The following is a 219,768-nucleotide window of genomic DNA, read 5'->3' as shown; positions in this document are numbered from 1 at the left end:
CCTGCCCCCGCAACCAAAATCAACAAAATACCATTCAAACCCCGTAGAAAATCTACGGGGTTTTTTGACGTCTATAGCCAAAAATACAAATCAAGCCAGATCCCTACCCGGAAAAGCAATTCCGCGCGGATCCTCCGCGTCGATATTGACCTGCCACTGAGAATTTCCTCCAGAATGGATTAGAGTCCGGCCCAATAAAGGACGGAAGAATGAAGAAGCAGCGATTTACGGATTGGAGGCGAGACACGCGGCTCGCCGGAACCGGATTATTGCGCTGCTGAAGGAGCAGGAGGCAGGCATGGCTGCGAACCAATTCGCGATCTTCAGCTTATCCTGGCCTTGACGAACACGTCGTAGCGCGTGCTTTTGCCGAGTATCTGGTGGGAGGGGTTGGGCAATCCGGCCATTGGGTCTGCACGCAAGGGCCATTTCAGCACAACGCGGTTCTGTGCGGCCTCCAGCGCCACCCGCATTAATTGTTCCGCGTCCGGATCAGTGCCGACGATCTCGCGGATTTGCCGCATTTCCTTCTTGACGAGCGCGCTGTTGCCGCGCGGTGGGTGCATGGGATCAACCAGCACGACCTGCGGCTTGAGTTCGGGCAAGAGCAGGCAGGAATCGCCCAGCAGAAGTGTCATACGTGCGATGGTCTCGGCATAGCGACCGCCTTCTGCGGCCGCACGTTCTAATCCTTCGGAGAGAAGGCCGTGCATCTTTTCGGAGCGCTCGATCAACGTTACTTTGGCCCCCAGCGATGCCAGCAGGAAGGCATCGCGCCCCAGCCCTGCCGTCGCATCGACGATTTGCGGCGTCACATCTCGCGTCAGCCCAGCGGCCTTGGCGAGAGGCTGTCCGCGTCCTTCACCGGAGCGAAACCGGTGACCGACAGCGCCTCCGACGAAATCAACAACCAGTTCCGTCTTATCGATTTTCTGCGACATGGATGCTCTCAGAAGGGGCAGGGTGCAGTAAAGCTCACCGAGCGACCGTCGGGATGCTGGAAAGCCAGTTCTTCCGCGTGCAGCAGCAGGCGCTTTGCGGCAGTAAGGGCTTCGCCTTCGGCGTAGAATTCGTCGCCGAGAATGGCATGGCCGAGCGCTTTCATGTGCACCCGTAGCTGGTGCGTGCGACCTGTGAGAGGAAAAAGCTTTAGCCGGGTTTTGTGTTCGCCCCTATCCATAACCTGCCAGCGTGTCTGCGCGCGCTTGCCGTGATCGTGGTCGACACGATGGCGTGGCTTGTTGTCGGGATCTATCGCCAGAGGCAGATCGATGAGCCCTTCGTCATCTTCGACGCAACCCCAGACTACGGCGACGTATGACTTCGTCACCGTCCGCCTTTCGAACTGCGAGGCGATGGCGGCATGTGCCTGGCGGTTGAGCGACATAAGGACGAGGCCGGATGTCTCCTTGTCGAGACGATTAATCATCTGGGCCTTTGGAAACTGCTCCTGAACGCGCGTTGCGAGACTGTCCGACAAGGCGGGGTGACGTCCGGGCACAGACAGCAGGCCGCTTGGCTTGTCCAGCACGAGAAAGCCAGCATCGCGATGCAGGATCGAGACATAGGGTTCGAGCGGCGGACGATATATGGGCGCAACGTCGGATAACATGGTCATGATAGGCTTCTAGCATGGTTTGAGCGATGCGGAGAAGCGTGCGCTCAATTCTTCTGCGGTGAAGGATATTCGTGCGTCATATGGAGAGGCTTACTGTCGGCGCTACAACCGGTTATGCCGTCAGTATAGTTCCAGCTTGGCAAGGCGAAGCTCTGGCTGATTTTGGGGGCGCCAGTAATCATTCGGCCAGTTTGGTGGCAATTGGCAGTCCCTTCTTTGGCTTCCGTCCGTCCATCAGCTTTCACATTCTTATCTCTTCAGCCGCAGCAGCCCTTTATCTGGAAATTACAGAAATTCGTCTATCAGCATATAATAATATATATGTGTCATAGATCTAAATTATACTCCAATGTTTACTTTGAGTCTGGATTTTTAACCTATAATTAAGCTTGATATACAATTAATCACGCTCACTGAGATTTTATTTTACTTTTCTTTTATGTCACGGGAAGACTGTCCATGACGGCGATTGAGTTGGGAGATGAAGCGACGGATTTTATCCGCCTTCTGTCAAGCCTGCTGTCGCACTGCTTGTTTGCCTTGATAGCTAACTGCCTGTCTCGACGGGCTGTTGATCTTATTTGTACGCTAAAAATCCAATCGGTTCCGCAAACCTGTCGGGCTGGGAGGCCGAAACATGTTTAATTTCATAGATCATCATCGCTGCCGCTTCTCGATGCGTATGATATTGTTGTCTGGTGTCGCCGCGAGCGCAGTGCTTTGCTCTGCCCCTTCATTTGCCGATCCATCGATCACCTACACGGGCGCGGTGAACCCGCCACCGCCGCAGGGAGTGACCAACTGGGATCGGCCGGATGGGGGGCTGCAAGTCGGGGATTCCGACTCAGGTACATTGAACATTATGGGTGGTGCCTCTGTAACCAGTCAAAATTTGCTGATCGGCTACTGGAATCTTTCCGATCCGGCATCTGTTACTGTCGATGGCAAGGGTTCCACTCTTTCTGTGACCACCGGGGGGATCACTATTGGAGATGAGTTCAGTGATAGTGCAACTCTCACTGTCAGTAATGGTGGCCGTGTAGATTCACTGACAGCTGTTGGTAATAACATCGTTGTTGGGGCCGAAGCGGGAAGCACGGGGCACTTGATTATCACGGGTCAGGGGTCGGTGTTTAATGCTCACGACAATGTCATCGCCGTTGGCTATCAAGGGGATGGTGACCTTACGGTTGCCGATGGCGGGCAGGTGACCGGTTACCAACTCTATCTGGGTAATACACAAACCGGCGTAGGCACTGCCACCATTTCCGGTAATGGCTCGGCCTGGAACGGTCAGCACGGCATCTGGGTCGGCCAGTTTGGAACTGGAACACTCAATCTGTCTGACGGCGGCAGCATCAACGACAATTCGTTGCAGATTGCCTATGATACGGGCACGCACGGAACGGTGAATGTCGGTGGTGCAGCCGGAGAAGCCGCTAAGGCTTCCGGTAACCTCAACGTGAACACCATTGTCTTTAACCGAAACGGCGGCGGCAGCACCGGTGTTTTGAACTTCAATACGACGGATGGCACAACTGTTCATGCGGCGATCAGCGGGGTGGGAACCATCAACCAGATCGCCGGTACCACGGTGTTCACCGGCGACAATTCCGCTTTTGCCGGAACGATGAACATAACCGGCGGCGCCTTGCAGCTTGGAAACGGAGGCACGACCGGAAATCTGGCGGTTGATGTCAGTACGGGAACGGATGCAACGCACAAGGGGACACTCGCCTTTGACCGTTCCGATGCTGTGACATTTTCGAATGTAGTCAGTGGGACGGGTTCGCTCGTACAGATGGGAACCGGAACGACCACTCTTACAAAGGACAATTCCTATTCGGGTGGGACGACGATTTCAGGTGGGACTCTGTCGGTTGCGTCTGATGCCAAACTTGGCGATGCGGCTGGCGGCCTGACGCTCAATGGCGGCACCTTGCAGGTGACAGGTACACAGTTTACGTCGACAGCCCGTTCGATGACGCTTGGCGATCAGGGTGGTGGCTTTGACATAGCCGATGCGGGCAATACCTTCACTGTTACGCAACAGTTGACGGGGCAGGGCGCTGTTTGGAAGCGAGGCGACGGTACTCTGGTCCTGTCCGGGGACAACAGCTTTGCCGGTGGTTTGACCGTGGAGGGGGCACTGCAAGGGCTGGTATTGCCGGTCACGCATTGGGTACCGGCCTGTTGACGGTGAAGGATGGCGCGAAAGCCGATCTGGCAAACTTCAACACGGTGACGGGCGGTCTTGCGGGAGCGGGCAACGTTGCCATGGGCAGCGGCAATCTCACCCTCGATCAAGGGTTTGATACGCTGTTCTCCGGTGTGATTGACGGTTCCGGTGCTTTAACCAAAACGGGAACCGGCACCCTGACGCTTGCTGGCGTGAACAGTTACACAGGACAAACCACTGTATCCGGCGGAACCTTGAAACAGGGCGCACAGGGCGCTTTCAATGCGGCCTCCTCGGGCTATGAAGTCACGTCGAACGGTACGCTCGATCTGGGTGGTTATGCTACGTCGCTTGCCAGCCTTGGTAATGCGGGCAATGTCAATTTTGGCGGTTCAGGCGGTGCTGTTCTTAACGTTGCCGGCAACTACACCGGCAATGGCGGCATGATGACAATCAACACCGTTCTGGGTGATGACAGTTCCAAGACCGATATGCTGAAGGTTGGTGGCGATACGTCGGGGGCTACCAAGCTGTATGTGAACAATGTCGGTGGTTCTGGTGCGCAGACCGTCAATGGCATCAAGGTCGTCGATGTGCAGGGCAACTCGAAGGGCACCTTCTCGCTGGCGAACAGCTATACCACCAAGGATGGCCAGCAGGCCGTTGTGGGTGGTGCTTATGCCTATACCTTGCAGCAAGGGGGCACGAATACACCGGCGGATGGGGACTGGTATCTGACCAGCCATGTATCGGGTCCGAATCCTGATCCTGATTGTCAAAACGATAACAGCTGTCCCGCTCCGAAGCCTGAGCCGCGCTATAGCGCCGGTGTTCCGGTCTATGAGGGTTATGTTCAGAATATGCTGGCGCTCAACAAGTTGCCTACACTCCAGCAGCGTGTCGGCAATCGTTACTGGACCGGTGAGAACGGCAACGGTTCCAACAACGGCGGAACGGTGAATGATGTTGGCGTCTGGGCGCGTGTTGAAGGCGCGCACAATCGGCTTGAACCCGACACGTCCACCTCGCGCATGAAGCAGGACATCAACACCTTCATCATGCAGGCCGGTGTTGATGGCCAGTTCTATGAAGGCAAGAATGGCAAGTTGATTGCGGGTATCACTGGGCAATACGGCCATGCGAAGGGCGACGTCTCTTCATTCCATGGCGACGGCGACATCGCCACCGACGCATGGAGCCTTGGTGCAACCACGACATGGTATGGCAATAACGGTTTCTATGTGGATGGTCAGGGACAGGTAACCTGGTTTGATAACGACCTCAATTCGTGGACTGCCAATACCGGTCTCGCCGACGGTCGCAAGGCAACAGGCTATGCGCTCAGTATTGAAGCAGGGCAGCGCCTTGCCATCGACCAGAACTGGTCGCTGACGCCACAGGCACAGCTCATGTACTCGTCAATCGATGCGAATGCGTTCAACGACACATGGGGTAGCCGTGTTAACTTGCACGACGGCGACAGTCTGGTGGGACGTTTGGGCCTTGCAGCGGACTACCGCTCGAACTGGAAGGGCAGCGATGGGCTAATGGTCAATACCAATGTCTATGGTATTGCCAACCTCTATCAGGAATTCCTCGGCGGAACGACGGTCAATGTGTCCGGTGTTGACTTCGAAACGGACAATGACCGAACCTGGGCCGGGATGGGCGCTGGCGGCACCTACGCATGGGCCGACAACAGATACGCTGTCTATGGTGAAGGTTCCATCAACACTTCACTCAACCACTTTGCCGACAGCTATGCTTTCAAGGGCAATATCGGTTTCAAGGCAAGGTGGTAATCATATACCAAGCACGACTTCCCAAAGACAGGCCCCTGGTTCCTGCCGGGGGCGCTTTCGGGAACCAGAGCGAACGGACCTGCATACAATAGGAAACATCTGACCTTCTGGATTATCTGTGCGCTGACCGTGAAGAGTATCGGTGGTCGAAGTCAGCACCTATGCGATCGATGGAGACGAGATCAAACAGACGTAGAGGCGATACATGCGCGGAATGGATAAAGCCTGAAAAGGCGCGCGCAAAAGTAATAGTACAGAAAAAGCGGCCTACGGGCCGCTTTTTTATATGGCTTGCCCTAAACGGCAACCTTGGCATTTGGATTTATCCTTCCGGGCGCGTGGCCTTGCCTTTCAAGCCAAACAGCTTGGCTCCGAACCTGGAGCAAACGAGATAGGCAGATATGCCAAGAGCGATGAACGGGCTGGTCAAGTATAACGTGTTGGCCAATCCGGGATAGGTTGGCTGGATGTTTTGTGCGATTGTCCAAAACAACACAGTCAAAAACAATGTCCAGAAAAAGCCGATTATAATTCTTTTCAAAATAGCCTCCGTCAAAATGGAGGCAAAGTAATTGAGGCGGGCTCTAAAAGGTACCCTCAAAAATTAGACGACTATTATGCCGTCACTTTGCGCAATATGGGGAGTGATGGAAATAACCCCGTAAAAAAACGCATTAGATGAAGCAATGGCGGAGAGGGAGGGATTCGAACCCCCGATGGAGTTGCCCCCATGCCGCATTTCGAGTGCGGTGCTTTCAACCACTCAGCCACCTCTCCGCGTTGTGCAGGACTGTAAAACGACCCTTGAAGAATCGCACAGTAACGAGCATCAATAGCGAATGCCGAGCGTGCAGCGGCTCAATAACGGGCCAGCGCCGATTAGACAAGAGCTAATTTGCATTCCCTTGTGAAAATTCTTGACTTTTCTGGCGCTTCGCACCTATAAGCACCTGACCTTAGGCGTGGGGTGATCCGCGCCTATTGTTTTGATTGCAGATTTCGGGCTTTTCCGGGCTGTTATCTGGGCCAAAAGCCCGCTCATCAACCGACTGATAAAAAGACGGCCCATCACTTCGACGCCAATGTCGTGGCAATGAGAGCCGGACCGAACAACCGAAAGGACAACAAATGTTCGCAGTCATCAAGACCGGTGGCAAGCAGTATCGCGTTGCCGCAAACGACCTCATCAAGGTCGAAAAAGTTGCTGGCGAGGCCGGTGACATCGTAGAATTCGCAGAAGTCCTGATGGTCGGCTCGACCATTGGCGCCCCGACTGTCGCTGGTGCACTCGTCACCGCTGAAGTTGTTGAACAGGGCCGTGCCCGCAAGGTCATCGCGTTCAAGAAGCGTCGCCGTCAGAACTCGAAGCGCACCCGCGGTCATCGTCAGGAACTGACGACTATCCGCATCTCGGAGATCCTCACGGACGGTGCGAAGCCTTCCAAGAAGGCTGCCGAAAAGAAGGCTCCGAAGGCAGGCGCCGCTGAAGGTGAAGCCGCAAAGCCGAAGAAGGCAGCGCCTAAGAAGGCCGCAGCCAAGGCCGAATCGGCTGAGTAAGTAGAGAGATTAAAGGAGAACACCAATGGCACACAAAAAAGCTGGCGGTTCCTCGCGTAACGGTCGCGATTCAGAATCCAAACGCCTTGGCGTGAAGAAGTTCGGCGGCGAAGCTGTGCTCGCCGGCAACATCATCGTGCGCCAACGCGGCACGAAGTGGCATCCGGGCGCCAATGTCGGCCTCGGCAAGGACCACACGATTTTTGCAACCACGAACGGTTCGGTGTCTTTCCGCACGAAAGCCAACGGCCGCACGTACGTGTCGGTTAACCCGATCGCGGAAGCAGCAGAGTAAGCCGGGCACTCTTTAAAGCACCGGCGTCCCATCGGACCCGGTGTAAATGGCAGCCTAGCCAAAAGATCGAAGGGAAGATGGGATCACCATCTTCCCTTTTTGCATTTGAGCGCATCCAGAAAGTGCGAAGCGGTTTTCGGACAAGATGCGCGAAAGAATGAAACGCTCTGGAGGAACGAAAAATGGTTGTCGAAGTTCTGGAAGAAGATTGTTGCGGCGCAAGCAGTAGTGAAAGAAGAGACCGTTATGCCGATCTGTCGCCCGGTGCGGCTCCCGATCTGGCTTATGAACTGGACTGTCCCGTCCTCGTCACTGAAAGGCTGGTCCTGCGCCCGCCGCATGTCGAAGACGTGGATGCGATTTCCTATCTTGCCAATAACGCCCGCGTCTCCAGTATGCTTGCCCGTATGCCGCATCCATACACACGTGAAAACGCCGTCGACTTTGTCGAGCGCGTGCGAAAAGGCGAGATGGGCAATTGCATCTACGCCATCACGCAAGCGGAAACGGGTATCTTCATGGGCTGCTGCGGTATCCATGCGCATAAGCATGGCGAGGGGCTGGAAATCGGCTACTGGCTGGGTGAACCCTACTGGGGGCACGGTTTTGCCACCGAGGCAGCGCACGCCCTGATCGATCTGGCTTTTCGCGCAACCCCCATTGAGCGGCTGCATGTCTCGTGCCGCGCGAGCAATGACAGCTCTCGCCGGGTGATCCACAAGTGCGGGTTCCAGTTCAGCAACATGGGCATGGCGGACTCGCTTGCCGCGGGCAATGTGCCGGTCGAGCGCTATGTCCTGGACAGGCGCACTTGGATCGGGCTGAGAAGCTGGCAGTCGTAATAGAAATAATGGTCCTGCGTGAAACCTTAAGGGATGGCGCAGGACCGATAATCATTCGGGGAATGAAATGATGGATACTCACGCAAGCGCTCGCGACAGGATCGTGGTGCGCGCACTCGAAAAGGGCGATCTGCATCGCTATAGGGCCATAAGATTGAGCGCCTTGCAGCGTGTACCTATGGCTTTCGGTTCGAGTTTTGAAGAAGAAAACGCCTATTCCGACAGTGTGTTCGCGCGCCGTCTGGAACAGGTGGACGGCAATGTGGTTTTCGGTGCCTTCGACGGTGAAAACCTGCTGGGAACGGCAGGCATGTTCCGCCATGATCGCAGGTCCGAGCGTCATCGCGGCACGCTCTGGGGGGTCTATGTCGCTCCCGAAGCGCGCGGATTGGAACTTGGCAAGGCGCTTGTCGGCAAAGTTCTCGACCATGCGGCAACGCAGGTCGTCGTTCTGGATGCCAAGGTGGTGGCCACGAACGAAGCCGCGAAGCGGGTCTATTATGCGCTCGGTTTCAAGACTTACGGTGTCGAACCAAAGTCGCTTTACGTTCAGGGGCAGTATCTGGATCAGGAATTGATCTATATCGATTTCACAGAACCTGCCTGGAGCCGGAATTAAGCTAAAAGCTGCCTCCTCGACTGTTTGCAGGAGGCCGCTTTTGCTGTAATTGCAACACACCACATGCGGGCGCGCGCCCGCATGTAACGATATTCAGGGCTTCTGCCGCCCAAAAGCCCACCAGAGTGCGGGCATCCAAGAAGGTTACGTTCAGATGAAATTTCTCGATCAGGCAAAGATCTACATCCGCTCCGGCAACGGCGGGGCGGGGGCGGTTTCGTTCCGCCGCGAGAAGTTTCTCGAATTCGGCGGTCCAGACGGCGGCGATGGCGGACGCGGCGGCGATGTCTGGGTGGAGGCTGTAAACGGCCTCAACACTTTGATCGACTACCGCTATCAGCAGCATTTTCGGGCCAAGACCGGCATGCACGGCATGGGCCGTAACATGACCGGCGGCAAGGGCGACGACGTTATTCTCAAGGTACCGGTCGGCACGCAGATCTTCGAGGAAGACGACGAAACGCTGATCTGCGACATTACCGAAATCGGCCAGCGCTACCGGCTGGCCAAGGGCGGAAATGGCGGCTTCGGCAATCTGCATTTTACGACTTCGACCAACCGTGCGCCGCGCCGCGCCAATCCTGGACAGGAGGGCATTGAGCGCACCATCTGGCTACGTCTGAAGCTGATCGCCGATGCCGGTCTGGTTGGTCTGCCCAACGCAGGAAAGTCCACTTTCCTCGCAAGCGTTACGGCGGCCAAGCCGAAGATCGCCGATTATCCTTTCACCACGCTGCATCCCAATCTGGGCGTTGCGCGTGTGGATGGCCGCGAATTCGTAATCGCAGATATTCCGGGCCTGATCGAAGGGGCAAGCGAGGGCGTCGGCCTCGGTGACCGGTTCCTTGGCCATGTCGAGCGCACGCGCGTTCTGCTGCATCTGGTTTCAGCGCAGGAAGAAGATGTCGCCAAGGCTTATCAGGTCATTCGCGGCGAGCTGGAAGCCTACGAGCACGGGCTTGCCGAAAAGCCGGAAATCGTTGCGCTATCGCAGATCGATACGCTCGATCCTGAAGCGCGCAAGGCCAAGGTCAAGGCGCTGAAGAAAGCCTGCGGGCGCGAGCCGCTGCTGCTTTCGGCGGTTAGCCATGAAGGTCTGAACGATGCGTTGCGCCAGCTCGCTGCCGTTATTGACCAGAGCCGCGCCGCAGAGGCCGGTACGGCAGAAGCCGAAGAATAAAATTGTGTGCGGCGAGGGGAATGAAGCATGCTGAAAAAACTGAAAGACTATCGCCGCATCGTCGTCAAAATCGGGTCCGCCCTTCTGGTGGATCGCGCAACCGGTCTGAAGCGCGACTGGCTGGAAAGCCTCGGACACGATATTGCAGCGCTGCATCACGCAGGCGTCGAGGTGCTGGTGGTCTCGTCCGGTGCTATTGCACTTGGCCGCACGGTTCTGGGGCTGCCAAAGAAGGCGCTGAAGCTTGAGGAAAGTCAGGCCGCTGCCGCTGCTGGCCAGATCGCGCTCGCCAAGGCCTATGCCGATGTGCTTGGCGGTCATTCCATCCGTTCCGGCCAGATCCTCGTCACGCTTTCCGATACCGAGGAGCGCCGCCGCTATCTCAATGCGCGCGCGACCATCGAGACGCTTCTGAAGCTGAAGGCCGTGCCGGTCATCAACGAGAATGACACGGTGGCGACCACCGAAATCCGCTATGGCGACAATGACCGTTTGGCCGCGCGCGTGGCGACGATGATGGGTGCGGACCTTCTGGTCCTGCTGTCGGATATTGACGGGCTTTATACGGCTCCGCCGCACAAGAACCCGGATGCGCAGTTTCTGCCATTGGTCGAAACAATCACGCCGCAGATCGAGGCCATGGCAGGTGCTGCGGCGTCGGAATTGTCGCGCGGTGGCATGAAGACCAAGCTCGACGCAGGCAAGATCGCCAATGCCGCCGGGACCGCGATGATTATCACCTCGGGCACGCGTTTCGGCCCGCTTTCGGCCATTGATCGCGGAGAACGTGCGACACTGTTTGAACCGGCGCGTGCGCCGGTCAATGCGTGGAAAACCTGGATTTCGGGCAATCTTGAGCCGGCTGGCCGTTTGATGGTGGATGCCGGTGCGGCCAAGGCGCTGAAATCCGGCAAGTCGCTCCTGCCTGCGGGCGTGAAGGAAATCGACGGTCAGTTCGAGCGGGGCGATACGGTTGCGGTGATGAACGAGGACGGGCGCGAGATCGCCCGTGGACTGATCGCCTACGATGCCGAGGATGCGCGCAAGATCGCAGGCCATAAAAGCGATGAGATCAGTGACATTCTTGGCTATGATGCGCGCGCGGCGATGATCCATCGCAACGATCTGGTTGTGCGTGCGGCCAGCAATGCGGAAGCGGTGTAGGGGGAGAGGATATGCTGACCAAGGCAGATACGGCGAACGACATTGCTGCCGTGATGGCGGAAGTAGGGCGCAAGGCGCGCGCTGCCGCAGCGCCCCTTGCAATCGCAACGACCGAACAGAAAAATAAGGCGCTGATTGCCGCTGCCGATGCAATGCTGGAAGCGCGGGCCGATATTCTGGAAGCCAATAGGCTTGATCTGGCCAATGCGGAAAAGAGCGGCATGGCAGCGTCCTTCGTTGACCGTCTGACACTGGATGACAGCCGGATCAAGGCCATCGCCGATGGTATCCGCGCTATTGCTGCCCTGCCTGATCCGGTTGGCGAAGTGATTGCCGAATGGGATCGCCCGAATGGCCTCCATATTGAGCGCGTGCGCACGCCGCTCGGTGTGATTGGCGTCATTTATGAAAGCCGCCCCAATGTAACCGCCGATGCCGGGGCGTTGTGCCTCAAGGCGGGCAATGCTGTCATTCTGCGTGGCGGTTCGGATTCCGCGTATTCGTCGACGGCTATTCACAAGGCGCTGGTCAGGGGGCTTGAAGCCGCTGGCCTGCCTGCCGATGCGATCCAGATCGTGCCGGTGACGGATCGCGCTGCTGTCGGCGAAATGCTGAAAGGCCTTGGCGGCGCGATTGACGTGATCGTGCCACGTGGTGGAAAAAGCCTCGTCGCGCGCGTTCAGTCGGAAGCGCGGGTGCCGGTCTTCGCGCATCTGGAAGGCATCTGCCATCTTTATATCGACAAGTCCGCCGATCTCGACATGGCGCGCAAGATTGCACTCGACGCCAAGATGCGGCGCACCGGCATTTGCGGCGCGGCGGAAACGCTGTTGGTGGATCGCGCTGCGGCTTCGACGCATCTAGTGCCGATCCTTGACGATTTGGCTGCCAAGGGTTGTGAAATTCGCGCGAGCGCGGATGTGCTGGCACTCTATCCGGCGGCGAAACCTGCAACTGAGGAAGACTGGTCGACCGAATATCTCGACGCGATCATTTCCGTTACGCTGGTTGACGGTATTTCGGGTGCGATTAAACACGTCAACCGTTATTCCTCTCATCACACCGAAGCCATCGTGGCGCAGGATGCGGCAGCGGTTGCGCGGTTCTTCAACGAGATCGACTCGGCCATTCTCCTGCACAATGCTTCCACGCAATTTGCGGATGGCGGCGAGTTTGGCATGGGGGCGGAAATCGGCATCGCCACCGGCAAGATGCATGCACGGGGACCGGTCGGCGTAGAGCAGTTGACCTCGTTCAAGTACCGCGTTCGTGGCGACGGGCAGATTCGTGGTTAGATTTGGCATGATCTTATCCGAAAGCCGGTTCCCACTTTTCGGGATCATTCCCTGATGAAATTCGGCTTCGGGCTTTCCGCATTGAAGGAACAATATCCCGGTGTCGCTGCGCATTATCTGCGCATGCCTCATGTTGAGAAAGGCATGGCGGTCGGGCTGTTCGGAGGCTCTTTCAATCCGCCGCATGGCGGGCATGCGTTGGTGGCGGAAATCGCAATCCGGCGGCTGAAGCTTGACCAGCTCTGGTGGATGGTGACACCCGGCAACCCGCTGAAGGATAGTCGCGAACTGGCGCCGCTCGCCGACCGGCTGAAACTGAGTGAGGAAATCGCATCCGATCCGCGCATCAAGGTGACAGCTCTCGAAGCGGCCTTCAATGTACGCTATACAGCGGATACGCTGGCGCTCATTCGCGATGCCAATCCCGGCGTCCATTTTGTCTGGGTAATGGGGGCGGACAATCTCGCATCCTTCCACCGCTGGCAGCGATGGCGCGAGATCGCGCAGAACTTTCCGATTGCGGTTATCGACCGGCCGGGGTCGACACTGGCCTATCTGTCATCACGCATGGCACAGACGTTTTCCGACAGCCGCATTGATGAACAATATGCGCCGATGCTGGCGCGGCGCACACCTCCGGCCTGGACCTTCATCCATGGGCCGCGTTCGTCGCTCTCCTCCAGCGCAATCCGCAAATCCCGCACAGTATCTTGATAGTCTCATGATGATTTCGACAAGATATATGCAAAATGGTCGAATAAACTGAAAAAGTGAACGGGTTGGAAAAGCCGATACACTTGAAACAAAACGGGGACTCTGCCTATTTTAGGGAGTGTGGTGCTTATAACTGCCACACTGCGTTGTTCTGCCGAGAAAGGGAATACACTGAGAACAGCAATTGAGAAGAAGGCTCATCACGCGCCTTCAACGGTCAGGATGGACGAGTCCAATCTCGTGTCCCAGACCTTCGACGCGGCCTTGGCCAGTCTCGAAAACTCCAAGGCGGAATCCATCATCCCCATCGACATTCGCGGAAGATCAACGATCGGCGATTTTATGATCGTCGCGTCGGGCCGTTCGCATCGTCATGTGACGGCGGTTGCCGACCATCTCCTGCAGGCCCTGCGTGAAGCAGGCTGCAAGGATATACGGGTCGAAGGTCTCGAGAGTGGCGACTGGGTTCTCATCGATACCGGCGATATCATCGTCCATATCTTCCGACCGGAAGTCCGTGACTTCTACAATATCGAGAAGATCTGGCTCGATGAAGGTTTCGACGACGAAAGAGCGCTGGAAACGGTGCATTGAACAGGCCGTAAGAGAGCGTCATGCGTGTGAGTGTTTTTGCCGTGGGCCGGATGAAAGCCGGCCCCGAACGGGAATTGGTCGACCGCTATTTCGACCGGTTTTCAAAAGCTGGACCGCCATTGGGACTTGAATTTGCCGGTGTGAGCGAAATTCCCGAAAGCCGGGGCCAGACGGCAGAGTTGCGCAAGGCTGAAGAAGCCCAGCGCATTCACGAAGCGCTTGATAATGGTGCGGCGCTAATCCTGCTTGACGAGCGCGGCAAGGCGCTCGGCTCGGAGGCTTTTGCGTCCAAGATTGGGCGAATGCGGGACGATGGCAAGCGTCAGCTCATCGTCGCCATCGGCGGGCCGGACGGCCACGATCCGGCATTGCGGTCACGCGCCGATCTCGTTCTGGCGCTGGGCGAACTGACGTGGCCGCACCAGATCGCCCGCATCCTGATTGCCGAACAGCTTTACCGCGCCGCCACCATTCTGGCAGGCCATCCCTATCATCGGTCCTGAAATGCGTAATGCAGGCGCACGCAGCCGCGGTCAAGCGTCTTCGCGCTGAGAAGAACGGGGCTTACCTTGAAGCCGACAGCCGGAAATAGCGGTATGCCGCCGCCGATGACCTCCGGCATGAGGTAGATTTCGATCTCATCAAGTGCGCCGCGTTCCAGAAATGCCATTTGCAATCGCCCGCCGCCGAGCATCCAGACATCGCCATCGTCGAGTGCCCGCAATTCTGCGATCAGCGCATCGATGTCGTGGCGGATTTCAAGCGGCCCCTTCGGATTCTCGATGGGTCGCGACGTGACGACTATGGTTCTCTGGTCGCCATAGGCCCAGGGCGTATCGCTTTCGGCGATGAAGTCATAGGTTCCCCTGCCCATGACAACGGTACGAATTGCCTTGATGAAGGTACGGTAATCATGCTCTCCCATATCTCCGCCGTCATATTTAAACAGCCAGTCAAGATTTCCGTCTTCGGCGGCAATAAACCCGTCGAGACTGGCGGCGATGTAGCCGACAATCCGTGCCATGATGATGAACTCTCCTATTGATTTATAAATGAATATATGTTTATATATTAAGCATGGCAAGAACCAAATCCGTACCCGATGAGGCAGTGCTCGACCGGTTGATGGCTGTTGTGGCGGAGGTAGGACCCGAGGGACTGACCTTCGCGCGGGCGGCAAAGGCGGCCGGGCTTTCGGCTGCAACGCTTGTCCAGCGTTACGGCAACAGCCAATCCATGCTTGAAGCTGTGCTGCTGCGGGCGTGGGATCAGCTTGATGCGGCAACGCGTACTGCAGATGAAAACACAGCTCTGACGCCGCGAGGTGCGATAGATCTGCTGATGGCGCTCATGTCTTCTGATACTGCTGAATATAACGCCACAGATGGATTGCTTCTTCTGCGTGAAGACATTCGTAACCCGGTCTTGCGGGCTCGGGGTGCGGCATGGGGACTATATCTGGCGGGGGCGCTCGGACGGCGGCTCTGCTGCGACGCGACAAAGGCCAATCGTCTCGGCTGGCAGATGGCAAGCATCTGGCAGGGGGCGCATATCTGGTGGGCTTTCACGCGCACCGAGCCACCGGAAATTGCGATCCGGCGGGCGCTGGTAGAGTGGCTGGAGGCGACTGGACACGCCCGTTCGCTCGATCACCGGTCTTAACGCTGTTCATTATCTTGACAATAGGCTGAAATCTTAGGATTGCTCCCGGCAGGAAATGCATTTCATTGGGCATAATGCATTATTTTATAAGAACTAACTGAAGTGCTTGGGGCCGGAATTGAGCAGACCTACCATTATAACGCTGTCGACCATTCCGCCGCGTTTTAGTCTTTTGAAGCCAACGCTTTTGTCGCTTCTGTCGCAAAAGCTGAAAGCCGAGGAAATCCGCCTTTATATTCCCCACAAGTACAGGCGGTTTCCTGATTGGGATGGACGCTTGCCCGAAGTACCAGATGGCATAACAATCGTCCGCTGCATGGAAGATCTCGGACCTGCCACCAAGGTTCTGCCAGCCGCCCGTGATCTCAAGGGGCGGGACGTGGATATTCTGTTCTGCGACGACGACAAGATTTATGACGCCAACTGGCATCAGCGGTTCAAGGCTGAAGCTGCGCGCAAGCCGGGCCATTGCATCATAGAGGTTGGAGAAACATTTCCTGATATTGCCGATGCGGGCCGTCCCGCCGACCGGCTTCCGCGCAGCCGCTGGAAGCCCAAGGACTATAAATACAGAATGAAGCGTATTGCTTCCCTGTTTCTGTACAAGCCGGACCGAAGCATGCCCGGCTATGCTGACCAGATTTCCGGCTTTGCCGGTGTCCTCGTTCGTCCGGAGTGGTTCGATGAGCTGTTCTACGATATTCCCGACATTATGTGGACCGTTGATGACCCCTGGATTTCCGGCCATCTTGAAAGATGCGGCGTTCCGATCTGGGTGATCGGCCAGAATTGCCGCCGCGCCGAAGGTAAGGGAAGCGGGGTGAGTGCACTTCTGAACCATGTTGAGGACGGGCAGGATCGCGTGCACGCCGACCTGTTGGTGATTGACTATTTCCGACAGAACCACGGCATCTGGAGAAAGACCGAAACGATCGATGAAAAAGCAGTGCTTCGCACCACATCGATGCGTGAAATGATGCGGCGTAGAAAAGCCGAGCTCGGTTTGATCGAATCCTAAGAAGGGGCCGCAGGGGCTTATTGGCTGCACTTTCTAATTTGGTGTGCATTCATCGAGAGGGAAGCACCGGGTTCGGCATTGCAGTTGGCGGGTTTATGGTTGATGCTTCGTTAACGGGTTCGGGCTAGTTTCGGCTCTGAATTTGGCCTTGTTTCGTCCTGATAGAACACGCATGTACCCTGTATGCCTTTTTAAAAGATCACGACTGCCTGCATGCGTGCAGGCTGGCCCTCTTTTGGCAGGGCTTGCCCTTGTTGGCGCGCTTTGTTGTGTGCAGCCGGTCTTCGCGCAGGATGCCCTCCAGCAGCAGCGCGATCAGGCGGCAAGCGAGTATGAAAAGCTTAGCAGCGAGCTAACCGTCACCGGCGACACGCTGAAGCAGCTTGAGGACGAGGTGGCCGCGCTCAAGAAAGATCAGACCACCATCACCGCAGCACTGATCCAGTCGGCCAAGACCGACAAGAAGTTGCAGCAGGATATTGCAGACATTGCCGACAAACTGATTGCGCTGCGCGAGCAGGAAGACGGCATTCGCTCGTCGCTTCGCGCACGACGTGGTGTTTTGGCGGAAGTGCTGGCCGCCTTGCAGCGCATGGGGCTGAACCCGCCGCCTGCCATACTGGTGCGGCCCGACGATGCACTTGCTTCGGTGCGCAGCGCAGTTCTTCTGGGGGCTGTCGTGCCCGAAATGCGCGAGCAGGTGGAAGAGCTGACCGGTGATCTGAAAGATATGCAGCGGGTGACGGCCTCCATCCGGCAAGAGCAGGAAAAGCTGAAGACAGCGCGCACGGTTCAGGCCGAAGAACAGAAACGGCAATCACTTCTTCTTGAGGAGAAGAAGAAATTGCAGGCGCAATCGGAACAGGAAATCGAGGCGCAGCGCAAGCGTTCGGAGGAACTGGCAGCCAAGGCGGGTAGCCTGAAAGACCTTATCGACGGGCTCGACAAGCAGATGACGGGTGTACGCGACGCCGCCGAAGCGGCCCGCAAGGCAGAGGCGGAGCGACTTGCTGCCGCGAGGGAAAGGGCCGGAGAAGCGATGCCCGGCGACAATCATCTGCGGGCCCAGATCGATTTTGCATCCTTGCGGGGCAAGCTCGTGCTGCCTGCGGCTGGCAAGACGGTGCGCCGCTTTGGCGAGAAGGACGGCGTTGGTGGCTCCATGATGGGGCAGGTGGTCGAAACCTTGCCTTCTGCCACGATTACGTCACCTTCCGATGGCGTGATACTTTATGCGGGCACATTCCGCTCCTACGGTCAGCTCTTGATACTCGATGCGGGCAATGGATATCATGTCGTCATGGCTGGCATGGGTCGAATCGACGTATCACAAGGCCAGTTTGTACTTGCAGGAGAGCCGGTCGGTGCAATGGGAGAAAAACTTCTGGCAAGTGTTGCACCGATAGAGGTGGGCAATGGTGCGCCATTGCTTTACATTGAATTTCGAAAGGATGGAAAACCCGTCGATCCCGCCCCTTGGTGGGCCGAACGGCTTTCTGGAAGGACGTGAAAATGATACGTAAACTATCGCTGCTGTTCGCCGGGGCCCTTCTGGGGGCGTCAGCCATGGTGATGGTCCAGGGTGCGCCGGCTTCCACCGCTTTTGCGGCAGGGAAAGATAGCGATGTCTACAAGGAACTGGCCCTTTTCGGTGATATTTTTGAACGGGTGCGCGCGCAATATGTGACGCCGCCGGACGACAAGAAGCTCGTCGAAAGCGCGATCAACGGCATGTTGACCTCGCTCGATCCCCATTCTTCCTATCTCAACCCGGAAGCCGCACAGGACATGCGCGTGCAGACCAAGGGTGAGTTCGGCGGTCTCGGCATTGAAGTGACGATGGACAACGATCTGGTGAAGGTAATTGCGCCGATTGACGATACGCCCGCTTCCAAGGCCGGCGTGCTGGCAGGCGATCTCATCACCAAGATTGACGGGCAGGAAGTCCGCGGGCTTTCGCTGACCGATGCGGTTGACAAGATGCGCGGTGAAATCGGTTCGTCGATCGAGCTGACCATCCAGCGTCAGGGTGTCGACAAGCCGATCACGCTTAAGATCGCTCGCGCCGTCATCAAGGTGAAGGCCGTTCGCTATCGCGCCGAGAACGATGTCGGTTATCTGCGCGTCATCTCCTTCACCGAACAGACGTCGGAAGACTTGAAGAAGGCGATCAAGGATATTCAGGACAAGATTCCCGCCGATAAACTCAAGGGCTATGTGCTGGATCTCCGCCTCAATCCGGGCGGTCTGCTCGATCAGGCTGTGGCCGTTTCCGACGCCTTCCTCGACAAGGGTGAAGTTGTCTCGACCCGTGGCCGCGATCCGCAGGATGTGACCCGCTTCGATGCGCGCAAGGGCGATCTGACAAACGGTAAGCCGGTTATCGTTCTTATCAACGGCGGCTCGGCCAGCGCCTCGGAAATCGTTGCCGGTGCGCTTCAGGATCATCGCCGCGCCACCGTGCTCGGTACACAGTCCTTCGGCAAGGGCTCGGTACAGACGATCATTCCGCTTGGCGAAAACGGCTCTCTGCGCCTGACGACGGCGCTTTATTACACGCCGTCCGGCAAGTCGATCCAGGGCAAGGGTATCACGCCTGACATCAAGGTTGATCAGCCTTTGCCGCCGGACCTGAAGGGTGAAGACGTCGTTCGTGGCGAATCTGAACTCAAGGGTCACATCAAGGGCACTGCCGAAGATGACAACGGCTCCGGTTCGTCGGCTTATGTCCCGGCTGATCCGAAGGAGGATATCCAGCTCAACGAAGCCTTCAAGCTCCTGCGTGGCGAAGTGGCGAATGCCGCATTCCCGCCGGATCCGAAGAAGGGCGTATTGAACTGATCGCTCAATGCTGGATCTGAACAGCCCGCTAGGACTGGACAAGAAACCGCAAAAGCGCGGGAGCGTAAGCTCCCGCGCTTTTCGTTCTTCCATGGTTGGCCTTGCCATTCTTGGCGGGCTTTGCCTTGCCGGGGGCGCGGTGTTTGCCATCTGGCAGAGCAACTTGGCGGCTTTTCGCAAAACGGAAACCGCCGCTATGCAACCGGCGCAAGCCGATGCGCCAGCCGCCGGGACCGAAGTGAAACCCACCACCGGTAACACGCCGCCGCCCGGCAGCGCACTGCGCGGGACAAGCACTCGCTCGGGACCTGCCATCATCAAGGTCACGCCGGACATGCCACATGTCTCTGCCGGTATGGCGGAAGGCAATGTGGTGGTGATACAGAACACGCATCAACCCGGACAGGATAAGCGCGTTGCCCATCTGCCGGAACAGGCGCTGGTCGAGCAAAGCCCCGCCGGTCCGCTTCCGGTGCGTGGGACGGACGGCCTGCGTCCGATGGATGCTTACGCGGCCGGATGGTCTGGCGCGCGCGGCGCACGGGTGGCCCTGGTCATTGGCGGTCTCGGACTGTCACAGACCGGCAGCATGGAGGCGGTCGAGAAGCTGCCGCCGGAAATCACACTCGGATTTGCACCACAGGGCAACAGTTTGCAGCGCTGGATGCAGGCAGCCCGGCAAAACGGTCATGAACTTGTGCTGCAATTGCCGATGGAGCCTTTTGACTATCCGCGCGTCAACCCCGGTCGCAATACGCTGACGGTGGATGATGGGCCTAAGAAAAATCAGGCTTCCTTGCTGTGGGCCCTGTCGCGGATGACCAATTATGCCGGTGTGATGAATTACATGGGCGCGCGTTTTACATCCGAAACGGAAGTCTTTTCGCCGGTTCTTGGCGAGATCGGAAAGCGCGGCCTCTATTATCTTGACGACGGAACTTCGGCGCGCAGCCAGGCCGACAGGATCGCCGGAAGTGAAGCGGTGCCTTTTGCGGCAGCGGATATTCTGATCGATGCGGAGCAGGAGCGCGGCGCGATCCTCAATCGCCTTGACGAGCTGGAACGAACCGCGCGCGCCAATGGTAGCGCCATCGGCACCGGCTCGGCCTTCGCGGTGACTGTCGATGCAGTTGCGGAATGGTCAAATGAGGTCAAGAAGCGCGGCATCGAAATAGTGCCGGTGTCGGCGCTGGTCCGCGATCCTGAACGGCAATAACATATCATGGAGAATGTCATGTCGAAACATAAAGGCCCTGTCGATCCTGAAAGCCTGCCTTATCGTCCCTGCGTCGGGCTGATGGTGCTGAACGGGGCCGGTCTGGTCTGGGCTGGCCGCCGTATTGTCATCCCCGGCGACGAGATGGACGGCGCGACCCAGCTCTGGCAGATGCCGCAGGGCGGTATCGACAAGGGCGAGGAGCCGGTCGAGGCCGCGATCCGCGAACTTTACGAGGAAACCGGCATGAAGTCGGTATCGCTGCTCGAAGAAGCGTCAGACTGGATCAATTACGACCTGCCGCCGCATCTGGTCGGCCAGGCGCTCAAGGGTAAGTATCGCGGCCAGACGCAGAAGTGGTTTGCCTATCGCTTCGAGGGTGATGAGAGCGAAATCGCCATCAACCCGCCCCCCGGCGGCCATACAGCCGAATTCGACCGCTGGGAATGGAAGCCGATGGCCGATCTGCCCGGGCTGATCGTGCCGTTCAAGCGCAAGGTCTACGAGGAAGTCGTTGCGGTTTTCCGGCATCTAGCGGCCTGATTTAACAGGGGGATGCGTCCGCGCCCCCTTGTGCCGCCGCCCAACATATAGTCAACTCGCTGCAGGCGCACCAACCGGTTGCGTTGTGAGAGGGAGAAAAACGCATGGATGTTGGAAGTCTTCTCGTATTTCTTTTTGTGGGTCTTATCGCCGGCTGGCTGGCGGGCAAGGTTGTGCAGGGCGGCGGTTTCGGCCTGATCGGCAACATCATCGTTGGCGTGATTGGCGCATTCTTTGCAGGGTGGCTGCTGCCGCGTCTTGGATTCTCCGTCGGCGGAGGCATTGTCGCCTCGATCGTCAATGCCTTCATCGGCGCGGCCATCCTCCTGATAATCCTGCGCATCGTTAAACGCGCCTGACTTGTAAATATTCTTCTGAACAGGCCCGGCTTCCCGAAAGCCGGGTTTCTTGATTTTGAAGTTCAATCCCATGACACCGAATTCCAAACTTTCGCTCGGTCTGGTTCTCACGGCATCGGCTGGTTTCGTTGATGCGATTGCTTTCCTGCAACTGGGCGGTTTTTTCGCATCATTCATGAGCGGCAACACCACGCAGCTCGGTGTGGCGCTGGCGGGGCAGCCCGGTGTGCAGGGCGAGGTGCTGGTCTGGTTTCCCGCTGTCCTGATCGTGCTGTTCTTCTCTGGCGCCTTCTTCGGCACGCTGGTGGTGCGTGCTTACGGGCGCTGGGGCAGCCTCTATGTAATGGCGAGTGTGGTGGCGATCCTGTTGCTGGTCGGTGTGCTGCGGCGCGAGGGTGCATTGCTGGTCCAGCCGGTATTGCTGCTTGCCGCAGCCATGGGCGCGCAGAACGCAGCGGTGCAGCCCATAGGCGCGGCGCGTCTCGGCGTGACCTATGTGACCGGTACGCTCTTCAACGCCGCCGCCGATCTCGCCTGTTCACTGCGCGGTGAAACGCCGAAATGGCGATGGCTGCAGCATGTGGCGGTCTGGCTGTCCCTGATGCTGGGCGCGGTCGGTGGCGGTCTTGGTCACTATTTCATCGGGCTCGACGCCTTGTTCGTTCCGGCTGCGATGATCGTCGGCGTTATGATCGCCTATATGCGGCTCAATTGATTTAGCTGAACAGCGACTTTTCGCTTTCCACCAGTTCGGAAATCAGGGCCGATATGGCGGTGACGCGCCGCAGTGTGCGGGCGGATTCGTGATAGGCAAGCCAGTAGGCGCGACGGATCACCCGGTCCGGCAGAATGGGCACGAGATCGGGATCAGCCCGGGCGATGAAGGCGTGAAGAATGCCGATGCCCGCACCAGCTCGTACGGCCTCGACCTGCCCAAGCGCGCTGGACACTTCAAAAGCCGGCTTCCAGTCGCGGCTGATTTCCGGCGCATAGGCCAGCGATGGATTGATGACGAGATCTTCCACATAGCCGATGAGCCGGTGCCGGACGAGATCCTCGGCATTTTCCGGCGTGCCGTTTGCCTCCAGATAGCTGCGATGCGCATAGAGACCGAGCGTGTAATCGACGAGCCTTCGCGCGATCAGCCTGCCTTGTTCCGGGCGTTCGACCGTAATGGCGATGTCGGCCTCGCGTCGTGACAGCGAAAAGGAGCGTGGCACGGGCACAAGCTGAATTGTCAGGTCCGGGTATTTCTGTGTCAGCCGCGCCAGACGGGGCGCCAGGAAATTGACCCCGAACCCGTCTGGCGCGCCGATGCGTACCGTGCCGGAAACGGCAATATCGGCATTGCCCACATGCGAGCGGGCGGAAAGCATTTCGGCTTCCATGCGTTCGGCGGCAAGCAGAAATTCCTCGCCTGCCTGCGTCAGAGTCGAGCCGTTGGTGCGGCGCGTCAAAAGTGTGGTGGAGAGCGCGGTTTCAAGCGCGGTCAGCCGCCGTGCGACGGTGGTGTGGTTAAGGCCAAGCCTCTTGGCTGCGCCCAGAATCTGGCCGGAACGAGCAACAGCCAGAAAAATGCGAATATCATCCCAGTTCATGGTTTCATCCGTACTACAAAAAACGCACAACGGATACGCTTTTCCATGTCTTGCAATCACGAATTTGCAGAGTCAAGATGGCGTCAACGATGGGAGTCGTGTGGCTCCTCAAAGCGACCATCAGGGAGGTTCTTCGATGCGCAATATCGGACATTTCATCGGCGGCAAGCATGTGGCAGGCAAGAGCGGCCGCACGGCGGACGTCTTCCAGCCGCTCGACGGTTCGGTGCAGGGCAAGGTGGCGCTTGCCACCAAGGAAGAAGTGCGCGCGGCGGTCGAAAACGCCAAGGCGGCACAGCCAGCTTGGGCGGCGACCAATCCGCAGCGCCGCGTTCGCATCCTGCGTAAGTTCATCGAACTGGTCGAAGCCGAATATGACAGCCTGGCCGAGTTGCTGGCCCGCGAACACGGCAAGACCATTGCCGACGCCAAGGGCGACATCCAGCGCGGTCTTGAAGTGGTGGAAGTCTGCCTCGGTGCGGCGCATATGCTGAAAGGTGAGTTCACCGACAATGCCGGTACGGGCATCGATACCTATTCCATGCGCCAGCCGCTCGGCGTCGTTGCTGGCATCACGCCATTCAACTTCCCGGCCATGATCCCACTCTGGAAGGCTGGCCCCGCGATTGCATGCGGCAACGCCTTCGTGCTGAAGCCATCCGAACGCGATCCGGGTGTGCCGATGCGCCTTGCCGAACTGTTCATGGAAGCCGGTCTTCCGGCAGGCATCTTCAACGTCGTCAACGGCGACAAGGAATCGGTCGATGCATTGCTCGACGATCCAGACGTCCAGGCCATCGGCTTTGTCGGCTCCACGCCGATTGCGCAGTACATTTATGGCCGCGGCTGCTCGAACGGCAAGCGCGTGCAGTGCTTCGGCGGTGCGAAGAACCATCTTCTCATCATGCCGGATGCCGACATGGACCAGACCGTCGATGCGCTGATCGGCGCGGGCTATGGTTCGGCTGGCGAACGCTGCATGGCGATTTCGGTTGCCGTCCCGGTCGGTGAAGACACCGCCAACCGCCTGATGGAAAAGCTCATTCCGCGCGTCGAAGCGCTGAAGATCGGCACCTCCACCGACAATTCCGCTGATTACGGTCCGCTGGTCACCAAGGCAGCGCTCGACCGCGTGCGTGGCTATGTTGATCTGGGTGTCGAAGAAGGCGCGAAGCTGGTCGTCGATGGCCGTAACTTCAAGATGCAGGGCTACGAAGACGGTTTCTATATGGGCGGCTGCCTGTTCGACCATGTGACGCCTGACATGCGGATCTATAAGGAAGAAATCTTCGGTCCGGTTCTCTCGGTCGTGCGTGCCAAGAACTACGAGGAAGCGCTGGCTCTGCCGAACGATCATGAATATGGCAACGGCGTTGCGATCTTCACCCGCGACGGCGATGCGGCCCGCGATTTCGCCAGCCGCGTACAGGTCGGCATGGTCGGCATCAACGTGCCGATCCCGGTTCCGATCGCCTATTACACCTTCGGCGGCTGGAAGGCTTCCGGCTTCGGCGATCTCAACCAGCATGGCCCGGATGCATTCCGCTTCTATACCAAGACCAAGACCGTCACTTCGCGCTGGCCGTCTGGCGTCAAGGATGGCGCGGAATTCGTTATCCCGACGATGAAGTAAACATGGCGCTTATCACCTAGTCCATCGAGACGGCGCCCTTCGACATGCTCAGGGCGTCTCCCCGGGATGAGGTGACAGGCACCCATACGGCCCCCCAAGCAAAGCCCCGCCCTTGTGGCGGGGTTTTTGTGTTATGGATGTGGCTGCGGAAATCTGTGTCGCTCTGCAAGGGCGGCCAATATCTTGTGCGGGTCGTCGATCAGCGAACGACCGTCATGCATGCCCGTCTCGAAGGGGGAGCGGTCGCCGTCCTTCAAAATCAGCAAGGGCAGGTTCTGGTTGTCTTCACCTGCCAGCTCTATGACGGTCTTGCGCGGGCGCGGCCAGTCGATGCGCTCTATATCAAGCCTGTCTCCCAGTGCCGGAAAAGAAGCCAGAACACCCTCAATGAGAGCGCAATGCCAGCAATAGAAAAGCTGGCCTGGATAAGCCGGATCTTGAAAACCCGGTTTCAATAGAAATAGTTTGTCCTGATTCATGCCGATTTTCTCAAGGCTGGAACGAATTGCAAAAAGGGTTGTGCGTTGCGCAAAATCACCGGCTTTGGAACAGCGTTTCACGCCAGGTGCCTGCTGTCGATATATAACTTGATCCCGATTGCAAAAGCTCAACTTTTCCGGTCCTCGCCCTAAATAAACAAAGCTCGAAGTCCGATCATACTGTCAGGAGTTCCGTTCATGAGCGAAAAGATCAACCGCCGCATCGTGCTGGCATCGCGACCGGAAGGTCGGCCCACCGCAGAAAACTTCCGGCTGGAGGAAACAGCAATCCCGAGCCCCGGTGACGGCGAGGTTCTGCTGAGAGTGCGCTATCTGTCGCTCGATCCCTATATGCGCGGCCGGATGAGTGCGGCCAAATCCTATGCCGCGCCGGTGGCCATCGGCGATGTGATGGAGGGCGGCACGGTCGGCGAAGTCGTTGAGAGCAGGAGTGCGGGCTTTGCTCCGGGCGATTTCGTGCTTTCCCATTCGGGCTGGCAGGATTATGCGGTCGCCGATGCTTCGTCCTTGCGCAAGCTCGACCCGAAGGAAGCCCCTGTAACGACAGCGCTTGGCGTTCTCGGCATGCCGGGCTTTACCGCCTATTCCGGCCTGCTGACCATCGGCCAGCCGAAACCGGGCGAGACTGTCGTGGTTGCCGCCGCAACCGGCCCGGTCGGTTCTGCTGTCGGGCAGATTGCCCGGATGAAGGGCGCCCGCGCCGTTGGTATTGCTGGCGGACCGGATAAATGCAGGGCGCTGATTGATGATTTCGGCTTTGACGCGGCGATTGATCATCGCAGCCACAATTTCGCGCAGGAACTGGCTGACGCTTGCCCGAAGGGCATTGACGTTTACTTTGAAAATGTTGGCGGCAAGGTCTTCGATGCGGTGTTTCCGCTGCTGAACCAATTTGCGCGCATGCCAGTCTGCGGCCTGATCGCGCAATATAATCAGAGTGGGGCATTCGATGGACCAGATCGCCTGCCGCTGGTGATGCGGGATATTTTGTCAAAAAGCCTGACCATTCGCGGCTTTATCCAGCGCGATTTCGCTGATCAGAGGCCAGCCTTTTACCATGACATGGTGAAGTGGATTGCCGATGGTCAAGTGCGTTATCGCGAAGATATTGTCGATGGGCTGGAGAATGCGCCGAAAGCATTCATTTCCTTGTTGGAAGGCGGCAATTTCGGAAAACTCATCATAAAGCTCGCCTGAACCCGCAATATTCTGCTTGCAGAATGCCCCTTTGGACGTGATGCTGTGCCTGGAAATTCAGATAAGGGCAGGCAGAGCATGGGCGAGCGCCAGCAGGCGGGGATAGGGGAAGGCGGCGGGCCGGGACGCGAACGTCAGGAAGAGGCCCGGCGTATTCTCGACCGGCTCGAACGCGAGCAGACTGGTGCCGAAGGCATCGTGCGGCGTGGGTTTTCCCGCACCGCGCGCCATCTGGCGGCAACCGACGCGCCCGAACATGATCCCATTGAGCTTTGGGCCACGCGTGTCGGGCGCGGGCTCGGCTTCCTCATCACGCTGGCGATCATCGTCTGGCTCATTTTCTATCTCATGCAAAGCTAGGTACCCAATGACGCCTTCTGCGCCTTCGGATGCGACAACCGTTATTGTCATCTCAAGCCATGTCGTGCGTGGATCGGTTGGCAATAGAGCCGCCGTTTTCGCATTGGAAACGCTGGGTTTCCCCGTCTGGGCCGTGCCGACCGTGGTGCTGCCATGGCATCCAGGCCATGGGCCTGCTGGACGCATCGTGCCGCCGGCGGAAGAGTTTGCACGCCTGATGCAGGATCTTCAGCGCGCACCCTGGCTTGGTGAAGTGGGGGCTGTCCTGACCGGCTATCTCGGCCATCCAGAGCAGGCAGCAGCCGTTGCCGAGCTGGTCAAAGCCGTGAAGGCGAAAAACCCGGAGGCCGTCTACCTGTGCGATCCGGTCATCGGTGATGAGAAGGGGCTCTATGTGCCTGAAGCGACTGCCATGGGTATTCGTGACAAGCTTCTGCCGCTCGCCGATATAGCGACGCCAAATCGTTTCGAGCTTTCATGGCTGACCGGCGTTCCGCTGGAAGACAATACCGCCCTGATGGAAGCGGCGTTGGATGCCGGTCCGGCAACCATGTTGGTCACTTCAGCCTTTCCTCTGATGAGTGGCAGCATTGGCAATATTCTGCTCACGCCAACCATGGCGCTGATGGCCGAACATCGCCGTGTCGATGGGCCGACCAATGGTCTCGGCGATCTAACCTCCGCCGTGTTTCTGGCGCGACGCCTGTCCGGTATGGCGGAGGAAAAGATGCTGCAAAGCACAACTGCGGCAGTGTTCGAGATCATGGCGCGTTCGGCAAAGCGCGGAGCGGACGAGCTGATGCTCGAGGCCGATGCTTCAAGCCTCGCCACGCCGATGGCCATGGTGCAGACGCGGCGCCTGATGCATCCAACCAAGGGATTGCGCGCTTGACAAATTTGGCTTGTGCCTCTGTTTTGAATTTCAGCACCAACGCAGCAGCGACGTCTTCGTTCATCTCATTGCGATATGGGCTTGAGAAGCTTGCAAGAAAGCGAAAGGGATCGTGCGTCCAATTGGACGCAGCTCCTTTGATGCATTTTGATTGATCTCGGTTTTCGATAGGGATATTGGGAAAATATGGTTGATCTTCCAGACACACTTCTCGCCGGTTATCGGACCTTCATGCGCGAGCATTTTGCCCACGAAACCTCACGTTATCGCCATTTGGCGGATAAAGGGCAATCGCCGGAAACCCTGGTTGTCGCTTGTTGTGATTCGCGAGCGGCTCCCGAAACCATCTTCAATACGGCACCTGGCGAAATCTTCGTCCTGCGCAACGTCGCCAACCTCATTCCACCCTATGAGCCCGACGGCGAATATCATGCGGCTTCGGCCGCACTGGAGTTTGCGGTCCAAAGCCTCAAGGTGAAGAACATCGTCGTTATGGGCCATGGCCGTTGTGGCGGCATCAAGGCCGCACTCGACACCGAAAGCGCACCGCTTTCGCCGGGGGATTTCATCGGTAAGTGGATGAGCCTGATCGCCCCTGCTGCTGAATCCATCAGCGGCAACCAGCTCATGACCCAAAGCGAGCGTCAAACTGCGCTCGAGCGTATCTCGATCCGCTACTCCCTCAACAATCTGCGCACTTTTCCCTGCGTCGATATTCTGGAGAAGAAGGGCAAGCTCACCCTGCATGGCGCTTGGTTCGATATTTCGACCGGCGAGCTGTGGGTGATGGATCAACAGACGGGCGATTTCAAGCGGCCAGACCCGGCCTGATCCAGCTCTCAGAAAAAGGTTACCTGAAACGGCTCCTCTCAGATCGAGAGGGGCCGTTTTGTCATATTCTGGGCGGCTGAATTTGACGTTTTTGGTTCCAAAACGCCAAAATTCGCGACAAAACATACAAAAATAGCCCCAAATTTTGGGGCTATTCTATGAATCCTGAGGCTTTTCCGTGACAATTTCAAAGCGAAATTACGGTTTCAGCCTTGATTCCTACTTACCGTCGATGGCTTTGCCCATCACGGCAATGGCGCGCTGGTAGACCTGTGCAGCATTCCAGCCCTGGATCGCGCCGTAGTTCGGTTCGCCCGGCTGATAGCCTGCGCCGCGCTTCCAACCATGGCCGACGAGGAAGTTCGCGGTCGAATAGAGCGCGTCCGCCTTGTTGCGCAGGTCGAAATGGGCGCCGCCCGAACCGCTGACACCATACTTCAGGACGTTTGCCGGCATGAACTGGGTTTGGCCGACTTCACCGTGCATCGCGCCGACAGCCTGCGGGCTGAGATCACCCTGATCGACAAGCTTGAGGGCCGCATAAAGCTGGCCGGTGAAGTACTCGGAACGGCGGCAGTCATAAGCCAGCGTTGCAACAGCCGACAGCGTGTGCTGCTTGCCAAGATGGGACCCAAATCCGGTTTCCATGCCCCAGATCGCGATCAGTGGGCCGGCTGGAACGCCGTAGCGCTTTTCGATCGCCGCAAAAAGAGCAGCGTTCTGCTGTTTATGTGCGCGACCGCGCTTGATGATCGTTTCCGCTCCGCGCTTCTTCATGAAATCTTCGAAGGAGAGCTTGAAACTCTTCTGATTGCGGTCGGCATTGATGGTAGCCTGCGCATATTTGGTGTTGGCAAGCGCATTGATGCCTGCTCTGCCAACGCCGCGCGATGGCGCTTCCTTCAGGGTCTGCTGGAGCCAGGCATTATAACCGGCGGCATTATTGCCGCACTGGGCTGCCTCGGCAATGCCTGTTCCCGTCATCATGCCCATTGCAAGAACTGCTGCTGCCGTCCAAGACCGGCCCTTGGCAACCAATGCCATTCGTTTCTCCTTTGGAGTTGATTCGACCTCAACGCGAATTTGCCATTCCTTATGCCAAATGTCATGCGGCAACGGCAAAGCGTGCAGAGGCAGGTGCAAAATGCCGAGTCTACAAGCATTTCTATACAGAAACAGCAAGCTTTTGTTGGCATCAACGGCGATGCGAATGGCATTTTTTCGCTTGGAAGCGGTGGCTTTCATACCTATTGCTTATAGCCGAGCTGGTAAAATATATTTACCACCTGCCGCATAGTTGAATCTGAAAGTTCGTGACATTGACGGGGAGGACGCCACATGTCGAACGGGTTTCTTGCGCTATTTGCATTTCTGCCAATTCTCGTAGCCGGCGTCATGCTGGTTGGATTTCGCATTCAGGCTCGCATTGCGATGCCGGTGACCTACGTGCTGACCGTGGTGATCGCCATGGCGATCTGGGGCATGAGCGGAAACCGCGTCATTGCCTCGACCATTCAGGGGCTGATCCAGACGGCGGGTCTGCTCTGGATTATTTTCGGGGCGATTCTGCTTCTCAACACGCTGAAATATTCGGGCGGCATTTCTGCGATCCGCTCCGGCTTTGCCCAGATCAGCCCGGACCGCCGCATTCAGGTGTTTCTGATTGCCTGGCTGTTCGGTTCGTTCATCGAAGGCGCATCGGGTTTCGGCACGCCTGCCGCCGTCGTTGCGCCGCTGATGGTGGCTGTCGGATTTCCGGCCCTTGCCGCTGTTACTTTCGGACTGATCATCCAGTCCACGCCGGTATCGTTCGGTGCTGTCGGTACGCCGCTTATCGTCGGCGTCCAGTCGGGTCTCAATCGCGAAGTGCTGACGGCGCAATTGCAGGGTGTCGGGTCGAGCTGGGAACAGTTCTTCCATATCATCACATCGGAAGTGGCTATCCTGCACGGGCTCTGTGGCACGTTCATGCCTTTGTTCCTGGTCGTCATCATGACCCGTTTCTTCGGGCGCAATCGCTCCTGGACCGAAGGTCTTGCCATTTTTCCCTTTGCGCTGTTTGCGGCCTTCTCGTTCACTATTCCCTATGTGCTGAGCGCGGTTTTCCTCGGCGCCGAATTTCCGTCCATGATTGGCGGCCTCGTTGGGCTTACGTTGGCGACATTTGCGGCGCGCGCCGGTTTTCTGATGCCGAAGGAAAAATGGGATTTTGCTCCTGCCTCAGAATGGCCAGCGGGATGGGTCGGCAGCGTTCAGATCAAGCTTGATGAACTGACGTCGAAGAAAATCCCGCTCGCACTGGCGTGGACGCCGTACATTCTTCTGGCAATATTCCTGGTCGTCAGCCGTACAGTCCCGTCCGTGGGTAGTGCGCTGAAATCGGTCACTTTTGTTGCCAAGGACATCATGGGCGAAACCGGGATTGGTGGCGATTTCACGCCGCTTTTCCTGCCGGGCGGTCTCCTGGTCATCGTCTGCCTGATTACTTTCTTCATGCATCGCATGAATGGCGGGCAATTCGGCAAGGCTTTCGGCGAAAGCACCAAGACGCTGGCGGGTGCGGGCTTCGTGCTTCTGTTCACCGTGCCAATGGTGCGCGTCATGATCAATTCCGGCGTCAATGGTAAGGATCTGGTCAGCATGCCGCTGATGGTTGCCGATTGGGTGGCTGTGGAAGTTGGAAATGTCTATCCGTTCTTTGCGCCGTCTGTTGGTGCGCTGGGGGCGTTTCTCGCCGGGTCCAACACCGTGTCGAACCTCATGCTCAGCCAGTTCCAGTATGGCGTGGCGGAAGGGCTTGGCGTTTCCGGTGCGTTGATGGTTGCCGGTCAGTCGGTGGGTGCTGCGGCAGGCAACATGATCGCGATCCACAACGTGGTTGCTGCCTCGGCTACAGTCGGCTTGCTGGGACGTGAAGGCACAACCCTTCGCATGACCGTCATTCCCACGATCTATTATGTGGTGCTGGCGGGAACCCTGCTGATGATTGGTCTTTATGTGCTCGGCATCGGTGATCCGTTAGCCGGTGTGGCGGCACAGTAAAACGGCAACAATTGCGAAACCGGCCCTGCGCATGAACCGGGCCGGTTTCGGTGATTTTCAGGCCTTTTGCTTGACATTGCGGGCCGACCGCCTTAAAGCGAAGCCCAATCTATCCGCGATCTTCAGAACGCGAGCCACCGACCGGGACCCATAATGGTATAAAGCGATCCCGGAGGTCCACATCCGACAGCGCGATGCGCCCTCGGGTGCTGTATCGCTTTGGTTGCTTCTTGAACTGGCAGATAAGCGGGACGATCTATCCCGGATGAAGCCTCCCGCCTATTCCCGGATATAAGGATAACTCGATGTTTGAATCACTTCAGGAGCGTCTTGGCTCCATCCTGAACGGCCTCACCGGACGCGGCGCTCTTTCCGAAGCCGACGTGACCGCGGCGCTGCGCGAAGTGCGCCGCGCGCTGATCGAAGCCGACGTCTCGCTGGAAGTGGTTCGCTCCTTCACCGACAAGGTGCGTGAAAAAGCGGTCGGTGCAGAAATCCTGAAAAGCATCAAGCCCGGTCAGATGGTCGTCAAGATCGTCCATGACGAGCTTGTCGAGATGCTCGGCACTGAAGGCGTTGCGATTGACCTGAACGCGCCGGCACCTGTCGTCGTCATGATGGTTGGTTTGCAGGGGTCGGGTAAGACGACGACCACCGGCAAGATTGCCAAGCGCCTGACCGAGCGTCAGCGCAAGAAGGTGCTGATGGCGTCGCTTGATACGCGCCGTCCTGCCGCACAGGAACAGCTCCGCCAGCTTGGCATCCAGACCGGCGTCGATACCCTGCCGATCATTGCCGGTCAGTCGCCGGTGGAAATCGCCAAGCGCGCTGTACAGGCTGCAAAGCTTGGTGCGCACGATGTCGTCATTCTCGATACAGCAGGCCGTACGCATATTGACGAGCCGCTGATGGTGGAGATGGCGGATATCCGCAAGGCTGCCAATCCGCATGAAATCCTGCTCGTGGCTGACAGCCTGACCGGTCAGGATGCTGTCAATCTGGCGCGCAATTTCGATGATCGTGTCGGCATCACCGGTATTGTCCTGACCCGTATGGATGGCGATGGCCGCGGCGGCGCAGCGCTTTCGATGCGCGCCATCACCGGCAAGCCGATCAAGCTGATCGCGACCGGCGAAAAGATGGATGCGCTCGAGGAATTCTATCCGAAGCGCATTGCGGACCGTATTCTTGGTATGGGCGACATTGTTTCGCTCGTGGAAAAAGCCGCTGAAAATATCGATGCGGAAAAAGCCGCGGCGATGGCCAAAAAGATGCAATCGGGCAAGTTCGATCTCAATGATCTTGCCGATCAGTTGGGCCAAATGAAAAAGCTTGGCGGCATGGGCAGCATCATGGGTATGATGCCCGGCATGGGTGGAATGAAGGACAAGGCAGCAGCAGCTGGTCTTGATGACAAGGTGTTCGACCGCCAGCTTGCAATCATTGGCTCGATGACCAAGGCCGAGCGTGCCAATCCCGATATTCTCAAGCACAGCCGCAAGCAGCGCATTGCCAAAGGTTCCGGTACGACTGCTGCTGACATCAACAAGCTTCTCAAGATGCATCGCCAGATGGCCGACATGATGAAAGTCATGGGCAAGGGCAAAGGCGGCATGATGAAGCAGATGATGGGCGGACTTGCCAACAAGATGGGGCTGGGTGGCCTTGGGGGCGGTATGGGTGGCATGCCCGATCTCTCCAAGATGGACCCCAAGCAACTTGAAGCGCTGGCCAAGCAGGCGGAAGCTGCGGGCCTCACCAAGGGCCTTCCCGGCGGCGGCTTGCCGGGCCTTCCCGGAGGAGGTCTTCCGGGCTTGGGTGGCCCCAAGCTTCCGGGTCTTGGTGGCGGCCTTCCCGGTCTTCCGAAGAAGAAGTGAACATCATGAGCGACGAACAGAACACTGTACCGGCTGAACTTCTGGCACTGCGCGCCTCCATCGACAATATCGATGCAGCGCTGATCCATATGCTGGCAGAACGTTTTCGCTGCACCAAGGCTGTCGGTGTGCTGAAGGCCGAGCGCGGTCTGGCGCCTGCCGACCCGGCTCGCGAAAAGCGTCAGGTGGAACGTCTGCGCGCCCTTGCAGTCGATTCCCATCTCGATCCCGATTTCGCCGAAAAATTCCTGAACTTCATCGTGAAGGAAGTCATTCGGCATCATGAGCATGCCGCCGCAAACCACGGCGGAAACTAACAACCGTATCGACGGTCTAACCCGTTTTGCCCCGGCCATCCCTCGGGCGAAGCAATTGTCTAAAGGAAAGAAAAAATGTCTCTGAAGATTCGTCTGGCCCGCGCTGGCTCCAAGAAGCGTCCTTACTACCACATCGTTGTTGCCGACGTTCGCAGCCCACGTGACGGCCGCTTCATCGAAACCGTTGGCGCATGGAACCCGATGCTGGCCAAGGACGCTGAACGCGTGAAGCTCGACGCCGATCGCATCCAGCATTGGATTGCACAGGGCGCACAGCCGACCGATCGCGTTCTGCGCTTCCTCGATCAGGCTGGCCTTGCAAAGCGTCCGGCCCGCAGCAACCCGACGAAGGGTGAGCCGGGCAAGAAGGCTCAGGAACGTCTGGCCATGGCCAAGCAGGCTGAAGAAGAAGCCGCTGCAAAGGCCGCTGAAGCTGCTGCAGCCGCTGCTGCTCCGGCTGAAGAAGCTGCAAGCGAATAATCTTTTGCAATTCTGCATTTTGAGAAAGCGGCGGAGCAATTCGCCGCTTTTTCTTTTTAACCAGTCATTTTGAATGGGCTGGACGCGCCGCCAAAATCGCTTATCTTGTTGATTTGTCGACTCGCAATTGCGTAAACATGCATATGCGGGTGACGAATTTGTTTCCCCGGCGCTTGGCAAAGCGCTCTTTTCAGGAGAAGTCCATGTCGGCTGCGACTGTCGCCACTTCTTTCTCTCTCGCTGCCTCTGGCCGCCGAATTCTCATCGCCCTTGGTCTGGCTGTTTTGGTTCCGCTGCTGTCGGCATGCGGTTTCAACACGATCCCGACCAATGAGGAAAAGGCGAAAGCCGCTTGGGGCGAGGTGCAGAACCAGTACCAGCGCCGCGCCGACCTCGTACCCAATCTGGTTGAGACCGTGAAGGGTTACGCTGCCCACGAACAGGAAACCCTGCAGGCTGTGATTGAGGCGCGCGCCAAGGCGACACAAGTGCAGATCACGCCGGAAACGCTTAACAATCCAGAGCTCTTCAAGCAATTTCAGGATAACCAGGCCAATTTGACGAGCGCTCTGTCGCGCCTGATGGTGGTTGTCGAGCGTTATCCGGACCTGAAGGCCAACCAGAACTTCCTTGCATTGCAGTCACAGCTTGAAGGCACTGAAAACCGCATCGCTGTCGCCCGCCGCGACTATATCGAGGCGGTTCGCGTCTACAATACGTCGTTGCGGACCATGCCGACAATGATCTGGACGTGGATCTGGTATCGCGATGCGCAGCCTATGCAAAGCTTCAGCGCCGATGCAGCCAGTCAGTCCGCGCCAAAAGTAAACTTTAACTGACGGCGCGTTTCATGAAGCGTTTTGGGGCGAACGCAGCACTCCCGCGTGATTTTAGCGGCTTTCGATGGCCGCTTTATCGGCTTGCGCTCGCTCTCCTGCTGGTTGCTGCGGCACTGACACTGCACACGGCCGCCCTTGCACAGGATGCGTCGAAACCCGCACAGGTCTTGACTGGCCGCGTGGTGGATGCGGCGGGGATCATCGATCCGGCTCAGCGCCAGCAACTGACCCAGAAGCTCGCCGATTTCGAAGCGAGGTCGTCGGATCAGGTGGTCGTGGTGACAGTCCCGAGCCTTAATGGTGAAGACATCGAAACCTATTCCAACCGTTTGTTCCGTGCCTGGGCGCTGGGACAGAAACAGGAAAACAACGGGATATTGCTGGTTGTTGCACCCAATGACCGCAAGGTGCGGATCGAGGTCGGCTATGGTCTCGAAGGCGTCATGACCGATGCGCTTTCAAGCGTCATCATCAATGGCACCATCATTCCCGAATTTCGCAACGGCAATTACTCGAACGGTATCGTGCAGGGCGTGGACGGCATTCTGTCTGTGCTCTCCGGCGATGCGGCCGAGCTTGAAGCGCGGGCCAAGCGCAATGTGCAGTCAAGCTCGGATGATATTGATTGGGTCTTTGTCGTCTTCATCACCTTCTGGTGCCTGATCTTCTTCGGTGGTTTCGGCATGGCGATCCTGACGCCGGTTTTCGGGCGCAAGATCGGGCCGGGCAAATATCAGTGGCTCGGCATGGTCGTGGATTACAACAATCGCGGCGGCAGCTCTGGCGGCAGGAGTGGTGGAAGCTGGGGCGGCGGTGGCTGGTCGTCCGGTGGCGGAGGCGGTGGTTTCTCCGGCGGAGGCGGCTCATCGGGTGGCGGTGGCGCTTCGGGTAGCTGGTAGGGAGACGCAACGATGAAGCACCACACACTGATTGGCGCCGAGGACCATGCCCGCATAGCCGAGGCTATCCGCAAGGCGGAAGCCGAAACCAGCGGCGAAATATATGCCGTTCTTGCGCGCTCGAGCGACGACTATTTCTTTGCGGCGGGCTTTGTTGCGACCTGCGGTATCCTGATCGCTTCGGTTGTCGCAGCCTTTCTCGCCCATTGGTACTGGTTTGATATCCGCCTGCCCATGTTCGGACTTGCTGTGCTGGCAGCGTTCCTGACCGCAATGCTGGTGTTGTGGTTTTTTCCTGCAATCCGCATGTTGCTGGTGCCGCGCCGCATCCGTTACAAGCGTGCGCATCTCAACGCGCTACAGCAGTTTCTGGCGCGCAATGTGCATATCACCGAACATCGCACCGGCATTCTGCTCTTCGTTTCAATGGCGGAACATTACGCTGAGGTGATCGCCGATGCGGGCATCCATGCGCGTGTCGAACAGGACGAATGGAATGCAATCGTCGCGACGCTCATCCATCACGCCTCCCGCGCGCAAGTGGCGGAAGGGTTCGTGCTGGCCATCGGCCAGGCCAGGCTTCTGCTGGAGAAACATTTTCCGGCGGGACCGGAGAATGCCAACGAGCTTGATGACCATCTGATCGAACTGTGACCGGTTGGAATTTTTATCAGAATCATCTGCAACTTTAGTCTGAAATGTGGCGGAGCCTGCTTGTGGCTTGGCCCGTTTGCGTAGGTTTTGGCACTCAGGCGCGGAAATCGCCGACATTTTCCGAAAATTTGCGGGAAGTTTCCGAAGTTTTGTTCCAAATTAAATGGATTTAATACGCTTTCTGGGACTTTTCGGGAAATTTTTGGTTGTCTCCAACTATTTGCCATCGAATCTGAGGCCTAATCTGCTAGTTTGGCGCGCATTGCCATCATGACAGGAGTATCCGACGTGACTGCAAAGCAGGATCGGTCGAGCAAGGTTAAAGGTTCCAAGGCAAGCAAGGAGGAAAAGAAGGGAGGAAAGTCGAAGGCGCTTACAGCCTTCTCGCAGCTTCTCTTCGAATGGGCGCCGCCAGAAGATCTGGCCGCTTACGATGCTGCCGCTCTCGACAGTTCAGCCCGTCACGGCTATGCCGCCCTCGAATCCTATCGCAAGGGCAAGAGCATCATCAGCGTCGATAACGGTATCGAACGCCATGGCCGCCCGGTGAGCGTCATCACCATCGTCAACGACAATATGCCGTTCCTGCTCGATTCCATCATGGGTGAGCTTAACGATCATGCCAACCAGATTTTCATGGTCGTGCATCCAGTTTTGGATATTACCCAGGAGAAGGACGAACTCGTCATTCTTGGCGAAGCAACGCAGCTCGCGCCCGCCAAGGGCGTTGAGCGTGTCAGCTTGGTACAGATTCATCTTCCAGTTCTCGACAAGCAGGCCAGGGCCGATCTGACGGCTGCGATCAAGCGTGTACTCGGACAGGTTCGCTCCGCCGTCAGCGACTGGAAGCCAATGCTGAAGCGTCTTGATGGCGCTATCGCCGACTATAAGCGCGTTTGTGAAATGACAGGCGACCCGGCCATGCCGGAGGCCATCGCATTCCTCGAATGGTTGCGCGACGACCGTTTTATCTTCCTCGGACTTCGCGAGCTGACCTTCAAGGGCAAGGGCGACAAGCGTGAACTGGTCCCGGTGAAGGAAACGCTTGGTATTCTCAACGACAATGAAGTCCGCGTCCTGCGCAAGGATGACGATGACACGGTGACGCCGCGTGAGGTAACAGAGTTTCTCGACAGCAACGAGCCGCTGATCGTGACGAAGGCGAATTCGCTTTCGCTGGTGCATCGCCGCTCTTATCTCGATTACGTCGGCGTGAAGATATTCGGTGAGAAAGGCGAGGCCATAGGCGAACTGCGCCTGGTCGGTCTCTTCACCTCGGTTGCCTATACGAGTTCGGTGGCAGGCATTCCGTTCATCCGCTCCAAGGCGGAAACGGTCATCAAGCATCTGGGCTTTAACCCCGAAGACCATTCGGGCAAGGCGCTCATCAATGTGCTGGAAGAATATCCGCGTGATGAGCTTTTCCAGATCGATGTGGAAAGCCTGACAGCCAATGCCGAACTGATCCTGGCGCTTGGTGAACGTCCCCGTGTGCGTGCCGTTCCGCGTCTTGACCGCTTTGGCCGTTTTGCCACAGTGCTGGTCTATATCCCGCGTGATCGCTACGACTCGGTCGTGCGCGAGAAGATCGGTCATTACCTGGTCGACGTCTATGGCGGCGACAGTTTTGAATTCCACCCGGTCTTCCTGCAGAACGGGCTGACGCGCGTTCAGTTCGTGATCCGACGTCATGAGCGCTCCACGCCACATGTGGATCGCGAAGCGCTGGAAGCCGAAGTGCGTGCCATCGTCCGCACATGGGATGATGCCGTGCGGGAGAGCTCTGACAGCGGCGACGCAAAGATTGTGGCGCTTGCTGCAAGCTTCCCGCCATCCTATCGCGAAATCTTCACGGCGCCGGAAGCGCTGGTCGACGCGGAACGCATTGCCGACCTCAGCGCAGAAGCGCCGCTTTTCGTGGACTTCTATCGTTATCGAACGGATGGTCCTGATGCGGTTTCGCTGAAAATCTATCATCATGGCGCGCCGGTTGTGCTGTCGCAGCGCGTGCCGCTTCTGGAAAACATGGGCTTCCGTGTCGTCAGCGAGCAGACCATCGATCTGCTAAACGCGGGCAAGGACGGCGCGACCGTCTATCTGCACGACATGCAGCTCGTGAATGCCTATGGCGCTGCCGTTGATCTTTCTGACGATGGCGAGATGCTGGAAGATGTATTCCGCAATGTCTGGAACGGTCTGGCCGACAATGACGGTTATAACGCGCTGGTGCAGACTGCGCGTCTGACTGCCCGTCAGATCATGATTCTGCGTTCCTATGGTCGTTATCTGCAGCAGGCAGGTATCGCCTATTCGCAGGGCTTCATCGCTGCAGCGCTGAACCGTTATCCGGAAATCGCCAGCGATCTCTATTCGCTGTTCGATCTGCGCTTCAACCCTTCGGCCAAGCGGCGCGACGCGGCTGAAAAGAAACTGGTCGACGGTATTGAAACCGCTTTGCTCGGCGTGCCAAGCATTGACGATGACCAGATTTTGCGCCGCTTCCGCAATCTGATCGAAGCGACGCTGCGCACCAATGCGTACCAGCCGGACGCCGACGGCAAGCCACGTGTCACCTTCGCTTTCAAGCTTAATCCGCGTCTGGTAGAAGGTCTGCCGGATCCGCGCCCCTATCGCGAGATCTTCGTCTATGGACCGGAAGTGGAAGGCGTGCATCTGCGCTTTGGCGCTGTCGCCCGTGGTGGTCTGCGCTGGTCGGACCGCGCACAGGACTATCGCACCGAAGTACTGGGTCTTGTGAAGGCACAGCAGGTCAAAAATGCGGTGATCGTGCCGGTCGGCGCCAAGGGCGGTTTTTATCCAAAGCGTCTGCCGGTCGGCGGTGATCGCAATGCAGTGTTTGAAGCTGGACGCGATGCCTACAAGGTATTCATCTCCACGCTCCTGTCGGTTACCGACAATATTGAGGACGGTCATGTCGTGCCGCCGGCGGAAGTCGTGCGCCATGACAATGACGATCCTTATTTCGTCGTTGCTGCCGACAAGGGAACGGCCACTTTCTCGGATACGGCCAATGCTATCAGCCAAGCGCATGATTTCTGGCTGGACGATGCCTTCGCATCCGGCGGTTCCGCCGGTTACGATCACAAGGGCATGGGCATCACAGCGCGCGGCGCATGGGAAGCCGTGAAGCGGCACTTCCGTGAATTCGACATGGATATCCAGACCGAGCCCTTCACGGTCGCCGGTGTGGGCGACATGTCGGGAGACGTGTTCGGCAACGGCATGTTGCTTTCTGAACAGATCAAGCTGGTGGCGGCGTTCGACCATCGCGATATTTTCATCGACCCGAACCCGGTTCCAGCCGACGGCTTTGCCGAGCGCAAGCGTCTGTTCGAGCTGCCACGCTCGAGCTGGCAGGATTATGACCGTTCCAAGCTTTCGGCTGGCGGCGGCATCTATAGCCGCAGCCAGAAGACGATCACCCTGTCGCCGGAAGCGGCCGCAGCCATTGGCCTTGAAAAGACCTCCGGCACGCCGCAGGAAATCATGACCGCGATTCTGAAATCGAAGGTCGATCTCCTTTGGTTCGGCGGTATCGGCACCTACATCCGCTCTTCCGCTGAAACGGATGCGCAGGTAGGCGACCGCGCCAATGATGCGATCCGTATCACAGGTTCGGAAGTTGGTGCGCGTGTGATTGGTGAAGGTGCAAACCTCGGTGTGACGCAGCGCGGGCGCATCGAATATGCGCTGGCTGGTGGTCGCAGCAATACCGATGCCATCGATAATTCTGCGGGCGTCAACTGCTCGGACGTCGAGGTCAACATCAAGATCGCTCTTGCCGCTGCCATGCGTTCGGGCAAGCTCAAGCGTCCGGCACGTAACAAACTTCTGGTCAGTATGACCGACGATGTGTCCGAACTGGTTCTGCGCAACAATTACTTGCAGCCGCTGGCGCTTTCGCTCAGCGAAAGGCAGGGGTTGGCTGAACTGCCTTATCAGGCACGGTTCATGGCGGAGCTGGAAAACCGCAAGCTTCTCGATCGCAAGGTCGAGTATCTGCCGTCCGATGCGCTGCTGGCTGAACGCCAGAAGGCAGGCCAGCCGCTGACGCGACCGGAACTGGCGGTTCTGCTTGCTTATGCCAAGTTGTCCCTGTCGGATGATCTGGTTGCAAGCCAGCTTCCAGACGAGCCTTACTTCCAGTCGCTTCTGTTCGGCTATTTCCCGAAACGTATGACCAAGACCTACGCCGAGGAAATTTCCGGCCATCGTCTGCGTCGTGAAATCGTCGCTACTTTGCTGGCAAACGATGTCATCAATCGTGGCGGTATCACGTTTGTAAGCCGTCTGGCTGATACGACCGGCAAGTCGTCTGCCGATATCGTGCGCGCCTATGTGGCGGTGCGTGACGGTTTCGACATCGACACGATCTATGATGCCATCGATGCGCTCGACAACAAGGTGCCGGGTGATGTGCAGAACCAGTTTTACCATCTCGTCGGCGAGATGTTGCAGGCGACAACGGCCTGGGTACTTCGCAACGATACGACACGCGCCAACCTGACGGAACTGGTGGATACGATCACCAGGGCACGTGCCGAACTGGAACCGCGTTTTGACGGTCTGATGCCGGAATATCTGAAGAGCACGCTTGAGGCCGACAAGGCAGCTTTCGTGAAGAAAGGCGCATCGGAAAAACTGGCTCAGCGTCTTGCGAATCTACAGCTCGCGGGCATCATGCCGGACATCGCGTTGATTGCGCATCTGGCAGGTGCCGACCGGGTGGTGACCGCCAAAACCTATTTCGGGGTTTCGGAAGCCTTTCGCATCGGCCGCATCGAGGAAGCCGCGCGCTCTATCCCGGTCACTGACTACTATGACGGGCTGGCGCTGTCGCGTGCGAGCGATACGATCACGCAGGCCGCACGCGGTATTACCATTGCGGCGCTCAAGCGGTTCGCCAAGGACAAGGATCCGGCCACGGCCTGGTTTGCAGCCGATGGCGCACGTATCGAGCAGGTGAAGAGTCGCATGGTGGCGCTGACGGAGGGCGGTGACCTGACAGTCTCACGACTGGCGGTTGCAGCCGGCCTGATGTCCGACCTCGCACAGTAGAAAACAACGACATAAACTTGCAAAAGGGCGGCTTCGGTCGCCCTTTTTGTTTCTTTCAAGCGCCTCTTTCAGGCTATATGCTTCCGATAATAGAAGAAAAGCATCCAATCGACTGGCGGTCTTTAGTCGGGAAACAGCTTTCGGTTTCGGGGGAAGGAAAAAGCAATTGAGCGATCAGTTTGCGAGCATTCGCAGTCATGCCTCGCGGCGTGGCATCTGGGGGTGGATATTTTTTGACTGGGCCGCACAGCCCTTTTTCACCGTTGTGGCCACGTTTATCTTCGGGCCTTATTTCATTTCGCGCATGGCTGAAAATCCTGAAGCGGGGCAGGTGGCCTGGGGCTATGGGTTTGCCGCTGCCGGTATCCTTATCGCTGTGCTTTCGCCGATTCTTGGTGCTGTGGCGGATCGGACAGGCGCGCGCAAACCGTGGATCGCTTTCTTCGCCGTTCTAAAGATCACCGGCCTCTGCCTGCTGTGGTTCGCGATACCGGGGGCCAGCCTGTTCTGGGTGCTGTGTGCATTTTCGATAGCTATGGTGGCCGCCGAGTTTTCGATCGTCTTCAATGATTCCATGATGCCACGTCTGGTGCCGAGCAAGGATATCGGCCGTGTCTCCAACATCGCGTGGGGGCTCGGCTATCTAGGCGGGATGATCGTACTCATCTTTGTGGTGCTGTGCCTGGCGGCCTCGCCTGAAACCGGTACTACCATAATCGGCATGAAGCCGCTGTTCGGTCTCGATCCCGTACAAGGGGAGGATGCGCGCATTACGGGACCGCTGGCTGCCCTGTGGTATTTTGTCTTTATCCTGCCAATGTTTTTGTTCACGCCGGACGCGGAGCGCGGCGAGCCTTTGCACAAGGCGTTGCATTCGGGTTTTGGGGAACTGAAGGTTACCCTGACCGAGGCGCGCAAACGGTCGGGACTTGTCCGTTTCCTTTTGGCGCGCATGGTTTATCAGGATGGCGTCACCGCCACGCTGGCGCTCGGTGCTGGCTATGCTGCGGCATTGTTCCACTGGACGATCACGGAGACCGGGCTTTTCGGAATGATCCTCAATGTCATGGCCATTTTCAGTTGTCTGGTCGCAAGCCGGGTTGACACGTGGATCGGTTCCAAAGCTGTCGTGATCGCTTCGCTGGTGCTCTTGCTGCTTGCTTCTATCGGCATTGTCTCGACTGGACGTGACTACACCTTGTTCGGCTTGATGTCTTTTGGGCCCACTCCAGAAGGAGGGGTGTTCTCCAGCCCTGCGGAGCATGCCTATCTCATCTATGGCCTGATGATTGGTGCAGCCTTTGGCCCGGTTCAGGCGTCGTCGCGGTCATGGTTCGCACGCAGCATCAAGCCAGAGGAATCGGGGCGCTATTTCGGCATCTACGCACTGGCCGGGCGTGCGACCAGCTTTCTGGGGCCGTTTCTTGTTGCAACGATTACCGCGTTCAGCGGATCTGCGGCCCTCGGCATGTCGGTACTTGTCATATTCTTTGCACTTGGCCTGGCGCTTATTGCGACAACACCTTATCCAGCCGACAAACTGCCTGTGACCGGCCCGCTGTGACGGGCCGGGTGGGGTTGGTTATTTATCATTCGACCCAGCCGAGCGAACGTTGCACGGCTTTTTCCCATGAGTGAAACAGGCGAGCCCTCTCTTCCGATGACATTCGCGGATGCCATCGATGGCCCACCTGCCAGTTCTCCACGATGTCCCGCGTGGACTTCCAGTAACCGACGGCGAGCCCTGCCGCATAGGCCGCGCCCAGTGCCGTCGTTTCGATGATTTTTGGGCGCACGACCGGCACATCCAGGATGTCGGACTGGAACTGCATAAGCAGTTCGTTGATGGTCATGCCGCCGTCCGCGCGCAGTTCCGTGATCTCGACACCGGAATCCTTCACCATTGCGTCCAGCACTTCGCGCACCTGATAGGCGCTCGCTTCCAGAGCCGCACGGGCAATATGTCCCTTGTTGGCGAAGCGGGTAAGACCGGCAACGATGCCGCGCGCGGAATCTTGCCAGTGCGGCGCAAAGAGGCCGGAAAAGGCAGGAACGAAATAGACGTCGCCATTGTCTTCGACGGTGCGCGCCAGGGTTTCGATGTCGCTGCTGTTCCTGATGATGCCGAGATTGTCGCGAAGCCACTGCACCAGCGCGCCGGTGATGGCGATAGAACCTTCAAGCGCATAGACCGCCTCTGCACCGTCAAGTTTGTAGGCAACCGTGGTCAGGAGGCCATAATTGGATGGGACCAGTTTTTGGCCGGTATTCATCAGCATGAAGCAGCCGGTGCCGTAGGTGTTCTTGGCCTCACCCGGTTCCAGGCATGCCTGACCAAACAGGGCGGCCTGCTGGTCGCCCAGAATGCCCGCGAGTTTGACGCCGGAAAGAGACGGCAGGGTGATCTCGCCATAGACTTCGCTGGAAGAGCGGATTTCCGGCAGGCAGGCCGGTGGAATATCGAACAGGCCAAGAATCTCTCCATCCCATTTCAATGTCGAAAGATCCATAAGCTGGGTACGGGACGCATTGGTCACATCGGTTATGTGGATGCCGCCATCTATGCCGCCTGTCAGGTTCCAGACCAGCCAGGTGTCGATGGTGCCGAAAAGTGCGTCGCCGGATTCGGCTTTTTCGCGCGCACCGGGAACATTGTCGAGTATCCAGCGTAGCTTGAGCCCGGAGAAATAAGTCGAGATTGGCAAGCCTGTCTTGGCGCGCAAGCTGTCCGTGTCGGCCTCTTTCGTGTAGTGGGCGACGAGCTCGTCGGTACGCGTATCCATCCAGACAATTGCATTATGGAGTGGTGCGCCGGTCGTTCTGTCCCAAAGCAGCGTCGTTTCGCGCTGGTTGGTGATGCCGACTGAGGCAATGTCGCTTGCCTTCAATTTCGCCTTTTTGAGTGCGGCGGCAATGACATGCTGGGTGTTGCGCCAGATTTCTATCGGATTATGTTCGACACAGCCTGCCTTCGGATAAATCTGTTCATGTTCGCGCTGGTCGCTGGCGACGATATCACCCTGCCTGTCGAAAATGATGAAACGCGAACTCGTGGTTCCCTGGTCGATGGAACCGATAAACTGCGTCATGGGGCAGGCTCCTCCCGTTTATTTTGATACGCATCTCATCCGAAAACCGCCTCGCACTTTTCGGGGTGCGCTCCAACTCTCTCAATTCAAAACGAATGTAAACGAAACAATACGAAACTCAACGTAAACGGAAGCCCCGGAATGGTTGGTTCCGGGGCTTTTGATAAATGGGTATTTTAAAGGGGTCAGTGGCGGAAGTGGCGCATTCCCGTCATGACCATGGCAATGCCATGTTCGTCGGCGGCGGCGATCACTTCGTCGTCACGCATCGAGCCGCCTGGCTGGATGACCGCTGTTGCGCCAGCCTGAACAGCGGAAAGCAAACCGTCTGCAAACGGAAAGAACGCATCGGAAGCGACCACGCAACCCTTCGTGAGCGGTTCTGCAAGACCGGCGGCTTCGGCAGCATCTTCAGCTTTGCGGGCTGCAATACGGGCCGAATCGACGCGACTCATTTGTCCCGCACCGATGCCGACGGTTGCGCCGTCCTTCACATAGACAATGGCATTCGACTTCACGTGCTTGCCGACCCGGAAGGCGAATTTCAGATCGTTGAGCTCGGTTTCGGTCGGCGCACGTTTGGTGACAACCTTGAGGTCGAGATCGTCGACGACACCGTTGTCGCGTGACTGGACCAGCAGACCACCGGCAACCGTCTTCGCGGCAATGCCCTTGGCGCGCGGGTCGGGCAGACCGCCGGTTACCAGCAGCCGCAGGTTTTTCTTGGCCGCGACGATGGCCTGTGCGCCTTCGGTCGCATCCGGTGCGATGATGACTTCGGTGAAGATTTTCACGATCTCTTCAGCGGCTTCCTCGTCAAGCGTCTTGTTGAGCGCAACGATGCCGCCAAAGGCTGAAACAGGATCGCAGGCAAGCGCTTTGAGATAGGCTTCCTTGATGGTGGAAGCTTCCGCCACGCCGCATGGGTTGGCGTGCTTGATGATGGCGACGGCTGCAGTGCGAACCGGATCGAACTCGGCCACCAGCTCGAAAGCCGCATCGGTGTCGTTGATGTTGTTGTAGGAAAGCTGCTTGCCCTGAAGCTGGGTCGCAGTGGCGACGCCGGGACGCTTCTCGCCAGTGAGATAAAAGCCTGCTGTCTGGTGCGGATTTTCACCATAGCGCATGACGGAATGCAGCTTGCCGGCAACTGAGCGATATACCGGTGTTTCCTCGTTGATTGCCTCGGCAAACCAGTTGGAAATGGCGGCGTCATAGGCTGCCGTGCGCGAGAAGGCTTTGGCCGCGAGCTTTTTGCGGAAGGCGAGCGGCAGGGAGCCTGCATGTTTTTCCAGCTCAGTGACGACGTCGGCATAATCGGCAGGATCAACAACCGTTGCGACATAGGCATGGTTCTTGGCGGAAGCGCGGATCATCGCCGGGCCGCCAATATCGATATTCTCGACGGTCGTGTCGTAGTCGCCGCCCTTGAAGCGGACTTCCTCGAAAGGATAGAGATTGATGACGGCGAGGTCGATGCCGCCAATGCCATGTTCTTCCATGGCCGCAACATGTTCAGGGTCGTTACGCACGGCGAGCAGACCGCCATGGACTGCCGGATGCAGCGTCTTGACGCGCCCGTCCATGATCTCCGGGAAGCCGGTCACTTCGGATACATCCTTCACCGGAATGCCTTCGGCGGCAATCGACTTGGCGGTGCCGCCGGTCGAAAGGATTTCGACGCCATGGGCATGGAGTGCGCGGGCGAAATCGATCAGGCCGGTTTTGTCGGAAACGGAAAGGAGGGCGCGGCGCACCCGATGAAGATCGGGAGCGGGAATATGCTTGGAGCTGACAGCCATAGGGAGTTGGTCTCTTCGTTGCTGAAACGGATGCGTTCAGGAAAGTGGACGGCTCGCCCTAACACAGGCGCGCCGAGAATCCTACCGCAAAAGACCGATTTGAACTTTATACCAAATATCGATGAGCTTGACCCACCGATACTTGGCTAAGCGCGTGCGGCGCTTGAGTATACTCAGGGCTTGGATGGCGTTAGCATCGTAGCGCTCTGCTATTATGCGTAACTGCCGAGTGCGACACGGCTGAATTGCCAGTTCACTTCGGGCAATTCGGAGGCGGGAAAAGAGAGCACGATCTGCTTCGATGTCACGGGGCCACGGAAACCCGCAAAGAAGATTGAATCTTCCAGTTGCGGCGCAACTTCAAAGCAGGAGAAGACCCACGTGTCGTCGCGATCTGCCGACAGAACGATCAATCCGTTCTCATCGAACGAAATATCGACCGATGGATGCAGGTGGAAACGCACCGCGATATTGTCCCGCCCGCTTGCTTTCAACGGACGGCCATCGCCGCGATAGAAGCGGTCTGCACCCTGGATCACGCTGCCATTGTGCGAAAGCACGAGGCGGCGCTCATGATAGATGCCGAACAGGCGCGCATAGCCGTCATGGCTGGCGACAAACCCCTGTCGTCCCATTTCCTCGATCCGGTCGCGCTGCACGCGTGTCGGACCTGCAATGATCGGCGTACCGATCATATTGGAGAGACCTGCCTTGAAACTGAAGCGGCACGAGGATGTGTCGTTGATCGTGGCAGTGGAGTGCGCTGCTGTCGAGCGGCCCAATGGACGAAATTCCGGCGGACCGAAACGATCAATGCCGGAATTGACAATATAGCGCTGGCGCCCGGAGGACATTTCAAAAGCGAGACAACCGGCATGGGCATCGCGCGATGCGGTGACGGGCGGGGGCAGACCGGTATCAGCGATTATTGTAGTTGCACCCATCGATAGCCGCTCATAACCGGAATAGGGCGCGTGAGTTAGCGGCGATCCGGCGGTCTCATCATGCCGAAGAACCGAGATGATCCGTTCCGGCATGGTGGGGCCGACGCCGTTGAAAAGCGCCAGGCTGCCATCCTGATGGCGGAAGAAACGCAGGGCCGGCAACATCCGCTCGACGGCTTCGATCAGCGCCTTGGGCGGGGATTCCGTGCCATTGGCATAGGTCTGGCGCAGCGGCAGAAGATCGGCCAGCAGTTCCAGAACCGTGACTGGATTACGCGAGATATGTCCGCCATCGGGCAGGATCTGGCGTTTCAGCTCATATTCCAGATTGCGTCGCGCGGCGCGTGCTGTGGGTGGCGAAACCGGCAGCGCCAGAGCCGCGAAGGCAAGAGCGATGCGGGCGCGCAAGCGTTCCTCGCCATCATCCATGGCCGCTGCTACCGTACGCAGGTAACGCACCTGCATGGCCAGAGAACGCATGAAGCGACGATAGGCGGGGAGTTCGGCGCCGGACAGGATGAGGTTCGAGTGCTGAAGCCAGGCGATGATACGCTGGGCCGTTACTTCGGGCGACCAGGCGATGCCGCCGATCCGCTTGCCGAACATGCGCATCCAGTCATCGACAAGCGCGCGCGCATTGGCAGTCGCCAGTTCGCTATGGGCGCTTTTCAGATGGCGCAGCCAGCCGAAACTCTGAAGCGCTGCTTCCCATTCCGGCGTCGGCGGTTCGACAGCGAAGGGCGACAGTCCGCCGGTTTCAACCAGACGCCCGGCCAGCGCAAAGCGACCGTGATAGAATTCCTGTGCCAGTTGCGGGTCGGCCACCCGCAGGTCGGGCGGAGCGATCAGGATACGATCCGGGGTAAAGCCGGTGAACCGCCAGCGATAGAGCGGCCCCATACGCAGACGGCGGCTGAACTTGCGCCACGCCTGTGCTACGGCCAGTCCCCAAAGATGTGGGGTTTCGCTGAGGGCGACTGCCACCCGGTTTTTCTCCGTATCGTTTGTCATTGTCTTGTGGCCAGATCGAGCAGCCGGTTTCCTTTGATACAATTGTACAGAAATGGTGAATCGAGCGTTAACCATACCGGACGGAAATGCACCCGGTATGTGAAAACGTTTGTTTAGCGGTTTTATACGCGCTTGAAGCGGGCCGCGAAGAAGCCGTCCATGCCGGCCATGTGTGGATTACCTTCAAAACGATCCGGTGGCAGATCTGCCGGAGTGGACCGCAGAAAACCTTCTGCTGTCACCAGCCCATCCAGACCGGGACAATCGTTCTCAGTGATCGGGAAAGGCTCCAGTAATGGATTCTCCGCCGCCTTGCGGGCCATTTCCTCGCCTTCGAGCGGATGCAGGGAACAATTGGAAAAGACGATTACGCCGCCGGGTTTGACCAGAGTGGCCGCGTGCGCCAAAAGCTTGCCCTGAAGTTCTGCGAGTTTTGCGATGTCCTGCGGCGTCTTGGTCCACGGTACATCCGGGTGACGGCGCACCGTACCGGTGGATGAGCAGGGAGCATCCAGAAGCACGGCATCGAACAAATCGTCCGGCTTGAAGTCCATCAGATTGGCGGCGATCGTCGTCGCTTCAAAGCCGAGGCGTTCCAGATTGCCTCGCAGGCGTTTCAGCCGGTTTTCGGAAAGGTCGAGCGCGGTCACGTCTGCGCCCTGAAGCACAAGCTGCGCGGTCTTGCCGCCGGGCGCGGCACACAGATCGGCAACGCGTTTGCCTTTGATATCGCCCATCAGACGGGCAGGCAGACTTGCCGCCACGTCCTGCACCCACCAGTCGCCCTCTGCAAAGCCGGGCAGATCGGTGAGATTGCCCTCGACCGTTTGCAGGCGTACCGAACCGTTGGGCAGTGCGACACCGCCGAGCTTTTCGGCCCATCCCTTTGCATCGCCCTTGACCGTGAAATCAATGGGCGGCTCATAGGCGTGCATGGCGAGAATGGTTGCGGCTTTTTCCGCGCCATAAGCCTCCGCTATGCTTTTGGCAAACCATTCCGGCACGTTGGTTTCGGGCTCAAGCGTATGGGCGAGCGCGCGTTCCTTGTTGCGTGAAAGACGGCGCAGCAGTGCGTTGACGAGGCCGGCATATTTGCGGTTGCGCGGATCGTTGTTCGCTGCTTCTACCGCCAGATCGACCGCCGAGTGGTCGGGCAGGTCGAGATAGAAAATCTGGGCGACGGCGACATGCAGAAGATGTTTGAGAGCCACTGCATTTTCGGGCAATGGCCGGTCGAGCCGCTTGTTGATGGCGCGTTCGATGCTGCCGCGATTGCGCAGCGCAGAACCCAGAATGGCGCGAACCAGCGCGCGGTCGCGCGGCTCCAGCGCCAGATATTGCGGATGGCCGTGGGTGTTGTCGGTCAGGCCGTCAAGTGAGGTATTTTTTTCGATCACTGCGCCGAGAAGGCGGGCTGCACACAAACGCGCCGCCAGACCAGGGCGATCAGTTGCGGCGCTTTTGCTCGTTTGCAGCTTTTTGTTTCCGCGCTTCGGCGCAGGTTTTTTATCGTTCACACTATTCTACTTTATTACGACCACGGTCCCCGGTAACCGGAACCACCATTGCTGTTACCGCCTGCATTACCCCATGGACCACTGCTTTGGGAAGAGGCTGCGGCACGCGGCATCATTCCAGCCGAGCGGATGCCCAATTCAGCGGCCATCTGTTCTAGCGCCGCGATGCGATTGTCAGTGTCCGGGTGGGTCGAGAAAAGGTTGTCGGCACCCCGTCCACTCAGCGGATTGATGATAAACATATGCGCGGTTGCCGGGTTGTGTTCGGCATTCTCATTGATGGTCGCCTTGGCGCCACGCGCAATCTTGTCGAGCGCCGAAGACAGCCATAGCGGGTTGCCGCAGATTTCTGCGCCCCGTTTGTCGGCGGCATATTCGCGGGTACGGCTCACGGCCATCTGCACGATCATCGCGGCAAAAGGGGCGACGATCATGGCAAGAATGGTGCCGACCACGCCCATAATGCCGTTGCCGTTTTCGCGATTGCCGCCCAGGAAGAAGGCAAAATTGCCGAGCATGGATATGGCACCGGCAAGCGTTGCCACGATGGTCATGGTCAGCGTGTCACGGTTCTGAACGTGCGCCAGTTCATGCGCCATCACGCCTGCGACCTCTTCCGGCGTCAGGCGGTTGAGGAGCCCGGTCGTCGCCGCAACGGCGGCATTTTCGGGGTTGCGGCCCGTGGCAAAAGCGTTCGGCTGGTCTTCATGGATAATGTAGACCTTCGGCATGGGAAGGCCCGCATTGGCGGCAAGGCCGCTTACCATGCGGTAATAGTCCGGCGCGCTGCGCTCATCCACTTCCTGCGCATTGTACATGCGCAACACCATCTTGTCGGAGTTCCAGTAGCCGAACAGGTTCATGGCGACAGCGATCACAAGCGCGATCATCATGCCTCCGCCGCCGCCCAGCAAATAGCCGATGCTCATGAACATGACCGTCATGAGGGCGATCAGCATGGCAGTTTTCGTCATATTCATCTGTGGCGGTCTCCAAATTTCAGGATGCTTGACCAGCAAGGGTTTTGCACGGCAAGCCTTTCTGCCTATATGATGGGTATGAAAAGCTCTGGCTTCAATAATCAAAGCTTTTGCAGCAACTGGAATGTGACAATGAACGAAAAAACCGAAGCACCCCAAAGCCCGGAAAACGTAGACAAGCGCACGTTCGAGGATCTGCCGCCTGCCGCCCAGCGCGCCTTGAAGGAAGCCGAAGCGCGCCGCGCCGCCGAAAGGGAAGCGCAAGCACCTCGCGAAATCGGCGGACGCGGCGGAAAAGATCCCGCTCGCTATGGTGACTGGGAGATCAAGGGTAGGTCGATCGACTTCTAAAAAGTTTGGGAATTTCCGCTCCCGCAGCCTGCAAATCGCGTTCTTCTGCGCTTCCGGTGTTCAGGTACTGAAGTACACTCCGCTCCGGTTCTCAAAGGTCGCGATTTCGTCTCAGCAGGACGACAATCTCACCAAGCTTGGGCGCTGTCTCAGACCGCGTTGTTAAAAAAGCCCCGGTTTCCCGGGGCTTTTTATTATTTCTTGTTCTGGCGATTTTCGATCAGATCGTCCACGACGCCCGGATCGGCCAGCGTCGAGGTATCGCCCAGTGCACCGAACTCGTCTTCGGCGATCTTGCGCAGGATGCGGCGCATGATCTTGCCCGAGCGGGTCTTCGGCAGGCCCGGCGAGAACTGGATCTTGTCCGGTGTGGCGATTGGGCCAATTTCCTTGCGCACGTGCTGGGTCAGCTCTTTGCGGAGGGCATCTTCATCCTGAATTGCCTCGCCCGTCATCAGCGTGACATAGCAGTAGATGCCCTGTCCCTTGATCGGATGCGGGTAGCCCACGACGGCGGCTTCCGAAACCGAGTGATGCGAGACGAGCGCCGATTCGATTTCCGCGGTGCCGAGGCGATGGCCGGAAATGTTGAGCACGTCATCGACGCGGCCCGTGATCCAGTAATAGCCGTCTTCGTCGCGACGGCAGCCGTCGCCGGTAAAGTACTTGCCCTTGTAGGTCGAGAAGTAAGCCTCGATGAAACGCTTGTGATCGCCATAAAGCGTGCGCATCTGGCCTGGCCACGAGTCGATGATGCACAGATTGCCATCGGCTGCGCCTTCAATCACGCTACCTTCGCCGTCAACCAGTTGTGGCTTCACACCGAAGAAAGGACGAGTTGCCGAACCAGGCTTGAGGTCGGTTGCGCCCGGTAGCGGCGTAATCAGAATGCCGCCGGTTTCTGTCTGCCACCACGTGTCGACAATGGGTGAGTGCTGATCGCCCACGACATTGTAATACCATTCCCAGGCTTCCGGGTTGATCGGCTCTCCGACCGAACCGAGCAGGCGCAGCGATGAACGCGACGACCGGGTGACGAATTCGTCACCTGCACCCATCAGCGCGCGGATGGCCGTAGGCGCAGTATAGAAGATGTTGACGTGGTGCTTGTCGACAACTTCCCAGAAACGTCCCTGATCGGGGAAGTTGGGCACGCCTTCGAACATCAGTGTCGTTGCGCCGTTGGCGAGCGGACCGTAGACGATATAGGAGTGGCCTGTCACCCAGCCCACATCCGCCGTGCACCAGTAGATGTCGCCATCGTGATAGTCGAAGACATATTGATGCGTCATCGATGCATAGACGAGATAGCCGCCGGTGGTGTGCAGCACGCCTTTCGGCTTGCCGGTGGAGCCGGAAGTGTAGAGAATGAAGAGCGGGTCTTCCGCGTTCATCGGTTCCGGGTCACAGGTCGGCTCGACGCTTGCGACTTCCTGATGATACCAGAGATCGCGACCCGGTCCCCAGCTTACCTTGCCGCCGGTGCGGCGCACGGTGAGAACCTTGTTGACTATGACATATTGCTTGGCAGCTATGTCTATAGCGGTATCGGTATTTTCCTTCAGCGGAACCGGCTTGCCGCCGCGCACGCCCTCATCGGCTGTAATCACGAAAGTGGATTCGCAGTCAACGATACGACCGGCCAGCGCCTCCGGCGAAAAGCCCGCGAAGACGACCGAATGCACAGCGCCGATACGCGCGCAGGCCAGCATCGCATAGGCCGCCTCGGGGATCATCGGCAGATAGATCGTGACGCGGTCGCCCTTCTTCACGCCGTGCTTCTTCAGCACATTCGCCAGACGGCAAACATTCTCGTAAAGCTCACGATAAGTGATCTTCTTGTCGATATAGGGATTGTCGCCTTCCCAGATGATGGCGACCTTGTCGCCGCGACTCTTCAGGTGGCGGTCGATACAGTTGTAGGAAACATTGGTAACGCCGTCTTCATACCATTTGATGGACACGTCGCCGTTGAAATCGGTGTTCTTGACCTTGGTGAAGGGCTTGAACCAGTCGATGCGCCGTCCGTGCTTTGCCCAGAAGCCGTCCGGATCGCTCACGCTCTCCTCGTACCATTCAAGATAGGTTGCGTTGTCGATGAGCGTGTTTCTCTTTGCCTCGGCAAGAACCGGGTAAAGCTTTTCCGACATGATTTCCTCCTTCAGCATTCCCCGAGTCGGACACTATCCCACTCGTATAAATGCACTCAAAAACTGACCGGCACCTCCCGCCGGATGGGACGGTTTGCCGTGAAAGGCGTGACCATCGTGTGCCCTGTCTACCTTCCATTGCGGGCAAGGTAAATTAGACAATCGGCGCGTCCATGATCCACAATGACGCATCGTTATGAAATATGCTTGGCAGCACTCGCTACTATATGATGCTAACATATTGTTTTTACAGTTTAAAAACTATTCTTAGCGATTATCTCTTATACAAGAGCCTGGCAATACGGCTCTTCACAAAAAGGGGAAATCGCCATGACGACGTCCGCTTTGAACGCAAAGTCGGTCTTTGAACTGCAACTCGCCGGTTACGGTCTGACGACGGCGAAAGTTTTCTACCATTTGCCCGATCATCCGCATCTGCTACAGCTTTTCGTCTGGCAGGATTATGATCTGGCGCCCGATTTTCCAGTGCTCAATCATTTCATCGAATTCTGGAATCGGGAGATCGAGGGGCCATTGCATTCAGTCAGCTATACACATTTTCGGCTGCTTGGTCCTTCGGACTGGAGCAATGTGCAGGGCGAGATCATCTTGCATTAGGTCCAGGCCCCAAGAGCGTTTCCAGTAAAAGTGCGAAGCGCTCAGGCGGCAAATCAGGCGGGGTTGGCATAGCTCCGCCCGCCGAAGATGGCTGAGCCGACACGCACCGATGTCGCGCCGAAACCGATAGCGGTTTCATAATCACCCGACATGCCCATGGAGAGTTTTTCAACGCCTGCGGCGCGGGCAAGCTTTTCAAGCAGTGCAAAATGCGGGCCGGGATTTTCATCCGCAGGCGGAATGCACATTAGCCCTTCAATGGCGAGGCCATGTTCCTCGCGGCAACGCTCGACAAAAGCGACGGCTTCCTTCGGCGCAATACCGGCCTTCTGTTCTTCGAGTCCGGTATTCACCTGAACGTAGAGCTTCGGGGACTTGTTTTGCTTCTTGATTTCACTGGCCAGGGCGACTGCGATCTTTTCGCGGTCGACTGTTTCGATAACATCAAAAAGAGCAACGGCATCGGCGGCCTTGTTGGACTGCAGCGGGCCGATCAGATGCAGTTCGATGCCGGAATAATCCTCGCGCAGTCCTGGCCATTTGGCTTGTGCTTCCTGCACGCGGTTTTCACCGAAGACGCGCTGGCCTGCGTCGAGAGCCGGGCGGATTTCCTCCGCATCGAAGGTTTTTGATACGGCGACAAGCGTAACAGAACCCTTGTCGCGCTGCGCTTCCTCTTCGGCATTGGCGATTGCGGCCTTGACCGTGTTCAGGTTCGCTACGATATCTGACATGAAACTCTCGCTTTCAGGCTTTTCATCCGCAAAAGGTTGACGCTTTCGCCAATACGTGGTGAAGGTCGCCATTAAACATCGACTCTCCTTATTGCATCACCTTCGTACGAGTAAATACGGTCATGGCAGCCGAACGTTATAATCCGCGCGTGGCGGAAGCTCATTGGCAGAAAGTCTGGGAAGAAGACCGGACTTTTGAAACCGATAACAGCGATAGCCGCGAGAAATATTATGTGCTCGAGATGTTCCCATATCCATCGGGGCGCATCCATATGGGCCATGTGCGCAACTATGCGATGGGTGACGTTGTCGCCCGTTACAAGCGCGCCAAGGGTTTCAACGTGCTTCATCCGATGGGATGGGATGCGTTCGGCATGCCGGCAGAAAATGCCGCGATGCAGAACAAGGTTCATCCGAAAGAATGGACCTACCAGAATATCGCCACGATGCGCAGCCAGCTCAAGTCGATGGGGCTTTCACTCGACTGGGCGCGTGAATTCGCGACCTGTGACGTGGAGTATTATCATCGCCAGCAGATGCTGTTCATCGACCTTTTCGAAAAGGGCCTGGTGACACGCAAGACCTCCAAGGTTAACTGGGACCCGGTCGACAACACTGTGCTCGCCAACGAGCAGGTGGTGGACGGTCGCGGCTGGCGTTCGGGCGCGCTGGTCGAACAGCGCGAACTGACGCAGTGGTTCTTCAAAATCACCGATTTCAGCGAGGAATTGCTGGCCGGTCTCGACACGCTTGACCAGTGGCCGGAAAAAGTCCGCCTGATGCAGCGTAACTGGATCGGCAAATCGGAAGGCTTGCAGGTCCGTTTCGCGCTGGACGACAAGTCCGCGCCTGCTGGTTTCTCGGAAATCGAAGTCTATACGACCCGCCCGGACACGCTGTTCGGTGCGGCTTTCGTGGCGATTTCCGCCGATCATCCGCTGGCGAAGAAGCTGGCCGAAGACAATTCTACGCTTTCCGGCTTCATCGAGGAATGCCATCAGCATGGCACGTCGCTGGCTGCGCTGGAAACGGCAGAGAAGAAGGGGTTTGATACTGGCGTCAAGGTCAGGCACCCGTTCGACGAGAACTGGGAGCTCCCGGTCTATGTCGCCAATTTCGTTCTGATGGAATATGGCACGGGCGCGGTTTTCGGCTGCCCCGCGCACGATCAGCGCGACCTGGATTTCGCCAACAAATACAAGCTGAAGGTTACACCTGTCGTTCTGCCGAAGGGTGAGGATGCTGCAAGTTTCAGCATCGGCGACACGGCCTATACCGACGATGGCGTGATGATCAATTCGCGCTTCCTTGATGGTATGACGCCGGAAGCAGCCTTCAACGAAGTGGCGAAACGTCTGGAATCGACCAGTCTCGGCAACAAGCCGCAAGCGGTCCGCAAAGTCCAGTTCCGTCTGCGTGACTGGGGCATTTCGCGTCAGCGCTACTGGGGTTGCCCAATCCCGATGATCCATTGCGAAAGCTGCGGCGTCAATCCGGTGCCGCGTGCAGACCTGCCGGTCAAGTTGCCGGACGATGTGGAGTTCGACCGTCCGGGCAATCCGCTCGACCGTCATGCCACATGGCGTCATGTGAAGTGCCCGAAATGCGGTGCCGATGCGCGCCGTGAAACCGATACGATGGACACGTTCGTCGATTCGTCCTGGTACTATGCCCGCTTCACCGCCCCCTGGGAAAATGAGCCAACGGATCGTAAGGTCGTCGATCAATGGCTGCCGGTTGATCAGTATATTGGCGGTATTGAACATGCGATCCTGCATCTTCTTTATTCGCGTTTCTTCACCCGCGCGATGAAGGTCGCCGGTCATGTCGGCATAGACGAGCCGTTCAAGGGCCTGTTTACGCAGGGCATGGTCGTGCATGAAACCTATAAGGCCAATGGCCAGTGGGTGGCGCCTGCCGACATTCGCATTGAGGAAACCGACGGCAAGCGCAGTGCAACCCTGCTCTCGACAGGCGAGCCCGTGGAAATCGGTTCCATCGAAAAGATGTCGAAGTCGAAGAAGAATGTTGTCGATCCAGACGATATTATCGCGTCCTACGGCGCTGATACGGCACGCTGGTTCATGCTGTCTGATTCGCCGCCCGAACGTGACGTGATCTGGACGGAAGCCGGTGCCGAAGGTGCTCATCGTTTTGTGCAGCGCGTCTGGCGGTTGATCTCGGAAGCTGCGGAACAGTTGAAGGAAGTTGCTCCGAAGGCAGGCGTTGAGGGCGACGCACTCGTTGTTTCCAAGGCTGCGCACAAGACGGTCAAGGCCGTCGGCGACGATATCGAGAAGCTCGCCTTCAACCGTGGTGTCGCCCGCCTCTACGAGCTGGTCAACACGGTTGCAGCGCCTCTGCAACAGTTGGCTTCTGGCAATGCGGATGACGCATTGAAGGGCGCTGTCCGCGACGCCACCGAAAAGCTCATCCTTATGCTGGCGCCGATGATGCCGCATCTGGCCGAACAGTGCCTTGCAGCGTTGGGCGGGAAGATTGCCGGTCGTGAAACGCTGGTTGCCCGCAGCGCCTGGCCGGAATTTGATCCGGCATTGGTGGTGGAAAACGAGATCGTTATGCCGGTGCAGATCAATGGCAAGAAGCGTGGGGATTTGACAATCGCCCGCGACGCTGATCAAGCTAGCATCCAGAAGGCGGTGCTCGAACTTGACTTCGTCAAGGCTGCGCTCAACGGGGGCTCGCCGAAGAAGGTTATCGTGGTGCCGCAAAGGATCGTCAATGTCGTTGCCTGACCGCTTTTTCTCCGCAATCAAAGCCTTCCGTGTCGCATTTTTCGCGCTCGGGGCTGCGGTTCTGATGGCTGGATGCACCGTGCAGCCGCTCTACTCCTCCGGCGCTGGCGCCGGCGGAACCATAGGCGGCAGCGTGACACCGGACATGCGCACCAAGCTTGCTTCGGTGGCGATCGATCCGGCGGGCGATGTGTTTCAGCAGCAGGTCCGCAATCGCCTGATCTTCCTCCTCAGTGGCGGCGCCGGTGAACCGGCCAACCCGACCTATCGGCTTGGTCTAGGTTTGAGCAGCAACACGATTTCCGCCGTGAGCGTGGATATTGGCGATGAGACTGACCGTACGGGTCGTCCATCGGCAGGTATTGTAAAGGCAACGTCGAACTTCGTGCTGCGTGACAAGGATGGCAAGCCGCTTGCCGCCGGTACCCGCACGGTTGGCGCTTCCTTCGACCGTCCGCGTCAGGAATTCGCGAACCTCCGCGCCGAACGCGACGCGCGCAAGCGTGCTGCGGAGGAATTGGCCGAACAGGTGTTCCTCGCTCTGGCACAGAAGCTGTCGAAACTCTGATTTTGGCGTTGGTATGATATGACCCAAGGCGGTACTTTCGGTGCCGCCTTTCGTCTTTTAGAGCGGTTCCAATTCTGACGGAATCGTCGGAACCGCTCTATCTATTTGTTTTTACGCATTTCTGGACGCGAAACCGTTTCACAAGATTGCGGGAAACGGAAGGGTTCTGCGGCTTAGTTCATTTTTCGCCAAAGGCTACCGCCCGCTGCGTAACGTCCGCTTCGATGTCGGGCAGATGGTGGTTTTGCCCGTGAAAAGGAGACTGGAAAGGCCTACCTCTATCGCGCCCTGCAACGGGTGGATGCTGCTGCAAGCACGAACCCAGTGAGCAAGCAGAATGAGGAAACACTGTTGGAATAAAAAAGGCGAGCCGATGGCCCGCCTTTTACACCTTGCTGGAAACCGCCGATCAGGCGATCTTCTGGCCGGTCTTCGCCCAATCGGCGAGGAAGGTTTCGAGGCCCTTGTCGGTCAGCGGATGCTTTACCAGCGCCTTGAGCGTTGCCGGAGGTGCGGTCACAACATCAGCGCCGATGAGCGCTGCTTCCTTGACATGATTGACGGTACGAACCGAAGCAGCAAGAATTTCGGTGCGGAAATCGTAATTGTCATAAATCGTGCGGATTTCGGCAATCAGTTCCATACCGTTGATGCCGGTATCGTCGAGGCGGCCAATGAACGGCGAAATGAAGGTGGCGCCAGCCTTGGCTGCCAGAAGCGCCTGATTGGCCGAGAAGCAAAGCGTCATGTTGACCTTGTGGCCTTCGGACGTGAGAGCCTTACAGGCTTTCAGGCCGTCGAGGGTTACTGGCAGCTTGATGCAGATATTGTCAGCGATCTTGGCGATGACGGCTGCTTCTTTCATCATCTGCTCATACTCGGTCGCGGCGACTTCGGCAGAAACCGGGCCCTTGACGATGTTGCAGATTTCTTTGGTCACTTCGATAATGTCACGACCCGATTTCAGGATGAGGGACGGGTTGGTGGTCACCCCATCGACCAGCCCAAGGTCGTTGAGCTCGCGGATTTCCTTGACGTCCGCAGTGTCCACGAAAAACTTCATAACAGCGTTCCTCCATAATGAGCGCGGGTGGTTTTTGGGAGATTAAATCCAGAGGCCCAGAACCTGATAATTGGGTGAAAATGGTGTGAGGCCATCCTTTGGACACCGAAATGACTGGCGATCTGCAGCGTCGAGCCGCTTGACCGGGGGGCTGCCCCGTTTTTCGCATCTCTCCTTGCATATCTTGTCATTTCAGGTGCCATTTTCCACCAAATTACCAGCTTCTGGGCCTAAGTCCCGGAAGGTGGCTTTTCTTTAGCGCAAAGCCGCGCCAAGGTCACGCGATCATGTCGAAAGATTCGCACGATATTTCCAGTCTGTTTCCGGAACTCGCACCACGGGTCGTTCCCGTGCTTGTGCCGATGCCCGCAGAGCGGCCTTATTCTTATATGGTTCCGGAGGGGATGAACGTCCAGCCCGGATCGATCGTGCGCGTGCCGCTTGGACCTCGTGAGGTGGCGGGGATCGTCTGCGAGGGTGAGACAGATGCCATTGACGCCAGAAAATTACGGGAAATCTCCGAAGTTTTCGACTGTCCGCCGGTGGGGGGCGACATGCTGCGCTTCATGCGCTGGGCAGCAGACTATACCCTATCACCGCCTGGCATGGTGGCACGCATGGTTCTGCGCGTACCTGCTGCATTCGATCCAGAGCCATCGGTGCCGGGACTTCGCTACTCCGGTGGTGAGCCGGAACGCATGACCGATGCCCGGGCGCGGGTGATGGAGCTTGCCCGTGATGGACTTGCCTGGACCAGGTCCGGGCTTGCCCATGCGGCGGGTGTCTCGATGACGGTTGTGGACGGCCTTAAGACTCAAGGCATTTTCGAGGAAGTCTTGCTGCCGCCACCAGCCGTGGTGGCAAAGCCGGACATCGATTATGCGCGAGCCACGCTTTCGGAGGACCAGCAGGCGGCGGCTGAAATGCTGTCGGAAGCCGTGGAAGCCGATTGTTTTTCAGTTTCGCTGCTCGATGGCGTGACCGGATCGGGCAAGACCGAGGTATATTTTGAAGCCGTTGCCAAGGCGATAGAGCAAGGAAAGCAGGTGCTGATTCTGCTGCCTGAGATCGCGCTGACACAACAGTTTCTCGATCGGTTCCATGATCGTTTCGGGGCGAAGCCCGCCGAATGGCATTCCGACCTTGCCCCCCGTACCCGCGAACGTGTCTGGCGACAGATTGCCGAAGGCACGGTGCGGGTTGTAGCGGGTGCACGTTCGGCGCTTTTTCTGCCCTTCAAGGAACTGGGGCTGATCGTTGTCGATGAAGAACATGAGCCGGCTTACAAACAGGAAGACCGCGTTTTTTATAATGCCCGCGATATGGCCGTAGTGCGCGGGCATATCAGCGGCTTCCCGGTGGTGTTGGCGTCTGCCACGCCGTCCATTGAAAGCCAGGTCAATGCGGAGCAGGGGCGCTACAAACGGATCAAGCTCTACGGCCGTTATGCGGAAGCGGCACTGCCGGATTTGAAGACCATAGACATGCGGCGTTCCCCACCGCCGCCGGGCCGGTTTCTGTCGCCTGCCCTGACCGAAGCTGTCGGCAAGACCGTGGAGCGCGGTGAGCAGGCACTTCTGTTTCTCAATCGTCGTGGTTACGCGCCGTTGACGCTTTGCCGCGTCTGCGGCCATCGCTTCCAATGTCCGCAATGTTCGAGCTGGCTCGTGGAACATCGTTTTCGCGGGCAGCTCATGTGTCACCAATGCGGCTATCATGAGCCGACGCCGCAGGCCTGTCCTGAGTGCGGCACGCTGGATCATCTGGTTGCGTGCGGCCCCGGTGTGGAGCGTATCGCGGAAGAAGTGGCGGCAACCTTTCCAGAGGCCCGAATCATTGTGCTTTCGTCGGATATGGCAGGTGGTGTGAAGCGACTGCGGCTTGAGCTCGACGCTATCGCAAAAGGAGAGGCGGATATCGTTATCGGCACCCAGCTTGTTGCCAAGGGCCACAACTTTCCCAACATGACATTGGTGGGCGTGGTTGATGCTGATCTGGGGCTTGCCAATGGCGATCCGCGTGCCGCCGAACGCACCTTCCAGCTTCTCAATCAGGTGACGGGACGTGCCGGGCGAACCGGTCGCAAGAGCCTCGGCCTTATCCAGACCTATCAGCCGGATCATCCGGTGATGCGGGCAATCGTCAGCGGCGATGCGGATGCATTCTATGCCCGCGAGATTGAGGAGCGTGAACGCAGTGCCTTGCCGCCTTTCGGGCGGCTTGCCGCGCTGATTATCTCTGCCGACAACCGAGCCGATGCCGAAAATCACGCGCGCGCGCTCCGACGTGCTGCCCCTTCAGCCTCAGAAGTTTCCGTGCTCGGGCCTGCTGAGGCGCCGCTTGCTCTTGTGCGGGGACGCCACCGTTTCCGCATTCTGGTGCACGGAACAAAGCGCGCCGATATTCAAGGGTTTATCCGCGCCTTGCTCGCCTGCGGTCCGAAGGAAAAGGGTTCCATCAGGGTGCAGGTGGACATTGATCCGCAAAGCTTCCTGTAAGTTGTTGTATCCCGGTTCTGCAAGGCCGCTATCCTGGGTATGTCATAATAGGAAGCCGAACAGCCTGCGCAGGATGGAACGCGGTGCCAAATTCCGCTATAGGGCAAGAAAACGACAAGGGTAATTGCGATGGAATTCTATCTTCCTGCCACAACCGGAGAGTGGCTTGCCTGGGGCTCTGCCGCCATGACGGCGCTGGCCGGTTTGGTAATGCTGTTTGCACCCGGCATAACGATGAAGCTGTTGCGACTCCAGCCGATCAATGGCCGTCCCGAAGGTTATGGTTCCATCCGCGCGACGCTCGCCGGACCTTATCTCGGCGTGGGGCTTGGCTGCCTTATCTTCGCACAGCCGTTTCTCTGGGTCGTGCTAGGTGCTGTGTGGGGATTTGCGCTGTTCGGACGCTTCATTTCGATGATGTCGGATACAGCTGGCCGCAAGGGCGGACCGACTGGCGGACGCTTTTATGGCAGTCTGGCAGCAATGGCGGAATTCCTGCTTGCAGCAGGTCCCCTGCTTTACGCTTTCGGCTTCATTTCCTGACCGGAAAGGGAGCCCTCCTGCACGTCAGACGTGCAGGTTGTGTAAGGTAAGGTCGCCTCAAGATCGCCCCGCCGGGGCAGATGCGACTTTTTTGACCGCAAAAGGCGGCAAATCTTACACAAAAGTGCCGGATTCGCGTGTTGCGAGTCCTGTTCGTCTATGCTAGACGGCAATCACATTTCGGTGTTGATGTGCTCGCATGTCAGTGGTTTTCCGGAAACATTCAATAAAATCATCGGTTTGGCGTCCTCCGCAAGATTGGATCCCAAAAGGATGGTTTCAACGTAGAGAGCAGGTTGTTCGTGGCTGAAACGTCTTCGCTCATTTCAGGTGTCGCACAGCGTTACGCTGGATCTCTTTTCGAGCTCGCCCTCGACGCGAAATCCGTTGCAGCTGTGGAAAAAGATCTTGACCGTTTCGAGGCGCTTCTGAGCGGAAGCGAAGACCTCAAGCGACTGATTTCCAGTCCGGTATTTTCTTCGGAAGATCAGCTTCATGCGATCGGCGCTATCGCCGACAAGGCGGGCATCAAGGGGTTGGTCGGAAATTTCCTGCGCGTTGTTGCGCGGAACCGTCGTCTCTTCGCTCTGCCGGGCATCATTGCCGCTTTCCGCAAAATCGCTGCCGAACATCGGGGTGAAATCTCCGCCGATGTCATCTCCGCGCACGAACTGAGTGCTGCGCAGCAGAACGAATTGAAGGCAACGCTGAAAGGCGTGGCCGGCAAGGACGTGACGATCAATGTCACCGTCGATCCGTCGATCCTCGGCGGTCTTATCGTCAAGATGGGTTCGCGTCAGATCGACACGTCCCTTCGCACTAAACTTTCTTCTCTCAAGCTTGCACTGAAAGAGGTCGGCTGATGGACATCCGCGCCGCGGAAATTTCCGCTATCCTGAAAGAGCAAATCAAGAACTTCGGCAAGGAGGCTGAGGTCTCCGAGGTCGGTCAGGTTCTTTCCGTTGGCGACGGTATCGCCCGCGTCTATGGTCTGGACAACGTCCAGGCCGGTGAAATGGTCGAATTCCCTGGTGGCATTCGCGGCATGGCGCTGAACCTTGAAAGCGACAATGTCGGCGTCGTTATCTTCGGTGCCGACCGTGACATCAAGGAAGGCGACATCGTCAAGCGTACCGGCGCAATCGTCGACGTTCCGGTCGGTCCGGAACTGCTCGGCCGCGTTGTCGACGCTCTCGGCAATCCGATCGACGGCAAGGGTCCGATCAAGGCCAAGGAACGTCGCCGCGTTGACGTCAAGGCGCCTGGCATCATCCCGCGCAAGTCGGTTCATGAGCCGATGTCGACGGGTCTCAAGGCCATCGATGCCCTGATCCCGGTTGGCCGTGGCCAGCGCGAGCTGGTCATCGGTGACCGTCAGACCGGTAAGACCGCTATCATTCTCGACACCTTCCTGAACCAGAAGCCGATCCACGACAACGGCCCGGACAAGGACAAGCTGTACTGCGTCTATGTCGCCGTCGGCCAGAAGCGTTCGACCGTCGCTCAGTTCGTCAAGGTTCTTGAAGAACGCGGCGCTCTGGAATACTCGATCGTTATCGCGGCTACCGCTTCCGATCCGGCGCCGATGCAGTATCTCGCACCGTTTGCGGGCTGCGCCATGGGCGAATATTTCCGTGACAACTCGATGCATGCGCTGATCGGCTATGACGATCTGTCCAAGCAGGCTGTTGCTTACCGTCAGATGTCGCTTCTTCTCCGTCGTCCTCCGGGCCGCGAAGCTTATCCGGGCGACGTTTTCTACCTGCACTCCCGTCTTCTCGAGCGCGCTGCAAAGCTCAACGACGAAAACGGTGCTGGTTCGCTGACGGCTCTGCCGGTCATCGAAACGCAGGGCAACGACGTTTCGGCCTTTATCCCGACCAACGTGATCTCGATCACCGACGGCCAGATCTTCCTCGAAACCAACCTGTTCTATCAGGGTATCCGTCCGGCTGTTAACGTCGGTCTGTCGGTTTCGCGCGTTGGTTCGTCCGCTCAGATCAAGGCCATGAAGCAGGTTGCCGGCTCGATCAAGGGTGAACTCGCCCAGTATCGTGAAATGGCAGCATTCGCCCAGTTCGGTTCTGACCTTGACGCTGCGACACAGCGCCTTCTGAACCGCGGTGCGCGCCTGACCGAACTCCTGAAACAACCGCAGTTCTCGCCGCTGAAGACGGAAGAGCAGGTTGCCGTGATCTACGCCGGTGTTAACGGCTATCTCGACAAGCTTGCCGTCAGTCAGGTCGGCAAGTTCGAAGAAGGTCTTCTCGCTTCGCTGCGCACCGAGCACAAGGATGTGCTTGATGGCATTCGCAACGAGAAAGCCATCACCGATGACCTCAAGGCCAAGCTCAAGGCAGCGATCGACGCGTTCGCCAAGTCTTTCGCTTGAATTTTGTGACGGGATGAACGGATGCCTTCACTAAAGGATCTGAGAAACCGTATCGCCTCGGTCAAGGCGACGCAGAAAATCACCAAAGCGATGCAGATGGTCGCCGCGGCGAAGCTGCGCCGTGCCCAGGAAGCTGCGGAAGCCGCAAGGCCTTATTCGCAGCGCATGGGCGCCGTTCTCGCAAACATTGCGCAGAACGTAACCGGTGAAGATGCGCCGGCCTTGATGGCTGGTACGGGCAAGGACGACGTGCATCTGCTCGTCGTCTGCACTGCAGAACGTGGCCTTTGCGGCGGTTTCAACTCGCAAATTGCGCGTCTGGCGCGTGATCATGCCCGCAAGCTCCTTGCTGAAGGCAAGACGGTCAAGATCATCACGGTCGGCAAAAAGGGCGCAGACATCCTGCGTCGCGAATTCGCCAGCCTTCTGATCGACCATGTCGATCTGCGCGAAGTCAAGCAGCTCGCTTTTGTGCATGCCGATCAGATCGGCAACAAAATCATCAAGCTGTTTGAAGAAGGCGCGTTCGACGTCTGCACGCTGTTCTACTCCGAATTCAAGTCGGTGATCTCTCAGGTTCCGACCGCACAGCAGCTTATTCCTGCTTCGGCTGGCGACAGCGCTGTTGCGGAGAACGCAGGCGATGCGATCTACGAATACGAACCTGATCCTGCGGCGATCCTGTCGACACTGATCCCGCGCAATATTTCGGTCCAGATTTTCCGCGCTCTGCTGGAAAATGTCGCGGGCGAGATGGGCGCGAAGATGAGTGCCATGGACAATGCGACGCGTAATGCGGGTGACATGATCAACAAGTTGTCGATCACGTATAACCGTCAGCGTCAGGCGCAGATCACCAAGGAACTGATCGAAATCATTTCGGGCGCGGAAGCGCTCTAGAGTTTGGTTTACCGCATGATTTCCCGGAAAGTCTGCAACTTTTCGGGATCATGCTAACGGAAGGTAAGGATCGATGGCAAAAGCAGCGACCCCGAAAACTACCGCCGCGGCCGAAGCAAAGCCAGCGGCGAAGGCGCCTGCCAAAAAGGCGGCGCCCAAGACCACCGCAGCAGCCAAGTCTGCCGCTCCTAAGGCAGCAGCAGCCGGCGCAATCGGCCATGTTACGCAGGTCATCGGCGCTGTTGTCGACGTCAAGTTCCCGGAAGGCCAGCTGCCGCTGATCCTGAACGCGCTTGAAGTCGACAACCAGGGCAATCGCCTGGTTCTTGAAGTTGCCCAGCACCTCGGGGAAGACACCGTGCGCACCATCGCCATGGACGCGACCGAAGGTCTCGTTCGCGGTCAGGAAGCGCGCGACACCGGTGAACCGATCATGGTTCCGGTCGGCGTCGAAACGCTCGGTCGCATCATGAACGTCATCGGCGAGCCGGTTGACGAAGCTGGTCCCATCAAGACCACGGCAACCCGCGCCATCCACCAGAACGCTCCAGAATATATCGAACAGTCGACAGAAGCCGAAATTCTCGTAACGGGCATCAAGGTCGTCGACCTTCTCGCTCCTTACGCCAAGGGTGGCAAGATCGGCCTCTTCGGTGGTGCAGGCGTTGGCAAGACCGTTCTGATCATGGAACTCATCAACAACGTCGCCAAGGCGCACGGCGGTTACTCCGTCTTCGCTGGCGTCGGTGAACGCACCCGTGAAGGTAACGACCTTTACCACGAAATGATCGAGTCGGGCGTTAATAAGCTCGGCGGTGGCGAAGGCTCCAAGGCCGCCCTCGTTTACGGCCAGATGAATGAACCCCCGGGTGCGCGCGCCCGTGTTGCACTGTCGGGTCTGACGGTTGCCGAAAACTTCCGTGACCAGGGACAGGACGTTCTGTTCTTCGTAGACAACATCTTCCGTTTCACGCAGGCAGGTTCGGAAGTGTCGGCTCTTCTGGGCCGTATTCCTTCCGCTGTGGGTTATCAGCCGACGCTGGCAACCGACATGGGTGCCATGCAGGAGCGCATCACCACGACGACCAAGGGCTCGATTACCTCGGTTCAGGCGATCTACGTCCCTGCCGACGATTTGACCGACCCGGCACCGGCAACCTCGTTCGCCCACTTGGACGCTACGACCGTTCTGTCGCGCTCGATCGCTGAAAAGGGTATCTACCCGGCTGTTGACCCGCTCGACTCCACGTCGCGCATGCTTGACCCGAAGGTCGTTGGTGAAGAACACTACGCCGTCGCCCGTCAGGTTCAGTCGGTTCTGCAGCGCTACAAGTCACTTCAGGACATCATCGCGATCCTGGGCATGGACGAATTGTCTGAAGAAGACAAGCTCACCGTTGCACGCGCCCGTAAGATCGAGCGCTTCCTGTCGCAGCCGTTCTTCGTCGCTGAAGTCTTTACGGGTGCACCGGGCAAGCTGGTTGACCTCGCCGACACCATTAAGGGCTTTAAAGGCCTTTGCGCTGGCGATTACGACCATCTTCCAGAAGCAGCCTTCTACATGGTCGGCAGCATCGAGGAAGCTCTCGAAAAGGCCAAGAAACTGGCAGCGGAAGCTGCTTGATGAGTTGAGTTTCCCGGTGGGCCGCAAGACCCGCCGGGAAAGCCAATCATTTTGTTCAGCATGATTATTCCGGGAGCCGTTTTCGGGGTCATGCTTTTTGAATTCAAGTGAGAACCATGGCTCAAGCTTTCCAATTCGAACTCGTGTCGCCTGAACGGCTCCTGCTTTCCGCGCAGGTGACGGAAGTCGTCATTCCGGGTAGCGAAGGCTATCTGACGGCTCTCGCCGGCCATTCGCCGTTGATGACGACGATCATGCCGGGTGTCGTTTCGGTGAAGCTTGCCGACGGCAAGTCCGACTCCTATGTCGTTTTCGGCGGTTTCGCCGATATCACTCCGCAGGGCTGCACTGTTCTGGCCGAATCGGCGACCCATGTGGACGATATCGACCCGGCAGATATTCAGCGCCGCATCGATCAGGCCCGCAAGGCTCTGGAGGATGCTTCGTCGAATGAGCATCGCACCAAGGCGGAAATATTCCTGCATCAGCTGATGACGCTGCAGGGAACGATAATGCCAGCCTGATCGGCAGAGTACTCTATCGTTTTTCGGAGAAGCGGGCTTTGCCCGCTTTTTCTTTTTCAGATTGCCTGATCGACCGTGAAACTTTTCGCAGAACTGTCGATTTGGCGGCAAATCGCATCACGCTTGCGTGAGTTCAGGAAGTTCGCTTGAAAATAGTTCGCCAGCGATTTATCCAAATCTGCAATCATTAGTTTACTAATATATAAGGCGGTTGGCATGGATACGGCAGATCTCAGAGCTGAAATGATTGATGCCATGGCGAAAGTTAATCGCAGGATTCGGACAGTCTTCGACGCGCGTGTGAAGGAGCGTGGCCTGACACTGGCCCGGGCGCGAACCCTGCTTGCTCTGATCGAACAGGAAGGCCTTTACCAGAAAGAGCTGGCGGAGGCTCTGGAGATCGAGAATGCCACCATGGTGCGCCTGCTCGATGGTTTGGAGCGGCAGTCGTTCATCGAGCGCCAGGCAGTGCAGGGTGATCGACGTGCGAAGCGGGTGGTAATGACCGCAGAAGGCAAGATTCTGGCTGAGCAGGTCGTGAAGCTTGCCGGTGACGTTCGTCAGGACCTTTTGGAAGGCGTGAGCGATGAGGAACTGAGCATTGCGCTCAATGTGCTTCGCAAAATGTCAGATTCGATGAACAAGACTCACTGACGGGGTTCGCCGGTTCGCGATATCCAGAAGCCGAAGTTCATGCTTCGGCTTTTTGTTTTTGGAGAACACGGGTTCGTGAACTGGTATCCCGAAATTGGACCTACTGCACCATCTTTCTGTCGCGGCAGGATAGTGCATTGCGCTCGGAATTAATTGTAGAAACCCGGACGGGAGTGGTTGAGATGCGATATTCATCTCAGGCCGTGATTGGCTTCTGCGCCATTCTTTCAATTGTTTCGATACAGGTGAAGTATATGGAGCATGGGACACGTCACGCCTATGCGCGCGCCTTGAATGGTGTGAATACCGATGACGGCCAAATTTTCGAAACCGATCCGACTGTCGCGACGGAGGTTCGGACCGGGGAACGCTCGCGGCGGTCGTTGCGGGCGCGATGATGGCCCGTGACTGCCCGCGTTGCGAATCAAGGTGCAAGGGTGCGCAGATAGGCCATTAATTTGCTGGCGGTGTCGCTGGCCCGCTCGGGCTGGCGTGAGATGATCGCCTCGATCAGTGTCGCGTGTGCATTGGCTGAGCCGGCTATGCCGGTCGACGGGCGAAGGCGAAACCAGAAGCGTCGACTGTGGGTTTGCAGGGGGGCCGCAATACGTGCGGCATAGGGATTGCTCGCTGCCGCACCCAGAACAATATCGAATGCCTTGTCGGCATCGAGAAACAACGCCACATCCTCGTTCGGGATCGCCTGCCTCATGGCGGCGGCAGCGGCCTCAAGCCGTTCATAATCACGGGGGCTACCGAAACGTGCGGCATCGCGCGCCAGAACGCGCTCAACACCTTCGCGGGCGTCGAGCACTTTGATGAAATCCTTTGGATCAATGGCCGCGATGGCGATGCCCGAGCGTGGTCGCACTTCTACAAGGCCTTCCCAGGCAAGTCGTTGAATGGCCTCGCGCATCGGCGTTCGGCCCATGCCGGTGAGTTCGATCAGTGCGCGCTCGTTGACAATAGCGCCGGGTTCGAGTTCCAGTGTGACGATGGAGCGCTCCAGAATGCGATAGGCCTGCTCGGCCAGACTTTCGCTGCCCCAACTGTCCATGGTGGCCTGCGGCATGTTTGCCGGACTGCGCGTCAGCCTGTCTCGAACGTTCGTCTCTTCCATGCCTGTCCATGCCTCGTGGTTACGACGATTGACATAATTCAACCTTACAGATATATCTCTGATATATCAATATGGTATGATCTAAGCTGATGTTCCCTAAATCTGCCTTTGTGGCTTTTTCAAGCGATGGCGAGTTTTCAGCACAGTGTCATTCCAAAAAAGCGATGGACAGAGCCGGATTGCTGGCTTTGAACATACTGAATGCTGATTGCCCGAAGCGCCGACAACATCCGTTTTTTTGGCAAGGCTACAGGCAAAAGTGAAACCGGTGGGGAGCTGCACAAGATGAAATCTGATCCGCGGGGGCAGCAGGACATTCTGATAATCGGTGGCGGCATTGTCGGCGTCGCTGCTGCCGCCTTGCTTGCCGAAGCAGGGCGCCAGGTTCTGGTCATCGACAGAACCGGCGTTTGCGAGGAAACCAGCTCGGGCAATGCGGCGGCGCTCGCATTCTCCGAGATTCTTCCGCTGGCCTCGAAGGGCATCATGCGCAAGGTCCCGGGCTGGTTGATGGACCCGCTCGGGCCGTTTACGATCCGTCCGTCCTATCTGCCGAAGATGGTGCCGTGGCTCTACCGTTTCTGGCGGGCAAGCAGCGCGGATGCGCTGGCGAAAACCGCTATCGCTCAGGCCGATATCATGCGTCTTGCCAGCAGCGAGATGATGGGGCTGATCGACAGGGCAGGGTTGCATCACAGGCTGCACGAGAACGGTAATCTGGAACTTTATGAAAGCGAAGCCGAGCTGGCTGCCTCGCAGCCGGGCTGGAATATCCGCGAACAGGCTGGAATTGCCTATGAGCACGTGCGTGGCAACCGGCTTGTCGAATTGCAGCCGGGCCTGAGTCCACGTTTCGTTGCCGGAACTTTCGTACCCGGCTGGAAGAATGTCAGCGACCCGAAACTGTTCGGTAAGGCGATATGGGCCTACGCCGAAAGCAAGGGCGCGCGCTTCCTTCAGGCCAGGGTCACGAATGCAAAACCCGGGAACGGCGGTGCTAGCGTTCGTCTGGAAGACGGGACCGAAATCAAGACGGCGCATCTTGTCCTGATGGCCGGTGCCTGGTCGGGCGATCTTGCAAAGGGGTTCGGCGATGCACTGCCGCTCGACACCGAGCGCGGTTACAACACGACGTTGCCGGTTGGAAGTTTCGATGTGAAGCGTCAGCTTACTTTTCCCGGCCATGGTTTTGTCGTCACGCCGATGGAAACCGGCTTGCGTGTTGGTGGCGCCGTTGAGTTCGGCGGGCTTGATCTGCCGCCCAATTTCGCGCGATCCGAAGCCATGTTAAAGAAAGCCTCCATGTTCCTGCCGGGCCTTCGCACTGAGGGCGGGCGGCAATGGATGGGCTATCGGCCATCCATGCCGGATTCCGTGCCGGTTATCGGCAGGGCTTCGGCAGGGGGCAATATTTACTATGGGTTCGGGCACGGTCATCTTGGACTTACACAGTCGGCTGCGACCGGACGGCTTATCCGCGATCTCATCACAGGGGCCGCGCCTGCAATCGACATTGAACCTTTCAAGCCACAACGTTTTCGGAACTGACTATCATGGCAAGACACTCCTTCTTCTGCGTCGACGGACATACATGCGGCAATCCCGTGCGTCTGGTGGCCGGCGGCGGGCCGAACCTTGAAGGTTCGACCATGATGGAAAAGCGGGCGCATTTTCTGCGCGAATATGACTGGATCCGCACCGGGTTGATGTTCGAACCGCGCGGTCACGACATGATGTCGGGTTCGATCCTCTACCCACCGACACGCCCTGATTGCGATGTCGCTGTGCTGTTCATAGAAACATCCGGCTGCCTGCCGATGTGCGGTCACGGCACCATCGGAACAGTGACAATGGCGATAGAGCAGGGGCTGGTGACGCCGAAGACGCCAGGCAAGCTGAATCTTGATACACCTGCCGGTCTGGTGGCCATTGAGTATGAACAGAACGGCCAATATGTCGAGCGCGTTCGCCTTACCAATGTTCCGGCTTTCCTTTATGCGGAAGGGCTTGAAGTCGAATGCCCGAACCTGGGCAACATCAAGGTCGATGTGGCCTATGGCGGCAATTTCTATGCTATTGTCGAGCCGCAAGAAAATTACGCGGATATGGAAGATTATTCCGCTCTGCAACTGATTGCATGGAGCCCGATCCTGCGTCAGCGGCTGAACGAGAAGTACAAGTTCCAGCATCCGCTGCTGCCTGATATCAACCGACTGAGCCATATTCTCTGGACTGGCAAGGCGAAGCATCCAGAAGCGCATGCTCGCAATGCTGTCTTCTACGGTGACAAGGCAATCGACCGCTCGCCCTGCGGAACCGGTACGTCTGCGCGCATGGCGCAACTGGCAGCCAAGGGAAAATTGAAGCCTGGTGATGAGTTCGTGCATGAATCCATTATCGGGTCACTTTTCCACGGCCGCGTAGAGCGTGCTACGGAAGTGGTAGGCCAGGACCGCACATTGCCGGCAATTATCCCTTCAATTGCGGGCTGGGCACGTATGACGGGATATAATACGATCTTTATCGACGACCGCGACCCCTTTGCACACGGGTTTACGGTCGCGTAAATTGGGTACGGTCGGTAATTTTCATACCGGTCCCCAATTTTTGGGCTTTCGTGCGGTGCAGAAAATATGGAATAAGGCGTCCGGGGTAGGAGAAAAAAACATATACAGGACGTTTAGTAGGGGACATAACTAGTTTGTGGAAGGATGATGCCCTTAGTCTTTTGTCGGAGACAAAAGGGGGTTGCATTCCTCTATACAGCCGTTAGGTGTAAATAGCCGGGACTAAAATGAAGGCGCACGAAATAAAGATGCGTCAAAAAATCCTGGGCGGTAAAATGGGTGGCTTCTCGATGGAATATTTCTTCCAGCAGGTGATCAACGGGCTCGCGCTCGGCTCGATCTATGGCCTGATCGCCATCGGCTACACGATGGTCTATGGCATTATCGGCATGATCAACTTTGCTCATGGCGATGTCTTCATGCTCGGCGCCTTTATGGCGCTGATTGTTTTTCTCATCATCACAACCTTCATTGGAGCATTGCCTATTGCGCTGATGCTTCTTCTGATGATGATCGTCGCCATGTTGCTGACGGGGTTGTGGAGTTGGACGATCGAGCGCGTGGCCTATCGGCCGCTGCGTGGTTCGTTCCGCCTCGCTCCGTTGATCACGGCTATCGGCATGTCGATTGCCTTGTCGAACTTCGTACAGGTGACGCAAGGGCCGCGTAACAAGCCGGTGCCTCAGCTTCTGAACGGTTCCTACAATATCTTCGGCACCGATGTGACGATTTCGCTGAAGCAGATTGTGGTCATCGTGGTGACGGCGGTGCTGCTGACGATCTTCTGGTATATCGTCAATCGCACCTCGCTTGGTCGCGCACAGCGTGCCTGTGAGCAGGATCGCAAGATGGCAGCGCTTCTCGGCATCAATGTCGACCGTGTTATTTCGCTCACCTTCGTGATGGGTGCGATGCTCGCGGCGGTTGCCGGTACGCTCTACCTTTCCTTCTATGGCGTGATTTCCTTTGCCGACGGCTTCATCCCCGGCGTGAAGGCGTTCACGGCGGCTGTTCTGGGCGGTATTGGTTCGCTTCCGGGTGCCGTGGTTGGTGGCTTGCTCATCGGTCTCATCGAGGCATTGTGGTCCGCGTATTTCTCGATCGACTACAAGGACGTTGCCGCGTTTTCGATCCTCGCTATCGTGCTGATCTTCATGCCGTCCGGCATTCTTGGCCGACCTGAAGTCGAGAAGGTATAATCATGGCTGCACAGTCAAGTTCACGCCCGGATTCCCTTTTTGGCCGGGCCATTCGTGAAGGGTTCTTCGCCGGTCTTCTGGCTCTGGGTCTCTTCTGTCTCATCATCGGTTTCAAGACCGATCAGAACATCAGCAATGAACTGGTGCTCGTTCAGCGCTGGGGTATGCTGGCCGTCATGGTCGCACTGGCAGCGGTTGGCCGTTTCCTGTTCGTTGCCTTCGCCCAGCCCTGGCTGGAGGCGCGCAAGCTTTCCAAGAGCAAGCAGCCTACCGCTGCGGTCGAAAGCCCGTCTTTCGTACGTCGCAACTTCTCGCGCCTTGGCGTGGCTTTCCTCTTCGTTTACCCAATCCTGATTGTCGCCTTTCTTGGCTGGCAGGGCTCGCTCAAATGGGTCGACAATTTCGGCGTTCAGATTCTGATCTATGTCATGCTGGCATGGGGCCTCAACATCGTGGTGGGATTGGCCGGCCTTCTCGATCTGGGCTACGTCGCCTTTTATGCTGTGGGCGCTTATTCCTATGCGCTGCTGTCAGCTTATTTCGGCCTGTCCTTCTGGATGCTGTTGCCGATCGCCGGTCTTCTGGCTGCAACATGGGGCGTCATCCTGGGTTTCCCTGTTCTGCGTCTGCGCGGGGATTATCTGGCTATCGTGACGCTGGCTTTCGGTGAAATCATCCGTCTGGTGCTTATCAACTGGACAGATGTCACCCGCGGCACCTTCGGCGTTTCTGGTATCGCCAAGGCGACCTTTTTCGGACTGCCTTTCAATGCCAGCAAGGATGGTTTCGCCGCTTACTTTGGTCTCTCTTTCTCGGCGGCGCATTACAAGTTCTTCCTCTATTACGTCATCCTTCTGCTGGCGCTCCTCACGGCCTGGGTCACCATCCGTCTGCGCCGCATGCCGGTTGGCCGTGCATGGGAAGCGCTGCGCGAGGACGAAATCGCCTGCCGTTCGCTCGGCATCAACACCACCACGACCAAGCTCACGGCCTTTGCCACGGGTGCCATGTTCGGTGGTTTTGCCGGCTCTTTCTTTGCTGCACGTCAGGGCTTTGTCAGCCCTGAATCCTTCGTGTTCCTCGAATCTGCTGTCATTCTGGCCATCGTCGTTCTGGGCGGGATGGGATCACTGGTCGGCATCGCGATTGCTGCGGTCGTTATGATCGGCGGCACGGAAATCCTGCGCGAGATGAGCTTCCTGAAAGCGATTTTCGGTCCGGATTTCACGCCGGAACTCTACCGTATGCTGATCTTTGGCCTCGCCATGGTCGTGGTCATGGTCTGGAAGCCACGCGGTTTCGTCGGAAGTCGAGAACCGAGTGCGTTCCTGCATGAGAAGAAGATGGTATCGGGTGCCTTTACCAAGGAAGGGCATGGCTGATGGCGGAGATAAGCACTATGTCTGGCATTGCGTCCGGCAACACTGAAAAAGACACGATCCTTCAGGTCGAGCATCTATCAATGCGCTTTGGCGGTCTCATCGCCATCAACGATCTGAGTTTCAATGTGAAGCGTGGAGATATCACGGCGATCATCGGCCCGAACGGTGCTGGCAAGACCACGGTCTTCAATTGCATCACCGGTTTCTACAAGCCGACTGGCGGCATGCTGACGATGAACCGGAAAACGGGTGAAAAGTTCCTGCTGGAACGTCTTCCTGATTTCCAGATCACCAAGCAGGCCAAGGTGGCGCGTACGTTTCAGAATATCCGCCTGTTCTCAGGCCTCACCGTTCTGGAAAACCTGCTGGTCGCGCAGCACAACACGCTGATGCGCTCGTCGGGCTTTACGATCCTCGGTCTTCTCGGTCTGCCCGGCTACAAGTCAGCGGCGAAGGACGCGATGGAGAAAGCGCGTTACTGGCTGGAGAAAATCAATCTGATCGGTCGCGCAGACGATCCGGCCGGTGATCTGCCCTACGGTGATCAGCGTCGTCTGGAAATCGCCCGCGCGATGTGCACCGAGCCGGAAATCCTCTGCCTTGATGAACCGGCGGCTGGCCTTAATCCGCGCGAATCGGCGGAGCTCAACAAGCTCCTGCTCGACATTCGCAAGGAAACCGGCACGTCGATCCTGCTGATCGAACACGACATGTCGGTGGTTATGGAAATTTCCGACCATGTGATCGTGCTGGAATACGGCACCAAGATTTCTGACGGCGCGCCGGAAGCGGTGAAGAACGATCCACGCGTTATTGCGGCCTATCTCGGCGTCGATGACGAAGAGATTGCAGAGCTTATTGAAGAGGCGGACAAGCCGGGTGTTGCCGATCCGGCGCACCTGGTCGCTGCCCAGCTTGCCGAGGAAGTCATCAAGGATGAAAACGCCGAAGAGACCGGTGAAGCGCCATCACAACGTGCTCTCGCTGGTGGTCTGGCTGCGGCACGTGGTGGCAAGGCCGATAATCTGACCCTTATCAAGGGCATCGGCGAGGTCAACGAGAAGAAGCTGCACGAACATGGCATCTATCATTTCGATCAGATTGCTGCGTGGACTGAAGCGGACATTGTTGAAGCTGAAACCTATCTGGAATTCGACGGGCGTATCGCACGCGAAGACTGGGTCGGGCAGGCTAGACAACTCGCCGCCGGTCAGGCAACCGAGTTCTCTGAGCGCGTTGAATCCGGCGATGTTCCGACGAGTCACAAGACTACTCCCGCGAAGGCCAAGGGGGGAGCTGCCAAAGGTGGCGCGAAAAGCGCCAAAGCTCCGTCAAAGCCCAAGAAGGGAGGCGAATGATGCAGGCTGAAACCATGCAGAAAAAGCAACCGCTTCTGGCCGTCGAGAAGGTCGAGACCTATTACGGCAATATTTGTGCCCTGAAGGGCATTGATCTGACCGTGGACGAGGGCGAGATCGTCGCGCTGATCGGCGCCAATGGCGCCGGCAAGTCGACACTCATGATGACGATCTTCGGTTCGCCGAAGGCGCGTAACGGCCGCATTCTGTTCAACGGCAAGGATATTACGTCCATGCCGCCACACGAGATTGCCAAGTTGCGCATTGCACAGTCCCCGGAAGGCCGTCGCATCTTTCCGCGCATGACGGTTCTTGAGAATCTCCAGATGGGCGCAAGCCTCGACGATCAGCAGTATTTCGAGGAAGATGTAAAGCTGATGTTCGACCTGTTCCCGCGCCTGAAAGAGCGCATCAACCAGCGTGGCGGCACGCTTTCGGGAGGCGAGCAGCAGATGTTGGCAATAGCCCGCGCGCTGATGGCACGCCCTAAGCTTCTGCTTCTGGATGAACCGTCGCTCGGTCTGGCACCTTTGATCGTGAAGCAGATTTTCGAGGCGATCAAGGAACTGAACCGCACGCAGGGCCTCACCGTGTTTTTGGTCGAGCAGAACGCATTCGGTGCGCTGAAACTCGCAGACCGTGGTTATGTGATGGTCAATGGTTCGATCACGATGAGCGGCGCTGGCCGCGAATTGCTGGCCGATCCAGAAGTCCGCGCTGCCTATCTCGAAGGCGGAAGGCACTAGGAGGATAAGATGCAGGGTATTCTCTACGAAGAACCATCATTCTGGTTGTTTTTCCTCATCACCTGTCTGCTCGGCGGCTGGGCTGCCTGGATGACGGGGCGTGCCTGTGCTTCGACGTGGCGCACCTATCCGCAGCTTCTGCTCTATCTGATCCCGCTGGGAGCTGCGGTGCGTTTCATCCACTTCGCGCTGTTCGAGGGAACGCTTCTTTCGCTCCATTACTATCTGGTTGATGTAATCGTTCTGATGATCATCGGCACGGTTGGCTTTCGCTACACGCGCACCAAACAAATGGTGCGGCAATATAGCTGGCTTTATGAAAAAGCATCTCCTCTCAGCTGGAAGGCGAAATAATTTTAAAGCTTCGCCGTTACGCGGCGAAGCTTTTTTGTAAGATCACGTTGACAGTAATAAGATTCAACGTAGATATTGCTGAGTAATCAGCAAGAAATAAGGCGGTGTAGAACATCGTTTCGGGGTAAATACAATGATGGGAGTTCCAAAAATGAAAAAGTCACTTTTCTCAGGCGTTGCTCTTGCAGCAGTTATGGCTTTCGGGGGCTCGGCTTGGGCTGATGTTCTGGTCGGTATTGGTGCGCCGCTGACGGGTCCAAATGCAGTTTACGGCGCGCAGATTCAGAAGGGCGCGGAAGCGGCCATCAAGGAAATCAACGATGCGGGCGGCATCAACGGCGAAAAAATCGCGATTACTCTGGGCGATGACGTCTCGGATCCGAAGCAGGGTATCTCGGTAGCCAACAAGTTTGCCGCAGATGGCGTGAAATACGTTATCGGTCACTTCAATTCGGGTGTTACGATCCCTGCTTCCGACGTCTACGCTGAAAATGGCATGCTTGTAATTTCGCCTGCCGCAACCAACCCGGTCTATACCGAGCGCCAGCTCTGGAATACGTTCCGTACCTGCGGTCGCGACGACCAGCAGGGTATCGTGGCCGGTCAGTATATTTTCGACAACTTCAAAGACGGAAAAATTGCTGTCATTCACGACAAGACCCCTTACGGTCAGGGCCTTGCCGATGAAACCAAGAAGAAGCTCAACGAGCTTGGCGTCAAGGAAGCCGTCTACGAAGGCGTGAATGTTGGCGAGAAGGATTTCTCGGCTCTGATCGCCAAGTTGAAGCAGCAGGGTGTTACGGTCCTCTATTGGGGTGGCCTGCACGCTGAAGCCGGTCTGATTATCCGTCAGCTCGCCGATCAGGGGCTGAAGGTCCAGTTCATTTCTGGCGATGGTATCGTTTCCAACGAATTGGCATCCATCGCTGGCGATGCGGTTGCCGGTACGCTGAATACGTTCGGTCCAGACCCGCGCAATAATCCGAACAATGCCGATCTGGTTAAGAAGTTCCGCGATTCTGGCTTCGAACCGGAGGCTTATACGCTTTACTCTTACGCTGCCGTTCAGTCCCTGGCCGGTGCCGCGAAGGCTGCTGGCAGCAACGATCCGCAGGAAGTTGCCAAGGCGCTCAAGGAAAAAGGCCCCTTCAAGACCGTGCTCGGCGATCTGTCCTTTGACGAGAAGGGCGATCCGAAGCTTCCGGGCTATGTCATGTACAAGTGGGAAAAGGGCGCTGACGGAAAATATACTTACATTCAGCAGTAAGTTTTCCTTATATTCTTTTCCAACGAATGGAGATGCCCGGCTTTGCGCCGGGCATTTTCGCTTTCAGGCTTCCGCTCAGCATAAAGTCATGCGTAAAAGGCAGAAAGCAGACAGAATCGTTGCTTTACTTTCATAATGAAAGCGAATCTATCTAACATTGCTGTCAGTTATAGGGTGATTCCCTATGTCTGATTGCTCAATCTGGTGGGAGGACCAGTTTCAAGCTCGAATGGCATTTCTGGGGCTGATGCAATCTCCCATTTATAGATCAGGTTAGGAGCGCGGCCGTGCTGTCGCTGCTCTGGAACCTGCGAAATTGCGGCCGTCTGATCAGGTCTGATTGCCGCTACGAATGAGTGTATTGATGCGTATTCCGAAACCATTTCAGATTTCGGGCTACGTTTAGTGGGAGCAACTGAAATGAAGAAATCCTTATTCTGCGGCGTTTGCCTTTCGGCACTGGTTGCAATGAGCGGCGTATCTTTTGCCGACATTCAGCTTGGCGTCGGCGCGCCGTTGACCGGCAGCCAGGCGGCTTTCGGCGAACAGATCAAGCGCGGTGTTGAAGCGGCCGTCGCCGAAGCCAATGCCAAGGGTGGCATGAATGGCGAGCAGATCACGATCGTTTATGGCGACGATGCAGCCGATCCGAAGCAGGGCATTTCTGTTGCAAACAAGTTCATAGGTGATGGCGTCCAGTTCGTCATTGGCCACTTCAATTCCGGCGTCAGCATCCCGACTTCGGACATCTATGCTGAAAACGGCGTGCTTATGATCGCGCCGGGCACCACGAACCCGACCTTTACCGAGCGCGGACTGTGGAATACTTTCCGCACCTGCCGTCGTGATGACCAGCAGGGTATCGTTGCAGGTAAATATATCGCCGACAATTACAAGGACGGTAAAGTCGCGATCCTTCACGACAAGACGCCTTATGGTCAGGGTCTTGCCGATGAAACCAAGAAATCTCTGAACGACAACGGCATGAAGGAAACGCTCTATGAGGGCGTGAACCAGGGCGACAAGGATTTTTCCGCGCTTATCTCCAAGATGAAGGCTGCAGGCATCACCGCTGTTTACTGGGGTGGCATGCACCCGGAAGCCGGTCTTCTGATCCGTCAGATGGCTGATCAGGGCCTCAAGGCTCAGTTCATCTCGGGCGATGGCATCGTGTCCAACGAACTCGCATCGATCGCCGGCGACGCTGTGGCGGGCGTCATGAACACTTTCGGCCCAGATCCGCGTGACGACAAGTCGAATGCGGATTTGATCAAGGCTTTCCGCGAGAAGGGCTTCGAGCCCGAAGCCTATACTTTCTACGCCTATGCCGGTGTGCAGTCGCTCGTAAATGCTGCCAATGCCGCTGGCAGCAACGATCCGCAGGAAGTGGCTACCGCAATGAAAGAAAAGGGGCCGTTCAAGACCGTGCTTGGTGAGATTTCCTTCGATGCGAAGGGCGATCCGAGCCTTTCCCCTTACGTCATGTTTGAATGGCGCAAGGGCGAAGACGGCAAATATAACTACTTCCAGAAGTAAAACTGCCTCATATATTAGCAAAAAATGCTACAAAATTCATCAATCTGCCCGGCATTTAGTCGGGCATTTTGTTTTTATCTCCCGACTGCACAGTTTGTTTGCGCTTGTGTCTGTTGCAGGTTAAGCAATGGCGCCTTTGTCATTGCAGTTAGGGAGATCTGCCTTGTCTTTCGCCCCAAAGCCTATACGGAAAATTCTGGTCGCCAACCGATCCGAGATCGCTATCCGCGTGTTCCGCGCCGCCAATGAGCTGGGACTCAAAACGGTGGCCATATGGGCTGAGGAAGACAAACTTTCCCTGCATCGCTTCAAGGCCGATGAAAGCTATCAGGTTGGTCGTGGTCCCCATCTGGAACGCGATCTAGGTCCGATCGAAAGCTATCTCTCCATCGATGAGGTCATCCGCGTCGCCAAGCTTTCGGGTGCCGACGCGATTCATCCTGGCTACGGCCTTTTATCCGAAAGCCCGGAGTTTGCCGAAGCCTGTGCGGAAAACGACATCATTTTCATCGGCCCGAAGCCAGAAACCATGCGCCGCCTCGGTAACAAGGTTGCGGCACGCAATCTCGCCATTGAGATCGGTGTACCGGTCGTCCCGGCCACTGATCCGCTTCCTGACGATATGGAGGAAGTGAAGAAGCTTGCGGCGGAAATCGGCTATCCGCTGATGCTCAAGGCGAGCTGGGGCGGCGGCGGTCGTGGCATGCGCGCCATCCGCGCCGAGGCTGACCTCTCCCGTGAAGTGACGGAAGCCAAGCGTGAGGCCAAGGCCGCATTTGGCAAGGATGAAGTCTATCTCGAAAAACTGATTGAACGTGCGCGCCATGTCGAAGTGCAGATACTGGGTGATACGCATGGTAATGCGGTTCATCTTTTCGAGCGTGACTGCTCGATTCAGCGTCGTAACCAGAAGGTCGTGGAGAGGGCACCCGCCCCTTATCTTGATGACGCGCAGCGTCGGGAACTGGCAAGCTATGGCCTGAAGATTGCCCATGCCACCGATTATGTAGGTGCCGGTACTGTCGAGTTCCTGATGGATGCCGATAGCGGAAAGTTCTATTTCATTGAGGTCAATCCGCGTATCCAGGTCGAGCATACGGTTACCGAGCAGGTGACCGGCATCGATATCGTCAAGGCGCAAATCCATATTCTGGAAGGCTTTGCCATCGGCACGCCGGAATCGGGTGTTCCGAAGCAGGAAGATATCCGCCTCAACGGTCACGCGCTGCAGTGCCGTATCACTACGGAAGACCCTGAACAGAACTTCATTCCTGATTATGGGCGCATTCAGGCCTATCGCTCGGCATCAGGCTTCGGCATCCGCCTGGATGGCGGCACGGCCTATTCAGGTGCGTTCATCACCCGTTACTACGACCCGCTGCTGGTCAAAGTGACCGCTTCAGGCGCAACGCCTCTGGAAGCTATCCGACGTATGGACCGCGCCTTGCGCGAATTCCGCATCCGCGGTGTGGCGACAAATCTCACCTTTCTCGAAGCGATCATCAATCATCCGAAGTTTCAGGCCAACGACTACACGACACGCTTCATCGACACGACGCCGGAGCTGTTCGAGCAGGTGAAGCGGCAGGATCGTGCCACCAAGCTTCTGACCTATATCGCCGATGTGACGGTCAACGGTCATCCTGAAACCAAGGGACGTGCAAAGCCGGCTAAGGATGCGGCCAAGCCGCGCGTGCCGTGGTTTGGTGATAAGGAGGTCGTCGATGGCACCAAGCAGCGTCTGGATCAGCTTGGGCCGAAGAAGTTTGCCGAATGGGTGCGCAACGAAAAGCGGGCGTTGATCACTGACACAACCATGCGTGACGGCCATCAGTCCCTTCTGGCGACACGTATGCGCACTTACGACATTGCCCGCATTGCCAATTCCTACGCTCAGGCACTGCCAAACCTGTTCTCACTGGAATGCTGGGGCGGGGCGACCTTCGATGTCTCGATGCGCTTCCTCACCGAGGATCCGTGGGAGCGTCTGGCATTGGTGCGGGAGGGTGCCCCAAATCTTCTACTACAGATGCTTTTGCGCGGTGCAAACGGTGTCGGTTATAAGTCCTATCCCGACAATGTCGTGAAGTATTTCGTGCGCGAGGCAGCGCGCGGCGGCATCGATTTGTTCCGCGTTTTCGACAGTCTCAACTGGGTTGAGAACATGCGCGTCTCGATGGACGCTGTGCTGGAAGAAGACAAGCTCTGTGAAGCGGCGATCTGCTACACGGGCGATATTCTTAACCCGGAACGCGCCAAATATGACCTCAAATATTACGTCGATCTGGCGAAGGAAGTTGAGAAGGCTGGTGCGCATATCATTGCAGTGAAGGATATGGCGGGGCTTTTGAAGCCTGCTGCGGCGCGGGTCCTGTTCAAGACACTGCGCGATGAGACCGATCTGCCGATCCATTTCCATACCCATGATACATCGGGCATTTCAGCGGCGACTGTACTTGCCGCGATCGATGCGGGCGTGGATGTGGTCGATGCGGCGATGGATGCGCTGTCCGGCAATACGTCGCAGCCTTGCCTCGGTTCCATCGTGGAAGCTTTGCACGGGTCCGAACGCGATCCGGGTCTCGATCCTGATTCGATCCGCCGCATCTCCTTCTATTGGGAAGCTGTGCGTAACCAGTATGCGGCCTTTGAAAGCGATCTCAAGGGCCCGGCTTCCGAAGTTTACCTGCATGAAATGCCGGGCGGACAGTTTACCAATCTGAAAGAGCAAGCCCGTTCTCTGGGACTTGAAACCCGCTGGCATGAAGTTGCGCAGGCCTATGCCGATGTGAACCGCATGTTTGGCGATATCGTCAAGGTCACGCCATCCTCCAAAGTTGTGGGCGACATGGCGCTGATGATGGTCAGTCAGGACTTGACGGTTGCCGATGTCGAGAACCCGGCAAAGGATATTGCTTTCCCGGATTCGGTTGTGTCGATGATGCGCGGCGATCTTGGCCAGCCGCCATCCGGATGGCCGAAGGCGCTGCAAAAGAAAATTTTGAAGGGCGAAGAGCCGTTCACCGTGCGTCCCGGCGCTCTGCTGGAACCTGCCGATCTGAATGCCGAGCGTGAAAGGTTCGAGGAGACGGTTGATCGCAAGATTTCCGATCAGGAATTCGCTTCGGCGCTGATGTATCCAAAAGTCTTCACCGATTATGCCGCCGCACAGGAAACATATGGCCCAACGAGCGTGCTGCCGACGCCGGTCTATTTCTATGGCCTCAAGCCGGAAGAAGAAGTCTTCGTTGATCTGGAGCGCGGCAAGACGCTGGTGATCGTCAATCAGGCGATGAGCGAAACCGATGAAAAGGGTATGGTGACGGTGTTCTTCGAGCTGAACGGACAGCCGCGCCGCATCAAGGTGCCAAACCGCGCCAAAGGCGCTTCCGGTGGCGTCCGTCGCAAGGTGGAAGCGGGGAACGACAAGCAGGTCGGCGCACCGATGCCGGGTGTGGTCTCCACCGTTGCCGTTGCCGCCGGCCAGATGGTTACTCAGGGTGACGTGCTGCTTTCCATTGAAGCGATGAAGATGGAAACCGCCATCCATGCCGAGCGCGATGGCACTATCGGGGAAGTGCTGGTGCGTCCCGGCGAGCAGATCGACGCCAAGGATTTGCTTGTCGTCTACGCGGAGTAATTTCAGAAAGCCTCTTCCCGGCTCAAAGTTTAGTGCCGCGCCCGTATAACGGCGCGGCTTTTGTTTGCGCTTGCAGTGCTCCCAAAATCTGATATGCATGTTTGTGCCGATTTATGCATGTTTTTGCACAGTGGAAGGATAATAGTGATAGAGCTTCTGCTTCCTGAAAGACAGGCGCGCATTCAGGAACTGCTACAGCAGTCGGGTCGCGTGCTGGCGGCTGAACTGGCTGAAAGCTTCGGGGTGTCAGAGGATACGATCCGGCGCGATCTGCGCGAGATGGCGGCGGCAGGGCTTTGCAGGCGTGTCTATGGTGGCGCGTTACGCGCAGTGCCTGAGCCGTCCCCGCTTGCTGAACGGGATTTAGAGCGTACACAGGCGAAGACCGCACTGGCTGCAGCCTTGATGGGACTGGTCGAGCCCGGCATGATGGTGTTTCTCGATGCGTCTTCGGTGAACACAGCCTTGGCACGACTTTTGGTCGAGCGCGGTGAAACCATCACGGTTGTCACCAACACGCCGTCCATAGCCGCAATTCTCATAAGCTCACCGGAGATTGAGCTGATCATGATCGGCGGTCCTATCGACCGGCGGGTCAGTGCGGCCGTTGGTGCACGTGCTTTGCGCGATGCGGAGCTGTTGCGCCCTGATCTCTGTATTTTGGGTGCATGCGGTGTTGCTGCCGAAATCGGCCTAACCGCGCTGCATCTGGATGATGCGGAATTCAAACGGGTGATTGCCGGACGCAGCCGGATAGTGGCTCTTGCCATTACGAGCGACAAGCTCGGTACTGTTGCCGCGCATGATGTTGTTCCTCTGGACGATGTCGGGGTCATGGCGGTCGAATATGATGCAGATGAAGCGGCGCTTCTGCCCTATGCGGCATCAGGTATGAAAATTCTACGTGCGGCAGTGGACCGCAACTGAGGGATAGATGGAACAGGTTTCTGGACGCGAAGATGCAGCGCCTGTGCGTGCTCCGATTATAACCAGAGAGCGAGTTGCAGTTGCCCTCCTCTTTCTGATGAACGGCTATATTTTCGGCGGCTGGGCTCCTAAAATCCCGGAATTTGCGGCGCGGCTAGGGCTTGATAGCGCTGGAATGGGACTGATGATTCTGGTCTTCGGTCTCGGTTCTCTTGCCATGATGCCGGTTGCGGGCGCATTGTCCGCGCATCGCGGTTCGGGCGTTGTGGTGCGCATCTTTGCGCTTGCCTTCATCCCGGCTTTGCTCATCATCGCATTGGTGCCGAATGTGGTCACGGCAGTGATTGTGATGTTCTATTTCGGCGGGACCATGGCTGCGATGGATGTGTCGATGAATGCCAATGCGGTCGCCGTCGAGAAAAAGATGCGCCGTGCGATCATGTCATCCTGTCATGCGTTCTGGAGCCTCGGCGGACTGATTGGTGCTGCAACAGGGGGCTTTCTCATTGCGCAATTCGGATCGACGGTCCATGCGCTCGTCACGGCAATTGCTGCCGCCATCATGATCGCTATCGCCTGGCCATCGATTATCCCGGACACGGAACACCATAATCCAAGCGGCGAAAAGCAGAAGCTCACCCTGCCGCGCAATCCTCTGCCCTGGCTTGTCGGTGTTATGGCGCTGTTTTCCATGGTGCCGGAAGGGGCGATACTCGATTGGGGCGCCTATCATATGCGCCAGGATTTGGGCGCTTCCGTCACGGTGGCGGGCTTCGGCTTTGCAGCGTTTTCAGGTTCGATGGCCATTATGCGTTTTGCGGGCGATTTGGTTCGCGACCGGTTCGGCGCTGTCAAAACCCTGCGCGCCTGCACGATCATTGCCATCATCGGCATGTTGATCGTCGGTTTCGGAAACAGTTCGGCAACTGCGATTATTGGTTTCGCGATCTGCGGGATCGGTATTTCCAACATGGTACCGATAGCATTCTCCATGGCTGGCAACATGCCGGGCGTGAACCCGAGTGTCGGCCTGTCCATCGCCACGACGCTGGGCTATTCCGGCATGCTGGTAGCGCCATCGCTGATCGGGTTTGTCGCCAAGCACAGCGGCTTTGGGGTGGTGTTTCTGGCGCTTCCGGCCTTGTTGCTGGTTGTGCTGGCCTTTTCCGGTCTGGCTCGATACGCTGACCATAAGCACTGAATTCGCTTATGACCCGCATCTTGCCTGAAAATCCGTTCCCATTTTTCGGGATGCGCTACTCTGCCGTCCAGCCCCCATCGACAGGAATAGCAGCGCCGTTTATCTGCGCCGCCGCATCGCTTGCAAGGAAAGCGGCGACGGCGCCAATTTGTGCGGTGGTGACAAATTCCTTTGTCGGCTGCTTGTCGAGCATCACTTCGCGGATCACGGTTTCGCGGTCCATATGATAGGCCTTCATCTGGTCTGGTATCTGTGCCTCGACAAGCGGAGTCAGAACATAGCCGGGACAGATGGAATTGGCGGTGATCTTTGCGGTCGCAAGTTCCAGCGCCAGTGTTTTTGTGAAGCCAACAATGCCGTGTTTAGCAGCCACATATGCCGACTTAAACGGCGATGCCACAAGGCCGTGTGCCGACGCTATACTGATAATGCGGCCCCATCCCGTCTTGCGCATGTGCGGGATCGCGGCAGCCGATGTGTGAAAGGCCGATGTCAGGTTGATCGCGATGATGCGGTCCCATTGCTCGGTCGGAAATTCTTCTACGGGAGACACGTGCTGGATACCGGCATTGTTGACGAGGATATCCACACTGCCGAATTGCTTTACAGCTTCTGCTACCATCTCGCGGCATTGGTCGGCTTTCGACATGTCAGCCGCGATATAGACCACGCTGGCGTTATGCTCTTCACCCAGCTTACGTGCAAGGGCGTGATCCTCGTCACGGTCGGTGAAAGAGTTGATCACGACGTTGTGTCCTGCTGCCGCCAGCGCATGGGCTATGCCTAGGCCGATCCCGGAATTCGATCCCGTTATGATTGCGGTTTTTCGGACAGATGCTTCGGTCATTGGCAGGCTCCTCCCTATTGATATCGCCATAATGAGAGGGCGACATTGCGTGGGCAAGCGATTATATAAAGCGAACACCGGATATACGCAGCCGTTGACAATCGCGTCGCACTGCGCCACCTGAAAGCAGGTACAGTTAAGAACAGAGCAAAATGTCTTCCGAGACCGTCAGCTATTTTTCGTATCCATTTCCTCGCCGCCAATCGGTTGGTGTAAGTGTCGGCGGTGTTCTCGTCGGCGGCAGTGCGCCCGTCGTCGTGCAGTCGATGACCAATACGGACACTGCGGATGTGGATTCCACGGTTGCGCAGGTGGCGGCACTTCATCGTGCCGGTTCGGAAATCGTGCGCATCACGGTGGATCGTGATGAATCGGCTGCCGCCGTGCCGAAAATCCGCGAACGGCTGGAGCGTCTGGGCCATAACGTGCCGCTGGTCGGCGATTTTCATTATATTGGTCACAAGTTGCTGGCCGACCATCCGGCCTGCGCGGAAGCGCTTGCAAAATATCGCATCAATCCGGGCAATGTCGGTTTCAAGGACAAGAAGGACAAACAGTTCGCTGATATCGTCGAAATGGCTATCCGTTATGACAAGCCGGTGCGCATCGGCGTCAATTGGGGGTCGCTCGATCAGGAGCTCCTGACTACGCTGATGGATCGCAATCAGGATGCGGGCGCGCCATTGAGCGCACAGGAAGTCATGCGCGAGGCCATCGTGCAGTCGGCGCTGATCTCTGCCAATCTTGCCGAAGAAATCGGCCTTGGTCGCGACAAGATCATTCTGTCGGCCAAGGTCAGTCAGGTACAGGATCTGATCGCCGTCTACACCATGCTGGCGCAGCGTTCCGATCATGCGTTGCATCTGGGCCTTACCGAGGCTGGCATGGGCACCAAGGGCATCGTCGCTTCGTCGGCTGCCATGGGCATTTTGCTACAGCAGGGCATTGGCGACACGATTCGCATTTCGCTGACCCCGGAACCGGGCGGCGACCGCACCCGCGAAGTGCAGGTATCGCAGGAGCTTCTGCAGACCATGGGTTTCCGTCAGTTCATTCCCATCGTTGCCGCGTGCCCGGGTTGCGGACGTACGACGTCGACTGTGTTCCAGGAACTGGCGCAGACCATTCAGGATGACATCCGTCGCAACATGCCAGTCTGGCGTGAGAAATATCCCGGTGTTGAAGCGCTGTCGGTGGCTGTGATGGGCTGCATCGTGAATGGTCCGGGCGAATCGAAACATGCCGATATTGGCATTTCTCTGCCTGGCACGGGCGAAACGCCGTCCGCACCGGTCTTTGTCGATGGCAAGAAGGTCACGACACTACGCGGTCCTGCCATTGCCGAAGAGTTTCAGAAGATGGTCGCCGATTACATCGAGAGCCGCTTCGGGCTTGAGCAGAAGGTGGCATCTGGCCAGAACTAAGCCGAGCAAGCCACGGCGCGTGTCGCGGCCTCAGGTGTCGTTTTTACCGTCGCCGCCCAGAAGCCGAGCGTTACGATGCTGATTCCTGCGCCAAGCAGGCAGACACCGTTCCAGCCTGCATGAGCATAGATCCAGGTTGACGTCGCCGAACCGCTTGCGCTGCCGATGGAATAGAAAACCATATAGGCGGCGGTGAGCCTGTTCTGCGCATCCGGGCGCACGCGGTAGATCATCGCCTGATTGGTTACGTGCACGGCCTGAAGGCCGAAGTCGATTACAAGCACGCCCGCGATCAGCCAGAGCAGCGAGTGTCCAAGCAGGGCTATCAATCCCCACGAGACGAACATCAGCATCAGGGCGAAGCCCGTCATGCGCTGGGCATGGCCGCGATCGGCGGCGCTTCCGGCGCGGGAGGCGGCGAGTGCTCCTGCTGCACCCGCAAGACCGAACAGCCCGATCTGGGCATGGTTCAGTTCAAACGGCGGGGCGCTGAGCGGCATGACCAGTGGTGCGAGCAAAGTGGTGATATTGGCGAAGACCAGCATGGCGATGATGGCTCGAATGCGTAGCACTGGTTCGGAACGAAATAGCGTCACGAGTGACAGAATGAGTGCCGGATAGCTGACGCTGGTCTGCTGGCGTTTCTGCTCGGGGAGGCTACGCCAGAGCAGGAGTGCGATCGTAAGCGTGAGAGTGGCGGAAACGAAATAGACGCTGCGCCAGCCGCCAATGTCGGCGAGGGCGCCTGCTATGGCGCGGGCCAGCAATATGCCGAGTACAATGCCGCTGGTTACGATGCCGACCACGTGCCCACGGCGCGCCGGTGCCGAGAGGCTGGCCGCATAGGCAACGAGTGCTTGTGTAACGACGGCGAGCAGGCCCATGATGGCCATGGCAACCAGAAGCACCGTAGCATCGTCCGCAAAGCCGATTGCGATCAGCGACAGGACCGAGAGCAGGAAATGGGCGAGGATAAGCTTGCGCCGGTTGAACAGGTCGCCGAGCGGAACCAGGAAGATCAGGCCAAGCGCATAACCGATCTGGCTGGCGGCGACGATAAGGCCCGCTGTCGATCGCTTGAGGCCGAGATCGTCTGCCATCACATCGAGAAGCGGGTGAGCGAAATAGACATTGGCCACCGCCAGCCCGCTTGCAGCGGCGAACAAAAGAAGGGTAGCCGAGGAAAGCGGGCGTGCATCAGGGTTCGCGGACAGCGCTGCTGCCGCGTCGGTTGAGGGGTGCATGGTTGTACTCCTGCAAATTGGTTTTAAAATGAAACCATTTTGTTTGTAGCGAAAAAGGTTTTATATTGCAACCAGATTGCAATTCGTGGAGTGAACATGGTTCGAAAGAAAAGCCTGAAAGGCGACTATTGCCCCAGTGCCCGGGCGCTTGACGTCATCGGCGATTGGTGGTCGTTGCTGATCGTCCGTGAAGCCTTCGACGGTGTGACGCGTTTCAGCACATTTCAGAAAAATCTGGGAATCGCCCGCAACATTCTATCGGATCGCCTGCGTAAGCTGACGGGGGAAGGAATTATGGATTCCGTGCCGGACCCCAACGGCGGGGCGCATCAGGAATATCGGCTGACGGCCAAGGGGCGCGATCTGCTGCCTGTGATCGTGTCGCTCAGGCAATGGGGCGAAAAGCACCTCTTTGCGCCGGGTGAGACACATTCCCGTCTTGTCGACAGCATTTCAGGTGAGGATGTGGCTCTTCTAAACGTCCGTGCCCAGGATGGGCGCATGCTTTCCGCGGACGATGTCGTGATCGTGAAAGTGCGTGAGGACGATCTCTAAGCAGTTTTGCGCATGTCTTTATCCCAAAACCGGTTCGTACTTTTGGGGCATGCTCTAGCTCTGGCGTTCGGCGATGAAGCGGGCTGCCTGCTTCAGGACATCCGCATCCTTGCCGAACGGCGCCAGCAGGCTTTCCGCTTGGGCAACCAGCCCAGACAGTTGTTTGCGCGTCCAGTCGATGCCGTGGAGTGAAACCAGCGTCGCTTTTCCGGCTGCTGCATCCTTGCCGGTTGCCTTGCCCATCGCCTCAGCATCGGCGGTCACGTCAAGCAGATCGTCTGCCAGCTGGAAGGCAAGGCCGATGGCCGAGCCGAATTCGGCCATACGTTCGCGATCTTCGCTGGATGCATTGGCGATGATGGCACCGGCCTCGCAAGCGAAACGGATCAGAGCTCCGGTTTTCATAGCTTGAAGCGTAATGATACCGGCTTCGCCGGGTTTGCTGGTTTCAGCCATCAGATCGAGAGCCTGCCCGCCTACCATGCCGCCGAGACCCGATGCGCGGGCAAGTGCTGAAACCAGTTGCAAGCGAATTGCTGCATCGAGATCGGTTTCATCCGACGAGATGATGTCGAAAGCGTAGGTCAAAAGACCGTCACCGGCCAGAATGGCGGCTGCTTCATCAAATGCCTTGTGCACGGTGGGCTGACCGCGCCGCAGATCATCGTCGTCCATAGCTGGCAGATCGTCGTGGACAAGTGAATAGCAGTGAATGCATTCGAGCGCGGCGGCGATACGCAGGACGGCATCACCACCTTTGCCGAACAAAGCGGCACTTTCGACAACGAGAAAAGGCCGTAGACGCTTGCCGCCGTTCAGCACACCGTGGCGCATGGCGGCGAGCAGTCGTTCCGGACGAACGATTTCTCCCGCCCTGATACGCTGGTCCAGAAGGCCCGTCAGTGCCATTTCCACTTCCATGGCACGCTGGTTGAGAACGGCGGTGAAATCGATCGACAGCTTTTCCATGGGAAAGGGGATGGACGAAAGCGCTGAATTGGTCAACTGGCCACAACGATCAGCACAGGCTTTTTCATTTGAACGTCACGAAACGGCGCGTTTCGACTTGTTTCCCCGGTTGGATTATGGAATCCGGTTCAAACTTATTAAGGAATGGTTTATGTCGCTTGGGGGAAGGTAGTAGGCGGTGGCAGTGGCAAAAATCACCATCAAGAGCAAAGATGGACGCAATTACTTGGCAGATCCCATATGGGGCGCCCGGATTGCTCTCGCGCTTAAGATTCTGGTGATTCTGGCTGTGTTGCCGATTTTCCTGCTTCTCGTCTATTCCGTACCCTTCGTCCGCCCGATCTCGACTCTGATGGTTAAAGACTATGTTCTGTTGCAGGATGTGGACCGTAGATGGGTCAGTATCGACGATGTCGCGCCGGTTCTCGTTAATTCGGTGATGATGGCTGAGGACGGCCAATTCTGCAACCACGGGGGGGTTGACTGGCATCAGCTTGGTTTGGTTCTGGACGATGCGGGCGAAGGTGGCCCAAGCCGCGGCGCTTCCACGATCACAATGCAGACCGTGAAGAACCTCTTCCTCTGGAATGGGCGCTCCTATGTCCGAAAGGGGCTGGAATTTCCGCTGGCGCTGACGGCTGACGGCATTCTTTCCAAAAAGCGTACTATGGAAATTTATCTCAATATCGCTGAGTGGGGACCGGGCATTTACGGAATCGAGGCCGCAGCTCAGCATTATTTCAAGCGCCCGGCAGCAAAACTCAATGCGCAGCAATCCGCACTGCTTGCCGTCACCCTGCCGAACCCTGCATTGCGTAACCCAGCAAAGCCGACGCGCAATATGCAGCGCATCGCTCGGATTGTTGCCGGACGTGCTGCACGGTCGGGATCCTACGTCGTATGCGTGCAATAAACACGCGGTACGAAAAAAAGATCAGACTCCCGCTGGTCAAACGCCGTTAGAGCGTGTATAGGCACGTGACTTTCCGGAATTTTGTCCGATGTGACAGGCTCTTCGGGGCCGTGCCGGACGTTTATTGACCGATCAGTGGAGCTGGATCCATGGCAGTACCAAAACGAAAAACGTCTCCGTCGAAGCGCGGCATGCGCCGTTCGGCTGACGCTCTCAAGGCCCCGACCTATGTCGAGGACAAGAACTCGGGCGAACTTCGTCGTCCGCATCATATCGATCTGAAGAGCGGTATGTATCGCGGCCGTCAGGTCCTCGAAGCCAAGGAATAAGTCTGACGCTGCTTTGCAGCCGAAAGATGGTTTTCAAAACGCCGTTTCCAGTTTCTGGAAGCGGCGTTTTCTTTTGCGCGGGTTTTCGCTGTACGCCGCATGAAAAAAAGGCCGCATGAAGCGGCCTTGATCGCGAGCTTTTTTGGAAATTCAGCCAGCGTCAGACGTAAAGCCTGTGCTTTCGATGCCGGCAATGGCTGCGATTTCGTCATTGTCCGACGTGTCGCCGGAAATGCCAACTGCACCGAGGATCTCACCGTCCGCATCTTTGATTAGAACGCCACCTGGCACCGGCACGACCTTGCCGCCTGACACGCCCGACAGGCCTTCCAGGAAATGTGGACGATCCTTTGCCTGGTTGTGCAGCCAACGCGATCCCGTACCGACGGCCAGCGCTCCGAACGCCTTGCCTGAAGCGATCTCGAACCGAAGGATCGAGGTTCCGTCCTGTCGCTGAAACGCCTTCAGATTTCCGCCTGCGTCAAATACCGAGACAGCGAGCGGCTTCAGTTTCAGCTCCGCCGCCTTGGTAAAGGCACCGGCAATAATCCCATTGGCTTGTTCGAGCGTCAGTGAAGGCATGGATATCTCCTAATTGATAGCTAAGTTTAATTTAGCGATCATGACTGACAATGCACACTCCAATGCTGCTCGTGAGGGGAAAAACACTTTATCGATTTTTATGAAGACGGTTGCAGGCGCACGGCAACGCTTGCAAAGGCTGGAATTTTGGTCTTTGTGTTGCTCAACATTTCAAGGAGGAAAGAATGTCCGACCAGAAAGCCATCGTCATTGCCAGCGCGGCGCGTACCGCAGTGGGCGCTTTCAACGGTGCGTTTGCCAACATCCCCGCACATGAATTGGGCGCGACGGTTATCAAAGGCGCGTTGGAACGCGCCGGTGTGGCGGCGACGGATGTGGACGAGGTTATCCTCGGACAGGTGCTGACGGCAGGTGAAGGGCAGAACCCGGCGCGGCAGGCCGCAATGGATGCCGGTTGCCCGAAGGAGACGACGGCCTTCTCAATCAACCAGCTATGCGGTTCCGGTTTGCGGGCGGTCGCGCTTGGCATGCAGCAGATTCTTTCCGGCGATGCCAAGATTATCGTGGCGGGCGGTCAGGAATCCATGTCCATGGCACCGCACTGCGCGCATTTGCGTTCAGGCGTGAAGATGGGCGATTTCAAGATGGTCGACACCATGCTGAAGGACGGCCTGATCGATGCCTTCAATGGATATCACATGGGGATCACGGCAGAAAACATCGCCCGCCAATGGCAATTGACCCGCGCCGATCAGGATGAGTTCGCGATGGCCTCTCAGCAGAAGGCAGAGGCGGCACAGACCGCTGGCAGGTTCGAGGATGAGATTGTTCCCTTCACCGTAAAGGGACGCAAGGGCGATGTGATTGTTTCGACGGATGAATATATCCGTCCCGGTACGACGATGGAGGCTTTGACCAAACTGAGGCCAGCTTTCGACAAGGAAGGAACGGTCACAGCAGGCAACGCATCCGGGATTAACGATGGCGCTGCGGCTGTCGTTCTGATGGAAGCGAATGAAGCAGCCAAACGCGGTGTGAAGCCGCTGGCGCGCATCGTTTCCTGGGCAACGGCTGGCGTCGATCCGTCAATCATGGGGACAGGGCCAATTCCGGCGACGAGGAAGGCTCTGGACAAGGCAGGCTGGAGCGTCGCCGATCTCGATCTGATCGAAGCCAATGAAGCCTTCGCAGCACAATCCTGCGCGGTTGTGCGCGATCTGGGCCTCAACCCGGATATCGTCAATGTCAATGGCGGAGCGATCGCGATCGGTCATCCAATTGGCGCATCCGGCGCACGCGTGCTGACGACGCTGCTTTACGAAATGCGGCGCCGTGATGCCAAGCGCGGTCTTGCGACACTTTGCATCGGCGGCGGCATGGGCGTTGCCTTGTGCGTCGAGCGCGACTGATCTTCTCCATTATCGAAAAAGGCGGGTGGAGAAATAGCGTCGTTCGCCTTTTTGTTTCCGCAACGAGACTCCTGAAATTGACGGCGCCGGCGTGACGGAATTGCTGGAAAAGTTAACGCGAAAGCGAAGAATTGCCCTTCCGCTTCCGTTCGGTTTCGATTTTCTATGGCGTGACGGACACATTGGGTACCATATGCGGTAGGAACAAATGGAGAAACTTTGCAGATCAGCGATTCGTCGCCGATTCGTTCCGGCTTTGGCCTGAAGGTTAACGGAGACTGCACTTGCAACCGTTCCCGCTGTTAACGAACTATCAGTAATCATTAAGATTTTCTGACGAATCACATTGCTATCGGAGTAGCTTGTTGACAGGTTCTGCGAAAAGTTAACGGCGAAGTCGTTTTACGTCAGGAGAACACAGAAAAGCGGAACGTCTGATTCATCATATTGTGGAGTTTTCTGACAGACTTACTATATGTTGCCGTGAACAAAAGGCGAAGCTATCCGAGTCAGCGATTCGTCGCCGATTCGTTCCAGAGTCGTTCCAATCGTTAATCGACAAGTTGTTGACCGGCTCCGTATTGGCGGCCAGAACGTTGGCAACGCATCCATACTGAAACTTAACAGGAGCGCTTTCGGTGCAGGTCGTATAGTGCTATCGCAGAACCAGCATCCTGCCCTTTACGGGCGCTTGTACCCGGAATCCGATTATTGGCATGAACCAACTCCCTGCCCATGATTTGCCGCTGACCTTGAGCGGCCGCGATGTGACCGCTGTGCTTGGGCCGACCAACACTGGCAAAACGCATCTGGCCATCGAACGCATGCTGTCGCATGGAAGCGGGATGATCGGCCTGCCGCTGCGCCTTCTGGCGCGTGAGGTCTATAATCGCGTCGTGGAAAGGGTCGGAGCGGCCAACGTCGCGCTGGTGACAGGCGAGGAAAAGATCGTACCGCCCGGCGCGCGCTATTCTGTGTGCACGGTCGAGGCCATGCCGCGTCGCACCGATGTGGCTTTCGTTGCAATCGACGAAGTGCAGCTTGCCGGTGATCTGGAACGCGGACATATATTTACTGACCGTATCCTGCATCTGCGCGGGCGGCAGGAGACGCTCCTGCTTGGTGCGGGGACGATGCGCGGGATTCTGGAAAAGCTTTTACGCGGTATCAATGTGGTGACGCGTCCGCGCCTGTCGCATCTGGCCTATGCCGGTTCCAAGAAGATCACGCGTCTGCCAAACCGCTCCGCTATTGTCGCCTTTTCTGCTGACGAGGTTTATGCGATTGCGGAATTGATCCGCCGCCAGCGCGGTGGCGCTGCTGTGGTTATGGGCGCACTCAGCCCGCGCACGCGCAATGCGCAAGTTGAACTTTACCAGTCGGGTGATGTCGATTTTCTGGTAGCAACCGATGCTATCGGGATGGGACTTAATCTGGATGTTGACCATGTCGCCTTTGCGCAAAACCGCAAATTCGATGGTTATCAATTCCGCGATCTGACGCCCGCCGAAGTGGGGCAGATCGCCGGGCGCGCGGGCCGACATCTGCGTGATGGAACCTTCGGCGTAACCGGGCAGGTGCTTCCGTTTGACGAAGAACTTGTCGAGCGCGTGGAAGCGCATAATTTCGATCCGGTGAAGGTCCTACAATGGCGCACGGGCCGCTTTGACTTTTCATCGCTTGATTCTCTGCGGTATTCTCTTGAAACGCCCGCACCGATTGAAGGACTGGCCAAGGCATTGCCTGCCGTCGACCAACAAGCGCTTGAAAATTTGTCAAAAGACGAAGAGATTGTGCGGCTTGCCAAGACACCGGCACGCATCGAGCTTTTGTGGGACGCCTGCGCGCTGCCCGATTATCGCAAGATCGCGCCGGCGCAGCATGCCGATATCATTGCAACCATCTATCAGGATCTTGTCCGCCGAGGGAGCGTCGATGAAGATTATATGAGCGAACAGGTGCGCCGCGCCGATAGTACAGAGGGGGAAATTGACACCCTGTCGCATCGCGTGGCGCAAATCCGCACCTGGACTTTCGTGTCGCATAGGCCGGGATGGCTTGCCGATCCGACACACTGGCAGGAAAAGACGCGCGAAATTGAGGACAGATTGTCCGACGCGCTGCATGAAAGGTTGACGAAACGCTTTGTAGACCGCAGGACAAGCGTGCTTATGAGGCGCCTGAGAGAGAATGCCATGCTTGAAGCAGAAATCAGCCCGGCCGGAGACGTGATTGTCGAGGGCCACAATGTCGGGCAACTGGAAGGATTCCGTTTTACCGCTGACGTTCAGGCCGAGGGGCCGGACGCCAAGGCGGTGAAGTCGGCTGCACAAAAGGCGCTGGCCGCCGAGTTCGAACGCCGCGCGGAGCGCTTTGCTGCTGCGCCGAATGGCGATTTCGCGCTTGGTTCGGATGGTGTTATGCGCTGGGTTGGTGCAACGGTCGCAACGCTGGTTGCGGGCGACGACCTGCTGAAACCTCGTGCGGTGATCCTGGCCGACGAACAACTTACCGGAGCGGCGCGTGACAAGGTTGCCGCCCGTATCGAACGCTTCGTCGCTCATCATATCGAGACCGTCCTAAAGCCGCTTACCGATCTGGCTGCCGCCGATGCCCTTACTGGTATGACACGCGGTCTGGCTTTCCAGATTGTTGAGAATCTTGGCATTCTTCCGCGCCGAGATGTGGCAGAAGAAGTGCGCGGCCTCGATCAGGATTCGCGCGCGGCGCTTCGCCGTCTCGGCGTGCGTTTCGGTGCTTATCATGTCTTCATGCCCATGCTGCTGAAGCCCGCTCCGGCCGGTCTCATCACGCTGCTTTGGGCGCTCAAGAACGATGGTCGTGAACGCGCGGGTTATGGCGATGTGGTCAATGTTCTGGCCGCTGGTCGTACTTCGGTTGTGGTCGATCCAGCCTTCGATCCGATGTTCTACCGTCTGGCAGGCTATCGCGTGCTGGGCCGCCGCGCTGTGCGCATTGATATTCTGGAACGTCTTGCCGATCTCATTCGTCCAGCACTTGCCTGGCGTCCGGGTTCCGGTGCGCGTCCGGATGGTGCCTATGACGGTGGACGTTTCATCGTCACGCCTGCCATGATGTCCATTCTTGGTGCGACAACCGATGATATGGAAGAAATCCTCAAGAGCCTTGGCTATCGTCATGAGGCCATGGAAGCTGCGGCCGTCACGGCGAAGCTTTCCGAACTTGATGCCTTTGCGGCCGAAGCTGCTGCCAAGGAAGCTGGGGTCTCTCCGGTCGCAGAAACCGAGAAGCCCGCTGTGCCAGCGGCTGAACCTGTTCCAGCCCCGCTTGTTGTTGCCGAGGTAAAAACCGAAGCCAAAGCGGAAGAAGCTGTTCCTGCAGATACAGAAACGGTGGTTGAAGAACCGAAGCCCGTTCTTCTGTGGCGTCAAGGTCGTTTCGAGGGCCGCAACCGCAATCAGGACCAGAACAGTCAGCGTAACAATCGCGGCAACCAGAATCGCGGTCATCAAAACCGTGATAAGGGCGGCGAAGCGCGTAAGTCTGAGGGCGGGGCAGAGCAACCGAATCGTAATGATCGCGGTGGAAAGCGCTTCGACAAGCAAAAGCGTCATGACGGCGAAGGCAAGCGGGAAGGCTTCCGCGGCGGCAATCAGCGCCCGCAGAAGCGTGATCACGGCCATCAGGCTGGCAAGCGCGTCGAGCAGGAACGCCCTGCGCGCATCGATCCCGATTCGCCTTTCGCCAAGCTTCTCGCCTTGAAAGAGCAGATGAAGAAGTAAAATGGCTGGCGAGACGGGTGCGAGACAGCGAATCGATAAGTGGCTGTTCTTCGCGCGCGTCGTCAAATCAAGATCGCTGGCGGCGAAACTCGTCGTCGGCGGTAAAGTCCGGGTCAATCGTGACAAGATCGAGCAGTCCGCTTATCAGATAAAGGTCGGCGATGTACTGACCATCACACTCGACCGGCGTATACTCGTTTATAAAATATTGGCTCCGGGTGAGCGTCGCGGTCCGGCACCCGAAGCTCAGCTTCTTTATGAAGATCTTTCGCCCCCACCGGCTTCCGCTACCGCGATAGCGCCGGAGGCTGCAACGCCGCAGCGTGAGAGTGGGGCAGGGCGCCCGACCAAGAAAGAACGTCGCGAGACGGACCGTTTACGCGGAAACTAGAGCACTCCTTTTAATTGAATTGTTGGACTGCTCTATCTGTTGGTTTTACGCGCGTCTCCCATTGCCGGGGATGGCTTCCACCGCGACATTCACGGCATGGCAGTTCGGGTTATTGCTGCGATTCCACCCTTTGGAGGGAGTTCCAGCTCGGACGTGTTGCCGCAGGCCACTTATGGTGGTGATGGAAATTGCGCATTTAAATGCCTCAGTGAAAGCCTTTTCCGCGCAAGACCTATTAGAGGAAATGCTGTTTCAGATGTGCGTGACTTCGTGACATTGCGGCGTTTGTACCCTTGTCATGGCGGGATAAAATCGTTACCTCACGCAATGTCATAAAAGGGCATGGGCTGAGACCCGCAACCATTTCCGTGCACAGTGACTTCATGGCCAGATATTCCCAAGCCCCAAGCCGTTCGTTGGCTTGCCGGAATGTCCGCGCAAAGCTGTAGGATAGATAAGCTGCTTGATCTGGAATTCGGGCAGTAACAGGAGTTCGACGATGACATATGTCGTGACCGATAATTGCATTCGCTGCAAATATACGGACTGCGTCGAGGTCTGTCCGGTCGATTGCTTCTACGAAGGCGAAAACATGCTCGTCATCAATCCCGACGAGTGCATCGACTGTGGCGTATGTGAACCGGAATGCCCTGCCGAGGCGATTAGCCCCGACACTGAACCGGGCCTCGACAAGTGGCTGGAACTCAATACAGAATATGCGGCAAAATGGCCCAATATTACGGCAAAGAAAGACGCTCTTCCTGAAGCCAAGGAAATGGACGGAGTGGCCGGAAAGTTGGAGAAGTATTTCTCTGCCGAGCCGGGTAGCGGCGACTAATACCGGCGAAGCGCTGGTCGCTCAGCCTGCAAGCCACTGCGAGCCGGATGTATTGTAAAAGTATCTATTTGTTTCGGAAGACTTTGCTCTTTCGGAATGCGTGCGTTCAGCCTGGCAAGACTAGCAGTTTGTTCGACATTGCGGGAACGGGAGATTTATCACTTGCATTTTCTGCAATGCACCGGCTAAAGACGAACAAAATCACTGGAAATCGCCGATCTTTTAGGCGTGTTGCATTGCCAGATAGGACATATTTGGCAATTTGTTGATTCTTTCGCGAAATTGTGTTAGGTTGATCCAATAATTTCGGTGACTGGACGTCAATTCGTGGCGCTATGCGTTAATCTCTGAAAGGGCTGATCTTTAGTACTGGGCTGAATGGCACCGGGGAAGATGATTGCGATCTGGCGTCGTCCCCCTCACCGTACACCCGGTCGGTTAGATTTGCCGTCAGATACGTTTTCAGTTCCAAACCGACAAACAACTTCCGTGCTTCATTTCTCCGGAGCGCGGTCGAACATCATGTGTCAACCGGCGGGTCGCGCCGGGCACTACAGGGAGTAATGAAGCGTATGTCATCCCAGCAGAAAAAGTCTCCAGTGGCGCGTGGCGGGTTCAAGGCCGGTGAGGCCATCGTATATCCAGCTCATGGCGTCGGCCAGATCGTCACCATCGAAGAGCAGGAAGTGGCAGGCCACAAGCTCGAGCTTTTCGTGATCGATTTCGAAAAAGATAAGATGCGCCTGAAGGTGCCGGTTGCCAAAGCCGCTTCCATCGGCATGCGCAAGTTGTCGGAGACGGACTATGTTGAACGCGCACTCAAGGTCGTACAAGGCCGCGCACGTGTGAAGCGTACCATGTGGTCGCGTCGCGCCCAGGAATACGACGCGAAGATCAATTCCGGCGATCTGATCTCTATCTCGGAAGTCGTTCGTGATCTTTTCCGCGCTGAAAACCAGCCGGAACAGTCTTATTCGGAACGCCAGCTTTATGAAGCTGCCCTTGATCGTATGGCGCGCGAAATTGCTGCCGTGAACAAGCTTTCGGAAACCGAAGCTGTTCGTCTGATCGAAGCAAATCTCGCCAAGGGACCGAAGCGCGGCAAGGCCGACGCTGAGGCAGACCTCGATGACGATGAAGTCGAAGCGGCATAAGCTTACTTTTCTTCTTCCAAAAAGGCCCGGCTTTAGCCGGGTTTTTTTGTTTCCGCCCCTTACAGGAGTTGGCCAGCGGCTCTTCTTGCGAAAAGGGCAATACTATCTGGTTAAAGTTCTATTGAATTTCGCAGTCATTCATTAATCCTCTCCTTCATCTTCCTGCATTGTGAGAGATTTATCCTTAGTTCGTGGGAACCTGATCGCATTTGATGCGTTCCTCCAGACACCAGTTCGTAAACGGGTTTGTTTTGCGGCGTAATCATATTGGCCAAAGAATGGGCCTGGCGGGGAGTTATGGGCGAAGTCGCTAATTCGTCCAATGAGTCTTTGTGGGACTGGCATATCCTTCCACTGAACGCCCGGCGGGCGTGAGTTCAGAACAGGAGAACCAGATGAAGCAGTCATCCATGAGCAGTTCTTCCGCAGTTCCAGCCAATCGCATGCCTATGGTTGCGCGCAGCCTCCCAGCGACTGCAGCCTCTTCCCAGTCAATGATCCGCAGCGCAATGTCGGCTCCCTATCTGGAGCGCGAAGAGGAGCGGGACCTCGCCATTCGCTGGAAGGAACTGAAAGATCAGGAAGCACTACATCGTATCACATCGGCCCATATGAGACTGGTCATTTCCATGGCCGGGCGATTCCGCAAGTTCAAACTGCCGATGAGCGATCTAATTCAGGAAGGATATGTCGGCCTTCTTGAAGCTGCCGCGCGTTTTGATCCCGAACGGGAGGTGCGTTTCTCGACCTATGCATCTTGGTGGATTCGCGCATCTATGCAGGATTACATTCTGCGCAACTGGTCCATCGTACGCGGCGGTACGAGTTCCGCACAAAAGGCTCTGTTCTTCAACTTGCGGCGGCTTCGCTCGAAACTGGCCCAGTCCTATGATAATATGACCAAGGCTGAGATGTATCGCGAAATTTCCGATCAACTTGGTGTTTCGACAAGCGATGTGGAAATCATGGACAGCCGACTGTCGGGGCCGGATAGTTCCCTATCTGCACCTTTGAACAACGAGGAGTCGGGTGCGTCGCGTCGCATGGATTTTCTGGTTGATGATCATCCCTTGCAGGATGAGATCGCCGAAAGCTCCATTGATATGGAGCGCCGCAATCAGTGGCTCAATGTGGCGCTAAACACGTTGAATGAGCGCGAGTTGCACATCATCCGCGAGCGCCGTCTCGATGATGACGGCGTAACGCTTGAAGCATTGGGTGAAAAGCTTGGCATCTCCAAGGAAAGGGTGCGGCAGATTGAAAGCCGTGCAATGGAGAAGCTGAAGATCGCCCTGTTGAGCCAGCATGAACTGGCGGCCTATCAGGCATAAGATTTTCTAGGGCCAGGGCAACATAAGGAGAGGGGCCGGCGGCTCCTCCTTACTTTTGTGGTTCCGAAGACTTGCCTTCAAGGCGCGATGACCAATCCTCGACCTTGCGGTTCTCCAAGCGGCGCACCGCATAGCGTTTCCAACCGTCGGCAAGATGCGAAAGTTTCGCCATAACAGACAGCTCGTCATAGTTCAGTGTGTCGACATAAAGCAGATGCCAGACGCGGTGCAGTGTCCAGTCCGGCGACAAGCGGTCGACAAGAACCATCATATCGCCGGCTTCCACGTCGCCTTCTTCCAGAACACGATAATACCAGCCGGTACGCCCCGTCTTCTGGACGCGCATGGCCATGTCGGCTGTTGCAAAGCGTTCGTTCAGTTTCCAGCAAGGCTGGCGACCCTGTGAAACTTCGACAAGCGCGGTACCGAGCCGGAACCTGTCGCCCACGGCAACATTGCGCTCGTTCAGACCCAACGTAGAAATGTTTTCGCCGAAAGCACCACGCGCGCTCAGGCGCGGATTGTCGCCAATCTCTTCGCGCCAGACCGGATAATGATCACGCGGATAATGATGGAGCGCCTTTTCCGGTCCGCCATGCACTTTCCGGTCGCCCTGTGCATCGCAGTCCAGCCCTTCGAAGGTCACGCGGACCTTGCCAGAAACCGGCTGCTTGTCGATGCCGCTTGGAACCCCGCGGGCGCCGAGAGGAGTGACTTTTCCCGCAAGGACAGAGTGGATAAGTGTTTCGGTCATCGTGACTTACTCGCTGATCAGCTTCACGCGGTCACCGACTGAAACCGTCGCTCCCGCCGACATGGCATTGAGAAGTCGGAACAGTTCCAGTTTGCGGGTGGTGCCCTGCATGCGTGCTGACAGGCTGGGCAGCGTGTCGCCCGGCTTAACCGTCACAACGCGAATGCGAAGCGGCTTGATAGCGTTCTGTTCGGCAGGCGAAAGCAGGCGGAAGGACTGTGTAACCGTCTGAGAAGCAGGCAGAAGGGCGTTGCTGCCTTTCGGGGCCGCTGTCAGGAAGCGATACACCTTGTTGTTTGCGCCAATGACCACAATGTCGAACTGCCACCGGTCGGCGCTGGCGCGCGCGGTCGCGGCAGGCAGGCCGTTAATGGTGGTGGTCTGGATCGAACTGTTGTCGAGACCCGTCACCCAACCTGAGCGGATATAGTCGGCAAGGTTTGATCCGGCGGCGAGAGATGCGCCATCGAAACGGATAGCGACTTCGCCGGGGCCGCTTGCCATGACTGCGTTGGCTGAATTGTCTATGCTGAAGCCATCCGGTGCGCGGAAGGTGACGCCGAGCTTCGGATGTATGAAGGTCTGCTCACGGACATAACCTTCATTGGGTGAGTCGCCATAAAGAAGGCCATCAATCCCATTGAGGAAGGAATCCCGATCAGTTGTGCCAACACCGGGCGCGCCGATGCGTCGCGCGTGACCAAGCGCAAGCTGAATGCGCTGCGGTGTTGCCGGGTGACTTGCGAGGAAGTCAAGGCTCGCATCGGTTGCGCCTGAAATCGAACGGAAGCTCTGATAGGCTTCCATTGATTGCAGGAAGCGCGCCGAAGCAAAAGGGTCATAGCCGGCCTCGCCGATCATCTTGATGCCGATGGCGTCGGCCTGCAATTCCTGGTTACGCGAGAACTGGGCAAGCCGCAGCTTGCCGCGCAGCGCTTCTTCGCGGCTGGCGGATTCATTATGGAGCACTTCGCTGGCGACGCGCCCGGCTATGGCCGTCTCAGCTTCTTTCTCTTGCCGCAGAATACCGTGATTGGCGATGACATGGCCCATTTCGTGAGCGATCACGGCTGCCACTTCGGAAGAGTCGTTGGCAAGCGCGAGCAGGCCGCGCGTAACGTAGAGATAGCCGCCTGGCAACGCGAAGGCATTGATGTTGGGACTATCGAGAATTGTGATGCGATAGGTCTGGTCCGGCTTATCGGTAACGGTCGTCAGCTTGCCTACGATCTTCGCCACCATGCGTTCAAGCTTTTGGTCTTTGTATTCGCCGCCATAGGTCGCGAGGATGCGTGGGTGCTGCTGGGCACCGAGCTGCGCCAGCCGATCATTACGCGTCACATTGTCGACCGTCACGGGATTGTCGGAAGGTTGCAGCCCGAGGTCCTTGCTGGAATTGATCGACTGGCAACCTGAAATCAGGGCGACCATAAGCAAGCCAAGACTGATGGCTGATTTCCGCCAATTTTGCTGCGTCCATTCTGGCAGAGAGATGGGGAGACGCAGGAAGGCCCGGGAACGGGTCGATTGACGGAACAGTATTTTATCCTCGCTTCTGAATCAGATTGTTCGATCCGGAGCCAAATCTAGCCACAGACCGGAAAGCCTACAAGCAGTACGTGGGCACTACAAGAAAGCTGTAGCCGGTTCTTCCGGCGGATTGCGAACAAAATATGTCCGCTACCGTAACTCTATTTGAGGTCCAGCCCTGATTTGCGCTTTTCGCCGATATAGTGCCGTAATGCTTCTGGTCCAGTCGGTGAGAGCAGTTCAGCAGCAGGGCCTATAGCGGAAATCCGGCCACTGTCGAGAAAAAGTAACACTGCATCGAGATAGAGCGCATCTTCAGGCGTGTGGGTCACCATCACTACCGTCATGCCAGTTTCAAGTTGAAGCTCCATGACCAGATCCAGCATCTGGTGTCGTAGCGCCGGGCCGAGCGAGGCAAAGGCCTCGTCGAGGAGTAAAACCGGGCGCTGGCGTACGAGCACGCGGGCAATCGCCACGCGCTGGCGTTCGCCGCCGGACAGAGCCTCAGGCTTGCGCTGTTCTTTGCCAGCAAGCCCGACACGTGACAAGGCTTTTGCAATATCGGCGCGGTCTTCTGCGGTTAGCTTCAGTTTCGGCGAGCGTCCGAGGCCGACATTCTGTTCGACGGTCAGGTGGGCAAACAGGTTGTTTTCCTGAAAAACCATCGAAACAGGCCGGTCAGCCGGGGAAAGTTCACTGACCTCTTCATCGCCGATGAAGATATGGCCGGATTGCGGAAATTCGAAACCGGCGATCAGGTTGAGAAGTGTTGACTTGCCCGAACCACTCGGCCCGACAACCGCGGCAATGGCACCGCCCTTTATTGTCGCATCGAATTGCATGGCAGTTTCGCCATAGCTGAAACGAACGCTATCGAGGCGAATTTCGGCAAGAGCATTCATTCGGGCGTTCATGAAGAAGGCGTTTCCTTTCGGGATGCGCGATCTGCGATCATCATTAATACGAGGCAAAGCAGCCCGAGAATGAGGGCCAGACCGGCTGCGTCAAATGTGCGATAGCTGCCCATACGCTGCAAGAGGAGATAGGGCAGTGTCAAAAGCGCGTCGCTACCGAACAGGGCAATCGTGCCAAGATCGCCAAGCGAAAGCGCCATGGCAAAGGCAAAGGCCATGCCGAAAGGCTTGCGGATCGAAGGCCAGTCGATGAGCTGGAAACGGGTGATGCCGCGAATGCCCAGTTGCGCGCAAAGCCGGTTGTGGCGGCTTGCCGCCGTATCCCATGCGGGCCGCAGAAGGCGCACAGCAAAGGGCATGGCCATGGCGGCATTGACGGTGACAACCATGAAGGGTGCCATAGCAAACGGGTCGGTGAAATGGCGAAGTAGGATGAACCAGCCGGCGCCGATTACGATCGGCGGCATAACGAGGATCAGGCTGGCACCCGTATCGAAGATATTGGCCAGTTTACGTTTTTTCACGGCTTCACGTGCTGACACCAGCGCGAAGGATAAAATGACCGACAACAGAGCCGCGGAAAAGCCGAGCACGAGACTGGTGCCAATGGCACGCCAGACTATTCTCTCCGTCAGTAGCCGCACAAGATCGGCGGCGAGGCCGGAGATTACCACACCGGCAATCGGCAATGCGACATAGAGGAAACCTAACCCGATGACGACGATGTTTGAAATACGTTCAATCACTGAAGACTTGCCATAGCGTCGTAGTGCGGCCATATGGGTGAAACCTTCTTCGGATGCGCTGCCGGTCAGGCGTAGAGCCAGAAGGACAAGCAATGTCAACGCAAGCTGCGTGAAGGTCAGGGCGACGGCTCTGCCCGGCTCGAAGTCGAAATGCAGGCTCTGGTAGATTGCGACTTCAAGCGTGGTGGCGCGCGGTCCGCCGCCGAGCGTCAGCACAGTCGTGAAACTCGTCACGCAGAGCATGAAGATCAGACTGATCATGCCGGGCAGATTACGTTGGATCACGGGCCATTCGATAAGCCGGAAACGCGCTCCATTGCCCATGTCGAGTTGCGCCGCGAGCTTCCAGTAATCGGTCGGTATGGATTCGTAACCTGCCAGAATGAGACGGACCGCGAGTGGCATATTGAAGAAGATATGAGCAATCAGGATGCCGGTGATACCGTAAATATCCGGTTGGACTGGATGTCCTGCAGCCTCTGACAGATGGGCAATGAAACCGTTGCGGCCATAGATGCTGGTGACGCCAAGCACAGCGACGAGTGCGGGCAAAGCAAGCGGCAGGGCAAACAGGCGTAGAATAAGCCCGCGCCCCGGAAAGCTGGCTTCGGCATAGAGTGCGCGGGCGACCGGAACTGCGAACAGCACGGACAGCAGGCTGGAAGCGATTGCTTGCAGGATCGTGAAACGGGCAACCCGCCATAGATAAGTATCGAAATTTGCAGCGGCGTCGAAACTGCCGCTGCCAGCTTCATATGCCAGTGCAATGAGCGCACCACCGGCAAGCACGATCAAAAAGACAAGCGCCAAGGCACCCGCAACCGGTTTCGCGGCGGATGTTTCTTTCGAGCGATGCTGTGCCGGAAGTGTCGTCATTTGCTGGTCGCGGCCAGCCATTCATCGACCCACGACTTCCGGTTTTTGGCCACTTCGTCGGAAGGCAGGAGGAGTGTTTTGTCCGGCTTCGCCAGTGTGTCGAAAGCGGCTGAAAGCGGCGTGGATGTCTTGCCCGCTGGGTACATCCAATTGGTTTCAGGAATGACATCCTGGAAACCGGCCCCGGTCATGAAAGCCAGAAATTCTTGCGCTAGAGGATTTTTCGCGCCGGTCGTTGTTTGGGCGGCCAGCTCGATCTGGAGATAATTGCCTTCCGGATAAGCCAAAGCCTTATAGCGCTCCGTCTTTTCCGCAATCATGTGATAAGCTGGCGAGGTTGTATAGGACAGCACCATTGGGGCCTCGCCCTTGGTAAAGAGACCATAGGCTTCCGACCAGCCGGGTGTGACAGTGAGAATGCGCCTCTGAAGTTTCTGCCAGGCCGCTTCCGCCTCATCGCCATAGACCGATTTCATCCAGAGCAGCATACCCAGCCCCGGTGTCGAAGTGCGCGGGTCTTGCAGCACGATCTTCTGGGAAGGATCGCCTTCGACCAGTTCCTTCAAGCTCTTCGGTGGATTGGGCAATTTTTCTGAATCGTAGACTACGGCGAAATAGCCGTAATCATAGGGAACGAAAATATCGTCCTTAAAGCCGCCCGGAACACTTACATTGCTCTGGTCGATGCCACTTGGCGCAAAAAAGCCGGTAGCGCGTGCTTCGGTGGTCAGATTTGTATCAAGGCCGAGGACAATATCGGCTTTGGTATTGCCGCCTTCAAGCTTGAGACGGTTTAGCAAGGCAACACCGTCGGCGGACGCAATCCACTCAACTTCGCAGTCGCATTCCTTCTCGAAGTTTTCCTTGACCTTCGGCCCAGGTCCCCATTCGGATACGAAACTGTCATAGGTATAGACGGTGAGCTTGTTTTTCGCCTGCGCCGAAGGGGTGAAAGCAATGGCAGTGGAAAGCGAAAAAGCCAGCAAAGATAAAAGCCGCATCACGGCACTTCCTTTCTTTTACTACAAGAGGATTGAGCGCCGTTTTATGGAGCGTCTAATCCCTCCGCCGGTGCAAACCGGATCAGGTTCAGCGGGTTAGCCGTTTTCATGCATTTCCGGGCGCAAAACTGCTAGTCGCTTTTGCTGGAAACACTTTGGGCCTCTCAGCCATCCGCAAAAGCAGACGGCACCCCGTTAGAGCGGTTGCGACAATAATCTTTCGCAACGGGAAGGGCAATAATCTTTCGGGGCGTAGCAACAGCAGTGAATGCAGACTTCCAGCGCGGATTTGCCCGTGTTATGAGCGGCTTATGAGCACATTCGTCATTCTCCTCGGCGGCGATCTGGTCGTCACCGATCGCCTGAAGCACCAGATTAGAGGCGCTCGTATCCTGGCTGCCGATAGCGGGATCAGGCATGCTGCCGCTCTTGGCGTCGAACCGGAATTATGGCTCGGCGATTTCGATTCAACCTCCGCACAGCTTCGCGCGCAATATGCAAACGTGCCGCAAAAGACGTTCCCTTCCGCCAAGGACATGACGGACGGAGAGCTGGCCTTTGAGGAGGCCTATATGCGGGGTGCGGATCGGGTGATCCTCTGCGGAGCTTTCGGGGGGCAGCGTACCGATCACACGCTTATGCATCTGACCATGGCGACGGCGCAGGCCGCAAAAGGGCGGAACGTGCTTCTGTCCAGCGGTTCCGAGGAGGCGTGGCCTCTGCCGCCGGGAGATTACGTCTATGATTTTCCTGGCGGGACACCGTTCAGTGTGATTAATTTCAACACTGTTGAAGGGCTTTCGATCACAAATGCAGAGTGGCCGTTAGATAATGTGACACTGCCCTTTGGCTCTTCATGGACGGTTTCCAATGTAGTTCGTGGAACACTTCGTGTTACTGTGCATTCTGGACTAGCGATACTTATAGCCAACTTGGCGATGGAGGAAACGCCGCGCTCATTTCGCTAACCTTATCAATCGAAAGAACTTGACGCTGGCAAGCGAAACGTATTGTAAATGGATCAAGCGGGTGTCATCTGCTTTACGCCGAAATTGGGGACGCAAAGTCGGTGATTAGTTCAACTCTTGTAGGAGATGTTTCAATGAAGTCACGTCTTACGATGATTGCTGTTGCTGGCGTGCTCGCGTTCTCGACGGCTGCATGCACGACCAACGAACAGCGCACGGCCGGTTACGGTGTTGGTGGCGCAGCACTCGGCGCTCTCGCCGGTGGTGCCATCGGCGGTAATGGTCGTGGCGCTCTTGCCGGCGCTGCTATCGGCGGTGTTGCCGGTACGCTGCTTGGTGCAGCTCAGACGCGCAATGGCACGCAGTACTGCCGCTATCGCGACCCATATGGCCGCATCTACGAAGCGCCTTGCCAGTAATCGATGGGCCAGCAATAGCTGTTTGAATAAGTTTGCGGGCAGGTCGGGGAAACCCGACCTGTTTGTTTTTGACGGGTCTTTTCATGCCGTACCATTTGACATAAAGGCTTTTGTCGCGGACAAGCAGGGCGGAATTCCAAACCCTGTTTATCGAAGAGAACCATGGCACCACCACTCCTTCGCCTCGACCAGATCAAGCTAACTTTTGGAGGCACGCCGCTTCTGGAGGATGCCAGCCTTTCGGTGAGCGAAGGCGACCGCATCGCACTGGTCGGACGCAACGGCTCGGGTAAATCCACCTTGCTCAAGATTGCAGCCGGTATGGTGGAGGCGACATCAGGCGAGGTTTTCAAACATCCGGGGGCAACCGTCCGTTATCTGCCGCAGGTGCCGGATATGGAAGGCTTTGCCAATGTCCGCGCTTATGTTGAAGCCGGGTTGGGGCCAACCGACGATCCGCATCGCGTTACCTATCTTCTCGAGCATCTTGGTCTGACGGGTGAGGAAAAGCCTGATCACCTGTCCGGCGGCGAGGCGCGACGTGCCGCTCTGGCACGGGTGATTGCACCGCAGCCTGATGTTCTGCTGCTGGACGAGCCGACAAATCATCTGGATCTGACCACCATCGAATGGCTGGAAGGCGAGCTGCGCCAGATTCGCTCCGCCATTGTTTTGATCTCGCATGACCGCCGCTTTCTGGAGAATGTCAGTCGGGCGACGGTCTGGCTGGATCGTGGCATCACGCGTCGTCTTGAACAGGGCTTCAGTCATTTCGAGGAATGGCGCGACAAGGTGTTGGAGGAGGAAGAGCGCGATCATCACAAGCTTGGGCGCCAGATCGCGCGCGAGGAGCACTGGCTGCGTTATGGCGTTACCGCCCGGCGTAAGCGCAATATGCGCCGTCTCGGAGAATTGCATTCGATGCGTGCCGATTTTCGCAATCATCGCAAGGCGCAGGGAACTGCGGTACTAGCGGCAAGCGACGCCAAGGAATCTGGCAAGTTGGTGATCGAAGCCAAGGGGCTGAGCAAGGCCTATGGCGAGCGCACTCTGGTCAAGGATTTTTCGATTCGTGTGCAGCGCGGCGATCGTATAGGTCTCGTTGGACCTAACGGTGCTGGAAAGACGACACTTCTGTCGCTTTTGACCGGCAAGCTTGAGCCGGATTCGGGAACCTTACGGCTTGGCGTCAATCTCGAAATGGCCGAACTTGACCAGAAACGCGAAAGCCTCAATCTGGATGAGACATTGGCGCATTATTTGACCGATGGACGAGGTGAAAGCCTCGTCGTCAACGGCGAGCAGCGGCATGTCGTGTCCTATATGAAGGACTTTTTGTTCCAGCCCGAACAGGCTCGCACGCCCATTCGCGAACTTTCGGGAGGCGAACGTGCCCGTCTGATGCTGGCCCGCGTTCTGGCGCGGCCCGCCAACCTTCTTATCCTCGATGAGCCAACCAATGACCTTGATATGGAGACGCTTGATCTCCTACAGGAGCTGGTCGCAGGTTTCCCCGGTACAGTCATTCTGGTCAGCCACGACCGTGACTTTCTGGATCGCACAGTTACATCGGTGATTGCGCCGGAAGGTGATGGACGCTGGCTCGAATATGCGGGTGGCTATGCCGATATGATGGCACAGCGCAAGGAGCAGGCTTTGAACCGGCGCTCGGTCAAGGTGTCAGGCGGCCGAAGTGACGAGAAGTCAGACGAAGAGGCGCCGCAGCCCAAGCGTGAGGAAAAGCGCAAGCTCTCCTACAAACAGAAATTTGCCCTGGAAACGCTGCCCGGCAAAATGGATGCGATTGCGAAGGAAATTGCCGTGCTCGAAGGCAAGCTCGCTGATCCGCAGCTTTATGCCAAGGACCCGACGCTTTTTGCCAAGACTGCCGATCTTCTTGAGAAGAAGCGCTCCGAAAATGCGGCCATGGAAGAGGAATGGCTGGAACTGGAAATGCTGCGAGAGGAAATCGAAGGATAAAGCTACCCTTCGATGCCGTTCCGCTATCCGCTCGCCTTGTTCAGCAAGGCGATTTCATCGTCGCTGAGTTTCAGTTCGGCTGCCGCAATCAGCTCGCCAAGCTGGGCCGAGCGTGTGGCGCTGACGATAGGGGTTGTGACCGATGGTTGCGCGATGAGCCATGCAATGGCGACTTGTGCAGACGTGACATCGAGATTGCGTGCCACTTCATCGAGTGCTGCAATGATCCGCGAGCCACGATCCGTCAGATATTTTTCGACCGATTTGCCCCGCGCGCTTTGTCCTAAATCCCCGGTAGAACGATACTTCCCGGTCAGGAAACCTGCTGCGAGCGAATAATAGGAAATAACGCCGATCTCGTTCTCACGGCAAATTTTCTCCAGTGACCCTTCAAAATCAGAGCGATCGTAGAGATTATAAAGCGGTTGCAGGCTTTCATAGCGCGGCAGATTATTGACCTGGGCGACGTCAAGTGCCTCGGTCAGCCGCTCAGGCGTCAGATTGGATGCACCGATGGCGCGTACCTTGCCTGCATCAATCAGCTCCTTATAGGTGCCAAGCACGTCTTCGAACGGCGTTTCAGGGTCGTCCCAGTGCGATTGATAAAGATCGATATAGTCTGTTTGCAGTCGTTTGAGGGAGGCGTCGACTGCTTTACGGATGTAGGTCGGGGAAAGACCCTTCTCGTCAGGCCCCATCTCGGACCCAACCTTGGTGGCAATGATGACTTTATCGCGCAGACCACGGGATTTCAGCCAATTGCCGATAATTGTTTCGGATTCGCCGCCCACATTTCCGGGTGCCCAGGCGGAATAGGCATCCGCTGTATCGATAAAATTAAAGCCGGCATCAATGAAACGGTCGAGAAGCGAGAATGATGTCGCTTCATCGACTGTCCATCCAAATACATTTCCACCGAAGCAAAGCGGCGAAACATTGAGTTCGGTACGTCCGAGCTTCTTGAATTCCATAGACCCTGTCCCCTTCCTCTGATTACGAACCGCTGGCGATCCGTTGGATTTCGATTTCAGGAAGAGGCAAGGCTCCGGGAAGAGCCGGAATCAGCTCATGCCAAGCGCATCCATATAAAGCTGCAACATGGCTTCTTCTTCCTGACGTTCATGGTCTTCTTTTTTACGCAGCCGAATAATGGTTCTCACGACCTTGCTGTCAAACCCCGAACCCTTCAATTCCGCGTAAACTTCCTTGATATCGTCGCCGATGGTCTTTTTTTCTTCTTCCAGGCGCTCAATGCGCTCAATGAAAGCGCGCAACTGTCCGACAGCAATGGTTTGGGCTTCGCTGGTAATGTCGTCGCTCACGAGGAGTTCTCCAATTCAAAGTCTGTGATGATGCGGAGACGCATTGCGCCGAAACCGCTTATCGAAAGTCTGGACTGTTTTTCCCGCGAGTCGCAGGCAAAATTAAGAGCCTTTTTCGATGCACGACCCGACTTGGTGGGTCAAGCCCTGTGGATAGCGGGTAAAGTCTCTCCTGACAGGCCTGTTACGTTTTCTTATCGGCACGCGAGCCGAATTGCTGTACCGTATGGATGCCGGGTAAGGTGTTGATGTGCTCAATCATCGGCGCCAGCCTGTCAGCCCATTCACCTGCACCTTTGTCATCGGCGATCAGGTCCTGCCGCACCTCAATCAGGACATGGGCGAAACCCTTGGCCGTTGCATGGCGGTACATGGCATCGTTTTTGAGTGCGCCGTCATAAGGTTCATTATCGCCAACCATCAGGTCGACGTTTTCACGCAGCAATGATAAAAGCGGCTTTACGACACGATCGTCCTTGTCCCAGAGAAGGCCGATCTGCCAGGGGCGGATCTTTTCCTTCCAGCGCGGCGTGAAGGAATGGATCGAAACGATGAAAGGCGCCGCCCCGCTTTCAGTCGCCACACGATTGCTCGCTCGCACGACTGCTTCGTGATAGGGGCGATAGAAGCGCTCAAGGCGTTCCTCGCGTTCACCGGCCGACAATGGATAATTGCCGGAAATGACCGCACCATCCGACAATTGCATGATAAGTGTCGGGTCGTCTTCGCCGCGATTGGGATCGATCAAGAGTCGCGAGAACCCGCCGAGAACTGCTGGTGCGTTGAGACGGCTTGCAAGCCTGCGGGTCAAATTCTCGACCCCGATATCATAGGCGATATGACGGTCGAATTCACTTGTCCGCAAACCAAGCGTGCCATATTCGGCGGGAACGTCGCGCCGTGCGTGGTCGGCAGTCAGGAGCAAACCGAGACTGAAATCACCGTCAATATTATGCGCTGGTGAGAACGGTGACGAAGCAGTTGATCCGGATTGAGGCGGCATGGAGCGGAACCCGAGGCTAAATAAGGGGATTATTTCGGTCTTGTGCGGGAAGCTGTTTCAGGTCTGTCATGAGAAAGCCCGGATTGCAACGATCATTCTTTGGTCAAGAGTACCTGTTCTCAATGGGATTGCGTTGACATCAAAGGCGAAACTGCCGAAAAGAGAGCAACCCGAGATGGGATTTGCCTGAGATGGGATTTCCCTGTGCACTACAAATTGTTCGATAAAACCGATAGCGGGCTGAAGGGGTTCTGCGTATGCGACTTCCACTATCTCTAATTTTGTTTGCCGGTGTACTGATGACTGCGCTGGGCATGACATCGATAGAGGCTCGTGCGGATTTCCGTGTATGCAACGCCACTCAGAATCTCGTCGGTGTGGCGATCGGCTACAGAGCCAAGACCGGCTGGGTCACCGAAGGCTGGTGGCACATCGACGGATCGAGCTGTAAAACCCTGATCGAAGGGCCGCTGACCTCTCGCTATTATTACCTCTATGCGGAAGACGCCCAGGGCGGCGGGCGATGGGAGGGCAAGGTCAATATGTGCGTGGCCGAGAAAGAATTCCGTATCACTGGCGTCCAGGATTGCTTTGCGCGGGGGTTCCAGCGCAATGGCTTCCAGGAATACGACACCGGGGAACAATCGAGCTGGATGGTTCAGCTCACCGATGAAACGCCGACAGAAAACCCCACTGTTACAGGAACGAATAGTCAATGAAGCGCAACCGCAAGGTCAAGATTCTCGCCACGCTAGGTCCGGCGTCGGGTGAGGAAGCCGTCATCCGTAAGCTGTTTGAGGCCGGCGCGGATGTGTTCCGCATCAATATGAGTCATGCTGACCATGACCTGATGCGCACCCTCGTGAAGCGCATCCGCAATGTGGAAAAGGAACTGGGTCGCCCGATCGGCATTCTGGCCGATTTGCAGGGCCCGAAGCTGCGCGTTGGCAAGTTCAAGGACGGTAAGGTCGATCTCGTTCCCGGCCAGACCTTCACGTTAGACAACAACGATGCGCCTGGCGATGAACATCGCGTCTATCTTCCCCATCCCGAAATTCTTGAAGCTGTCGAACCGGGGCATCGCCTGCTGATCGACGATGGCAAGCTGCATCTGGTCGCCGAGGCGAGCGACGGCAAGTCTATCCGCTGCAAGGTTGTTTCCGGGACACGTATTTCGGACCGCAAAGGCGTTAGCCTGCCGGATACGACGCTTGGCGTTGGCGCTCTGACGGAGAAGGACCGCAAGGATCTCGAGGCTGTCCTGAAGGAAGAAATCGATTGGGTTGCGCTTTCCTTTATCCAGCGCCCGGAAGATCTGGCCGAAGTGCGCAAGATTTCGCGCGGCAAGGTTGGCCTGATGTCGAAGATCGAGAAACCGCAAGCTGTGACGCGTCTCGACGAGATCATCGAATTGTCCGACGCATTGATGGTTGCGCGCGGCGATCTTGGCGTTGAAGTGCCACTTGAAAGCGTTCCGGGCATTCAGAAGCAGATTACCCGGAAGGCGCGCCGTGCTGGCAAACCGGTCGTTGTCGCGACGCAGATGCTGGAATCGATGATTACGGCTCCGGTTCCGACCCGCGCCGAAGTGTCTGACGTTGCAACCGCTGTGTTCGAGGGCGCCGATGCGATCATGCTTTCGGCAGAATCGGCCTCAGGCCAGTATCCGGTCGAAGCTGTTGCTACGATGAACCGCATCGCGGAGCAGGTGGAAAAAGAACCGACCTATTCGACCATCATAGATGCGCAGCGTGCTGCACCAGAACCAACAGGCGCGGACGCAATTTCGCTTGCTGCCCGTCAGATCGCAGAAACGCTGAAGCTTTCGGCAATCGTCACCTACACCGCGTCCGGCACGACCGGCCTGCGCGCTGCCCGCGAGCGTCCGCGTACGCCGATCATTGCCCTGTCGCCGGTTGTCGATACAGCACGCAGGCTGTCGCTTGTCTGGGGTTTGCATTGTGTGGTGACCGCCGATGCTCACGATCTGGAAGACATGGTCAACCATGCCTGCGAAATCGTGTTCCACGAGGAGTTCGGTAAGGCAGGTGATCGCGTCATCATTACCGCTGGCGTTCCATTCGGCACACCTGGCGCGACGAACATGCTGCGCATTGCTTATATTGGTCCCGATGGAAAGTCGGGCATTTAAAGCATTTCCAGCAAAAGTGCGAAGCGCCTTCGCTGAGAAGTCAGTCCACTGGACCGATTTCATATACCGCTTCGATGTTTCGGATAATGCGTAAGAGAAGGCATAACCCGACCTGATGAAATCAGGTCGGGTATTTTGTGTATTCCGGTCGTGACGGCCTGCAAATAGCGTTGTTTTTCGCTTCCGGTGCTCATGTATCCAAAATACATCCCGCTCCGATTCACCATTTTTGGACTCGCCACCGTAATCTCATCCAATCACAGCGGACGACATACAAAACGCGCTCCTTCATGGGCGCGTTTTGTTTTGGTCTGGATGATTTTGAGAATGTGTCACACACGTAGGGCGACTTTTGGGATAAAGACATGCTTAAAAACAGATAGTTAGAGCGGTTCCGACGGCTCCGTTTTGACCGGAACAGCTCTACGTCCGCGTATCCGTCAGTTCGTCGGCCAGATCATTGAAGTTCTTCTGCGCGTCTCGCATCATCGGATAGACGATGAGAGCTTGCTCATAGGCTTTCAGTGCCTGTTCCTTGAGGCCGCGCAAGCGCAAGATGGCCGCCATGCCGGTCAGGGCGCCATAATGGCGAGGTTCCAGCTCCAGCGTACGATTGATGTCGTACATGGCGTGGGCATAGTCTTTTTGAAGGAAATAGACCGTGGCCCGGCGGTTCCAAGCCTCTGCATATTCCGGGTTGAGCGCGATCACCTCGTTCAGGAAGTCAATAGCCGAGGGATAGCGTCGCTCGAGCATTGCGGTATTGGCCCATTGCATCATGAGATCGACGGTGGCGCTGCCTGACTGCGACCACAGTGTATTGATCTGGGAAGCAATGCGTCGTGCCTTGGCTTCATCTGTTGTGCGGCGCAGATCGGCAAAGAGCTTGTCGAGACGCTCTTCAGGTGTCAGAGCTGCGTCCGATGCAGGCTTGTCAGGGGCAGGCTTCTGTTCGCTATCGGGGCCGGTCTGAACGGGTGTCAGAGGTGCAGTGAGCGGTACCTTGCCGGGTGCCACTTCGGCATAAGCCAATGGCATCGCCATACCAAGCGACGCGAGTAGCGAGAAAGATAACAGACATGCAAAAACGTTCCGCATGCGCATAGATTTTATCAAGCGCAGCGAAACGTCAAATGCAAAATCAGAAATAAGATTAGCCCTGACGAGCCTTGTAGCGCGGGGCAGTCTTATTGATGATGTAAACGCGGCCCTTACGGCGGACCAGCTGGCAGTCGCGATGACGGGCCTTAAGCGCTTTAAGCGAGTTCTTGATCTTCATGTCAATCACCGGTCTTGTTGGCCCGTTGACGTGCAGATGCCGCGGGGCTTCATAAAAACAGGCGCCCGAGGCGCCAATTGATTACAGGCACTGTTAGATGCCCGAAGGGTTGGCCGAAATACACAAGGTTTCGGTCAAATGTCAACTCCTGAGCCGCAGATTCAGGATGCCGGAGCTGAAATTCTTGGCAGGTGGCAAAGGATTCATCGGGAATCGACGGGATTCCCGATGAACATTATTCTCCGCGGGGGTGAATGCGCGTCACATGACCCATCTTGCGACCCGGACGCGCTTCTTTTTTACCGTAAAGATGCAGCACTGCGTTCTTTTCGGAGAGAATCGCCGGTACCTTGTCGATGTCGCCGCCGATCAGGTTTTCCATCACACAATCCGAATGGCGGTCGGTGTTACCCAAAGGCAATCCGGCGACAGCGCGGATATGCTGCTCGAACTGAGAAATGGCGCAGGCCGCTTCGGTCCAGTGGCCCGAATTATGGACGCGCGGGGCGAATTCATTTGCCAGCAGTCTGCCGTCCTTCAGCACGAAGAACTCAAGCCCAAGCACGCCGACGTAATCAAGCGCGTGCAGAAGCTTCGTAGCGGCACTGCGGGCAGCATCCGCCGTGTTCTCGGAAATGGCGGCCGGTACCGTTGAGGTTGCCAGGATACCATCCTTGTGCACGTTTTCGGCAATATCGAAGATGGCGACGTTGCCACTGCGATCACGCGCCGCGATGACCGAGACTTCGCGCTCGAACTCGACGAAGCCTTCAAGGATCGCCGGGGCACGGTTGATAGCAAGGATTGCCTTGTGGGCTTCGCTCTCGTCCAGCGATGTCAGGCGAACCTGTCCCTTGCCGTCATAACCGAGACGCCTCGTCTTGAGAATGCCGCGCTCGCCAAGCGCGCCCAGAGCGGCGATCAACGTCTCTTCGTCGTCCACAAGGCGCCAGGGCGCCGTCTCGATATCGCTGGAGTTGAGAAATTGCTTCTCCGTAAAGCGATCCTGAGAGACTTCGAGCGCTGCCGGTGGCGGCAGGACCAAAGCCGTTTCGGCCAGCCTGTCGGCGGCGCTGACCGGCACGTTCTCGAATTCGTAGGTAATGACGTCGGACGCTGCTGCAAGTTCTGCAAGCGCTGACGGGTCGTCATAGGCTGCCACGATCTGGCGATTAGCAACCTGTGCTGCCGGACAGTCGGCCTGCGGTTCGAGGATTACGGTTTCAAAGCCGAGGCGTGCTGCAGCCATGGCAAGCATTCTGCCAAGTTGGCCGCCGCCGATGATGCCGATGGTTGCACCGGGCCCAAGTGCAGAATTGAGTTCAGAGTTTTCCATATCAGGCCTCGTTAGAAGGATGTTCGGCCACGCTTTCCGTCTGTGCCGTGCGCCACTCATCAAGGCGTGCTGCGAGCGCATCATCGTAAAGTGCCAGAACGGCTGCGGCGAGAAGGGCGGCATTGACAGCGCCAGCGCGACCGATGGCCAGCGTGCCGACAGGAATGCCTGCGGGCATCTGCACGATGGAGAGGAGCGAATCCTGCCCGGAAAGCGCTTTCGACTGAACCGGAACGCCGAAGACAGGCAGCGGCGTCATCGCTGCTGCCATGCCAGGCAGATGCGCTGCGCCGCCTGCGCCCGCGATAACGACTTTGAATCCTTCCGCCTTGGCGCCTTTGGCAAAAGCAACGAGCCGATCAGGGGTGCGATGCGCGGAAACGATGCGGGCATCGAAGGAAATACCGAGTGCTTCCAGTGTGTCCGCTGCATGGCGCATGGTTTCCCAGTCGGACTGGCTTCCCATGATGATGGCGACATCGGCACTAACGCTCATTGATCTTCCTGCTCCGCTTTTTCGTGCATGTTTGGGGTGATGTTAAAATGACAGAGCCGGGCAAATCCCGGCTCTGTCATGAATCCTTATGGACATTCAGGCGATGATGTCGGGAATCACCCGATCTTCCATTTCCTGCAACTTGTCCTTGATTGCGAGTTTTTTCTTTTTCATGCGCTGGACGCGCAACTGGTCGCAGCCAACCGCAATCATGGCGTTTATTGCAGCATCAAAATCCGCGTGTTCCTGTTTCAGTCGTGCGACGGCCAATCTGATTTCGGCCTGTTCCTGATCGGACATGCGGTGCCCCGTTCTGTTGAATGTTTTACGGGCCGCGCCAAACCGAAAAAAAAGGTGCGGCGTCAGCCCGTTTCCGGCGAAGCCCTTATCATATTTTTCGCGTCAGGAAAATGCTACCACGACAAAATCGACTTTGCACCAAACTCATGTCAAACTGTCATGGTTCTGTCATGGATGGCGGCTGTCTAAGGCGACAAAAAATACCGCATCCTTGGCAGCCGGGACTGCGTGTTTGACCCGGAATACAGGAGGTGTGCCGGGCGTTCATGCAGGTTGAATGGCGGGATAGCGGGAAAAGAGGTTCGCGCTGTTCCGTAGATCAGGGAAATCAACCAAAGGAGATCTGATGATGGCTATTGAGTCCCATCTTGCCACGCTCGAAAAAAAGCACGGCGCTCTGGAGCAGGAAATTTCCGAAGCTATAGCGTCACCGGCAATGGACGACCTGCACGTTGCATCTCTCAAGCGCAAGAAGCTCATGCTTAAGGAACAGATCGAAAAACTAAGATCTCAGGTAACACGTCATTAACAGGGAAACCGCGCTTTGATCGCGTTTCTATAAGGCGTCTCAAACCAAGGACATCGGCAACTGAAAGGCTTTCGTAGGCCTGAATTTCCGTGCCAAAGGCATGACTTTTCCGTGTCGTGCTTATGACGCTGAATTGAAGCATTGGCGGCTGTGCAACAGCCGCCGAGCATATTGTTGAGATTTTTAACTCGCTCTATTTACCGACGGCCATACTCAGGGCCGTCACCCCCCGTCTCAGCTCTTGGATCGAGATTCAGCGCTTCTGGTGTTGCGCCACGTTCCGAAGGCATGCTCTTGAACTGATCTTTCTCTTCTTTCGGAACGGATGCGCGCTTGCGAGAGCGGAACAATGCATAGCCGGTGATGGAAATATGCGCGAGCATGGTGATGGCGAAGAGGCCGGAAGGCCAGAAAATGTCCATCGCCGCTGCCGCCAGCAGCGGTCCAAGCATCGTACCGAAACCGTAAAGCAACAGGAGCCCGCTCGATACTTTCACGAAATTTTCCGACGTTGCGTGATCGTTTGCGTGGGCGACAGCGACGGGATAGAGCGCATAGGCTAGCGCGCCATAGCAACCGGTCATCGTAATTATGACAGGTCCGCTGGACGGCGCGACGAGGAACGCAACGAGGCCAACCAGAGCCGCCAGCGCGGCAACGCTTGCCAGCACGAAGCGTCGGTCAACCAGGTCGGAAATGCGCCCGATCGGAATCTGCATCAATGCGCCCGCTGCGATGGTGACACTGACCATCAGAGCAATTTCCGTGGTCGAAATGCCGGATTTCGCGCCGAACACGGCCCCGAGTGTCCCCCAGGCGCCATTGGCGATGCCGATCAGGATGCAACCCACAAAGGCTGCTGGCGAGTTGTTATAGAGCGCCTTGAGATCAAGCTGAACTTCGGTCAGCGGCTTGGGGCTGACGGCAGTTGAGATCGCGGTCGGAATCAGAGCCAGACAGAAAAAGATGCCGCTGATCATAAACAAATGATCAGAGCGCACGTCTCCCGCCGCCACCAACATCTGGCCGGACATTGTGGCCCCGTAATTGACCATCATATACATGCCGAAAATCTTGCCGCGCGATTCGTTGGTCGCGCGTTCATTCAGCCAGCTTTCAATGACCATGAAGGCGCCAGCCATGGAAAAGCCGGTGAAGGCGCGCAGGATCACCCAGATTGTTGCATCCACGAAGATGCCGGACAAAAGCGCGATGATCGCAGCCGACGCGGCAAAGCAGCCGAATGCCCGCACATGGCCGACGCGACGTACGAGTCGCGGCGCAAATAGACAGCCGGCAACGAAACCGCCGGCCCAGGTTGTGCCAAGCATACCGAGCGATGCCACCGAAAACCCCTCCGCACCACCGCGTAGCGGCAGCAGAAGACCGTGAAGCCCCGAAGCGATGAGAAGGAAGGCTGTGCCGCAGAGAAGGGCCAGAACCTGAATGTAAATGCGCAAAATTCTATTCCCGAAATCTGAAGCCGGATTTTCAGTGCTGAGGCCGATGAATGATCATTGCGATCAATGACTGTTGTTTATAAAGCGTGTGGCCCGGAAATGGTTCCGGCTGCTTTGCTCCGGCGTCCATTTCCATCTGCGACCTCATTGCTATCGAAACAATGCTTCTGCCGCAGCACGACTGTCGCCCTTCTTGAGGCGTTCTGTCTTCAATCGCTCTATCTCGGATTGCAACAAGGCTATGCGCTGGTCAATTTCGGTAACCGAAAGCAGCGATAGCTCTTCTTCGCTTAGCACCACGCTTTTGCGGGGCTTTACCACATCCTCATCGAAACCGCTCATAGCCGTCCTCCGTGGTCAATGAAGGCTCAGAAAAGATTTAACACCTTGAATCGTCGCATATATATTTGGGAAAATCGATGACGATTTCCCTAACGTGACGTCTTGCATCTGCCGTGCGGCATTTCTGCGACGATGCGTAGGGCCAGAAATCCGAACGGAGTTTTGAATATGATGGCCGACTTGCCTTCCCAGATGACCGCTATCGAAATCTCTGAGCCGGGGGGAGCGCATATGCTCCGGCCCGTTCAGCGCTCTCTGCCTGAACCCCAGGAAGGCGAAGTTCTGGTGCGGGTGCGCGCTGCCGGGGTTAACCGGCCGGACGTCTTGCAGCGGCAGGGGCAATATGCACCGCCACCCGGTGCGTCGGATATTCCGGGGCTGGAGATTGCCGGTGACATTGTTGCCGTCGGCAGCGGCGTCAATCGGTACAAGGTCGGAGACCAGGTGGTCGCATTACTGGCTGGTGGCGGATACGCCGAATATGCCGTCGTGCATGAAACCAATGCACTGCCCTTGCCTTCCGGCTACGGCTATATCGAAGCAGCAGCGATCCCTGAAACTTTCTTCACCGTCTGGCACAATGTGTTTGAGCGCGGCGGGCTGAAAAAGGACGAAATTTTTCTGGTTCACGGTGGCTCGTCTGGAATCGGAACGACGGCTATCCAGCTCGCAAAGGCATTCGGTGCCACCGTCATTGCAACCGCGGGCTCGAAGGAAAAATGCGATGCCTGCCTGAAACTCGGAGCGGATCGCGCAGTCAATTACGGGCAAGAGGATTTCGTCGACGTTGTGAAGGATATGACCAAGGGTAAAGGCGTCGATGTGATTCTCGATATGGTCGGTGGTGATTATGTCGACCGCAACTACAAAGCCGCGGCTGAGGATGGTCGCATTGTGCAGATCGCATTTCTCAATGGCGCAAAAGCCACGGCCAATTTCGCAATATTGATGACCAAGCGTTTAACCCATACTGGCTCTACGCTACGTCCGCGACCGGTAGACTTCAAGGCTGGCATCGCGCGGGAACTTGAAGCAAAGGTCTGGCCGCTTCTGGCACAACGCCGCGTTGCGCCGGTGATGGACATGATCTTTTCGCTGAAAGATGCCTGGCGTGCGCATGAACGTATGGAGGAGGGAAGGCATATTGGCAAGATCGTGCTCGATATTGCTTAAGCTGAAGAGCCATTCTTGCTCTGGCGACAAAAAAACGATATATAGGCCGTGATTTCCCGGAAATTGTGGTTTTGCCCACGTCCCGCGCCACCGGAGCGGACGAACAGAAGGATTATATCTAATGGCCACCCAGCTTCTTATGCCGAAGGCAACGGCCGTTTGGCTTGTCGATAACACGGCTCTGTCTTTTGACCAGATTGCCGCTTTCTGCAAGCTGCACCCGCTGGAAGTGAAGGCTATTGCCGACGGTGAAGCCTCTCAGGGCATCAAGGGTCTGGACCCGGTCATCACGGGTCAGATTTCGCGTGAAGAGATCGCGAAGGGCGAAAAGGACCCATACTATCGCCTGAAGCTTTCCGAACCGAAGGTTCGCGTTCCGGAGACCAAGCGTAAGGGCCCGCGCTATACGCCGCTTTCCAAGCGTCAGGATAGACCGAATGCGATTCTCTGGCTGGTGCGCAATCATCCCGAACTGAAAGATGCGCAGATTTCACGTCTGATCGGTACGACCAAGTCGACCATCGAGCAGATTCGCAATCGCTCGCACTGGAACTCTGCAAATCTGACGGCGATGGACCCTGTGACACTCGGCCTTTGCTCGCAGATTGATCTCGACATCGAAGTCGAACGCGCCTCGCGCAACCGTCCGGCAACGCCGGAATCGGACAGCACCTTGCTGCCAGCCTCTGCGACTGAGAATTTCGATTATCGTGACGAGCAGCCAGCAGAAGAAGAACTTGATGCGGACAAGGTCTTCGCCAAGCTCTCTTCGCTCAAGAGCTCGACACCGGACGAAGACGAAGAAGAATAATCGGGACGAGAGATCGTTTTGCCGAAATGCCAAAAGCCCGGCTTTTTCAGCCGGGCTTTTGTTTTGTCCCGGGAGGAACTTAGTCTTTGAAGGCGTTATATTCGCTCAATTCCATGAGGCGGTAGAAATCGGCCAGGGTCTTGCCGCGTTCAGCCCGGAAGAGGCGGCCCGCATCGCTGGCCTCAACAATGCGATCGGTCCGAAATGTGCGGAAAGCATTGCGCAATTCGCACCAGCCGATAACAGTCCAGACTTTGCCCCAGAACCAGAGGCCGAGCGGGCGGATACTCCGTTCGCTTTCACGCGATTCCAGATCGCGATAGCGAATATTCAGCACATTTCCCTGATCGACAGCGCGTTCCACCGCGTCGATAATACGGCGCTCGTCCATGCTGATGCGGGCCGTGGGGGCATGAATCTGGGTACTGGTGATGCGGGCGCGTTCTTCCTTGGGCAGGACGGCTTCGATCTTGACCAGAGCCTCTTCCGCGCCGCGTGCCATGGAAACACCGCCCCAAGCGCGAATGAGGCGGGCTCCGGCGACAAGAGCGACGATCTCATCACGCGTGAACATAAGTGGCGGAAGTTCGAACCCTTGCCGCAGAATATAGCCGACACCGGCTTCGCCATCGATGGGAACGCCTGTCGACTGCAGGTCTGAAATGTCACGATAGATAGTACGTTCGGAGACTTCTAGCCGTTCGGCAAGCTGACGCGCGGTGACAAGCCTGCCGCCGCGCAGGTGCTGAACAATCTGGAAAAGGCGGTCCGCACGACGCATCCCGTTTTACTCTCCGTTGCAGTACTTGGTGTTGCGCTGTTCCAGATAGCGGTCTGGCCAACCCAAATCCTTGCGCAAATCGTTCGACAGCCGGCCGATCACACGCTCTGTGCGAACAAAACGGCGGCGTTCATCATATCTGTGCCTGTATTTTTTCAAAGCTGCGATCAATGGTGCGATTGCGAGTGCCATGGTGAAATCTCCCTCATCCTTGGATACGCAGTATCGCACACCCCTCCTGACAGCTTTCTGTCAGGAACAAAGTCCGGTTCATTATCTTCCGCATGTCATGGGATCGCAACGTTACGCCTTGTAGCGTGTCGCCGCCGTATAGCTGAGAGGCAGGCGTCCACCGTCTGCATAGATCGTCTGGCCTGTTACATAGCTTGCATCCCGCGATGCCAGGAACGACGCTATTGAAGCAATTTCAGAGGCTTGGCCTATACGACCGAGTGGCGTTCTGGAAAGTATCTTGTTACGGGCATCGGCGTCTGCGTTCACAGTGGAAAGCATCTCGGTCTCTATGGAGCCGGGACCGATGGCGTTGACGCGAATCCCCCAACGTGCAAGCGCCACTGCCATGGTGCGTGTCAGTTGGTTCAATCCGCCTTTGGAAACGGAATAGGCCAGTTGTTCCGGCAAGCCAAAGATCGCATTGACTGACGACATGTTGATGATCGTGCCTGGATCTCCGCCCGATTCGACCCGCTCGACCATGCGCCTGGCTACAGCTTGTCCGCACAGAAAAGCACCTTTGAGATTGACCCGCATGACGCGATCAAAATCCTCTTCCGTGAGGTCAAGGAAATCCGCCTGATGGACCACACCGGCATTATTGACGAGAATATCGATCTCGCCCAGATTGGTGGCGGTAAAAGTCAGGAGGTTGTGGACATCGAGCTTGTCGCCCACATCCGCCGCAATATGGCGGACCGGGCCGAATTGCTCCAGGTCCTTGGCTGCGCGCACTGCTGCGGCGTTGTCGATGTCTGATAGCACGACGCTCGCACCATCCATCAGGAAGCGCTTTGCTATGGCATAGCCAATACCGCGTGCAGCGCCGGTGACGATTGCCACCTTGCCTTCTAGTTGCATGATCAATCTCCAATTTGCATGGAGAGTGGACCGGCGCAAACCGCCGGTCAATAGCTGTGGGGCCGTTAGAATCAGGCGAAGGCGAGACCGGTGTGACGTTCCCGCAGGACGGTGCTGATTTCGTCCAGAATAGCCGGATCATCGATTGTGGCCGGCATCTTCCATTCTTCGCCGTCGGCAATTTTCTGGATGGTTGAGCGCAAAATTTTGCCCGATCGCGTCTTGGGCAGACGCTTGACGGTCAGCGCCAGCCGGAAGGCTGCAACCGGTCCTATGACGTCACGCACCATGCTGACGCACTCCTTCTCGACCTCTTGCGGATCGCGTTCGATGTTGGACTTCAGCACGAGGAAACCACATGGTACCTGACCTTTAACCGGGTCCGAAATACCAAGTACGGCACATTCGGCAACATCAGGATGGCTGGAGAGCACCTCCTCCATCGCACCGGTCGACAGGCGATGGCCAGCGACATTGATGATGTCGTCGGTGCGACTCATTATGTAGAGATAGCCATCCCCATCCATATAGCCTGCATCGGCGGTTTTGTAGTAGCCGGGAAACTCTTCTAGATAGGCCTTGCGGAAGCGCTCGTCGGCATTCCAGAGCGTTGGCAGGCAGCCGGGAGGCAAGGGCAGCTTGATAAGAACATTTCCGAGCTGGCCGCGCTCGACTTCGTGGCCTTCATCGTCCAGCACGCGGATATCATAACCTGGAAGACAGACAGTGGGCGAGCCGTATTTGGTTTCCAGAAGACCGAGGCCAAGCGGATTGGCGACCATCGGCCATCCGCTTTCCGTTTGCCACCAGTGGTCGATCACCGGGCAGCCCAGCAGATTCTCGGCCCAGTGGATCGTGTCTGGATCAGCACGTTCGCCAGCCAGATAAAGAGCGCGAAATTTTGAAAGATCGTAACGACGTACGAAATGACCGTCCGCGTCATCTTTCTTTATCGCCCGCAGTGCCGTCGGTGCGGTGAACATCACTTCCACGCCATGCTCGGCGATGATGCGCCAATAAGTGCCCGCATCGGGGGTACCAATCGGCTTCCCCTCGAACAGGATGCTGGTCGCTCCATGTATCAGCGGGCCGTAGACAATGTAGGAATGACCTACCACCCAACCTACATCGGATGCGGCCCACCATACTTGCCCCGGTTCCACCCCAAAGACGTTCTTCATCGACCAGACAAGCGCCACCATGTGCCCGCCGTTGTCACGGACGACCCCTTTCGGTTCACCAGTCGTCCCGGAAGTGTAGAGGACATAGAGCGGGTCTGTGGCATCAACCGGGGTGCAAGGCACATGACGACCGCGTGCAGCGTCGACAGCCTCGCGATAGTCGATGTCACGTCCTGCCACCGGTTCGTGCCGATGCTGCTCGCGCTGCAAGATGATGCAGTGATCGACTTTGTGATGCGCAAGTGAAATCGCCTTATCGAGCATGGCCTGATAGGGCACTATGCGGGTGGGCTCAATACCGCAGGAACCGGCGATGATCATCACAGGTTTGGCGTCGTCTATGCGGGTTGCGAGCTCATTGGCGGCAAATCCGCCGAAGACGACGGAATGGACAGCACCGATACGGGCCGATGCGAGCATGGCGACTGCTGCTTCGGGTACCATCGGCATATAGATGAGGACGCGGTCGCCTTTCGACACACCGTTGTCGATCATGACGGCGGAAAGCGCTTCCACTTCTTCCAGCAGTTCGCGGTAAGTGAATTTGCGCACCTTGCCGGTGACAGGGCTTTCATAGATGAGCGCAACCTGTTCAGCGCGCCCATTGGCGACATGCCGGTCGAGCGCATTATAGCAAGTGTTGCATTCGGCCCCTTTGAACCAACGTCCGTAGACACCTTCGTCGCCAGCATAAACCTTGTCCCATGGCGTAAACCAGTCGATTGCTTGAGCTGCTTCAGCCCAGAAGCGTTCGGGGTCGGCCTGCCATGCGGCATAGATTTCGGCATATTTCGAAGTCATGCTTTTCCTCCCAGAAGCACAAGCAACGCCACCCGGTCAGGTGGTTGTCGCATCCTGTTTAGTCTGTTGATGAAAGCGCAAGATCGACCTTTTGGGGTCCATCTCCTCCGTGCGCTTTCCACACCTCCTCATACAGTTTACGCCGCCCGGCGGCGGCTCGTCCATGAAACTTAAGATGAAGAACGAAGCGTACAAGGCATCTTGCAGCGACAGGCTGTCTGCGCCACAAGAGACAGAGAGGTGATCTGTGACAAAAATCCTGCCTGTGCTGCTTGTTCTTCTGATGGGACTGCACATTATCAAACCGCTCGGCTTGCCGGGCCTGAAGCAGCGCGGTGATTTCTGGAAGATCGCAGTCATAGCCTTATTCGTCATGGCACTGGCAGTTGGGGCCCACCTCCGCGAAGGCTGAAAATAGCCCGGCTGAAACGGCCGGGCTATTTCTCAATACGAATCAGGCTGCTTTTTCGAGCTCGCTTTTCCAGCCGCCGGTCGCGGCAAGACCGTTCATCTTTGCCCGATGTGCGAAAGCCCGCTGACCGGCAGCGATGTTTGCTTGCATGCCTCCCCAGGCATCCAGTGCTGCCGCCTGCAAGGCACGGCCATAGGAGAAAGTCATTTTCCAGGGCATGTCGTAAGCGGCATTCATGGCCGAGAGATGGGCCGTGGCTTCTTCTCCGGTCTGGCCACCGGACAGGAAAGCGATGCCGGGCACTGCTGCCGGAACTGTGTTGCGGAAACAGCGTACAGTTTTCTCCGCGACTTCCTCAATAGAAGCCTCGCGTGCCTTCTTACCATCGATGATCATGTTCGGTTTCAGGATCATGCCTTCCAGCTTCACGCGTGCATCATAGAGTTCGGCGAATACGGTTTTCAGAACCCATTCCGTCACTTCGTAACAACGGTCGATGGTATGGTCGCCCGGTTGGCCGTCCATCAACACTTCCGGCTCGACGATGGGGACAATGTTTCCCTCCTGGCAAAGCGCTGCATAGCGGGCCAAGGCCTGCGCATTCTGTTTCACCGCGCCCCATGTGGGGAGGCCATCGGAAATCGAGATCACAGCGCGCCATTTTGCGAAACGGGCGCCCAGTGCGTGATATTCGTTGAGCCGCTCGCGGAGACCGTCCAGCCCTTCCGTAATTGTTTCACCGTCAAAACCAGCGAGCGGCTTCGCGCCCGCATCGACTTTGATACCCGGAATTGCTCCTGTCTTTTGGATGATTTCAACAAGCGGCGTGCCATCCTTGGCTTTCTGCCTTATGGTTTCATCATAAAGGATGACGCCTGAGATATAGTTTTTCATCGCCTCTTCCGAACGGAACAGCATCTCGCGATAATCGCGACGCGTTTCGTCCGTCGAAGCGAGATGGATCGCGTCAAAGCGCTTCTTTATGGTGCCCGAGCTTTCATCGGCGGCGAGAATGCCTTTTCCTGCCGCCACCAGTGCAATCGCAATATCTTCAAGACGTTCAGTCATATGCAATGCTCCTTCTATCAAGGCGATGAGGGAGTGTTGGTTAAATCTGTGGTGAGCGCAAGCTATTGAAACGTTTGAAGTAATTTCAAACGGTTTAAGCCGCTGGATTGACGGTCGAAGGCTTTCGCTGAAACTCGTTTTGATATCGGCATCTCAAACCCCATGTAAGAAAGCGGTGAGGAAACCCGCCTGATTTCCATTGTTCAGATGTGAGGAGGAGTTATGGGACGCGCCCTATTGAGCCTGCCGTTTGTTCTGGCAACATCAATTTTTGCCCTGTCGACGCTGGATGCTTCGGCTGTAAGCGTTAATGCCGGAGGCAGGCGAGCCGAGGCAAAAGCTCCATTCACCGCAACATCCGTTGCCGAATTTGATACACCGTGGGCGATTGCCTTTCTGCCCGACGGTAGGCTTTTATTGACGGAGAAAGGCGGCAAGATCTTCATCGTCACGCAATTGGGTGAAAAAACTCCCGTCGATGGTGTGCCAGAAGTGGCATTCAGTGGCCAGAACGGCCTGCTCGATGTTGCGCCTGCGCCAGATTTCGAAAAGAATAAAGCAGTCTATTTCTCCTTTAACGAACCGGCGAAGAATGGCAGCAGCGGAGTACTGGCTCGTGCTGTGCTGGATGAAGGAGATGGCAGGGCAGAGCTGAAGAAAAAGACCACGATCTGGAAACAGGATGCGGCGGCTCGCGGCGGACAGCCGGGCGGTATTATTGCATTCGCGCCGGACGGCAAGCATCTGTTCTTTTCCGTTGGTGATCGCATGTTGCCTGCAACCGCACAGGATAATGACGCTCCGATGGGGAAGATTCTCCGCATGAATCTCGATGGTTCCGTGCCAAAGGACAATCCGCACGCGGGCGCGGAAGGTGTGCGGGCGCTGACCTGGTCTACCGGACATCGCAACCCTTACGGGCTGGCTTTCAGTTCCGATGGAGAACTCTGGGAACATGAGATGGGGCCGCGTGGCGGTGACGAGTTCAATCTCATCAAGCCCGGTCTTAATTATGGCTGGCCTGTTGTTTCCAATGGTGACAACTATAGCGGCAGGCCGATTCCACGCCATAGTGCACGCCCTGAATTTGAACCGCCATTGGTGTACTGGACGCCGGTTATCGCCCCGGCTGGGTTGGCCTTTTACGAGAGAGATATGTTCCCTGAGTGGCGAGGCTCGGCTTTGATGGGAGGGCTTTCAGTCATGTCGCTGGTGCGCGTCGTGATTGATAAGGATGGCAAGGCGGACGAGGTTGAGCGCTTTGAAATGGAGAACCGTATCCGCGATGTGGCTGTTGGCCCCGACGGGGCCATCTGGCTGATTGAGGATGACAATCCGGGACGTCTCCTGAAGCTGACACCCAAAGCATGACGGACAAAGCCCCGGAACTCCGGGGCTTTGTTAGCTAGTACGCACTATCCTGCGCAAAACGGCTTCGTACTTTTTGCTGGAAATGCTCTATTTCTTCAGCACATCGACGCCGGGCAGGGGCTTGCCTTCCATCCACTCGAGGAAGGCGCCACCAGCAGTCGAGATATAAGTGAAGTCGTCTGCCACGCCAGCATGATTGAGGGCTGCGACAGTATCGCCGCCTCCACCGACCGAAACCAGCTTTCCTGCCTTGGTGCGGGCTGCCACATGCTTTGCGGTCTTGACCGTGGCGGCGTCGAACGGACGCAGTTCGAACGCACCGAGCGGGCCGTTCCAGACAAGCGTAGCCGCATCGTCGATGGCCGAAGCGATCAAATCGGTCGATAGTGCGCCTGCATCGAGGATCATGCCGTCGCTTGGCACGGCATCGACGCCATAGGTCTTGTTTGGCGTGTCGGCGGCAAAGTGCCAACCCACAACCGCATCGACCGGCAGGATGATGGCGCATTTGGTGGTTTCGGCCTTGGCCATGATTTCACGCGCTGTATGGGCGAGCTCGTGTTCGCAGAGCGATTTGCCGACATCGTGCCCCTGCGCGGCGAGGAAGGTATTGGCCATGCCGCCACCGATGACGAGCGCATCGACCTTTTCGATCAGGTTGGACAGAAGGTCGAGCTTGGTCGAGACTTTTGCACCGCCGACGATGGCGACAACCGGGCGAGCCGGATTGCCGAGACCCTTTTCGAGCGCTTCAAGTTCGGCCTGCATGGCGCGGCCCGCGTAGGCAGGCAGAACGTGTGCGAGACCTTCCGTGGAGGCGTGGGCGCGGTGGGCAGCGGAGAAGGCGTCGTTCACATAAAGATCGCCATTGACTGCCAGAGCCGCAACGAATTCTGGATCATTCTTCTCCTCACCCTTGTGGAAACGGGTGTTTTCCAGAAGCAGAACATCGCCGTCCTTGAGCGCATCGACAGCGGCTTTGGCCTTGTCGCCAATGCAGTCCTCAGCAAAATGAACGCCGTGACCCAGAACCTTGGAGAGCGGCTTCACGACATGCTTCAATGAGTTTTCGTCCGAAACAACGCCTTTCGGGCGACCGAAATGGGCGAGCAGAATGACCTTCGCGCCCTTTTTAGACAATTCGGCAATCGTTGGAACGATGCGTTCGATACGGGTCAGGTCGGTGACTTCGCCATTCGCCATCGGCACGTTGAGGTCTACACGGACCAGTACGCGCTTGGACTTGACGTCGGCATCATCGAGAGTGCGGAAACTCATGATCTTTCTCCCAGTACTGTCTTTCGGGTGCCGTGAAGCAGGGGTCGCTCAAACAGGCAGGCGCCGGAAAAGGGTTGGATAGTCGGTGACAAGCCCGTCCTCGTCGACGGGCAATTCGGCGGTGAAGGTGCGGTCAGCTGCCTCGTAACGATAGCGCCGTCCTTCCTCGATACAGGTATAGCGCTGCTGGTCGCGCAGCGGGCGGAAACTGTCAAACGGCACGTAGAGCATGTCGAGCTGAACGGTGCCGCTTTCCGGTGTGAGGCCAAGGCGACGGATGGGCAGCGTGTTGGTGAAGGGCGTTCCTGCCAGATCGATATCGATGCAACCGTCGAACTCGGGCAAAGCATCGCCAGCCATCGTGTTCCAGCGACCGTCGCCGTCGGAAACAAGCTCCAGCCTGTGGCCGGATGTTGTTTCGATCAGGAAATGGAGGACGTGCCAGGCGCTGTTGCAGTCGATGCTATAGCGTACGCCGTAAGGATTGCCCCCTCGGTCGCCGATCACCACGCTTTCAGCATGGATCACGCGGCCAGTGGGGCCGAGATTGAGATGTTCGAGCCCTTCCCCTTCCAGCGGACGCCAGCGCGCAACGGTGGGGAGAAGGGCGCGAAACATAGACAGAAGCTTAGATCAGCTTGCCGAAGGCGACAGCGGTATCGCCCATGCGGCTGGAGAAGCCCCACTCATTGTCGTACCACGACAGGATGCGCACCATGGTGCCTTCCATGACCTTGGTCTGATCCGTGTGGAAGACCGAGGAATGGGAGTCATGATTGAAGTCGTGCGAGACGAGCGGCTCGTCCGTGTAGCCGAGAATGCCCTTCAGGCGGCCATTGGCGGCGGCACGGATCGCATTGTTGACTTCATCGACAGTCGTTTCGCGCTTGGCGATGAAGGTCAGGTCCACGACGGAGACGTTCGGGGTCGGAACGCGGATGGCAACGCCGTCGAGCTTGCCCTTCAGTTCCGGCAGAACGAGGCCGACAGCCTTGGCAGCACCCGTCGAGGTCGGGATCATGGAAAGAGCTGCCGCACGGGCGCGGTAGAGATCCTTATGCATGGTGTCCAGCGTTGGCTGGTCGCCCGTATAGGAGTGGATCGTGGTCATGAAGCCCTTTTCGATGCCGATAGCATCGTTGAGAACCTGAGCCACCGGTGCAAGGCAGTTGGTTGTGCACGAAGCGTTGGAAATGACCAGATGGTCCTTGGTCAGCTTGTCGTGGTTGACGCCATAGACGACAGTCAGGTCAGCACCATCGGCAGGAGCCGAAACGATGACGCGCTTTGCGCCAGCTTCGAGATGAAGTGCTGCTTTTTCACGCGAAGTGAAGATGCCGGTGCATTCCAGAGCGATGTCGACGCCCTCTTCCTTCCACGGCAGTTCAGCCGGGTTGCGGACTGCATGCACCTTGATCGGACCGTAGCCGACGTCGATGGTGTCGCCTGCAACCTTTACTTCTTTGGGGAAACGGCCATGAACGCTGTCATAACGCAGAAGATGCGCATTGGTTTCGACCGGCCCGAGGTCATTGATGGCGACGACCTGAATATCGGTGCGGCCCGACTCGACGATGGCGCGAAGGATGTTGCGGCCGATGCGGCCAAAGCCGTTGATTGCGACGCGAACTGCCATTTTCTTTCATTCTCCCGATGTGCATAATTGCGGGTCAAAATAAAACGCCGACGCTTTGTTGCGCCGGCGTTCTTATAAATCATGCGGCGTTGAGCTTCTTCTCCGCAGCTTCGGCGGCATGTTCTGCCGTGATGCCGAAATGCTTGTAGAGATCGTTGATCTCGCCTGAAGCGCCGAAGCCCTTCATGCCGATGAATATTCCGTTTTCGCCAATGAAGCGTTCCCAGCCGAGCGAGATTGCCGCTTCGATGGCCATCTTGACCGGCGCGTCGCCGATAGTCGCCGTCTTGTAGGCGTCGCTCTGCTGCTCGAAAAGCTCGAAGCACGGAACGGAAACGACACGGGTGGCAATGCCTTTGCCTTCCAGCAGATCACGGGCCTTGAGCGCGATTTCCACTTCTGATCCGGTCGCGAAGATCGTCACCTTGGCATCCTTGCTTGCCGAGGCAAGCTCATAGGCGCCGAAAGCCGAAAGGTTTTCATCGCGATGCTCTGTGCGAACCGTCGGCAGATTCTGGCGGGTAAGCGCCAGCGTGGACGGGGTCTTCTTCGATTGCAGGGCAATCTGCCAGCATTCAGCGGTTTCGACTGCGTCGGCTGGACGGAACACATTGTGGTTCGGAATAGCGCGCAGCGCAGCCAGATGCTCGACCGGCTGATGGGTCGGACCGTCTTCACCGAGACCGATGGAGTCATGCGTCATGACGTAGACGACGCGAATGCCCATTAACGAGGAGAGGCGCATCGCCGGACGGCAATAATCCGAGAAGCACATGAAAGTGCCGCCGTAGGGAATGAGGCCGCCATGCAGCGTCATGCCATTCATGGCCGCAGCCATTCCGTGTTCGCGAATGCCGTAATGAACATAGCGCTGGCCGTAGTCTTCCGGCGTCACGGCCTTGGTCTGGCTTGTCTTGGTGTTGTTGGAACCGGTGAGGTCGGCAGAGCCGCCAATGGTTTCCGGCACGACACCGTTGATGACTTCCAGAGCCATCTCCGAAGACTTGCGAGTTGCGACCTTCGGCTTGTCTGCTGAAAGCTTCTTCTTGTATTCGACGATGGCTGCATCGAAGTTTGAAGGCAAGTCGCCACGCATCCGGCGCTCGAATTCAGCGCGCGTTTCAGCGTCAGCGGCGGCAAAACGCTTTTCCCATTCCTGACGCTTCTTGGCAGCATTCAGACCGGCAACGCGCCAGCCATCCAGCACTTCTGCGGGAACGACGAAAGGTTCAGCGCTCCAGCCGAGCGCCTTTCGGGTTGCTGCGATTTCTTCGGCACCAAGTGGTGAGCCGTGCACCTTGTTGGTGCCGGCCTTGTTCGGCGCGCCGAAGCCGATGGTCGTCTTGCAGGCGATCAGCGTCGGCTTTTCAGAAACCTTAGCCAGTTCAATGGCCTTGGCAATCGCATCCTGGTCATGACCGTCGACAGCCATCGTGTTCCAGCCGGAAGCGGCGAAACGGGCAGGCTGATCGGTATTGTCGGAAAGCGTGACCGGACCGTCGATTGAGATATTGTTGTCATCCCAGAACACGATCAGCTTGTTCAGCTTCAAGTGACCGGCAAGCGCAATGGCTTCCTGGCTGATGCCTTCCATGAGGCAGCCGTCACCGGCAATCACATAGGTGTAGTGGTTGACGAGGCTGTCGCCGAACTGTGCATTGAGGATGCGTTCGGAAAGCGCCATGCCGACGGCATTGGCAATGCCCTGTCCAAGCGGGCCGGTCGTCGTTTCGATACCGGCGGCATGACCATATTCGGGATGGCCTGCCGTACGCGAACCGAGCTGACGGAAATTCTTGATCTCGTCGATTGTGATGTCTTCGTAGCCCGAAAGATAAAGCAGCGAATAGAGCAGCATCGAGCCGTGGCCTGCCGAGAGCACGAAACGGTCGCGATCGGGCCAATGCGGGTTCTGCGGGTCGTGCGAGAGAAAACGGGTATAAAGCGTCGTCGCTATATCGGCTGCACCCATCGGCAGGCCAGGATGGCCCGAATTGGCTTTCTCTACCGCGTCCATCGAGAGGAAGCGGATCGCGTTCGCCATCTGGTTTTGTTTGTCGGAATTGGTCATGGTCTCAGCCGTCTTTCCTTGGGAGGGGTTAACGGGGTTGCGGCGATGCCTTTGCCTGAGCACAATCCGTATCCAAAACGGCTTCATGCGTTTCGGGATTACGCTCCAGAAGGCATCGGGACACATAGCACCTGCGTATAAGGAGTCAATAAACCGATGGCTTTTGGGCAACAAACTGTCCGCGACTAATCGATTGAGTTGTGTGGAAAGCTGTAAAACAAACACTGAAAAGCCGCTTTTGCACCGATAACAGTGCATGAACGTTCAGATATGCCCCTCATTTGTTGCTTATCGGACGGGCGATTATTACAATCTTTTCAAAGATGCCCGTCCCGCAGGCGCGATTCGATGCCCAGAGTTGGCCTGCGAATTGGCGCGAGAAGCGGTATTGGAAAGGATATGGATGGCACCCGAAACGACCCTCAGGCAAGTCTTGGAACGGCTCGAAAAGGCACTCAACACGCTTGAACAAGCGGTCGACCTGCGGCTGGACAAGGAAGGCGACTTCGCCGAGGCCGAGGAGGAGGTGCAGCGTATGAATGCGGATCGCAGCCGTCTCGCCCAGGAACTTGACCAGTCGGAAGCGCGGGCCGAGCGGCTGGAAGCTGCAAATCGTGAGGTTTCACGCCGCCTTGTGACCGCGATGGAGACAATCCGCGCTGTTCTGGATCGATAGGAGGCTACCATAGCGACTGTAACCGTTACCATCGATGGCAAAGCCTACCGCATGGCCTGCGACGAAGGGCAGGAAGAACACCTGTCCGGGCTTGCTGACCGTTTCGATCAATATGTCACGCATCTCAAAACCTCCTTTGGAGAGATCGGCGATCTGCGTCTGACCGTGATGGCCGGAATCATGGTGATGGACGAGATGGCCGAGATGCAAAAGCGCATCAACGGTCTGGAGAGCGAAGTCGAAACCCTGCGCCGTGCACGTGATGAAGCGCTTAGTCGGGCCGACAGCAACGATGCCGCTCTGACCGGCATGCTTTCGGATGTAGCGTCGCGCATCGAACAGGTGGCGACGCGGATCGCGCCACGAAACAGCTAGGGGCTTGCCCCCCGATCCTCGTCCAGATTTTCTGAAAAGTTTTCCTGTTAAGCTGGCGCAAGCCACTGGCGTTCCTATCAGGCAGGCACTATATTGGTCCTTGGCGAACTGCGCTTCCCGACAGGTGTAACAGCATCCCCGGGGCCTTATTGATCTCTAAGGGAGCTGTCCCTGTGAAGGCTTGCGGGCTTTCGCATATGGCGCCCACCTACTTTGTAGGTTCCCGGGATCAATCACTACCATCGGTCGTCGTGGTCGCCGCTTTCTTTTTTCTAGCTGTCGCAGAATAGCTATGAGCTTGCTCTCAAGAACAATTTGTTCGTAAACATGCGCAAAACTCCAACGATTTGCGCATCTTGATGGAACCTCCTGAAACAGCATCACCCGATTCGTCTGAAAGACTGGCCGTGGCGATACCTATCGCTTTTGTTTACGGTCTTCTGCTTTATGTCATGATCTGGTCAGGGCAATATGTGGACGCGATGCCCGTCATTGCGGGGCTGATGCTGTTACCGATGGCCGTCGCCAGCCTTGCATCCAGCCTTTCCGACCCGCGTGCGCAAAAAAGCCTGTGGCGGCATGTCCGTATGGGATGGGCCATCATCGCCGGACTGGTCGTCACCAGCATGATATTTTTCCATGAAGCCGGAATTTGCGTGGCCATGGCCGCTCCGTTCTTCATGGTGTTCTCAGCGCTCGGTTCGACGGTGACCCTATGGATCATCCGGCAGTTTCGTTCGCGCAGCACCACGACGCTGGTGATTGCGCTGCCGCTGCTCGTGTTGCCAGCCGAACTACAGATGTCCTACACCCCGCATAATGGTGCTGTGACCACAGTGATCGAGATTGCGGCGCCGCCGGAAGTGGTCTGGCAGCAGACGGTTGAAATCCGCAATGTGCGCCCAGACGAGCTGTCCTGGACATTCAGCCATGGCATGCTTGGCGTGCCGCAGCCCGTGGATGCAAGGCTGAACGGTACTGGCGTTGGAGCGGTGCGCGACTTGCAGTGGACGCATGGCGTCAATTTTCAGGAAATTGTCACGCAATGGGAAGAGGACCGGCTTCTGGCGTGGAATTTCCGCTTCGGTCCTGGCTCCATACCGCCTGCGGTGGAGGCGCATATCAAGGTCGACAGCAGCTATCTGAAGCTTGCGCAGGGTGAATATCGTCTTGAACCGCTTGCAAATGGTCATCCGCGCCTGACGTTGACGACCAATTATCAGATTGCCACGCCGATTGATTTCTATTGCGACCTGTGGGGCAAGCTGTTCCTGAATGACTTCCACGGCGTAGTTCTGAAGGTCATCCGCGACCGTTCAGAGAAGATCGCACAAGGGGCAGGCGGGATCACTTGACGGATCAGTTCTTTACGGTTCCACTGTACAATGTGATGCGGCATCAGGGAGTGGTTTGGATGACAACGACGGAGCCTAGACCTGGACTTGAAAAGCAGGAACTTAGACGCAAGGTTCTGGCGGTCCGCGATGCTCTTGACCCGCGTTTTCATTACGAGGCTTCTCTGGCCGCCGCAAACAAGGGAGAGGCGGCCATCAATGTTCCCAAGGGTACGTTGATCGCTGGCTATTGGCCGATACGTTCTGAAATCGACCCACGCCCATTATTGTCGGCACTTCGCGCCAAGGGCGCGCGGCTCTGCCTCCCTGTTGTTTTGGATAAAGAAACCATTGCCTTTCGCGAGTATCTGCCTGACGCCAGATTGCGTCAGACGGGTTTCGGCACAATGGGACCGGGAGAAGATGCGCCAGTTGTCGACCCGGCAATCATGCTGATGCCGCTTGCTGGCTTCGACCAGCGCGGGCATCGGCTTGGCTACGGTGCGGGCCATTACGACCGCGCGCTGGCCCGTTTCACGGAGCGCGGATTGCAGCCACTTCTGATTGGCATGGCCTTTGATTGCCAGGAAGTCGAGCGTGTGCCTGATGAGCCGCACGATATTGCGCTTGACCAGATCCTGACCGAGAGCGGCTTGCGCCCGGTTGGAACCGGACGAACGCTCTAGTTTTTTCTCCTGCATTTATGCGATGTCAGGCAATGCTGCCTGGTTGCAAAATGGCCAGATCGGCTTGCGTTCGCTTGGCGCAGGTTTATAAGGCATTTTCATGAGATTGCTTTTTCTTGGTGATATGGTGGGCCGGTCGGGCCGCACCGCAGTGTATGAAAAACTGCCGGGGCTGATTTCCGATCTGAAGCTGGACTTCGTGATCGTCAACGGCGAAAACGCCGCGGGCGGTTTTGGCATTACGGAAGAAATTTTCCACGATACCATCCGTGCCGGCGCCGACGTTGTGACGACCGGCAACCATGTCTGGGATCAGCGCGAGGCGTTGGACTTCTCCAAGCGTGAGGATCGCTTTCTGCGTCCTGCAAACTTTCCAAAAGGCACTGCTGGAAAGGGCGAGGGACTTTACATTGCCAGAAATGGCGCTCGGGTTCTGGTGTCGAACGTGATGGGCCGTGTGTTCATGCATCCCGATCTCGACGATCCGTTTATCGCAGCTGAAAAAATTCTGGAAGCTTGCCCGCTTGGCGAACAGGCCGATGCCGTTTTCTTCGATTTCCACGCCGAAGCGACGAGCGAAAAGCAGTGTTTCGGTCATTTTGTCGATGGCCGCGCCAGTGCTGTCGTCGGAACGCACACGCATGTTCCGACCGCTGATTGCCAGATATTGCGTAACGGCACGGCCTACATGTCCGATGCAGGCATGTGCGGTGATTACGACTCATCGCTCGGTATGGACAAGGAAGAGCCGCTGAATCGTTTCCTGTCGAAAGTGCCGAAAGGGCGTTTCGAGGCGGCGAATGGCCCGGCTACCGTTTGTGGCGTGGGTATAGAGATTTCGGATCGCACGGGGCTGGCAGAAAAGGCCGCTCCCTTGCGCATCGGCGCGCATTTGGAAGAAACCATCCCCGCATTCTGGCGATAACGTCTTATTTTAGTTTGAAGTATGATGTTATCTATAATCGAGTAGCTATTTTAACCTGACAGCTTTCTGCAGGTTGAATGAATTTTTCAGGCTACTATCTCCTTGCAACGGGTTTTTCGCAAGGGGACTTAATTGAATGGATTTTTTTGCCGAGTATCTGGGTTTTCTTTCGACCCCAGCCGGCTGGGCCGCGCTGGTTACGCTGGTGACTATGGAAGTCGTTCTCGGTATCGACAATCTGATCTTCATCTCGATCCTAACCAACAAGCTTCCCGCCTCGCAGCAGGCACGCGCGCGTCGCATCGGTATCGGCGCTGCGCTCATTCTGCGTCTGGCGCTTCTTTTCACCATCTCGATCATCGTTCAGCTCAAGGATCCGATTTTTGAGGCTTTCGGCCATGGCTTCTCCTGGCGTGACATCATCCTGATAGCCGGTGGTCTGTTTCTTGTCTGGAAAGCGACTAAGGAAATTCATCACACGGTCGATCCCGATGATGGCAAGGAAAATATCGGCGGCAAGGTGGCTCAACTTACCATGGGCGCTGCCATCGTGCAGATTTTGGTTCTCGATCTGGTCTTCTCGGTCGATTCGATCATCACCGCCGTTGGGATGACCGACGAGATTGCTATCATGGTCATTGCCGTTGTCGCAGCCGTTACTGTCATGCTGCTCGCAGCCGACCCGCTGTCGCGGTTTATCGCGGCGAACCCGACGATCGTCATGCTGGCGCTTGGCTTCCTGCTGATGATCGGCATGACGCTGATTGCCGATGGCTTCGGCTTCCATGTGCCAAAGGGCTATATCTACGCTGCGATGGGCTTTTCGGCACTGGTCGAAGCGCTCAACATGCTCGCGCGGCGAAAACGCAAGAGCCAGCAGTAAAAATCTGCATACAAAAAGGCCACCCATCTCATGCCGAGTTGGGTGGCCTTGTTATTTTAACGCCGTGAAACTGATCTCTTGTTGCAATCCTCGTGCAGAGGTCCGACCATTCGCAATGCTGACAGGCTTTGCGTAATGTACCTTTTGCAAAAGCGCTACGCATTGCGGCAAGCCGCTCCGCATCGAGCTCGAAAGGGTTCTGCGTGAATAGGGTCTGGCCGATCAGTTCGCCCACGGCCTCCAGTGCCAGCCGGTCGCGCTCGCGAACGCTCGCTTCGTAACAATGGCAATCGCCCCCACAGAGCAGGGGCGTGCAAATGTCGTCCGGGCCATCGACGAGCAGAATAACTTCCCCTTCGCTCAGCCGCCCGGCAATCCGGTCGTAGTTTTTGACGAAAGCCGGGCTGTAGCCTTTGCCGACATAAGTCAGCATGCAAAGGAGGTGATGGCCGCGCAGGCGTATTGTCACCTGTCGATCAGGCTTTGCCGCCGCGGGCGATGGCCTTGAGGATCGCAGCGCCAAGGGCCGACTTGATGAGGGCGCCAATGAGGAATGGCGTCACACCGAAGGCAACGGCTTTTTCAGCACCGATAATGCTCGACAGCCAGGCCGCACCAAGGGCAAGGCAGACCATGTTGGCGAGAAGGAAAGAAAAGAAGGCAAGGCCGACGCGGCTGCCGTTCCAGCCGCGTTCGGCCAGATAGCCCGTCATCGCGGCGATGATCGGGAAGGAAACGAGATAGCCTGCGGTCGGGCCAGCAAAATGCGGAAGGCCACCGGCGCCGCCGGCCAGAACCGGGAGGCCAAGCATGGCTTCGCCGAGCCAGGCCAGAACCGTGGCCATACCAAGACGCCAACCATAGAGCGCACCGATTAGCGGAACGATCAGGGTCTGCAGCGTAATCGGAACCGGAATCATCGGAACTGCGATCTGTGACGAGACAGCGAGAAGCAGTGTGCCAAGTGCAACGGCCGCAAGGCGCATTGCAGGAGTACGGGATTCAAGATTGAGCGGGCTGAAGGATAGGCGCGTCTGGGCTATAGTTTTCATGGCGTCCTCAGATTATAGATAAAATCAAGATTCGATCTATATCTTATTAAAGCTCCTGACGATAAACGCAAGAGGCGGAGCAGACAGCGCGGCGCGTTGCTGAGGGAGTTGCGCGCAAAAGCCCAAGCGCAGGGAAATCTGCGCGAGTAATCAGATTGGGACGTCAAAGATAAGGTGCTTGTCTGTGCGGACGTCTGGTCAGCCAACAATTGCAAACGAATCACGCGTTTTGCCCGATGCGGTTGTAACCGGACGGTGTCCGATCCATTGCACATGCCGGGCGAGGATAGTCACCGCGCTATCGACATCGTTTTGGCGCAGCGCTCTCAGTATGGCGCGATGGTCGTGATCGGTGCGGGTCTCCCATTCCGACCGCCAGGTGGCGAAGAGGAATCGGGCACTCGCAGCATGGAGATCATCGATGGCAGCCAGCAGGCGCGGCATCTTGCACGGTTCGAGTATGAGCCGATGGAAGCGGCGGTTGGCGTCTTCCCAGCTTCTGACATCGCGTGACTTGTCGCCTTCCAGCGTGGCCTGCTCTGCGGCGTCGAGGGTTGCCTGGGTGATGTGGGGCGCAGCATGGCGTAGTGCCAGAACCTCCAATGCGGCCCGCATTTCGGCCACTTCCCTGATCTCACGGATGTCGAACGACGCGACCCGGACGCCACGCCGGGGCTCGGAAACAGCAAGCCCTTGCGCCTCCAGCCGCCGAAATGCTTCGCGTACCGGCACGTGGCTGGTCTCGAATTCTTCCGCAATGTGGTCCTGTCGCAGTTTCGTGCCAGGCTCTATCTCGCCCGCAATGATGCGGTCGGCGAGAATGCGGCTGATACGGGCTGCGATGGTTTCGCTGGGGGTGTTCCGGGCGGGCTGAATCATGAATTTATAGATAATCTGCTTTGCCCGACAGGTCGAGCACTATTGCTTTTATTGACAGAGAATCAGGGGTGGCGGCGCTTTTGCTGGACGAATGGGCCTGAATTCCTTATAACGCCGCCATTCTGCACGGAAAGCACTGTGGTCCAACTTGTGGCCCTTCTCTGCTTGATCTCTGTTTCATGCGTGACGCTTTCTCCGTGCACAGCATTTTAAACAGAACAGGGGTGCCATGGCCGGCCATTCACAGTTTAAGAATATCATGCACCGCAAGGGCCGTCAGGATGCGGTGCGGTCGAAAATGTTTTCCAAGCTCGGACGCGAAATTACCGTCGCTGCCAAGCAGGGTCTGCCTGATCCGGCAATGAACCCGCGTTTGCGTCTGGCGATCCAGAATGCCAAGGCGCAGTCCATGCCGAAAGACAATATTGAGCGCGCCATCAAGAAAGCTGCCGGCAATGACGGCGAAAATTATGATGAAGTGCGCTACGAGGGTCGCGGCCCCGGCGGTGTGTCGGTCATCGTGGAAGCGTTGACGGATAATCGCAACCGTACGGCATCGAATGTACGCGCGGCCTTTACGAAGTCGGGTGGTGCGCTGGGCGAAACCGGCTCGGTTTCCTTCATGTTCGACCGCGTGGGCGAAATCGTCTACAAGTCCTCCGTCGGCGATGCCGACAAGGTCATGGAAGCCGCAATCGAAGCGGGCGCTGACGATGTGCAGTCCGGTGAGGAAGAGCACGTCATCATCTGTGCGTTTGAAGATATCGGCGAAGTGTCGAAGGCTCTGGAGGCTGCTCTCGGTGAAGCCGAATCGATCAAGACCATCTGGAAGCCGCAGACCAATACCGAGCTGGACGAGGAAAAGGCGCGTTCGGTTCTCAAGCTTCTCAACGTGCTCGAAGACGATGACGACGTGCAGAACGTCTATACGAACTTTGAAGTCAGCGACGAAGTGATGGAAAAGCTGAGTGCCTGATAGGGCTCTCTGAGCTGATTTATAGAATCCCGGCTTTGTCCGGGATTTTTTTATGCCCTGATGAATGGCAAACCGCGGCAATAAAAAACCCCGCCGAGGCGGGGTTTTTCAATCAGGTGCAAGATCGGATTAGATGCCGAGATTGCCGAAACGGTTCTTGAACTTCGTAACGCGACCGCCGCGATCGAGCAGGGTCTGCGAGCCGCCCGTCCAAGCTGGATGGGTGGTCGGGTCGATATCGAGGTTCATCGTATCGCCTTCCTTACCCCAGGTCGAGCGGGTCATGTATTCGGTGCCATCGGTCATCACGACCTTGATGGTGTGGTAGTCGGGATGGATATTGGCTTTCATCTTCTCAATCCTGAAAGTCTGGGGTGAAAAGCGCGGCCTTGATTATCAAAACTGCGGCACTTTCGCCCAATGGCAGATATGAAGACCCATTACCTATAGGCAACGGCTTCCAAAAGGGTTGGCGAGCCTATACATCAGGCGCACGGCAATAACAAGGGCGCAAACACAAGAATGGCCGACCGGGATACTGAAATTGATATGAATCACGAATTGACTGCAGAAGAAAGTCGCAAACGCCGCTCGTTGAAGCCGCTGAAGAGAATGGTGCCGTTTCTGGCGCCTTATAAGGTTCTGGTGGCAGGCGCGCTCTTTTCGCTGGTACTGGCTGCCGTAACGACTCTTGCTGTGCCCGTCGCGCTGCGACGTATGATCGACCATGGCTTTACCGGATCGAATGCGATCTTTGTCAATAACTACTTCGGCATGCTCGTGTTGCTGGCGCTCATTCTCGCGCTGGCGTCGGGCCTGCGCTACTTCTTCGTGATCTCGCTTGGCGAGCGGGTCGTGGCGGATTTACGCAACGCGGTCTTTTCACATGTCACCGCGCTTTCGCCGGAATTCTTCGACCGGTCGCAGTCCGGCGAAATCGTTTCGCGCCTGTCGTCCGATACGACGCAGATCAAGTCTGTGGTGGGCGCAACGGCCTCCGTCGCGCTGCGCAACATGATTCTGGGTGTCGGGGCACTGGCGATGATGGTTGTCACGAGCCCGAAACTTTCCGCTCTGGTCATTGCTGCTATCCCGATCATCGTTGTGCCGTTGATCGCCTTCGGACGCTCGGTGCGTCGTCGCTCCCGTATGACGCAGGATATGCTTGCCCGCGCCAATGCCTATGCGAGCGAACAGATTGGTGCGATGCGTACGCTTCAGGCATTCACCAATGAAAACATGGTGATCGGGCGTTTTGGCAGTGCGGTTGAAAAGGCCTTTCAGGCGGCCCGATCCTCCATTCAGGCGCGTGCAATTCTGACGGCTTTCGCTATTTTCCTGATCTTCTCCAGCATTGTCGCTGTGCTCTGGTTCGGTTCGCGTGATGTGCTGGCGGGAACAATGTCTGCTGGTACGCTTGGCCAGTTTGTACTTTATGCGGTGTTTGCAGGCAGTTCCTTCGGCGCCTTGTCGGAAGTCGGTGGGGAACTGGCACAGGCGGCCGGGGCTACAGAGCGACTTGTCGAAATTCTGGACGAACAGCCGGGTATTGCCGCACCTTTGAAACCTGTTGCCATGCCGGTGCCGCCGCGCGGCGAAATCGTGTTCGATTCCGTGCATTTCTCCTATCCGACACGACCGGACGCGCCGTCGCTCAACGGTGTCAGCTTCACTGTAAAGCCGGGGGAGACGGTTGCGATTGTCGGCCCATCTGGTGCCGGTAAAAGCACGATCTTCTCGCTGGTGATGCGTTATTACGATCCGCAGGCGGGCAAGATCCTGATCGATGGCGTGGCGCTACCCGATGCCGACCCGCAGGCCGTCCGCGCACGCATATCAACGGTGCCACAGGATGTGGCGATTTTTGCTACCAGCGTGCGCGAAAACATTGCCTTCGGTAGACCGGGAGCCAGCGACGAGGAGATCGTGGCAGCGGCGAAAGCCGCCCTCGCGCATGACTTCATCATGGCGCTCGACAACGGCTATGATACGGAAGTGGGCGAACGCGGTGTGACGCTTTCAGGCGGTCAGCGCCAGCGCATCGCCATTGCGAGGGCAATCCTACGCGCCGCCCCCATCCTGCTGCTGGATGAAGCTACATCGGCGCTGGATGCCGAAAGCGAAATGCTCGTTCAAAAGGCTCTGGACAGCCTGATGGCTGATCGCACGACGCTTGTTGTCGCGCACCGGCTTGCGACCGTGCTCAAGGCCGACCGTATACTCGTGCTCGACCATGGCCATATTGTCGAGGAAGGTACACACCAAAGCCTTGTCGAAAGGGGCGGCATCTATGCCCGTCTCGCCAAGTTGCAATTCGAGGCTGGCGCTGGAGCTTTCGCCGGGAGGTAATGTTGGGGCGGGTCCTATTTAACAGAGACGTCGGAACCGCTCTAACTATTTGTTTTATCGCATTATCCTATGCAAAGCCGCTTCACACTTTTGCTGGAGATGCTCTATCTCTCGGTTAGCTTCAGCTCGATACGCCGGTTCTTGGCGCGGGCATCGGCGGTGTCGGCGGCATCAAGCGGCTGATACTCCCCGAAGCCTGCCGCAACCAACCGGTTGGCTGGGACGCCATTTGCGATAAGGAACTTGACCACTGCGGTCGCACGAGCTGACGAAAGCTCCCAATTGTCGCGAAAGCGCCCCGTCCCAGCCAGCGGCACATTGTCCGTGTGGCCGTCGACGCGCAGTACCCAGTTGATGTCGCCTGGGATTTCCTGATTAAGCTGGATCACCGCGTTGGCGAGCTTCTTCATCTCCTCTTGACCTGCTGGATTGATATCCGCCGACCCTGTCGGGAAGAGAACTTCCGACTGGAAGACGAAGCGGTCACCGACAATACGGATATTCTCCTTATCCGACAGGATTTCGCGCAGACGCCCGAAAAAGTCGGAACGATAGCGATTCAGCTCCTGCACACGCTGCGCCAGCGCGACATTCAGGCGGCGGCCAAGATCGGCAATCTTGGCGTTCGATTCACGGTCGCGGCTTTCGGAAGCATTGAGCGCGTCTTCAAGTGCGGCGATCTGGCGGCGAAGCGCTGAAATCTGCTGGTTCAGCAGTTCCACCTGACTGAGCGCGCGGGCGCTGACCTGCTTTTCGGCGTCAAGACTTTCGGATAGTTCCCCGGCGCGCTTTTCGGCGGCGGCACCCGCACCACTGCCCTCGTTCAAAAGGCTTTGCAGGCGCGAACGTTCGCTTTCCGCGCTGGACAGCGAAGCTTGCAGATTGGCGATGGTGTCCTGCATGTCCTGCGAATTGCTGCGCTCAAGGGACAGAAGCTGCGTCAATTCCTGTATCTGGCTGTTGAGGCGTGCGAGCACGCTGTCTTTGTTGTTGACCTCGCGGCTGAGCAGGAATTGCGCCAGCACGAAGACGGTGAGCAGGAACATGATTGCGAGCAGCAGCGTCGTCAGGGCATCGACGAAGCCGGGCCAGTAATCGACATGTCTTTGGGAGCGGCGGTTTCGGGCAAGAGACATGGCGGCTTACTCCGCCTTGTCCGTGCGATCGGATCTGCGGTCGTGCGTGCGCTCACCGATGGCTTTGGCAAGACGGTCGAGAGTCTGGCGGATAGCCTTTTGTTCGTCGGCCTGCTTTTCCACCCAATCACGCATGATCTGCTGTTCGCTGCGCATGTTCTTGACGAGGCCTTGTATACCTTCGGCAAGATTGGCCAGCGCTGCCGTGGTGCGCTGCGTGGAAGCATCGCTACCGTGCAGGTTTTGCAACCGGTCAGCCAGAACGCGGATTTCTTCGGTGCCTCCATTCTGGTCGGCGCCGATATCGGAACCAAGATCGGTTACGGAGGAAAGCCAGTTTTCCAGTTCCGTATAGAAGCGATTTTGCGCGCGCCCCGCCTGAAGGTCGAGAAAACCGAGAATGAGCGAGCCGGAAAGGCCGAACAGCGAAGATGAGAATGCCGTGCCCATGCCGGAAAGCGGTGCCTGCAAGCCCGCTTTCAATGCATCGAGAACGTCGCCGGTGCTGCCGGAATTTGGATCCAGTGTCTGAATAGTGCGCCCGATGGAGCCAACCGTTTCCAAGAGGCCCCAGAAGGTGCCGAGAAGGCCGAGAAAAACCAGAAGGCCGATCAGATAGCGCGATATATCCCGGCTTTCATCAAGACGTGTCGCGATGGAATCGAGGATCGAGCGCATGGAGGCCGTGGAAAGCGCCATCGACTGGCGGCGGCCGATCAGGGCGCGCATGGGTGCGAGCAGAACCGGTGGGCGTGTGGCGCCTTCGCGCTCGCCATCGCGAAATGAGTTTACCCAGCGGATTTCGGGGAGCAGACGCAGTACCTGTCCAAAAGCCAGCAGGATGCCAACCAGCAGGACACCGAGAATGAGCCCGTTAAGGCCGGGATTGGTGACGAAGAACGTATGAATCTGCCGCATCAGGATCGCGGCCAGAAACGCTACAATGATAAGAAAGATCGCCATGGTGAGAATGACAATGCGCGGGCTCGACAGGCGGTAGGGGTCATAGTCACGTCCCTCGTCCAGACGGTCCCGGGAAACTCTCAAATCGCTCATGCGTTGCGCTCCATGGTCGCGTGTTTGAACAGGAGCCTACTTCATTAATTCGTGAAGCGGAATCGTCTGGATACGAAAAAATGAAGGTAAAAATGCTTCAGCGCGTCGCATTCTTGTGACGCGCTGAAATGAAAAGTCAAGAATGCAGGAGAGCGATCAGATTGGCTTATTGATCGTCTTCAGCAAAGCCTTCTGGATAATTTCATTGCCTGCAACGATAGTTTTCGTCCCGAAAATATCCTGCCCGCCATTCTTGTCCGAAACAAAACCGCCGGCTTCGCGGATCATCAGCATCCCTGCGCCGAGATCCCAGGGATGCATGCCGTCTTCCCAGAAACCATCCAGACGACCGCCTGCAACATAAGCGAGATCGAGCGCAACGGCACCCATGCGGCGAATGCCTGCGGTTTCGGCCATGACATTGCGCAGTTCAACCAGATAATGGCCGTGATGGCCGCGACCCAGATGGGGGATACCGGTGCCGATGACAGAATCGACCAGCTTGTTGCGCGAAGCGACGCGCAGGCGACGGTCATTGAGGAATGCGCCACCGCCGCGTTCTGCGGTGTAGAGCTCATCCATGGCCGGATTGTAGATAACGCCGGCAACGATCTGTCCTTGCCGCTCCAGAGCGATGGAGACCGCGAAGACCGGAATGCCGTGCAGGAAATTGGTGGTGCCGTCGAGAGGATCGACCAGCCAGCGGTGCTGTCCGTCCTTGGATTCAATCTCACCGGATTCTTCCATCAGGAAGCCGTAATCCGGGCGGGCGCGGCTCAATTCCGTGTAGACGACCTTTTCGGCCCGGCGATCTGCCTGGCTGACATAGTCGCCGGGGCCTTTGAGGGAAACCTGAAGATTCTGGACTTCGCCAAAATCGCGGGCGAGGCTGCGGCCGGCCTTCATTGCGGCCTGTACCATAACGTTGAGAAGGGCTGAGCGGGCCATTTCATTGTCCTTGTAAGCATGACCCCGAAGCGTGGATCTTGAAGGGGATCATGCAGTTAATCATAAACAGAAGGTCGAATATCCAGCCAGAACACGTTTGGCGGACAGTCGGAGAATTGAGCGATCTGAGAAAGAACGGTCGCAATCTTTGCGACATGGATTGCGCAGCGCCCGATACGGGGCGCCGCAGATATCTTTTCGTATTAAGCGCGGCTGACGTAGGTCAGTTCGTTGGTATCAACGATCACACGTTCACCGGATGCAATGAACGGTGGTACGAGAATGCGGATACCGTTTTCAAGCACAGCCGGCTTGTAGGACGATGCAGCGGTCTGCCCTTTGACGACCGGATCAGCTTCGGTGATGGCAAGCGTGACCTGATCCGGCAGGCGGATGCCGATCGGCTTTTCCTCGTAAAGTTCGACGGTGACCATCATGCCGTCCTGTAGGAAAGCAGCGCGGTCGCCGACGAAATCCTTGGCCAACTCAAGCTGTTCGTAGGATTCGGTGTCCATAAAGATCAAGGCTTCACCCTGTTCGTAGAGGAACGAGAAGTCCTTCTGTTCCAGACGAACGCGCTCGACGGTTTCGGCAGCGCGGAAACGTTCGTTGAGCTTGGTGCCGTTGATGAGGTTCTTCAGTTCGACCTGATTATAAGCGCCGCCCTTGCCAGGCTTGACGGCGTTGGTCTTGACCGCAACCCAGAGGCCGCCATCATGTTCGATGACATTGCCGGGGCGGATTTCGTTACCATTGATCTTCATGAGCTTGATCCGGAATGAAAATGTGAAACCATGTGCGGTTCGGTGCATGACGACGAAAAGGCAACCGTCCGGCTTTGTTCCGGAGATTGCGCACCTGCCTTATACTCGAACCGCGATAATCGGGTTTCCAAGACCATAAAACGGCGCGTCGCGCAAGCCTGAGCACGAAAAGAGAGCCGATCCAGTCAGAAAATTCGTCCAAAAATCAGCGAACGCGCAGACTATTGGCCGTTTCAAATGCTTGCTTTATCTGGTCGTCCGCAAGACCGTCCATCATATCGTTGAGGTCAGGGGCGCGGAAACCGGCACGCTGGGCGACAATATACCAAGCCGCCGCCTTGACCAGATCACCCTCTGTACCGATGCCGTCGCGATAAAGGCGGGCCAGCCAAGCTTGCGCCATGACCGTGCCGCGTTGGGCGGCAAGCTGCATCCAGCCGAAGCCCTGTTCATAGTTGCGATCACCGCCGCGACCTTCGATAAGCCACCGTCCCAGATCGAACTGCGCCGTATCGTAACCTTGCGCGGCTGCAAGCAGCAGATAGACCCGTGCCTTCTTGTCGTCACGCGGAATGGTCGGCGTACCGTTGGCATAAATCTGGCTGACTGCATATTGTCCGTCGGCCAGCTTGGCCTCGGCAGCCCTCTGGAACCACGGAAAAGCGAGGTCGATGCCCGGCTTGCCCGGTGTATTTACCATAAGCATCTGGGCGTAATTGAACTGGGCCATGGCATTGCCGCCTTCGGCGGCCTTTTTCATCAGCTCCTCTGCCCTGGCGGGGTCTTTCTTGACGTAGGCGCCCTGTAACAGAAGGGCTGCATAGCGGAATTGCGCCTCGACAACGCCGTTGTTGGCCGCTTTCTCATACCATTTCGCTGCCAGTTTCTGATTGGCGGGGATACCGAGACCCCGGGCATAAATCTCTGCGATGAGCGTCTGCGATGCCGGGTCGCCCTTTTCGGCCTGCGGTTTGGCCAGATTGAAAGCGGTCAGATAGAGGCCGCGTTGAAAGGCTCCGAAAGCTTCGTCTGCCGGTTTGTCGCCGAAGCGGCTCGGATCGATGTGTGGCATCGGTTCCGTGGTTGCCGGTTGCGGCAGCATGACCGGCTTGGCCGACTTGTCGGCTTTCTTGTCCTTGTGAACGCCCTGCGCGCTGTTCTTCTGAACGTGCACGGACTCGCCCGCTGCCATAGCAGGCAAGGTAGGCAGCGCGAATGTCAGAACGGCAGCGAGAAGAAGTTTGTTCTTCATGGGCATCAGCAAGACCTTGATGAAAGGATCAATTTTCAAAGCGGGGCGCGTTCTCATCCAAGAGCCGGTTGGCTTCCGCAACAGCTTTTGCAGGGTCTTCGGCCTCGAAGACCGCGCGACCGAGCGCAACGAAATCCGCGCCCGTTTTCGCTGCTGGAATGATGCTTTCCAGTGCACTTCCAGCCTGCGCAATGCTGGGAATCTCCACCATCTGCGCCCACCATTCGGCCAATGACAGATTGCGTGGATGCGCGTCCGGCTTGTTGTCTGCGCCGATCTTGCCGAAAAAGACATAGTCGGGCTGCAGTTCGCCAATTTCCATTGCCCCATGGCGATCACGCAGATTGCCCGTTCCCACAATCATTTTCGGCGTATGTTTTTCTATGGCATCTGCCAGATCGGCAGCCTTGCCCTCGATGTGGATGCCATCTGCTCCGACACGGCCTGCGATGCGCGTATCATTCAAGATGAGCGCGGCAACGCCTTTATCCTGTATGATGGGGATGACCTTTTCGGCCGCAGCCTGGAAAGTGGCTTCGTCGAGATCGCCGGTGTCGAGAATGACGCTTGCGACGTCACCGCCTGAGAGCGCAGCCGTCATAAGCTTGGCGAGAGCCACGCCATCGGCAAGCGGGGGCGCTACCAGCACGATGCGGCAGCGATCTGTTTCAGTCTGGTGAGCGGGCGTGTTCATGAACGAAGCCTAACGGGAAAAACGTGATGGAATTCGGGCAATAGAGGCGTTCTGTTTACCGGAAACGGAGACGGCGCTCTATCTATTTGTTTTATCGCATTTATGCGACCCACCCGCGCTTCGGCAAGTATTCATTGGCGAAACACTCTCCAGTTTGGACATGTCCAGGCTATCACAATGTTATCCACTGGAACGAAAGTTGATCGGAACCAACCCGGTTCTGCCGGGATTAACCAGTATATATGCGACACCAAGATCGCGGCCCTGAACGCCCCGACAGAATGTGTTCCGGTCCCGATCTGGAACCGTGCGAAGAAGATAGGAACGTCTTGCAATCCCAAGTGCAGGTGATTTCCTTCAAAGATAGGCAGGCTGGTAAATGAGTATTGCGACCGTTAGAGAAGCGTTGCCCGCACAACCGGTGAAAATGCGTGACACGCGCATTGATGTATTCCGTGCACTTGCGCTGCTGACGATCTTCATCAACCATGTGCCTGGCACGATCTACGAGCATATCACGCACAAGAATTTGGGCTTCTCCGATTCGGCCGAAGCTTTCGTGCTCATTTCCGGCATGGCGGTAGCGCTTGCCTATGGATCGAAATTCGCTCCCGGCAATCGCCTGCTCCTCTCATTGAAGATGTGGCGTCGTGCTGGCGTGCTGTATACCACGCATATCATGACGACCATGGCGACGATCGCCATTTTCGCCACTGCGGCCATCTTCCTGAAACGCTCGGAGCTGTTGACGCAGATCAACATCGCACCGCTGGTCAAGCATCCGGTAGAGGCGCTGTTCGGCATTGTCACATTGGGCCATCAGCTCGGCTATAACAACATTCTGTCGATGTATGCCGTGATGCTGGTTCTGACCCCGATCCTGCTTCTGCTGGCGCGCATCAGCTTGCCGCTGATGCTTGGCGTTTCCGGTACAGTCTGGTTCCTGTCTGGTCTCTACCGCATTGCGCCGGTCAACTATCCGACCGAAGGCGTCTGGTTCCTGAACCCGCTGTCGTGGCAGTTCCTGTTTGCGATCGGTATCGCCGGCGTGATGCATGTGCGCCGCGGTGGTGAGTTGCCGAAGCATCCGCTGTTGATCGGCCTTGCTGTCGGCTATCTGGTGCTGGCGCTGGCTTGGGTCCGCATCCCGCTATGGGGTATCGATGCATCTATGGGAATGCCGATGGTCATTACCGGCTTCGACAAGACCTTCCTATCGGGTCCACGTTTGCTGCATGTTCTGGCGATTGCCTATCTCATTGCCGTTGTGCCGACGCTGAACAACATTGCCCGGACCACACCAGTTAATCCCCTGGCGATTCTCGGCAAGCATTCGTTGCCGGTCTTTATTGCCGGTACGCTGTTGGCAATGGTCGCGCAGGTGATGAAGCTCGTGAACCCCGGCGGACTGCCTTATGACACGCTGCTGATTGCCACCGGCATCGTGATGCAGTTCGCTCTGGCCTACTATCTAGAATGGTTGCCGACCATCGGTTGGAACAAAAAGGGCTCCACCGCTTCGGCAAAGCCGGCTGTCCCTGCCGCCGAACCCGTCAAGAATCAGCTGGTTCCAGCCTCCAAGCCCGCGATGCAGCGCTATTGACAATCATCATCGATCAGCCGCCGTTTCGGGCGGCTTTTCTTTGGGTAGAAGCGGCTGGATTGTATGAGATTATCCACAGCACCGCGCGGACATTAACCATTCATTAATCTTAAGAATGTTAAATGGTTTACATCCAGTTCGGCTGGATTCTTACCGAGTGGTTTAGCCACTCTGTTTGACGCCTCCCTGTTAAACTCCTGAGAGCCGCCATTGCGGCTCTTTTTTTGTGCAAATTTTTCTACGCACTAGGGAAATATCGATTTCCACATAATGGGACGCGGAACGGAACGACTGCCCAATCCGTTCTATCTTCAGGCTTCCATCAAAAGCCTTTGAAAATATTAACCGAATGTTAAACATAAACTTGCGCGACGGTGCATGAAGGTGCAGTTTATCGTGGACTTGTTTAGCACAGCTGTTCCGTCTCAGCCTCCCTCATGGTCGAACAGCGGTTCAATGGTTTCATTCGTGTCCGTCCCGGCATATCCCTCTGGACGAATACGGCAACGGAATGGGCCGCCGATGAAGGCGGTCATGCAAGGTGGCAGAGCAGTGATTAGCGAACAGGGTCAGATGCCGAGCAACATGATCAGCCTCGCGGAGCGTATGGTCTTTTCGGATTCGTTCAAGCCGATCTATGCCGAAGGTATGGATATGGTCGAGGAAGCGGCAAGCTATCTCGACGGCGAAGGCCGTGAGGACGCACGCAATCTGTCGCGCGTGGCTGCAACGCTCTATGCCGCCGAATCGATGCGCCTGACGACGCGCCTGATGCAGATTGCTTCCTGGCTGCTGCTCCAGCGTGCGGCACGCAGTGGTGAGATGACACGCCAGCAGGTTGCAGTTGAAAAGGCCAAGGTGCGTCTCGACACGCCATCGGCGGGCGAAGCTGCACAAGGGTGGTCCGAGCTGCCGGTCGCATTCATGGAACTGGTTGAACGATCGATGCGTCTTCAGGCGCGTGTGCGCCGCATGGATCGAGAAGTTTATGGTGAAGTGGTTTCGTTGCAGGGTGTTCCGCGCGGCAATCCGGTTTCTGAACAGATCGTGTTACTCAAGACCGCTTTTGGTGCTTCTTAACAATTACTCATATGCGTCGTTCAGGGCGCATGTTTCTCTTTTGTTCACTTTTCTGCTGTCAAGTGAACCCGTCTGAGGATAGGGTTCACTTATGAAAGAAACGATTCGCATCATTGGTATCGATCCGGGCCTGCGCCGTACCGGCTGGGGCATTGTCGAATCGCTGGGCAACTCGCTGCATTTCATCGGTTCGGGAACCGTCACCTCTAATGCGGAGATGGATCTCGCGTCGCGCTTGTGCCAATTGCATGAAGGGCTGTCCAAAATCCTGCATGAGTATATGCCGCATGAGGCAGCGGTTGAACACACCTTCGTCAACAAGGATGCAACCGCAACGTTGAAACTCGGGCAGGCGCGCGGCATTGCGCTGCTGGCTCCGGCGCAGGCGGGGCTACCTGTTGCTGAATATGCGCCGAATGCCGTGAAAAAGGCTGTTATAGGTGTTGGGCACGGCGAAAAGCAGCAGATTCATATGATGGTAAAAGTGCTAATGCCCCGGGCATCGTTCGATACGAGCGACGCCGCCGACGCTCTGGCCATCGCCATTTGTCATGCGCATCACCGGCAAAGCATCGCAAGCGCGCGCCGGTTGCAACAACTTATCGCGTAGGTGGCCATGATCGGTAAGCTCAAGGGTGTAATCGATGAAATCGCCGAGGATCATGCCATCATCGACGTGCATGGTGTCGGTTATGTTGCGTTCTGTTCGGCGCGGACATTGGGCAATCTCGGGGGGGCAGGCGAGGCTGCAATCCTGTTCATCGAAACCTATGTCCGTGAGGACATGATCCGCCTTTATGGATTTGCCAATCAGCTCGAACGCGAATGGTTCCGCCTGCTGCAGAATGTACAGGGCGTTGGTGCCAAGGTAGCTCTTGCTGTGCTCGGCACGTTGTCGCCGTCAGAACTGGCCAATGCCATTGCGCTGCGTGACATCGCCATGGTCTCTCGTGCACCGGGGGTCGGCAAGAAAGTGGCTGAGCGTATCGTTACGGAATTGAAGAACAAGGCCCCGGCTTTCGCTGGTGAGGCGAGCGGCACAATCGGGCTCAAGCAGGAGCTTGGCGCGGGTGCAGCACCCGCTCCTGTTGCCGACGCGGTGTCGGCCCTTTCCAATCTCGGTTACTCGCGCGATCAGGCCGCCAATGCCGTCGCGGCTGCCCTGAAGGAAGCGGGAGAGGGGGCCGATTCGGCCAAACTTATCCGTCTTGGCTTGAAGGAATTGTCGCGGTGAATTACTTGTTTCGGCGATATGTTCGTGCGAGGAGGGAGGCATGAGCGACCGCAACCCCCTCATCGATGCCGATAGACGCGTAGACGAAGACAATACGCTACGTCCGCAGACGCTTGACGACTTTGTCGGACAGGCGGCAGCGCGCGCCAATCTGAAAATTTTCATCGAAGCTGCCAAAGTACGTGGCGAGGCGCTGGACCATGTCCTGTTCGTTGGACCGCCCGGACTGGGCAAGACGACGCTCGCGCAGATCATGGCGAAAGAGCTCGGAGTCAATTTTCGCTCCACGTCCGGTCCCGTCATTGCGAAGGCGGGTGATCTTGCTGCTCTCCTGACCAATCTTGAGGAGCGCGACGTCCTTTTCATCGACGAAATCCATCGTTTAAGTCCGGCTGTGGAAGAAATCCTCTATCCGGCCATGGAGGATTTCCAGCTTGATCTCATCATCGGCGAGGGGCCTGCTGCACGCTCGGTGAAGATCGACCTTGCCAAGTTCACGCTGGTTGCGGCGACGACCCGTCTCGGGCTTTTGACTACGCCGTTGCGGGATCGCTTCGGCATTCCAACACGGCTCAATTTCTATACGGTCGAGGAACTGGAATATATCGTGCGGCGTGGCGCGCGCATTATGCAAATGGGCATTTCGCCGGATGGCGCACTGGAAGTCGCCCGCCGTTCGCGCGGCACACCGCGTATTGCGGGAAGGCTATTGCGTCGTGTGCGTGATTTCGCGCTGGTCGCTGGCGCAGATGTCATTGACCGCAAGATCGCCGATGAGGCGCTGTCGCGGCTTGAGGTGGACAATCGTGGGCTGGATCAGCTCGATCGGCGCTATCTGGATATCATCGCGCGCAATTTTGGCGGCGGCCCGGTCGGGATCGAAACAATCGCTGCAGGTCTTTCCGAACCGCGTGACGCAATTGAAGACATTATCGAACCCTACCTGATCCAGCAGGGCTTCCTGCAACGCACGCCGCGCGGTCGTGTTTTGACGGCTGTTGCCTGGCAGCATCTTGGACTTCCTGCGCCTGCCGAAATCATCCAGCAGTCACAATATGGCCTCTTCATGGAAGACGAATGACCGACAAGCAGCAACAGGCCGTGTCCGGCGAACTGAAAGACGGCGCGCATCTGCTCTATGCGCGTATCTACTATGCCGATACGGATTTTTCCGGCTTCGTCTATCACGGTCGCTATCTGGAATTCTATGAGCGCGGACGGACGGACTTCCTGCGCTTGCAGGACGTTCACCATATCGAATTGGCCGAGGGCGCGCTTGGCGAAGAAATGGTCTGGGTCGTTCGCCGCATGGAGATCGACTACAAATCGCCGGCGAAGATGGACGATCTCATTCTGATTGAAACCCGCGTCAGCGAAATTCGTGGTGCACGGGTCATCATGGCGCAGAAAATTAGCTGCGGTGAGCGTCTGCTTTCGGAGGCGAAGGTAGAGGCAGTGATGATAACCAAAGAAGGTCACCCGCGCCGCATTCCCGATGAGTGGCGGGAAGCCTTTACCAACAGCCGCAAGAGCTGAACCCGACGTTCGCTCAATAAAGGTCTCCACCGGTGTATCTTATGCGAAGATGGATGCGCTACCGGCAAATATACTTATTTGGGCAAATGCTAACGCATCTTTAACCATAATATTCCATTAATCACCCTGACGGAATCGGTTGAGAGGTCGTGTTACAGCGCAGCGCCTTCCTTTCACCAAAATTAACCGTGACAAGCGCGTGATGGATTTAAAGTTGAAATCCGGGAATGGCGGTTGCGGTGCGAAGTGTCGGCCGCCCGTCGGGCAGGTACGGCTTCAAATGAAGAGCTGCGCGGGTTTGGAGCGTCTGTTTTCAGACGTTGATTAACGGATTTGCGATACCGCCCGGTCAAGTGGCCGGGCGTTTGGATTCGAGGACGGTAGATCGATGGAAAATGTTGCGTTAGCGGCCCCCGCCGCCGATGTTACCCTCTGGGGCCTGTTCATGCAGGCGAACTGGGTCGTCAAGCTGGTTATGCTTGGCCTGCTGTTCGCCTCGATCTGGACCTGGGCTATCATCGTGGATAAGACGATTGCTTACGGAAGGGCGCGGCGCGCGATTGATCGTTTCGAGCAGACGTTCTGGTCCGGCCAGTCGCTGGAGGAACTTTATCGTAACCTCGGTGAGCGCCGTACCACCGGAATGGCGTCCATCTTCATGGCTGCGATGCGCGAGTGGAAGAAATCATTCGAAAAGGGCGCTCGCTCGCCCATCGGCCTCCAGATGCGTATCGACAAGGCTATGGATGTCGCACTGGCGCGTGAAAGTGAAAAGCTCGACTCGCGTCTTGGCTTTCTGGCAACCATCGGTTCTGCCGCTCCCTTCATCGGCCTGTTCGGTACGGTCGTCGGCATCATGACCTCGTTTCAGGCAATTGCCGCCTCCAAGAACACAAGCCTTGCCGTTGTGGCGCCGGGCATCGCCGAAGCGCTTCTGGCAACGGCAATTGGTCTCCTCGCGGCTATTCCCGCTGTTATCGCCTACAACAAGCTTTCCAGTGATGCGGGCAAGATCGGTGGACGGCTGGAAGGCTTTGCGGATGAATTCTCCGCCATACTGTCGCGCCAAATTGATGAGAAGTTGACGCCGCGCGCTTAAGCGGCTTCACGCATCGAGTGTAGTTTCAGCCTTCAGGAATCTTGCAATGGGCATGTCGGTCGGAAATCAGGGAATGCAGTCGGGCGGACGCCGCAGGCGCGGCCGCAAGAAGGCGCTGATGAGCGAAATCAATGTGACGCCGTTCGTCGACGTGATGCTCGTTCTCCTCATCATTTTCATGGTCTCCGCACCATTGCTGACAGTGGGTGTGCCGATTGACCTGCCCGATACGCAGGCAAAAGCCATGAACGCCGATACGCAGCCGATCACCGTTTCGGTCAATAGCGAAGGCAAGATTTTCTTGCAGGAAACCGAAATCCCGATCGAAGAAGTGGTGCCGAAACTCCAGGCCATCGCCAAGACAGGCTATGAAGAGCGCATTTTCGTGCGTGGTGACAAGGCTGCCGACTATGGCACTGTCATGAAAGTCATGGCCCGCATTTCCGCCGCCGGTTTCAAGAATATCGGCCTTGTGACCCTCCAGGAGCAGGATAGCTGACGCCATCATGAAGGCTGGCCTGACATCTTCTGTTGCCTTGCATGCCGTTGCGGTTGCGCTGGCAGTGGTTTCGTTTTCCTCGCCGAAGGCTTTCGACGTTCAGGATGCGGAATCATTCCCGGTCGATATCGTACCGATCGAATCGATGACGCAAATCCAACAGGGCGAAAAGACCGCACCCATGAAGGAAAAGTCGGCTCCTGTGCCGACAACCAAACCGCAGACTGTTCCCAATGCCGAGAATTTTGGCGATCAGGACATCGATACCACAACGCCGCCGAAGCCTGACGCGAAGGCGAAGCCGATTGAGGCGGCGGAAGAACCAAAGGCGCAACCGGAACCGGTGAAGAAACCGGAACCGAAGCCCGATCCGAAACCGGAACCGAAGCCGGAGACCAAGCCAACGCCGGTTCCAGCGACGGAAGTGCAGGCAAAACCGGAAGAAAAGCAGGAAGTAAAGCCTGATCCGGTGGCGGAAGCTATCGACAAGCAGGCTGAATCGCCCGATGCGCAAGCGCCAAAGTTGCCGGACAAGGTTCCGGCACCGGAAGCTAAGCCGAAGCCGCCGCAGGCTCAGACAGCAAAGACGCCGGATCGCAAGCCAACGGAAGAGAAGAAGCCGACGCAGAGCGCCTCGCAGACTTCGCAGTCGAAGAATGATGCGATTGCCGATGAGGTCGCAGCCCTTCTCAACAAGCAGAAGGCGGCGGGCGGTGGCGCCAAGCGCTCCACCGATCAGGCGTCGCTGGGCGGCAAGAAGAATACTGGCGGCTCCAAACTCAGCCAGAGTGAAATGGATGCCCTGCGCGGTGCGATTTCAAAGTGCTGGAATGTGCCCGCCGGTGTGGCAGACGCGCCGGGGCTGGTCGTGACCGTCAAGATGAAGCTCAACCAGGATGGCTCCATTCAGGGCGTTCCTGAAGTGACATCGGGCGGCGGCGGTGATGGTGTGGCCCGTGCTGCGGCTGAGAGCGCCAAGCGCGCTGTCGCCCGCTGCGCACCGTACAATCTGCCAGTCGACAAATATGATTCATGGTCGGAAGTGATCGTCAATTTCGACCCGAGCGAAATGTTCTGACCGGGGTTCCGGTCGCCAACCACTGCAAGGACAAAGAGGTCCCAGAAGACATGAAAATCGGCATCATCAATACAAAGATCCGGACGGTCTTTTCGGCTTTCGCGTGTATGATTGCCGCAAGCCTTGTCTGCACCATGCCGGCGCGCGCTGTCGTGGAAATCAACATCAACAAGGGTGTGATCGAGCCGCTGCCGATCGCCATCACTGATTTCCTTTCGGCCGACCAGCTCGGGCCGAACATCACGTCGGTCATTGCGGCCGACCTTGAGCGGTCGGGTCTTTTTGCACCGATCGACAAGGGTGCCTTCATCGAGAAGATTTCCAATCCGGACGCGGCGCCGCGTTTCGAGGACTGGAAGGTCATCAATGCGCAGGCGCTTGTTACGGGTCGCATCACCAAACAGCCGGATGGCCGCCTCAAAGCCGAGTTCCGCCTGTGGGATACGTTCGGCGGCCAGCAGATGATCGGCCAGCAGTTCTTCACCACCCCGGACAACTGGCGCCGTGTGGCACATATCATCGCTGACGCCATCTATGAGCGCCTGACCGGTGAAAAGGGCTATTTCGATACGCGTGTCGTTTTCGTTGATGAATCCGGCCCGGCACAGAAGCGCGTTAAGCGTCTGGCCATCATGGATCAGGACGGTGCCAATGTACGCTACATTTCCGACGGACGCGCTATTTCGCTGACGCCGCGCTTCTCGCCGAACCGTCAGGAAGTCACATATATGTCGTTCGAAGGCGGTTCGCCGAAGGTGTATCTGTTGCAGCTCGAAACCGGCCAGCGCGAGCTTGTCGGTAACTTTCCGGGCATGACTATTGCGCCGCGCTTCTCGCCCGATGGTCAGAAGGTCGTGATGAGCCTGCTTCAGGATGATGGTAGCGCCAATATCTATACCATGGACCTGCGCAACCGTTCGACCACCCGCCTTACCAAAAGCCAGGCTATCGATACGAGCGCGTCATATTCACCGGACGGGTCACAGATTGTTTTCTCTTCCGACCGTGGTGGACGTCCGCAGCTCTACGTCATGGGTGCGGATGGTTCCAACCCGCGCCGCATCTCTATGGGCGACGGCAGCTACTCCACGCCGGTCTGGTCTCCACGCGGCGATCTCATCGCTTTCACCAAGCAGTCGCAGGGCCAGTTCTCTATTGGTGTGATGAAGACGGACGGCTCGGGCGAACGCCTGCTGACTTCGGGTTTCCATAATGAAGGGCCGACCTGGGCCCCGAACGGTCGCGTTCTGATGTTCTTCCGCAAGGCGGCGGGTGCAGGCGGTCCGAAGCTCTTCACCATTGATCTGACCGGCCGCAATGAGCGCCAGATTCAGACGCCGAACTACGCCTCCGATCCGGCTTGGTCACCGCTGCTCGAATAGTGCGTTCGCACATAGTGATGGAAAAGGCGCGAAGCTCAGTTTCGCGCCTTTTTTTGGATAGAGCGGCCCCTATAAAACTGAAATCGGGCGAAACGCTCTAACTCTTTGTTTTATCGCATTATCCTCAGATACAACTGCCGCGCCCTTTTGGTAGGGATGTCCAAATTGCCACAATCATTACCGGGAAGCCGTGTTTCTGCCGTATTTTACCCGCAAGGGCTAGAACCAGAATTGCTGCCGGAAATCGCCGGCTGCACTTGGCCGCAAGAAAAAATTAACCATACTTCTTGAGCCTGTCTTAACCTCAATATGATTATTGGATGGTTACGCAGGAACATCAAATCTTAAGGAGCTCCGGCCCATGCGCCGTATCCAGTCGATTGCACGTAGCCCGATCGCTATCGCCCTTTTCATGTCGCTCGCCGTTGCCGGTTGTGCGTCCAAGAAGAACCTTCCGAACAATGCCGGTGATCTGGGTCTCGGTGCAGGCGCTGCAACGCCGGGTTCCTCGCAGGACTTCACGGTCAATGTCGGCGATCGCATCTTCTTCGATCTCGATTCTTCATTGATCCGCGCCGATGCACAGCAGACGCTTTCCAAGCAGGCCCAGTGGCTGCTGCGTTATCCGCAGTACTCGATCACCGTCGAAGGCCATGCTGACGAACGCGGTACACGTGAGTACAACCTCGCTCTCGGTCAGCGCCGTGCTGCTGCCACTCGTGACTTCCTCGCTTCGCGTGGCGTTCCGACCAACCGTATGCGCACCATCTCCTACGGTAACGAACGTCCAGTCGCGGTTTGCGATGCCGACTCGTGCTGGTCGCAGAACCGCCGCGCCGTCACCGTTCTCAACGGTGCAGGCAGCTAACCGGCGGCAACTGACAGTGTTAAGGGAAAAGCGGCTTTCGGGCCGCTTTTTTCGTATTTGCAGTATCAGATATACTCTTTCGACAAACTTTGGCCGAAGTCGCACTTGTCATAGTGAGTGTCACAAGGCCTTCGCTTTTTGTATTTCCCGCAAAACCGCTTCGCACTTTTGCGGGAAATACTCTAAAAGCGGAGCAAGAGCATGTCTCTCGAACGTGGGAACCGGTTTCGGGATAAAGATGTGCTTAAGAGCAAATGGATAGAGCGGTTCCAACGGGCCTGTTCCAACAGGGGCGGTTCTCGTTATGCGGCAACCTATTCAGCGCCTGTTTAGGCGCAGCACTTGATCATCCGGTTCTGTCCGAATTGGATGTTAATCGGATGGATGAATTAGCAGGGGCAAAAGGGAATGAGGAAACCAATGAGGAAAGTGACACTGGCAATTGCCATGCTGCCGCTTTTGGCAAGTGTTCCGGCTCTGGCGGCGTCTGTTTCATCGCAGGGGGAAATTCAGCTCGCGCAGGCAAGCACTCCCGGCGGGGATCAGTTTTCGCAACAGGTCTGCAATCTGGCGCATCAAAACGCCCAATCCTACGCCCGGATATTGCAGCTTCGCGACAAGATGCTGAAAATCCAGCGCGACAATGAAGCGCGTTTTCAGGCATTGGAGAAGGGGCGCGGTGCCACAGGCAACCAGATCAGCATCGGATCGACGGCGATTCTTGATGATGCCATGCGGGATAGCGGTGCCGGTGCCGGTGCCGGGCAGGGCGGCTATCAGAGCCCCGGCCTGCAGCAGGAACTGGTACGCAATCTGACCGGCAAGGTCGAGGATGTTGACGCCCAGATTTCGTTCACCGACAATCAGTTGCAGAAGATGCAGGAAGATAACGAATTCCGGTTTGAAGAACTGGAAAAGAAGAATGGTGTAAACTCTGCTTCTACCAGAAGAGATGAACCTGCTGTTGCCGCAGCATCGCTTGGAACCGACCTTTGTGCACAGGGCATGGGAAACCCCGCCGCGATTGCAGAGTCACTAAGCGCGCGTGCGGAAGCCATGAATTTCCAGATCCTCGAAATGCAGGATCAGATGCAGAAAATGCAGGAAGCAAACGAAAGCCGCTTCCAGTTTCTGGAAACCGGAAAGCGTGCCGATGTGGATGTTCGGCAGGCTGGCGGCGACACATCGCTTGCCGATGCCGGGTCCAGCCAGAGCAATAGCGGAAACCTTGATAGCGGGGTTTCCGGGAATGCCGCGCAAAGCGTGGCCGGCCAGACTCCTAGCGCCAATTCCATGGCTATTGGTTCGAGTGTGCCCGCACAGGGCGGGCCGGCACGTGGCGAGCCGCCGCAAACGCTCGGCTCTATCCGCTTCGACACCAATGGGAATGTAATTGGCGAAACGCTTGATGCTACACCGCGCGCGGTGCAGCCGGACGCCGCGGCGGGCGGAACCATAGCCGACGATACGCTCGCATCCCTTCCGGCCGACGACAATCCGAATTCTCTTTATCGGGCATCCTATCAATACCTTATGTCGGGTGACTACAAGGCAGCCGAAGCCGGTTTTCGCGAGCATGTGAAGCGCTATCCGGCGGATCCCAACACGGCGGAAGCACGTTTCTGGCTCGGAGAATCGCTGTATGGCCAGGGGCGCTATCCAGAAGCGGCGACAGTATTCATCGATACGCAGCGGGATTATCCCGATTCGAAGCGTGCGCCGGAAAACATGTTCAAGCTTGGCATGACGCTTGAAAAGATGGACAATCGCGATGTCGCCTGCGCGACTTTCGCACAGATTCCAGAACGTTACCCCAAGGCAGCGCCTGCCATTTTAAAGCGCGTTGCCGATGAGCGCAGCCGCGCAAAGTGCTGATTGCGGAGTTATTTCGTGGGGCTTAGCCCAAGCAATATTTCCAAATTATTCGAGCCATTCGGATTTGAGCGGACCAAGGCCGTCATCGCTGCGGTTTCGGGCGGCAGCGATTCTCTCGCTCTGCTTTTTCTCCTCCGGGATTATATGGCCATGCTCGAGGAGCCGCCACGGCTGATCGCCGTGACGGTGGATCATCAATTGCGTGTTGAATCGAAGGCCGAGGCCGAGAATGTCGGTCTGCTTTGCCAACAATACGGGATCGAGCACCGCATTCTTGTCTGGGATGAAGCCAAGCCGGCAAGCGGACTTGCCGCTGCTGCGCGCACGGCGCGTTATCGCCTGCTGGTACAGGCGGCGCGGGAGGCGGATGGTGCATTGATCATGACAGGCCACACGCAGGACGACCAGATCGAAACCTTTCTGATGCGCAAGGAGCGCAGCGCTCATGCCGAGGCGCGGGGGCTTGCAGCGATGTCCTCACGCTCTCGGCTGGACGGCGCGGTCGAACTTGACCGCCCGTTGCTTTCCGTTTCCCGGCAGGCCTTGCGGGATGAATTGCGGAGCAGGGGTATCAACTGGATAGATGATCCCAGCAATGCCAACACGGAATATGAACGGCCGAGAGTTCGTCAGGGCATTGCCGCCGAGGCTGACAGGCAGGCCGTTCTCGACCAGATTGCTGAGGCTGGCGCGTCACGCACGCGGGACAATGCTGCTCTGGTTGCAGCACTGGGCGAGCCGGAGAGCCTGCGCGTTGATGCGACTGGTGCCTTGCTCGTCGATCCGCAGCTTTACGCCGTGCTTCCTGTCAATGTGAGACGGCTCTTCGCCGGATTGCTGGCAGCCATTGCGGGCGGACGGCGCTTCCTGCCGGGGGATAGCGAACGCTCACGCATTGAACGGGTTCTGTCTGGGGACGATGTCGATCATCGCCTAACCGTATTCGGCGCCCTGATCGAGCGCGGCGACAGCAGATCACCACATCGGTTTCGCCGTGAAAAACGCAACCTGCCGAAGCTACGCCTGGGGCAGGGCAGGCCGATTGTCTGGGACGGCCGATTCCGTTTCTTGAGCGAAGGCGGTGCGGATTTTGAGATCGCGGCACCGGGGCGGCAGGAACTTGCTGACTTCCTGAAGTCGGAGAATCTCGAAATCGAAGCTCGAAAGCGTGAGGCCTTGCTGGTTTCGCCGGCCCTTTATCGGGATGGCGGGCTTTTCGCTTTGCCTTTTCTGCCCGGTGGACGTTTCCCGCATGACATTCATATCGAACGGCATTTTGCGATCTTCGACCACGTGTTGCCGGGGCATGATTTCGATCTCGCAGGGGCCGTGGAAGCCCGCATCGGACGTATCTGCGCGGAAATGTCCTAGAGCGGTTCCGGGGCAACAGAATCGTTGAAACGCTCTATATTTTTGTTTCGACACATTATCCGATGCATCGAAGCGGGATAAGAAATCAGTCCAGTGAACTGATTTTCCCGCGTAAACGCCTCGCACTTTTGCTGGAAATGCTCTTTTTATAAACCAGAGTGAGAAGAATCGAGGATGCGGGGTCGAACGCGCCTTGGCAAGGCCATCCTTCGATCCTATGTTAGACCGAAACATCGTTCCGTGCCCGCGGAATGGCCGTGGTATCGATTGGACCCGATATGAATCCGAACTATCGCAACTTCGCCCTTTGGGCGATCATTGCTCTTCTTTTGATCGCGCTGTTTAACCTGTTCCAAAGTCCAGGTCAGCGCTCCAATTCCCGTGAAGTTTCCTATTCGCAGTTTATTGACGACGTATCCAACGGTCGCGTGAAATCGGTTACGATCACCGGCCAGCGGATCACCGGCACTTTTGCTGACAACGGTTCGACTTTCCAAACCTATTCGCCAGGCGATACAGGTCTTGTCTCGCGCCTTGAAAGCAAGGACGTCGCGATCACTGCGCGCCCTGAAACTGACGGTTCCAGCTCGCTGGTCGGCATTCTCCTGTCGTGGCTGCCAATGATCCTGATCCTGGGCGTGTGGATTTTCTTCATGCGCCAGATGCAGGGCGGTTCGCGTGGTGCGATGGGCTTTGGCAAATCCAAGGCCAAGCTTCTCACCGAAGCGCATGGCCGCGTGACTTTCCAGGATGTGGCCGGTGTGGATGAAGCCAAGCAGGATCTGGAGGAAATCGTCGAGTTCCTGCGCGACCCGCAGAAGTTTCAGCGTCTGGGCGGCAAGATTCCACGCGGCGTCCTGCTTGTTGGCCCCCCCGGTACCGGTAAGACACTGCTGGCGCGCTCGGTTGCGGGTGAAGCCAACGTGCCATTCTTCACCATCTCCGGTTCGGACTTCGTTGAAATGTTTGTCGGCGTCGGTGCAAGCCGTGTCCGTGACATGTTTGAACAGGCCAAGAAGAATGCGCCTTGCATTATCTTCATCGACGAAATCGACGCTGTTGGCCGTCATCGCGGTGCCGGTCTCGGCGGCGGGAATGATGAACGTGAACAGACGCTCAACCAGCTTCTGGTCGAGATGGATGGCTTTGAGGCCAATGAATCGATCATCCTGATTGCGGCGACCAACCGTCCCGACGTTCTCGACCCCGCACTGCTGCGTCCGGGCCGTTTCGACCGTCAGGTCGTGGTTCCGAATCCGGATATCGTTGGTCGCGAACAGATCCTCAAAGTGCATGTGCGCAATGTGCCGCTTGCACCCAATGTCGATCTCAAGATTGTCGCACGCGGAACGCCGGGCTTCTCTGGCGCCGATCTCGCCAACCTGGTCAACGAAGCCGCCCTCATGGCCGCACGCCGTAACAAGCGCCTTGTGACCATGCAGGAATTCGAGGACGCCAAGGACAAGATCATGATGGGCGCGGAACGCCGCTCCGCCATGACGCAGGAAGAAAAAGCCAACACGGCCTATCACGAGGCAGGTCACGCCATCGTTGCGCTCAACGTGCCGAAGGCCGATCCGGTCCACAAGGCGACGATCATTCCGCGCGGCCGTGCGCTCGGCATGGTGATGCAGCTTCCCGAAGGCGACCGTTATTCGGCGACCTATACGTGGATGGTTTCTCGTCTTGCCATCATGATGGGCGGCCGTGTGGCTGAAGAGCTGAAATTCGGCAAGGAAAACATCACTTCCGGTGCTTCCTCCGACATTCAACAGGCCACCAAGCTCGCCCGTTCGATGGTGACGCAGTGGGGCTATTCCGACAAGCTTGGCCGTGTGGCCTATGGTGATAATCAGGAAGAAGTCTTCCTTGGCCATTCGGTATCCCGCACGCAGAATATTTCGGAAGAAACCGCGCAGATCATCGATGCCGAAGTGCGTCGCCTGATCGACGAGGCTTACGCCGAGGCAACCCGCATCCTGACCAAGAAGAAGAAGGACTGGATTGCGCTTGCCGAAGGCTTGCTCGAATACGAAACGCTTTCGGGCGACGAGATCAAGGAACTGATTGCGGGTAACAAGCCATCGCGCGATCAGGGCAACGATACGCCTTCGCGTGGTTCGGGTGTGCCGAAGGCCGGAAGCCCACGCAAGCGCAAGGGTAGTGAGCCGGGCAGCGAACCCGGTATGGAGCCGCAGCCGCAATAAGGTGCTCTAAGTTGAATAAAGAAAGCCGGGCTTGTCCCGGCTTTCTTGCTATCCGGCTTTTTATGGGCTTGCCGCAAAGGCTCGTTAAGGATTTCGGCGCATCATGCTGCGCCAGATTACGACTTTGGACGTGGGACGGTTGAACCTGCAGCCAAAGGCGAAATTGCATTTGTGAGGGTTTTCGCGTTAAGAACAGCGAAAATCTGCTGTCCGCCAACCGGCGGCTATTGTTCGCCGATTATTTTGGGCGGCATATATTTGAAGACATAGAGAGCGGTTCATGGCTCAACGCAAGGCGAAACTGATGACACGGAAATATTTCGGAACCGATGGCATTCGCGGACAGGCAAACAGCTTTCCGATGACACCGGAAATTGCCATGAAAGTTGGCATGGCGGTCGGTCACATTTTTCGCCGCAAGGGGCACGCCTCGCGCGTAGTGATCGGCAAGGATACGCGCCGTTCCGGCTATATGCTGGAAAACGCATTGGTGGCCGGTTTCACGGCTGCCGGGATGGATGTGTTCCTGCTCGGCCCGATCCCGACGCCTGCCGTCGCTATGCTCTGTCGCTCGTTACGGGCCGATATTGGCGTCATGATCTCCGCTTCGCATAATCCGTTCTATGACAATGGCATCAAGCTTTTCGGTCCTGATGGATATAAGCTTTCCGATGACATCGAGCTCAAGATCGAAGCGATGATCGAGAGCGATCTGACTCCTTATTTGGCCAGTCATGGTGACGTCGGTCGTGCGAAACGCGTCGACGGTGATATCTACCGTTATATCGAGTTCGCCAAGCGGACGCTGCCGCGCAATATCGACCTGAACGGCTTGCGCGTTGTCGTCGATTGCGCCAATGGCGCGGGCTACAAGGTTGCCCCTGCCGCTCTATGGGAGCTGGGTGCGGAAGTCATCACCATCAATAACGAGCCGAATGGCATCAATATCAACGAGGATTGCGGTTCGACGCATCCTATCGGCCTGATGAAGAAGGTTCACGAAGTGCGCGCCGATGTCGGCATCGCGCTCGATGGGGATGCTGACCGTGTCTTGCTCGTTGATGAAAATGGTACGGTCATTGATGGCGATCAGTTGATGGCCGTTATTGCTGAAAGTTGGGCTGCAACCGACCGCCTCGAAGGCGGTGGAATTGTCGCTACAGTAATGTCCAACCTTGGACTTGAGCGCTTCCTTGCCGACCGTCACCTGACGCTGGCCCGCACCAAGGTGGGTGACCGTTATGTGGTCGAGCACATGCGCGAGCATGGTTTCAATGTTGGCGGAGAGCAGTCCGGCCATATCGTACTTTCCGATTTCGCAACCACGGGCGACGGCTTGATTTCGGCGCTGCAAATCCTTGCGGTTGCCCAGGAGCAGGGCAAGCCGATCAGCGAAGTCTGCCGCAAGTTCGATCCGGTGCCACAGCTTCTCAAAAACGTGCGCACCGCTGGCGGCAAGCCACTGGAGAACAAGCGCGTGAAGAGCGCAATTGACGAGGCAACCGAGCGCCTTGGCGTTCAGGGGCGTCTGGTTATCCGTCCGTCCGGTACGGAACCGCTCATCCGCGTTATGGCGGAAGGTGATGATCGTGGTCTGGTGGAAAAGGTTGTCAACGACATTATCGATGTGATCTCGTCTGAAGGCAGCGCTGCCGCCTGATCACTGCGAAAAATATCAGCAAAAGCGCGGGCTTGGACCCGCGCTTTTGTGTTTGGAGTGCGTCCTGAAAGTGGAAACAGTTTTCGCGATGCACATTGAGACAGTGGGCCAGATCGCTCGTCATAAATTAGCAAATATTAATTTGGTTGGTTAAAAAACAAGGTTAAGTTGTATTTAACTTTTGCCGAATAGTCTCCCCCTCAAACATCAGTACCGTCGCTTTCGGCGGCGCGATTCTCCGATGGGGCAGACATATGAAAAGTCGTACGAAAACTCTTTTTGCCGGTGTGATGGCATCGGTTGCCCTGATGGCTGCTGCGCCAGTCGCGCTTGCAGCCGATATCATTGAATCCGTTCCAGAGGTTCCCGAAGTCGTCGTCGCTCCGCCGGCAGTCGGTGGCTGGTATCTGCGCGGCGATATCGGCTATTCCAAGGCCAAGTTCAAGGACGCCGACTACGCGACTATCGATAATTGCGCGACCTGTGGCGGCTCTCCGACCTTTGGCAGCAACACGCTCTATGGCGATCTGAAGGGATCGTTCCTTGTGGGCGGCGGTGTCGGTTATCAGGTGACGGATTATTTCCGTACCGATCTGACAGTCGATTACATGACACGCGCCAAGTTCAACGGTCATACCTACGGCTCGGCCTGTAACGGTGACATCAACTGCGCTTCCGATGAGCGCGGACGGTTCTCCGCTCTCTCCATTCTGGCGAATGCCTATGTCGACCTCGGCAATTTTGCTGGCTTTACGCCCTATGTCGGCGCCGGTATCGGCGGTACTCGCGTTAAGTGGGGCGATCTTGATGACGTACGTTATGGCGGCACACAGGAAGGCGCAGCCAACTGGCGCTTTACCTACGCACTCATGGCCGGTGCGTCTGTGGATCTCACACAGAACCTTAAACTTGATGCAGGCTATCGCTACCGCCACATCAATGGTGGCAAGATGTTTGAAGGCAATCAGTGGATCGGTGATGGTCGCGACAATGGCATGAACGTTCACGATGTGCGCGTCGGCTTGCGCTACATGTTCGGAGGTACAGGTCCGGTTTACGCCCCGCAGCAGGTTTCGACCATCGTAGACGGTCCTGTCTACAAGTAAAAACAATAACCGAGACAAAAAGAGGCCCGGTCATCCGGGCCTCTTTTTTATTTAGAAGCACTGTAAATATCCCCTTATATTTATGCGATCTTAACCATGTTCATTCATACATGATGAAATATTCATAAGCGGGGATTTTATCATGTCTATGCAATGGCGTGCTTTCTGTCCGACGGCAGCTCTGCTGGCCGGATTATGTATCGCGTCGCAGTCTCTTGCTGCAGATCTCGATATGGTCAGCTTTGAACCGGGTGCGCCGGTACAGCAGCCGGTCGAGGTCGGGTCCGGTTGGTATCTGCGCGGCGATATCGGCTACAATCTCTCATCCAAGGTCAAGGTTCAGACGGAGACGTCTTTCTGGAGCGCGTCGCAAAGCTATGATCTGGACAAGAATGTCATGCCGTCCATCGGTGTGGGTTATCAGTTCACGGATAATCTGCGCGGCGACGTGACACTTGGCTATTCCAAGCAGAGTTTCGACGATCTGGACGTCGATGTCCGTAGCTGGGACATGATGGCCAATGCTTATGTCGATATCGGCCATTATTACGGCTTTACGCCTTATCTTGGTGCAGGTCTTGGTGTTGCCAATGTGCGTTATTCCATTGATACGGCCTATGGCGATTACAAGACGGACGATGATTATCGTCTCGCTTGGGCGCTGATGGCGGGTGTGGGTATCGACGTGGCATCCAACATCAAGCTCGATATCGGCTATCGTTATGGGGTCATCGAAGGCGCGGACATTGCAAGTGCGGCAGGCCTTACGCTCAGCGACAAGGACATTCAGTCCCATCAGTTGCGTGCAGGCGTGCGCTTTACGACCTGGTAATCTCGGCGGGCCTTGCGGCCCGCTTCGCTGCTCATTATTTTAGCAGTATCGAAATTTCCGTTTTCATATGCAGCCCAAGTCCTTACAGGTGAGAGAATGCGTTGAACGCATTTCCTGAAGAGGAGAGGGTAATGAAAGCAATCGCAGCATTTTCAGATTTCGTAGGACGGACATTCGCTGTCTGGGTCATTGTCTTTGCCATTCTCGGCTTTGTTCTTCCATCCACCTTCAGTGTTTTTGCGCCTTGGATTGTCGTTCTGCTCGGCATCATCATGTTCGGGATGGGGCTGACGATTTCCGGCAAGGATTTCGCGGAAGTCGCCAAACGACCGTTCGAGGTCGCCATCGGTGTGTTCGCACAGTTCATCATCATGCCGCTGCTCGCAGTATTGCTGACGCGCATCATTCCCATGTCGCCGGAAGTCGCGGCGGGCGTGATTCTGGTTGGCTGCTGTCCTGGCGGAACGGCCAGTAATGTCATGACCTATCTGTCGAAGGGCGACGTTGCGCTAAGCGTTGCCTGCACAAGTGTCACCACCCTACTGGCACCCCTGGTGACGCCGTTTCTGGTCTGGTTCTTCGCCAGCCAGTATCTGCCGGTCGATGCGATGAGCATGTTCATCAGCATCGTGAAGGTGATCCTTGTGCCCCTTGCGCTCGGTTTCATTCTCCAAAAGCTTGTTCCGGGTCTCGTCAAGGCTGCGGTACCCATGCTGCCACTCATGTCGGTGGCCGGTATCGTGCTGATCGTGGCAGCTGTCGTTGCGGTCAACAAGGCGAACATCGCACAGTCCGGCCTGCTGATCTTCGCAGTCGTGGTGCTGCATAATTGCTGTGGTCTGCTTCTTGGCTATTTCGCGGCGCGCTTCGCAGGCCTGTCGCTTGCCAAGCGTAAGGCGATCAGCATGGAAGTCGGTATGCAGAACAGCGGGCTCGGCGCTGCTCTCGCCAACGCGCATTTCTCCCCACTTGCTGCTGTGCCGAGCGCCGTCTTCAGTGTCTGGCACAATATCTCCGGCGCGCTCATCGCAAGCTACTATGCGCGTATGGAAGAAGCGCCATCAGAGACGCAAACTGTCACGCGATAATTAAATTCCACTCGCCCGGACTGTTCCGGGCGAGTTTCGTGAAAATATTCTCTCAAAGCCATATTGAGGAAAAATGCGCTTTCGGCTATCCCAGTAAGTGGGCCACGTCTCCCCAACGAGACGCGTGCTATCTGAGAGGATAGAAATAACATGACGACGATTGCGAAGCCGGCAGTTCGCCCGGCTAATCCTAATTTTTCATCTGGTCCCTGTGCAAAACGTCCCGGCTGGTCGCTCAATGCGCTGGTCGATGCGGCGCTTGGTCGTTCGCACCGTGCGAAGATCGGCAAAACCAAGCTCAAGGAAGCCATCGACCTTACCCGCGAAGTTCTTCAAGTGCCTGCCGATTACCGTATCGGTATAGTGCCGGCTTCCGACACTGGCGCTGTCGAGATGGCGCTTTGGTCTATGCTCGGCGCACGCGGCGTCGATATGGTCGCGTGGGAAAGCTTCGGTTCGGGCTGGATCACGGATGTAACCAAGCAACTCAAGCTCGAAGATGTCCGCATTTTTGAAGCACCCTATGGTGAAATTGTCGATTTTTCGCAGGTCGATTTCGACCGCGATGTCGTTTTCACCTGGAACGGCACCACCTCCGGCGCGCGTGTCCCGAACGGCGATTTCATTCCGGCAGATCGCAAGGGCCTGACCTTCTGCGATGCAACGTCTGCCGCTTTCGCGCAGCGCCTTGATTTCCCGAAGCTCGACGTCGTCACCTTCTCCTGGCAGAAGGTGCTGGGCGGCGAGGGTGCACATGGCATCCTGATCCTCAGCCCGCGTGCTGTCGAGCGCCTGGAAAGTTACAAGCCTGCATGGCCGATGCCGAAGATTTTCCGCATGACCAAGGGCGGCAAGCTGATCGAAGGCATCTTCGTGGGCGAAACCATCAACACGCCGTCCATGCTTTGCGTGGAAGACTATCTCGATGCGCTGAAATGGGCAAAATCGCTCGGCGGTCTCGATGCGCTGGTTGCGCGCGCCGATGCGAATTTTGCGGTTCTTGACGCCTTTGTCGCAAACACGCCGTGGATCGCCAATCTGGCGGTCAAGCCGGAAACACGCTCCAACACCTCAGTCTGCCTTACAATTGTCGACCCGGAAGTGACTGCCTTGTCTGCCGACCAGCAGGCCGCTTTCGCCAAGGGCATCGTCACGGCGCTCGACAAAGAGGGCGTTGCCTATGACATCGGCGCCTATCGCGATGCACCTTCTGGTCTGCGCATCTGGGCCGGTGCAACGGTGGAAGCTTCCGATCTGGAGGCTCTGACGCATTGGCTGGATTGGGCTTTTGCAACGCAGAAGGCTGCACTGAAAGCTGCCGCCTGAACATGTCATGCATGACGCCGTGGCCGTGTTGGGACGGTCGCGGTCCGCATTCCCCTTTACAGCGCGTTTCCTGAAGCAGAATGGTCTGCATCATTGCAGGAAATGCATGGTTTGAAGATGTTTGAAGGAGGCCTCCATGGCACCTCGCGTTCTCGTATCCGATAAGCTTTCGCCCACTGCCGTCCAGATTTTCAAGGATCGCGGCGTGGAAGTCGATTACCTGCCCGATCTCGGTAAGGACAAGGAAAAGCTTCTCGAAGTCATCGGCGATTATGACGGTCTGGCGATCCGTTCGGCCACCAAGGTCACGGAAAAGCTGATCGCGGCCGCCAAGAAACTCAAGGTCGTTGGTCGCGCCGGCATCGGCGTCGACAATGTCGATATTCCGGCGGCGTCACGCCGCGGTATCATCGTCATGAACACGCCGTTCGGCAATTCGATCACCACTGCCGAACACGCTATCGCGCTGATGTTCGCTGTCGCCCGGCAATTGCCGGAGGCCGACACGTCCACCCGCGCCGGCAAGTGGGAAAAGAACCGCTTCATGGGCGTGGAAATCACCGGCAAGACGCTCGGCGTCGTCGGCTGCGGCAATATCGGTTCGATCGTTGCCACACGTGCGATCGGTCTGAAAATGCACGTGGTGGCTTTCGATCCGTTCCTGTCCGAAGCCCGTGCGCAGGAACTGGGCGTTGAAAAGGTCGAGCTGGACGAACTTCTCGCCCGCGCCGATTTCATCACGCTGCACACGCCATTGACCGACAAGACCCGCAATATCATCAACGCGGAAAACCTCGCCAAGACCAAGCCGGGTGTGCGCATCGTCAATTGCGCGCGCGGCGGGCTGATCGTGGAAAAGGATCTGGTCGCGGCGTTGAAATCCGGTCATGTCGCAGGCGCCGGTATTGACGTCTACGAAACGGAACCGGCGACGGAAAACGAACTCTTTTCACTACCGAATGTCGTCTGCACGCCGCATCTCGGTGCGTCGACGGCGGAAGCGCAGGAAAATGTCGCGCTTCAGGTAGCCGAACAGATGTCGGACTATCTCGTGAAGGGCGCTGTTTCCAACGCGATCAATATGCCATCAATCACGGCGGAAGAAGCGCCGCGCCTGAAGCCGTTCGTCAAGCTTGCCGATGTGCTTGGCGCTTTTGTCGGTCAGGTGACCGACGAGCCGATCCAGGAAGTGGAAGTGCTTTTCGATGGCGTTACCGCCACGATGAACACCCGCGCATTGTTGAGTGCGGCTTTGGCTGGCCTCATCCGTCCGCAGGTTGCCGATGTGAATATGGTTTCGGCACCGATCATGGTGAAGGAACGCGGCATCATTGTTTCGGAGGTCAAGCGCGACAAGTCCGGCATCTTCGATGGCTATATCAAGCTGACGGTGAAGACGACGCTGCGCGAACGGTCCATCGCCGGAACCTGCTTCTCGGATGGCAAGCCGCGTTTCATCCAGATCAAGGGAATCAATCTTGATGCCGAGGTCGGTCCCCACATGCTTTACGTCACCAACAAGGACGTTCCGGGCATGATCGGCCTGCTTGGCACGATCTGCGGCAAGCACAATATCAACATCGCAAACTTCTCGCTCGGACGCGACCATCCGGGTGGCGACGCGATCGCGATGCTCTATGTGGATGAACAGATTCCACAGGCGGCACTTGACGAACTGACGGCTCAAGAGGCAATCAAGGCGGCAACACCGCTTGAGTTCAACGTCGGAGAAGTTTGAGAAAATGGTTGAAGCGATGGTACAGCCGGAGTGGCGGCGCATGCACGAGCAGGATATTGCGAGCGTGACCGCTGTTGCTAATGTTGTCCATCCAGACTTCTTTGAAGATGAGGCGGTCTTCCGGGACCGCTTCAAACTTTATCCGGCGGGCTGTTACGTGCTTGCCCGTGATGCGGAAATCTTCGGCTATGGCATCAGCCACCCTTGGAAGTTGGATACAGTCCCGGCTCTCAATTCCGTTCTGGGCGAATTGCCCGAGGATACCAATACTTATTATATCCACGATATTGCGCTTCTGCCCGAAGCCCGCTCCAGCGGTGCTGCCACGCGCGTCGTCGAGCTGATGGCCTTGCAGGCCGAACGCGATGGTTTTGTCACCATGTCGCTCGTTGCCGTCAATGCTTCGCAGGGCTTTTGGGAAAAAAAGGGCTTTGTCGTGCGAGAACTTCCGGCGCTTGAGGAAAAGCTCAAGAGCTATTCGGAAGACGCTCTTTACATGGTCCGCGCCGGTTAGGTCGCAGATATTCCGATTCTGGCTGGCTAGTACGAGAATCCCAAGCAACCTCAGCGTCTTGCTTTTCCACGTTTCGCACTAAAAATCGCGAATTTCTTGCACGAAAGAGTCGCGTAATCCGGTTTCAATCTGTATAGAGACGAGGGATCAGCACCCTGTAGCCTCCGCTGGCGATGACCGGGCCGCTTTGATCCTTGGATTTTCAAATAGAAGCCAAGGAGTTTCTTCAATGGCAAATGTGGTTGTCGTCGGATCGCAATGGGGCGATGAGGGCAAGGGTAAGATCGTTGACTGGCTGTCCGAACGCGCCGATGTCATCGTGCGCTACCAGGGTGGTCATAACGCAGGTCATACGCTTGTTATCGACGGCGTCAGCTACAAGCTTTCGCTGCTGCCATCGGGGCTTGTGCGCGGCAAGCTCAGCGTCATTGGCAACGGCGTCGTTGTCGATCCGCATCATTTCGTTTCCGAAGTGGAGAAGCTGCGCGCGCAGGGCATCGACATCAATCCAAACGTGTTGCGCATTGCTGAAAACGCCCCGCTCATCCTTTCCATCCATCGCGATCTCGATGCCATGCGCGAAGGCTCCAATTCGGGCCTCAAGATCGGCACGACCAAGCGCGGTATCGGCCCAGCCTACGAGGACAAGGTCGGCCGTCGTGCCATCCGCGTTATCGATCTGGCCGAGCCCGAAACGCTGCAGCCGAAGGTCGAACGCCTGCTCGCACATCACAATCTGCTGCGTCGCGGCATGGGCCTTGAGGAAATCGCGGTCGAAACCATTTTGACTGAACTGACCTCGGTTGCCGACCAGATTCTGCCTTACATTGATCAGGTCTGGCGTGTTCTCGACGAACGCCGCAAGGCGGGCGACCGCATCCTGTTCGAAGGCGCACAGGGCGCATTGCTCGACAATGACCACGGCACCTATCCTTTCGTGACGTCCTCAAACACGGTTGCCGGTCAGGCTGCTGCCGGTTCGGGCCTTGGCCCAACGTCAATCGGCTATGTGCTCGGCATCACCAAGGCCTACACAACCCGCGTTGGCGAAGGTCCGTTCCCGACCGAACTGAACGACGAGATCGGCGAATTCCTTGGCACCAAGGGCCATGAATTTGGCGTGGTGACGGGTCGCAAGCGCCGCTGTGGCTGGTTCGATGCCGTGATCGTGCGCCAGACGGTTCGCACCTCCGGTATCACCGGCATCGCGCTGACCAAGCTCGATGTTCTCGACGGTCTGGATGAAATCAAGATCTGCGTTGCCTATGAACTTGACGGTAAGCGCATTGACTATCTGCCGTCCTCCATGGGTGCGCAGGCGCGCGTGAAGCCGATCTACGAGACACTGCCGGGCTGGTCGGAAACGACCGCAGGCGCGCGTTCTTGGAACGATCTTCCCGCACAGGCTGTCAAATACGTTCGTCACATCGAAGAACTGATCGGTGCGCCGGTGGCGATGCTATCCACCAGCCCGGAACGCGAGGACACGATCCTTGTCACCGATCCGTTTCACGACTGATTGTTTGCAGTTAATGAACGACATGTTCGGGGCAGCTTTTTCCGAAGCTGCTCCGTTTTTGTTTTGACCGTTGTACAATGAACGCAATCAGCCGCACAGAGCTTCGCAACAGGGTGAATTTTGCCACTATTTCACCGCATCATTTTGAAAGTCTTCGCCAAATCATAGCCGGAGACTTTGCTTTCCCTTGATTATTGTGATTATTGGGACATTTATTGCATCCTGTGCTTATTGTTCATCTGGATGGGCGGAAACCGGGTAAGACGGAATGGCGGATTTTGTAGCGGTACTGAAAAAGACGATCGATGCGCAGGCGGACAAGTCGCCTGAATTGCGCCAGCGCGTTTACGCAAAAGCGCGCGCAACGATCGAGCAAAAGCTTGTCACGGCGAATGCCTCGCAGGCTGTGGCTGTCCGCCAGCGCAATATTCTCGAAGATGCCATTGCCGAGGTCGAAGCTTTTTATGCGCCGCCCGCCGTCGTGCCCGAAGAGCCGGTCGAGGATGCGCTGGACGATTTTTTCCAAGAGGCGAATCAGGCCGCGACAGAGCGCACCCCGTCTCATGGAGGTGAGCAGGAGCCTGCGTTTGTCAATACGCCGCGCGACGAGCGTCGCGGCAGCCTCGCCCGCGAAGATGATGATGTCCCGGCCTTTGCAGCCCAGCGCAGCGACGATTGGAAACTGGACCGCGCCAAGGAAAAGGCGCAGGCCCGGCGCAGTGAGTATATCGAACGCACTTCCAAGAAAGAGCAGCGCTCCTATAAGGGGCTGATAGCAGCTCTCGTCGCGGTGCTGGTTCTTGGTGGGGCTGGCTATGCGGTCTGGGCCAACAAGGACAAGATTCAGGAACTGGCATCGAGCCTTGGACGCAGCGACGCGCCTGCGACCGGTTCCGATAACGAAACGCATCCCGAAGGTTCGACGCCTTCAACCGACACCAACACGGCGACCACGGGTGGCGAGCAGCCGCAGCAGCCTGCAAGTGAGCCAAAGTTTACCCAGCGGCTGATGCCTGACGGGAGCGAAACCGATAGCGGACCTGCCGCAGGTGCGAATGGGATCGGCGAAGGTAAGTCCACGGCCGCCTCCACGCCCGCACCTGCCGAAACGAATACGCAGAACGGTGGACAGTCTGGTCAGGATCAGACGGTCGCTGTCGGACAGCAGGCGCTTCTCTATGAGGAACGCGGTGGCCCCGGCTCGGACTCGGTTGAACGCGGCAATGTGGTCTGGTCGACGATTGAGGAAAGCCCCGAAGATGGCCAGCCTGCCCAGCCGGCGATTCGAGGCACGGTTACGATGCCCAACAGCAAGGTTGAGCTGAAAATGACTATCCGAAAGAACATGGATCAGTCTATTCCGGCGAGCCACCTGATCGAGCTGGTCTTTACCGTGCCGGAAGGATTCCCCGGCGGCGTTGTGGATAATGTGCAGCGTATTACCTTCAAGGATACGGAACAGGCGGCAGGCAATCCGCTGATCGCCGTGCCTTCTAAAATTGGCGATAACTTCTTCATCGTGTGGCTGAACGACGCCCGCACTGCGCAGGATACCAATCTTTCACTGATGCGCCGTCTACAGTGGATCGACATTCCGATCTCCTACCGCAACGGTCGCCGCGCGCTGATCAGTCTGGAAAAGGGCGTGCCGGGTGAGAAGGCGTTCAACGACGTTCTCGGTACAAATTAGTCTTACGCATCGAAACAGAAAAAGGCCGCTTCGAGCGGCCTTTTTGTTTTGAAGCGATCAGGATCGCGCTGATTATTTCTTGTCGACAAAAGCCTTGATGGCTTTGGCGACTTCGCTCTGTGCAGCTTCAGCGCTGTCGAAACCGCCCAGTTCAACGACCTTACGGCCTTCCGGCAATTGCTTGTAGATGCGGAAGAAGGCTTCGAGACGCTGCTGTTCGATCTTCGGCAGATCGGTGATTTCCTTGATGTTGTCATAGGTCGGATCGATATCCGTGGTCGGAACAGCGACGATCTTGTCGTCCTGGTCGCCGCCATCGATCATCTTCAGGACGCCGATGGGACGAACCTTGATGATCGCGCCCGGAACAATCGGCTCGCGCGTGTAGACGATTGCGTCGAGCGGGTCACCGTCGCCGGCAAGCGTGCTGGTGATCGAGCCATAGTTGGCCGGGTAGATCACAGGCATGGACTGGTAGCGATCCACGACGATATGACCGGTCTTGTCGTCAATTTCGTATTTGGTGAAGCTGCCTTGCGGAATTTCGATGGCGGTGAAGAACTCCTTCCCGTCCTGTTCCTTCTGCGGATAATCCAGGAAGGAAACATATTCGGAAGCAGATGCGGCGGTGGCAGCGGTAAAAGCAAGGGCTGCGGCGAGCAGGAGCTTTTTCATGGGACGACCTTCAGGGCTTGGGTGAAACACACCACGTCCCTAAAGCCAATCCATTACAGAGATTTGACAATTTTATATCGGCTGGATGACGGTTTCTGCGAGGAACCGCTTGCGATATTCCGCCGGGCTGATACCAATTTTCTGACGGAAATGATGGCGAAGCGTGTGGGCGCTTCCAAAGCCGACTGCAGCGGCAATATCGTCAATGCCTGCTAGTCCCTGGGAAAGCAGTTCCTTGGCCGCGGCGATCCGCTCCATGGTGAGCCAGTCGCCAGGCGTGGTGCCAGTTGCCTCGGTAAAGCGCCGCAGGAACGTGCGGGGGCTCATTCTGCATTCAGCCGCCATCCGCCCGATTGTCCATTCTGTTGCCAGACCGCCCCGCATCTGGTCCAGAACAGGTCCGATTGCCGTACCTTCGCGTTTTGTGACCGGACGTTCAAGGAACTGGGCCTGCCCGCCAGTGCGGTGAGCGGACATGACCAGCCGTCGGGCAACGGAATTTGCGGCGGCAGCTCCGAAGTCCTGCCGGACGATTTCAATCAGGAGATCGATGCCCGCTGCACTTCCCGCGGATGTGAAGATGCGATCATGCTCGCGGTAGAGCGATGCATCATCGACATCGATTTCTGGGTGTTTATTGCGCAGTGCATCCGCATAGCGCCAGTGCGTGGTGGCGGTGCCGCCATCCAGCAGTCCCGTTGCAGCCAGCACGAACGCACCCGAACAGATGGAGGCGAGGCGCGCTCCGCGCCGGTGCGCGCGCCGCAGCCTCTCGCTGGTGGCTTCCGGTACCGGAACGTCCGCACCCTTCCAGCCGGGAACTATGATGATGTCGGCATCGTCGATGAGATCGGGGCCGCCATCGGGCATGATGACAAAGCCGCCATGTGCCCGCAGCGGACCAGCCTCTATCGGACAACTTGCAAAGCGATACCAATCCGTTCCCATCTCGGGACGGGGCAAACCAAAAATTTCAGCAACGATGCCGAATTCAAAAGTGCAAAGCCGGTCATAGAGCAGCGCTACGACGAGCGGGCCTTTGAGGTCTGGTGCCTGGTTTGTCATTATCTTTACGTATATTGTCAATCACGCCAATTGCAAGCTGTTTGGCTAGTGGCGAAAATCTCCGGGAACATAAACAGGAGATTGTCCATGGATAGCGGAACCAAGACTGACAAGAAATCAGCCGTGACAGCCATCCCGCCAGCGCCAAGCGCTGTGGCGCGGGATCATTTTGCAGCCGAGTTCACGTTCGAGACGGATTGCTGGGACGTGCATGATGCCTTGTTGCGAGGGGCCGACTTCGTGCTTCTCGACGTGCGCAGTCCGGCGCTGTTTGCAGAAGCGCATATTCCGGGTGCGATCAATCTGCCGCACGGCAAGATCATTGGGTCCAAGATGTCGGAATGGCCGGAGGAAACGATTTTCGTCACCTATTGCGCAGGACCGCATTGCAATGGCGCGGCCCGTGGCGCCTTGCGGCTTGCCAATCTGGATCGGCCCGTCAAAATCATGGCCGGCGGGCTGACAGGTTGGATAGACGAGGGGTTTGAGCTCGCCAAAGGCGAGGGGACTCACTAACGCTTAAATAGGTCTGCCGCAAAATGGCATCCCACTTTGCGGCAGTAAAAGAACAGCGGATTATCAGTTTCAGACGTGCGCTTCCTCGACATGGTTCAGCGCCGTCTGCTGCTTGTGGGCAGCAGCCTTCACCGCCGCCTGCACCTTCTCAAACGCACGTACTTCGATCTGGCGCACACGTTCGCGGCTGATGCCAAATTCGCTGGAAAGGTCTTCCAGCGTCATCGGATCATCCGAAAGACGGCGGGCCTCGAAAATACGACGCTCACGGTCGTTCAGCGTGTCCATCGCCTGTTCAAGCATGGAGCGGCGGTTTTCCAGCTCATCCTGCTCGATCAGCACCTGCTCCTGGCTGTTGCTGTCATCGACCAGCCAGTCCTGCCATTCACCGGATTCACCTTCCGAAGCGCGCAGGGGCGCATTCAGCGAAGCGTCGCCGGAAAGACGGCGATTCATGGAAACCACTTCGTCTTCGCTGACATTGAGCTTGGTTGCGATCTGTTTGACCTGATCCGGGTTTAGATCGCCATCGTCGAGCGCCTGAATCTTGCTCTTCATCTTGCGCAGATTGAAGAACAGGCGCTTCTGATTGGCGGTTGTGCCCATCTTCACCAGGCTCCACGAACGCAGGATATATTCCTGGATCGAAGCCTTGATCCACCACATGGCGTAAGTGGCAAGACGGAAGCCGCGTTCGGGTTCAAAACGCTTGACGGCCTGCATGAGGCCGACATTGCCTTCCGAGATCACTTCACCGATCGGCAGGCCATAGCCGCGATAGCCCATGGCAATCTTAGCCACAAGACGCAGGTGGCTCGTCACCAGCTTGTGGGCGGCCTTGGGGTCGGTATGTTCGTGGTAGCGCTTGGCCAGCATGTATTCTTCCTGCGGCTCAAGCATGGGAAAGCGACGAATTTCTTCCAGATAACGGGTAAGACCGCCGTCACCGGATGTGATGCTTGGGAGATTCATCTGGGCCATAGCGCACCCTCCTTTATAATTTCAGGTTCCCATTTGGCGAACCTGTCGCGGGGGCTGCCTCCTGCACTTCCCTCTCGCGAGCCCTCATATATAGGCATGATTTTGGCGAAAACACGATCCTTTAACTCATGAAACAATCTGTCACTATAATGTGAACGCCGCTCAAGGCCAAAGGTTGCATGGCTGGAGCATCTTCTGCATTTCCTGAAGCAGAGAAAAGTCCCTGTCTTTTATTTTATGCGCATCTTGTTCCGAAAATCGATCCCCACTTTTCGGGGTGCGCTCTAGTCTGAAATGAATTGTTGTTTGTGATAAGAGAGCGGCTTCGACCGCGCCCTCGATTTTGATGTCGGATCAGCTTCTTGTTTATATGCCGTCCACCATTCCGGCGAACCGTCAGGATTGCCAGTATTATATAGAATGCTTCCGGAAATTTTCCAGAAGGTGCTCCATATCTTCAGGCATCGGCGCTTCAAAACGCATCAGTTCCTCGGTCGCTGGATGAGTGAAGGCGAGCAGCCAGGCATGGAGCGCTTGCCGGTGGAAGCCGCGCACAGCCTCCTTCAATGGTTCCGGCAGTTTGTTGGCCTTGGTCTTGTAGGCGCTGCCATAGTCCATGTCGCCGACAAGCGGATGGCCAATATGCGCCATGTGCACACGGATCTGGTGCGTTCGTCCAGTCTCGAGACGGCATTCAACAAGCGAGGCCAGCGCGGTGGCATCCTCACGCGGGCCGAATTTTTCAACGGTTGTATAGTGGGTGACAGCGTGGCGGGCGTCCTCGCGTTCTTCATTGACTACGGCTTGCTTGGTGCGGTCGCGATGCGAGCGTCCTAGATGCGCATCGATGAAGCCTTGCGGGCGCTCTGTCATACCCCAGACGAGCGCGAGATAGGCCCGCTCCAGATCGCCGGTGCGGCCATGGTCGGCAAATTGTTCGCTCAAATGCCGGTGCGAGCGGTCATTCTTGGCGACGACCATCACGCCGCTTGTATCCTTGTCGAGGCGGTGAACGATGCCAGGGCGGCGAATTCCACCGATGCCCGACAAGCTATCGCCACAATGATATATAAGGGCATTCACAAGTGTTCCCGTCCAGTTGCCGTTGCCTGGGTGAACGACGAGCCCGGCGGGCTTGTTGATCACGATCAGATCATCATCCTCGTAAAGAATATCGAGCGGTATGTTCTCGGCGATCGGTTCGGCCGCTGCCGGCTCAGGCAGCACGATGGCGATTGTCATGCCTTCGCGCAGCTTCTGCTTGGCTTCACGGGCGGGTACGCTGTCGATGGTCACATGGCCCTCGGCAATCAGGGATTGAACGCGGTTGCGCGAGAGTTCCGGCCCCAATGCTGCGGCCAGCCATTGGTCGAGGCGCTTGCCTGTGGCATCGGAGTCGGTCGTAAGCTCTTTCACTCGTGTCTTTCCCTTAAAAGAATGGGCCTCTATGAGAGCGAGCCTGTTTGACGAAATCGTCAGAACGGCTCCTTCTCTTGTTTTACCGCATTTGTGCGGCGTCAAATGTTTCCATTTGGCTGCAAAATGCTCTATCACGCGGCACACGCCATAGTATGGCGAAGTTCGAACCGGAGTCGTTGAATGCAGGATCCACACTATCCGAGATACCAGAATCATCAGGATTCAGGCTATCAGGACTATCAGCAGGGCTATTACCCGGAAGAACAGGCTGAGCCCCCGCTTGATCCAGCCATGGAACGTGTGCGCCGCAAAATGATCAGGCTCCTGGCCGTCTCCATTGGTGTTATGCTGATAGGTCTTATGGCGGTGCTTGTCGCCGTTGTCTACAAGATCAATCGCGCGCCGGAAACCCCGCCAGTTGAAGAAGCCCGTTCCGATATCCCCGGACAGGCGGCGCCTGCTCCGGTAAAGCCGGAACCGCCGAAGCTGATCGAATCGCAGATTGATCTGACGCCAGGCACCCGTCTTCTCTCGCAAAGCCTTTCCGGCAACGAACTTTCGCTGGAAACCCTGCTGCCAGACGGCGGTACAGAACTCATCATTTATGACTATCGCGAGTCGCGCATTATAGGCCGCATCAGGCTCGGCAACGTCGAGTAAAGCGGACAGCGTTTGAGCAGGGCGGCAACTTTGCCGCCTTGTTTGTTTCGCTTTCGAGGATTGCGCTTTTTCTCTTTGGCGATTATATCAGCGACATGGCTTGGAGCGCGGCTCGCTTTGATTGCACCAATTGGCGCGCTCAACCTTTCATGCCCTAAGCGCCCATCGTCTAGCGGTCAGGACGGCGCCCTCTCACGGCGCAAACAGGGGTTCGATTCCCCTTGGGCGTACCAGCAACTTCTCTCCCACCCAGTATTTTACACTTTCCCGGCTGCACGTTAGGTTAAGTGCCCTATGAGGGACCAACCAAGCGTGGAGGAATAATGAGCGTTTCAATCAAGACCGGATCGGCGAACCTCATTTGCGATGGCATCGATAAAGGCGCGGTGGAATTCAGCCTTGCTATTCCCGATGATGGTGCAGACCTGACAAAGCGCGGCAAGTTCTGGGGCAGCAAGGATGCGATATCCGACGCGATGAATGCGTCTGCAGTTGGTCTCAAATCGCAAGAAGGCGACACTTATGCGGTGGCAGTCGAAGAACTCGATCGCGACGGAGCAGCGCTCTTTACCGTCTTCGCTCCAGCGGATTGATCATCGCTGGCTTCTGCCACTGTGACGGCACGCATATTCTTCTATATCGTTGTGTTCGGCCTCTTTCACCGCCCGTTTCGGCTTAATTATCTTAGCCTCTTTGATCAAAAATCTGCAATTATCCCGTGTTCGCGGGGTATGAATGCCGCGTATGGTGGTGATAAAATCGCTGCATGTGGAAAATTGGATCGAATATTTATCCTCAAATCCATAATGCTGTCAGGGTGGAAGGTATTCTTACTGAACCTTTCTCGCCGAGAGATGTGCGACGGATTGCTCCCGGCTGGCCTTATTCCCGATATTTCTCGTTTCTTGCCGAAAACTGCACGGACAACCGACCGGAAGACCACGCGCTTTTTGTGCGGGTGGGCAGGGGACAGTACAATTTGAACGACAAGGCCGTCGTGCCCGATTTCAAACGCTTACTGGATATTAGTCACTGAGGTGCGTCGACAATAATGGGTTGGGGAGATCGGGCAGGTTCCAGTTGCAAAAATTTGCAACTGGCCGTGCGACGGTGCATAATCCGCCCATGAGAGAATCGTACAAGAAGCCCGATTATGAACAGGAACTGCGCCAGGCAGGCGTTCGCATCACGCGGCCGCGCCGGATCATCCTGAACATTTTAACCGAGACGGAAGATCATCCTGACGCGCTGGAAATTTTTCGCCGCGCGGTTGAGATCGACAGCAGTATTTCGCTTTCGACCGTTTATCGCACGATGAAGCTTCTCGAAGAACGCGGTGCCATCCACCGGCACGCCTTTGCCGGAGGGCCTTCGCGGTTCGAACAGGCAAGCGGCGCGCACCACGACCACATCATCGATATGGATTCGGGAGATGTAGTGGAGTTCCGTTCCGACAAGATCGAAAAACTGCAAGAAGAGATCGCCAGGTCGCTCGGTTACGAGATCGTGCATCACCGGCTCGAACTTTACTGCAAAAAAATCAGAAACTGACGGAACCAAGTCTCGTCTGTTGCGTTAAGCGCGCATGAAGGTCGTTACCCCGCCCCCACACACGGCCTTCAGAGTTCGCCTCAACCTCCCCGCACGAGGCGAGCGGCGAGAATGCCGCGCTGACCGTCAAACGTTAGAAAGCTGGCGTTCCGCAAATTCAGAGCAAGCCGCTGTGGTTCAGGCCGAGCCTGACCATGGCGGCTTTTTTGTAGCTAGGGATTGCCGCCTGATCAGGCGTCGAACTGTTCCGTGGGGATGAAAAGAGAATAGACGGCCCCAGTTCCATCGATGCGATAGTCAGCGTGACCATTGACGGCGGACGGAACGATGCGTTGTAGCACGGCGCTGCCGAAGCGCGGATCGTGCTCGAAAACCTCGGGCATTGCCGGATTGGTTTCTTCCCAGTGAAACTCCAGCCTGTCATCACCGCTGGCGACATGAATGACCTGGGCTGAAATCTTCACACGGCCATAGGGGATCGAAAGACCGCCGAAGGAGGTCGCATTGACCACCAGTTCATGCAATGCGAGGCCGACATGCAGTGCGGCACCGGGAAAAAGATAGGGATTATCGCCCTCGATAGTCAGGCGCTCGTCGTTGACATCGATATATTTCTCGACCTGCGAATGGACGAGATCGCGAAACAGCGCACCACGCCAGTTTGAATCGGTTACCAGATCCTGCGAATAGGAAAGTGACTGGATCCGCCCGCGAAACTTCAGCAGAAAGTCGTCGATGGAATCAGTAAAGCGTGCCGTCTGGCTGGCGATGCTTTGCACGATGGCCAGAAGGTTCTTGGAGCGATGGCTGACCTCGCGCAACAAGGTTTTCAGCACCTGTTCGCGCCGTTTCAGCTCGCTAATTTCGATGGCGGTGGTCACGAGTCCCAGAATATTGCCGCTGTCGTCGCGGTCGCAGTCGATATGGAATTCGATCCAGCGCAGCTTGTCACCATCATTGATGGCGATCTCTACATTCTGCGCTTCGCCGCTTTCAAGCGCCGCGCGCTTCGCGCTGTCAAGCTTGTGCAAGGTAGCGGAGAAAATGAAATCGCAATCGCTGCCGCCGACTTTCCACTTTTCCTGCCAGTAGAACGGGATGTTTTCTCCCCATGAATAAACCAGGTCGGGTGTCTGGTAGAGCACGCAGACATTGCTGTTGCGCACTGCTCTCAGCAATGCGCGCAGGCGGGCGGCATCGGGCTCGGTTTCCTGCAGTGTGAATTTTGTGCCAGCGGTCATGTTTGCCCCGATTATCCAACAACCGAACTGAAATCGCCTATTGTCAAAGCGGCAAAAGTTCGGGGAGAACTGAGCGGAAATTTCCGTGCCATGGCGTCCATTTCATCGACCGGTTGGCGGGTCTGGATCGAAAGATCATCTTCTGATCCTTGAACTGCCCCGGATTTTGGAACCAGTAAACCGCCGCATAGTCGTATGCGGCGGACGATCTCATCAAACTGCAATATAGGCTGGTGTATCGTCAGGTCAAAAATAACCTTTGATTTTCTATCTGTTACGCCTTGCGGATCGCCGAGGCGATGAGCGAAACGACGAGCAGAGCAAGGAATACGAAGAACAGAATCTGCGCTATACCGGCTGACGCACCAGCGATGCCGCCAAAGCCGAGCGCACCTGCCACGAGTGCCACCACAAGGAATACGAGCGCATAATAAAGCATGTCTGATCTCCTCTTTATTGTGTGAAGAAGAAACGACATTGAAGCCGTATTGGTTCCGTGGTTTCGGGAAAAATAAGGCGCTCACAACTCTAAATACTCATAACAGAATGTAAGGCGGCGCGATATCGGGACGCGCAGGCACCAACAGCACAACTCCCGGAAGCCGTCTGCCTTTCGGGAGTTTGTGATCGTTGGTTTTAGGCGGCGACTTGCGAGGCCTCTTCAAAGAAGAGAGCCTGGCTGATCAGCGCTTTCACCATATCTGGATTAAACGGCTTGGTGACGAGGAAGGTCGGTTCCGGGCGTTCACCCGTCAGAAGACGTTCCGGGAAGGCAGTGATGAAAATGACCGGGATGGTGTCGTTCTGCAGGATTTCATTCACTGCATCGATGCCGGAGCTGCCATCGGCAAGCTGAATATCGGCCAATACCATGCGCGGCTTTTCCTGCTTGTAGAGCGCCAGCGCCTCGTCCTTGGTGCGTGCGATGCCAACCACTTCATGGCCGAGGCTTTCAACCATCTGCTCAATATCCATCGCGATCAGTGGTTCGTCCTCGATGATCATGATGCGTGTCGCGACCTGACGCGAGATGTCAGTCGATGCAGACGAAAGCGCACGGCTCAACTCAGCATCGTCCAGTTCAAGAATTTCGGCGGCTTCCTTGTCGGAGAAACCTTCCACCGCCACAAGCAGGAATGCCTGACGCGGCAGGGGCGCGATATGCGAAAGATTTCTTGCCGCCTGCTGTTCCCACGCAAACTCAGATGCCGATTCCGGCACTCGAACGGAAGCCGTCTTATAAAGATGGCAGAAAAGGCGATAGAGGCCGATCCGGTCGGAAGACGCGTCCGGAAAAATGCTCACATCTGCAATCAGGGCTTCGAGGGCAGCCGCTACGTAAGCGTCACCGGAAGCCTGGGAACCGGTAAGAGCACGAGAAAAACGACGGAGATAGGGAAGGTGCGGCGCGATACGCGTCGATAACGTCATGGTATTGGAACTCCTCAACTGCCGCTTTCGTTCATTCAATGTACATGTGTGGACAAGGTTCTTGTCCTCTCCCACCCATGCTTTGAGCGCAGCATTATGCTACTCTAAACGGGGCGCCTCGAAAAAAGTTCCGACATTGGGAGATATATTAGGGAACTTTTTGATAGTCCGTGCATTTCCCGGACAAGCAGGGGCTTAGATTAATAGGGTAGGGCAATCAGCCCGGAACGATCAAGATATGGCAGAAAAAGAAAACCTTCAAATGAATGGAGCTGGGGTTCGGTCGTCCCGGCGCGTTCAGAAGGATATATTAGGACCAAATTGCGAAGTCGGATTGAAACTAAAGGCACTGTACACCTCGATACAGGATGAGACGATCCCGGATCGGTTCCTCGATCTTCTCCAAAAACTCGATCAGGCTGAACAGGAGAGTATGCGTGAACACAGCACCCGGTCAGTCGGTTGAAAGCAATGCGCAGTTCAAGCGGGAGCTTCTGTCATCGCTGCCGAGTCTTCGCGCCTTTGCGGTGTCGCTGATCGGCCAGCACGACAAGGCTGATGATCTCGTACAGGATACGATTATGAAGGCGTGGGCCAAGCAGGAGTCCTTTGAAATGGGGACGAATATGAAGGCTTGGCTCTTCACCATTTTGCGCAACGAGTTCTACACACAGATGCGCAAGCGCGGTCGCGAGGTGCAGGACACGGATGGCGTTTTCAGCGAGCAGCTCGCCGTGCATCCTTCGCAATATGGCACGCTCGATCTGCAGGATTTCCGTGCAGCATTGGAGCAATTGCCCGACGATCAGCGCGAAGCGATCATTCTGATCGGCGCTTCGGGCTTCGCCTATGAAGAAGCTGCAGAAATCTGCGGTTGTGCCGTTGGCACGATCAAGAGCCGTGTCAGCCGCGCTCGGACGCGTCTGCAGGAAATTCTCAAGATCGAAGGCGAAAGCGATTATGGCCCGGATGCCGATTCATCGCGGGCAACTCTGAGAAGCTTCGCGTAACACAAGAGTTCTTGCCCCCCCTCTTTCCGACGGAAAAGGGGGGAACTCTTTAGAGCGCGTTTCGATCTGATTGAATCGGGTCCGCGTTCCGGCTGTTTGTCCATTGGACAGATTTCCCTACATGGCGTGTCATATGTCTTTACCTCAAAATCGGTTTCCGCTTTTGAACGACATGCTCCACAATCTTAAACAGTCACCTGTTTTCGCCCACAGCGATTGCATTTTCTCCAGCCAATTGTAGGTTAGCTTCTGCTGATATTCTTATCAGCAGAGTGATCGTTTATTTGTGGGTTGCGTCCTTGCCATCAGCCTTGTTGCAAAAACTGCTTCAATCGTCGTCGAAGCCGGTTGCGGTTATCGTCTCGCTTGGCCTTGTGCTGCTGTCGGCGATCATGACGCTTTTTCTGTCGTCCGGGGTCAGTCATCAAGTCGTCGATATTTCCCGCAATTACGCTTTGCGTCAGCAGGTCGACAAGGTTGCCCGTCTTGCAAGCAATATCGAGATGAGCCGCCGCGGTTATCTTCTGACGCTGGATGAGTCCTATCTCGATCTTTATCGAAATACGATCCTGAGTGTGGAAAAGACGCTGACTGATCTCGAAGCCCTGACGGACGAGAATCCGTTGCAGGAGGCGCGGGTCAAGCAGATTCGCGCGCTGGTCGAGCGCGAACAGGAAGATGTTCGCGAGACGGTCAATCTTGCCCAGTCGGGCGACGTTGCGGCGGCGGTTGAGAAAGTGCGTGGTGATGAAGGCAAGGTGCTGATGGATCAGCTAGCCAACACCGTTACGCAATTTATCGATGCGGAAGAACAACAGCTTTTGGAACGCAACAAGCGGATCGGAGTCATGCGCTACTGGATGACGGCGACGTCCATGGTAGCGCTTGCTTCGGCCGCCATGCTGGCGCTTCTGCTGTTCAGCCGTGTTCAGCGTTATGCACGATCGATGTTCGAGGGACAGACGGCGCTACTGTCCGAAAAGCAATTGCTGGAACAGCGCGTGAAGGAACGGACCGCCGAGCTTGAGCAGGAACGCCGCATTGCAGAGCGCGAGCGCGAGCGGGTCGAGCTTTTGTTGCAGGACACCAATCATCGTATCGGCAATTCTCTGGCAACGGTTTCATCCCTGCTTGGCCTTCAGATGCGTCAGACGCGGAGCGAGGACGCACGTGCCGCTCTGGCCGCCGCTCGTGATCGTGTCCAGACCGTGTCGACGGCGCACCGGCGCCTGCGTCTGGGCGAGGACATGGAATCCGCCCGCGTCGACGACTTTCTGGAAACCGTCATCAACGATATTCGCAACGCAATCGGGCAGGACCGCAAGATCGGGTTCACGACCGATTTCGCACCACTGGATCTCAAAGCGCGTGATGTAACGACGATCGGTATTATTCTGGGCGAGCTGGTTACCAATGCGATCAAGCATGCATTCAAGGGACGTTCGGAAGGGCACATTTGGATCAGCATGAAGCCGGGAGATGACTCAGTTCCTGTTCTGGTCGTGGAAGATGACGGTGTGGGCTTCGACAAGGACCATCAGAAAACAGGCGAAAAGAACGGTCTTGGTACACTGGTTGTCGAGCAGCTTTGCATGCAGTTCGGCGAAAAGCCGGTTTACTGCAAGACAGATGACGGTGTCGGAACCAGGGTTGTTGTCCGCCTGTCGTCGCTGGCGCATGAATGTGATGTTTGATACTTTCCGACAATTGCTCAGCGCACACATCCGACGGATGACAATGTCGGAAACAGATCACGGTAGGAAATGAAAACGCCGACAAAATAATGTCGGCGTTTGCCTCATGGGCGTGATGCGGTCAGCTTTGCGGAGGGCGCTTTTTCTTGTCTGAAAGAAGTGAGACCAGAGCAATGCCCGCAAGCGGCAGGGCGGCGGCGAGTATTGGCCGCTTGAGGATAGCAGGCACCGTTGCGATTGCTGCCGTCGCCACCATTGCCGATTTGTCGGCTTCCATTTTCTGCTTGCGTTTTTTGGCTTCGGACGCGGCCCTAATTTTCAGCACTGCGAGAATGAGCAGCGCCACGATAAGCGACAATGCAGCAAGGATGAGAGCCGCCAGCGGCCCGCCATAGCTCTGCGCCAGCGCGAGAAAGGCGGCGACGCAGAGAAAGGTGATCGCGATGATCACGAAAATGGCGATGGCCGCACAGAAAAGCGCCGCGCGTTTTGTTTGGCCGACGACGAACTTGACTTCCTCGCCTGCCATTGCAGCCAACAGGGGCATGAGAGCTTTCAACATGATCCGCCTCAGCGGCGCGAGAGGAGGGCCAGCAGATAGCCGACACCGAGTGCAGTTGCGAGGGATGCAATCGGGCGTTCGCGCACCGTTGCCGTTAGCTGGGCTTCCACATCCTGCGCCTTGTTGCGTAGATCGTCGATGGCGTCCTCACCTTGAACATAGGCACTCTTATAGGTTTCCTTCGCGCTACGTTTCGCATCGCGGACCGTCTGCGAACCGAGATTGGCAAGTGTTGCCGCAATGGCAGCAATGTCTTCTTTCAGTTGCTCAACCTGAGCCTGAAGATCTTGCGTGCTGGCATCGGTCAGTGCTTCTTCAATCTTTTCTTCGATTTTGTTTGTCTTCGCGGATGCTCGCGCCATATCGGCTCTCCTGTTCATTCTCTGCCTATCGTTTGGATAACGTGCAGACGACTTAATGGTTGCATGCAATCCCGTCACCGGCAACCATACCGGCCGGTCGTCGCAAGTCATGGTAAATACCGGGGTAAACACAGGCGTGATTGCCGGTAAGACGCGGAAGCATCGTGTGCAATGCTTCCGTAACCGTCACGGAATCTACTCCGCTTCGCCGTGAAGGATCGTACCTTCCGGGTCCTTCTTGTAGGCTTCATCCGAATAGGCAGGCTGCGCTTCGAGCTGTTCCTTGGTGAATTGTGTGAAGACATTCAACTTGTCGTCCTTGCCGGTCGCCACATCCAGATTTGCAATGGAAACGGCTACCGGCTTGGAGTTGATGCCGAGGAAACCGCCCACATCGACCACAAAGGCCTCTGTTTGACCGTCAGCGGACATCAGTACATCGCCCACTGTGCCGATTTTTGTCTCATCCGCGCCGAAAACTGTAGCGCCGATCAGCTTGTCGGCGCTTAGTCCTTCGGAGGGCACCGGCTTCATGCCCTCGGCGGCCTCCCTGTCGGCCTTCTGCATCGTGATCGTCTTTTGGGCGACGGGCGGCTCCGTACGTGGCGCTCCATCCGCTTCAAAGGCCGCGCTGCGGTCAAATGCCGGCGCTTTCTCAAGCTGCTCCTTGGTGGCATCCACAATCAGCCAGCGCTTGCCGTTATCGCGAACCACCCAAGACAGATGGTCGAAGCCGATTGCGACATTCTTTTCCCCCACACCGAGAAAGCCACCCACTCCGATGACAACGGCCTGGGGGCTGCCGTCGGCGCCGAGGATCATGTCATTCACTGTACCGATATTCGCGGCATCGTTGGAAGGGCCATTATAGACCGCCTGTCCGATGAAGCCCGACACCAGAAGCTGGCCGGGCGATGCCACGAAGTAACCGTTCTCGCTGGCAATCGGCTTTTCCTGTTTCTCATCGGAGAAGATCGGTGAACCATCCTGCGCGAAGGCGGGCAGGGCGATCAGCGCGGCAAGAGCCGTGGAGGCGAGAAGTCTTTTCATGGAAACTCCTGTCGGTAATTAAGGCAAACCGAAGGCGAGAGGGTATCTCGCCGTCAACAGGAGAAAAAACGAGTGGAAAGTGTTTCAGTTCCGCTCAAAATCTGTGTTATTCGCACGTCGAAATTATGAAGCGCATGTCTTCTCTGTGACTGAAATGGGGCAGGTGCTCCCTTGAGTTGAAGTGCTGCGTTTCAGGCCAGCAGCAGATAAGCTGCTCCTGCCAGCATGATGAATGCCACTCCGATATGGGTTGGCTTCAGTGAACGCTGCTGTACCGGAAGTGGATCGTCATTTCCCGCCATGGCGGTGCGTGCCGCATGTTCAAGTGTCTGAATATCCTTGAGCATCATTGGCATGTCCTCCAGAATGCCGGCCTGGCCGGAACTATACTCCTCCCGCGCCTGGAATTCTCTTTTAAATCCAATCCTCAGGCGGTTGTTTCACCCTATCAGGTCTGATTTGTCACGAATGTGCAACTGGCAAAAAGGCAAGCGCCGAAAATTGTTTGCCTGTCCTTGGATTGCAGGACGAAAATGCCTTTGAAACTAAAACATGACTTGCGTCATCATATTATTGGGCGTTAAGAAGAAGCCCAACAGGCGGCGCGACGGCCTGCATGAAGTTTGGTCATGTGCGCGCAGATTTGAACAATCAAAAGGCGATCAAAATGACTGGTTTCTGGCGAAAAGGTTTCATGGCTGCGGCGATGAGCATCGGCTTGCTGGGTGCAGCTTCTGCATTGGCCCAAGATGGGGGCCAGAATGCAACCCCGTCGACGAATGTCCCTACTGCCCCTTCTATAGAGGCGTCTTCCAGTCCCGCACCAGCCAATACAGTGCCTGCTGCAGCTCCCGCCGCCGCGCCGGTTGAAAGCGAGAACGGTTTGATTCTTCCGCATGACCTTTCGCCATGGGGCATGTTCATGGCTGCGGATTGGGTTGTGAAGGCCGTGATGATCGGTCTGGCACTGGCTTCGCTCGCCACATGGACGGTCTGGGTTGCCAAGACGCTCGAGCTGGCCGGTGCACGCCGCCGTGCCACCAAGGCATTGAAAGTTATCGGTCATTCGGCAACGCTCGCCGAAGCTGTCCGCGCGCTCGACGGCGCCAAGGGGCCGGGCGCAATTCTGGTCCGCGCTGCGGAAGACGAAGTGCGCCTTTCGGTGCCAGCGCTGGCTCGTGCCGGTGGCGAAGGTCTCAAGGAGCGTGTTTCGTCGCGCCTGTCGCGTATCGAAGCCAAGGCCGGGCGTCGTCTTTCCAAGGGCACCGGCATACTTGCGACCATCGGTTCGGTCGCGCCGTTTGTCGGCCTGTTCGGCACGGTCTGGGGCATCATGAACTCGTTCATCAATATCAGTCAGGCGCAGACCACGAACCTCGCCGTGGTGGCGCCAGGTATTGCCGAAGCGCTGCTTGCGACGGCCATCGGTCTCGTCGCCGCTATTCCTGCCGTGGTTATCTATAACGTGTTCGCCCGTTCCATCACCGGATACCGGTCTCTCCTGGCCGATGCTTCGGCAGGGGTAGAACGACTTGTCAGCCGCGACCTCGATTTCAGAACGGCCGGTGTGCGTGAAGGCACGCTGCACGCAGCGGAGTAAACACCATGGCTGGTAAAGTTCGCGAAGGCAGCGGTGACGATCTCGAGCTGAATCACGAGATCAACGTGACGCCCTTCATCGATGTCATGCTGGTTCTGCTCATCATTTTCATGGTGGCAGCACCTCTGGCGACTGTGGACGTGAAGGTGGATTTGCCTGCCTCGACGGCAGCGCCAGCCCCGCGCCCCGACAAGCCGCTCTATGTGACCTTGAAGGACGATCTCAGCATCAGTGTCGGCAATGATGTAGTGGCCCGCGAGCGCCTTGGTGTGGTACTGGATGGCCAGTCCGAGAAAAACAAGGAAGCGCGGATATTTTTGCGTGCCGACAAGAATGTCGGCTATGGCGAGCTGATGCGGGTGATGAATCTTCTGCGTGAGGCAGGTTATCTGAAGATCGCACTGGTAGGGCTCGAAACAGTGGGCGCGAATCCTACCGGGGCCGATCCGGCGTCGTCTTCCGCACCGACATCGCAGGGAGTTGCGCAATGAATGCACTCCCGCCCGACCATCCCCCGGTAAAGGTGGCTTCGGCTGACACTCATCATCATTCCTTCTGGCATGATGCGGGGCGCTGGCTTGGCGCGGGCATTATTGTTCTGACAGTTCACGCCGCTGGCGCCTATGCCGTCCATATGGCACAGGAAGAAGACCAACCCGACGGCGCCCAGGTTGCCGCAATGGTGGTGGAGTTTGCGCCGGAGCCGGAAGCGCCGATGGAAGAACAGATTGCGGAGGAAGCCCAGCCAGAAACGGCTGAAGTGCCGCAGGAACAGATCGAGCCTGAACCGACCCCGCAGCCAGAACCGGAAGAGGTGACACCACCCGAACCTGAGCCTGAACCACAGGCCATTCAGGAGCCGAAAGAAGTGGTTCCTGATGTGGTTGAGGCTGAGAAGCCTGAAATCGCAGTTCCGCTGCCGGTCGAAAAGCCGGAAGTGAAACCGGAACCGAAAAAGGTCGAAAAGCGGAAACCGGCCAAGGTAGAAAAGCCACAGCCAAAGAAGGCCGAGAAAGCGCGAGAAACCCGCCTGGCCGCTGCACCGCGCGTGGATGCAGATGCGGGTGTGAAGGCTGCAGCAAACCGTCAAGGTGAAAACTCGGCTTCGGCTGGGGTCAGCTCAGCAAAATGGACTTCAAAGCTCCAGTCCCATATGGCACGCAATGTGCGCTTCCTGCAGCGCAGATCACGTAATGCCAAGGGGCTCGTTCAGGTTACCTTCGTGATTGATCCTTCGGGTAATGTGCTCTCGGCTCGTCTGGCCGGTTCGTCCGGAAATCCGGACGCAGACAGGCTCGCGTTGGAAGCTGCACGTCGCGCCTCTCCGGTGCCTGCGCCGCCGGCAGCCATTGCCAAAGCGCGCATGCCTATCACCTTGCCGCTGCTGTTCAAATAGACGGTCAAGCGGGAATTATCTGAAAGGCCGTTCTGTAAATCAGGCCGACCTCTTCCATTTCTGCAGGTTCTGCATCACTCCATAAGCCCGAACATCGGACCATAGCCGCCGTGCCAGGATATGTCGTTCCGCTCCAGCGTTGGAACATAGATGCCAGCACCGCCGCCGCCGTCGAGAAACAAGGCATTGGGGCATTTGAGATGGTCTCGGAACAGTCTTGCGAAGTCGTGGAAATTGACCGCGTCCTCGCTGACTGCCAAGCGGATCGCGCCGCCATCGCAAACTCCGACACCGCTGCGCCGGGTCTTGTCGGTTGAGCCGATGATGAAAATCGGATTGATCCTGTTGCGGATGACCAGCATCGGCCCCGATTGGGTGGCCATTAGCGGCTTGATCTTTTGTTTCAGGAAACGGTCTGTTGGCAGAATGTCCGCACCCTTTGCGCCGAGATAGAAGATGCCGTTCGGCTTTTTGTAGAAATTAGGCACAGGAGCGGACCCGCGAACAGGCGTTGTCTTGCTTGCCGGACGAAGCTCGCGGCCATCTTCGACGTAGAGGCCCATCGGTGAAAAATCAGGCTGGTACATTCCGGCATTGAGCGCGAAAAGCAGTGTCTTGCCCTGGCTTGCGGCGGCATCGGCCAGTTTTGAAAAATTGCGATAGGGCTCGCCATCCGCATTTTTCCAGAACAGGTGCAAGCCTGCACCATCGGCCTTGGCATCGCAGATGATGTAATCCGCATTCTCAAAGCTCTCGCGGTTGCAGCTTTCGGTGCGGCCAGGCTGCGTCAGGGCAGCAACGGCGACAGACATTATTGCGACTGCGAACAGGCTTTGCTTGAAGGGAATCATCGCTGTGCTGCCTCCCAAACGGCGTTTCACTATTCCGATGACAGTGCCACAGCCGGGAGCAGGCGAGAAGCCTTGCGTGCAGGCAGGAAGCCGAAGATCAGACCGGTGGCGAAAGCACAGGCGAAGGCCAGCAGGACGGGCCCCATGCTGTAGCCGACCGAAAGACCGGCCCAGTCAGCGATCGCCGCAGCGCCCAGCCCAATCACGACGCCAAACGCGCCACCAATGGCTGATACGGTCAATGCCTCGGTGATGAATTGCAGCAGGATATCGCGTCGGCGTGCGCCGGTTGCCATCCGCACGCCGATCTCACGCGTGCGCTCGGTCACGCTCACCAGCATGATGTTCATGACGCCGATGCCGCCGACCAGAAGCGAGATTGCGGCGACGGACCCCAGAAACAGTGTCATCGTATTGCCCATCGCCGTCGCGTCCTCGCGGATGGAGGACATGTTGGTTATCATCGTGTCGCGTTTCTTGTGGCGCTGGTCGAGCAGGTTCTGAATCTGTTCCTGCGTCGTGTTGATGAGGTCCGAATCCTTTACCTGCACTGTGATGGTGCGCACATATTTTTGTCCGAACAGCCGCAAATTGCCGGTTGAAAGCGGCACGACGACCACATCGTCCTGATCCGAACCGCCAAAGCCTGCGCCCTTCGGCTCCAGTGTTCCGATCACCTGAAACGGAATTTTCTGGATCAGGATATATTGGCCGATGGGATTGCTGCCGTCAGGGAACAGCGTGTTGACGACAGTTTTGCCCAGAACCGCGACGGGCGCATAATTGTCCATATCGCTCTGGCTGATGAAATCGCCTGTGGCAACCTTCCACGATTTGGCCTCGGAAAAGGCGGGAACAGTCCCGTTTGCCTGCGACTGGTAGTCGACGTTGCCACGGCGCAGCGTCACCGTGCCGGTGACTTCGGGAACGGCGGTTCTGATGTTCGGCAGTTCCAGGATGGCGGTGGCGTCTTCGGGAACCAAAGTCGCTATTGAGCCGGTCGCTCGGAAACCCGCCATGGAGGGACGCACCAGAATAAGATCGGTGCCCATTGCATTGATGCGGTCGAGAATCGAGTTCTGTGCGCCTGTGCCGATGGCGAGCATTGTCACCACGGAACTGACGCCGATAATAATGCCGAGCAGAGTGAGGATCGTCCGGAAGATATTGGCCCGCAATGCGCGCATTGCCATCTTCACCGCTTCCGAAACATCAGCGATACGGGCGGAACTTCCTTCAATGCTCTTCTCCAACCGGAATGGCGCCTGAGTATCGGGAATGGCGCGCTTTACAGTATCGGAGAGTATCTGGCCGTCGCGGATTTCGATCAGCCGGTCGGCGCGTTCGGCCACTTCGCGGGCATGGGTGATGACAATGACCGTATGTCCCTGCCGATGCATGGAGCGCAGCAGTTCCATCACATCCTCCCCGCTCTGGCTGTCGAGCGCTCCGGTCGGTTCGTCGGCAAGGATGATACGTCCGCCATTCATGAGCGCGCGGGCAATGGAGACGCGCTGCTGCTGGCCGCCGGAAAGCTGGTTCGGACGATGATCAAGGCGATCACCGAGCTTAAGCGAGTTGAGCAGTTCGGCGGCACGCGCTTGTCGATCCGATGCGGGCAGGCCCGCGTAGATCGCAGGCACTTCGACGTTTTCCTGTGCAGTCGAGGTCGAGATGAGGTTGTAGCTCTGGAAGACGAAACCGAATGTGCGGCGGCGCAATGCCGCCAGTGCATCGGCATCCAGTGTCGAGACGTCCTCGCCATCGAGGAGATATTGCCCGCCGCTCGGGCTGTCGAGACAGCCTAGAATGTTCATCAGCGTTGATTTGCCGGAGCCAGACGCGCCCATGATCGCGACGAACTCTCCAGCCTGGATATCGAGCGTTATGCCGTGCAGTACCTCAACGGTAAGATCGCCATTGTGATAGGTCTTGCGGATATCATCCAGTCTGATGAGGGGCGATTTGGATACGGGATTGTCGGGCATGGGGTGGCTCATCAGAACAGACGCATGCCCGGCCTGCGGCCACGCTGTCCCGCGGCGGCTTCGGCACCGCTGGAAGCGCTGGTGACGACGACCTTGTCGCCTTCCTCAAGGCCGCTTTTGACTTCGGCCTGTACGCGATTGCGTACGCCGATCTGGACCTGACGTTCGATGACCGAGCCGTTGTCGCTGACGACGTTGACCGAAATTTGCGGCTTGCCTTTCTGGTTCTGGCCTTCGCGCTTGTAGTTCAGCGCCGAAGAGGGAACGATCAACACGTCCTTCGCCTCATCAAGAATGAAATAGACCTGTGTGCTCATATCGATCATCAGTTCGCCAGTCGGGTTCGGAACGTCGAACAGAGCATAATAGAGTACGACATTGTTTTCGGTCGCGGGCGTCGGCTTGATCTGGCGCAGCGTGCCGGTGAAGCGCTTTTCAGGCTGGCCGAGCAGAGTGAAATAGACCGGCATTCCGGGTTTCAGCCTGCCGATGTCGGCTTCCGACACCTGCGCTTCCACCGTCATGACTTTGAGGTCGGCCACGGTCACGATGGTCGGCGCGCTTTGCACGGCATTCAGGGTTTCCCCTTCCTTGGCCGCCTGATCGACGACCGTGCCTTCCATGGGGCTGTAGATCTTGGTGTAGCCGAGATCGACCTTGTCGCTGGCAAGCTGGGCCTCTTGCTGGCGGATTTGCGCGCCGAGCGCCTTCACATCCGCATCGGCCATGGCAAGGTCGGCATCGGCCTGATCGACGGTGGACTGCGATACGCCGCGCGTGGCCAGAAGCGAGCGCTGGCGTGCGGCATTGGCTTTCTTCAGGGTTAGCTGGGCTTCCTTGCTCAAAAGCTGTGCCTTGAGATTGTCGAGCTGCGCGCTTGCGATTTCCACTTTCTTCTCGAAAGGCGAGGGGTCGATTTCAGCAATAAGCTGACCCTGCTTGACCTGATCACCTACCTCGACCTTCACACTTTTAAGCTGACCGGATACCTGGGCGCCGACATTGATGCTGCGCAGCGCGCTGAGTGTGCCGACAGCGGTGATGGCGTTTTCGATGTCTCCGCGCTTGACCGTTTCGGCAAGATAGCTCGTCTTCTGCCCGCCGGCCTGTCCCGACCCGTAAAAATACCAGCTCGCGCCAGCGACGATTGCGGCAATGGCAAGCCAGAGCCACCAGCGGCTTGCGCGTTTCTGCGAAGGTGCCTTTCGCCGCTCGGTTTTGGAAGAATCGGAAGTTGTAAGCACCGTCAAACCCTCAAGCTTTCAGAATCTCCGACCTCTGGAGATGTATCTATGTCCCGCAAACTGTCTGTCGCATACAACCAAGGCGGGACAATGCTTGCCCACTATGGATATCTAGCGGAATATCTATGCTTCTCCGCTCAGGATTTCATCTTAATTATTTGTCATGCAATAATTGTCGGTGACACAAGGGCCGAATGACGGCCAGCCCATTATCGTCATCGCCCGCCAGGAAGCGATCAGACCCACCAAGTTGCTGTCAATGTACAACCTGCGGTTATTGTTTTGGAATTTTCCAATAATAACAAAATGATTGCAGTAATTAAGTGTTCTTAAATTATCTCCTGATTAAATTCAGTCGTGAATCTACATCCGAAAGTAGACAAAAGAATTTAAAACGTGACTTGTCCGCAATGGTGGATGGTCGGCGCATGTATGATGCATGTTGCTTTGGACTGAAATGGGAATAAGGTTTCAATGCTCTTTGACGGGAGGGCAAATGGCTTACCTTATTATGGGGCAAAAATGGTATTCATTCGTATCGAACAGGTTTTCTGACCTGCGTCGGCGAATACATTTACTGTTATTTTTCAAGCAAAATAAAAGCGGCACCGCAGCGGTCGAGTTCGCAATATTGGCGCCGGTTTTTCTTTTGATCCTTATGGGAATGATCGCCTTCGGCCTTTATCTGGGCGTGGCGAATGCCGTACAGCAACTTGCGGCCGATGCCACGCGGACGGCGCTGGCGGGTATCGATCCGTCGGAGCGGCAGGCGCTGGCGACAGCCTATATCCAGAACAACGCGGCAAAATATTCGTTGATCGACCCGGTGAAGATGCAGGTGAGTGTCGACAATGCCCAGTCAGACCCGAACCAGTTCACGGTCACGATCCGCTACGATGCGCAAAACCTGCCTATCTGGAACCTGATGACGGGGCTGCCGCTTCCGGACACGATCATTACAAGGGCATCGACAATAAGACTTGGCGGAATCTGACACGGGCGGGGGATTCTATATGCGGGGGTTGGTATCACGTTTTTTGCATGCACGGGGTGGCAATCTGGCAACGATGGCGGCGCTGGTGTCTCCGCTGTTCCTTGCGGTAGCGGCATTTTGCGTGGACACGAGTTCGCTGTTTCTGGAGCGGCGCCAGTTGCAGAGCATGGCGGATTTCGCCGCTGTCGCGGGTGCAGCCTCAATTTCGCAGGCCGATGATGCGGTGTTGCAGCAATTGCGGGCGAACGGCCTTGATCCAGTGTTGATGACAGGCGCTTACGATCCGTCCGTGGTCGATGGAAAGACCGACAACAAGACACGCGTCTGGGTGGAGAAGGGCAATTACTTTCCCGACAAGAACCGCGCTGTCGAGAACCGTTTCGTGGTGGGCGGCGCTAGCCCCGACGCGGTTCGCGTCCGTCTGGCGCGCCCTGGCAATCTCTATTTCGGCCAGTCCTTCATCGACCGGCCTGCGCTCGGCGCAACCGGCATGGCCGCGACGAAGGCGGAAGCGGCATTTTCGATCGGTTCGCGGCTGTTGAGCCTGAATACGACAAATAGCGCATTAAACGCTCTCGTTGGTGGGCTCCTGGGAACTACCATTGATTTGAAGCTGGCAGATTATAACGCACTTGCGGCGACTGATATTAATCTGCTCGGCTTTCTCGATAGGCTGGCCTTGTCGCCCACGGTGAATTTGACGGCAGGCACTTACCAGGATCTGCTTGATACAAATGTATCTGTGGGTGCGCTCGCAAGCGTTATGGCGGAGGTTATAACGAATAATCCAGCGGCAAAGGCTGCCCTTACCGTTCTCGGCAAAAATGCCGGTGCGCTCAGCACAAAGCTGCCGGTCGGGAAGCTATTGGGTCTTGGATCAATAGCCGATGCAACGCTCGGGTCATCCAATAACTACAATATTACCGCCAACGTCCTGCAGATGATATCTGCAGCCGCAATGTTGGGAGGCCAGCATCAACTCCAGCTTGGCAGCGGAATAAAACTGCCGGGACTATTGGGGCTAAAGTTGGATATCGCGATTGGCGAGCCCGCACAGAACACACCGTTCTTTGCCGTTGGTGGAGCAGGCACCTTGGTGCGTACCGCACAGATACGCCTGCTTCTGACACTCGACGTCGGCAATGACGGTATTGTTTCCTATCTTGCGAATGTTCATGTGCCTATCTTTATTGACATTGCGAGCGGTGAAGCAGAATTGAAAAGTATAAGCTGTCCGCAGGGGCCCGGCAGTGCCACAGTGAAACTCGGTGTCAAGCCCGGTGTGGCTGGCGTGTATCTCGGTGATACCGATATCGACTTGATGAAGAATTTCAGTAAGACACCGGTCGTCATGAAGACGACTATTGCTGAAGTAAAAGTGGTTTTTCTGAAAGTCGCGGAGCTTCGCGGGCGCGTTGAACTCCCCCTTGGCAACCCAACGCAGGAAATCATAACCTTCACTCCTGCCGATATCGCAGCTAAACGGGTGCAGACGGCTGATACCAACAAACTTGTTGGGTCTCTATTCGGCGGTTTGATAACCGGTCTTGATCTTGAAGTCGTGTTGATTGGCGTTCTGCCGCTACCTTTGGGAGGCCTTACCCAACTTCTGGGAACATTGCTCACGCCATTGGGCCCGACGGTAGATGGCTTGCTTTTCGGGGTTTTGGATATGCTCGGGGTCAAGATTGGACAAGCTGATGTGCAGGTCACCGGTGTTCTTTGTCAGCGCGCCGTTCTCACGCAGTAAAATAGGCAATAAAAAGCCCGGCTCAGCCGGGCTTTTCGGACGCTTATGCTGTGCCGGTCGAACCGAAGCCACCAGCACCGCGCACCGTATCGGTTACTTCCATGCGCTCTTCGATCTTGGGCTGGATGACCGGCGCAAAAATGGCCTGCGCAATACGCATGCCGCGTTCGATGCGAAAATCGTCATCCCCGAGATTGATAAGAAGAACCTTCACCTCGCCGCGGTAGTCGGAATCGATGGTGCCGGGCGTGTTGAGACAGGTGATGCCATTCTTGAAGGCAAGGCCCGAGCGGGGACGAATCTGTACTTCAAAGCCTGCGGGAATCTCAAAGATCAGCCCTGTCGGCACAAGCGTGCGGCGTCCCGGCAGGAGAACGATCTGGCGGTCTTCGGCAACGGCTGCCCGCAGGTCCATGCCAGCCGAACCCGACGTTTCATAGGCCGGAAGTTCAAGGCCTTTCGCATGTTCGAGGCGGATGATGCCGAGCGTTGGCGCTTGAGCGGATGCTACGGTCATGAGGGGGCCTTTCTTGCGAGAAGTTAAGTTGGCGACGCTCATACGTGAAAACCAATAAAAGGTGTACCGTCTATTTGGCGTTTTGCAATGATAGTACCGCACAGGATCATGCAAATTACACCGGCATAGCCTGTCTGGCGTGCAAAAGCCGGTTCGTAGGCCCTTCTGGAACAAATCGCTCATTCGCCTGTTGGACTTTCTGGATCAAGAATGAGGATTAGAAAAATGCCAAGCCCTGAAATGAATAAATGTATCGACGCCTGCCTGGATTGCTATCGCGTTTGCCTCGAAACTGCCTCCAATCACTGCCTTGAAGAAGGCGGTGCGCATGTCGAGCCGAAACATTATCGCATCATGCTGGCTTGTGTTGAAAGCTGTCGGACGGCAGCGCATCTGATGTTGCTTAACACGTCCCTTCACCGAGAAACCTGCGATGCCTGCGCGAAGATTTGTAACGCTTGTGCAGATTCATGCCGCGAGGTTGGCGGTATGGAAAATTGCGTGGAAGTCTGTGAGCGTTGTGCCGCGCTCTGTCGTGAAATGGCCAGCCATTAGAGCATAACCCGACGGGAATGAAACGAGGGTCGACACGACTGCGCCCGAAGTCGAATGAGTTAGAGCGCCGATCCGATTCAACGGAGGGAAACGCGCTCTGAAATACCTTGTTCATTTGTTTGTACGCGGGTTTTTATCCCGAAACGGATTCCCGCTTTCGGGATAAATGCTCCAGTGCCCCGCGCCATTATTCTTTCAGCGGCACCGCAGTCGTTTCCTTGATCTCTTCCATGACGAATGAAGCCGAGACATCCGACAGCGGAACGCTGGCTATCAGCCGCTGATAGAGACGGTCATAGGCTTTGACGTCGGAAACGCGCGCTTTCAGCACATAATCCAGGTCGCCGGTCATGCGATAAACCCCGACGATTTCTGGAAAACGTCCCATAGCACCACGAAACTTCGACAGCCAATCGGGATCATGGCTTGATGTGCGCACGAGAATGAAGACGGACAGGCCGCAACCGGCCATCTCGGCATCAACCAGGGCGACGCGCGCTTTGATGACCCCTTCATCTTCCATACGCTTGACGCGTCGCCAGCAGGCATTGCGGGAAAGATGAACGCGTTCGGACAGAGAATCAACGGATAGGGTGCCGTCAATCTGTAGCTCATCCAAGATTTTTCGATCAATTTCATCTAGAACTGGTTTCATAATGGGATATTTGTCCCACAAAGTCGTAACTATCAAGGATATTTTGAGATTTCATCTCAGGCGTATTTGCTAGAATGATTTTCCAGAAAGGCGCGAAATGCGCCGCATAAGCGGGAACAACTTACTCATTGACGGGAGTATTTCCAATGACCACGCGCATCACACGCCTCTTTACCGAGCACCCTCAGTCGGTTGACGAGACCTATTTCCAGCATATGGCCTTTGCGGGTCGTTTTTCATTCAAGCTTTTTTGTGCGGCATTCGCAGCACTGATCCATGCAATTTTGCCATTTTTGTTCGAGAAGACGGCAAGCACAATCGTTCGCCAGCTTTATGAGCGGACGCATAACCGGGGCCGGTAAGTACCGGATCGCAAATGTGTCGTTGGGCCGCCTATCTCGGACCTGAAACCTATCTGGAAGACATCATATCGTCTCCCTGTCATTCGCTCGTGGCGCAGAGCCACGATGCGCAAGAAGCGAAAACACGTACCAATGGCGACGGTTTCGGTGTCGCCTGGTATGGAGACCGTGACGAGCCAGGGCTTTATCGGGATATTCTTCCTGCATGGTCCGATCAGAATCTACAGAGTCTGGCACGACAGATACGGTCACGCCTTTTTCTCGCGCATGTGCGCGCTTCAACTGGCGGACTGACCAGTCGGTCCAATTGCCATCCCTTTGTTTCGGGGCGCTGGAGCTTTATGCATAATGGTCAGATCGGTCATTTCGACCGGCTGCGCCGCAGGCTGGAAAGCCATTTGAGCGATGAAGTCTATGCGCAAAAGCATGGCGCAACCGATTCTGAGCTGATCTTTCTTCTGATGCTGGAGTTTGGTCTCGACAATGATCCTGTGCTTGCCATGAAACGCATGGTTGAAACCGTCGTTGAGGAGGCGGTGCGTGGCGGCGTGCCGCCATTTCTTCGGCTGACTGCGGCCTTTTCAGATGGCAGCCGACTTTATGCCATCCGCTATGCGACCGACGCATTTGCGCCGACGCTTTATACGGCCACAATGGGCGGAGCGGCCGGTATATGTGTGGTATCTGAGCCACTGGACGGCGAGGCTGCCAATTGGATGGCGGTGCCGGCAAACAGTTTTGTCACTGTTTCCCGGCAAGGACGCATTGTGATTGAAACCTTCGAGGAACCGATCTCTCGACCGCAGGATGCCGCGACAGTTTAGAGCGCTTCTTACTTTATGAGAAAGCCGGTTCCTGCTTTATAGAGGCCTGTTCTAGGCGTTTCCGATCAATATGCCTGCCGCCAGCACAAGGCCGCCGCCTAGAACCACTTGAAGCACAGAGCGGAGGAATGGTGTTTCCATGTAGCGATTCTGGATAAAGGCGATCGCCCAGAGCTCGAAGAACACCAGAATTGCTGCGATGCTTGTCGCGGTCCAGAAATCCTTGATCAGGTAGGGCAAGGTGTGGCCCAGGCCGCCCAGCGTCGTCATGATACCGCAGGACAGGCCGCGCTTGATCGGCGAGCCGCGACCTGACAGCTTGCCATCATCGTGGATCGCTTCGGTGAAGCCCATCGAGATACCGGCACCGACAGAGGCGGACAGGCCAACCAGAAAAGTCTGCCATGTATCTTGCGTGGCAAAGGCGGCTGCGAAGATCGGGGCGAGCGTTGAGACGGAGCCGTCCATCAGGCCAGCAAGTCCCGGCTGGACATAGGTGAGGATGAACTGCTTGCGTTCGGCGGCACGCTCCTCATCCTGCACATCCTCCGGTGTCAGCGTGTGTTCCAGCGATTCGGCCTTGGCGCCATGCTGCTTTTCCTGTTGGGCAAGGTCGCCCAGCAATTTGCGGGTGTCTGCGTCGCTGACCCGCTTTGCAGCCTCGACATAAAACCGGTAGGCCTGTTCCTCCATTTCCGAGGCGGCTTCGCGCACCTTGTCGATGCCAAGCGGACGCACCAGCCAATCCGGCTTGCGATCGTAATAGCCGCTGACATGTTCGCGGCGGATCAGTGGAATCCGGTCGCCAAAGCGGGCCTTGTGGCGTTCGATCAACGCATCGCGGTGCCCGTGTTCTTCCGCTGCCATCTGTTCGAAGATTTTCGCTGATTGCGGAAACTCATCCCGCAGGCCATCGGCATAGGCCAGATAGATGCGTGCATCGTCCTCTTCAGAGGATATGGCGAGGGCAAGGATTTCCTGTTCGGAAAGCGAATCGAAGGGGCGTCGGTCGTTGCGAAAGAATCTGCTCAGCATGTGGGGAATCCAAGATTTAGAATAGTTCTAAAATATGCCTTGGCATCGGTAAGTCAAGTCTTGCAGTGTGGGCACAATTGGCGCATTAAAACGCGGCCCTGAAATGAGGGGGCCATGTCAGCTACCAGATCAAAAGAGAGCTAATCGATGGCATCGACGAATCTCCATGCAAGCAATAGTCCGCGTCCGCTTGACCGGCAGGATTTCCGCACGCTCGGCCTTTCGGCCCTTGGCGGCGCGTTGGAGTTTTACGATTTCATCATTTTCGTATTTTTTGCGAGCGTCATCGGACATCTGTTTTTTCCGCCCGATATGCCGGACTGGCTGGTGCTGATCCAGACTTTCGGTATCTTTGCGGCAGGTTATCTGGTGCGCCCGGTTGGGGGCATCGTGCTGGCGCATTTCGGCGACAAATTTGGCCGCAAGCGCGTCTTTGCCTTCTCGGTATTCCTGATGTCGATTTCCACGCTGGCCATGGCCTGCCTGCCGACCTATGCAACGCTTGGTGTTGGCGCGCCAATCCTGCTGATCGTCTTCCGCATGTTGCAGGGGGCCGCCATTGGCGGCGAAGTGCCGGGCGCCTGGACCTTCGTGGCCGAGCACGTGCCCGCCAATCGCGTTGGCATGGCGTGCGGCTTCCTTTGCTCCGGCCTGACGCTTGGCATCATGATCGGCTCGTTGATCGCGACTGCCATCAACTGGATTTTCACGCCGGAGGAATTGTCCGCCTATGCATGGCGCATTCCGTTCTTCATCGGCGGGATATTCGGCCTGCTGGCCGTTTATCTGCGCCGCTGGCTGGCGGAAACGCCGATCTTTACCGAGATGAAGAACAGCCATTTGCTGAAAGACAAGCTGCCGCTCGGCACCGTTCTGCGCAACCATATGCATGGCGTCATCATTTCCATGTTGCTCACGTGGATACTATCGGCAGGCATCGTTGTCACTACGCTCATGACTGCTACCTTCCTGCAGAAGCTCTATGGTTACACGCCGTTGCAATCGCTTGCCGCAACAAGCTTCGGCACGCTGTTTCTGATGTTCGGCACGGTTGCCGCAGGTGCGATCGTCGATCGTATCGGCAGTGGACGCTTCTTTGCCGTGGCTGGCCTTTTCTTTGGTATCGCGACTTTTGTCTTCTACACCTATGCGGCGGTTTCGCTTCCGGTGCTGTTCGCGCTTTATGCGGTGATGGGGCTTTCTGTCGGCATGGTGGGCGCAGTTCCCTATGTGATGGTGCGCGCCTTTCCCGCTCCTGTTCGCTTCTCAGGCCTGTCGTTTTCCTACAATGTTGCCTATGCGATATTCGGCGGCCTGACGCCAGTGATCGTTACCTCGCTTCTGGCGGTCAACCCGATGGCGCATGCCTGGTATCTGGTGTTCATCGCCGCTTTGACCTGTGGCCTCGGTCTTTATCTGATGGCCCGCAGCGATCAGGTTGAAGGCGAGATCGGCCTGACCGAGCTATCGACCGGCAGCGCTGTTCTGCAGGCGAAGTGAAAAAGGGCCGCGAAAGCGGCCCTTTTTAAAATTCAGTGTGCTGCGAGGCTCGCGACGCTGTGTTCCTTATCGTGGATTGCGAAGCGGTCGATCATATCGGCGCTGGCTTTATTGAAGCCGATAACCGAAACCTCCGTGCCGCTGGAACGATATTTCAGCACCACCTTGTCGAGCGCGCCGACAGAAGTGATGTCCCAAAGATGGGCATGGCTGACATCGATAGTCACCTTCTTCGCAGGTGTCGAAAAATCGAAAGCTGCGATGAAGCTTTGCGCCGAGGCAAAGAAGATCTGGCCCTGAACGGTATAGGTGCGCTCGGTTTCATCCTCATTTATGATTTCGTTTACGCGGAACATCTTTGCGACCTTGCCAGCGAAGAACACACCCGAGAGCAGAACGCCGACCAGAACGCCCTTGGCCAGATCATGGGTGGAAACAACCGTTATAACGGTTGCCAGCATGACGATGGAGGATGACGGCGGATTGCGGCGCAGGTCGAGGATCGAACGCCATGAAAATGTGCCGATTGAGACCATGATCATGACGGCCACAAGGGCTGCCATTGGAATGATCCGTACCAGATCATCAAGAACCAGAATCAGAAACAGCAGAAAAGCGCCTGCAACGAAGGTTGACAGTCTTCCACGACCGCCGGATGAAACATTGATGACCGACTGCCCGATCATGGCGCAACCGCCCATGCCGCCAATCAGCGCCGAGGCGATGTTGCTGGTACCCTGACCGATGCATTCCTGACTTTTGTTGCTGCTGGTATCCGTCATGTCATCGACAATCTGGGCGGTCAACAGCGATTCGAGCAGGCCTACCGCTGCAAGCGTGATCGAGTAGGGCAGGATGATCTGAAGCGTTTCGAGCGTCAGCGGCACTTGCGGTAATGCGAAGACCGGCAATGCAGAGGGCAGTTCGCCGAGATCGCCGACGGTACGCAAATCCATGCCAGTCGTCCATGCAAGCGTGGTGAGTACGGCAATGGCGACGAGCGGCGAGGGGATCACCTTGGTCACGCGCGGAAAGAGGTAGATAATGGCGAGGCCGCCCGCGATCATCCAGTATGTCTCGACCGGAACATGGATGAGTTCCGGTAGCTGAGCCATGAAGATCAGGATCGCCAGCGCATTGACGAAACCCGTGATGACGGAGCGCGAAACGAAGCGCATCAGGCGTCCGAGTTTGAGGAGGCCCGCAAGGATTTGCAGGATGCCCATCAGGATCGTCGCTGCAAAGAGATATTGCAACCCGTGTTCCTTGACGAGTGAGACCATCACCACGGCAGTTGCCGCCGTGGCGGCAGAGATCATGCCGGGACGTCCGCCTGTGAAGGCGGAAACACAGGCAATGGCGAAAGAGGCATAGAGGCCGACCTTGGGGTCAACACCTGCAATAACCGAAAAGCCGATGGCTTCGGGGATAAGGGCAAGCGCTACGACGATGCCGGATAGAATATCGCCGCGAATATTGGAGAACCACTCGCGGCGGTAGGCAGCAAGACGTGTCATTGAATTTTCCGCAAATAGAAGACGGATAGAAATATCCGACTCAACATGGCCGATTGTAAAAATTGGGGATGTTGTTGCGTTGTCTGGCGGATAGGCGGCCAGAAGAGCCACCCGGGCTTTCACCGGGTCCTTGCGAATGGCTCTGTATAAACAAAAACTGTGCAGCAGCGCAATAACCCGCTGCGTTTTGTATTGAGGAGTAACCTTTAGAGTATCTTCTGCATGAAAGTCAGATCGAGCCAGCGTCCGAATTTCTGGCCGACTTGTTTCAATGTGCCGCAATCCTCAAAGCCCTGCGACTTGTGCAGCGCGATGGATGCCGCATTGCCAGCTTCAATGCCCGCCACGAGCACATGGACGTTGCGCTCGCGTGCTTCTTCCACAAGCTCGGCCAGAAGGGAGCGGCCGATGCCGCCGCCGCGTGCATCGCTTGCCACATAGACAGAGAGTTCGGATGAGTGGCGGAAACCTTCAAACGGGCGGAAAGGGCCATAACTCGCATAGCCGACGACCTGTCCCTCACGTTCGGCAACAAGAACCGGAAAACCGTCACGATTGCGGTTTTTGAGCCATTCACGACGGTTTTCCAGATCGACAAGTGTGTCATTCCAGATAGCGAGTGTGTTCTCGACCGCATCATTATAGATCGCAAGCAGGACGGGGAGGTCAGCTTCACATGCGTGGCGTATAGTGAGGGTCATTTCAAAGGCCTTTATAGAAGAGTGTGGTCGCGCAGGGGCTACCATCCGGATAAAGCGCGTAGTTTGGAATGACGCCAACCCGTTCCCAGCCGAGATGTGTATAGATTGCCTCCGCCGGACTTCCCGTAGCCGTGTCAAGGCAGATAAGTGTTTTTTGATGGCGTCGTGCTTCTTCCTCAGCGGTTTGCATCAGTTGGCGCGCAAGGCCAAGACCTCGCGCCTTGCGGTGGATCAGCAGTTTTTTCAGATCTGTGCGGTGCGGCTGATTGGGCATTTGTGACAGGCCGAGCTGCACCGTGCCGACGATTTCGCCATCATGTTCGGCAACTATCAATAACGTATCGGCGCTTTCGACTTCCTGCGCCACACGTGTCCAATAAGGCACGAAATTTAGTGGCTCGCATGGTGCCATGAAACCGACCGATGCGCCGCCTTTAACACAGTCGGCGATGATTTCGGCAAGTGCGGGGATGGCAGCTTTGGCTTCTTCGAAATTGAGAACGCGAATCATGCTTATTGCTTTCAAAGATTATTGCGGCGTTCGAGTACGATTGCATAGCGAGCTGCCACCGTACCGGGATTATGGAATGTGATGCCTTCAACGAGCGGCATGTAAAGACAGTCGCCGGTGTGCAACTGGTAAGCGGTTTCTCCAACCGTGATTTCCATTTGGCCATTCAGGAGCCATAAATGCTGCGTGATGCCTGCATTGGCTGCTTGTGGCGCGAAGGCTACTTTTGCGCCTGCGGGAAATTCGACCTCGATTATATCGATGTTCGATCCGGTTCCCGGTGGTGAAACCGATCGCCGGATATAACCTGTATCCGGATCGCGCCAGACCGGCTGGCGGTCAAGTGTCAGCAGGGGAGAGAGCGGCGCTTCCGTATCGGCAAAAAAGGCTGAAAGCGATGTGCCGAGGGCTGCACAAATGCGGGCGAGCAACTGCGCTGTCGGACTGGTTTCGCCACGCTCGATACGCGAGATCATTGCACGGCTGACACCTGACGCATCGCCAAGCATTTCCAGTGTCATACCTTGCGCAATACGCAGGCGGCGCAGGTTTTCGCCAATAGCGGTGTCGAGATGCCCGATTAAATTTTCCATTATATTAGAATTAATATCTATTATAATGGAGTCAAGCGCTATCTTGGATAGAAGGCAAAAGAATACGGCGGGATTTCTCCCGCCGCAATTAAACTTATTTGCGCCTATTTATGTCAGCCTTGCGCCTTTAATTCGAGGCGACGGCGATGCAGGACCGGCTCGGTGTAGCCGTTTGGCTGTTCGCGACCCTTGAAGACCAGATCGCAGGCAGCCTGGAAAGCAATCGATTTGTCGAAGTCGGCGGCCATCGGGCGATAAAGTGGATCACCTTCGTTCTGCTTGTCTACGACGGCGGCCATGCGCTTCATGGTTTCCATGACCTGCGCTTCCGAAACAACGCCGTGATAGAGCCAGTTTGCGATATGCTGTGCAGAAATACGCAGCGTTGCGCGGTCTTCCATCAAGCCGACATTGTTGATGTCCGGCACTTTCGAGCAGCCAACACCCTGATCGACCCAGCGCACGACATAGCCGAGAATACCTTGCGCGTTGTTGTCGATTTCGTGCTGGATGTCTTCCGGTGTCCAGTTTGGGCGCGTTGCGACCGGTACCGACATAATATCGTCGAGTTTGGCGCGCGGGCGGCTTTTGAGTTTCTCCTGAACCGCTGCCACATCAACCTGATGATAGTGGGTGGCGTGCAAGGTTGCAGCGGTTGGTGATGGAACCCATGCAGTGTTCGCACCGGCTTTTGGATGGGCGATCTTCTGTTCCAGCATTGCAGCCATCAGGTCTGGCATGGCCCACATGCCCTTGCCGATCTGCGCATGGCCGGAAAGGCCACATTCAAGGCCGATATCGACATTCCACTGTTCGTAGGCGCCGATCCATGCGGCCTGCTTCATGTCGCCCTTGCGAATCATCGGACCAGCTTCCATCGAGGTGTGGATCTCATCACCCGTGCGGTCGAGGAAGCCGGTATTGATGAAGACGACACGTTCCTTCGCAGCGCGAATCGCTTCCTTGAGGTTGACCGTGGTGCGGCGCTCTTCATCCATGATGCCGATTTTAAGGGTGTTCGGCTTCATGCCGAGCAGTTCTTCGGTACGGGTAAAGATTTCGTTGGCGAATGCCACTTCTTCCGGCCCGTGCATCTTCGGCTTGACGATATAGACCGAACCTTCGCGCGAATTCATGTGACGGCCATTCGGGCCGATATCGTGCAGCGCAATCAGGCTGGTGAAGGCTGCGTCCATGATGCCTTCCGGCACTTCATTGCCTTCGCCATCGAGAATAGCCGGGTTGGTCATCAGGTGGCCGACGTTGCGGACCAGCATCAGGGAGCGGCCCTTGAGCGTCAGCGTGGAACCATCGGCAGCCTTGTAGGTGCGGTCACCGTTGAGGCGGCGGGTCATCTGCCTGCCGTTCTTCTCGAACGTGTCTTCCAGCTTGCCGTTCATCAGGCCAAGCCAGTTGCGATAGACGGCAATCTTGTCTTCGGCATCGACGGCTGCAATCGAATCTTCGCAATCCTGGATCGTGCTGACGGCCGATTCCAGAATCATATCGGCAATATGGGCCGGATCGGTCTTGCCGATCGGATGGTCCGCATTGACGACGATGTCGACATGCATGTTGTTCTTGGCCAGCAGCACGTTGGTCGGTGCGTCGGCATCGCCGTTATAACCCTTGAACTGGCTTTCATCCTTCAGCGTCGTTGCAGAACCGCCTGTGAGCTTGATTTCAAGCTTGCCATCCTGCACGGCAAGACCGGCAACATCGGCCCATTTGCCGACGCTAAGCGGTGCGCTTTCGTCGAGAAAATTCTTCGCCCAGGCGATAACTTTTTCGCCACGTTTCGGATTGTAGCCTTTGCCCTTTTCCGCGCCATCGGCATCGGAAATCGCATCGGTGCCGTAAAGCGCATCATAGAGCGAGCCCCAGCGCGCATTGGCAGCATTGAGGGCATAGCGTGCATTCATGACCGGAACGACAAGCTGCGGGCCAGCGATATGCATGATTTCCGGGTCGACATTGGCGGTCGAAACCTTGAACTCGCCGCCTTCCGGCAGGAGATAGCCAATGTCCTTCAAAAACTGCTGATAATCAGCCTGCGAATAGCCTTTGTCGCGATTGTCTTTATACCAGGCGTCGATCTTGGCCTGAAGCTCGTCACGCTTGGCGAGAAGAGCGCGGTTCTTCGGCGCGAGATCGCGAACGATGGCCGCAAAGCCTTTCCAGAACTTTTCCGGCTCTATACCGGTTCCGGGGGCTGCTTCCGTAGCAAGGAACTCCACCAATTCAGGGGCAACGCGCAAGCCTTCAATCTCAACGTAATTACCGGCTTTCTGAGAAACCATGGCTTCGCCTCCTTCAAAATAAAAAAATACCGCCAGTGTCTTTCAACACCAGCCATTAAGATGCCTTTGAACCGCTTTAGCGCCCTTTCGTCAATCGGTGTGCGGGCACATCATCTGTGACGTTGTGGCGAAAATCGCTTTCATAGCTTTAGACTCAGGACCCATTAATTTGATGAAAATGGTACCTGAAATGACAGGAGCTGCAAGGAAGATGCGAAGAACGGGGTGTTTCCCCTACTCGAGCAGCTTGACGCAGCAGATCGCCAGTTCATTTCGGTGTCCAAAGGATGTGGCCCATCCATCAGGCTGTTTTGTCGAAAAAACTCGAAAATAAACCATATTTCCTTCGCCTTTTCTCCTCGTATCCCAATGGATGGCCTCACACCATTTCCGTCAAATTAATGGGTCCTGAGCCTAACTTGGCGCGAATATCGTTAGGCGTAAAGCCCTGTTCGCGCAGGCTTGCGAGTGCGGTATCCTTGCGGCTTTTGGAGAGTTTTAGGCCATCATCACCCAACACCAGATCGTGATGGTGATAAAGCGGCTCGGGCAGGCCGAGAAGTTTTTGCAGCAGCCGGTGCACGGAGGTTGCATGAAACAGATCGCGCCCACGTACGATATGCGTAATTCCTTGCAGCGCATCATCCACCACTACGGAAAGGTGATAGCTGGTCGGCGTATCCTTGCGTGCAATGACTACGTCGCCCCAGCGGGATGGATCGGCGGCAATGCGTCCGGTTTCGCCATCTGGACCCGCGCCGCTTTCGTTCCAGAAGAGCGGTTCGCCTGCGGCGGCGATTGCTCCAAGCGCTTTGTCTATATTGAGCCGCCACGCATAGGACATGCCCGACGCGATGCGTTCCATCTGTTCCTTTTCAGTCAGATCGCGCTCGTCCCGCGGATAAAGTGGCGTTCCATCCGGGTCGGCAGGCCAGTCCGTGCCCTTGGCGTGAGCTTCGCCGATTCGCTCGCGAACTTCGCCTCGGCTGAGGAAGGCTGGATAGACAAGGCCCTTATCGGCAAGTCTGGTAAGGGCGTTGCGATATTCGCTGAAATGCTCCGACTGGCGGCGCACAGGAGTTTCCCATGTCAGGCCAAGCCAGTGGAGATCGTCGTAAATGCCTTGTTCCAGGGCTGGTGTGCACCGTGCTGTGTCGATATCTTCCATACGCAGCAGGAAGCGTCCGTTGCTCTTTCGCGCCATGTCTGCGTTCAGAAGAGCTGAATAGGCATGGCCCAGGTGAAGCTGGCCATTGGGGCTCGGGGCAAAGCGGAACACAGGTACGGTCATGGTGTTTGAGTTTCAATCTCAGTTGCCGGTGTCAGTTGAATGTCATCTGATTCGATTGGTACGTTGTGCATCCAGAGAATGAAAGGCCAGACGATGCGGCGGATCGATACATTGAGTGATCTTGAGGCAGGCCTGGAGGCTTTGGTTCTCGCCGATATTCGGCTGGCGGATATTCGCAGCCGTTCCCACCAGATACCGCTTCGCAGGTCTCAGCCGGGGTTTGAAAGTCTCGCCTCTATTATCGTTGCGCAACAGGTTTCAACGGCGAGTGCGAGCGCCATATGGGCGCGGTTCAGGCAGGTGATCGATCCGATGACACCGCAAGCCTATATTGCAGGCGGGGAAGAGGCATGGCGTTTCGCCGGGCTTTCCCGTCCCAAGCAGAGAACGCTGTTTGCCTTGAGTGAAGCTTTGACACAAGGGGCAATCGATTTGCATGGGCTTTGCGATTTGCCCGCCGAGGAAGCAATCAAGGCTTTGACTGCCATCAAGGGCATTGGTCCGTGGACGGCCGAAGTCTATCTTCTGTTTGCGGCTGGGCATCCTGATGTGTTTCCGGCGGGCGATGTTGCGCTGCAAACGGCTGTCGGCCACGCCTTCGCCCATGAGACCCGACCTGATGCGGTTACACTTCGCAAGCTCGCGGAAGATTGGGCACCATGGCGCGGTGTGGCGGCGCGTTTGTTCTGGGCTTACTATGCGGCGATCAAGGGACGCGAAGCTGCGCCGCTTCTGTAAAACTTGCGTGTTTCCCGGGGCATAAATGCGTTTCCGCTTCACAATCCTGTCACGTCGGGCTTACATTATCCACATCGGCTGATGATGGAATTTCGATTCGCAGAAGCTTGATTTTCTGCTGATTGCAGTCCCGTCCTCACGAGGTTGGAGCGTCGTTGTTGCGCCCAAAACGGACGCGCGGCGCTTTGATGAAAGCGCAATTCCGCATGGAGAGCCATTTCGCCCTTTTTCGGAGTTGCTCTGAAGGAGGTGCGCCCTTGACTGTTGCCGTCTCACCCAGAACCGTTTCGACCAGTGGTTTGCCCGCGCTGGTTCTGAATGCGGATTACCGTCCGCTCAGCTATTATCCACTGTCGCTCTGGTCTTGGCAGGATGCGATCAAGGCTGTGTTTCTGGAACGCGTGAACATCGTCGCGGAATACGATCACATCGTTTCCTCACCGTCGTTTTCCATGCGCGTTCCGAGCGTGATTTGCCTGAAGGATTATGTGAAGCCTCCACGCTATCCCGCATTTACGCGCTTCAACGTTTTCTTGCGTGATCGTTTCGAGTGTCAGTATTGCGGCTCGCCGCATGACCTGACCTTTGATCACGTTACCCCGCGTTGCCATGGCGGCGAGACGACGTGGGAAAATGTGGTCGCCGCCTGTTCACCATGCAATCTGCGCAAGGGCGGCATGATGCCTGCCGTCGCGCATATGTGGCCGCGTCAGAAGCCCGTCCAGCCCACGGTGCAGGATCTGCATAAGAACGGGCGTCTTTTCCCACCCAACCACCTTCATGAAAGCTGGCTCGATTTTCTGTACTGGGATGTCGAACTGGAGCCTTAACCCCTCAGAATTCGCTCTTACTTCCCACCTTTTGCAAAAGCGCCGTAGTAGCCGATAGCTGCAAAAAGCAAGCTTGCGACGACATTCCATCCGGCAAAGGACAGGCCGAGGAAGAAGCCGGGCGCACTGTCGCATGCTGGTGGACGGGTCGCGTTGAGATCACCGAGCAGATTGCCTGCATCGAGTGTGATTTTCATCGTGGCTGCACTGCAATCCGCCGGGCCAGGCCAGTATTTCAGTTCTACGCCGGTATGGTAGATAGCGAGCGCCAGTCCGAACGTCATCAGCAGCGCGCCAATCAGAATAAGGCCGCGTATCAGGATCGGCGGCCATTTCAAGGCGTAAGATACCCAGGCCGCGGCCAGAACCGGAACGCCGAGATAATAGGGCGTGCGCTGCTCCAGGCAGAGCTTGCAGGGCATAAAGCCGGCCAGATGTTCGAAGCCCAGCGCAGTGCCGACAGTTGCGGCAAGGCCGATGGTCATGACGCCTGCGGTCCACACCTGTGTTTTGCCGACCGGATTATTGAGTGCAAAGGCCATATGGGATTCCCTGAAGCGGCTGTTTAGATAAACCTAAGCGAAAAAACTGGCCTGTCTCCAAGCAATTTATTTTGACCGAGTTTGGGCGATCTGCTCAGGCATGAAGATATTTCACAGCAAAGAAGAGCGCGATCAAGACAACGGCCACGAGACTTGCGATCAGCCCAAGACGCTTTTCGATGAACGCACGGATCGGTTCGCCATAACGGCGCAGCAGCCAAGCCAGGAAATAGAAGCGGGCACCGCGCGCGACGATGGCCGATGCTATGAACAGCCAGATATTGATGCCGGCTGCGCCGGACAGGATCGTCACCACCTTGATCGGCGGCAGATGCGCGAGGCCGGAGGTTATCAGCATCAATAGTATTGCATCGGCGCTGGTCGTGCCTCGCAATTGCTCGAATGTGTCCAGTTTGCCGTACATTTCGAGCACCGGTTTGGCGATTTGTTCATAGGCATGGTAGCCGAGATACCAGCCTGCAATGCCGCCGAGGACGGACGAAACCGTCGCGATGAAGGCGTAACGCCAGGCGCGTTCGGGCCGGGCAAGCGCCATAGGCAGAAACAGAACGTCGGCGGGCACCAGAAAAACAGAGCTTTCTACAAAAGCGATAATAGCAAGCCACCATTCGGCGGATTTTCTTGCGGCAAGCGAAATCGTCCAGTCGTAAAGGCGGCGTAGCATATATTTTCCGGATTATTGGCGGGCAAACACCCACGGATTGTTTGCACCGTCTATAAATAAAAAAAATGGCGCAAACAATGCGCGCCATCTTCTTTGATGCTGATCACCGTGGAACGGTATTGCGACAGCAATTTCTAGCGCTTGAAAGCGCTGCAGATATACTTGGTCTCGAGATATTCCTCGATGCCGTATTTAGAACCCTCGCGACCGAGACCAGACTGCTTCACGCCGCCAAACGGCGCGACTTCGTTGGAGATCAGGCCGGTATTGTGGCCAACCATGCCGTATTCAAGCCCTTCGCTCACGCGGATCGCACGGCTGAAATTCTCCGTATAGAAGTAGGCCGCCAAACCGAAAATTGTGTCATTCGCCATGGCGATGACTTCTTCTTCCGTGTCGAAGGCGAAAAGGGGCGCAAGAGGGCCGAAGGTTTCTTCCCTGGCGACCAACATGTCCGAGGTGACGCCGGTCAAAATGCCCGGTTCAAAAAACAGGCCACCCAGTTCTTTACCGCCTGCGATGAGCTTTGCACCCTTTGATACGGCATCTTCAATATGCGCCTTGACCTTGGCGATGGCTTTATCTTCGATCATCGGGCCGATAACGACGCCCGGTTCTGTGCCGTTGCCGACCTTGAGTTCCTTGACCTTGGCCGCGAGCTTTTCGGCAAATTTGTCGTAAACCCCGCGCTGCACATAGATGCGGTTGGCGCAAACACAGGTCTGGCCTGCATTGCGATACTTGGAAATCATGGCGCCGTCGACGGCCGCGTCCAGATCGGCATCATCGAAGACGATGAACGGCGCATTGCCGCCAAGTTCCAGCGAGATGCGCTTGATGGTCGGCGCGCATTGCGCCATCAACAGGCGGCCAACTTCGGTTGAGCCTGTGAAGGAGAGCTTGCGCACAATGTCATTGCTGGTGAGCTCGGCACCGATTTCACGGGCCTTGCCGGTAACAATCTGGAGAACACCTGCCGGAATACCTGCCCTTTCCGCGAGGACACCGAGGGCCAATGCCGTCAGCGGGGTCAGGTCGGCAGGACGCACGATCATGGTGCAGCCTGCGGCAAGGGCAGGCGCGGCCTTGCGGGTAATCATAGCCGCGGGAAAATTCCATGGGGTAATTGCGGCGGTGACGCCGACCGGCTGACGGATGACAGTCAGCCGTTGTCCGGGCTGCGGGGCAGGGATGGTGTCACCATAAACACGCTTTGCTTCTTCAGCGAACCATTCGATAAACGATGCCGCATAGAGAACTTCACCACGCGCCTCTGTAAGCGGCTTGCCCTGTTCCGATGTCATGATAAGAGCAATATCGTCAGCATTGGCAACGATGAGATCGAACCATTTGCGCAGGATCGCGGCGCGCTCCTTGGCCGTCTTGGAGGCCCATGCCGGAAAAGCCTTCGCTGAAGCGTCGATGACGTCCTTGATGGTCGCGACAGAAAGGGAGGGAACCGTGCCGATGACAGAACCGTCCGCCGGATTGGTCACCTCAATCGTCGTGCCATCCGTGGCGTCTATCCAGCGCCCATCAACAAGGCATTGCGATTTGAGCAGTGAGGGGTCTTTCAAAGCGAGCATATCGATGTTCCATCCCAGTCTTGCAGAGAAAGCTTGTTCAGTATATTGAACAGCTTACGATATTTTGAATTAAACAGACCGTAGCACCCAAAGTCAAACGGTTAATCGGGCGGTCGAACAGGTGAACGGCAGAAGCTATGACGAAAACGGTGAGCAACGAAGAGAGTTCCCAGAAGCTGGTTCCGGCGGTAATGCGTGCCGCTCAAATCCTAGATCAGGTTGCGCAATCCGTTCACGAAAGCGGCAAAGGATCTGCGGACGGGCTCAAGCTTTCCGATCTGGCCCGTCGGACCGGCTTGCCGAAAAGCAGTGTGCACGGGCTTTGCCAGACACTGGTGCATCTCAAACTGCTGAAGCTCAACGGTGACGGAAGTTTCACGATGGGCGCGCAATCGGTGCGCTGGGCCAACGTGTTCATGGCGGGCAGCGACATAGTCGATGCATTTCACGAAGCTGTTGCGGAGGCGGATGGGCTGGGAGCGCATACATTGACGCTCTCGCATCTCGAAGGGCCGGATGTCATTTATCTTTCGTGCCGCAACTCGACCGCGCCTCTGGGAATCACATTTCGCATCGGCATGCGCGTACCCGCTGTCTTTACCGCGACTGGCAAAGCCATGCTGGCCGCCATGTCGCCGCAGGAACTGGCGCGTCATCTGCCATCCGCATGGCCGGAGCTGATCACACCGGCCAGCGCCCCTTCGCTCAAGGTGTTGGAAACGGAGATGGCCGAGGCGAAAACAAGGGGCTATTCGCTGGATAATGGCCAGTTGCGCGAAGGCATGTTCTGTATTGGCGCTGCGATCTGCGATCGGCCTTTCCATCCAACTGCCGGTATTGCTCTGTCCATGATGGCAGCAGAGGCCCGTCCTGAGATTATTGAGGATATGGGCAAGCGAGTGCGCGCACTCGCAGATGATGTGGCCAACCGTATGGGATGGCTCTCAGCCTGAAGCGGATGGCCGCTATATATAAAGATTAGGGGCGGACATTATTGTATAGCTGGTCTGTGGAAAGAATTTTTGGGAAAAGTATGGATTATCCGTTGACAGTTTTGTTTAGTGGGGTCTATATGGCGCCACAACGATGGCGGCGACGCTGCTAGCGGCAGGTTGATGCGTCCATGTTGTTGGTTGAAAGGGTTGGGTTTATACTTGGCTTGAGTAGATTTTGCGCATTGACGGGGCTT

The 219,768-nt window shown here is 56.8% G+C and carries 209 protein-coding genes, 2 tRNA genes, 1 other RNA gene, 1 riboswitch and 1 other annotated feature; of the genes, 132 read left to right on the top strand and 80 right to left on the bottom strand.

Annotated elements, in window-relative coordinates:
- Positions 1-323: 323 nt before the first annotated feature.
- Both FJQ48_RS03880 and FJQ48_RS03875 read right to left on the bottom strand, forming a co-directional pair.
- On the bottom strand, positions 324-941 hold the full coding sequence (locus FJQ48_RS03880) for a class I SAM-dependent methyltransferase (protein ID WP_139973878.1): 618 nt from the start codon (positions 939-941) through the stop codon (positions 324-326).
- A gap of 8 nt (positions 942-949) precedes the next feature.
- A complete protein-coding gene (locus FJQ48_RS03875; protein WP_180350109.1) occupies positions 950-1,612 on the bottom strand; it encodes a pseudouridine synthase in 663 nt (220 codons plus the stop codon).
- Positions 1,613-2,255: 643 nt separating this feature from the next.
- On the opposite strand from FJQ48_RS03875, the gene FJQ48_RS22650 reads away from it, so the two are divergent.
- Entirely contained in the window at positions 2,256-3,815 is a 1,560-nt protein-coding gene (locus FJQ48_RS22650; RefSeq protein WP_247870290.1) for an autotransporter-associated beta strand repeat-containing protein, read from the top strand.
- 2 nt (positions 3,816-3,817) lie between these two features.
- Entirely contained in the window at positions 3,818-5,599 is a 1,782-nt protein-coding gene (locus FJQ48_RS22645) for an autotransporter outer membrane beta-barrel domain-containing protein (RefSeq protein ID WP_247870292.1), read from the top strand.
- Between the two features lie 687 nt (positions 5,600-6,286).
- Here FJQ48_RS22645 and FJQ48_RS03865 read toward each other — a convergent pair.
- A tRNA-Ser gene (locus FJQ48_RS03865) sits at positions 6,287-6,376 on the bottom strand.
- A 351-nt stretch (positions 6,377-6,727) separates the two neighbouring features.
- Between FJQ48_RS03865 and rplU the strand changes: the two genes are divergently transcribed.
- The 10 genes from rplU (at position 6,728) to rlmH (ending at position 14,362) form a co-directional block, all read left to right on the top strand.
- Entirely contained in the window at positions 6,728-7,156 is a 429-nt protein-coding gene (gene rplU, locus FJQ48_RS03860) for a 50S ribosomal protein L21 (RefSeq protein ID WP_139973876.1), read from the top strand.
- 25 nt (positions 7,157-7,181) lie between these two features.
- The gene (gene rpmA / locus FJQ48_RS03855) at positions 7,182-7,451 is read left to right on the top strand and encodes a 50S ribosomal protein L27 (RefSeq protein WP_109369860.1); all 270 of its coding nucleotides are present in this window, start codon (positions 7,182-7,184) and stop codon (positions 7,449-7,451) included.
- A 182-nt stretch (positions 7,452-7,633) separates the two neighbouring features.
- On the top strand, positions 7,634-8,293 hold the full coding sequence (locus tag FJQ48_RS03850; RefSeq protein WP_139973875.1) for a GNAT family N-acetyltransferase: 660 nt from the start codon (positions 7,634-7,636) through the stop codon (positions 8,291-8,293).
- A 67-nt stretch (positions 8,294-8,360) separates the two neighbouring features.
- Positions 8,361-8,912 carry a GNAT family N-acetyltransferase gene (locus FJQ48_RS03845; protein WP_139973874.1) on the top strand — a complete coding sequence of 184 codons (552 nt, stop codon included), beginning with the start codon at positions 8,361-8,363 and terminating at the stop codon, positions 8,910-8,912.
- A gap of 154 nt (positions 8,913-9,066) precedes the next feature.
- Positions 9,067-10,092: a GTPase ObgE gene (gene obgE, locus FJQ48_RS03840; protein WP_139973873.1), complete on the top strand. Its 1,026-nt coding sequence runs from the start codon at positions 9,067-9,069 to the stop codon at positions 10,090-10,092.
- Positions 10,093-10,119: 27 nt separating this feature from the next.
- Entirely contained in the window at positions 10,120-11,256 is a 1,137-nt protein-coding gene (gene proB / locus FJQ48_RS03835) for a glutamate 5-kinase (RefSeq protein WP_139973872.1), read from the top strand.
- Between the two features lie 11 nt (positions 11,257-11,267).
- Positions 11,268-12,551: a glutamate-5-semialdehyde dehydrogenase gene (locus tag FJQ48_RS03830; protein WP_139973871.1), complete on the top strand. Its 1,284-nt coding sequence runs from the start codon at positions 11,268-11,270 to the stop codon at positions 12,549-12,551.
- Between the two features lie 54 nt (positions 12,552-12,605).
- Entirely contained in the window at positions 12,606-13,265 is a 660-nt protein-coding gene (locus FJQ48_RS03825) for a nicotinate-nucleotide adenylyltransferase (RefSeq protein ID WP_139973870.1), read from the top strand.
- A gap of 222 nt (positions 13,266-13,487) precedes the next feature.
- On the top strand, positions 13,488-13,859 hold the full coding sequence (rsfS, locus tag FJQ48_RS03820) for a ribosome silencing factor (RefSeq protein ID WP_139973898.1): 372 nt from the start codon (positions 13,488-13,490) through the stop codon (positions 13,857-13,859).
- 20 nt (positions 13,860-13,879) lie between these two features.
- Positions 13,880-14,362, top strand: a complete 483-nt coding sequence (rlmH, locus tag FJQ48_RS03815) for a 23S rRNA (pseudouridine(1915)-N(3))-methyltransferase RlmH (RefSeq protein ID WP_139973869.1) — start codon at positions 13,880-13,882, stop codon at positions 14,360-14,362.
- On the opposite strand, the gene FJQ48_RS03810 is transcribed toward rlmH, so the two are convergent.
- The gene (locus FJQ48_RS03810) at positions 14,350-14,883 is read right to left on the bottom strand and encodes a dihydrofolate reductase family protein (RefSeq protein WP_139973868.1); all 534 of its coding nucleotides are present in this window, start codon (positions 14,881-14,883) and stop codon (positions 14,350-14,352) included. The genes rlmH and FJQ48_RS03810 overlap by 13 nt on opposite strands.
- 53 nt (positions 14,884-14,936) lie before the next feature.
- Here FJQ48_RS03810 and FJQ48_RS03805 point away from each other — a divergent pair, with 53 nt between their 5' ends.
- The 8 genes from FJQ48_RS03805 to FJQ48_RS03770 all read left to right on the top strand — a co-directional run bounded on the left by FJQ48_RS03805 (position 14,937) and on the right by FJQ48_RS03770 (position 22,213).
- A complete protein-coding gene (locus tag FJQ48_RS03805; protein ID WP_139973867.1) occupies positions 14,937-15,521 on the top strand; it encodes a TetR/AcrR family transcriptional regulator in 585 nt (194 codons plus the stop codon).
- A gap of 118 nt (positions 15,522-15,639) precedes the next feature.
- Positions 15,640-16,539 (top strand): glycosyltransferase family 2 protein, encoded by a 900-nt coding sequence (locus FJQ48_RS03800; RefSeq protein WP_139973866.1) that lies wholly within the window; start codon positions 15,640-15,642, stop codon positions 16,537-16,539.
- Positions 16,540-16,711: 172 nt separating this feature from the next.
- Complete coding sequence (locus FJQ48_RS03795) at positions 16,712-18,049, top strand: murein hydrolase activator EnvC (protein WP_139973865.1); 1,338 nt, start codon at positions 16,712-16,714, stop codon at positions 18,047-18,049.
- 2 nt (positions 18,050-18,051) lie between these two features.
- Entirely contained in the window at positions 18,052-19,380 is a 1,329-nt protein-coding gene (locus tag FJQ48_RS03790) for a S41 family peptidase (RefSeq protein WP_139973864.1), read from the top strand.
- 7 nt (positions 19,381-19,387) lie between these two features.
- Positions 19,388-20,596, top strand: coding sequence for a divergent polysaccharide deacetylase family protein (locus FJQ48_RS03785; protein WP_139973863.1), 1,209 nt, complete (start codon positions 19,388-19,390; stop codon positions 20,594-20,596).
- 18 nt (positions 20,597-20,614) lie between these two features.
- The gene (locus tag FJQ48_RS03780; protein WP_139973862.1) at positions 20,615-21,139 is read left to right on the top strand and encodes an RNA pyrophosphohydrolase; all 525 of its coding nucleotides are present in this window, start codon (positions 20,615-20,617) and stop codon (positions 21,137-21,139) included.
- A gap of 104 nt (positions 21,140-21,243) precedes the next feature.
- On the top strand, positions 21,244-21,498 hold the full coding sequence (locus tag FJQ48_RS03775; RefSeq protein ID WP_104757418.1) for a GlsB/YeaQ/YmgE family stress response membrane protein: 255 nt from the start codon (positions 21,244-21,246) through the stop codon (positions 21,496-21,498).
- Between the two features lie 70 nt (positions 21,499-21,568).
- A complete protein-coding gene (locus FJQ48_RS03770) occupies positions 21,569-22,213 on the top strand; it encodes a YoaK family protein (RefSeq protein WP_139973861.1) in 645 nt (214 codons plus the stop codon).
- A gap of 1 nt (position 22,214) precedes the next feature.
- Here the strand turns inward: FJQ48_RS03770 and FJQ48_RS03765 are convergent, their stop codons facing one another.
- Complete coding sequence (locus FJQ48_RS03765) at positions 22,215-23,096, bottom strand: LysR family transcriptional regulator (RefSeq protein ID WP_139973860.1); 882 nt, start codon at positions 23,094-23,096, stop codon at positions 22,215-22,217.
- Between the two features lie 136 nt (positions 23,097-23,232).
- Here FJQ48_RS03765 and FJQ48_RS03760 point away from each other — a divergent pair, with 136 nt between their 5' ends.
- A complete protein-coding gene (locus FJQ48_RS03760) occupies positions 23,233-24,729 on the top strand; it encodes a CoA-acylating methylmalonate-semialdehyde dehydrogenase (protein ID WP_139973859.1) in 1,497 nt (498 codons plus the stop codon).
- 131 nt (positions 24,730-24,860) lie between these two features.
- Here FJQ48_RS03760 and FJQ48_RS03755 read toward each other — a convergent pair whose 3' ends face one another.
- Positions 24,861-25,208, bottom strand: a complete 348-nt coding sequence (locus tag FJQ48_RS03755) for a DUF3088 domain-containing protein (protein WP_139973897.1) — start codon at positions 25,206-25,208, stop codon at positions 24,861-24,863.
- Positions 25,209-25,406: 198 nt separating this feature from the next.
- On the opposite strand from FJQ48_RS03755, the gene FJQ48_RS03750 reads away from it, so the two are divergent.
- The 4 genes from FJQ48_RS03750 to FJQ48_RS03735 all read left to right on the top strand — a co-directional run bounded on the left by FJQ48_RS03750 (position 25,407) and on the right by FJQ48_RS03735 (position 28,509).
- Complete coding sequence (locus FJQ48_RS03750) at positions 25,407-26,426, top strand: NADP-dependent oxidoreductase (RefSeq protein ID WP_139973858.1); 1,020 nt, start codon at positions 25,407-25,409, stop codon at positions 26,424-26,426.
- Between the two features lie 78 nt (positions 26,427-26,504).
- Positions 26,505-26,786 (top strand): hypothetical protein, encoded by a 282-nt coding sequence (locus FJQ48_RS03745; protein WP_139973896.1) that lies wholly within the window; start codon positions 26,505-26,507, stop codon positions 26,784-26,786.
- 7 nt (positions 26,787-26,793) lie between these two features.
- A complete protein-coding gene (pdxY, locus tag FJQ48_RS03740; RefSeq protein ID WP_139973857.1) occupies positions 26,794-27,678 on the top strand; it encodes a pyridoxal kinase PdxY in 885 nt (294 codons plus the stop codon).
- Between the two features lie 186 nt (positions 27,679-27,864).
- Positions 27,865-28,509 (top strand): carbonic anhydrase, encoded by a 645-nt coding sequence (locus FJQ48_RS03735; RefSeq protein ID WP_139973856.1) that lies wholly within the window; start codon positions 27,865-27,867, stop codon positions 28,507-28,509.
- A gap of 219 nt (positions 28,510-28,728) precedes the next feature.
- Here FJQ48_RS03735 and FJQ48_RS03730 read toward each other — a convergent pair whose 3' ends face one another.
- Positions 28,729-29,553 (bottom strand): lytic murein transglycosylase, encoded by an 825-nt coding sequence (locus FJQ48_RS03730; RefSeq protein WP_139973855.1) that lies wholly within the window; start codon positions 29,551-29,553, stop codon positions 28,729-28,731.
- 294 nt (positions 29,554-29,847) lie between these two features.
- Between FJQ48_RS03730 and FJQ48_RS03725 the strand changes: the two genes are divergently transcribed.
- The 9 genes from FJQ48_RS03725 to FJQ48_RS03685 all read left to right on the top strand — a co-directional run bounded on the left by FJQ48_RS03725 (position 29,848) and on the right by FJQ48_RS03685 (position 43,260).
- A complete protein-coding gene (locus tag FJQ48_RS03725) occupies positions 29,848-31,551 on the top strand; it encodes an L-lactate permease (protein WP_139973854.1) in 1,704 nt (567 codons plus the stop codon).
- Between the two features lie 305 nt (positions 31,552-31,856).
- Entirely contained in the window at positions 31,857-33,428 is a 1,572-nt protein-coding gene (ffh, locus tag FJQ48_RS03720) for a signal recognition particle protein (RefSeq protein ID WP_139973853.1), read from the top strand.
- Between the two features lie 5 nt (positions 33,429-33,433).
- The gene (locus FJQ48_RS03715; RefSeq protein ID WP_139973852.1) at positions 33,434-33,745 is read left to right on the top strand and encodes a chorismate mutase; all 312 of its coding nucleotides are present in this window, start codon (positions 33,434-33,436) and stop codon (positions 33,743-33,745) included.
- 75 nt (positions 33,746-33,820) lie between these two features.
- A complete protein-coding gene (gene rpsP / locus FJQ48_RS03710) occupies positions 33,821-34,225 on the top strand; it encodes a 30S ribosomal protein S16 (RefSeq protein WP_139973851.1) in 405 nt (134 codons plus the stop codon).
- A gap of 203 nt (positions 34,226-34,428) precedes the next feature.
- The gene (locus FJQ48_RS03705) at positions 34,429-35,064 is read left to right on the top strand and encodes a LemA family protein (protein WP_139973850.1); all 636 of its coding nucleotides are present in this window, start codon (positions 34,429-34,431) and stop codon (positions 35,062-35,064) included.
- An 11-nt stretch (positions 35,065-35,075) separates the two neighbouring features.
- Complete coding sequence (locus FJQ48_RS03700; protein WP_139973849.1) at positions 35,076-35,963, top strand: YgcG family protein; 888 nt, start codon at positions 35,076-35,078, stop codon at positions 35,961-35,963.
- A gap of 12 nt (positions 35,964-35,975) precedes the next feature.
- Entirely contained in the window at positions 35,976-36,617 is a 642-nt protein-coding gene (locus FJQ48_RS03695) for a TPM domain-containing protein (RefSeq protein WP_139973848.1), read from the top strand.
- A 288-nt stretch (positions 36,618-36,905) separates the two neighbouring features.
- Positions 36,906-41,696: an NAD-glutamate dehydrogenase gene (locus tag FJQ48_RS03690; protein WP_139973847.1), complete on the top strand. Its 4,791-nt coding sequence runs from the start codon at positions 36,906-36,908 to the stop codon at positions 41,694-41,696.
- 166 nt (positions 41,697-41,862) lie between these two features.
- Positions 41,863-43,260, top strand: a complete 1,398-nt coding sequence (locus FJQ48_RS03685) for an MFS transporter (protein ID WP_247870289.1) — start codon at positions 41,863-41,865, stop codon at positions 43,258-43,260.
- Positions 43,261-43,285: 25 nt separating this feature from the next.
- Here the strand turns inward: FJQ48_RS03685 and glpK are convergent, their stop codons facing one another.
- The 5 genes from glpK to htpX all read right to left on the bottom strand — a co-directional run bounded on the left by glpK (position 43,286) and on the right by htpX (position 51,039).
- Complete coding sequence (glpK, locus tag FJQ48_RS03680; RefSeq protein ID WP_139973846.1) at positions 43,286-44,785, bottom strand: glycerol kinase GlpK; 1,500 nt, start codon at positions 44,783-44,785, stop codon at positions 43,286-43,288.
- Between the two features lie 185 nt (positions 44,786-44,970).
- Positions 44,971-46,587 carry a bifunctional phosphoribosylaminoimidazolecarboxamide formyltransferase/IMP cyclohydrolase gene (purH, locus tag FJQ48_RS03675; protein WP_139973845.1) on the bottom strand — a complete coding sequence of 539 codons (1,617 nt, stop codon included), beginning with the start codon at positions 46,585-46,587 and terminating at the stop codon, positions 44,971-44,973.
- Between the two features lie 212 nt (positions 46,588-46,799).
- On the bottom strand, positions 46,800-48,542 hold the full coding sequence (locus FJQ48_RS03670) for a heparinase II/III family protein (protein WP_139973844.1): 1,743 nt from the start codon (positions 48,540-48,542) through the stop codon (positions 46,800-46,802).
- Positions 48,543-48,664: 122 nt separating this feature from the next.
- Complete coding sequence (locus tag FJQ48_RS03665) at positions 48,665-50,059, bottom strand: RsmB/NOP family class I SAM-dependent RNA methyltransferase (protein WP_139973843.1); 1,395 nt, start codon at positions 50,057-50,059, stop codon at positions 48,665-48,667.
- 14 nt (positions 50,060-50,073) lie between these two features.
- Positions 50,074-51,039: a zinc metalloprotease HtpX gene (gene htpX / locus FJQ48_RS03660; protein WP_139973842.1), complete on the bottom strand. Its 966-nt coding sequence runs from the start codon at positions 51,037-51,039 to the stop codon at positions 50,074-50,076.
- A 132-nt stretch (positions 51,040-51,171) separates the two neighbouring features.
- On the opposite strand from htpX, the gene FJQ48_RS03655 reads away from it, so the two are divergent.
- Positions 51,172-51,390, top strand: a complete 219-nt coding sequence (locus tag FJQ48_RS03655) for a DUF1674 domain-containing protein (protein WP_139973841.1) — start codon at positions 51,172-51,174, stop codon at positions 51,388-51,390.
- 194 nt (positions 51,391-51,584) lie between these two features.
- On the opposite strand, the gene acs is transcribed toward FJQ48_RS03655, so the two are convergent.
- On the bottom strand, positions 51,585-53,540 hold the full coding sequence (gene acs / locus FJQ48_RS03650; protein WP_139973840.1) for an acetate--CoA ligase: 1,956 nt from the start codon (positions 53,538-53,540) through the stop codon (positions 51,585-51,587).
- A 330-nt stretch (positions 53,541-53,870) separates the two neighbouring features.
- Here acs and FJQ48_RS03645 point away from each other — a divergent pair, with 330 nt between their 5' ends.
- Positions 53,871-54,158 carry a Usg family protein gene (locus tag FJQ48_RS03645; RefSeq protein ID WP_139973839.1) on the top strand — a complete coding sequence of 96 codons (288 nt, stop codon included), beginning with the start codon at positions 53,871-53,873 and terminating at the stop codon, positions 54,156-54,158.
- Between the two features lie 53 nt (positions 54,159-54,211).
- On the opposite strand, the gene FJQ48_RS03640 is transcribed toward FJQ48_RS03645, so the two are convergent.
- Positions 54,212-54,892: a YggS family pyridoxal phosphate-dependent enzyme gene (locus FJQ48_RS03640; protein WP_139973838.1), complete on the bottom strand. Its 681-nt coding sequence runs from the start codon at positions 54,890-54,892 to the stop codon at positions 54,212-54,214.
- A gap of 122 nt (positions 54,893-55,014) precedes the next feature.
- Between FJQ48_RS03640 and leuS the strand changes: the two genes are divergently transcribed.
- Together leuS and lptE are read left to right on the top strand one after the other, a co-directional pair.
- Positions 55,015-57,648: a leucine--tRNA ligase gene (leuS, locus tag FJQ48_RS03635; RefSeq protein WP_139973837.1), complete on the top strand. Its 2,634-nt coding sequence runs from the start codon at positions 55,015-55,017 to the stop codon at positions 57,646-57,648.
- On the top strand, positions 57,635-58,216 hold the full coding sequence (gene lptE, locus FJQ48_RS03630; RefSeq protein WP_139973836.1) for an LPS assembly lipoprotein LptE: 582 nt from the start codon (positions 57,635-57,637) through the stop codon (positions 58,214-58,216). The genes leuS and lptE overlap by 14 nt, the downstream gene beginning before the upstream one ends.
- 409 nt (positions 58,217-58,625) lie before the next feature.
- Here the strand turns inward: lptE and fsa are convergent, their stop codons facing one another.
- A complete protein-coding gene (gene fsa, locus FJQ48_RS03625; RefSeq protein WP_139973835.1) occupies positions 58,626-59,279 on the bottom strand; it encodes a fructose-6-phosphate aldolase in 654 nt (217 codons plus the stop codon).
- A gap of 287 nt (positions 59,280-59,566) precedes the next feature.
- Here fsa and FJQ48_RS03620 point away from each other — a divergent pair, with 287 nt between their 5' ends.
- From FJQ48_RS03620 to FJQ48_RS03580, 9 genes are all read left to right on the top strand, one after another.
- Complete coding sequence (locus tag FJQ48_RS03620) at positions 59,567-61,777, top strand: primosomal protein N' (protein ID WP_139973834.1); 2,211 nt, start codon at positions 59,567-59,569, stop codon at positions 61,775-61,777.
- Between the two features lie 129 nt (positions 61,778-61,906).
- Positions 61,907-62,320, top strand: coding sequence for a DUF4345 domain-containing protein (locus tag FJQ48_RS03615; RefSeq protein ID WP_139973833.1), 414 nt, complete (start codon positions 61,907-61,909; stop codon positions 62,318-62,320).
- 302 nt (positions 62,321-62,622) lie between these two features.
- Complete coding sequence (locus FJQ48_RS03610) at positions 62,623-63,183, top strand: F0F1 ATP synthase subunit delta (protein ID WP_139973832.1); 561 nt, start codon at positions 62,623-62,625, stop codon at positions 63,181-63,183.
- Positions 63,183-64,712 carry a F0F1 ATP synthase subunit alpha gene (atpA, locus tag FJQ48_RS03605; RefSeq protein WP_139973831.1) on the top strand — a complete coding sequence of 510 codons (1,530 nt, stop codon included), beginning with the start codon at positions 63,183-63,185 and terminating at the stop codon, positions 64,710-64,712. Before FJQ48_RS03610 ends, atpA begins: the two co-directional genes overlap by 1 nt.
- 21 nt (positions 64,713-64,733) lie before the next feature.
- Positions 64,734-65,612, top strand: a complete 879-nt coding sequence (locus FJQ48_RS03600; protein ID WP_139973830.1) for a F0F1 ATP synthase subunit gamma — start codon at positions 64,734-64,736, stop codon at positions 65,610-65,612.
- Positions 65,613-65,685: 73 nt separating this feature from the next.
- Complete coding sequence (atpD, locus tag FJQ48_RS03595; protein WP_139973829.1) at positions 65,686-67,236, top strand: F0F1 ATP synthase subunit beta; 1,551 nt, start codon at positions 65,686-65,688, stop codon at positions 67,234-67,236.
- Positions 67,237-67,352: 116 nt separating this feature from the next.
- On the top strand, positions 67,353-67,760 hold the full coding sequence (locus tag FJQ48_RS03590) for a F0F1 ATP synthase subunit epsilon (RefSeq protein ID WP_139973828.1): 408 nt from the start codon (positions 67,353-67,355) through the stop codon (positions 67,758-67,760).
- Between the two features lie 216 nt (positions 67,761-67,976).
- Entirely contained in the window at positions 67,977-68,414 is a 438-nt protein-coding gene (locus FJQ48_RS03585; protein ID WP_139973827.1) for a MarR family transcriptional regulator, read from the top strand.
- A gap of 182 nt (positions 68,415-68,596) precedes the next feature.
- Positions 68,597-68,812 carry a hypothetical protein gene (locus FJQ48_RS03580; protein WP_139973826.1) on the top strand — a complete coding sequence of 72 codons (216 nt, stop codon included), beginning with the start codon at positions 68,597-68,599 and terminating at the stop codon, positions 68,810-68,812.
- Positions 68,813-68,838: 26 nt separating this feature from the next.
- On the opposite strand, the gene FJQ48_RS03575 is transcribed toward FJQ48_RS03580, so the two are convergent.
- The gene (locus tag FJQ48_RS03575) at positions 68,839-69,486 is read right to left on the bottom strand and encodes a GntR family transcriptional regulator (protein ID WP_247870291.1); all 648 of its coding nucleotides are present in this window, start codon (positions 69,484-69,486) and stop codon (positions 68,839-68,841) included.
- A 333-nt stretch (positions 69,487-69,819) separates the two neighbouring features.
- On the opposite strand from FJQ48_RS03575, the gene FJQ48_RS03570 reads away from it, so the two are divergent.
- From FJQ48_RS03570 to FJQ48_RS03515, 12 genes are all read left to right on the top strand, one after another.
- Positions 69,820-71,082, top strand: a complete 1,263-nt coding sequence (locus FJQ48_RS03570) for an FAD-binding oxidoreductase (protein ID WP_139973824.1) — start codon at positions 69,820-69,822, stop codon at positions 71,080-71,082.
- A 5-nt stretch (positions 71,083-71,087) separates the two neighbouring features.
- Entirely contained in the window at positions 71,088-72,101 is a 1,014-nt protein-coding gene (locus FJQ48_RS03565; protein WP_139973823.1) for a 4-hydroxyproline epimerase, read from the top strand.
- 290 nt (positions 72,102-72,391) lie between these two features.
- A complete protein-coding gene (locus FJQ48_RS03560) occupies positions 72,392-73,300 on the top strand; it encodes a branched-chain amino acid ABC transporter permease LivH (protein WP_139973894.1) in 909 nt (302 codons plus the stop codon).
- Positions 73,301-73,302: 2 nt separating this feature from the next.
- The gene (livM, locus tag FJQ48_RS03555; RefSeq protein WP_139973822.1) at positions 73,303-74,682 is read left to right on the top strand and encodes a high-affinity branched-chain amino acid ABC transporter permease LivM; all 1,380 of its coding nucleotides are present in this window, start codon (positions 73,303-73,305) and stop codon (positions 74,680-74,682) included.
- Entirely contained in the window at positions 74,682-76,040 is a 1,359-nt protein-coding gene (locus tag FJQ48_RS03550) for an ATP-binding cassette domain-containing protein (protein ID WP_139973821.1), read from the top strand. The genes livM and FJQ48_RS03550 overlap by 1 nt, the downstream gene beginning before the upstream one ends.
- Positions 76,040-76,786: an ABC transporter ATP-binding protein gene (locus FJQ48_RS03545; RefSeq protein ID WP_139973893.1), complete on the top strand. Its 747-nt coding sequence runs from the start codon at positions 76,040-76,042 to the stop codon at positions 76,784-76,786. Before FJQ48_RS03550 ends, FJQ48_RS03545 begins: the two co-directional genes overlap by 1 nt.
- A gap of 9 nt (positions 76,787-76,795) precedes the next feature.
- Complete coding sequence (locus FJQ48_RS03540; protein ID WP_139973820.1) at positions 76,796-77,140, top strand: DUF6867 family protein; 345 nt, start codon at positions 76,796-76,798, stop codon at positions 77,138-77,140.
- Between the two features lie 151 nt (positions 77,141-77,291).
- Positions 77,292-78,407 carry a branched-chain amino acid ABC transporter substrate-binding protein gene (locus FJQ48_RS03535; RefSeq protein ID WP_139973819.1) on the top strand — a complete coding sequence of 372 codons (1,116 nt, stop codon included), beginning with the start codon at positions 77,292-77,294 and terminating at the stop codon, positions 78,405-78,407.
- 420 nt (positions 78,408-78,827) lie between these two features.
- On the top strand, positions 78,828-79,943 hold the full coding sequence (locus tag FJQ48_RS03530) for a branched-chain amino acid ABC transporter substrate-binding protein (protein ID WP_139973818.1): 1,116 nt from the start codon (positions 78,828-78,830) through the stop codon (positions 79,941-79,943).
- A 163-nt stretch (positions 79,944-80,106) separates the two neighbouring features.
- Complete coding sequence (pyc, locus tag FJQ48_RS03525; RefSeq protein WP_139973817.1) at positions 80,107-83,583, top strand: pyruvate carboxylase; 3,477 nt, start codon at positions 80,107-80,109, stop codon at positions 83,581-83,583.
- A gap of 141 nt (positions 83,584-83,724) precedes the next feature.
- Positions 83,725-84,510: a DeoR/GlpR family DNA-binding transcription regulator gene (locus tag FJQ48_RS03520; RefSeq protein WP_139973892.1), complete on the top strand. Its 786-nt coding sequence runs from the start codon at positions 83,725-83,727 to the stop codon at positions 84,508-84,510.
- 7 nt (positions 84,511-84,517) lie between these two features.
- On the top strand, positions 84,518-85,711 hold the full coding sequence (locus tag FJQ48_RS03515; protein ID WP_139973816.1) for an MFS transporter: 1,194 nt from the start codon (positions 84,518-84,520) through the stop codon (positions 85,709-85,711).
- Positions 85,712-85,766: 55 nt separating this feature from the next.
- On the opposite strand, the gene FJQ48_RS03510 is transcribed toward FJQ48_RS03515, so the two are convergent.
- Positions 85,767-86,558 carry a 3-hydroxybutyrate dehydrogenase gene (locus FJQ48_RS03510; RefSeq protein ID WP_139973815.1) on the bottom strand — a complete coding sequence of 264 codons (792 nt, stop codon included), beginning with the start codon at positions 86,556-86,558 and terminating at the stop codon, positions 85,767-85,769.
- A 152-nt stretch (positions 86,559-86,710) separates the two neighbouring features.
- On the opposite strand from FJQ48_RS03510, the gene ispG reads away from it, so the two are divergent.
- Complete coding sequence (gene ispG / locus FJQ48_RS03505) at positions 86,711-87,982, top strand: flavodoxin-dependent (E)-4-hydroxy-3-methylbut-2-enyl-diphosphate synthase (RefSeq protein ID WP_139973814.1); 1,272 nt, start codon at positions 86,711-86,713, stop codon at positions 87,980-87,982.
- On the opposite strand, the gene FJQ48_RS03500 is transcribed toward ispG, so the two are convergent.
- Positions 87,979-89,226 (bottom strand): MFS transporter, encoded by a 1,248-nt coding sequence (locus FJQ48_RS03500; RefSeq protein ID WP_139973813.1) that lies wholly within the window; start codon positions 89,224-89,226, stop codon positions 87,979-87,981. The two genes, ispG and FJQ48_RS03500, sit on opposite strands and share 4 nt — an antisense overlap.
- Before the next feature lie 96 nt (positions 89,227-89,322).
- On the opposite strand from FJQ48_RS03500, the gene FJQ48_RS03495 reads away from it, so the two are divergent.
- Entirely contained in the window at positions 89,323-89,781 is a 459-nt protein-coding gene (locus tag FJQ48_RS03495) for a helix-turn-helix domain-containing protein (protein WP_139973812.1), read from the top strand.
- A 54-nt stretch (positions 89,782-89,835) separates the two neighbouring features.
- On the opposite strand, the gene FJQ48_RS03490 is transcribed toward FJQ48_RS03495, so the two are convergent.
- Entirely contained in the window at positions 89,836-90,750 is a 915-nt protein-coding gene (locus FJQ48_RS03490; protein ID WP_139973891.1) for a polyprenyl synthetase family protein, read from the bottom strand.
- 184 nt (positions 90,751-90,934) lie between these two features.
- Between FJQ48_RS03490 and mtgA the strand changes: the two genes are divergently transcribed.
- Positions 90,935-91,663, top strand: a complete 729-nt coding sequence (mtgA, locus tag FJQ48_RS03485) for a monofunctional biosynthetic peptidoglycan transglycosylase (RefSeq protein WP_180350107.1) — start codon at positions 90,935-90,937, stop codon at positions 91,661-91,663.
- Between the two features lie 149 nt (positions 91,664-91,812).
- Positions 91,813-91,992: a 50S ribosomal protein L32 gene (rpmF, locus tag FJQ48_RS03480; RefSeq protein ID WP_006467787.1), complete on the top strand. Its 180-nt coding sequence runs from the start codon at positions 91,813-91,815 to the stop codon at positions 91,990-91,992.
- A 150-nt stretch (positions 91,993-92,142) separates the two neighbouring features.
- Here the strand turns inward: rpmF and FJQ48_RS03475 are convergent, their stop codons facing one another.
- Complete coding sequence (locus FJQ48_RS03475; RefSeq protein WP_139973810.1) at positions 92,143-92,574, bottom strand: heme-binding protein; 432 nt, start codon at positions 92,572-92,574, stop codon at positions 92,143-92,145.
- A 185-nt stretch (positions 92,575-92,759) separates the two neighbouring features.
- On the opposite strand from FJQ48_RS03475, the gene FJQ48_RS03470 reads away from it, so the two are divergent.
- The 6 genes from FJQ48_RS03470 (at position 92,760) to FJQ48_RS03440 (ending at position 101,422) form a co-directional block, all read left to right on the top strand.
- Positions 92,760-93,944 (top strand): acetyl-CoA C-acetyltransferase, encoded by a 1,185-nt coding sequence (locus FJQ48_RS03470; RefSeq protein ID WP_139973809.1) that lies wholly within the window; start codon positions 92,760-92,762, stop codon positions 93,942-93,944.
- A 716-nt stretch (positions 93,945-94,660) separates the two neighbouring features.
- Positions 94,661-97,708: a helicase-related protein gene (locus FJQ48_RS03465; protein ID WP_139973808.1), complete on the top strand. Its 3,048-nt coding sequence runs from the start codon at positions 94,661-94,663 to the stop codon at positions 97,706-97,708.
- A gap of 1 nt (position 97,709) precedes the next feature.
- Entirely contained in the window at positions 97,710-98,099 is a 390-nt protein-coding gene (locus FJQ48_RS03460) for an RNA-binding S4 domain-containing protein (RefSeq protein WP_139973807.1), read from the top strand.
- 499 nt (positions 98,100-98,598) lie between these two features.
- A complete protein-coding gene (fdxA, locus tag FJQ48_RS03450; protein WP_006467781.1) occupies positions 98,599-98,937 on the top strand; it encodes a ferredoxin FdxA in 339 nt (112 codons plus the stop codon).
- A gap of 572 nt (positions 98,938-99,509) precedes the next feature.
- Positions 99,510-100,091 carry a CarD family transcriptional regulator gene (locus FJQ48_RS03445; protein WP_006471273.1) on the top strand — a complete coding sequence of 194 codons (582 nt, stop codon included), beginning with the start codon at positions 99,510-99,512 and terminating at the stop codon, positions 100,089-100,091.
- A 395-nt stretch (positions 100,092-100,486) separates the two neighbouring features.
- Positions 100,487-101,422 carry an RNA polymerase factor sigma-32 gene (locus tag FJQ48_RS03440; protein WP_139973805.1) on the top strand — a complete coding sequence of 312 codons (936 nt, stop codon included), beginning with the start codon at positions 100,487-100,489 and terminating at the stop codon, positions 101,420-101,422.
- A 49-nt stretch (positions 101,423-101,471) separates the two neighbouring features.
- Here the strand turns inward: FJQ48_RS03440 and FJQ48_RS03435 are convergent, their stop codons facing one another.
- The 5 genes from FJQ48_RS03435 to thiB all read right to left on the bottom strand — a co-directional run bounded on the left by FJQ48_RS03435 (position 101,472) and on the right by thiB (position 107,243).
- On the bottom strand, positions 101,472-102,176 hold the full coding sequence (locus FJQ48_RS03435; protein WP_139973804.1) for an MOSC domain-containing protein: 705 nt from the start codon (positions 102,174-102,176) through the stop codon (positions 101,472-101,474).
- Positions 102,177-102,182: 6 nt separating this feature from the next.
- Positions 102,183-103,664 carry a cell division protease CdlP gene (gene cdlP, locus FJQ48_RS03430; protein WP_139973803.1) on the bottom strand — a complete coding sequence of 494 codons (1,482 nt, stop codon included), beginning with the start codon at positions 103,662-103,664 and terminating at the stop codon, positions 102,183-102,185.
- A 203-nt stretch (positions 103,665-103,867) separates the two neighbouring features.
- A complete protein-coding gene (gene thiQ / locus FJQ48_RS03425; RefSeq protein ID WP_139973890.1) occupies positions 103,868-104,608 on the bottom strand; it encodes a thiamine ABC transporter ATP-binding protein in 741 nt (246 codons plus the stop codon).
- Between the two features lie 8 nt (positions 104,609-104,616).
- The gene (gene thiP / locus FJQ48_RS03420) at positions 104,617-106,242 is read right to left on the bottom strand and encodes a thiamine/thiamine pyrophosphate ABC transporter permease ThiP (RefSeq protein ID WP_139973889.1); all 1,626 of its coding nucleotides are present in this window, start codon (positions 106,240-106,242) and stop codon (positions 104,617-104,619) included.
- Positions 106,239-107,243, bottom strand: coding sequence for a thiamine ABC transporter substrate binding subunit (gene thiB / locus FJQ48_RS03415; RefSeq protein WP_139973802.1), 1,005 nt, complete (start codon positions 107,241-107,243; stop codon positions 106,239-106,241). The genes thiP and thiB overlap by 4 nt, the downstream gene beginning before the upstream one ends.
- Positions 107,244-107,285: 42 nt before the next feature.
- Positions 107,286-107,448, bottom strand: a riboswitch (TPP riboswitch).
- A gap of 106 nt (positions 107,449-107,554) precedes the next feature.
- Between thiB and FJQ48_RS03410 the strand changes: the two genes are divergently transcribed.
- The 3 genes from FJQ48_RS03410 (at position 107,555) to FJQ48_RS03395 (ending at position 110,610) form a co-directional block, all read left to right on the top strand.
- Positions 107,555-108,211 (top strand): thiamine diphosphokinase, encoded by a 657-nt coding sequence (locus FJQ48_RS03410; RefSeq protein WP_139973801.1) that lies wholly within the window; start codon positions 107,555-107,557, stop codon positions 108,209-108,211.
- A gap of 134 nt (positions 108,212-108,345) precedes the next feature.
- Positions 108,346-108,630, top strand: a complete 285-nt coding sequence (locus FJQ48_RS03405; RefSeq protein ID WP_104753819.1) for a hypothetical protein — start codon at positions 108,346-108,348, stop codon at positions 108,628-108,630.
- Between the two features lie 162 nt (positions 108,631-108,792).
- Complete coding sequence (locus tag FJQ48_RS03395; RefSeq protein ID WP_139973800.1) at positions 108,793-110,610, top strand: ABC-F family ATP-binding cassette domain-containing protein; 1,818 nt, start codon at positions 108,793-108,795, stop codon at positions 110,608-110,610.
- A gap of 23 nt (positions 110,611-110,633) precedes the next feature.
- On the opposite strand, the gene FJQ48_RS03390 is transcribed toward FJQ48_RS03395, so the two are convergent.
- The 3 genes from FJQ48_RS03390 to FJQ48_RS03375 all read right to left on the bottom strand — a co-directional run bounded on the left by FJQ48_RS03390 (position 110,634) and on the right by FJQ48_RS03375 (position 112,935).
- Positions 110,634-111,581 carry an aldo/keto reductase gene (locus FJQ48_RS03390; protein ID WP_139973799.1) on the bottom strand — a complete coding sequence of 316 codons (948 nt, stop codon included), beginning with the start codon at positions 111,579-111,581 and terminating at the stop codon, positions 110,634-110,636.
- 90 nt (positions 111,582-111,671) lie between these two features.
- On the bottom strand, positions 111,672-111,932 hold the full coding sequence (locus FJQ48_RS03385; protein WP_002964837.1) for a DUF2312 domain-containing protein: 261 nt from the start codon (positions 111,930-111,932) through the stop codon (positions 111,672-111,674).
- A gap of 184 nt (positions 111,933-112,116) precedes the next feature.
- Positions 112,117-112,935 carry an N-formylglutamate amidohydrolase gene (locus FJQ48_RS03375; RefSeq protein ID WP_139973798.1) on the bottom strand — a complete coding sequence of 273 codons (819 nt, stop codon included), beginning with the start codon at positions 112,933-112,935 and terminating at the stop codon, positions 112,117-112,119.
- Between the two features lie 257 nt (positions 112,936-113,192).
- Here FJQ48_RS03375 and FJQ48_RS03370 point away from each other — a divergent pair, with 257 nt between their 5' ends.
- A complete protein-coding gene (locus tag FJQ48_RS03370) occupies positions 113,193-113,654 on the top strand; it encodes a DUF1036 domain-containing protein (RefSeq protein ID WP_139973797.1) in 462 nt (153 codons plus the stop codon).
- Positions 113,651-115,087, top strand: coding sequence for a pyruvate kinase (gene pyk, locus FJQ48_RS03365; protein ID WP_139973796.1), 1,437 nt, complete (start codon positions 113,651-113,653; stop codon positions 115,085-115,087). Before FJQ48_RS03370 ends, pyk begins: the two co-directional genes overlap by 4 nt.
- A 423-nt stretch (positions 115,088-115,510) precedes the next feature.
- On the opposite strand, the gene FJQ48_RS03360 is transcribed toward pyk, so the two are convergent.
- The 5 genes from FJQ48_RS03360 to FJQ48_RS03340 all read right to left on the bottom strand — a co-directional run bounded on the left by FJQ48_RS03360 (position 115,511) and on the right by FJQ48_RS03340 (position 118,498).
- Positions 115,511-116,203, bottom strand: a complete 693-nt coding sequence (locus FJQ48_RS03360) for a tetratricopeptide repeat protein (protein ID WP_139973795.1) — start codon at positions 116,201-116,203, stop codon at positions 115,511-115,513.
- Between the two features lie 37 nt (positions 116,204-116,240).
- On the bottom strand, positions 116,241-116,366 hold the full coding sequence (gene ykgO, locus FJQ48_RS03355; protein ID WP_006467766.1) for a type B 50S ribosomal protein L36: 126 nt from the start codon (positions 116,364-116,366) through the stop codon (positions 116,241-116,243).
- A 235-nt stretch (positions 116,367-116,601) separates the two neighbouring features.
- Positions 116,602-117,702, bottom strand: a complete 1,101-nt coding sequence (locus FJQ48_RS03350; RefSeq protein ID WP_139973794.1) for a 5-(carboxyamino)imidazole ribonucleotide synthase — start codon at positions 117,700-117,702, stop codon at positions 116,602-116,604.
- Position 117,703: 1 nt separating this feature from the next.
- Positions 117,704-118,198, bottom strand: coding sequence for a 5-(carboxyamino)imidazole ribonucleotide mutase (gene purE / locus FJQ48_RS03345; RefSeq protein WP_139973793.1), 495 nt, complete (start codon positions 118,196-118,198; stop codon positions 117,704-117,706).
- Between the two features lie 96 nt (positions 118,199-118,294).
- The gene (locus tag FJQ48_RS03340) at positions 118,295-118,498 is read right to left on the bottom strand and encodes a DUF465 domain-containing protein (RefSeq protein WP_006471281.1); all 204 of its coding nucleotides are present in this window, start codon (positions 118,496-118,498) and stop codon (positions 118,295-118,297) included.
- Positions 118,499-118,844: 346 nt separating this feature from the next.
- Between FJQ48_RS03340 and FJQ48_RS03335 the strand changes: the two genes are divergently transcribed.
- Positions 118,845-119,027, top strand: a complete 183-nt coding sequence (locus tag FJQ48_RS03335; protein ID WP_180350104.1) for a YdcH family protein — start codon at positions 118,845-118,847, stop codon at positions 119,025-119,027.
- 197 nt (positions 119,028-119,224) lie between these two features.
- Here FJQ48_RS03335 and FJQ48_RS03330 read toward each other — a convergent pair whose 3' ends face one another.
- Together FJQ48_RS03330 and FJQ48_RS03325 are read right to left on the bottom strand one after the other, a co-directional pair.
- Positions 119,225-120,487 carry an MFS transporter gene (locus FJQ48_RS03330; protein ID WP_139973792.1) on the bottom strand — a complete coding sequence of 421 codons (1,263 nt, stop codon included), beginning with the start codon at positions 120,485-120,487 and terminating at the stop codon, positions 119,225-119,227.
- 150 nt (positions 120,488-120,637) lie between these two features.
- Positions 120,638-120,829 (bottom strand): DUF1192 family protein, encoded by a 192-nt coding sequence (locus FJQ48_RS03325; protein ID WP_139973791.1) that lies wholly within the window; start codon positions 120,827-120,829, stop codon positions 120,638-120,640.
- A gap of 168 nt (positions 120,830-120,997) precedes the next feature.
- Here FJQ48_RS03325 and FJQ48_RS03320 point away from each other — a divergent pair, with 168 nt between their 5' ends.
- Both FJQ48_RS03320 and FJQ48_RS03315 read left to right on the top strand, forming a co-directional pair.
- A complete protein-coding gene (locus tag FJQ48_RS03320) occupies positions 120,998-122,002 on the top strand; it encodes an NAD(P)H-quinone oxidoreductase (protein WP_139973790.1) in 1,005 nt (334 codons plus the stop codon).
- A gap of 121 nt (positions 122,003-122,123) precedes the next feature.
- Entirely contained in the window at positions 122,124-122,813 is a 690-nt protein-coding gene (locus FJQ48_RS03315; protein WP_139973789.1) for a DUF1013 domain-containing protein, read from the top strand.
- Positions 122,814-122,892: 79 nt separating this feature from the next.
- Here the strand turns inward: FJQ48_RS03315 and FJQ48_RS03310 are convergent, their stop codons facing one another.
- The 4 genes from FJQ48_RS03310 to FJQ48_RS03295 all read right to left on the bottom strand — a co-directional run bounded on the left by FJQ48_RS03310 (position 122,893) and on the right by FJQ48_RS03295 (position 126,671).
- Positions 122,893-123,594 (bottom strand): YafY family protein, encoded by a 702-nt coding sequence (locus FJQ48_RS03310; RefSeq protein ID WP_139973788.1) that lies wholly within the window; start codon positions 123,592-123,594, stop codon positions 122,893-122,895.
- A gap of 6 nt (positions 123,595-123,600) precedes the next feature.
- Positions 123,601-123,786 (bottom strand): hypothetical protein, encoded by a 186-nt coding sequence (locus FJQ48_RS03305; protein ID WP_180350102.1) that lies wholly within the window; start codon positions 123,784-123,786, stop codon positions 123,601-123,603.
- A 111-nt stretch (positions 123,787-123,897) separates the two neighbouring features.
- A complete protein-coding gene (locus tag FJQ48_RS03300; RefSeq protein WP_139973786.1) occupies positions 123,898-124,689 on the bottom strand; it encodes an SDR family oxidoreductase in 792 nt (263 codons plus the stop codon).
- Positions 124,690-124,760: 71 nt separating this feature from the next.
- Entirely contained in the window at positions 124,761-126,671 is a 1,911-nt protein-coding gene (locus FJQ48_RS03295; RefSeq protein ID WP_139973785.1) for a propionyl-CoA synthetase, read from the bottom strand.
- A 247-nt stretch (positions 126,672-126,918) separates the two neighbouring features.
- Here FJQ48_RS03295 and FJQ48_RS22280 point away from each other — a divergent pair, with 247 nt between their 5' ends.
- Positions 126,919-127,083 carry a hypothetical protein gene (locus tag FJQ48_RS22280; protein WP_180350101.1) on the top strand — a complete coding sequence of 55 codons (165 nt, stop codon included), beginning with the start codon at positions 126,919-126,921 and terminating at the stop codon, positions 127,081-127,083.
- A gap of 42 nt (positions 127,084-127,125) precedes the next feature.
- Here the strand turns inward: FJQ48_RS22280 and FJQ48_RS03290 are convergent, their stop codons facing one another.
- Positions 127,126-128,151: a class I fructose-bisphosphate aldolase gene (locus FJQ48_RS03290; protein ID WP_139973784.1), complete on the bottom strand. Its 1,026-nt coding sequence runs from the start codon at positions 128,149-128,151 to the stop codon at positions 127,126-127,128.
- Between the two features lie 222 nt (positions 128,152-128,373).
- Between FJQ48_RS03290 and FJQ48_RS03285 the strand changes: the two genes are divergently transcribed.
- Positions 128,374-129,522 carry a PQQ-dependent sugar dehydrogenase gene (locus tag FJQ48_RS03285; protein ID WP_139973783.1) on the top strand — a complete coding sequence of 383 codons (1,149 nt, stop codon included), beginning with the start codon at positions 128,374-128,376 and terminating at the stop codon, positions 129,520-129,522.
- 87 nt (positions 129,523-129,609) lie between these two features.
- On the opposite strand, the gene FJQ48_RS03280 is transcribed toward FJQ48_RS03285, so the two are convergent.
- From FJQ48_RS03280 to tkt, 4 genes are all read right to left on the bottom strand, one after another.
- Complete coding sequence (locus tag FJQ48_RS03280; protein ID WP_139973782.1) at positions 129,610-130,800, bottom strand: phosphoglycerate kinase; 1,191 nt, start codon at positions 130,798-130,800, stop codon at positions 129,610-129,612.
- A 48-nt stretch (positions 130,801-130,848) separates the two neighbouring features.
- A complete protein-coding gene (locus FJQ48_RS03275; protein WP_139973781.1) occupies positions 130,849-131,418 on the bottom strand; it encodes a putative glycolipid-binding domain-containing protein in 570 nt (189 codons plus the stop codon).
- A gap of 10 nt (positions 131,419-131,428) precedes the next feature.
- A complete protein-coding gene (gap, locus tag FJQ48_RS03270; RefSeq protein ID WP_139973780.1) occupies positions 131,429-132,436 on the bottom strand; it encodes a type I glyceraldehyde-3-phosphate dehydrogenase in 1,008 nt (335 codons plus the stop codon).
- A 79-nt stretch (positions 132,437-132,515) separates the two neighbouring features.
- Positions 132,516-134,507, bottom strand: a complete 1,992-nt coding sequence (tkt, locus tag FJQ48_RS03265) for a transketolase (protein ID WP_139973779.1) — start codon at positions 134,505-134,507, stop codon at positions 132,516-132,518.
- A 403-nt stretch (positions 134,508-134,910) separates the two neighbouring features.
- Here tkt and FJQ48_RS03260 point away from each other — a divergent pair, with 403 nt between their 5' ends.
- The 7 genes from FJQ48_RS03260 (at position 134,911) to FJQ48_RS03230 (ending at position 139,386) form a co-directional block, all read left to right on the top strand.
- Positions 134,911-135,183 carry a DUF4164 domain-containing protein gene (locus tag FJQ48_RS03260; protein WP_010661399.1) on the top strand — a complete coding sequence of 91 codons (273 nt, stop codon included), beginning with the start codon at positions 134,911-134,913 and terminating at the stop codon, positions 135,181-135,183.
- A gap of 9 nt (positions 135,184-135,192) precedes the next feature.
- Complete coding sequence (locus tag FJQ48_RS03255) at positions 135,193-135,558, top strand: cell division protein ZapA (protein ID WP_139973778.1); 366 nt, start codon at positions 135,193-135,195, stop codon at positions 135,556-135,558.
- Between the two features lie 102 nt (positions 135,559-135,660).
- Positions 135,661-135,819, top strand: a non-coding RNA gene (gene ssrS, locus FJQ48_RS03250) — 6S RNA.
- Between the two features lie 146 nt (positions 135,820-135,965).
- Positions 135,966-136,913 carry an SRPBCC family protein gene (locus tag FJQ48_RS03245; protein WP_247870288.1) on the top strand — a complete coding sequence of 316 codons (948 nt, stop codon included), beginning with the start codon at positions 135,966-135,968 and terminating at the stop codon, positions 136,911-136,913.
- Positions 136,914-136,972: 59 nt separating this feature from the next.
- Positions 136,973-137,578: a 5-formyltetrahydrofolate cyclo-ligase gene (locus tag FJQ48_RS03240; protein WP_139973776.1), complete on the top strand. Its 606-nt coding sequence runs from the start codon at positions 136,973-136,975 to the stop codon at positions 137,576-137,578.
- Between the two features lie 100 nt (positions 137,579-137,678).
- Complete coding sequence (locus tag FJQ48_RS03235) at positions 137,679-138,503, top strand: TIGR00282 family metallophosphoesterase (RefSeq protein ID WP_139973775.1); 825 nt, start codon at positions 137,679-137,681, stop codon at positions 138,501-138,503.
- A gap of 136 nt (positions 138,504-138,639) precedes the next feature.
- Entirely contained in the window at positions 138,640-139,386 is a 747-nt protein-coding gene (locus FJQ48_RS03230) for a TerC family protein (protein WP_139973774.1), read from the top strand.
- Positions 139,387-139,414: 28 nt separating this feature from the next.
- Here the strand turns inward: FJQ48_RS03230 and FJQ48_RS03225 are convergent, their stop codons facing one another.
- The 3 genes from FJQ48_RS03225 to FJQ48_RS03215 all read right to left on the bottom strand — a co-directional run bounded on the left by FJQ48_RS03225 (position 139,415) and on the right by FJQ48_RS03215 (position 141,317).
- Positions 139,415-139,855 carry a DUF1284 domain-containing protein gene (locus tag FJQ48_RS03225; RefSeq protein WP_139973773.1) on the bottom strand — a complete coding sequence of 147 codons (441 nt, stop codon included), beginning with the start codon at positions 139,853-139,855 and terminating at the stop codon, positions 139,415-139,417.
- A 7-nt stretch (positions 139,856-139,862) separates the two neighbouring features.
- Positions 139,863-140,438: a biotin transporter BioY gene (locus FJQ48_RS03220; protein ID WP_139973772.1), complete on the bottom strand. Its 576-nt coding sequence runs from the start codon at positions 140,436-140,438 to the stop codon at positions 139,863-139,865.
- A gap of 198 nt (positions 140,439-140,636) precedes the next feature.
- Complete coding sequence (locus FJQ48_RS03215) at positions 140,637-141,317, bottom strand: GntR family transcriptional regulator (protein WP_139973771.1); 681 nt, start codon at positions 141,315-141,317, stop codon at positions 140,637-140,639.
- Positions 141,318-141,546: 229 nt separating this feature from the next.
- Here FJQ48_RS03215 and FJQ48_RS03210 point away from each other — a divergent pair, with 229 nt between their 5' ends.
- Entirely contained in the window at positions 141,547-142,293 is a 747-nt protein-coding gene (locus tag FJQ48_RS03210; protein WP_139973770.1) for a YebC/PmpR family DNA-binding transcriptional regulator, read from the top strand.
- Between the two features lie 129 nt (positions 142,294-142,422).
- On the opposite strand, the gene rpmE is transcribed toward FJQ48_RS03210, so the two are convergent.
- A complete protein-coding gene (gene rpmE, locus FJQ48_RS03205) occupies positions 142,423-142,644 on the bottom strand; it encodes a 50S ribosomal protein L31 (protein WP_002964804.1) in 222 nt (73 codons plus the stop codon).
- Between the two features lie 171 nt (positions 142,645-142,815).
- Here rpmE and FJQ48_RS03200 point away from each other — a divergent pair, with 171 nt between their 5' ends.
- Positions 142,816-144,642 (top strand): ABC transporter transmembrane domain-containing protein, encoded by a 1,827-nt coding sequence (locus FJQ48_RS03200; RefSeq protein ID WP_139973769.1) that lies wholly within the window; start codon positions 142,816-142,818, stop codon positions 144,640-144,642.
- Positions 144,643-144,746: 104 nt separating this feature from the next.
- Here the strand turns inward: FJQ48_RS03200 and FJQ48_RS03195 are convergent, their stop codons facing one another.
- The 6 genes from FJQ48_RS03195 to FJQ48_RS03170 form a co-directional block, all read right to left on the bottom strand.
- Positions 144,747-145,778, bottom strand: a complete 1,032-nt coding sequence (locus tag FJQ48_RS03195) for a peptidoglycan -binding protein (protein WP_139973768.1) — start codon at positions 145,776-145,778, stop codon at positions 144,747-144,749.
- A 6-nt stretch (positions 145,779-145,784) separates the two neighbouring features.
- Complete coding sequence (locus FJQ48_RS03190; protein WP_139973767.1) at positions 145,785-146,834, bottom strand: MotA/TolQ/ExbB proton channel family protein; 1,050 nt, start codon at positions 146,832-146,834, stop codon at positions 145,785-145,787.
- Positions 146,835-146,990: 156 nt separating this feature from the next.
- A complete protein-coding gene (locus FJQ48_RS03185; protein ID WP_139973766.1) occupies positions 146,991-147,782 on the bottom strand; it encodes an inositol monophosphatase family protein in 792 nt (263 codons plus the stop codon).
- A gap of 203 nt (positions 147,783-147,985) precedes the next feature.
- On the bottom strand, positions 147,986-148,546 hold the full coding sequence (gene efp / locus FJQ48_RS03180; protein WP_139973765.1) for an elongation factor P: 561 nt from the start codon (positions 148,544-148,546) through the stop codon (positions 147,986-147,988).
- 205 nt (positions 148,547-148,751) lie between these two features.
- Positions 148,752-149,798, bottom strand: a complete 1,047-nt coding sequence (locus FJQ48_RS03175) for a tetratricopeptide repeat protein (protein ID WP_139973764.1) — start codon at positions 149,796-149,798, stop codon at positions 148,752-148,754.
- A gap of 28 nt (positions 149,799-149,826) precedes the next feature.
- Positions 149,827-150,492 carry a thiamine phosphate synthase gene (locus FJQ48_RS03170; protein WP_139973763.1) on the bottom strand — a complete coding sequence of 222 codons (666 nt, stop codon included), beginning with the start codon at positions 150,490-150,492 and terminating at the stop codon, positions 149,827-149,829.
- A gap of 379 nt (positions 150,493-150,871) precedes the next feature.
- Between FJQ48_RS03170 and FJQ48_RS03165 the strand changes: the two genes are divergently transcribed.
- From FJQ48_RS03165 to FJQ48_RS03050, 23 genes are all read left to right on the top strand, one after another.
- Positions 150,872-152,095 carry an OpgC family protein gene (locus FJQ48_RS03165; protein WP_139973762.1) on the top strand — a complete coding sequence of 408 codons (1,224 nt, stop codon included), beginning with the start codon at positions 150,872-150,874 and terminating at the stop codon, positions 152,093-152,095.
- Positions 152,096-152,668: 573 nt separating this feature from the next.
- Entirely contained in the window at positions 152,669-153,175 is a 507-nt protein-coding gene (locus FJQ48_RS03160) for a DUF1465 family protein (protein ID WP_139973887.1), read from the top strand.
- Positions 153,176-153,266: 91 nt separating this feature from the next.
- Positions 153,267-153,785 carry a crossover junction endodeoxyribonuclease RuvC gene (ruvC, locus tag FJQ48_RS03155; RefSeq protein ID WP_139973761.1) on the top strand — a complete coding sequence of 173 codons (519 nt, stop codon included), beginning with the start codon at positions 153,267-153,269 and terminating at the stop codon, positions 153,783-153,785.
- A gap of 6 nt (positions 153,786-153,791) precedes the next feature.
- Positions 153,792-154,409 carry a Holliday junction branch migration protein RuvA gene (gene ruvA, locus FJQ48_RS03150; RefSeq protein WP_139973760.1) on the top strand — a complete coding sequence of 206 codons (618 nt, stop codon included), beginning with the start codon at positions 153,792-153,794 and terminating at the stop codon, positions 154,407-154,409.
- Between the two features lie 40 nt (positions 154,410-154,449).
- Positions 154,450-155,490 (top strand): Holliday junction branch migration DNA helicase RuvB, encoded by a 1,041-nt coding sequence (ruvB, locus tag FJQ48_RS03145; RefSeq protein WP_139973759.1) that lies wholly within the window; start codon positions 154,450-154,452, stop codon positions 155,488-155,490.
- Positions 155,487-155,945, top strand: a complete 459-nt coding sequence (locus tag FJQ48_RS03140) for a YbgC/FadM family acyl-CoA thioesterase (protein ID WP_139973758.1) — start codon at positions 155,487-155,489, stop codon at positions 155,943-155,945. The genes ruvB and FJQ48_RS03140 overlap by 4 nt, the downstream gene beginning before the upstream one ends.
- 388 nt (positions 155,946-156,333) lie before the next feature.
- Positions 156,334-157,044, top strand: a complete 711-nt coding sequence (gene tolQ, locus FJQ48_RS03135; RefSeq protein WP_139973757.1) for a protein TolQ — start codon at positions 156,334-156,336, stop codon at positions 157,042-157,044.
- Positions 157,045-157,090: 46 nt separating this feature from the next.
- The gene (tolR, locus tag FJQ48_RS03130) at positions 157,091-157,543 is read left to right on the top strand and encodes a protein TolR (protein ID WP_109989135.1); all 453 of its coding nucleotides are present in this window, start codon (positions 157,091-157,093) and stop codon (positions 157,541-157,543) included.
- 7 nt (positions 157,544-157,550) lie between these two features.
- Positions 157,551-158,621, top strand: a complete 1,071-nt coding sequence (locus tag FJQ48_RS03125) for a cell envelope integrity protein TolA (protein WP_139973756.1) — start codon at positions 157,551-157,553, stop codon at positions 158,619-158,621.
- 50 nt (positions 158,622-158,671) lie between these two features.
- The gene (gene tolB / locus FJQ48_RS03120; protein WP_139973755.1) at positions 158,672-160,003 is read left to right on the top strand and encodes a Tol-Pal system beta propeller repeat protein TolB; all 1,332 of its coding nucleotides are present in this window, start codon (positions 158,672-158,674) and stop codon (positions 160,001-160,003) included.
- Between the two features lie 361 nt (positions 160,004-160,364).
- Complete coding sequence (gene pal, locus FJQ48_RS03110) at positions 160,365-160,871, top strand: peptidoglycan-associated lipoprotein Pal (protein ID WP_139973754.1); 507 nt, start codon at positions 160,365-160,367, stop codon at positions 160,869-160,871.
- A gap of 408 nt (positions 160,872-161,279) precedes the next feature.
- A complete protein-coding gene (gene ybgF, locus FJQ48_RS03105; protein WP_139973753.1) occupies positions 161,280-162,746 on the top strand; it encodes a tol-pal system protein YbgF in 1,467 nt (488 codons plus the stop codon).
- 15 nt (positions 162,747-162,761) lie between these two features.
- Positions 162,762-164,117 carry a tRNA lysidine(34) synthetase TilS gene (tilS, locus tag FJQ48_RS03100; protein WP_139973752.1) on the top strand — a complete coding sequence of 452 codons (1,356 nt, stop codon included), beginning with the start codon at positions 162,762-162,764 and terminating at the stop codon, positions 164,115-164,117.
- Between the two features lie 278 nt (positions 164,118-164,395).
- Positions 164,396-166,324 (top strand): ATP-dependent zinc metalloprotease FtsH, encoded by a 1,929-nt coding sequence (gene ftsH / locus FJQ48_RS03095; RefSeq protein WP_139973886.1) that lies wholly within the window; start codon positions 164,396-164,398, stop codon positions 166,322-166,324.
- A gap of 304 nt (positions 166,325-166,628) precedes the next feature.
- The gene (glmM, locus tag FJQ48_RS03090) at positions 166,629-167,984 is read left to right on the top strand and encodes a phosphoglucosamine mutase (protein ID WP_139973885.1); all 1,356 of its coding nucleotides are present in this window, start codon (positions 166,629-166,631) and stop codon (positions 167,982-167,984) included.
- 254 nt (positions 167,985-168,238) lie between these two features.
- The gene (locus tag FJQ48_RS03085) at positions 168,239-169,090 is read left to right on the top strand and encodes an outer membrane protein (RefSeq protein WP_139973751.1); all 852 of its coding nucleotides are present in this window, start codon (positions 168,239-168,241) and stop codon (positions 169,088-169,090) included.
- 142 nt (positions 169,091-169,232) lie between these two features.
- Positions 169,233-169,922 (top strand): outer membrane protein, encoded by a 690-nt coding sequence (locus tag FJQ48_RS03080; protein ID WP_139973750.1) that lies wholly within the window; start codon positions 169,233-169,235, stop codon positions 169,920-169,922.
- A 131-nt stretch (positions 169,923-170,053) separates the two neighbouring features.
- On the top strand, positions 170,054-171,010 hold the full coding sequence (locus tag FJQ48_RS03075; protein ID WP_139973749.1) for a bile acid:sodium symporter family protein: 957 nt from the start codon (positions 170,054-170,056) through the stop codon (positions 171,008-171,010).
- A 150-nt stretch (positions 171,011-171,160) separates the two neighbouring features.
- The gene (locus FJQ48_RS03070) at positions 171,161-172,336 is read left to right on the top strand and encodes a phosphoserine transaminase (protein WP_139973748.1); all 1,176 of its coding nucleotides are present in this window, start codon (positions 171,161-171,163) and stop codon (positions 172,334-172,336) included.
- Positions 172,337-172,472: 136 nt separating this feature from the next.
- Positions 172,473-174,074, top strand: coding sequence for a phosphoglycerate dehydrogenase (gene serA / locus FJQ48_RS03065; protein ID WP_139973747.1), 1,602 nt, complete (start codon positions 172,473-172,475; stop codon positions 174,072-174,074).
- A 4-nt stretch (positions 174,075-174,078) separates the two neighbouring features.
- On the top strand, positions 174,079-174,588 hold the full coding sequence (locus tag FJQ48_RS03060) for a GNAT family N-acetyltransferase (protein WP_139973746.1): 510 nt from the start codon (positions 174,079-174,081) through the stop codon (positions 174,586-174,588).
- Between the two features lie 229 nt (positions 174,589-174,817).
- On the top strand, positions 174,818-176,107 hold the full coding sequence (locus FJQ48_RS03055; protein WP_139973745.1) for an adenylosuccinate synthase: 1,290 nt from the start codon (positions 174,818-174,820) through the stop codon (positions 176,105-176,107).
- 268 nt (positions 176,108-176,375) lie between these two features.
- Positions 176,376-177,797 (top strand): transcriptional regulator, encoded by a 1,422-nt coding sequence (locus FJQ48_RS03050; protein ID WP_139973744.1) that lies wholly within the window; start codon positions 176,376-176,378, stop codon positions 177,795-177,797.
- Positions 177,798-177,869: 72 nt separating this feature from the next.
- On the opposite strand, the gene FJQ48_RS03045 is transcribed toward FJQ48_RS03050, so the two are convergent.
- Positions 177,870-178,472 carry an inorganic diphosphatase gene (locus FJQ48_RS03045; protein ID WP_139973743.1) on the bottom strand — a complete coding sequence of 201 codons (603 nt, stop codon included), beginning with the start codon at positions 178,470-178,472 and terminating at the stop codon, positions 177,870-177,872.
- 72 nt (positions 178,473-178,544) lie between these two features.
- A complete protein-coding gene (gene ftrA / locus FJQ48_RS03040; RefSeq protein WP_139973742.1) occupies positions 178,545-179,537 on the bottom strand; it encodes a transcriptional regulator FtrA in 993 nt (330 codons plus the stop codon).
- Between the two features lie 87 nt (positions 179,538-179,624).
- Here ftrA and FJQ48_RS03035 point away from each other — a divergent pair, with 87 nt between their 5' ends.
- The gene (locus FJQ48_RS03035) at positions 179,625-180,053 is read left to right on the top strand and encodes a rhodanese-like domain-containing protein (RefSeq protein ID WP_139973741.1); all 429 of its coding nucleotides are present in this window, start codon (positions 179,625-179,627) and stop codon (positions 180,051-180,053) included.
- 69 nt (positions 180,054-180,122) lie between these two features.
- Here the strand turns inward: FJQ48_RS03035 and rpoH are convergent, their stop codons facing one another.
- Both rpoH and FJQ48_RS03025 read right to left on the bottom strand, forming a co-directional pair.
- Positions 180,123-181,034, bottom strand: coding sequence for an RNA polymerase sigma factor RpoH (rpoH, locus tag FJQ48_RS03030; protein ID WP_139973740.1), 912 nt, complete (start codon positions 181,032-181,034; stop codon positions 180,123-180,125).
- A 411-nt stretch (positions 181,035-181,445) separates the two neighbouring features.
- The gene (locus FJQ48_RS03025; protein ID WP_139973739.1) at positions 181,446-182,450 is read right to left on the bottom strand and encodes an RluA family pseudouridine synthase; all 1,005 of its coding nucleotides are present in this window, start codon (positions 182,448-182,450) and stop codon (positions 181,446-181,448) included.
- Positions 182,451-182,633: 183 nt separating this feature from the next.
- On the opposite strand from FJQ48_RS03025, the gene FJQ48_RS03020 reads away from it, so the two are divergent.
- From FJQ48_RS03020 to FJQ48_RS03000, 5 genes are all read left to right on the top strand, one after another.
- Entirely contained in the window at positions 182,634-183,113 is a 480-nt protein-coding gene (locus FJQ48_RS03020; protein WP_139973738.1) for a hypothetical protein, read from the top strand.
- 158 nt (positions 183,114-183,271) lie between these two features.
- Positions 183,272-183,346, top strand: a tRNA-Glu gene (locus tag FJQ48_RS03015).
- Between the two features lie 90 nt (positions 183,347-183,436).
- A complete protein-coding gene (locus FJQ48_RS03010) occupies positions 183,437-183,706 on the top strand; it encodes a hypothetical protein (RefSeq protein WP_139973737.1) in 270 nt (89 codons plus the stop codon).
- Between the two features lie 173 nt (positions 183,707-183,879).
- Positions 183,880-184,149, top strand: coding sequence for a hypothetical protein (locus FJQ48_RS22640; protein ID WP_139973736.1), 270 nt, complete (start codon positions 183,880-183,882; stop codon positions 184,147-184,149).
- An 89-nt stretch (positions 184,150-184,238) separates the two neighbouring features.
- The gene (locus tag FJQ48_RS03000) at positions 184,239-184,664 is read left to right on the top strand and encodes a Fur family transcriptional regulator (RefSeq protein ID WP_061348088.1); all 426 of its coding nucleotides are present in this window, start codon (positions 184,239-184,241) and stop codon (positions 184,662-184,664) included.
- A gap of 230 nt (positions 184,665-184,894) precedes the next feature.
- Here the strand turns inward: FJQ48_RS03000 and FJQ48_RS02995 are convergent, their stop codons facing one another.
- The 3 genes from FJQ48_RS02995 to FJQ48_RS02985 form a co-directional block, all read right to left on the bottom strand.
- On the bottom strand, positions 184,895-185,905 hold the full coding sequence (locus tag FJQ48_RS02995) for a PAS domain-containing sensor histidine kinase (protein ID WP_139973735.1): 1,011 nt from the start codon (positions 185,903-185,905) through the stop codon (positions 184,895-184,897).
- 274 nt (positions 185,906-186,179) lie between these two features.
- On the bottom strand, positions 186,180-186,344 hold the full coding sequence (locus FJQ48_RS02990) for a DUF1328 domain-containing protein (protein ID WP_007876538.1): 165 nt from the start codon (positions 186,342-186,344) through the stop codon (positions 186,180-186,182).
- Positions 186,345-186,541: 197 nt separating this feature from the next.
- Positions 186,542-187,336, bottom strand: a complete 795-nt coding sequence (locus FJQ48_RS02985) for a response regulator (RefSeq protein ID WP_139973734.1) — start codon at positions 187,334-187,336, stop codon at positions 186,542-186,544.
- 238 nt (positions 187,337-187,574) lie between these two features.
- On the opposite strand from FJQ48_RS02985, the gene FJQ48_RS02980 reads away from it, so the two are divergent.
- The 3 genes from FJQ48_RS02980 to FJQ48_RS02970 all read left to right on the top strand — a co-directional run bounded on the left by FJQ48_RS02980 (position 187,575) and on the right by FJQ48_RS02970 (position 190,040).
- Entirely contained in the window at positions 187,575-187,802 is a 228-nt protein-coding gene (locus tag FJQ48_RS02980) for a NepR family anti-sigma factor (RefSeq protein ID WP_139973733.1), read from the top strand.
- The gene (locus tag FJQ48_RS02975; RefSeq protein WP_139973732.1) at positions 187,774-188,346 is read left to right on the top strand and encodes an RNA polymerase sigma factor; all 573 of its coding nucleotides are present in this window, start codon (positions 187,774-187,776) and stop codon (positions 188,344-188,346) included. The genes FJQ48_RS02980 and FJQ48_RS02975 overlap by 29 nt, the downstream gene beginning before the upstream one ends.
- A 299-nt stretch (positions 188,347-188,645) precedes the next feature.
- Positions 188,646-190,040: a CHASE3 domain-containing protein gene (locus FJQ48_RS02970; protein ID WP_139973884.1), complete on the top strand. Its 1,395-nt coding sequence runs from the start codon at positions 188,646-188,648 to the stop codon at positions 190,038-190,040.
- A 121-nt stretch (positions 190,041-190,161) separates the two neighbouring features.
- Here the strand turns inward: FJQ48_RS02970 and FJQ48_RS02965 are convergent, their stop codons facing one another.
- The 4 genes from FJQ48_RS02965 to FJQ48_RS22275 all read right to left on the bottom strand — a co-directional run bounded on the left by FJQ48_RS02965 (position 190,162) and on the right by FJQ48_RS22275 (position 192,364).
- The gene (locus FJQ48_RS02965; RefSeq protein WP_139973731.1) at positions 190,162-190,602 is read right to left on the bottom strand and encodes a hypothetical protein; all 441 of its coding nucleotides are present in this window, start codon (positions 190,600-190,602) and stop codon (positions 190,162-190,164) included.
- Positions 190,603-190,610: 8 nt separating this feature from the next.
- Positions 190,611-190,964, bottom strand: a complete 354-nt coding sequence (locus FJQ48_RS02960) for a DUF883 family protein (protein ID WP_139973730.1) — start codon at positions 190,962-190,964, stop codon at positions 190,611-190,613.
- 195 nt (positions 190,965-191,159) lie between these two features.
- Entirely contained in the window at positions 191,160-192,014 is an 855-nt protein-coding gene (locus FJQ48_RS02955) for a PRC-barrel domain-containing protein (protein ID WP_139973729.1), read from the bottom strand.
- 191 nt (positions 192,015-192,205) lie between these two features.
- The gene (locus tag FJQ48_RS22275) at positions 192,206-192,364 is read right to left on the bottom strand and encodes a hypothetical protein (RefSeq protein WP_180350099.1); all 159 of its coding nucleotides are present in this window, start codon (positions 192,362-192,364) and stop codon (positions 192,206-192,208) included.
- Positions 192,365-192,645: 281 nt separating this feature from the next.
- Between FJQ48_RS22275 and exbB the strand changes: the two genes are divergently transcribed.
- The 3 genes from exbB to FJQ48_RS02940 are packed head-to-tail and all read left to right on the top strand — an operon-like array spanning position 192,646 to position 195,010.
- Positions 192,646-193,614 (top strand): tonB-system energizer ExbB, encoded by a 969-nt coding sequence (gene exbB / locus FJQ48_RS02950; protein WP_139973883.1) that lies wholly within the window; start codon positions 192,646-192,648, stop codon positions 193,612-193,614.
- A 5-nt stretch (positions 193,615-193,619) separates the two neighbouring features.
- Positions 193,620-194,105, top strand: a complete 486-nt coding sequence (exbD, locus tag FJQ48_RS02945; protein WP_139973728.1) for a TonB system transport protein ExbD — start codon at positions 193,620-193,622, stop codon at positions 194,103-194,105.
- Positions 194,102-195,010, top strand: coding sequence for an energy transducer TonB (locus FJQ48_RS02940; RefSeq protein ID WP_139973727.1), 909 nt, complete (start codon positions 194,102-194,104; stop codon positions 195,008-195,010). The genes exbD and FJQ48_RS02940 overlap by 4 nt, the downstream gene beginning before the upstream one ends.
- A gap of 74 nt (positions 195,011-195,084) precedes the next feature.
- On the opposite strand, the gene FJQ48_RS02935 is transcribed toward FJQ48_RS02940, so the two are convergent.
- Genes FJQ48_RS02935 through FJQ48_RS02925 form a run of 3 tightly spaced genes read right to left on the bottom strand, consistent with a single transcriptional unit; the run spans position 195,085 to position 199,093 of the window.
- Positions 195,085-195,861, bottom strand: a complete 777-nt coding sequence (locus FJQ48_RS02935) for a phosphodiester glycosidase family protein (protein WP_139973726.1) — start codon at positions 195,859-195,861, stop codon at positions 195,085-195,087.
- 29 nt (positions 195,862-195,890) lie between these two features.
- Positions 195,891-197,861: a MacB family efflux pump subunit gene (locus tag FJQ48_RS02930; RefSeq protein ID WP_139973725.1), complete on the bottom strand. Its 1,971-nt coding sequence runs from the start codon at positions 197,859-197,861 to the stop codon at positions 195,891-195,893.
- Positions 197,861-199,093: an efflux RND transporter periplasmic adaptor subunit gene (locus FJQ48_RS02925; protein ID WP_139973724.1), complete on the bottom strand. Its 1,233-nt coding sequence runs from the start codon at positions 199,091-199,093 to the stop codon at positions 197,861-197,863. Before FJQ48_RS02925 ends, FJQ48_RS02930 begins: the two co-directional genes overlap by 1 nt.
- Before the next feature lie 556 nt (positions 199,094-199,649).
- Here FJQ48_RS02925 and FJQ48_RS02920 point away from each other — a divergent pair.
- Together FJQ48_RS02920 and FJQ48_RS02915 are read left to right on the top strand one after the other, a co-directional pair.
- Positions 199,650-200,087, top strand: coding sequence for a TadE/TadG family type IV pilus assembly protein (locus FJQ48_RS02920; RefSeq protein WP_348770736.1), 438 nt, complete (start codon positions 199,650-199,652; stop codon positions 200,085-200,087).
- Positions 200,088-200,106: 19 nt separating this feature from the next.
- Complete coding sequence (locus FJQ48_RS02915; protein ID WP_139973723.1) at positions 200,107-201,837, top strand: TadG family pilus assembly protein; 1,731 nt, start codon at positions 200,107-200,109, stop codon at positions 201,835-201,837.
- 43 nt (positions 201,838-201,880) lie between these two features.
- On the opposite strand, the gene dut is transcribed toward FJQ48_RS02915, so the two are convergent.
- Complete coding sequence (dut, locus tag FJQ48_RS02910; RefSeq protein WP_139973722.1) at positions 201,881-202,354, bottom strand: dUTP diphosphatase; 474 nt, start codon at positions 202,352-202,354, stop codon at positions 201,881-201,883.
- A gap of 225 nt (positions 202,355-202,579) precedes the next feature.
- Between dut and FJQ48_RS22635 the strand changes: the two genes are divergently transcribed.
- Positions 202,580-202,909 (top strand): four-helix bundle copper-binding protein, encoded by a 330-nt coding sequence (locus tag FJQ48_RS22635; RefSeq protein ID WP_247870287.1) that lies wholly within the window; start codon positions 202,580-202,582, stop codon positions 202,907-202,909.
- Positions 202,910-203,096: 187 nt separating this feature from the next.
- On the opposite strand, the gene FJQ48_RS02900 is transcribed toward FJQ48_RS22635, so the two are convergent.
- Positions 203,097-203,564: an Lrp/AsnC family transcriptional regulator gene (locus FJQ48_RS02900; protein WP_139973721.1), complete on the bottom strand. Its 468-nt coding sequence runs from the start codon at positions 203,562-203,564 to the stop codon at positions 203,097-203,099.
- Between the two features lie 146 nt (positions 203,565-203,710).
- Here FJQ48_RS02900 and FJQ48_RS02895 point away from each other — a divergent pair, with 146 nt between their 5' ends.
- Complete coding sequence (locus FJQ48_RS02895) at positions 203,711-203,926, top strand: DUF6356 family protein (RefSeq protein ID WP_139973720.1); 216 nt, start codon at positions 203,711-203,713, stop codon at positions 203,924-203,926.
- 14 nt (positions 203,927-203,940) lie between these two features.
- A complete protein-coding gene (locus tag FJQ48_RS02890; RefSeq protein WP_139973719.1) occupies positions 203,941-204,750 on the top strand; it encodes a class II glutamine amidotransferase in 810 nt (269 codons plus the stop codon).
- Between the two features lie 51 nt (positions 204,751-204,801).
- Here the strand turns inward: FJQ48_RS02890 and mbfA are convergent, their stop codons facing one another.
- Positions 204,802-205,785 (bottom strand): iron exporter MbfA, encoded by a 984-nt coding sequence (gene mbfA / locus FJQ48_RS02885; protein WP_139973718.1) that lies wholly within the window; start codon positions 205,783-205,785, stop codon positions 204,802-204,804.
- A gap of 147 nt (positions 205,786-205,932) precedes the next feature.
- Here mbfA and FJQ48_RS02880 point away from each other — a divergent pair, with 147 nt between their 5' ends.
- Complete coding sequence (locus FJQ48_RS02880) at positions 205,933-207,285, top strand: MFS transporter (RefSeq protein ID WP_139973717.1); 1,353 nt, start codon at positions 205,933-205,935, stop codon at positions 207,283-207,285.
- Positions 207,286-207,317: 32 nt separating this feature from the next.
- Here FJQ48_RS02880 and FJQ48_RS02875 read toward each other — a convergent pair whose 3' ends face one another.
- From FJQ48_RS02875 to gluQRS, 6 genes are all read right to left on the bottom strand, one after another.
- Entirely contained in the window at positions 207,318-208,802 is a 1,485-nt protein-coding gene (locus FJQ48_RS02875) for a SulP family inorganic anion transporter (RefSeq protein ID WP_139973716.1), read from the bottom strand.
- A gap of 77 nt (positions 208,803-208,879) precedes the next feature.
- Positions 208,880-208,935, bottom strand: a sequence feature (sul1 is cis-regulatory element that is thought to sense ions involved in sulfur or methionine metabolism; They are found in Alphaproteobacteria).
- Between the two features lie 73 nt (positions 208,936-209,008).
- Positions 209,009-209,503, bottom strand: coding sequence for a GNAT family N-acetyltransferase (locus tag FJQ48_RS02870; RefSeq protein WP_139973715.1), 495 nt, complete (start codon positions 209,501-209,503; stop codon positions 209,009-209,011).
- Between the two features lies 1 nt (position 209,504).
- Positions 209,505-210,020: a GNAT family N-acetyltransferase gene (locus FJQ48_RS02865; protein ID WP_139973880.1), complete on the bottom strand. Its 516-nt coding sequence runs from the start codon at positions 210,018-210,020 to the stop codon at positions 209,505-209,507.
- A 5-nt stretch (positions 210,021-210,025) separates the two neighbouring features.
- Positions 210,026-210,607, bottom strand: a complete 582-nt coding sequence (locus tag FJQ48_RS02860) for an XRE family transcriptional regulator (protein WP_139973714.1) — start codon at positions 210,605-210,607, stop codon at positions 210,026-210,028.
- 113 nt (positions 210,608-210,720) lie between these two features.
- The gene (locus tag FJQ48_RS02855; RefSeq protein ID WP_139973713.1) at positions 210,721-212,907 is read right to left on the bottom strand and encodes a malate synthase G; all 2,187 of its coding nucleotides are present in this window, start codon (positions 212,905-212,907) and stop codon (positions 210,721-210,723) included.
- 379 nt (positions 212,908-213,286) lie between these two features.
- A complete protein-coding gene (gluQRS, locus tag FJQ48_RS02850) occupies positions 213,287-214,198 on the bottom strand; it encodes a tRNA glutamyl-Q(34) synthetase GluQRS (protein WP_139973712.1) in 912 nt (303 codons plus the stop codon).
- Positions 214,199-214,291: 93 nt separating this feature from the next.
- Between gluQRS and FJQ48_RS02845 the strand changes: the two genes are divergently transcribed.
- Both FJQ48_RS02845 and FJQ48_RS02840 read left to right on the top strand, forming a co-directional pair.
- Positions 214,292-214,936, top strand: coding sequence for a DNA-3-methyladenine glycosylase (locus FJQ48_RS02845; RefSeq protein ID WP_139973879.1), 645 nt, complete (start codon positions 214,292-214,294; stop codon positions 214,934-214,936).
- 257 nt (positions 214,937-215,193) lie between these two features.
- On the top strand, positions 215,194-215,766 hold the full coding sequence (locus tag FJQ48_RS02840) for an HNH endonuclease (RefSeq protein ID WP_139973711.1): 573 nt from the start codon (positions 215,194-215,196) through the stop codon (positions 215,764-215,766).
- Positions 215,767-215,783: 17 nt separating this feature from the next.
- Here the strand turns inward: FJQ48_RS02840 and FJQ48_RS02835 are convergent, their stop codons facing one another.
- From FJQ48_RS02835 to FJQ48_RS02825, 3 genes are all read right to left on the bottom strand, one after another.
- Positions 215,784-216,308: a disulfide bond formation protein B gene (locus FJQ48_RS02835; RefSeq protein WP_139973710.1), complete on the bottom strand. Its 525-nt coding sequence runs from the start codon at positions 216,306-216,308 to the stop codon at positions 215,784-215,786.
- 94 nt (positions 216,309-216,402) lie between these two features.
- The gene (locus FJQ48_RS02830) at positions 216,403-216,993 is read right to left on the bottom strand and encodes a YqaA family protein (protein ID WP_139973709.1); all 591 of its coding nucleotides are present in this window, start codon (positions 216,991-216,993) and stop codon (positions 216,403-216,405) included.
- Positions 216,994-217,127: 134 nt separating this feature from the next.
- Positions 217,128-218,579, bottom strand: a complete 1,452-nt coding sequence (locus tag FJQ48_RS02825) for an NAD-dependent succinate-semialdehyde dehydrogenase (RefSeq protein ID WP_139973708.1) — start codon at positions 218,577-218,579, stop codon at positions 217,128-217,130.
- A 137-nt stretch (positions 218,580-218,716) separates the two neighbouring features.
- Between FJQ48_RS02825 and FJQ48_RS02820 the strand changes: the two genes are divergently transcribed.
- Positions 218,717-219,532: an IclR family transcriptional regulator gene (locus FJQ48_RS02820; RefSeq protein ID WP_139973707.1), complete on the top strand. Its 816-nt coding sequence runs from the start codon at positions 218,717-218,719 to the stop codon at positions 219,530-219,532.
- Positions 219,533-219,768 lie beyond the last annotated feature (236 nt).

Origin of the sequence: Ochrobactrum sp. CGA5 (genome assembly GCF_006345815.1) — a bacterium.
GTDB lineage: Bacteria > Pseudomonadota > Alphaproteobacteria > Rhizobiales > Rhizobiaceae > Brucella.
The sequence above is the reverse complement of the archived record's forward strand: the minus strand, read 5'-3'. Positions and strand labels throughout refer to the sequence as shown.

Bases quoted from the DNA above. Each gene is read 5' to 3' on its own strand.
- FJQ48_RS03880 (WP_139973878.1), bottom strand. From the start codon at position 941: ATGTCGCAGAAAATCGATAAGACGGAACTGGTTGTTGATTTCGTCGGA.
- FJQ48_RS03875 (WP_180350109.1), bottom strand. From the start codon at position 1,612: ATGTTATCCGACGTTGCGCCCATATATCGTCCGCCGCTCGAACCCTAT.
- FJQ48_RS22650 (WP_247870290.1), top strand. From the start codon at position 2,256: ATGTTTAATTTCATAGATCATCATCGCTGCCGCTTCTCGATGCGTATG.
- rplU (WP_139973876.1), top strand. From the start codon at position 6,728: ATGTTCGCAGTCATCAAGACCGGTGGCAAGCAGTATCGCGTTGCCGCA.
- rpmA (WP_109369860.1), top strand. From the start codon at position 7,182: ATGGCACACAAAAAAGCTGGCGGTTCCTCGCGTAACGGTCGCGATTCA.
- FJQ48_RS03850 (WP_139973875.1), top strand. From the start codon at position 7,634: ATGGTTGTCGAAGTTCTGGAAGAAGATTGTTGCGGCGCAAGCAGTAGT.
- FJQ48_RS03845 (WP_139973874.1), top strand. From the start codon at position 8,361: ATGATGGATACTCACGCAAGCGCTCGCGACAGGATCGTGGTGCGCGCA.
- obgE (WP_139973873.1), top strand. From the start codon at position 9,067: ATGAAATTTCTCGATCAGGCAAAGATCTACATCCGCTCCGGCAACGGC.
- proB (WP_139973872.1), top strand. From the start codon at position 10,120: ATGCTGAAAAAACTGAAAGACTATCGCCGCATCGTCGTCAAAATCGGG.
- FJQ48_RS03830 (WP_139973871.1), top strand. From the start codon at position 11,268: ATGCTGACCAAGGCAGATACGGCGAACGACATTGCTGCCGTGATGGCG.
- FJQ48_RS03825 (WP_139973870.1), top strand. From the start codon at position 12,606: ATGAAATTCGGCTTCGGGCTTTCCGCATTGAAGGAACAATATCCCGGT.
- rsfS (WP_139973898.1), top strand. From the start codon at position 13,488: ATGGACGAGTCCAATCTCGTGTCCCAGACCTTCGACGCGGCCTTGGCC.
- rlmH (WP_139973869.1), top strand. From the start codon at position 13,880: ATGCGTGTGAGTGTTTTTGCCGTGGGCCGGATGAAAGCCGGCCCCGAA.
- FJQ48_RS03810 (WP_139973868.1), bottom strand. From the start codon at position 14,883: ATGGCACGGATTGTCGGCTACATCGCCGCCAGTCTCGACGGGTTTATT.
- FJQ48_RS03805 (WP_139973867.1), top strand. From the start codon at position 14,937: ATGGCAAGAACCAAATCCGTACCCGATGAGGCAGTGCTCGACCGGTTG.
- FJQ48_RS03795 (WP_139973865.1), top strand. From the start codon at position 16,712: ATGTACCCTGTATGCCTTTTTAAAAGATCACGACTGCCTGCATGCGTG.
- FJQ48_RS03790 (WP_139973864.1), top strand. From the start codon at position 18,052: ATGATACGTAAACTATCGCTGCTGTTCGCCGGGGCCCTTCTGGGGGCG.
- FJQ48_RS03785 (WP_139973863.1), top strand. From the start codon at position 19,388: ATGCTGGATCTGAACAGCCCGCTAGGACTGGACAAGAAACCGCAAAAG.
- FJQ48_RS03780 (WP_139973862.1), top strand. From the start codon at position 20,615: ATGTCGAAACATAAAGGCCCTGTCGATCCTGAAAGCCTGCCTTATCGT.
- FJQ48_RS03775 (WP_104757418.1), top strand. From the start codon at position 21,244: ATGGATGTTGGAAGTCTTCTCGTATTTCTTTTTGTGGGTCTTATCGCC.
- FJQ48_RS03770 (WP_139973861.1), top strand. From the start codon at position 21,569: ATGACACCGAATTCCAAACTTTCGCTCGGTCTGGTTCTCACGGCATCG.
- FJQ48_RS03765 (WP_139973860.1), bottom strand. From the start codon at position 23,096: ATGAACTGGGATGATATTCGCATTTTTCTGGCTGTTGCTCGTTCCGGC.
- FJQ48_RS03760 (WP_139973859.1), top strand. From the start codon at position 23,233: ATGCGCAATATCGGACATTTCATCGGCGGCAAGCATGTGGCAGGCAAG.
- FJQ48_RS03755 (WP_139973897.1), bottom strand. From the start codon at position 25,208: ATGAATCAGGACAAACTATTTCTATTGAAACCGGGTTTTCAAGATCCG.
- FJQ48_RS03750 (WP_139973858.1), top strand. From the start codon at position 25,407: ATGAGCGAAAAGATCAACCGCCGCATCGTGCTGGCATCGCGACCGGAA.
- FJQ48_RS03745 (WP_139973896.1), top strand. From the start codon at position 26,505: ATGGGCGAGCGCCAGCAGGCGGGGATAGGGGAAGGCGGCGGGCCGGGA.
- pdxY (WP_139973857.1), top strand. From the start codon at position 26,794: ATGACGCCTTCTGCGCCTTCGGATGCGACAACCGTTATTGTCATCTCA.
- FJQ48_RS03735 (WP_139973856.1), top strand. From the start codon at position 27,865: ATGGTTGATCTTCCAGACACACTTCTCGCCGGTTATCGGACCTTCATG.
- FJQ48_RS03730 (WP_139973855.1), bottom strand. From the start codon at position 29,553: ATGGCATTGGTTGCCAAGGGCCGGTCTTGGACGGCAGCAGCAGTTCTT.
- FJQ48_RS03725 (WP_139973854.1), top strand. From the start codon at position 29,848: ATGTCGAACGGGTTTCTTGCGCTATTTGCATTTCTGCCAATTCTCGTA.
- ffh (WP_139973853.1), top strand. From the start codon at position 31,857: ATGTTTGAATCACTTCAGGAGCGTCTTGGCTCCATCCTGAACGGCCTC.
- FJQ48_RS03715 (WP_139973852.1), top strand. From the start codon at position 33,434: ATGAGCGACGAACAGAACACTGTACCGGCTGAACTTCTGGCACTGCGC.
- rpsP (WP_139973851.1), top strand. From the start codon at position 33,821: ATGTCTCTGAAGATTCGTCTGGCCCGCGCTGGCTCCAAGAAGCGTCCT.
- FJQ48_RS03705 (WP_139973850.1), top strand. From the start codon at position 34,429: ATGTCGGCTGCGACTGTCGCCACTTCTTTCTCTCTCGCTGCCTCTGGC.
- FJQ48_RS03700 (WP_139973849.1), top strand. From the start codon at position 35,076: ATGAAGCGTTTTGGGGCGAACGCAGCACTCCCGCGTGATTTTAGCGGC.
- FJQ48_RS03695 (WP_139973848.1), top strand. From the start codon at position 35,976: ATGAAGCACCACACACTGATTGGCGCCGAGGACCATGCCCGCATAGCC.
- glpK (WP_139973846.1), bottom strand. From the start codon at position 44,785: ATGACGCAGTTTATCGGTTCCATCGACCAGGGAACCACGAGTTCGCGT.
- purH (WP_139973845.1), bottom strand. From the start codon at position 46,587: ATGGCTGTCAGCTCCAAGCATATTCCCGCTCCCGATCTTCATCGGGTG.
- FJQ48_RS03670 (WP_139973844.1), bottom strand. From the start codon at position 48,542: ATGACAAACGATACGGAGAAAAACCGGGTGGCAGTCGCCCTCAGCGAA.
- htpX (WP_139973842.1), bottom strand. From the start codon at position 51,039: ATGAATATGACGAAAACTGCCATGCTGATCGCCCTCATGACGGTCATG.
- FJQ48_RS03655 (WP_139973841.1), top strand. From the start codon at position 51,172: ATGAACGAAAAAACCGAAGCACCCCAAAGCCCGGAAAACGTAGACAAG.
- acs (WP_139973840.1), bottom strand. From the start codon at position 53,540: ATGTCGGAAAAGCTTTACCCGGTTCTTGCCGAGGCAAAGAGAAACACG.
- FJQ48_RS03645 (WP_139973839.1), top strand. From the start codon at position 53,871: ATGACGACGTCCGCTTTGAACGCAAAGTCGGTCTTTGAACTGCAACTC.
- FJQ48_RS03640 (WP_139973838.1), bottom strand. From the start codon at position 54,892: ATGTCAGATATCGTAGCGAACCTGAACACGGTCAAGGCCGCAATCGCC.
- leuS (WP_139973837.1), top strand. From the start codon at position 55,015: ATGGCAGCCGAACGTTATAATCCGCGCGTGGCGGAAGCTCATTGGCAG.
- lptE (WP_139973836.1), top strand. From the start codon at position 57,635: ATGTCGTTGCCTGACCGCTTTTTCTCCGCAATCAAAGCCTTCCGTGTC.
- fsa (WP_139973835.1), bottom strand. From the start codon at position 59,279: ATGAAGTTTTTCGTGGACACTGCGGACGTCAAGGAAATCCGCGAGCTC.
- FJQ48_RS03620 (WP_139973834.1), top strand. From the start codon at position 59,567: ATGTCGAAAGATTCGCACGATATTTCCAGTCTGTTTCCGGAACTCGCA.
- FJQ48_RS03615 (WP_139973833.1), top strand. From the start codon at position 61,907: ATGGAATTCTATCTTCCTGCCACAACCGGAGAGTGGCTTGCCTGGGGC.
- atpA (WP_139973831.1), top strand. From the start codon at position 63,183: ATGGACATCCGCGCCGCGGAAATTTCCGCTATCCTGAAAGAGCAAATC.
- FJQ48_RS03600 (WP_139973830.1), top strand. From the start codon at position 64,734: ATGCCTTCACTAAAGGATCTGAGAAACCGTATCGCCTCGGTCAAGGCG.
- atpD (WP_139973829.1), top strand. From the start codon at position 65,686: ATGGCAAAAGCAGCGACCCCGAAAACTACCGCCGCGGCCGAAGCAAAG.
- FJQ48_RS03590 (WP_139973828.1), top strand. From the start codon at position 67,353: ATGGCTCAAGCTTTCCAATTCGAACTCGTGTCGCCTGAACGGCTCCTG.
- FJQ48_RS03585 (WP_139973827.1), top strand. From the start codon at position 67,977: ATGGATACGGCAGATCTCAGAGCTGAAATGATTGATGCCATGGCGAAA.
- FJQ48_RS03580 (WP_139973826.1), top strand. From the start codon at position 68,597: ATGCGATATTCATCTCAGGCCGTGATTGGCTTCTGCGCCATTCTTTCA.
- FJQ48_RS03575 (WP_247870291.1), bottom strand. From the start codon at position 69,486: ATGCCGCAGGCCACCATGGACAGTTGGGGCAGCGAAAGTCTGGCCGAG.
- FJQ48_RS03570 (WP_139973824.1), top strand. From the start codon at position 69,820: ATGAAATCTGATCCGCGGGGGCAGCAGGACATTCTGATAATCGGTGGC.
- FJQ48_RS03565 (WP_139973823.1), top strand. From the start codon at position 71,088: ATGGCAAGACACTCCTTCTTCTGCGTCGACGGACATACATGCGGCAAT.
- FJQ48_RS03560 (WP_139973894.1), top strand. From the start codon at position 72,392: ATGGAATATTTCTTCCAGCAGGTGATCAACGGGCTCGCGCTCGGCTCG.
- livM (WP_139973822.1), top strand. From the start codon at position 73,303: ATGGCTGCACAGTCAAGTTCACGCCCGGATTCCCTTTTTGGCCGGGCC.
- FJQ48_RS03550 (WP_139973821.1), top strand. From the start codon at position 74,682: ATGGCGGAGATAAGCACTATGTCTGGCATTGCGTCCGGCAACACTGAA.
- FJQ48_RS03545 (WP_139973893.1), top strand. From the start codon at position 76,040: ATGCAGGCTGAAACCATGCAGAAAAAGCAACCGCTTCTGGCCGTCGAG.
- FJQ48_RS03540 (WP_139973820.1), top strand. From the start codon at position 76,796: ATGCAGGGTATTCTCTACGAAGAACCATCATTCTGGTTGTTTTTCCTC.
- FJQ48_RS03535 (WP_139973819.1), top strand. From the start codon at position 77,292: ATGAAAAAGTCACTTTTCTCAGGCGTTGCTCTTGCAGCAGTTATGGCT.
- FJQ48_RS03530 (WP_139973818.1), top strand. From the start codon at position 78,828: ATGAAGAAATCCTTATTCTGCGGCGTTTGCCTTTCGGCACTGGTTGCA.
- FJQ48_RS03515 (WP_139973816.1), top strand. From the start codon at position 84,518: ATGGAACAGGTTTCTGGACGCGAAGATGCAGCGCCTGTGCGTGCTCCG.
- FJQ48_RS03510 (WP_139973815.1), bottom strand. From the start codon at position 86,558: ATGACCGAAGCATCTGTCCGAAAAACCGCAATCATAACGGGATCGAAT.
- ispG (WP_139973814.1), top strand. From the start codon at position 86,711: ATGTCTTCCGAGACCGTCAGCTATTTTTCGTATCCATTTCCTCGCCGC.
- FJQ48_RS03500 (WP_139973813.1), bottom strand. From the start codon at position 89,226: ATGCACCCCTCAACCGACGCGGCAGCAGCGCTGTCCGCGAACCCTGAT.
- FJQ48_RS03495 (WP_139973812.1), top strand. From the start codon at position 89,323: ATGGTTCGAAAGAAAAGCCTGAAAGGCGACTATTGCCCCAGTGCCCGG.
- FJQ48_RS03490 (WP_139973891.1), bottom strand. From the start codon at position 90,750: ATGGAAAAGCTGTCGATCGATTTCACCGCCGTTCTCAACCAGCGTGCC.
- rpmF (WP_006467787.1), top strand. From the start codon at position 91,813: ATGGCAGTACCAAAACGAAAAACGTCTCCGTCGAAGCGCGGCATGCGC.
- FJQ48_RS03475 (WP_139973810.1), bottom strand. From the start codon at position 92,574: ATGCCTTCACTGACGCTCGAACAAGCCAATGGGATTATTGCCGGTGCC.
- FJQ48_RS03470 (WP_139973809.1), top strand. From the start codon at position 92,760: ATGTCCGACCAGAAAGCCATCGTCATTGCCAGCGCGGCGCGTACCGCA.
- FJQ48_RS03465 (WP_139973808.1), top strand. From the start codon at position 94,661: ATGAACCAACTCCCTGCCCATGATTTGCCGCTGACCTTGAGCGGCCGC.
- FJQ48_RS03460 (WP_139973807.1), top strand. From the start codon at position 97,710: ATGGCTGGCGAGACGGGTGCGAGACAGCGAATCGATAAGTGGCTGTTC.
- fdxA (WP_006467781.1), top strand. From the start codon at position 98,599: ATGACATATGTCGTGACCGATAATTGCATTCGCTGCAAATATACGGAC.
- FJQ48_RS03445 (WP_006471273.1), top strand. From the start codon at position 99,510: ATGTCATCCCAGCAGAAAAAGTCTCCAGTGGCGCGTGGCGGGTTCAAG.
- FJQ48_RS03440 (WP_139973805.1), top strand. From the start codon at position 100,487: ATGAAGCAGTCATCCATGAGCAGTTCTTCCGCAGTTCCAGCCAATCGC.
- FJQ48_RS03435 (WP_139973804.1), bottom strand. From the start codon at position 102,176: ATGACCGAAACACTTATCCACTCTGTCCTTGCGGGAAAAGTCACTCCT.
- thiQ (WP_139973890.1), bottom strand. From the start codon at position 104,608: ATGAATGCTCTTGCCGAAATTCGCCTCGATAGCGTTCGTTTCAGCTAT.
- thiP (WP_139973889.1), bottom strand. From the start codon at position 106,242: ATGACGACACTTCCGGCACAGCATCGCTCGAAAGAAACATCCGCCGCG.
- thiB (WP_139973802.1), bottom strand. From the start codon at position 107,243: ATGCGGCTTTTATCTTTGCTGGCTTTTTCGCTTTCCACTGCCATTGCT.
- FJQ48_RS03410 (WP_139973801.1), top strand. From the start codon at position 107,555: ATGAGCACATTCGTCATTCTCCTCGGCGGCGATCTGGTCGTCACCGAT.
- FJQ48_RS03405 (WP_104753819.1), top strand. From the start codon at position 108,346: ATGAAGTCACGTCTTACGATGATTGCTGTTGCTGGCGTGCTCGCGTTC.
- FJQ48_RS03395 (WP_139973800.1), top strand. From the start codon at position 108,793: ATGGCACCACCACTCCTTCGCCTCGACCAGATCAAGCTAACTTTTGGA.
- FJQ48_RS03390 (WP_139973799.1), bottom strand. From the start codon at position 111,581: ATGGAATTCAAGAAGCTCGGACGTACCGAACTCAATGTTTCGCCGCTT.
- FJQ48_RS03375 (WP_139973798.1), bottom strand. From the start codon at position 112,935: ATGCCGCCTCAATCCGGATCAACTGCTTCGTCACCGTTCTCACCAGCG.
- FJQ48_RS03370 (WP_139973797.1), top strand. From the start codon at position 113,193: ATGCGACTTCCACTATCTCTAATTTTGTTTGCCGGTGTACTGATGACT.
- pyk (WP_139973796.1), top strand. From the start codon at position 113,651: ATGAAGCGCAACCGCAAGGTCAAGATTCTCGCCACGCTAGGTCCGGCG.
- ykgO (WP_006467766.1), bottom strand. From the start codon at position 116,366: ATGAAGATCAAGAACTCGCTTAAAGCGCTTAAGGCCCGTCATCGCGAC.
- FJQ48_RS03350 (WP_139973794.1), bottom strand. From the start codon at position 117,702: ATGGAAAACTCTGAACTCAATTCTGCACTTGGGCCCGGTGCAACCATC.
- purE (WP_139973793.1), bottom strand. From the start codon at position 118,198: ATGAGCGTTAGTGCCGATGTCGCCATCATCATGGGAAGCCAGTCCGAC.
- FJQ48_RS03340 (WP_006471281.1), bottom strand. From the start codon at position 118,498: ATGTCCGATCAGGAACAGGCCGAAATCAGATTGGCCGTCGCACGACTG.
- FJQ48_RS03335 (WP_180350104.1), top strand. From the start codon at position 118,845: ATGATGGCTATTGAGTCCCATCTTGCCACGCTCGAAAAAAAGCACGGC.
- FJQ48_RS03325 (WP_139973791.1), bottom strand. From the start codon at position 120,829: ATGAGCGGTTTCGATGAGGATGTGGTAAAGCCCCGCAAAAGCGTGGTG.
- FJQ48_RS03320 (WP_139973790.1), top strand. From the start codon at position 120,998: ATGATGGCCGACTTGCCTTCCCAGATGACCGCTATCGAAATCTCTGAG.
- FJQ48_RS03315 (WP_139973789.1), top strand. From the start codon at position 122,124: ATGGCCACCCAGCTTCTTATGCCGAAGGCAACGGCCGTTTGGCTTGTC.
- FJQ48_RS03310 (WP_139973788.1), bottom strand. From the start codon at position 123,594: ATGCGTCGTGCGGACCGCCTTTTCCAGATTGTTCAGCACCTGCGCGGC.
- FJQ48_RS03305 (WP_180350102.1), bottom strand. From the start codon at position 123,786: ATGGCACTCGCAATCGCACCATTGATCGCAGCTTTGAAAAAATACAGG.
- FJQ48_RS03300 (WP_139973786.1), bottom strand. From the start codon at position 124,689: ATGCAACTAGAAGGCAAGGTGGCAATCGTCACCGGCGCTGCACGCGGT.
- FJQ48_RS03295 (WP_139973785.1), bottom strand. From the start codon at position 126,671: ATGACTTCGAAATATGCCGAAATCTATGCCGCATGGCAGGCCGACCCC.
- FJQ48_RS03290 (WP_139973784.1), bottom strand. From the start codon at position 128,151: ATGACTGAACGTCTTGAAGATATTGCGATTGCACTGGTGGCGGCAGGA.
- FJQ48_RS03285 (WP_139973783.1), top strand. From the start codon at position 128,374: ATGGGACGCGCCCTATTGAGCCTGCCGTTTGTTCTGGCAACATCAATT.
- FJQ48_RS03280 (WP_139973782.1), bottom strand. From the start codon at position 130,800: ATGAGTTTCCGCACTCTCGATGATGCCGACGTCAAGTCCAAGCGCGTA.
- FJQ48_RS03275 (WP_139973781.1), bottom strand. From the start codon at position 131,418: ATGTTTCGCGCCCTTCTCCCCACCGTTGCGCGCTGGCGTCCGCTGGAA.
- gap (WP_139973780.1), bottom strand. From the start codon at position 132,436: ATGGCAGTTCGCGTCGCAATCAACGGCTTTGGCCGCATCGGCCGCAAC.
- tkt (WP_139973779.1), bottom strand. From the start codon at position 134,507: ATGACCAATTCCGACAAACAAAACCAGATGGCGAACGCGATCCGCTTC.
- FJQ48_RS03260 (WP_010661399.1), top strand. From the start codon at position 134,911: ATGGCACCCGAAACGACCCTCAGGCAAGTCTTGGAACGGCTCGAAAAG.
- FJQ48_RS03240 (WP_139973776.1), top strand. From the start codon at position 136,973: ATGACAACGACGGAGCCTAGACCTGGACTTGAAAAGCAGGAACTTAGA.
- FJQ48_RS03235 (WP_139973775.1), top strand. From the start codon at position 137,679: ATGAGATTGCTTTTTCTTGGTGATATGGTGGGCCGGTCGGGCCGCACC.
- FJQ48_RS03230 (WP_139973774.1), top strand. From the start codon at position 138,640: ATGGATTTTTTTGCCGAGTATCTGGGTTTTCTTTCGACCCCAGCCGGC.
- FJQ48_RS03220 (WP_139973772.1), bottom strand. From the start codon at position 140,438: ATGAAAACTATAGCCCAGACGCGCCTATCCTTCAGCCCGCTCAATCTT.
- FJQ48_RS03215 (WP_139973771.1), bottom strand. From the start codon at position 141,317: ATGATTCAGCCCGCCCGGAACACCCCCAGCGAAACCATCGCAGCCCGT.
- FJQ48_RS03210 (WP_139973770.1), top strand. From the start codon at position 141,547: ATGGCCGGCCATTCACAGTTTAAGAATATCATGCACCGCAAGGGCCGT.
- rpmE (WP_002964804.1), bottom strand. From the start codon at position 142,644: ATGAAAGCCAATATCCATCCCGACTACCACACCATCAAGGTCGTGATG.
- FJQ48_RS03200 (WP_139973769.1), top strand. From the start codon at position 142,816: ATGGCCGACCGGGATACTGAAATTGATATGAATCACGAATTGACTGCA.
- FJQ48_RS03195 (WP_139973768.1), bottom strand. From the start codon at position 145,778: ATGTCTCTTGCCCGAAACCGCCGCTCCCAAAGACATGTCGATTACTGG.
- FJQ48_RS03190 (WP_139973767.1), bottom strand. From the start codon at position 146,834: ATGAGCGATTTGAGAGTTTCCCGGGACCGTCTGGACGAGGGACGTGAC.
- FJQ48_RS03185 (WP_139973766.1), bottom strand. From the start codon at position 147,782: ATGGCCCGCTCAGCCCTTCTCAACGTTATGGTACAGGCCGCAATGAAG.
- efp (WP_139973765.1), bottom strand. From the start codon at position 148,546: ATGAAGATCAATGGTAACGAAATCCGCCCCGGCAATGTCATCGAACAT.
- FJQ48_RS03175 (WP_139973764.1), bottom strand. From the start codon at position 149,798: ATGAAGAACAAACTTCTTCTCGCTGCCGTTCTGACATTCGCGCTGCCT.
- FJQ48_RS03170 (WP_139973763.1), bottom strand. From the start codon at position 150,492: ATGAACACGCCCGCTCACCAGACTGAAACAGATCGCTGCCGCATCGTG.
- FJQ48_RS03165 (WP_139973762.1), top strand. From the start codon at position 150,872: ATGAGTATTGCGACCGTTAGAGAAGCGTTGCCCGCACAACCGGTGAAA.
- FJQ48_RS03160 (WP_139973887.1), top strand. From the start codon at position 152,669: ATGCCGAGCAACATGATCAGCCTCGCGGAGCGTATGGTCTTTTCGGAT.
- ruvC (WP_139973761.1), top strand. From the start codon at position 153,267: ATGAAAGAAACGATTCGCATCATTGGTATCGATCCGGGCCTGCGCCGT.
- ruvA (WP_139973760.1), top strand. From the start codon at position 153,792: ATGATCGGTAAGCTCAAGGGTGTAATCGATGAAATCGCCGAGGATCAT.
- ruvB (WP_139973759.1), top strand. From the start codon at position 154,450: ATGAGCGACCGCAACCCCCTCATCGATGCCGATAGACGCGTAGACGAA.
- FJQ48_RS03140 (WP_139973758.1), top strand. From the start codon at position 155,487: ATGACCGACAAGCAGCAACAGGCCGTGTCCGGCGAACTGAAAGACGGC.
- tolQ (WP_139973757.1), top strand. From the start codon at position 156,334: ATGGAAAATGTTGCGTTAGCGGCCCCCGCCGCCGATGTTACCCTCTGG.
- tolR (WP_109989135.1), top strand. From the start codon at position 157,091: ATGGGCATGTCGGTCGGAAATCAGGGAATGCAGTCGGGCGGACGCCGC.
- FJQ48_RS03125 (WP_139973756.1), top strand. From the start codon at position 157,551: ATGAAGGCTGGCCTGACATCTTCTGTTGCCTTGCATGCCGTTGCGGTT.
- tolB (WP_139973755.1), top strand. From the start codon at position 158,672: ATGAAAATCGGCATCATCAATACAAAGATCCGGACGGTCTTTTCGGCT.
- pal (WP_139973754.1), top strand. From the start codon at position 160,365: ATGCGCCGTATCCAGTCGATTGCACGTAGCCCGATCGCTATCGCCCTT.
- ybgF (WP_139973753.1), top strand. From the start codon at position 161,280: ATGAGGAAACCAATGAGGAAAGTGACACTGGCAATTGCCATGCTGCCG.
- ftsH (WP_139973886.1), top strand. From the start codon at position 164,396: ATGAATCCGAACTATCGCAACTTCGCCCTTTGGGCGATCATTGCTCTT.
- glmM (WP_139973885.1), top strand. From the start codon at position 166,629: ATGACACGGAAATATTTCGGAACCGATGGCATTCGCGGACAGGCAAAC.
- FJQ48_RS03085 (WP_139973751.1), top strand. From the start codon at position 168,239: ATGAAAAGTCGTACGAAAACTCTTTTTGCCGGTGTGATGGCATCGGTT.
- FJQ48_RS03080 (WP_139973750.1), top strand. From the start codon at position 169,233: ATGTCTATGCAATGGCGTGCTTTCTGTCCGACGGCAGCTCTGCTGGCC.
- FJQ48_RS03075 (WP_139973749.1), top strand. From the start codon at position 170,054: ATGAAAGCAATCGCAGCATTTTCAGATTTCGTAGGACGGACATTCGCT.
- FJQ48_RS03070 (WP_139973748.1), top strand. From the start codon at position 171,161: ATGACGACGATTGCGAAGCCGGCAGTTCGCCCGGCTAATCCTAATTTT.
- serA (WP_139973747.1), top strand. From the start codon at position 172,473: ATGGCACCTCGCGTTCTCGTATCCGATAAGCTTTCGCCCACTGCCGTC.
- FJQ48_RS03060 (WP_139973746.1), top strand. From the start codon at position 174,079: ATGGTTGAAGCGATGGTACAGCCGGAGTGGCGGCGCATGCACGAGCAG.
- FJQ48_RS03055 (WP_139973745.1), top strand. From the start codon at position 174,818: ATGGCAAATGTGGTTGTCGTCGGATCGCAATGGGGCGATGAGGGCAAG.
- FJQ48_RS03050 (WP_139973744.1), top strand. From the start codon at position 176,376: ATGGCGGATTTTGTAGCGGTACTGAAAAAGACGATCGATGCGCAGGCG.
- FJQ48_RS03045 (WP_139973743.1), bottom strand. From the start codon at position 178,472: ATGAAAAAGCTCCTGCTCGCCGCAGCCCTTGCTTTTACCGCTGCCACC.
- ftrA (WP_139973742.1), bottom strand. From the start codon at position 179,537: ATGACAAACCAGGCACCAGACCTCAAAGGCCCGCTCGTCGTAGCGCTG.
- FJQ48_RS03035 (WP_139973741.1), top strand. From the start codon at position 179,625: ATGGATAGCGGAACCAAGACTGACAAGAAATCAGCCGTGACAGCCATC.
- rpoH (WP_139973740.1), bottom strand. From the start codon at position 181,034: ATGGCCCAGATGAATCTCCCAAGCATCACATCCGGTGACGGCGGTCTT.
- FJQ48_RS03020 (WP_139973738.1), top strand. From the start codon at position 182,634: ATGCAGGATCCACACTATCCGAGATACCAGAATCATCAGGATTCAGGC.
- FJQ48_RS03010 (WP_139973737.1), top strand. From the start codon at position 183,437: ATGAGCGTTTCAATCAAGACCGGATCGGCGAACCTCATTTGCGATGGC.
- FJQ48_RS22640 (WP_139973736.1), top strand. From the start codon at position 183,880: ATGTGGAAAATTGGATCGAATATTTATCCTCAAATCCATAATGCTGTC.
- FJQ48_RS03000 (WP_061348088.1), top strand. From the start codon at position 184,239: ATGAGAGAATCGTACAAGAAGCCCGATTATGAACAGGAACTGCGCCAG.
- FJQ48_RS02995 (WP_139973735.1), bottom strand. From the start codon at position 185,905: ATGACCGCTGGCACAAAATTCACACTGCAGGAAACCGAGCCCGATGCC.
- FJQ48_RS02990 (WP_007876538.1), bottom strand. From the start codon at position 186,344: ATGCTTTATTATGCGCTCGTATTCCTTGTGGTGGCACTCGTGGCAGGT.
- FJQ48_RS02985 (WP_139973734.1), bottom strand. From the start codon at position 187,336: ATGACGTTATCGACGCGTATCGCGCCGCACCTTCCCTATCTCCGTCGT.
- FJQ48_RS02980 (WP_139973733.1), top strand. From the start codon at position 187,575: ATGGCAGAAAAAGAAAACCTTCAAATGAATGGAGCTGGGGTTCGGTCG.
- FJQ48_RS02965 (WP_139973731.1), bottom strand. From the start codon at position 190,602: ATGTTGAAAGCTCTCATGCCCCTGTTGGCTGCAATGGCAGGCGAGGAA.
- FJQ48_RS02960 (WP_139973730.1), bottom strand. From the start codon at position 190,964: ATGGCGCGAGCATCCGCGAAGACAAACAAAATCGAAGAAAAGATTGAA.
- FJQ48_RS02955 (WP_139973729.1), bottom strand. From the start codon at position 192,014: ATGAAAAGACTTCTCGCCTCCACGGCTCTTGCCGCGCTGATCGCCCTG.
- FJQ48_RS22275 (WP_180350099.1), bottom strand. From the start codon at position 192,364: ATGATGCTCAAGGATATTCAGACACTTGAACATGCGGCACGCACCGCC.
- exbD (WP_139973728.1), top strand. From the start codon at position 193,620: ATGGCTGGTAAAGTTCGCGAAGGCAGCGGTGACGATCTCGAGCTGAAT.
- FJQ48_RS02940 (WP_139973727.1), top strand. From the start codon at position 194,102: ATGAATGCACTCCCGCCCGACCATCCCCCGGTAAAGGTGGCTTCGGCT.
- FJQ48_RS02935 (WP_139973726.1), bottom strand. From the start codon at position 195,861: ATGATTCCCTTCAAGCAAAGCCTGTTCGCAGTCGCAATAATGTCTGTC.
- FJQ48_RS02930 (WP_139973725.1), bottom strand. From the start codon at position 197,861: ATGAGCCACCCCATGCCCGACAATCCCGTATCCAAATCGCCCCTCATC.
- FJQ48_RS02915 (WP_139973723.1), top strand. From the start codon at position 200,107: ATGCGGGGGTTGGTATCACGTTTTTTGCATGCACGGGGTGGCAATCTG.
- dut (WP_139973722.1), bottom strand. From the start codon at position 202,354: ATGACCGTAGCATCCGCTCAAGCGCCAACGCTCGGCATCATCCGCCTC.
- FJQ48_RS22635 (WP_247870287.1), top strand. From the start codon at position 202,580: ATGCCAAGCCCTGAAATGAATAAATGTATCGACGCCTGCCTGGATTGC.
- FJQ48_RS02900 (WP_139973721.1), bottom strand. From the start codon at position 203,564: ATGAAACCAGTTCTAGATGAAATTGATCGAAAAATCTTGGATGAGCTA.
- FJQ48_RS02895 (WP_139973720.1), top strand. From the start codon at position 203,711: ATGACCACGCGCATCACACGCCTCTTTACCGAGCACCCTCAGTCGGTT.
- FJQ48_RS02890 (WP_139973719.1), top strand. From the start codon at position 203,941: ATGTGTCGTTGGGCCGCCTATCTCGGACCTGAAACCTATCTGGAAGAC.
- mbfA (WP_139973718.1), bottom strand. From the start codon at position 205,785: ATGCTGAGCAGATTCTTTCGCAACGACCGACGCCCCTTCGATTCGCTT.
- FJQ48_RS02880 (WP_139973717.1), top strand. From the start codon at position 205,933: ATGGCATCGACGAATCTCCATGCAAGCAATAGTCCGCGTCCGCTTGAC.
- FJQ48_RS02875 (WP_139973716.1), bottom strand. From the start codon at position 208,802: ATGACACGTCTTGCTGCCTACCGCCGCGAGTGGTTCTCCAATATTCGC.
- FJQ48_RS02870 (WP_139973715.1), bottom strand. From the start codon at position 209,503: ATGACCCTCACTATACGCCACGCATGTGAAGCTGACCTCCCCGTCCTG.
- FJQ48_RS02860 (WP_139973714.1), bottom strand. From the start codon at position 210,607: ATGGAAAATTTAATCGGGCATCTCGACACCGCTATTGGCGAAAACCTG.
- FJQ48_RS02855 (WP_139973713.1), bottom strand. From the start codon at position 212,907: ATGGTTTCTCAGAAAGCCGGTAATTACGTTGAGATTGAAGGCTTGCGC.
- gluQRS (WP_139973712.1), bottom strand. From the start codon at position 214,198: ATGACCGTACCTGTGTTCCGCTTTGCCCCGAGCCCCAATGGCCAGCTT.
- FJQ48_RS02845 (WP_139973879.1), top strand. From the start codon at position 214,292: ATGCGGCGGATCGATACATTGAGTGATCTTGAGGCAGGCCTGGAGGCT.
- FJQ48_RS02835 (WP_139973710.1), bottom strand. From the start codon at position 216,308: ATGGCCTTTGCACTCAATAATCCGGTCGGCAAAACACAGGTGTGGACC.
- FJQ48_RS02830 (WP_139973709.1), bottom strand. From the start codon at position 216,993: ATGCTACGCCGCCTTTACGACTGGACGATTTCGCTTGCCGCAAGAAAA.
- FJQ48_RS02825 (WP_139973708.1), bottom strand. From the start codon at position 218,579: ATGCTCGCTTTGAAAGACCCCTCACTGCTCAAATCGCAATGCCTTGTT.
- FJQ48_RS02820 (WP_139973707.1), top strand. From the start codon at position 218,717: ATGACGAAAACGGTGAGCAACGAAGAGAGTTCCCAGAAGCTGGTTCCG.